General features: G+C 69.2%; 189 protein-coding genes and 7 pseudogenes (1 of these 196 only partly in view). 100 read left to right on the forward strand and 96 right to left on the reverse strand.

Annotated features, from left to right (window positions below; translation table 11 throughout):
- A protein-coding gene (locus ACIHIX_RS34225) for a SpoIIE family protein phosphatase (protein ID WP_399963444.1) crosses the window boundary here: on the reverse strand, positions 1-1,752 show its 5' portion. The gene continues 702 nt to the left of window position 1, outside the view; the window shows 1,752 of its 2,454 coding nt (coding positions 1-1,752); the start codon lies at positions 1,750-1,752; its stop codon lies beyond the left edge, outside the window.
- A 263-nt stretch (positions 1,753-2,015) separates the two neighbouring features.
- The gene (locus ACIHIX_RS34230; RefSeq protein WP_399963094.1) at positions 2,016-4,247 is read right to left on the reverse strand and encodes an alpha-L-fucosidase; all 2,232 of its coding nucleotides are present in this window, start codon (positions 4,245-4,247) and stop codon (positions 2,016-2,018) included.
- A 356-nt stretch (positions 4,248-4,603) separates the two neighbouring features.
- Between ACIHIX_RS34230 and ACIHIX_RS34235 the strand changes: the two genes are divergently transcribed.
- Both ACIHIX_RS34235 and ACIHIX_RS34240 read left to right on the forward strand, forming a co-directional pair.
- Complete coding sequence (locus ACIHIX_RS34235; RefSeq protein ID WP_399963096.1) at positions 4,604-5,326, forward strand: FadR/GntR family transcriptional regulator; 723 nt, start codon at positions 4,604-4,606, stop codon at positions 5,324-5,326.
- Between the two features lie 339 nt (positions 5,327-5,665).
- Entirely contained in the window at positions 5,666-6,877 is a 1,212-nt protein-coding gene (locus tag ACIHIX_RS34240) for an RNA-guided endonuclease InsQ/TnpB family protein (RefSeq protein WP_399963098.1), read from the forward strand.
- Between the two features lie 13 nt (positions 6,878-6,890).
- Here the strand turns inward: ACIHIX_RS34240 and ACIHIX_RS34245 are convergent, their stop codons facing one another.
- Both ACIHIX_RS34245 and ACIHIX_RS34250 read right to left on the reverse strand, forming a co-directional pair.
- On the reverse strand, positions 6,891-7,997 hold the full coding sequence (locus ACIHIX_RS34245) for a ricin-type beta-trefoil lectin domain protein (RefSeq protein WP_399963100.1): 1,107 nt from the start codon (positions 7,995-7,997) through the stop codon (positions 6,891-6,893).
- A 36-nt stretch (positions 7,998-8,033) separates the two neighbouring features.
- A complete protein-coding gene (locus ACIHIX_RS34250; RefSeq protein ID WP_399963102.1) occupies positions 8,034-9,446 on the reverse strand; it encodes a non-reducing end alpha-L-arabinofuranosidase family hydrolase in 1,413 nt (470 codons plus the stop codon).
- Positions 9,447-9,900: 454 nt separating this feature from the next.
- Here ACIHIX_RS34250 and ACIHIX_RS34255 point away from each other — a divergent pair, with 454 nt between their 5' ends.
- The 5 genes from ACIHIX_RS34255 to ACIHIX_RS34275 all read left to right on the forward strand — a co-directional run bounded on the left by ACIHIX_RS34255 (position 9,901) and on the right by ACIHIX_RS34275 (position 14,594).
- Complete coding sequence (locus ACIHIX_RS34255) at positions 9,901-10,422, forward strand: transposase (RefSeq protein WP_399963104.1); 522 nt, start codon at positions 9,901-9,903, stop codon at positions 10,420-10,422.
- A 327-nt stretch (positions 10,423-10,749) separates the two neighbouring features.
- The gene (locus tag ACIHIX_RS34260) at positions 10,750-11,679 is read left to right on the forward strand and encodes an ABC transporter ATP-binding protein (RefSeq protein WP_399963106.1); all 930 of its coding nucleotides are present in this window, start codon (positions 10,750-10,752) and stop codon (positions 11,677-11,679) included.
- Positions 11,679-12,560, forward strand: a complete 882-nt coding sequence (locus tag ACIHIX_RS34265; protein WP_399963108.1) for an ABC transporter permease — start codon at positions 11,679-11,681, stop codon at positions 12,558-12,560. The genes ACIHIX_RS34260 and ACIHIX_RS34265 overlap by 1 nt, the downstream gene beginning before the upstream one ends.
- Positions 12,561-12,585: 25 nt before the next feature.
- Complete coding sequence (locus ACIHIX_RS34270; protein WP_399963110.1) at positions 12,586-13,926, forward strand: sensor histidine kinase; 1,341 nt, start codon at positions 12,586-12,588, stop codon at positions 13,924-13,926.
- Positions 13,923-14,594: a response regulator gene (locus ACIHIX_RS34275; protein WP_399963112.1), complete on the forward strand. Its 672-nt coding sequence runs from the start codon at positions 13,923-13,925 to the stop codon at positions 14,592-14,594. Before ACIHIX_RS34270 ends, ACIHIX_RS34275 begins: the two co-directional genes overlap by 4 nt.
- Before the next feature lie 296 nt (positions 14,595-14,890).
- Here ACIHIX_RS34275 and ACIHIX_RS34280 read toward each other — a convergent pair whose 3' ends face one another.
- Positions 14,891-15,556, reverse strand: a complete 666-nt coding sequence (locus ACIHIX_RS34280) for a TetR/AcrR family transcriptional regulator (protein WP_399963114.1) — start codon at positions 15,554-15,556, stop codon at positions 14,891-14,893.
- A 174-nt stretch (positions 15,557-15,730) separates the two neighbouring features.
- On the opposite strand from ACIHIX_RS34280, the gene ACIHIX_RS34285 reads away from it, so the two are divergent.
- Positions 15,731-17,239, forward strand: a complete 1,509-nt coding sequence (locus ACIHIX_RS34285) for an MFS transporter (RefSeq protein WP_399963116.1) — start codon at positions 15,731-15,733, stop codon at positions 17,237-17,239.
- On the opposite strand, the gene ACIHIX_RS34290 is transcribed toward ACIHIX_RS34285, so the two are convergent.
- The 5 genes from ACIHIX_RS34290 to ACIHIX_RS34310 are packed head-to-tail and all read right to left on the reverse strand — an operon-like array spanning position 17,128 to position 21,210.
- The gene (locus ACIHIX_RS34290) at positions 17,128-17,862 is read right to left on the reverse strand and encodes a hypothetical protein (RefSeq protein WP_399963118.1); all 735 of its coding nucleotides are present in this window, start codon (positions 17,860-17,862) and stop codon (positions 17,128-17,130) included. The genes ACIHIX_RS34285 and ACIHIX_RS34290 overlap by 112 nt on opposite strands.
- A gap of 59 nt (positions 17,863-17,921) precedes the next feature.
- On the reverse strand, positions 17,922-19,454 hold the full coding sequence (locus tag ACIHIX_RS34295) for an FAD-dependent oxidoreductase (protein ID WP_399963120.1): 1,533 nt from the start codon (positions 19,452-19,454) through the stop codon (positions 17,922-17,924).
- Positions 19,451-19,765 carry an alpha/beta fold hydrolase gene (locus ACIHIX_RS34300; RefSeq protein WP_399963122.1) on the reverse strand — a complete coding sequence of 105 codons (315 nt, stop codon included), beginning with the start codon at positions 19,763-19,765 and terminating at the stop codon, positions 19,451-19,453. The genes ACIHIX_RS34295 and ACIHIX_RS34300 overlap by 4 nt, the downstream gene beginning before the upstream one ends.
- Before the next feature lie 22 nt (positions 19,766-19,787).
- Entirely contained in the window at positions 19,788-20,357 is a 570-nt protein-coding gene (locus ACIHIX_RS34305) for an alpha/beta fold hydrolase (RefSeq protein WP_399963124.1), read from the reverse strand.
- A gap of 19 nt (positions 20,358-20,376) precedes the next feature.
- Complete coding sequence (locus ACIHIX_RS34310) at positions 20,377-21,210, reverse strand: alpha/beta fold hydrolase (protein WP_399963127.1); 834 nt, start codon at positions 21,208-21,210, stop codon at positions 20,377-20,379.
- Positions 21,211-21,592: 382 nt separating this feature from the next.
- On the opposite strand from ACIHIX_RS34310, the gene ACIHIX_RS34315 reads away from it, so the two are divergent.
- Together ACIHIX_RS34315 and ACIHIX_RS34320 are read left to right on the forward strand one after the other, a co-directional pair.
- Positions 21,593-23,752 carry a SpoIIE family protein phosphatase gene (locus ACIHIX_RS34315; protein WP_399963128.1) on the forward strand — a complete coding sequence of 720 codons (2,160 nt, stop codon included), beginning with the start codon at positions 21,593-21,595 and terminating at the stop codon, positions 23,750-23,752.
- A gap of 172 nt (positions 23,753-23,924) precedes the next feature.
- A pseudogene (locus ACIHIX_RS34320) lies at positions 23,925-24,095 on the forward strand (glycosyltransferase family 1 protein); the annotation flags it as partial.
- Positions 24,096-24,124: 29 nt separating this feature from the next.
- Here ACIHIX_RS34320 and ACIHIX_RS34325 read toward each other — a convergent pair.
- Positions 24,125-24,931 (reverse strand): IclR family transcriptional regulator, encoded by an 807-nt coding sequence (locus ACIHIX_RS34325; protein WP_399963129.1) that lies wholly within the window; start codon positions 24,929-24,931, stop codon positions 24,125-24,127.
- 170 nt (positions 24,932-25,101) lie between these two features.
- Here ACIHIX_RS34325 and ACIHIX_RS34330 point away from each other — a divergent pair, with 170 nt between their 5' ends.
- The 13 genes and pseudogenes from ACIHIX_RS34330 (at position 25,102) to ACIHIX_RS34390 (ending at position 42,537) form a co-directional block, all read left to right on the forward strand.
- Positions 25,102-25,647: a quercetin 2,3-dioxygenase gene (locus tag ACIHIX_RS34330; protein WP_399963130.1), complete on the forward strand. Its 546-nt coding sequence runs from the start codon at positions 25,102-25,104 to the stop codon at positions 25,645-25,647.
- A pseudogene (locus ACIHIX_RS34335) lies at positions 25,631-26,596 on the forward strand (alpha/beta hydrolase fold domain-containing protein); the annotation flags it as partial. The gene ACIHIX_RS34330 and the pseudogene ACIHIX_RS34335, both read left to right, overlap by 17 nt.
- A 133-nt stretch (positions 26,597-26,729) precedes the next feature.
- On the forward strand, positions 26,730-28,247 hold the full coding sequence (locus tag ACIHIX_RS34340; protein ID WP_399963132.1) for an ABC transporter substrate-binding protein: 1,518 nt from the start codon (positions 26,730-26,732) through the stop codon (positions 28,245-28,247).
- Positions 28,248-28,299: 52 nt separating this feature from the next.
- On the forward strand, positions 28,300-29,241 hold the full coding sequence (locus ACIHIX_RS34345) for an ABC transporter permease (protein WP_232032781.1): 942 nt from the start codon (positions 28,300-28,302) through the stop codon (positions 29,239-29,241).
- Entirely contained in the window at positions 29,238-31,205 is a 1,968-nt protein-coding gene (locus ACIHIX_RS34350; RefSeq protein ID WP_399963134.1) for a dipeptide/oligopeptide/nickel ABC transporter permease/ATP-binding protein, read from the forward strand. The genes ACIHIX_RS34345 and ACIHIX_RS34350 overlap by 4 nt, the downstream gene beginning before the upstream one ends.
- Positions 31,202-32,200, forward strand: coding sequence for an oligopeptide/dipeptide ABC transporter ATP-binding protein (locus ACIHIX_RS34355; protein ID WP_399963136.1), 999 nt, complete (start codon positions 31,202-31,204; stop codon positions 32,198-32,200). Before ACIHIX_RS34350 ends, ACIHIX_RS34355 begins: the two co-directional genes overlap by 4 nt.
- Positions 32,201-32,250: 50 nt before the next feature.
- A complete protein-coding gene (locus ACIHIX_RS34360) occupies positions 32,251-34,677 on the forward strand; it encodes a beta-glucosidase (protein WP_399963138.1) in 2,427 nt (808 codons plus the stop codon).
- Complete coding sequence (locus ACIHIX_RS34365; protein WP_399963140.1) at positions 34,674-37,349, forward strand: family 78 glycoside hydrolase catalytic domain; 2,676 nt, start codon at positions 34,674-34,676, stop codon at positions 37,347-37,349. Before ACIHIX_RS34360 ends, ACIHIX_RS34365 begins: the two co-directional genes overlap by 4 nt.
- Positions 37,346-38,269: an alpha/beta hydrolase fold domain-containing protein gene (locus ACIHIX_RS34370; RefSeq protein ID WP_399963142.1), complete on the forward strand. Its 924-nt coding sequence runs from the start codon at positions 37,346-37,348 to the stop codon at positions 38,267-38,269. The genes ACIHIX_RS34365 and ACIHIX_RS34370 overlap by 4 nt, the downstream gene beginning before the upstream one ends.
- Positions 38,270-38,274: 5 nt before the next feature.
- Complete coding sequence (locus ACIHIX_RS34375; RefSeq protein WP_399963144.1) at positions 38,275-39,204, forward strand: alpha/beta hydrolase fold domain-containing protein; 930 nt, start codon at positions 38,275-38,277, stop codon at positions 39,202-39,204.
- Positions 39,201-40,094 (forward strand): dioxygenase, encoded by an 894-nt coding sequence (locus tag ACIHIX_RS34380; RefSeq protein WP_399963146.1) that lies wholly within the window; start codon positions 39,201-39,203, stop codon positions 40,092-40,094. Before ACIHIX_RS34375 ends, ACIHIX_RS34380 begins: the two co-directional genes overlap by 4 nt.
- Positions 40,091-40,948 carry a fumarylacetoacetate hydrolase family protein gene (locus ACIHIX_RS34385; RefSeq protein ID WP_399963148.1) on the forward strand — a complete coding sequence of 286 codons (858 nt, stop codon included), beginning with the start codon at positions 40,091-40,093 and terminating at the stop codon, positions 40,946-40,948. The genes ACIHIX_RS34380 and ACIHIX_RS34385 overlap by 4 nt, the downstream gene beginning before the upstream one ends.
- On the forward strand, positions 40,945-42,537 hold the full coding sequence (locus ACIHIX_RS34390) for an FAD-dependent monooxygenase (protein ID WP_399963150.1): 1,593 nt from the start codon (positions 40,945-40,947) through the stop codon (positions 42,535-42,537). Before ACIHIX_RS34385 ends, ACIHIX_RS34390 begins: the two co-directional genes overlap by 4 nt.
- A 270-nt stretch (positions 42,538-42,807) precedes the next feature.
- On the opposite strand, the gene ACIHIX_RS34395 is transcribed toward ACIHIX_RS34390, so the two are convergent.
- Together ACIHIX_RS34395 and ACIHIX_RS34400 are read right to left on the reverse strand one after the other, a co-directional pair.
- Positions 42,808-43,407 carry a response regulator gene (locus tag ACIHIX_RS34395; protein ID WP_399963152.1) on the reverse strand — a complete coding sequence of 200 codons (600 nt, stop codon included), beginning with the start codon at positions 43,405-43,407 and terminating at the stop codon, positions 42,808-42,810.
- On the reverse strand, positions 43,404-44,765 hold the full coding sequence (locus tag ACIHIX_RS34400) for a sensor histidine kinase (protein ID WP_399963154.1): 1,362 nt from the start codon (positions 44,763-44,765) through the stop codon (positions 43,404-43,406). Before ACIHIX_RS34400 ends, ACIHIX_RS34395 begins: the two co-directional genes overlap by 4 nt.
- A gap of 175 nt (positions 44,766-44,940) precedes the next feature.
- On the opposite strand from ACIHIX_RS34400, the gene ACIHIX_RS34405 reads away from it, so the two are divergent.
- The gene (locus tag ACIHIX_RS34405) at positions 44,941-45,924 is read left to right on the forward strand and encodes a hypothetical protein (protein ID WP_399963156.1); all 984 of its coding nucleotides are present in this window, start codon (positions 44,941-44,943) and stop codon (positions 45,922-45,924) included.
- Positions 45,925-46,365: 441 nt separating this feature from the next.
- Here ACIHIX_RS34405 and ACIHIX_RS34410 read toward each other — a convergent pair whose 3' ends face one another.
- From ACIHIX_RS34410 to ACIHIX_RS34435, 6 genes are all read right to left on the reverse strand, one after another.
- Entirely contained in the window at positions 46,366-47,925 is a 1,560-nt protein-coding gene (locus tag ACIHIX_RS34410; protein ID WP_399963158.1) for a carotenoid oxygenase family protein, read from the reverse strand.
- A 92-nt stretch (positions 47,926-48,017) separates the two neighbouring features.
- Complete coding sequence (locus tag ACIHIX_RS34415) at positions 48,018-49,481, reverse strand: aldehyde dehydrogenase family protein (RefSeq protein WP_399963160.1); 1,464 nt, start codon at positions 49,479-49,481, stop codon at positions 48,018-48,020.
- Positions 49,482-50,087: 606 nt separating this feature from the next.
- On the reverse strand, positions 50,088-50,876 hold the full coding sequence (locus tag ACIHIX_RS34420; RefSeq protein WP_399963162.1) for an IclR family transcriptional regulator: 789 nt from the start codon (positions 50,874-50,876) through the stop codon (positions 50,088-50,090).
- Between the two features lie 44 nt (positions 50,877-50,920).
- Complete coding sequence (locus ACIHIX_RS34425; RefSeq protein ID WP_399963163.1) at positions 50,921-51,763, reverse strand: fumarylacetoacetate hydrolase family protein; 843 nt, start codon at positions 51,761-51,763, stop codon at positions 50,921-50,923.
- The gene (locus tag ACIHIX_RS34430; protein WP_399963165.1) at positions 51,760-53,532 is read right to left on the reverse strand and encodes an FAD-dependent monooxygenase; all 1,773 of its coding nucleotides are present in this window, start codon (positions 53,530-53,532) and stop codon (positions 51,760-51,762) included. The genes ACIHIX_RS34425 and ACIHIX_RS34430 overlap by 4 nt, the downstream gene beginning before the upstream one ends.
- A 43-nt stretch (positions 53,533-53,575) precedes the next feature.
- On the reverse strand, positions 53,576-54,070 hold the full coding sequence (locus ACIHIX_RS34435; RefSeq protein WP_399963167.1) for a VOC family protein: 495 nt from the start codon (positions 54,068-54,070) through the stop codon (positions 53,576-53,578).
- Between the two features lie 770 nt (positions 54,071-54,840).
- On the opposite strand from ACIHIX_RS34435, the gene ACIHIX_RS34440 reads away from it, so the two are divergent.
- Complete coding sequence (locus ACIHIX_RS34440) at positions 54,841-57,468, forward strand: MMPL family transporter (RefSeq protein ID WP_399963169.1); 2,628 nt, start codon at positions 54,841-54,843, stop codon at positions 57,466-57,468.
- A 346-nt stretch (positions 57,469-57,814) separates the two neighbouring features.
- On the forward strand, positions 57,815-58,273 hold the full coding sequence (locus ACIHIX_RS34445; protein WP_399963172.1) for a hypothetical protein: 459 nt from the start codon (positions 57,815-57,817) through the stop codon (positions 58,271-58,273).
- 254 nt (positions 58,274-58,527) lie between these two features.
- Here the strand turns inward: ACIHIX_RS34445 and ACIHIX_RS34450 are convergent, their stop codons facing one another.
- The 9 genes from ACIHIX_RS34450 to ACIHIX_RS34490 all read right to left on the reverse strand — a co-directional run bounded on the left by ACIHIX_RS34450 (position 58,528) and on the right by ACIHIX_RS34490 (position 67,919).
- Positions 58,528-58,728, reverse strand: a complete 201-nt coding sequence (locus tag ACIHIX_RS34450) for a hypothetical protein (protein ID WP_399963174.1) — start codon at positions 58,726-58,728, stop codon at positions 58,528-58,530.
- Positions 58,729-58,850: 122 nt separating this feature from the next.
- Positions 58,851-59,678 (reverse strand): IclR family transcriptional regulator, encoded by an 828-nt coding sequence (locus ACIHIX_RS34455; protein ID WP_399963176.1) that lies wholly within the window; start codon positions 59,676-59,678, stop codon positions 58,851-58,853.
- A 365-nt stretch (positions 59,679-60,043) separates the two neighbouring features.
- On the reverse strand, positions 60,044-60,916 hold the full coding sequence (locus ACIHIX_RS34460) for a hypothetical protein (RefSeq protein ID WP_399963178.1): 873 nt from the start codon (positions 60,914-60,916) through the stop codon (positions 60,044-60,046).
- Positions 60,917-61,471: 555 nt separating this feature from the next.
- Positions 61,472-61,939, reverse strand: a complete 468-nt coding sequence (locus ACIHIX_RS34465) for a DUF6069 family protein (RefSeq protein WP_399963180.1) — start codon at positions 61,937-61,939, stop codon at positions 61,472-61,474.
- 259 nt (positions 61,940-62,198) lie between these two features.
- Positions 62,199-63,590 (reverse strand): aldehyde dehydrogenase family protein, encoded by a 1,392-nt coding sequence (locus ACIHIX_RS34470; RefSeq protein ID WP_399963446.1) that lies wholly within the window; start codon positions 63,588-63,590, stop codon positions 62,199-62,201.
- A gap of 120 nt (positions 63,591-63,710) precedes the next feature.
- On the reverse strand, positions 63,711-64,946 hold the full coding sequence (locus tag ACIHIX_RS34475) for a M24 family metallopeptidase (RefSeq protein WP_399963182.1): 1,236 nt from the start codon (positions 64,944-64,946) through the stop codon (positions 63,711-63,713).
- Positions 64,943-66,292, reverse strand: coding sequence for a Rieske 2Fe-2S domain-containing protein (locus ACIHIX_RS34480; protein WP_399963184.1), 1,350 nt, complete (start codon positions 66,290-66,292; stop codon positions 64,943-64,945). Before ACIHIX_RS34480 ends, ACIHIX_RS34475 begins: the two co-directional genes overlap by 4 nt.
- 41 nt (positions 66,293-66,333) lie before the next feature.
- A complete protein-coding gene (locus ACIHIX_RS34485) occupies positions 66,334-66,687 on the reverse strand; it encodes a hypothetical protein (RefSeq protein ID WP_329343595.1) in 354 nt (117 codons plus the stop codon).
- Positions 66,687-67,919 carry an aromatic ring-hydroxylating dioxygenase subunit alpha gene (locus ACIHIX_RS34490; RefSeq protein ID WP_399963186.1) on the reverse strand — a complete coding sequence of 411 codons (1,233 nt, stop codon included), beginning with the start codon at positions 67,917-67,919 and terminating at the stop codon, positions 66,687-66,689. The genes ACIHIX_RS34485 and ACIHIX_RS34490 overlap by 1 nt, the downstream gene beginning before the upstream one ends.
- A gap of 254 nt (positions 67,920-68,173) precedes the next feature.
- Between ACIHIX_RS34490 and ACIHIX_RS34495 the strand changes: the two genes are divergently transcribed.
- The 6 genes from ACIHIX_RS34495 to ACIHIX_RS34520 all read left to right on the forward strand — a co-directional run bounded on the left by ACIHIX_RS34495 (position 68,174) and on the right by ACIHIX_RS34520 (position 76,526).
- Positions 68,174-69,613, forward strand: coding sequence for a carotenoid oxygenase family protein (locus tag ACIHIX_RS34495; protein WP_399963188.1), 1,440 nt, complete (start codon positions 68,174-68,176; stop codon positions 69,611-69,613).
- A 261-nt stretch (positions 69,614-69,874) separates the two neighbouring features.
- Entirely contained in the window at positions 69,875-70,147 is a 273-nt protein-coding gene (locus ACIHIX_RS34500; protein WP_399963190.1) for a hypothetical protein, read from the forward strand.
- A gap of 477 nt (positions 70,148-70,624) precedes the next feature.
- A complete protein-coding gene (locus tag ACIHIX_RS34505; RefSeq protein WP_399963192.1) occupies positions 70,625-71,908 on the forward strand; it encodes a glycosyltransferase in 1,284 nt (427 codons plus the stop codon).
- 82 nt (positions 71,909-71,990) lie between these two features.
- Complete coding sequence (locus ACIHIX_RS34510; protein WP_399963194.1) at positions 71,991-74,222, forward strand: ArnT family glycosyltransferase; 2,232 nt, start codon at positions 71,991-71,993, stop codon at positions 74,220-74,222.
- A gap of 28 nt (positions 74,223-74,250) precedes the next feature.
- Positions 74,251-74,994 carry a response regulator transcription factor gene (locus tag ACIHIX_RS34515; protein ID WP_399963196.1) on the forward strand — a complete coding sequence of 248 codons (744 nt, stop codon included), beginning with the start codon at positions 74,251-74,253 and terminating at the stop codon, positions 74,992-74,994.
- Positions 74,991-76,526, forward strand: coding sequence for a sensor histidine kinase (locus ACIHIX_RS34520; RefSeq protein ID WP_399963199.1), 1,536 nt, complete (start codon positions 74,991-74,993; stop codon positions 76,524-76,526). The genes ACIHIX_RS34515 and ACIHIX_RS34520 overlap by 4 nt, the downstream gene beginning before the upstream one ends.
- Before the next feature lie 78 nt (positions 76,527-76,604).
- Here ACIHIX_RS34520 and ACIHIX_RS34525 read toward each other — a convergent pair whose 3' ends face one another.
- Positions 76,605-78,284, reverse strand: coding sequence for a hypothetical protein (locus ACIHIX_RS34525; RefSeq protein ID WP_399963201.1), 1,680 nt, complete (start codon positions 78,282-78,284; stop codon positions 76,605-76,607).
- Positions 78,281-78,544: a hypothetical protein gene (locus tag ACIHIX_RS34530; RefSeq protein WP_399963203.1), complete on the reverse strand. Its 264-nt coding sequence runs from the start codon at positions 78,542-78,544 to the stop codon at positions 78,281-78,283. Before ACIHIX_RS34530 ends, ACIHIX_RS34525 begins: the two co-directional genes overlap by 4 nt.
- An 855-nt stretch (positions 78,545-79,399) precedes the next feature.
- Here ACIHIX_RS34530 and ACIHIX_RS34535 point away from each other — a divergent pair.
- The 7 genes from ACIHIX_RS34535 to ACIHIX_RS34565 all read left to right on the forward strand — a co-directional run bounded on the left by ACIHIX_RS34535 (position 79,400) and on the right by ACIHIX_RS34565 (position 87,048).
- Positions 79,400-80,464 (forward strand): alpha/beta hydrolase, encoded by a 1,065-nt coding sequence (locus ACIHIX_RS34535; RefSeq protein ID WP_399963205.1) that lies wholly within the window; start codon positions 79,400-79,402, stop codon positions 80,462-80,464.
- A 169-nt stretch (positions 80,465-80,633) separates the two neighbouring features.
- Positions 80,634-81,305 carry an alpha/beta hydrolase gene (locus ACIHIX_RS34540; protein WP_399963207.1) on the forward strand — a complete coding sequence of 224 codons (672 nt, stop codon included), beginning with the start codon at positions 80,634-80,636 and terminating at the stop codon, positions 81,303-81,305.
- 983 nt (positions 81,306-82,288) lie between these two features.
- Entirely contained in the window at positions 82,289-83,191 is a 903-nt protein-coding gene (locus ACIHIX_RS34545) for an SDR family oxidoreductase (RefSeq protein WP_399963209.1), read from the forward strand.
- Between the two features lies 1 nt (position 83,192).
- Positions 83,193-84,089 carry an SDR family NAD(P)-dependent oxidoreductase gene (locus ACIHIX_RS34550; RefSeq protein WP_399963211.1) on the forward strand — a complete coding sequence of 299 codons (897 nt, stop codon included), beginning with the start codon at positions 83,193-83,195 and terminating at the stop codon, positions 84,087-84,089.
- A gap of 94 nt (positions 84,090-84,183) precedes the next feature.
- The gene (locus ACIHIX_RS34555) at positions 84,184-85,314 is read left to right on the forward strand and encodes an LLM class flavin-dependent oxidoreductase (RefSeq protein WP_399963213.1); all 1,131 of its coding nucleotides are present in this window, start codon (positions 84,184-84,186) and stop codon (positions 85,312-85,314) included.
- Positions 85,311-86,294 (forward strand): alpha/beta hydrolase, encoded by a 984-nt coding sequence (locus ACIHIX_RS34560; protein WP_399963215.1) that lies wholly within the window; start codon positions 85,311-85,313, stop codon positions 86,292-86,294. The genes ACIHIX_RS34555 and ACIHIX_RS34560 overlap by 4 nt, the downstream gene beginning before the upstream one ends.
- Before the next feature lie 220 nt (positions 86,295-86,514).
- Positions 86,515-87,048 carry a flavin reductase family protein gene (locus ACIHIX_RS34565; protein ID WP_232033582.1) on the forward strand — a complete coding sequence of 178 codons (534 nt, stop codon included), beginning with the start codon at positions 86,515-86,517 and terminating at the stop codon, positions 87,046-87,048.
- A gap of 671 nt (positions 87,049-87,719) precedes the next feature.
- Here the strand turns inward: ACIHIX_RS34565 and ACIHIX_RS34570 are convergent.
- The 3 genes and pseudogenes from ACIHIX_RS34570 to ACIHIX_RS34580 form a co-directional block, all read right to left on the reverse strand.
- Positions 87,720-88,961 (reverse strand): DUF3500 domain-containing protein, encoded by a 1,242-nt coding sequence (locus ACIHIX_RS34570; protein ID WP_399963217.1) that lies wholly within the window; start codon positions 88,959-88,961, stop codon positions 87,720-87,722.
- A gap of 251 nt (positions 88,962-89,212) precedes the next feature.
- A pseudogene (locus ACIHIX_RS34575) lies at positions 89,213-90,612 on the reverse strand (sensor histidine kinase).
- Positions 90,613-90,723: 111 nt separating this feature from the next.
- Positions 90,724-91,461 carry a response regulator transcription factor gene (locus tag ACIHIX_RS34580; protein WP_399963219.1) on the reverse strand — a complete coding sequence of 246 codons (738 nt, stop codon included), beginning with the start codon at positions 91,459-91,461 and terminating at the stop codon, positions 90,724-90,726.
- 110 nt (positions 91,462-91,571) lie between these two features.
- Here ACIHIX_RS34580 and ACIHIX_RS34585 point away from each other — a divergent pair, with 110 nt between their 5' ends.
- Both ACIHIX_RS34585 and ACIHIX_RS34590 read left to right on the forward strand, forming a co-directional pair.
- The gene (locus ACIHIX_RS34585; protein WP_399963448.1) at positions 91,572-91,667 is read left to right on the forward strand and encodes an RHS repeat-associated core domain-containing protein; all 96 of its coding nucleotides are present in this window, start codon (positions 91,572-91,574) and stop codon (positions 91,665-91,667) included.
- Between the two features lie 96 nt (positions 91,668-91,763).
- A complete protein-coding gene (locus tag ACIHIX_RS34590) occupies positions 91,764-91,997 on the forward strand; it encodes a hypothetical protein (RefSeq protein WP_399963470.1) in 234 nt (77 codons plus the stop codon).
- A 128-nt stretch (positions 91,998-92,125) separates the two neighbouring features.
- Here the strand turns inward: ACIHIX_RS34590 and ACIHIX_RS34595 are convergent, their stop codons facing one another.
- The 5 genes from ACIHIX_RS34595 to ACIHIX_RS34615 all read right to left on the reverse strand — a co-directional run bounded on the left by ACIHIX_RS34595 (position 92,126) and on the right by ACIHIX_RS34615 (position 97,382).
- Positions 92,126-92,986 carry a fumarylacetoacetate hydrolase family protein gene (locus ACIHIX_RS34595; RefSeq protein ID WP_399963221.1) on the reverse strand — a complete coding sequence of 287 codons (861 nt, stop codon included), beginning with the start codon at positions 92,984-92,986 and terminating at the stop codon, positions 92,126-92,128.
- Positions 92,987-93,113: 127 nt separating this feature from the next.
- Positions 93,114-94,751 (reverse strand): bifunctional 3-(3-hydroxy-phenyl)propionate/3-hydroxycinnamic acid hydroxylase, encoded by a 1,638-nt coding sequence (locus tag ACIHIX_RS34600; RefSeq protein ID WP_399963223.1) that lies wholly within the window; start codon positions 94,749-94,751, stop codon positions 93,114-93,116.
- Positions 94,752-94,835: 84 nt separating this feature from the next.
- Positions 94,836-95,123 carry a hypothetical protein gene (locus ACIHIX_RS34605; protein WP_399963225.1) on the reverse strand — a complete coding sequence of 96 codons (288 nt, stop codon included), beginning with the start codon at positions 95,121-95,123 and terminating at the stop codon, positions 94,836-94,838.
- Positions 95,123-96,334 carry an aromatic ring-hydroxylating dioxygenase subunit alpha gene (locus tag ACIHIX_RS34610; protein ID WP_399963228.1) on the reverse strand — a complete coding sequence of 404 codons (1,212 nt, stop codon included), beginning with the start codon at positions 96,332-96,334 and terminating at the stop codon, positions 95,123-95,125. The genes ACIHIX_RS34605 and ACIHIX_RS34610 overlap by 1 nt, the downstream gene beginning before the upstream one ends.
- A gap of 124 nt (positions 96,335-96,458) precedes the next feature.
- A complete protein-coding gene (locus ACIHIX_RS34615) occupies positions 96,459-97,382 on the reverse strand; it encodes a VOC family protein (RefSeq protein WP_399963231.1) in 924 nt (307 codons plus the stop codon).
- A 459-nt stretch (positions 97,383-97,841) separates the two neighbouring features.
- Between ACIHIX_RS34615 and ACIHIX_RS34620 the strand changes: the two genes are divergently transcribed.
- The 6 genes and pseudogenes from ACIHIX_RS34620 (at position 97,842) to ACIHIX_RS34645 (ending at position 102,350) form a co-directional block, all read left to right on the forward strand.
- A complete protein-coding gene (locus ACIHIX_RS34620; RefSeq protein WP_399963233.1) occupies positions 97,842-98,630 on the forward strand; it encodes a GntR family transcriptional regulator in 789 nt (262 codons plus the stop codon).
- A gap of 210 nt (positions 98,631-98,840) precedes the next feature.
- Positions 98,841-99,296, forward strand: a pseudogene (locus ACIHIX_RS34625) (fumarylacetoacetate hydrolase family protein); the annotation flags it as partial.
- Positions 99,297-99,324: 28 nt separating this feature from the next.
- The gene (locus ACIHIX_RS34630) at positions 99,325-99,867 is read left to right on the forward strand and encodes a fumarylacetoacetate hydrolase family protein (protein WP_399963450.1); all 543 of its coding nucleotides are present in this window, start codon (positions 99,325-99,327) and stop codon (positions 99,865-99,867) included.
- Between the two features lie 2 nt (positions 99,868-99,869).
- Entirely contained in the window at positions 99,870-101,423 is a 1,554-nt protein-coding gene (locus ACIHIX_RS34635) for a bifunctional 3-(3-hydroxy-phenyl)propionate/3-hydroxycinnamic acid hydroxylase (RefSeq protein ID WP_399963452.1), read from the forward strand.
- Positions 101,408-101,815 (forward strand): lipocalin-like domain-containing protein, encoded by a 408-nt coding sequence (locus ACIHIX_RS34640; protein WP_399963236.1) that lies wholly within the window; start codon positions 101,408-101,410, stop codon positions 101,813-101,815. The genes ACIHIX_RS34635 and ACIHIX_RS34640 overlap by 16 nt, the downstream gene beginning before the upstream one ends.
- Before the next feature lie 232 nt (positions 101,816-102,047).
- Entirely contained in the window at positions 102,048-102,350 is a 303-nt protein-coding gene (locus ACIHIX_RS34645) for a hypothetical protein (RefSeq protein WP_399963238.1), read from the forward strand.
- Positions 102,351-103,441: 1,091 nt separating this feature from the next.
- On the opposite strand, the gene ACIHIX_RS34650 is transcribed toward ACIHIX_RS34645, so the two are convergent.
- The 4 genes and pseudogenes from ACIHIX_RS34650 to istA all read right to left on the reverse strand — a co-directional run.
- Positions 103,442-104,659, reverse strand: a complete 1,218-nt coding sequence (locus ACIHIX_RS34650) for a cytochrome P450 (RefSeq protein WP_399963240.1) — start codon at positions 104,657-104,659, stop codon at positions 103,442-103,444.
- Between the two features lie 97 nt (positions 104,660-104,756).
- Positions 104,757-105,713: a PDR/VanB family oxidoreductase gene (locus ACIHIX_RS34655; protein WP_399963454.1), complete on the reverse strand. Its 957-nt coding sequence runs from the start codon at positions 105,711-105,713 to the stop codon at positions 104,757-104,759.
- A gap of 138 nt (positions 105,714-105,851) precedes the next feature.
- A complete protein-coding gene (locus ACIHIX_RS34660) occupies positions 105,852-106,622 on the reverse strand; it encodes an IclR family transcriptional regulator (protein WP_399963242.1) in 771 nt (256 codons plus the stop codon).
- 352 nt (positions 106,623-106,974) lie between these two features.
- Positions 106,975-108,364 (reverse strand): annotated as a pseudogene (gene istA, locus ACIHIX_RS34665) (IS21 family transposase); the annotation flags it as partial.
- Positions 108,365-108,498: 134 nt separating this feature from the next.
- Between istA and ACIHIX_RS34670 the strand changes: the two are divergent.
- From ACIHIX_RS34670 to ACIHIX_RS34685, 4 genes are all read left to right on the forward strand, one after another.
- Positions 108,499-109,086 (forward strand): NADPH-dependent F420 reductase, encoded by a 588-nt coding sequence (locus ACIHIX_RS34670; RefSeq protein ID WP_399963244.1) that lies wholly within the window; start codon positions 108,499-108,501, stop codon positions 109,084-109,086.
- Between the two features lie 122 nt (positions 109,087-109,208).
- On the forward strand, positions 109,209-109,451 hold the full coding sequence (locus ACIHIX_RS34675) for a hypothetical protein (RefSeq protein ID WP_399963246.1): 243 nt from the start codon (positions 109,209-109,211) through the stop codon (positions 109,449-109,451).
- Positions 109,452-109,489: 38 nt separating this feature from the next.
- A complete protein-coding gene (locus ACIHIX_RS34680) occupies positions 109,490-109,987 on the forward strand; it encodes an inositol monophosphatase family protein (protein WP_399963456.1) in 498 nt (165 codons plus the stop codon).
- Between the two features lie 277 nt (positions 109,988-110,264).
- Entirely contained in the window at positions 110,265-110,699 is a 435-nt protein-coding gene (locus ACIHIX_RS34685) for a hypothetical protein (RefSeq protein ID WP_399963248.1), read from the forward strand.
- 26 nt (positions 110,700-110,725) lie between these two features.
- On the opposite strand, the gene ACIHIX_RS34690 is transcribed toward ACIHIX_RS34685, so the two are convergent.
- Complete coding sequence (locus ACIHIX_RS34690; protein ID WP_399963250.1) at positions 110,726-110,962, reverse strand: hypothetical protein; 237 nt, start codon at positions 110,960-110,962, stop codon at positions 110,726-110,728.
- Positions 110,963-111,163: 201 nt separating this feature from the next.
- Positions 111,164-111,469 (reverse strand): hypothetical protein, encoded by a 306-nt coding sequence (locus ACIHIX_RS34695; RefSeq protein ID WP_399963252.1) that lies wholly within the window; start codon positions 111,467-111,469, stop codon positions 111,164-111,166.
- Positions 111,470-111,980: 511 nt separating this feature from the next.
- Between ACIHIX_RS34695 and ACIHIX_RS34700 the strand changes: the two genes are divergently transcribed.
- Entirely contained in the window at positions 111,981-112,688 is a 708-nt protein-coding gene (locus ACIHIX_RS34700) for an SDR family NAD(P)-dependent oxidoreductase (RefSeq protein WP_399963254.1), read from the forward strand.
- 124 nt (positions 112,689-112,812) lie between these two features.
- Here the strand turns inward: ACIHIX_RS34700 and ACIHIX_RS34705 are convergent.
- Positions 112,813-112,974, reverse strand: a pseudogene (locus tag ACIHIX_RS34705) (IS5/IS1182 family transposase); the annotation flags it as partial.
- 261 nt (positions 112,975-113,235) lie between these two features.
- Positions 113,236-114,117 (reverse strand): aldo/keto reductase, encoded by an 882-nt coding sequence (locus ACIHIX_RS34710; protein WP_399963256.1) that lies wholly within the window; start codon positions 114,115-114,117, stop codon positions 113,236-113,238.
- Between the two features lie 147 nt (positions 114,118-114,264).
- Between ACIHIX_RS34710 and ACIHIX_RS34715 the strand changes: the two genes are divergently transcribed.
- Positions 114,265-115,173: a helix-turn-helix transcriptional regulator gene (locus ACIHIX_RS34715; protein ID WP_399963258.1), complete on the forward strand. Its 909-nt coding sequence runs from the start codon at positions 114,265-114,267 to the stop codon at positions 115,171-115,173.
- Between the two features lie 829 nt (positions 115,174-116,002).
- On the opposite strand, the gene ACIHIX_RS34720 is transcribed toward ACIHIX_RS34715, so the two are convergent.
- The 8 genes from ACIHIX_RS34720 to ACIHIX_RS34755 form a co-directional block, all read right to left on the reverse strand.
- Entirely contained in the window at positions 116,003-117,127 is a 1,125-nt protein-coding gene (locus ACIHIX_RS34720) for an XdhC family protein (RefSeq protein ID WP_399963260.1), read from the reverse strand.
- Positions 117,128-119,353, reverse strand: a complete 2,226-nt coding sequence (locus tag ACIHIX_RS34725; protein ID WP_399963458.1) for a xanthine dehydrogenase family protein molybdopterin-binding subunit — start codon at positions 119,351-119,353, stop codon at positions 117,128-117,130. It lies immediately after the preceding gene.
- A complete protein-coding gene (locus ACIHIX_RS34730) occupies positions 119,350-120,330 on the reverse strand; it encodes an FAD binding domain-containing protein (RefSeq protein ID WP_399963262.1) in 981 nt (326 codons plus the stop codon). Before ACIHIX_RS34730 ends, ACIHIX_RS34725 begins: the two co-directional genes overlap by 4 nt.
- Before the next feature lie 6 nt (positions 120,331-120,336).
- A complete protein-coding gene (locus tag ACIHIX_RS34735; RefSeq protein WP_399963264.1) occupies positions 120,337-120,978 on the reverse strand; it encodes a 2Fe-2S iron-sulfur cluster-binding protein in 642 nt (213 codons plus the stop codon).
- Between the two features lie 236 nt (positions 120,979-121,214).
- Positions 121,215-121,835 (reverse strand): flavodoxin, encoded by a 621-nt coding sequence (locus ACIHIX_RS34740; RefSeq protein ID WP_399963266.1) that lies wholly within the window; start codon positions 121,833-121,835, stop codon positions 121,215-121,217.
- 99 nt (positions 121,836-121,934) lie between these two features.
- Entirely contained in the window at positions 121,935-122,921 is a 987-nt protein-coding gene (locus ACIHIX_RS34745; RefSeq protein WP_399963268.1) for an aldo/keto reductase, read from the reverse strand.
- A gap of 38 nt (positions 122,922-122,959) precedes the next feature.
- The gene (locus tag ACIHIX_RS34750; RefSeq protein ID WP_399963270.1) at positions 122,960-123,811 is read right to left on the reverse strand and encodes an aldo/keto reductase; all 852 of its coding nucleotides are present in this window, start codon (positions 123,809-123,811) and stop codon (positions 122,960-122,962) included.
- A gap of 44 nt (positions 123,812-123,855) precedes the next feature.
- Positions 123,856-125,304 (reverse strand): MFS transporter, encoded by a 1,449-nt coding sequence (locus ACIHIX_RS34755; RefSeq protein ID WP_399963272.1) that lies wholly within the window; start codon positions 125,302-125,304, stop codon positions 123,856-123,858.
- A 168-nt stretch (positions 125,305-125,472) separates the two neighbouring features.
- Between ACIHIX_RS34755 and ACIHIX_RS34760 the strand changes: the two genes are divergently transcribed.
- Positions 125,473-126,381: a helix-turn-helix transcriptional regulator gene (locus tag ACIHIX_RS34760; RefSeq protein WP_399963274.1), complete on the forward strand. Its 909-nt coding sequence runs from the start codon at positions 125,473-125,475 to the stop codon at positions 126,379-126,381.
- A 7-nt stretch (positions 126,382-126,388) separates the two neighbouring features.
- On the opposite strand, the gene ACIHIX_RS34765 is transcribed toward ACIHIX_RS34760, so the two are convergent.
- Together ACIHIX_RS34765 and ACIHIX_RS34770 are read right to left on the reverse strand one after the other, a co-directional pair.
- Positions 126,389-127,303 carry a helix-turn-helix transcriptional regulator gene (locus ACIHIX_RS34765; RefSeq protein ID WP_399963276.1) on the reverse strand — a complete coding sequence of 305 codons (915 nt, stop codon included), beginning with the start codon at positions 127,301-127,303 and terminating at the stop codon, positions 126,389-126,391.
- Positions 127,304-128,010: 707 nt separating this feature from the next.
- Positions 128,011-128,652, reverse strand: coding sequence for a TetR/AcrR family transcriptional regulator (locus ACIHIX_RS34770; protein WP_399963278.1), 642 nt, complete (start codon positions 128,650-128,652; stop codon positions 128,011-128,013).
- Between the two features lie 84 nt (positions 128,653-128,736).
- On the opposite strand from ACIHIX_RS34770, the gene ACIHIX_RS34775 reads away from it, so the two are divergent.
- Complete coding sequence (locus tag ACIHIX_RS34775; RefSeq protein WP_399963280.1) at positions 128,737-129,474, forward strand: SDR family NAD(P)-dependent oxidoreductase; 738 nt, start codon at positions 128,737-128,739, stop codon at positions 129,472-129,474.
- Positions 129,475-129,699: 225 nt separating this feature from the next.
- Here the strand turns inward: ACIHIX_RS34775 and ACIHIX_RS34780 are convergent, their stop codons facing one another.
- The 4 genes from ACIHIX_RS34780 to ACIHIX_RS34795 all read right to left on the reverse strand — a co-directional run bounded on the left by ACIHIX_RS34780 (position 129,700) and on the right by ACIHIX_RS34795 (position 131,763).
- Positions 129,700-129,822 (reverse strand): hypothetical protein, encoded by a 123-nt coding sequence (locus ACIHIX_RS34780; protein ID WP_399963281.1) that lies wholly within the window; start codon positions 129,820-129,822, stop codon positions 129,700-129,702.
- Positions 129,823-129,983: 161 nt separating this feature from the next.
- Positions 129,984-130,562: a dihydrofolate reductase family protein gene (locus ACIHIX_RS34785; protein ID WP_399963283.1), complete on the reverse strand. Its 579-nt coding sequence runs from the start codon at positions 130,560-130,562 to the stop codon at positions 129,984-129,986.
- Positions 130,563-130,886: 324 nt separating this feature from the next.
- Positions 130,887-131,015 (reverse strand): hypothetical protein, encoded by a 129-nt coding sequence (locus tag ACIHIX_RS34790; RefSeq protein WP_399963286.1) that lies wholly within the window; start codon positions 131,013-131,015, stop codon positions 130,887-130,889.
- Positions 131,016-131,244: 229 nt separating this feature from the next.
- Positions 131,245-131,763: a cupin domain-containing protein gene (locus ACIHIX_RS34795; RefSeq protein ID WP_399963288.1), complete on the reverse strand. Its 519-nt coding sequence runs from the start codon at positions 131,761-131,763 to the stop codon at positions 131,245-131,247.
- Between the two features lie 84 nt (positions 131,764-131,847).
- On the opposite strand from ACIHIX_RS34795, the gene ACIHIX_RS34800 reads away from it, so the two are divergent.
- Positions 131,848-132,456: a TetR/AcrR family transcriptional regulator gene (locus tag ACIHIX_RS34800; RefSeq protein ID WP_399963291.1), complete on the forward strand. Its 609-nt coding sequence runs from the start codon at positions 131,848-131,850 to the stop codon at positions 132,454-132,456.
- 727 nt (positions 132,457-133,183) lie between these two features.
- On the opposite strand, the gene ACIHIX_RS34805 is transcribed toward ACIHIX_RS34800, so the two are convergent.
- The gene (locus ACIHIX_RS34805; protein WP_399963293.1) at positions 133,184-133,762 is read right to left on the reverse strand and encodes a TetR/AcrR family transcriptional regulator; all 579 of its coding nucleotides are present in this window, start codon (positions 133,760-133,762) and stop codon (positions 133,184-133,186) included.
- 240 nt (positions 133,763-134,002) lie between these two features.
- Between ACIHIX_RS34805 and ACIHIX_RS34810 the strand changes: the two genes are divergently transcribed.
- The 10 genes from ACIHIX_RS34810 to ACIHIX_RS34855 all read left to right on the forward strand — a co-directional run bounded on the left by ACIHIX_RS34810 (position 134,003) and on the right by ACIHIX_RS34855 (position 147,090).
- On the forward strand, positions 134,003-134,569 hold the full coding sequence (locus tag ACIHIX_RS34810) for a (2Fe-2S)-binding protein (RefSeq protein WP_399963296.1): 567 nt from the start codon (positions 134,003-134,005) through the stop codon (positions 134,567-134,569).
- Positions 134,566-135,558 carry an FAD binding domain-containing protein gene (locus ACIHIX_RS34815; protein WP_399963298.1) on the forward strand — a complete coding sequence of 331 codons (993 nt, stop codon included), beginning with the start codon at positions 134,566-134,568 and terminating at the stop codon, positions 135,556-135,558. The genes ACIHIX_RS34810 and ACIHIX_RS34815 overlap by 4 nt, the downstream gene beginning before the upstream one ends.
- Positions 135,555-137,681 (forward strand): xanthine dehydrogenase family protein molybdopterin-binding subunit, encoded by a 2,127-nt coding sequence (locus ACIHIX_RS34820; RefSeq protein WP_399963300.1) that lies wholly within the window; start codon positions 135,555-135,557, stop codon positions 137,679-137,681. Before ACIHIX_RS34815 ends, ACIHIX_RS34820 begins: the two co-directional genes overlap by 4 nt.
- On the forward strand, positions 137,674-138,795 hold the full coding sequence (locus ACIHIX_RS34825; RefSeq protein WP_399963301.1) for an XdhC family protein: 1,122 nt from the start codon (positions 137,674-137,676) through the stop codon (positions 138,793-138,795). Before ACIHIX_RS34820 ends, ACIHIX_RS34825 begins: the two co-directional genes overlap by 8 nt.
- Positions 138,796-138,918: 123 nt before the next feature.
- Positions 138,919-139,107 carry a transposase gene (locus ACIHIX_RS34830; protein WP_399963303.1) on the forward strand — a complete coding sequence of 63 codons (189 nt, stop codon included), beginning with the start codon at positions 138,919-138,921 and terminating at the stop codon, positions 139,105-139,107.
- Between the two features lie 1,224 nt (positions 139,108-140,331).
- Positions 140,332-141,309 carry a sporulation protein gene (locus ACIHIX_RS34835; RefSeq protein ID WP_399963305.1) on the forward strand — a complete coding sequence of 326 codons (978 nt, stop codon included), beginning with the start codon at positions 140,332-140,334 and terminating at the stop codon, positions 141,307-141,309.
- A gap of 51 nt (positions 141,310-141,360) precedes the next feature.
- Positions 141,361-142,392: a sporulation protein gene (locus ACIHIX_RS34840; RefSeq protein ID WP_399963307.1), complete on the forward strand. Its 1,032-nt coding sequence runs from the start codon at positions 141,361-141,363 to the stop codon at positions 142,390-142,392.
- A 46-nt stretch (positions 142,393-142,438) separates the two neighbouring features.
- A complete protein-coding gene (locus tag ACIHIX_RS34845) occupies positions 142,439-143,344 on the forward strand; it encodes an alpha/beta fold hydrolase (RefSeq protein WP_399963309.1) in 906 nt (301 codons plus the stop codon).
- A gap of 257 nt (positions 143,345-143,601) precedes the next feature.
- Positions 143,602-146,010, forward strand: a complete 2,409-nt coding sequence (gene fxsT, locus ACIHIX_RS34850) for an FxSxx-COOH system tetratricopeptide repeat protein (protein ID WP_399963311.1) — start codon at positions 143,602-143,604, stop codon at positions 146,008-146,010.
- Positions 146,011-146,694: 684 nt separating this feature from the next.
- On the forward strand, positions 146,695-147,090 hold the full coding sequence (locus ACIHIX_RS34855) for a nuclear transport factor 2 family protein (RefSeq protein WP_399963313.1): 396 nt from the start codon (positions 146,695-146,697) through the stop codon (positions 147,088-147,090).
- A gap of 180 nt (positions 147,091-147,270) precedes the next feature.
- On the opposite strand, the gene ACIHIX_RS34860 is transcribed toward ACIHIX_RS34855, so the two are convergent.
- Entirely contained in the window at positions 147,271-147,582 is a 312-nt protein-coding gene (locus ACIHIX_RS34860; protein ID WP_399963315.1) for a hypothetical protein, read from the reverse strand.
- Between the two features lie 1,102 nt (positions 147,583-148,684).
- Here ACIHIX_RS34860 and ACIHIX_RS34865 point away from each other — a divergent pair.
- The 4 genes from ACIHIX_RS34865 (at position 148,685) to ACIHIX_RS34880 (ending at position 153,412) form a co-directional block, all read left to right on the forward strand.
- Complete coding sequence (locus ACIHIX_RS34865) at positions 148,685-149,275, forward strand: TetR/AcrR family transcriptional regulator (RefSeq protein ID WP_399963317.1); 591 nt, start codon at positions 148,685-148,687, stop codon at positions 149,273-149,275.
- A 285-nt stretch (positions 149,276-149,560) separates the two neighbouring features.
- Positions 149,561-151,810: an MMPL family transporter gene (locus ACIHIX_RS34870; protein ID WP_399963319.1), complete on the forward strand. Its 2,250-nt coding sequence runs from the start codon at positions 149,561-149,563 to the stop codon at positions 151,808-151,810.
- 116 nt (positions 151,811-151,926) lie between these two features.
- Positions 151,927-152,640, forward strand: a complete 714-nt coding sequence (locus ACIHIX_RS34875; protein ID WP_399963321.1) for a LuxR C-terminal-related transcriptional regulator — start codon at positions 151,927-151,929, stop codon at positions 152,638-152,640.
- A gap of 19 nt (positions 152,641-152,659) precedes the next feature.
- The gene (locus ACIHIX_RS34880) at positions 152,660-153,412 is read left to right on the forward strand and encodes a response regulator transcription factor (RefSeq protein ID WP_399963323.1); all 753 of its coding nucleotides are present in this window, start codon (positions 152,660-152,662) and stop codon (positions 153,410-153,412) included.
- Between the two features lie 77 nt (positions 153,413-153,489).
- Here the strand turns inward: ACIHIX_RS34880 and ACIHIX_RS34885 are convergent, their stop codons facing one another.
- The gene (locus ACIHIX_RS34885; RefSeq protein WP_399963325.1) at positions 153,490-154,362 is read right to left on the reverse strand and encodes a helix-turn-helix transcriptional regulator; all 873 of its coding nucleotides are present in this window, start codon (positions 154,360-154,362) and stop codon (positions 153,490-153,492) included.
- 349 nt (positions 154,363-154,711) lie between these two features.
- On the opposite strand from ACIHIX_RS34885, the gene ACIHIX_RS34890 reads away from it, so the two are divergent.
- Positions 154,712-156,184, forward strand: coding sequence for an aldehyde dehydrogenase family protein (locus tag ACIHIX_RS34890; protein ID WP_399963327.1), 1,473 nt, complete (start codon positions 154,712-154,714; stop codon positions 156,182-156,184).
- A gap of 303 nt (positions 156,185-156,487) precedes the next feature.
- Here ACIHIX_RS34890 and ACIHIX_RS34895 read toward each other — a convergent pair whose 3' ends face one another.
- Positions 156,488-157,078 carry a TetR/AcrR family transcriptional regulator gene (locus tag ACIHIX_RS34895; protein WP_399963328.1) on the reverse strand — a complete coding sequence of 197 codons (591 nt, stop codon included), beginning with the start codon at positions 157,076-157,078 and terminating at the stop codon, positions 156,488-156,490.
- A gap of 118 nt (positions 157,079-157,196) precedes the next feature.
- Between ACIHIX_RS34895 and ACIHIX_RS34900 the strand changes: the two genes are divergently transcribed.
- Positions 157,197-157,934 (forward strand): SDR family NAD(P)-dependent oxidoreductase, encoded by a 738-nt coding sequence (locus ACIHIX_RS34900; RefSeq protein WP_399963330.1) that lies wholly within the window; start codon positions 157,197-157,199, stop codon positions 157,932-157,934.
- Positions 157,935-157,981: 47 nt separating this feature from the next.
- The gene (locus ACIHIX_RS34905; RefSeq protein WP_399963332.1) at positions 157,982-158,920 is read left to right on the forward strand and encodes a cyclase family protein; all 939 of its coding nucleotides are present in this window, start codon (positions 157,982-157,984) and stop codon (positions 158,918-158,920) included.
- On the opposite strand, the gene ACIHIX_RS34910 is transcribed toward ACIHIX_RS34905, so the two are convergent.
- Complete coding sequence (locus tag ACIHIX_RS34910) at positions 158,913-159,092, reverse strand: hypothetical protein (RefSeq protein WP_399963334.1); 180 nt, start codon at positions 159,090-159,092, stop codon at positions 158,913-158,915. The two genes, ACIHIX_RS34905 and ACIHIX_RS34910, sit on opposite strands and share 8 nt — an antisense overlap.
- 29 nt (positions 159,093-159,121) lie before the next feature.
- Between ACIHIX_RS34910 and ACIHIX_RS34915 the strand changes: the two genes are divergently transcribed.
- Together ACIHIX_RS34915 and ACIHIX_RS34920 are read left to right on the forward strand one after the other, a co-directional pair.
- A complete protein-coding gene (locus ACIHIX_RS34915; RefSeq protein ID WP_399963336.1) occupies positions 159,122-159,331 on the forward strand; it encodes a nuclear transport factor 2 family protein in 210 nt (69 codons plus the stop codon).
- A 92-nt stretch (positions 159,332-159,423) separates the two neighbouring features.
- Positions 159,424-160,074, forward strand: a complete 651-nt coding sequence (locus ACIHIX_RS34920; RefSeq protein WP_399963338.1) for a DsbA family protein — start codon at positions 159,424-159,426, stop codon at positions 160,072-160,074.
- 276 nt (positions 160,075-160,350) lie between these two features.
- On the opposite strand, the gene ACIHIX_RS34925 is transcribed toward ACIHIX_RS34920, so the two are convergent.
- Both ACIHIX_RS34925 and ACIHIX_RS34930 read right to left on the reverse strand, forming a co-directional pair.
- Complete coding sequence (locus tag ACIHIX_RS34925) at positions 160,351-162,150, reverse strand: DUF2637 domain-containing protein (RefSeq protein ID WP_399963340.1); 1,800 nt, start codon at positions 162,148-162,150, stop codon at positions 160,351-160,353.
- Positions 162,151-162,317: 167 nt separating this feature from the next.
- On the reverse strand, positions 162,318-164,411 hold the full coding sequence (locus ACIHIX_RS34930) for a hypothetical protein (RefSeq protein WP_399963342.1): 2,094 nt from the start codon (positions 164,409-164,411) through the stop codon (positions 162,318-162,320).
- 34 nt (positions 164,412-164,445) lie between these two features.
- Here ACIHIX_RS34930 and ACIHIX_RS34935 point away from each other — a divergent pair, with 34 nt between their 5' ends.
- Positions 164,446-164,670, forward strand: coding sequence for a hypothetical protein (locus tag ACIHIX_RS34935; protein ID WP_399963344.1), 225 nt, complete (start codon positions 164,446-164,448; stop codon positions 164,668-164,670).
- Positions 164,671-164,920: 250 nt separating this feature from the next.
- Here ACIHIX_RS34935 and ACIHIX_RS34940 read toward each other — a convergent pair whose 3' ends face one another.
- From ACIHIX_RS34940 to ACIHIX_RS34955, 4 genes are all read right to left on the reverse strand, one after another.
- On the reverse strand, positions 164,921-165,523 hold the full coding sequence (locus ACIHIX_RS34940) for a hypothetical protein (RefSeq protein ID WP_399963346.1): 603 nt from the start codon (positions 165,521-165,523) through the stop codon (positions 164,921-164,923).
- 97 nt (positions 165,524-165,620) lie between these two features.
- The gene (locus ACIHIX_RS34945; RefSeq protein ID WP_399963348.1) at positions 165,621-165,884 is read right to left on the reverse strand and encodes a hypothetical protein; all 264 of its coding nucleotides are present in this window, start codon (positions 165,882-165,884) and stop codon (positions 165,621-165,623) included.
- 360 nt (positions 165,885-166,244) lie between these two features.
- Positions 166,245-168,881, reverse strand: a complete 2,637-nt coding sequence (locus tag ACIHIX_RS34950) for an ATP/GTP-binding protein (protein ID WP_399963350.1) — start codon at positions 168,879-168,881, stop codon at positions 166,245-166,247.
- Positions 168,854-169,345 (reverse strand): hypothetical protein, encoded by a 492-nt coding sequence (locus ACIHIX_RS34955; protein ID WP_399963352.1) that lies wholly within the window; start codon positions 169,343-169,345, stop codon positions 168,854-168,856. Before ACIHIX_RS34955 ends, ACIHIX_RS34950 begins: the two co-directional genes overlap by 28 nt.
- 388 nt (positions 169,346-169,733) lie before the next feature.
- On the opposite strand from ACIHIX_RS34955, the gene ACIHIX_RS34960 reads away from it, so the two are divergent.
- Positions 169,734-170,240, forward strand: coding sequence for an NUDIX hydrolase (locus ACIHIX_RS34960; protein WP_399963354.1), 507 nt, complete (start codon positions 169,734-169,736; stop codon positions 170,238-170,240).
- A 51-nt stretch (positions 170,241-170,291) separates the two neighbouring features.
- Here the strand turns inward: ACIHIX_RS34960 and ACIHIX_RS34965 are convergent, their stop codons facing one another.
- The 7 genes from ACIHIX_RS34965 to ACIHIX_RS34995 form a co-directional block, all read right to left on the reverse strand.
- Positions 170,292-171,401 carry a C40 family peptidase gene (locus tag ACIHIX_RS34965; protein ID WP_399963357.1) on the reverse strand — a complete coding sequence of 370 codons (1,110 nt, stop codon included), beginning with the start codon at positions 171,399-171,401 and terminating at the stop codon, positions 170,292-170,294.
- A gap of 38 nt (positions 171,402-171,439) precedes the next feature.
- Positions 171,440-174,271, reverse strand: a complete 2,832-nt coding sequence (locus ACIHIX_RS34970; RefSeq protein WP_399963359.1) for a hypothetical protein — start codon at positions 174,269-174,271, stop codon at positions 171,440-171,442.
- A 78-nt stretch (positions 174,272-174,349) separates the two neighbouring features.
- Complete coding sequence (locus tag ACIHIX_RS34975; protein WP_399963361.1) at positions 174,350-174,748, reverse strand: hypothetical protein; 399 nt, start codon at positions 174,746-174,748, stop codon at positions 174,350-174,352.
- Positions 174,745-177,453, reverse strand: a complete 2,709-nt coding sequence (locus tag ACIHIX_RS34980) for an ATP-binding protein (RefSeq protein ID WP_399963363.1) — start codon at positions 177,451-177,453, stop codon at positions 174,745-174,747. The genes ACIHIX_RS34975 and ACIHIX_RS34980 overlap by 4 nt, the downstream gene beginning before the upstream one ends.
- Complete coding sequence (locus ACIHIX_RS34985; RefSeq protein ID WP_399963460.1) at positions 177,450-177,956, reverse strand: hypothetical protein; 507 nt, start codon at positions 177,954-177,956, stop codon at positions 177,450-177,452. Before ACIHIX_RS34985 ends, ACIHIX_RS34980 begins: the two co-directional genes overlap by 4 nt.
- Positions 177,957-177,958: 2 nt before the next feature.
- On the reverse strand, positions 177,959-178,300 hold the full coding sequence (locus ACIHIX_RS34990) for a hypothetical protein (protein ID WP_399963365.1): 342 nt from the start codon (positions 178,298-178,300) through the stop codon (positions 177,959-177,961).
- On the reverse strand, positions 178,297-179,190 hold the full coding sequence (locus tag ACIHIX_RS34995) for a conjugal transfer protein (RefSeq protein ID WP_399963367.1): 894 nt from the start codon (positions 179,188-179,190) through the stop codon (positions 178,297-178,299). Before ACIHIX_RS34995 ends, ACIHIX_RS34990 begins: the two co-directional genes overlap by 4 nt.
- 1,114 nt (positions 179,191-180,304) lie before the next feature.
- On the opposite strand from ACIHIX_RS34995, the gene ACIHIX_RS35000 reads away from it, so the two are divergent.
- From ACIHIX_RS35000 to uvrA, 3 genes are all read left to right on the forward strand, one after another.
- The gene (locus ACIHIX_RS35000) at positions 180,305-181,711 is read left to right on the forward strand and encodes a hypothetical protein (RefSeq protein ID WP_399963462.1); all 1,407 of its coding nucleotides are present in this window, start codon (positions 180,305-180,307) and stop codon (positions 181,709-181,711) included.
- Between the two features lie 119 nt (positions 181,712-181,830).
- On the forward strand, positions 181,831-182,379 hold the full coding sequence (locus ACIHIX_RS35005) for a hypothetical protein (protein WP_399963369.1): 549 nt from the start codon (positions 181,831-181,833) through the stop codon (positions 182,377-182,379).
- A 474-nt stretch (positions 182,380-182,853) separates the two neighbouring features.
- Positions 182,854-185,316 carry an excinuclease ABC subunit UvrA gene (gene uvrA, locus ACIHIX_RS35010; protein ID WP_399963371.1) on the forward strand — a complete coding sequence of 821 codons (2,463 nt, stop codon included), beginning with the start codon at positions 182,854-182,856 and terminating at the stop codon, positions 185,314-185,316.
- A gap of 240 nt (positions 185,317-185,556) precedes the next feature.
- Here uvrA and ACIHIX_RS35015 read toward each other — a convergent pair whose 3' ends face one another.
- On the reverse strand, positions 185,557-185,874 hold the full coding sequence (locus tag ACIHIX_RS35015) for a DUF6415 family natural product biosynthesis protein (RefSeq protein ID WP_399963372.1): 318 nt from the start codon (positions 185,872-185,874) through the stop codon (positions 185,557-185,559).
- Between the two features lie 300 nt (positions 185,875-186,174).
- Between ACIHIX_RS35015 and ACIHIX_RS35020 the strand changes: the two genes are divergently transcribed.
- The 3 genes from ACIHIX_RS35020 to ACIHIX_RS35030 are packed head-to-tail and all read left to right on the forward strand — an operon-like array spanning position 186,175 to position 187,809.
- On the forward strand, positions 186,175-186,435 hold the full coding sequence (locus ACIHIX_RS35020) for a hypothetical protein (protein WP_399963375.1): 261 nt from the start codon (positions 186,175-186,177) through the stop codon (positions 186,433-186,435).
- Complete coding sequence (locus ACIHIX_RS35025) at positions 186,407-186,934, forward strand: DUF6879 family protein (RefSeq protein ID WP_399963377.1); 528 nt, start codon at positions 186,407-186,409, stop codon at positions 186,932-186,934. The genes ACIHIX_RS35020 and ACIHIX_RS35025 overlap by 29 nt, the downstream gene beginning before the upstream one ends.
- 23 nt (positions 186,935-186,957) lie before the next feature.
- Positions 186,958-187,809 (forward strand): helix-turn-helix domain-containing protein, encoded by an 852-nt coding sequence (locus ACIHIX_RS35030; RefSeq protein ID WP_399963379.1) that lies wholly within the window; start codon positions 186,958-186,960, stop codon positions 187,807-187,809.
- 355 nt (positions 187,810-188,164) lie between these two features.
- Here ACIHIX_RS35030 and ACIHIX_RS35035 read toward each other — a convergent pair whose 3' ends face one another.
- Positions 188,165-188,380 (reverse strand): DUF397 domain-containing protein, encoded by a 216-nt coding sequence (locus tag ACIHIX_RS35035; RefSeq protein ID WP_399963380.1) that lies wholly within the window; start codon positions 188,378-188,380, stop codon positions 188,165-188,167.
- Between the two features lie 5 nt (positions 188,381-188,385).
- Positions 188,386-189,252, reverse strand: a complete 867-nt coding sequence (locus ACIHIX_RS35040) for a helix-turn-helix domain-containing protein (protein WP_399963382.1) — start codon at positions 189,250-189,252, stop codon at positions 188,386-188,388.
- Positions 189,253-189,457: 205 nt separating this feature from the next.
- Here ACIHIX_RS35040 and ACIHIX_RS35045 point away from each other — a divergent pair, with 205 nt between their 5' ends.
- The 6 genes from ACIHIX_RS35045 to ACIHIX_RS35070 all read left to right on the forward strand — a co-directional run bounded on the left by ACIHIX_RS35045 (position 189,458) and on the right by ACIHIX_RS35070 (position 194,501).
- Positions 189,458-189,964, forward strand: coding sequence for an ATP-binding protein (locus ACIHIX_RS35045; protein WP_399963384.1), 507 nt, complete (start codon positions 189,458-189,460; stop codon positions 189,962-189,964).
- A gap of 277 nt (positions 189,965-190,241) precedes the next feature.
- The gene (locus ACIHIX_RS35050; protein ID WP_399963386.1) at positions 190,242-190,394 is read left to right on the forward strand and encodes a hypothetical protein; all 153 of its coding nucleotides are present in this window, start codon (positions 190,242-190,244) and stop codon (positions 190,392-190,394) included.
- A gap of 104 nt (positions 190,395-190,498) precedes the next feature.
- Positions 190,499-191,140, forward strand: a complete 642-nt coding sequence (locus ACIHIX_RS35055; RefSeq protein ID WP_399963388.1) for a hypothetical protein — start codon at positions 190,499-190,501, stop codon at positions 191,138-191,140.
- Positions 191,141-191,828: 688 nt separating this feature from the next.
- Entirely contained in the window at positions 191,829-193,106 is a 1,278-nt protein-coding gene (locus tag ACIHIX_RS35060) for a TfuA-like protein (RefSeq protein ID WP_399963390.1), read from the forward strand.
- Positions 193,093-194,256 (forward strand): YcaO-like family protein, encoded by a 1,164-nt coding sequence (locus ACIHIX_RS35065; RefSeq protein WP_399963392.1) that lies wholly within the window; start codon positions 193,093-193,095, stop codon positions 194,254-194,256. Before ACIHIX_RS35060 ends, ACIHIX_RS35065 begins: the two co-directional genes overlap by 14 nt.
- Positions 194,253-194,501 carry a hypothetical protein gene (locus ACIHIX_RS35070; protein ID WP_399963394.1) on the forward strand — a complete coding sequence of 83 codons (249 nt, stop codon included), beginning with the start codon at positions 194,253-194,255 and terminating at the stop codon, positions 194,499-194,501. The genes ACIHIX_RS35065 and ACIHIX_RS35070 overlap by 4 nt, the downstream gene beginning before the upstream one ends.
- Before the next feature lie 105 nt (positions 194,502-194,606).
- Here ACIHIX_RS35070 and ACIHIX_RS35075 read toward each other — a convergent pair whose 3' ends face one another.
- From ACIHIX_RS35075 to ACIHIX_RS35095, 5 genes are all read right to left on the reverse strand, one after another.
- On the reverse strand, positions 194,607-195,335 hold the full coding sequence (locus ACIHIX_RS35075) for a hypothetical protein (RefSeq protein ID WP_399963396.1): 729 nt from the start codon (positions 195,333-195,335) through the stop codon (positions 194,607-194,609).
- A 214-nt stretch (positions 195,336-195,549) separates the two neighbouring features.
- The gene (locus ACIHIX_RS35080) at positions 195,550-197,166 is read right to left on the reverse strand and encodes a sulfatase-like hydrolase/transferase (protein WP_399963398.1); all 1,617 of its coding nucleotides are present in this window, start codon (positions 197,164-197,166) and stop codon (positions 195,550-195,552) included.
- Between the two features lie 343 nt (positions 197,167-197,509).
- Positions 197,510-197,965: a hypothetical protein gene (locus tag ACIHIX_RS35085; RefSeq protein ID WP_399963464.1), complete on the reverse strand. Its 456-nt coding sequence runs from the start codon at positions 197,963-197,965 to the stop codon at positions 197,510-197,512.
- Between the two features lie 179 nt (positions 197,966-198,144).
- On the reverse strand, positions 198,145-198,627 hold the full coding sequence (locus ACIHIX_RS35090) for a hypothetical protein (RefSeq protein ID WP_399963400.1): 483 nt from the start codon (positions 198,625-198,627) through the stop codon (positions 198,145-198,147).
- A gap of 71 nt (positions 198,628-198,698) precedes the next feature.
- Entirely contained in the window at positions 198,699-199,625 is a 927-nt protein-coding gene (locus ACIHIX_RS35095) for a hypothetical protein (protein ID WP_399963402.1), read from the reverse strand.
- 185 nt (positions 199,626-199,810) lie between these two features.
- Between ACIHIX_RS35095 and ACIHIX_RS35100 the strand changes: the two genes are divergently transcribed.
- The gene (locus ACIHIX_RS35100; RefSeq protein ID WP_399963404.1) at positions 199,811-202,654 is read left to right on the forward strand and encodes an AfsR/SARP family transcriptional regulator; all 2,844 of its coding nucleotides are present in this window, start codon (positions 199,811-199,813) and stop codon (positions 202,652-202,654) included.
- 214 nt (positions 202,655-202,868) lie between these two features.
- On the opposite strand, the gene ACIHIX_RS35105 is transcribed toward ACIHIX_RS35100, so the two are convergent.
- The 3 genes and pseudogenes from ACIHIX_RS35105 to ACIHIX_RS35115 all read right to left on the reverse strand — a co-directional run.
- Positions 202,869-203,006 carry a hypothetical protein gene (locus tag ACIHIX_RS35105; RefSeq protein WP_399963406.1) on the reverse strand — a complete coding sequence of 46 codons (138 nt, stop codon included), beginning with the start codon at positions 203,004-203,006 and terminating at the stop codon, positions 202,869-202,871.
- Positions 203,007-203,509: 503 nt separating this feature from the next.
- A complete protein-coding gene (locus tag ACIHIX_RS35110) occupies positions 203,510-204,808 on the reverse strand; it encodes a beta-galactosidase (RefSeq protein WP_399963466.1) in 1,299 nt (432 codons plus the stop codon).
- A 171-nt stretch (positions 204,809-204,979) separates the two neighbouring features.
- Positions 204,980-205,576, reverse strand: a pseudogene (locus ACIHIX_RS35115) (helix-turn-helix domain-containing protein); the annotation flags it as partial.
- 53 nt (positions 205,577-205,629) lie between these two features.
- Here ACIHIX_RS35115 and ACIHIX_RS35120 point away from each other — a divergent pair.
- Both ACIHIX_RS35120 and ACIHIX_RS35125 read left to right on the forward strand, forming a co-directional pair.
- On the forward strand, positions 205,630-206,157 hold the full coding sequence (locus ACIHIX_RS35120) for a hypothetical protein (RefSeq protein ID WP_399963408.1): 528 nt from the start codon (positions 205,630-205,632) through the stop codon (positions 206,155-206,157).
- Between the two features lie 84 nt (positions 206,158-206,241).
- Entirely contained in the window at positions 206,242-206,805 is a 564-nt protein-coding gene (locus tag ACIHIX_RS35125; protein WP_399963410.1) for a peptidoglycan-binding protein, read from the forward strand.
- 339 nt (positions 206,806-207,144) lie between these two features.
- On the opposite strand, the gene trxB is transcribed toward ACIHIX_RS35125, so the two are convergent.
- The 3 genes from trxB to ACIHIX_RS35140 are packed head-to-tail and all read right to left on the reverse strand — an operon-like array spanning position 207,145 to position 209,234.
- Positions 207,145-208,125 (reverse strand): thioredoxin-disulfide reductase, encoded by a 981-nt coding sequence (gene trxB / locus ACIHIX_RS35130; protein ID WP_399963412.1) that lies wholly within the window; start codon positions 208,123-208,125, stop codon positions 207,145-207,147.
- A 5-nt stretch (positions 208,126-208,130) separates the two neighbouring features.
- Positions 208,131-208,550, reverse strand: coding sequence for an arsenate reductase ArsC (locus tag ACIHIX_RS35135; protein ID WP_399963414.1), 420 nt, complete (start codon positions 208,548-208,550; stop codon positions 208,131-208,133).
- 48 nt (positions 208,551-208,598) lie between these two features.
- Positions 208,599-209,234, reverse strand: a complete 636-nt coding sequence (locus tag ACIHIX_RS35140; protein ID WP_399963416.1) for a low molecular weight phosphatase family protein — start codon at positions 209,232-209,234, stop codon at positions 208,599-208,601.
- A gap of 104 nt (positions 209,235-209,338) precedes the next feature.
- On the opposite strand from ACIHIX_RS35140, the gene ACIHIX_RS35145 reads away from it, so the two are divergent.
- From ACIHIX_RS35145 to ACIHIX_RS35155, 3 genes are read left to right on the forward strand one after another with little or no spacing between them, the layout of a single operon-like run.
- Entirely contained in the window at positions 209,339-209,653 is a 315-nt protein-coding gene (locus tag ACIHIX_RS35145) for an ArsR/SmtB family transcription factor (protein WP_399963418.1), read from the forward strand.
- 37 nt (positions 209,654-209,690) lie between these two features.
- A complete protein-coding gene (locus ACIHIX_RS35150) occupies positions 209,691-210,485 on the forward strand; it encodes an aquaporin (protein WP_399963420.1) in 795 nt (264 codons plus the stop codon).
- Complete coding sequence (locus ACIHIX_RS35155; RefSeq protein WP_399963422.1) at positions 210,482-211,546, forward strand: ArsO family NAD(P)H-dependent flavin-containing monooxygenase; 1,065 nt, start codon at positions 210,482-210,484, stop codon at positions 211,544-211,546. Before ACIHIX_RS35150 ends, ACIHIX_RS35155 begins: the two co-directional genes overlap by 4 nt.
- An 81-nt stretch (positions 211,547-211,627) precedes the next feature.
- Here ACIHIX_RS35155 and ACIHIX_RS35160 read toward each other — a convergent pair whose 3' ends face one another.
- From ACIHIX_RS35160 to ACIHIX_RS35175, 4 genes are all read right to left on the reverse strand, one after another.
- On the reverse strand, positions 211,628-212,443 hold the full coding sequence (locus ACIHIX_RS35160; RefSeq protein WP_399963424.1) for a sulfite exporter TauE/SafE family protein: 816 nt from the start codon (positions 212,441-212,443) through the stop codon (positions 211,628-211,630).
- Positions 212,444-212,594: 151 nt separating this feature from the next.
- On the reverse strand, positions 212,595-213,077 hold the full coding sequence (locus ACIHIX_RS35165) for a GNAT family N-acetyltransferase (protein ID WP_399963468.1): 483 nt from the start codon (positions 213,075-213,077) through the stop codon (positions 212,595-212,597).
- A gap of 49 nt (positions 213,078-213,126) precedes the next feature.
- On the reverse strand, positions 213,127-213,501 hold the full coding sequence (locus ACIHIX_RS35170; protein ID WP_399963426.1) for an ArsR/SmtB family transcription factor: 375 nt from the start codon (positions 213,499-213,501) through the stop codon (positions 213,127-213,129).
- A gap of 581 nt (positions 213,502-214,082) precedes the next feature.
- The gene (locus ACIHIX_RS35175) at positions 214,083-214,595 is read right to left on the reverse strand and encodes a hypothetical protein (protein WP_399963428.1); all 513 of its coding nucleotides are present in this window, start codon (positions 214,593-214,595) and stop codon (positions 214,083-214,085) included.
- 109 nt (positions 214,596-214,704) lie between these two features.
- Here ACIHIX_RS35175 and ACIHIX_RS35180 point away from each other — a divergent pair, with 109 nt between their 5' ends.
- The 5 genes from ACIHIX_RS35180 to ACIHIX_RS35200 all read left to right on the forward strand — a co-directional run bounded on the left by ACIHIX_RS35180 (position 214,705) and on the right by ACIHIX_RS35200 (position 224,977).
- On the forward strand, positions 214,705-216,111 hold the full coding sequence (locus ACIHIX_RS35180; protein ID WP_399963430.1) for an NAD(P)-binding domain-containing protein: 1,407 nt from the start codon (positions 214,705-214,707) through the stop codon (positions 216,109-216,111).
- Complete coding sequence (locus ACIHIX_RS35185) at positions 216,108-217,406, forward strand: MFS transporter (RefSeq protein WP_399963432.1); 1,299 nt, start codon at positions 216,108-216,110, stop codon at positions 217,404-217,406. Before ACIHIX_RS35180 ends, ACIHIX_RS35185 begins: the two co-directional genes overlap by 4 nt.
- Positions 217,407-217,499: 93 nt before the next feature.
- On the forward strand, positions 217,500-217,973 hold the full coding sequence (locus ACIHIX_RS35190) for a transposase (protein ID WP_399963434.1): 474 nt from the start codon (positions 217,500-217,502) through the stop codon (positions 217,971-217,973).
- Between the two features lie 180 nt (positions 217,974-218,153).
- Complete coding sequence (locus tag ACIHIX_RS35195) at positions 218,154-219,017, forward strand: tetratricopeptide repeat protein (protein ID WP_399963436.1); 864 nt, start codon at positions 218,154-218,156, stop codon at positions 219,015-219,017.
- A gap of 1,493 nt (positions 219,018-220,510) precedes the next feature.
- Positions 220,511-224,977 carry a hypothetical protein gene (locus tag ACIHIX_RS35200; protein ID WP_399963438.1) on the forward strand — a complete coding sequence of 1,489 codons (4,467 nt, stop codon included), beginning with the start codon at positions 220,511-220,513 and terminating at the stop codon, positions 224,975-224,977.
- The last annotated feature ends 150 nt before the right edge of the window (positions 224,978-225,127 follow it).

The following is a 225,127-nucleotide window of genomic DNA, read 5'->3' on the forward strand; positions in this document are numbered from 1 at the left end:
AAGCGGATGCCCCGCGCTCGCCAGCGTGAGTCGGCGCGTGACGGGGTCGTAGACGGTGTAGAGGCAGGTGGCGCCCGTCTCTCCGGTCGTCTGGAAGCGGCCCGTCGACTGGAGGTCGCTGGCGAGATGGAGGACAAGGTCGTCCAGGTGGGTCAAGAGCTCGTCCGGCGGCAGGTCGACGTCAGCGAGGGTGCGGACCGCGGTGCGCAGCCGGCCCATGCTGGCCGAGGCGTGCAGGCCGTGTCCGACGACGTCGCCGACGACCAGCGCGACCCTGGCGCCGGACAGCGGAATGACGTCGAACCAGTCGCCGCCGACCTCCGCCCCGGTGCCCGCCGGCAGGTAGCGCGATGCCACCTCGACCGCTTCCTGGTTCGGCATTCCCTGCGGCAGCAGACTGCGTTGCAGGGTCAGCGCGGTCGTGCGCTCGCGCGAGTACCGGCGGGCGTTGTCGATGGCGACGGCCGCCTTGGCGGTCAGCTCTTCGGCGAGGATCAGGTCGTCGGCGGTGAAGGCCTCCGGCCGGTCCAGGCGGGAGAAGGCGACGACGCCGAGCAGCGCGCCGCGCGCCCGCAGCGGCACGGTGATCCGGCCCGTCAGCCCGTCCGCGGCGAGGGACGCGTCGATCACCGGGTTGCCCGCCGGCCAGTGGGCGGGGTCGGCGGCGAGCCCGGGCCCGAAGGCCCACTCGCCGCCCTGGCCGGGGTCAACGGCGAGTTCGACCGTGGACCTGCCGGTCGCCATGCAGCGGGCGGCGACGGAGCCGGGGCTGTGTGTGACCGGTTTCGTGGGCCCGGCGGCCTGGTCGGGGCCGTCGTGCGCGCTGTGCCGGGCGGTACGGATGAGTCCGATCGCGTCGTCCGGGTTGCCTGCGGACTCGGAAGGTGGTTCCTCTCCGCGCAGCACCTCGTCGAACAGATCCACGCTGACCAGGTCGACGAATCGCGGTACCGGAGTCATGGCGAGTTCTTGGGCGGTGCCGATCACGTCGAGTGTCCGGCCGATGCCGCCGCTGGCGTTGTTGAGGATGAGCAGGCGTTGCCGAGCCCAGTACTCGGCGCTCATGTCGAATCCCCAGTTGGCGACCGCGCGGACCGTGCCTTCGGCATCGCGGACGGGCCAGATGCTCGTGGCCCAGGCATGGGCGTAGTCGCTGCCGCGAGGACGGAAGACAGTGATGAGACGTGCGGGCTCGCCCGTCCTCGCCACCTCCGCGAGCTTGTCGGTGTAGGGCTTGTCGTCCCTCTCGGGAAACAGCGTGCGGTCGAACTCGGGAAGCACCTCGCGGTAGTGCTTGCCGAGCACCTGCTCCTCGGAGTGCGCGATCACCCGACCCGAGGAGGCGTTGATCCACAGAAACCGCAGCCCAGGGTCGTAGACACCCAGCGCGAAGGGACACTGCTCGAAGGCTCGGTCGGCAATCACCGGGCGACTTTCCCAGCGCTGCACTGTCACCACGTGCCCCAGCGCCCGCCCGCCGGTGCCGGACAGTGGCTGCGCCGTCACCACGGCGTCCACCGTGGAACCGTTGCGATGGCGCAGGGGGACGGGCCCCGTATGGCCTCGGGCGCTTTGGTGGCCCTCGGGGAACCCGGAGGGTGCGGGACCGACCAGCAGATCGGTCACCGGGCACCCGACCATGTCCTCCGCTGTCCAGCCCAGCAGGAGCCGTCCGCCCTCGCTCCAGCCGCTCACTGTGCCGTTCGGGTCGACCACGACAGCGGCGGTGGGGGCATCGTGCTCGTCGGCCATGTCCACGCGCGACACCTCCGTCCGGAGGGCTGTGCCTGCCGGGGCACACTTCCAGCGGTTGCTTCCAGGCTAGATCCGCTGGGACCGCGCGGCGCCCCGGCCGGTCCGTTCCGGATCATCGAGGCAGGAGCGGAGAGGGGCCTGTGGGCGCCCTGGCCTGCGACAGGCGCAGGGCGCCCGGACCGGCACCATGGTCGCGGGCCATGGGGGGATACCTGCGCACGGAGCCCGCCGCCGTATCGGCGACACCGTGGTGCTGCCGGTCACTGCGCGGTGAAGGTCCACAGCAGGTTGGTGCTGCTGCCGTACGTCCACTGCTTGGTGAGGGAGCCCGAGCTGACGTTGCCGCCGCCGTCGAGGACCAGGCCGGTGGTGCGGTTGGCGATCGAGTAGCGGTCGCCGCCGCGGTGGGTGATCTTCCACTGCTGGTTGGTGCCGCCGTTCCAGGGCGCCTGCCGGGCCGCGGAGCCGTCGGCGGTGGCACCCCAGCCGTCGGCGACCATGCCGTTGGTGCGGTTGACCAGCTTGTAGTAGCCGCCTTCGACCGCTTCCGCGTCCCACTGCAGGTTGGGGCTGCCGTCCCAGGTCCACTGCTTGAGGTCGGATCCGGAGGCGACGTCCCCTCCGCTGTCCAGGGCGAGGCCGTTGGTGACATTGGTGATCCGGAAGTGCGTCGCCGGGTTGAACTGGACCCTCAGCGAGGTGATCCGGTCGTTGTTGCCGGTGACCCGGAGGTCGGGGTTGTCGGCGGTGAAGGTCCAGGCGGTGCCGGTGAAGGTGTCCCCGGAGTAGCCGATCACCTGGTATCCGGGGGCGGGCCGGAGGGAGGAGAGGATGCCCGGGCCGAGCCCGGCCGTGGTCAGATCGGCCGCGGTGTGGTCGCCGACCGTGAGCACGGCGGACTTGCCGGTGTAGTTGACGTCCGCGAAGGCGACAGCGCCGGTCAGCGGCCGCAGGCCCGGGATCGTGGCGGAGAAGGCGAGCTTCAGCACATAGGCGCCCGCGCTGTACGGCGCCGAGGACGGCAGGGTGATGGCGAGGCCGGAGGAGTTCTGGGCCGGTGCGGGCAGGTCGATGTAGGTGCCGACGGTGGAGCCGAGGAGCTTCACCGAGGTCAGCGAAGAGAGGTTGATCCGCTCCGAGCCGAGCGTCTTGATCGTGAGTGAACTGCCGGGCCACCCAAGGACGGTGGCGTACAGGACGTTGTCGGCCTTGTTGCGGGTGAAGCGGATGTCCTGCGCCGTCCCGGCGTGCGGGGTGGTGAAGGAGCCGCCGCCCATCTTCGTCGGGCCCTCGCCGTACGCGGTCCAGGCGCGGGTCGCGTAGATCGACTCGCCGAAACGCCTCAGGTGGTCACCGATGCCCAGCAGGATGTCCTTCTGCGCCTGCGGGATGGTGCCGTCGGCCATGGGCGCGATGTTCAGCAGCATGTTGCCGTTCTTGCTGACCCGGTCGATGAACGAGTGCAGCATCTGCTCGATGCTGTAGTAGCCGATGCCCTGGGTGTAGCACCAGCTGCTGCTGGAGATGCTGTCGTCGGTCAGCCAGTACGGGGTGGTGAGGTCGGCCGGGCCGCCGCGCTCGTAGTCGAAGACCTCGCCCTTGCCGTTCATCCCGTCCTTGTAGGTGGCGACGACCTCACGGCCCCAGCCGATGGCCTGGTTGTAGTAGTAGGCCAGGAAGTTGAGGCGCTGTTGCTCGTCGACGGCCTGAAGGTTGAAGTCCTGCCACAGGATGTCGGGCTGGGCGCGGTCGATGACCTCCTTGAGCTTGTCGAACCAGAGCTGGTTCTCCGCGGCCGAACCCAGCTGCCCGTAAAGCTTCTTGAGGCTCGGGTCGGTCTGGGCGGGGACGTGCTCGTAGAAGCCGGTGAAGTTGTACGCGTGGTGCATGGCCACCAGCAGCTTGAGGCCCTTGGCGCGGATGGCCGTAGAGAAGAGCCCCAGCAGGTCGAGGCCGGGGCCCTTGTCCACCGAGTTCCACTCGTTGACCTGGCTGTCCCACATGGAGAAGCCGTCGTGGTGCTCGGCGACCGGTCCGGCGAAGCGGGCGCCGGCGTCGACGAACAGCTGCGCCCATTCGGTGGGGTCGAACTTCCCGCCGGCCGACTTCAGCTTCGGCGCGAACTTCACGGTGTTGCCCGCGAGGTCCTCGGCGCCGTTGATGAAGTTGTGGTACGGCCAGGCGGACGGCTGGCCGTAGGTCGCGATGTGGTGCCGGTTCGCGTTGCTTCCGGCGTCGTACATGTTGCGCGGGTACCACTCGTTGTCGTAGGCGGGGACGCTGAAGACGCCCCAGTGGAAGTAGATCCCGAACTTCGCGTCCTGGAACCACTCCGGGGACGGCGGGTGCTGGTCCACCGAGTTCCAGTCGGGCGTGTACGTGCTGGGCGCCGCCTCGGCGACACCGGCACTGAGCACACCTCCGGCAACGGCCGTCGCGGCCACGCAGGTTGCGGAGGCCAGGAACTGGCGTCTGTTGATCGAGCTCGACATGGATACATCCCTGATGCGGAAGGGGGGCAGGGGGAGCGCAGTGTCACGCATGAAGGTCGTTCATGTAACCGGGGCATGTCAACCAGCGTGCAGGGATGAATGCGGTTGCTGGCGAGTGGGATTTGTCTAACTCATCCCGATTGTTTGCGTATTGAGGTCGCCTAGACATGGCATGTCTGGAGGCTCTGCCGTGCACGACGAGCTCGGATTGCGGTCGGGGCTGCGAGGCCCACGGCCAGCCGGCCGCGGTGATCGATTTCCCGCACCCGCACCCCACTATCATCAACGTCACCCTCGGCACGAGGACTCCGAACAGGTCGGACGTGCTCGCGGGGCGTTGAGGGGAGGGACGCGCGGTGTCGCTGACGGACAAGGCGATCGAGCAGATCCGTGAACTGATCCGCACGGGAGCACTGCCGCCGGGCTCGAAGCTCCCGCCGGAGCCGGACCTGGCCGCCCAACTGGGCCTGTCCCGCAACCTCGCCCGCGAAGCGGTCAAAGCACTGGCCGTGGCACGTGTGCTGGAGGTCAGACGCGGCGACGGCACGTATGTCACCAGCCTCCAGCCGAGTGTGCTTCTGGAAGGGCTCGGCGGCGCGGTCGAGCTTCTGCAGGGCGACGCCGTCGCCCTCCAGGACCTCATGGAGGTACGGCGACTCCTCGAACCGATGGCCACGGCCCTGGCCGCCACCCGGATCTCCGACGACCAACTGGCCGAGGTGAAGCGGCATCTGGACGCCATGCGTGAGGCGCGCGACGACGTCGAACAGCTCAACGCCCACGACGCCGCCTTCCACCGAGCCGTCGTCCTGGCCACCGGCAACGAAACCCTCCTGACCCTCCTGGAAGGCATCTCGGGCCGAACCCTGCGTGCCCGAATCTGGCGCGGCCTGGTCGACGACAAGGCCGGAGACCGCACCCTCGCCGAGCACGAAGCGATCTACAACGCCCTGTCCACCCGCGACGCCACCCTCAGCCAGGCGGCCGCACTGCTGCACGTGAGCAACACCGAGCAGTGGCTGAAGGGACACCTGCGAGCCGGAGAACCTCCAGCCTCCGGGACGACCGCGGGGCAGTGAGGACGCTGCGCCCCACGCCACGCCCTGACACGTCCGCGGGGTCGACGGCCGCGGGAACCCGCGGGCCAGTCGATGGGTGCGGTGGACGCCGTTGATGTTCCCCCCCGGAACTGGGGCTCGGGCGAGCCCGAGCCCCGGGAGGGAAGGTCATCGGGGCCTTCCTTCGTGGATATCCCGGCCTTCAGGCCGGGGTGGGGGTACCTCCCGCTTGCGGGGGAGAAACGAAGCTCCTGCGGAGCGGGGCAGGGGGCGTCGGTGCGCCGCCGGTGCGGACTGGCGCCGCCCACCGCTCACCGGCCGACTCCTGCTGTTTATATGGGAGTTGATAGGGTGTGAGGTATGGCGCGGCAGGTCAAGCGGGCGTTCAGGTACCGCTTTTACCCCACGGATGAGCAGGCGGCTGAGCTGTCGCGCACGTTCGGCTGCGTCCGCCTGGTGTACAACAAGGCGCTGGAGGAGCGCACCCGGGCCTGGTACGGCGAGCAGCGCCGTATCTCCTACGTGCAGTCCTCGGCCGCGCTCACGCAGTGGAAGAAGACGGAGGAACTGGCCTTCCTGAGCGAGGTGTCCTCGGTTCCGCTCCAGCAGGCGCTGCGTCATCTGCAGACGGCGTTCGCCCACTTCTTCGCCAAGCGTGCGCAGTACCCGCGCTACAAGTGCCGGAAGAAGTCCCGGGCGTCGGCTGAGTACACCCGCAGCGCCTTCACCTGGCGCGAGGGGAAGCTGACGCTGGCCAAGATGGCTGAAGCCCTGGACATCCGCTGGTCGCGCTCCCTGCCTGAAGGTGCGGAGCCGACCACGGTGACCGTTTCCCGGGATGCAGCGGGCCGTTGGTTTGTGTCCCTGCTGTGCGAGGACACTGTCGCAGCGGCTCCCGCCGCGCATGCGGCGGTCGGCCTGGACGCCGGGATCACCTCGCTGGTGACTTTGTCCACCGGGGAAAAGGTGGCCAATCCCCGGCACGAGCGGCGCGACCGCGCCCGCCTTGCCCGTGCACAGCGGGAGCTGTCGCGCAAGGCGAAGGGCTCCGCGAACCGGGAGAAGGCCCGGCGCAAGGTCGCCAAGATCCACGCGCGGATCGCTGACCGGCGCCGGGACTTCCTGCACAAAGTGACCTCGCGTATCGTCCACGAGAACCAAGTGGTCGTGATCGAGGACCTGACCGTCCGCAACCTGCTGAAGAACGGCAAGCTCGCGCGCGCCATCTCGGATGCGGCCTGGACGGACCTGCGGTCCATGCTGGAGTACAAGTGTGCCTGGTATGGGCGTGAACTCGTGGTGATCGACCGCTGGTTTCCCTCCAGCAAGCTCTGCGGGGCCTGCGGCACGGTCACCGGGAAGCTGCCGCTCAACGTCCGCGAGTGGACATGCGGGCACTGCGGCGCCGTGCATGACCGCGACGTGAACGCGGCACGTAACATTCTGGCCGCCGGGCTGGCGGCGTCTGCCTGTGGAGACGGTGTAAGACCTCAACGGGAGTCCTCCCGGACGGGGCGGTCGTCGATGAAGCAGGAACCCCAGCGGGCGACCGCTGGAATCCCCCGCCTTTAGGCGGGGGAGGAAGTCAACCGGCGGTCAGAGTGGTCCACTTCTGATTGGTGCCTCCGTGGCAGTCCCACAGCTGCAGCTGCGCGCCGTCGGCTGTGGATGAGGCCGGGACATCGAGGCAGCGTCCGGAGGCAGGGTTGCGGTAGCCGCCGTTGTACGGCTGCCAGACCTGGTTGGCGCCTCCGTGACAGCTCCACAGCTGCGTCTTGGTGCCGTTGGCGACGGCCCCGCCGGCGGCGTCAAGGCACTTGCCCATGGAACGCAGGGTCCCGTCGGTGTAGGCGGACCAGTACTGGTTGGCTCCGTTGCCGCAGCTCCACGTCTGGACGGCGGTCCCGTTGGCGGTACTGGCGCCGTTGACGTCCATGCACTTGCCGGCGATGCCGGACTGAATGTGTGCGGGGGCGGGCGCGGGGTTCCTCAGCCACCCCGCGCCGTCCGCGGCCTGGATGCCGCGGTGGAAGGCGTCGGCCATCTTCTGGTAACCGGCGTCGTTGGGATGCAGGGAGTCGGCCAGGTCGGCCGTGGTCAGGCCGCTCATGTCGACGAATGCGACATGTCTGCCGGTGGCCTGTGCGTCGCCGACGATCCGGCGGACGGCCTGGTTGTACGTGCCCCGCCACCGCTCCTCCGAACTGCTGGTGGACACGACCAGGGAGGCGACGAGGACGGTTGCGTCGGGGACGTCGGCGGTGACCTGGTTGACCAGCGACCTCAGCCGGGTGATGGCACTGTCGACCTCGGATGCCCCCTGGAGGTCGTTGGTACCGATGTGCAGCGTCACCACGTTGGGCCGGTAGCGGGTCAGCGATGCGTCGGCGAGGGCGGCGATCTGGTCGATGCGGTATCCGGAGTGGCCCTCGTTGTCGGGGTCGGACATCGAACCGCCCCGCACCGTGCCGACGAAGTCCAGCGGGTGGCCGTCCGCTGCAAGCTGGTTGAACAGCGGTCCTCGGTAGCCGTTACCCGTGCTGCTCCCCACACCCCAGGTGATCGAATCGCCCAACGGCATCACGCGTAAAGGGGTGTTGGGGGCGGCGGAGGCCGCGGTTGCACCCGCCGCCGTCACCCCGAGCGTGGCAGCGACGAGGGTGAGCAGGGACAGGATCCAGGGCTTTCTCATGCGGTGTCCTCTTCTGCGAGTGGTTGCCGCTTCGGGTCAGCGCTGCAGGGTGAGCAGGCCCGGCCGGTACGGCAGTTGGATGTAGGGGGTGCCGGGCGCGACGTTGGGGGACAGGCCCTGGTAGAGGAACTGCAGGTTGCAGGGGTCGATGGTCATGGTCTGGTCGGGATTGTTGCGGACCAGGTCACCGTGGCTGATGTCGTTGGTCCAGGTGGCTCCGCTGTTGGCCTTGCCGGCGAAGGGGATGCTCTCGGTGGCGGCCTGCGGGGTCCACGGACCGTTCAGGCTGGAGGCCGTGAACGAGCGGAAGAAGCGCTGCTCCGTCGTCCCCCGAGCCTCGACGATCATGAGGTACTGGTTCTGGCCCTGGACCTTGTAGACCTCCGGCGCCTCGAACAGGTTCTTCACCGTGTCGCTCATGACCGTCGTGTACGAAGAGCCGAAGCTGGCCGGGAAGTTCCCGATCGGCATGCTCGACTTGTAGATCTTGCCGTTGTCACCGGCGAAGAACAGGTGCATGCCCTGGCCGTCGGCGATCATGGTCGGGTCGATCGCGCTGCCGTCGGGGAGGCTGCCGGTGAACAGCGGTTGCGCCGCGGACCAGCCGTTGGGATTGGTGGGGTCGCTCGACGTGCGGTAGACGAAGGGCCATTGCGTGCCCCACCCGTTCGAGGTGAGCACCCAGATGTTCTTGGGCGCGAAGTAGAACAGCTTGGGCGCCACCGCGCCCTGGCTCATCTGGGTCTGGCCTGCCGACGCCATGTCCGACCAGTTCGTGAAGGGACTGAACCCCATCGATTTCCACGACGAGCCGTCAGAGGCGGTCGCGTAGACGAGGTGCCTGCCGTTGTACGTCACGGTGGTGAAGTCCTTGAGCGCGGCCCACCCGTTGGCCGGCTGCGCCAGCGGGCCGGTCGAGCTCCACCGGTACGTCGACGGAAGAGAGCACGAGTTGGGTGCGCCGGACAGACCGGTCCACTTCTGGTTGCTGCCGCCGGCGCAGTTCCACAGCTGCACCGCCGTGCCGTTGGCCGTGGCGCCGCCGCTGACGTCGAGGCACAGCCCGGACTCCACGGCGACGATCGTGCCGTCGGAGTTGACCCGCCACTGCTGGTTGGTGCCGCCGTTGCAGGACCAGATGACCGGCCGGGTTCCGGCGGTGGTGGCGTGGCCGGGTGCATCGAGACACTTGTTGCCGTACACGGTCAGCTGGTTGTCGTCCGTCAGTGTCCACTGCTGATTGGTCCCGCTGCTGCAGTCCCAGACCTGCAGGTTCGTGCCGTCCGTCTGGCTGGCGCCCGGCACATCGAGACATCGGCCGGAACCGGCGCCGCGCAGGGCGCCGCTGGTGGCGGCCTGCGCCGGGTTGGTGACGAGCGTCGCCGCGGAGGCGACCAGGGCCGCGAGCGCCATGGGCAGATGCCTGCGGCTGAACGTACGTCTGTGCATGGGGACCTCATCCCTTGAGTGAGCGGCTCCGGTCGGCCCCGTCAGGGGCTGCTGGACAGGCGTACTGCGACGTTGATTCGTTGTTTGATCCACCGAACGACGGTCGAAGGGTCGGGCAGTTGGAAGAGCGGAGAGCGACCAGGACCCGATATCGCCGTGGCCCCGGTCCCTCGCGGTTCACCACCGACGGCCACGTAGGCGAGAACTGACGCGCCGAAAGCTCGGGCGGCAGCCCGCCTAGGCCAGGAGGCTTGGCATTCATAGGGGTCTCGGTACCGGTGGCCCATTCCCTCGATACATGGGATGGATTAACGAGCATGGGCGTTGCCTGTGTCTAGAGTTGCGACACAAAATGGCGCCTGCTTCCGGATTTGTGTCCGGTTGATGCCCTGGGGTCGAGTCAGACATTGGATGTCCCGAGGAGATCGCCCGCCCGGCCGGTGCCGTCCCGTCTGTGCCGCCCTACCTGGGCGCGGGCCCGTCCACGTTGCCCCGATACCGCGAGCCGGCCCGCCCCCTGCACCAGCTGGCCGGGGCGGACGCCTGCTTCGAGACGGTCACCTGGCGCCAGGGCAGCAAAGGGCCGATGACCTCATGCTTTGCGGTGCTCCGAGTGCGACCGTCGGGCAAGGAAGCCACCCGCACCGCCCAGGAACAGGCCGGTGGACGCAGCCGATGGGACGGGGTGCTGCCCCTGCGGACGCTGCTGGTCGAACAGCCCGCGACGGCAGCCGAGCCCACCGGCTACTGGATGTCCACGCTGCCCGCCACCACCCCCATCGCCGATCTGGTGCGCTTTGCGAAAATGCGCTGGCGCATCGAGCACGACTACCGCGAACTCAAACACGGCCTGGGCCTGGACCACTTCGAAGGCCGCACCTGGCGCGGCTGGCACCACCACGTCACCCTCGTCACTGCCGCACAGGCCTTCCTCACTCTGCGGCGCTACGACCCAAAAGCCCTCACGACAGCCTGAGTCTCTACCAAGTCCTCGACGCGTTACAGGACCTGCTGCAGTACTGGGACGGCACCTGCACCACCTGCGGCCGCCCCCTCACCGCCAGCAGAACCAGAACCTAACGAAGCACTACTAGGCGCGTGGCCATCACGATCCCTCGCGAAGGCATCACCGGCTCCGCTGAGACACCTCGGCGCGGTCCGCCGAGTGGTACCGCAGTACCACTCGGGCACCGAAGATTCCCCTCCGGTCCCAGGGTTTTGACCTGGTGCGCTCCTAGCTTCGAAGAAGGACGCCGCGGGCATCCGCGCCCAGTCCACGTCCGAGGCAGGAAGGCCCATTCCCATGATCGAAGCGCGTGAGTTGACGAAGCGGTACGGCGATAAGACGGTCGTCGACAACCTGAGCTTCACCGTCAAGCCCGGTGAGGTGACCGGCTTCCTGGGTCCCAACGGAGCGGGCAAGTCGACGACCATGCGCATGATCGTCGGCCTGGACTCACCCACCAAGGGTTCGGTCACCGTCAGCGGACGCTCCTACGCGCAGCACGCCGCGCCGTTGCACGAGATCGGCACGCTGTTGGAGGCCAAGTCCGTCCACCCCGGGCGCAGCGCTTTCAACCACCTGATGGCGCTCGCGTACACCCACGGCATCTCACGCAAGCGTGTCGAGGAGGTCATCGAGCTGGCGGGGTTGACCAGCGTGGCCGGCAAGCGCGTGGGCGCCTTCTCGCTCGGCATGGGCCAGCGGCTCGGCATCGCCTCGGCGCTCCTCGGTGACCCTGCGATCGTCATGCTCGACGAACCGGTCAACGGCCTTGACCCCGAGGGCGTGCTGTGGGTGCGCAATCTCCTGCGTGGGCTGGCCGACGAGGGGCGGGCCGTGATGCTCTCCTCGCACCTGATGAGCGAGACCGCGCTGATCGCCGACCATCTCGTGATCATCGGGCGCGGCCGGCTGCTCGCGGACACCACGGTCGACGAGTTCACCCGGGAAGCCAGCGGTGGCGGCGTGAAGGTCGTGACCGGGGAGGCCGTCCGGCTGCGTTCGCTGCTGGCCGGCCCACACGTCACGATCAGTTCCTCCTCCTCCGAGGAACTGCTGGTCACTGGGCGCGACGCTCGAGAGATAGGCGCCATCTCCGCGCAGCACGGAATACCGCTCTACGAACTGACCCCGCAGGCCGTCTCTCTGGAGGCGGCGTTCATGGATCTCACCCGCGACGTCGTCGAGTACCAGAGTGCTCCGGCCGGCACGGAACGAAAGGCCGCCTGATGCCTACGACCGCACTCCGCCGTCCAGGAAGGCGCCAACCGGTGTCCGCGGCGCCCGATCCCCACACTCCCTCCGCGCGCAGGACGTCCTACCAGGTGACCGGCATCCGGGTTCTGCGCTCGGAGTGGGCCAAGTTCTGGTCGCTGCGCTCCAGCTGGATCACCCTGGGCGTCGCCGCCTTCCTGCTCGTCCTCTTCGGGGCGATCGCCAGCTATACGTACAGTCCTGACGCGGTCGCGACCTCCGGACCACCAGGACCGGGCTCAGGCAGTGACAGCGACGCGGTCAGCCTGGCTCTGAGCGGAGTCTCCTTGGCACAGCTCGCCATCGGCGTCCTCGGGGTACTGCTGGCCGCGGGCGAGTACAGCACCGGCATGATCCGCTCCACCCTCACCGCGGTGCCTCGCCGGCTGCCGGTGCTGTGGTCCAAGGCGGCCGTGATCGGGCCCATCGCCCTGATCCTCACCACCGTCGGTGCGCTGGCCGCGTTCCAGCTGGGCACCCCGGGCCTGGACGGCGAGAAGATCGCGCTCTCCCTGGGCGACGACGGTGTACTGCGCAGCTTGGCCGGCGCCGGTGTCTACCTCGGCCTGGTCGCCGTGTTCGGTGTGGCTCTGGGCATGCTGATCCGCTCCTCCGCCGGTGCCATCGCGGCCCTCGTCGGGATCCTGCTCGTACTGCCCGGTCTGGCATCGCTGTTGCCCGACTCCTGGTACGACACGCTCAGCCCCTACTTCCCCAGCAACGCCGGGTCGGCCGTCTACGCCCTGCACGAGTCCTCCGACTCCCTCTCACCGGGCGCGGGGCTCGCGGTCTTCGCCGGCTGGGTGGCGATCGCCCTCGTGGGTGCGGCGTTCCGGCTCCGCAAGACCGACGCCTGACCAGGGCATGAGGACAATGGTGTCCATGAGCGCGGAACGCGCGGCAGTCGCCGCGGACAACACCCGGGGGGCGGCGCTCCCGCCACCCGGGTTCGACGCCGACTGGGCGCACCCCGTCCTGGGGCACATGTGGCGCGGTCAGCAGGACCGGCAGCGGCTGGACCGCCGCCATCCGTGGCTGCTCGACACGGCGGTGGTACTGGCCGTTGTCCTGATCGGCCTGCCCGACCTGCTCTCCGGGACCAGCCACGGCCCTTTCGGGGAGGCGGTGCACCGGAATGAGGGGCCGGACGGCCTCCTGTACCTCTTCACCGCGGGGCTCATCGTGCCGCTGTGGTGGCGGCGCAGGGCCCCGGCCGTGACCTTCTTCGTGATCGCGTCCGTGTCGCTCGTCCAGTGGTCCTTCGGGGTGTGGCAGCAAGCCGGTATCAGTACGCTCGTCGCGCTGTATTCCCTGGCCCTGCACGGCTCGTTGCGGACGCTGGGCTGGGCAGCGGCGGTCACGGTCGCCGAGACGACGGTGGCGGTCTGCTTCCTGGTGGACATCGGGAACCCGGTGCGCGGCCTGTTCTTCCTGCTGGGAACAGCGACGGCGGCCGTGGCCGTCGGGCTGACCCTGCGGATCCGCCGGATGTATCTGGCGGCGTTGGAGGATCGCGCCCAGCGTCTGGAGGTCGAACGCGACCAGCGCGTCAAGCTCACCGCCGCCGCCGAGCGCGCCCGGGTCGCCCGCGAGATGCACGACATCGTCGGCCACAACCTCTCGGTCATGGTCACGGTCGCCGACGGTGCCGCGACCCTCGCCGCGCACCGGAACGAGCAGTCCACCGAGGCCCTGCGCGTCCTCGGTGACACCGGCCGACAGGCCATGAGCGAACTGCGCCGCATGCTGGGCGTGCTCCGCGAGGAACAGGACGACGAACGGCTGCTCGGCCCGCAGCCCGGCATCCGAGATCTGGACGCCCTGCTGGCGCGGGTCCGGGCGGCGGGGGTGACGGTCACCTACCGGACCGTGGGCGACCTCGACGGCCTGGGCGACGGGGTGCAGCTCACCGTGTACCGCGTGGTTCAGGAATCGCTGACCAACACCCTCAAACACGCCGGGACCGGCACGTCCGCCGACGTCACCCTCGCCGCGGAGGGGAGCGAGGTACGGATCCGGGTCACCGACACGGGCATCCCGCCCGGGGCCCTCCCGCGGGCCGAGCCGGCGACGGAAGAAGACGGCCCCGGCCACGGGCTGGTCGGCATCCGCCAGCGAGCCGCCATGTACGGCGGGACCGTCACCATGGGACCGCGCGACACCGGCCACGGCTGGCTCGTGGACGTCGTGCTCGACGTACCGCCGGGAGAGCGCCTGTCATGACCACCGTCCTCATCGCCGACGACCAGCCCCTCCAGCGCCTGGGCGTCCGCATGCTCCTGCAAGGCACTCCGGGTCTGGAATCGGTCGGCGAGGCCGAACACGGCGCCGAGGCCGTCCGCATGGCCGCCGAACTCCGCCCCGACGTCGTCCTCATGGACGTCCGGATGCCCGGCATGGACGGCATCGAGGCCACCCGCCGCATCGTCGCGTCCGGCGGCCGCACCCGCGTCCTCATCGTCACCACCTTCGACCTGGACGAGTACGCCTACGAGGGACTGCGGGCCGGCGCCAGCGGCTTCCTGCTCAAGGACGCCCGCCCCGAGGAACTCGTCGCCGGGATTCACGCGGTCGCGACCGGCGACGCCGTCGTGGCCCCCCGACTGACCCGGCGCCTGCTCGACGCCTACGCCCACCAGGTCCTCGCCCCGGCCCACGCCTCCGGGCCTCAGGATCCTCGTCTGAGAGCCCTCAGCGACCGCGAACAAGAGGTACTGGTCGCCATCGGCAACGGCTGGACCAACACGGAGATCGCCGAGCGCCTCGTGCTCAGCGAATCCACGGTGAAGAAGCACGTCGGACGGGTCCTCGCCAAGATCGGAGCCCGTGACCGGATCCAGGCCGTGATCATGGCCTACGACGTCGGGCTGGTCCGGGCGAAGCCGCAGTAGCCGCTGTCCGCCGAGTACGAATTGACGGTCGTGGGCGAGGCGGCGAGCGGGGCCGACGCGGGTTCCTCCTCGACGACGCCGCTCCGGACGAACTGACCGTGGCCATCCGAGTCGTTGCCGCCACCGGCGCGGTGATCACCCTGGCTTTGACCCGCGCTCTCGTCGATGTCGTCCGTTCAGCCACAGGCCGCGTCTCGGCATCCTCACCGAACGCGAACGTGATGTGCTCACGGCGGTGGCGTACGAGTCCGGGCTGGTCCGGCCGGCCGCCTGACGGGCGCGGTGCCGTGTCACCCTCAGGAGGGGTCCGCCGTCCCCGTCGCGAGCAGGCCGTTGACCACCAGGGCCGCCAACGACTCCGCCGTGGCCGTGAGTTGCTCCGGCGAGGCGGATTCCGGTCTGCCGAGGCGTCTCGCCAGCGGGGTGTCGATCATGCCCGAGACGGGCGGGACGACGGCGAAGAACAGCACGTCCATCGGGACGGGTGCCATACGCCCGGCGGCCACGAGCCGCACGATGCTGGGGGTCATGAGCCGCAGGGTCGGAGTGAAGTAGTGCTCGTACAGGTAGTCAAGCCGCTCGGTGTCCTGGGCGAACTCGGCGACGACGACCCGTCCGATCAGGGGGGTGTCCACGGCGGACCGGTAGAAGCCTGTGATGACTCGCCGCAGGTACTCGGCGTCGTCGACCGATGTGTCCACCTGAGGCATGCTCGCCAGCTGCGCCCCCAGGGCGGCGTCCATCACCGCCCGCCAGAACGCGGCCTTGGACCCGTACCGGTCGTTGATGAAGTTGTGGCTCACGCCCAGGCGGCGGGCCAACTCGCGCGCGGAGGCGCGGTCGTACCCGAGCTCCGCGAAGGCCTCCAAGCCGCGCAGCAGGATGCTCTCCTCGTCGGGTATTGCGGGAGTGTCCGCGCCGGGGCGGCCCGGGCGTCGAGTGGATTCGGCTCTCACGCCCACCCCTGCCTCCGATTCCTTCTGTGACCCGGACTGTGAAAGGCCATCTTAGGGGTCTCGGATCAGTACTTGACACCTGTCAGAATATCTGTAATCTGACAGGTGTCAAGATGTGTGTCGGTCCAGTGCGCCGAGCACGTAAGGCACTCCCCTCGCCCACGCTTCGGAGTTCTCGCCATGCCCAGGAAGCCCACCGACACGGCCGCCGGTCCGGCCGTCACCGCCTTGTCGTCAGGTCATCCGTCCTACCGCCACCGCTGGTGGATCCTTGCCGTCATCGGCGTCGCCCAGCTGATGGTCGTGCTGGACGCGACGATCGTGAACATCGCTCTGCCGTCCGCTCAGAAGGACCTGGGATTCTCCGACGGGGACCGGCAGTGGGTCGTCACCGCCTACGCGCTCGCCTTCGGCAGCCTTCTGCTGCTCGGCGGTCGGATTGCCGACCTCTTCGGCCGCAAGGTGACCTTCCTGGTCGGTCTTGTGGGCTTTGCCGGTGCCTCCGCGCTCGGCGGGGCCGCGAGCAGCTTCGAGATGCTCATCGTCGCCCGGGCCGCGCAGGGTCTGTTCGGCGCGCTGCTCGCCCCGGCCGCCCTGTCCCTGTTGACCACGACCTTCACCGACACCAAGGAACGCGCCAAGGCCTTCGGCGTCTACGGTGCCATCGCCGGTGCGGGCGGTGCCATCGGGCTGCTCCTCGGCGGCGTGCTGACCGAGTACCTCGACTGGCGCTGGACCCTCTACGTCAACCTCGCCTTCGCAGGCGTCGCCTTCGTCGGCGGTGCGCTGCTGCTCCAGCGTGCCCGGCGCGACAAGAGCGTGACGATTGACGTCCCTGGTGCCGTTCTGGTCTCCGGCGGTCTGTTCTGCCTGGTCTACGGCTTCTCCAACGCAGAGAGCCACGACTGGGACTCCTCGGCCACCTGGGGTTTCCTGCTCGCCGGAGCCGCGCTGCTCTCCGCCTTCACCTGGTGGCAGACGCGCTCGGCCCACCCGCTGCTGCCGTTGCGGATCCTGCTCGACCGCAACCGGGGCGCCTCGTTCATCTCCGTGCTCATCACCGGCGCCGGCATGTTCGGTGTCTTCCTCTTCCTCACCTACTACCTCCAGCAGAGCCTGGCCTACACCCCCGTCAAGACCGGGCTGGCCTTCCTGCCGATGGTCGCCGGGCTCATGCTCGCTTCCACCCTGGCCTCCACCGCGCTGATCCCCCGGTTCGGGCCCAAGCCGGTGGTGCCGCTGGGGATGGGTATGGCCGCGGCCGCCATGGTCTGGCTCACCGCGCTGGATCTGGGCAGCGGCTACGCCACGGACGTCCTGCCCCCGCTGGTCGTGGCGGGCCTCGGACTCGGTCTGGTGATGGCCCCGTCCATGAGCCTGGCCACGGCAGGCGTGGGCGCGGAGGACGCCGGTGTAGCCTCGGCGGCCGTCAACACCATGCAGCAAGTGGGCGGCTCCCTCGGTACCGCCCTGCTGAACACCCTCTCCACCAGCGCCGCCACGGACTATCTGGCCGACAGGAACCCCAAGGACCCCGCTGTCGTCGCCCAGGCCAGTCTGGAGGCCTACTCCACCGCCTACTGGTGGTCGGCCGCGTTCTTCGTGGCGGGGCTGGTCGTCAGCGTGCTGCTGTACCGGCGTGGGGCGCCCGCCGTGGACGCGGATGCCGCACCCGTGGTGCACATGTGAGGTCCCCATACCCTTGCGGAGCGGCTCGCCGGACGTCCGGCGAGCCGCTTTCCGGCACCGGCGCGGTGGACTCGTCGCTGAGCCGGGGGGAGCAGGATCCGGAAGGTGGCGCCCTGGCGAGGGGGCGAGTCGACCTCGACGTGGCCATCGTGGGCGGCGACCAGGGAACCTGACGCAGCCGGGACGGCACGGATCCCTGCCTGGGCCAGTCCCTCCACGGCGGCGTCGGCGTGCTCGGGCGAGAGGGCGTTGTGGCACCAGTCGCCCACGGTGGTCGTGCCGCAGTTGATCTGGTTCAGTGCGCCGGCCAGGTTGCTGATGTGCATGTCGGCCGGGGTGTAGTGGCCGACGCATTCGCCGTGGAGGTGGGTGAGGTACTCCATGAGCGTCCAGTCGGCGCCTGCGGAGCGCAGCGCTGTCTGCCAGGTGTGCAGGTGGGCGTTGACCAGGCCGGGGATGAGGATACGGCCGGAGAAGTCGACGTCCTCGGCGTCGGGTGCCTCGATGTTCTCGCCGATGGCGGCGATGCGGGCACCGTCGACGAGGACATCGGCGTGCTCGGCGTCCGGGCGGCCCGGCACCATCGTGATGACCTGCGCCCCGCGCAGCAGTACGCGGCTCATGCGGTGGACCGTCGTCCGGAGGAGGTGCGGCTCTGCTGGGACATGGTGCGGCTCCTTGCCTATGGCGTCATTGCCCGCGCGGCGGATTGTGTGGTGGTGAGGAAGTCCCGGGTGGCGATGTGCCCGATGTAGCCGTCGGGACGGATCAGCAGCAGAGTGTCGGCGTCCAGGCCGTATGCGTCCTTCAGCGCGTTCTCAGGGTCGGTAAGGGTGAGGCTGTCGGCGGCACGCGCCCCGACCGTCAGCCGATTCAGCTGAGCGCCGGCTGTCGGCCAGGGGAGCTCTGCGAGGTCGCGGGCGGCACCCGCGCCGTAGGCGATGGCGGTGAAGTGCGGCCCGCGGCAGATGTCGAACAGCCGGGTCCCGGTCCCGTCGGCGCGGAGCAGCTCGGCGTCGGGGGCGCGGTCGCCCACGCGCAGGGTCTCGGTGCGCATGCCGTCGGCGGGGGCGAGCGGGCCGCCGTAGTAGGTCAGGGCGAGTTGCTGCTCGTCCTTGCCTCGCTTCATGCTCGACGGGTCGAGCTTGGCGATGCCGCCCCACTTCGCCGTGGACAGGCCCAGGACCCCGGCGGCGATCGGCTGCCGCTCGGCCTCGTAGGTGTGCAGCAGTGCCGCGCTCGCCCCGGCGAGGGTCTGACCGATTTTCCAGCCGAGGTTGTAGCCGTCCTGGATGCCGGTGTTCAGGCCCTGGGCACCGGCCGGGGTGTGGACGTGCGCGGCGTCACCGGCAAGGAAGACACGTCCCCGGCCATAGTGTTCCGCCAGGCGGATGTTCGGTCGGAACACCGACGTCCAGTGGATGTCGTGCAGCTGAATGCGCCGGTCGCGGGTGTGGGAGTGGATCCGCCGGAGGATGTCGTCCTTGTCCGAGGGCGGTTCCTCGTCGGGCCCGAGGCTGATCATCCACTGGAACATGTCGCTGCCGGGGAGCGGACAGGCGCCGATGCGCTTGCCGCCGAGGCCGGGCCACATGTGCCACCGGTTGCGGGCCAGACCGGTCACGGTGGCATCGACGATGAGCATCCGGTCGCTCTCGTGCGTCGTCCCGACGAACCCGATGCCGAGTTGCTTGCGCACCGCGCTGGAACCGCCGTCCGCGCCTACGACGTACCGGGCGACGATCTCCTCGGTGCCGTCCGCGTCCGTCACCTTGGCGACCACGCTGTCCTCGTCCTGTGCCAGCTCGGTCAGTTCCCTGCCGAACTCGATCTCACGGCCGAGTCTGCTGAGCCGGGTGTGCAGTGCGCGGTCCGTGCGGAACTGAGGGATCAGCCAGGTGTTCGGGTAGGGGACGTCAGGGGTCGCGTCCCGGTGGGTGAACATCTTCCAGGGCACGGCGAGGGGGCCCGCATGGATCCCGAGCTTGGGATAGGTGCTGCCGCCGGCCAGCACCTCGTCGAGGGCACCGAGGTCTTCGAGGACTTCGAGGCTGCGGGGCTGGACGCCCTTGGCGCGGGACCCCTCGAAGGCGCGGGGAGACCTGTCGATGATCCGTACGTCGAGTCCCCGCCGTACGAGGTCGATGGCCACGGCGGAGCCCGAAGGGCCCGCACCGATGACCAGTACGTCGATGACCTGCTGCGGGTGGTTCATGAGTCGAGCCTTTCGGTGCGCGCGGCCACGAACGGGACGATCTGATCGGCGACGTGGCGCGGGCGTTCAAATGGGGCCATGTGCCCACACTCGGGAATCACATGACGATGCTGGGGCCTCAGCAGGGCGCGCGCCGTGTCGAGGTGGGCCAGGGGCGTGACGTCGTCCTCGTCGCCCCACAGGAGCAGCGTGGGAATACCCAGCGCGCCCGTCTGAGGGAAGAGGTCGTCACGACCGGAGACCGGCAGGTGTTGCAGCGTGTCGAAGACCGCGTACAGCGAACCCTCGAAGCGAAAGGCGTCGAGGACCATGTCCGTCAGTTTCGAGCCGAGCTCAGGGTCGCGGACGTTGTGCCCGAGGTGCCCCTGGAGTATCCGGCGGCCGCGCCGCCGGGCGACGATACCGGCCAGCAGATCGTTGCCCAGTATCCGGTGAGGGGAGGTCGGCCGCGGTTTCGCGAGACCGGCGGGGCCGACGATGGTCAGGGTGGACACCGACGAGGGGTGCCGGGCGGGCGTAGGTCATGGCGACAAGTGCGCCCATGGAGGTTCCCACGAGATGCAACGGGCGCGTGGTCAGGCCGAGCCGTTCGGTCAACTCGGTCAGCTGTCGCGCGAAGAGGGTTTCGTCGTATCGCGCCCGCACCCGGTCCGAGTAGCCGCGGCCGTACGCGCTGCAGGTCAGAGTCCGCAGCCCGCGGGCGTTCAGCTCGGTGACGAGGCCGTCCCAGTAGAAGAGCGGGATGGTCAGGCCGCCCGCCATCACGACCATCTCGCCGTCCTCGGGGCCCTTCAGTTCGTAGTGCGTGACGCCGTCGGAGAGTTCGACGAAACTGCCGCGCAGAGCTTGCCGCGATTCGACGGTGAGCCGTCGGTCCTCGCCCTGCGCGACGAAGTACTTCATGGAACGGGCCTCCTTGGCCTCAGTGCGTGGGGGTGTCGGTGCAGGAGCGCAGGAACTTCGCGATCGCGTCCGAGACCCAGTGGGGATCCTCTTCGGGCAGCAGGTGACCGCCGTGGGGGTGCACCAGCTCTGCGGCGCCGGGGATGTCACGGGTGAAGTGCTGGCCGTCGATGCCCGCGCTGCGCAGTACGAGCGTGGGTGTCGTGATGCGGGGGATGTGCGCGCTGCGGTCGGGCTGGTCCGTGTTGCAGAGGTCGACGAAGGCGGAGCGGTTCCCGGGCCGGTTCATGAGCTGGTGGGCACGGTCCACCAGGGCGTCGTCCACGATCGTCGAGTGCGAGCCGACGTTCGAGCGCAGGTTGCGCTCGATGGCGCCGCGCGGCATCACCCGCCGCAACAGGGGGCGCAGTAGGGGGTTGCGTGTCAGGCGCATGCCTGCCGGTACCTCTTTCTCCGGGTAACCGGTGGCATTGACCAGCACCAGGCCGGACAGCCGCTCCGGATGGTCCAGCGCGAGGTTCCAGGCGATGTTGCCGCCCAGTGAATTGCCCGCCACCGCGTAGCGCGGCACGCCCAACGTCTCCAGGAAGTCCGCCACCGTCGCGGCATAGGCCGGGATGCGGTAGTCGCGGTCCATGCGAGGGCCTGTCAGGCCGAACCCCGGCAGGTCGGGGCGGATGACGTCGAACGACTCCGACAGCAGGTCTGCCGCGCGGTCGAAGTGCTGAAGCGACGACGCGCTGCCGTGCAGCAGGACGAGTGCCGGGCCGCCGCCGGCGCGTTTGTAGTGGATCCGCAATCCACCCACCACGACGAACCGGGAATCGGGCTGCGGCTCAGACCAGGTGCTCATAATGGTTACACTGTTACCGATAAGGTAGTCGTGTCAAGCGCAGGCTCCCGGCAGTCACGGCCTTGCGGCCTGCGACGTCGAGCGCGCTGCGGTAGTGGCTCACCTGGGTGGCGCCCGGAGTGACGTGGGACGGTCATCCCGGCATGGCCTCGGGCGGCGCCCGCCTGCGGTCTGCTCATGGCGGCTGGCGCGGTGGTGCACCTGCGCCATGGCGACCCGCTCGCGCAGGACCTGCCCGCCGTCGTACTGGCCCTGGCGGCGGTGGCGTACACCGGGGTGGCGATCGCCGAAGGCGGACGGACCGGGACGGGCGCCGCCTGGAGAGCGAAGCTGTCGATGCCCGACAGCTCACGGGCTTCTTGTGGGGCGTACCGTCGACAGTGTGCAGTACACGGCCGCACACCTCGTGTCTCGTGTCGCCGGCGACCTCAGGCCGAAGGCGGACGAGGTGATCGCCGACGTGTTGCGGTGCCTGCGGAGTGAGGTTCCTGAACTGTGGAGTAATCCGGATCTCGTCCGCATGACGTCTGAGAACGTCGCCGAGCATGTCGCCGGCGTGCTGGCGGGCCTGGAAAACGGCATCGACCCGCGCGAGATAGATCGGCCGGCCGCCGAGCTGGAACGCGCACGTCGACTGGCCCATTACGGCACGCCCGTCACAGCGCTGCTGCGGGCCTTCCGGCTCGGTCAGGGCATAGTCCTGGACAAAATGCTTGCCGAAATCGCGCGGGTGACGAAGGATGCGGAGTTGGTCAGCGAGGCATCGCGTCTCCTGCTCGTGATCGCGAACGGATACGTGGACGACGCGTCCGAGCAGGGTGTCACGGCGTTCCAGGAGGAGCGGGACCGGCGACTGCAGCGGCGTCTGTCCTTGGTGAACGAGGCCGGTCTGCGCATCGGGACCACCCTGGACATCGCTCGCACCACCCAGGAACTGGCAGACCTCGCCCTCGAGCACTTCGCCGAGCTGGTCACCGTCGACCTGCTCGACTCCGTGGTCTACGAGCACGGCACTCCGGCACCGGATCCCCTCGTACTGCACCGGGCCGCGCAGGTGTCGAGGGTGCAAGGAGGCCAGGAGCCGACGATTCGGGTGGGGGAGTGCCACACCTACCCGGACGGATCGGTCATGGCCCGCGCCCTGACCACCGGCCGGCCCTCCCGTCACACGGCGACACCGACGGATCCGGCCGACGACTTCGGCACTCGCCCTGCATGCTTGACGCTGGTGGTGCCGCTGAGCGCACGCGGCGTCACTCTTGGCGTCGCGAGGTTCTGCCGTCAGAGCAACCCGGTCGCCTTCGACGATGAGGATCTGTTCCTCGCCCAGGAGATCGCGGCCAGGGCGGCCGTGGCCATCGACAACGCCCGCCGCTACACACACGCCCGTGCCACGGCCCTCACTCTCCAGCGCAGTCTGCTGCCACGGCGTACGGCGGAGCAGGCTGCCGTCGAAGTCGCCTGCCGCTACCTGCCGGCCGGTGCCCAGGCCGGTGTGGGCGGCGACTGGTACGACGTGATCCCGCTGTCCGGTGCTCGGGTTGCCCTGGTGGTGGGCGACGTGGTCGGTCACGGCATCCACGCCGCCGCCACGATGGGGCGCCTGCGGACCGCAGTCCGCACCCTCGCCGACATCGACCTGCCTCCCGAGGAACTGCTGACACACCTGGACGACGTCGTCATCCGCCTGTCCGCCGAAGCCTCGGCCGACCCGGACGCCGAAACGACCGGGGACATCGGCGCCACATGCCTGTACGCCGTCTACGACCCTGTCGACGGCCATTGCTCCCTGGCCCGCGCGGGGCACGTGCCGCCCGCCGTAGTGCACGGAGACGGAACCGTCGATCTCCTGACCATGCCGCACGGCCCGCCGCTGGGCCTGGGTGGCCTGCCGTTCGAGGCGGCGGAGGTCGACCTTCCCGAAGGCAGCATCCTCGCTCTGTACACCGACGGCCTGGTCGAAGCCCGCGACCGCGATATCGAGGCGGGCCTCACCCTCCTTTGCCACGCCCTCGCACAACCCTCCGCATCACTGGAGGCCGCCTGCGACAGCGTGCTCCAGGCATTGCTGCCCGCAGCAGGTCTGCCTCGCGACGACATCGCCCTGCTGCTGACCCGCACCCGCGCCCTCGGGGACGGCCAGGTCGCAGCCTGGGACGTGGACGCCGACCCGGCAGCCGTCGCCCAGGTCCGTAGGAGCGCAGCCCGGCAGCTGGCCGCCTGGGGACTGGAGGACCTCGATTTCGTCACCGAACTGGTGGTCAGCGAACTGGTCACCAACGCCATCCGCTACGGCCGGCCCCCCATCCGCCTGCGTCTCATCCGGGACTGCTCCCTACTGGTCGAGGTGTCCGACGCCGGCAGTACCACCCCCCACCTGCGCCGTGCCCGCGCCTTCGATGAAGGCGGACGCGGCCTGCTGCTCGTCGCCCAGCTCACCGAACGTTGGGGAACGCGTCATGCCCGGCAGGGCAAGACGGTCTGGGCCGAGCTGGGAGAGGAGAATCACGCCGAGCCCTCGGAGCCGGCCTTGCGCCTGTAGCCGGCGCCGAGTGGGGCGAGCTGCGAGACCAGCAACTGGCCACGGCATGCATTATGGCGTTGCTGCGCTGACGGCGCCCGTTTGCGCGACGGGATGAGGAGCGGGTTCTCATCGAGGCTGTGCTCTCGTCAGCAGTCCACGGACACGCCCTGCTGGGAGTTGGCGTCTTCCTCGGGTCGATCTTCTGCTGCGGCTGTGGGAACGAGTCCGCCCGGTCACCGGCGGCCGGCTGGTCATCGTGGGTCACGGTCCCGAACGGCAGAGACTCCAGGCGCAGGCCGGGCCCGGCGTGGTCATCACCGGACGGGTGTCGGAAGAGCAGAAGCACCAACTGATTTCCAGCCGAGGTGTAGCCGTCCTGCATGCCGGTGTTCAGGCCCTGGGCGACGGCGCGGCGGGGACGGGGGCACCGAGGCCCCGTGACAGGGCGCGAGCTGTGGCCCGCAGAGCGGGAGAGATGAACCGTGGCTCTGTGTGGCCCGCCGGTACGACAACCGAGAGTGCCGCGACGACGTCTCCGGTCGCGCCGCGCACCGGCACTGCGGCAGCGAGCAGCGGGCGAGGTTCCTGTCGGCTGACGACGGCGATCCCGTTGCGGCGTACCTCGGCGAGGGCGCGGCGCAACGCGGCCGAGGAGAGGGGCACGCCTTCCGGTTCGTGGACCAGTGGTTGGGCGAGGTAGGTCTCCTGGAAGTCCGGGTCGGCATGGGCAAGGAGAACGAGACCGACCCCGGTGGAATGCAGCGGCAGACGGCCGCCCACGCGGTACAGCACATCGATGGCCTCACGCGCCGACAAACGTTCGACCAGGAGAGCTTCCATGCCGTCCAGGACGGCGAACAGGACGTGCTGGTGCGTCGCCTCGTACAGGTCCTCCATGAACGGGAGCGCCACCGTGCGCAGGCCGTGGGCGCGCGGCGCGAGCGAGGCTACTTCCCACAGACGCAGGCCGACCACGAAACGGCCGTCGGGGTCCCGTTCCAGAGCCCCCCAGTGAAGCAGGCGCCGGGCGAGCCGGAGTGTCGTACTGGGCGGGGTGTCCGTGACCCGGCTCAGTTCGGCGAGAGTCATGGCGCGGCGGGTCTCGTTGAAGGCCGCGAGCAGAGCGAACGCCCGGTCGATCACCGGATCGCCCTGGGCCGGCCGGCGGCCCCGAGAGACGCTGGGGGGGTTCGTCATGCCTGCAGTCTCACGCTTCGGGCCGCTCCCCGTATATTGCGGCAAGGTTTCGATCGCATGCCATTCAATGGAATTGCCGCTGGTGCCGATCTGGTCGATCTCCCACTGTTACCCCACACGTCGACCAGATGCCTCTCAGGTTCCGAGCCGAGCCCATTCCGAGGAGACCCATGACTGCGGAGTTCACACAGAGCGGTGCGGAGCAGTTCTCCCTTCCGGGCAAGCCCGTGCCCTTCTTCCTGGAGGCAGGTGAGGGGGAGCGGGCGCACCTGTACGACTCACTGATCACCGTGCTGCTCAGCAAAGACGAGACCGAGGGACAGTTCGGAGTGTTCACCTACTCCGCTCCCAAGGGCGACGCGATCCCCACACATGCGCACGCCGATGTCCACGAGACGTTCTTCATGCTCTCCGGGCGGGCTCGCGTGTGGATCCAGGACGCGCAAGGCGAGCGACACGAGAAGTTGCTGGGAACCGGCGACTTCGGCTACGTCCCGGCGGGCTGCCTGCACACCTTCCGTGTGGAGGCCGACGACACCCGGATCATGGGCGTGTCCAGCGGCGGTTTCGAGCGCTTCTTCGCCGCGTCCGGCACCCGTACAGACTCCCTGGAACTGCCGCAGCCGCCGTACGTCCCCTCCCCGGAGCAGATCGGCCGCGCGGCGCGCGAGTACGGCAACGACTTCCGGTTCGACCTGCGTCCCTTGGACGGCTGACATGGCCAGGCACGCCACACCGCTGCCCACCGAGGAAGTCACACCGGCGGGCACCCGGCTGCTGCGAGGGGTCGAGTACGCGACACCGGACGGATTCCGCCCGCTCCTGCTCGATCTCCACCTCCCCGCCGCGCACCCTGCCGGGGGCCCCGTGCCGGTCGTTGTCTTCCTGCACGGTGGGGGCTGGCGGACCGGAGGTCGCGCTCGGTTCGGGTCGGCCTTCGAGGTGTGGGAGGTCAGTCCGTTCGACCTGCTCGCGGCGGCCGGCTTCGCGGTCGTCTCGATCGACTACCGGCTCAGCGCGGAGGCCGTCTTCCCCGCTCAACTGCACGACGGCAAAGCCGCCTTGCGCTGGGTGCGCGAGCACGCCGAGGAGCTGGGGCTCGACGCCGAACGGGTCGTGCTGTGGGGCGAGTCGGCCGGCGGCCATCTCGCCGCGCTGCTCGGACTGACGGTCTGCCGACCGGAGCCGGAAACCGACCACGTGGTGGCTGGTCCGTACGCCGGCGTCGTCGGTGTCGTGGACTGGTACGGGCCCGCCGACCTACGGACCATGCAAAGCCAGTCCCGCCCCGACGCCGTGACCGTGCCCGACGCGGCGGATTCCCGGGAGGCCCAGTTGATCGGGGCGCCCGTACCCGAGGCGCCCCGGCTTGCTGCGGAGGCGAGCCCGGTCACCTACGTCTGCTCCGCCGCTCCGCCGTTCCTGCTCGCCCACGGCACGGCCGACCGGTTCGCCCCGAGCGCCCAGAGCGAACAGCTCGCCCAGGCGCTGCGGGCCAGCGGCAGCGAGGTGACCTTGCGGCTCATCGACTCCGCGGACCACCTGTGGGCCGGTCTGCCCGATCCGCGGACCGTCTTCGACGACGCCCTGGACTTCGCCCTGCGCGTCTGCGCCCCGATCGCGGCACGCACCCCCCGCCGGCCCGCCGCCGTGCGCGCCTTCTGACTCCACCCCCCGTCCCCACCCCCCGTCCCCACCCCCCGTCCCCGCCCGCCGGCATCGACCCGCCCAGGTCGTAGGCAAAGGAGCCTCGGTAATGAATCGTTTCAAACTCTCCTCGGCAAGAAACAAAGTGCTCTTGGCAACCGCCGTCGCCCTCGCCTCCACCGGTGTCACGGCCTGCAGCTCGTCCTCCGCGAGCGGGTCCTCGGCGTCCGCGTCGGACACCCTCACGGTCGGCATGGACGGCGACTCGGCCGCGAATGGCTACGACCCCGCGAAGTACACGGAGATGCGGCAGTTCTTCGAGAGCGTGTACGACTCGCTCTTCGTCAAGACCGCCGACGGCGGCGTCAAGCCGAGCCTGGCCACCAAGTTCGCGTACAACAAGGACAAGACGCAGCTGACCCTCACACTGCGCAAGGGAGTGACGTTCGCGGACGGCAGCACGCTCACCGCCGCCGTGGTCAAGAAGAACCTCGACCGACGCAATGACGCCGCCCTGGTCGCGTACGGGAACATGGCCAAGGGCGGACAGGCCGAGATCAAGCAGGTCACCGCACCCGACGATCAGACCGTCGTCCTCACCTTCGCCAAGGCCCAACCGACCTTCCAGGAACAGCTCGCCTCCGACGCCGGAATGATCGTCAGCGCCAAGGGACTCGCCGACAGCAAGGCCCTCGGCGTCGCACCCTACGGCTCGGGCCCCTACACCCTCGACAAGTCGGGATCGGTCAAGGGCAGCAAGTACACGATGGTGCGCCGGAAGGGTTACTGGAACTCCGCGGCCTTCGCCTACGACACCGTCGTCTACCGTGCTCTGCCGGACCCGCAGGCCAGAGCCAACGCCCTGGTGTCCGGTCAGGTGGACGTCGCCGCGGTCGCCGGCTCGACCTCCTCGTTCGTCAAGTCGCGCGGCACGGGGCTGTCCTCCCTGGGCGGCACGGTGGTGACCCTGCCGGTCTTCGACAAGAAGGGCACGGTCTCCAAACCGTTCGGCGACGAAAGGGTTCGCCAGGCCATCCAGGTCGCGGTCAACCGCCAGGACCTGGTGAGCGGGCTCCACAAGGGCGACAAGCCGACCTCCAACGCCTTCCCGTCCTCCTTCGACGGCTACGACGCCTCGCTCAACACCACCTGGGGCTACAACCCGGTCAAGGCCAAGAAGCTGCTCGCCGAGGCCGGATACGCCAAGGGCTTCTCCTTCACGGTGATCACCAGCCAGGCCAATCAGACCGACCTGGAAGCGATCCAGAAGCAGCTCAAGGCAGTCGGGATCGACATGAAGCTCAAGGCCGCCGCCTCCACCGAAGAGGCCTTCGCGGCCGTGAACACCACCCCGCTCGGCTACCTCGCGTTCAACTGGCCGGAACCGGTGGTAGCCATGCAGGCCGTCGTCCTCGGGGGGTTCCTGAACACCCAGAAGGCGACCGACAAGCAGCTCACGGAGTACACGGACGCCGCCGCGGGCGCCACCGGCGCGAAGCGGACAGAGGCTCTCACCAAGCTCAACACCCGTCTGGTGGAAGCGGGCTGGCTGATCCCGCTGTACGAGAGCTACTCCTACGCCGGTTACAACACCAAGAAGGTCAAGCCCCTCACCTTCGCGGGCAACGACGCATACCCGCTGCTGTCCTCGATCAAGCCGGCCTCCTGACGACCGGCCCGGTCGGGGACCACTCGAAGAAGAAGAGGAAGGAGGAGGCTCCGTGACCAGATTCCTCGCCCGGCGGGCCGCGATGGCGGTCCTGACGCTGCTGGCGGTGATCGTCCTGACCTTCGCACTCGTTCACTCCATTCCGGGCAGCCCGGGCGCGGTGATGCTCGGCCCGGGAGCCTCCGCGCAAGAGATCCACGCCCAGAACGAACTGCTCGGCTGGAACCAGCCGCTGGCCGTCCAGTTCTGGGACTGGATCACCCACGCGGTCCGCGGAGACCTCGGCACCTCCCTCACCGGAGGCAACGAGGTCGGCCCGGACCTGGCGTCCCGGCTCCCGGTGACCGCGGCCATCGCATTCGGCGCCACTGCCCTGAGCGGTGTGCTCGGCATTGTCTCGGGAGTGGTGGCGGCGGTCCGCGGCGGTCTCGTTGATCGGTTCATCACCGCTTTCTCCGGGATCGTGGTGTCCCTGCCGACCTTCTGGCTGGGCATCCTGCTGGTCTACATCGCCTCCATCCGGCTCGGCTGGCTCCCGGCGACCGGCTACACCCCCTTCACGGACTCGCCCGTCGACTGGGCCAAGAGCCTGGCCCTTCCGGTGCTCAGCCTGGCGATCGGCGGGGCTGCGCTCGTGGCGCGGCAGGCACGCGCCTCCATGGTCGAGGCTCTGGGGCAGGAACACATCAGGACCCTGCGCGCGACGGGGATTCCGCCCTGGCGGCTGCTGTACGTGCACGCGTTGCGCAACGCGAGTGTGCCCGTGGTGGCGGGGCTGGGCATGCAGTTCGTCGGGCTGTTCGGCAGCACCGTCATCGTCGAGCAGATCTTCGCTCTGCCGGGTCTGGGACAGGTCGCCCAGGCCGCAGTCACCTCCCACGACTTCCCGTCCGTGCAGGGAGTCGTGATCATCGCGACGGTCGTCGTCGTGGTCACCAACGTCGCGCTCGACGTACTGATCAGCGCCCTGAACCCGAAGTTGCGTGCGGCATGAGCGAATACCTTCAGGCGAAGCCGGCACAACAACTGCTCGAACAACCCGAGCACACCGCCACCGAGGCGTCGCAGCCCGCCCGGCACCAGCTGCCCCGGCTGCTGCGCAGGCCGGGCGGCATCTTCGGACTCGGCTGGCTGGCACTGCTGGTCGTGCTCTCGCTCACGGCGTCCTGGTGGATCCCGTACGGGACCAACGACCAGCAACTGTCGGCCGCGTTGCAGGGCCCCAGTGCCCAACACTGGCTCGGTACCGACGAGTTGGGGCGCGATCTGCTCAGCCGGATCTTCGCAGCCGGGGCGAGCACGTTGGGAGCCTCCCTGCTGACCGTGGCGGTGGCCTACGCCATCGCCGTCCCCCTGGCGCTCGTCGCCGCCGAGCGCGGCGGGCACACGGAGACGGTCATCAGCCGCACCACCGAGATCATGATGGCCCTGCCGGGCACGGTGATCATCCTCGCGTTCATCGGGGTGTTCGGTGTGGACACCGTGCTCATCATGACCGTGCTGGGCGTGTTGATCTCCTCCGGGATGTACCGGGTGCTGCTGGGGGTGGCGCGCTCCCTGCGGGAGCAGTTGTACGTGGACGCGGCACGGGTCAACGGCCTCGGCTCCTGGCGGGTCAACCTCCGCCACGTGCTGCCGGGCATGCGGACGGTCCTGGCCGTGCAGGCGGCCCTGCTGTTCGGCATCGGCCTGTTGATCCAGTCCGGCCTCGCCTTCATGGGCTTCGGCCCGAAGCCGCCCGCGCCCAGCTGGGGCGCCATGATCGGTACGGCCTCACAGCACATCTACGACGCACCCTGGCTGATGGTGCCCTCCGGACTGGTGCTGTCCCTGACCGTGATCGCCGCCAACCTGGTGGCCGACGCCCTGACCGACCCGGAGGAAGCACCCCGGACCGCCCGGCGGGCCGGGAAGCGGGCCGACGGGGCCGCCACAGGGCCGGCCGAGCCCGATGGATCGGGAGTACTGGACGTACGCGACCTGACGGTGGCCGTCGACGACGGACCGGTGCTGGTCAGCGGTGTCTCCTTCCGGGTCGAGCCCGGCCGGGTGCTCGGCCTGGTCGGCGAGTCCGGCTGTGGCAAGACCATGACCGCGCTGGCCGCACTCGGACTGCTGCCCGCCGGAGTCGCGGTCACCGGCGGCGCGCTGCACTGGCAGGGCCGCGACCTGGCATACCTCGACGAGCGACACCTACGCCCGGTCCGCGGACGCGAGATCGCCTACGTCTCGCAGGAGCCGATGGTCGCCCTCGACCCCATGTTCTCCGTCGCCTACCAGCTCACCGGACCACTGCGGCGACTTCGCGGGCTGTCCCGCGCGGAGGCGAGGGACGGCGCGGTGAGCCTGCTGAAACGGGTGGGAATCGTCGACCCCCAGGCCGTCATGCGCAGTTACCCCCACCAGTTGTCCGGCGGCATGGCCCAGCGAGTGGCGATCGCCCTCGCCTTGACCGGCGGCCCGAAACTGCTGGTGGCCGACGAGCCGACCACGGCCCTCGACGTGACCGTGCAGGCGGAGATCCTCAGCCTGCTGCGCTCACTCGTCAGCCAGTCGGGCACCTCGGTCGTGATCGTCACCCACGACCTCGGTGTCGTCGCCGACCTCTGCGACGACGTTGCGGTGATGTACGCCGGCGAGATCGTCGAATCCGGAACGGTGACCGAGGTACTGGACGCCCCCCGTCATCCGTACACCAAGGCGCTCCTCGGGGCGAACCCGCACGCGGGTGAGACTGTGACGCCCTCGCACCGGCTGACGGCCATCCCCGGCCAGGTGCCGGCGCCCGGTAGCTGGCCGCAGGGATGCCGCTTCCGTGACCGCTGCCTCTACGCGGCAGACGCCTGTGGGCAGCCCGTGGCACTGGAAGCGGCCGACCGGGGCGGCACCGTTCGCTGTGTCAGGGCCACCGAACTCGCGGTGGCCGCCGCCCACCCGGACGAGAGGACCCCGGCATGAGCACCACCACGGCCCCGGCCGACACCCAGCAGGCCCTCGCCCTGGACGTGCGGGACCTGACCGTCCACTACGCCCGCCGCTCCCGGCGCAAGCCGGTGCCTCCGGCCGTCGACGGCGTGTCGTTCTCCATCGCCCCCGGCGAGACCATCGGCCTGGTCGGCGAGTCGGGCTCGGGCAAGTCGACCATCGGCAAGGCGGTCCTGGGCCTCCAGTCCGCGACCGGTGGATCGATCTCCTTCTTCGGAGACGACATCACCCATGCCGCCCCGGCCCGGCGGCGGGCCCTCGCGGCCCAGCTGCGGGTGGTGTTCCAGGACCCGTACTCCTCCCTCAACCCCGCCATGACCATCGGCGAGACCCTCGCCGAACCGCTGCGCCTGATGGGCGTCGGCAAGGCGGAGGCGGCCCGGCGGGCGCGCACCGCCCTGGAGCACGTGGGGCTGCCCGCTTCCGCCGCCGAGCGTCGGCCCCGCCAGTTCTCCGGCGGCCAACGGCAGCGCATCGCGGTGGCCCGTGCCCTGGTGTGCGACCCGAAGGTCGTGGTATGCGACGAGCCGGTGAGCGCACTGGACCTGTCCACCCAGGCGCAGGTGCTCAACCTGCTCGCCGACCTGCGTGACGAGCGGGGTCTGTCGTACCTGTTCGTCGCCCACGACCTCGCGGTGGTCCGTTTCCTCGCTCAGCGGGTGGTTGTCCTTTACCGCGGCCAGGTGATGGAGACCGGTGCCGCGGCGGCCGTGGTCGAACAACCCCGCCACCCCTACACACGGGCCCTCACCGCCGCCGCCCCGGTGCCCCGCCCCGCTGAACAGGCGGCCCGGCGCGCCGCGCGTGAGGCGATGGGCATCGGAGCGGCCGGACTCGGAACTCCCTCCGCCGCCGGCTGCCCGTTCGCGTCGCGTTGTCCCCTCGCCACCGATGTGTGCCGCGCCGAGCGGCCCTCACTGCGCAGGGTCGGTGACAGCGATGTCGCCTGCCATCACGCCACCGACTGACCTCCCCCCTCGACGACTGCCCCACGCTCACGACCCCAGGAGCTCTTCCCATGGACCCCACACTCGACGATCTCGTACGCAAGCTCGACCTGGAGACCAAGCTCCGGCTGATCTCCGGCGCGGGCGCTTGGGCCACTCAGGCCTGCGAGGAGATCGGTCTGCGGCCGATCAGCGTCTCCGACGGGCCGGTCGGCGTCCGCGGCCCGGTCGAGGACGAGCGGGATTGGTCGGCCAACCTGCCCTCTTCCAGTGCGCTGGCCGCCACCTGGGACGAGGAACTGCTCCACCGGGTGGGCGCCTTGCTCGCCGCGGAAGCGGTACGCAAGGACGTCGACGTGGCGCTCGGCCCCACGGTCAACCTGCACCGTTCCCCGCTGGGCGGCCGGCACTTCGAGTGCTTCTCGGAGGACCCGCTCCTGACCGGCCGGATGGCGGCCGCATATGTCCGCGGCCTCCAGGACAACGGGGTCGGCGCCTGCCCGAAGCACTTCGTCGCCAACGACTCCGAGACCGACCGCACCACGGTCGACATCCGGGTGGACGAACGCACCCTGCGCGAGCTCTACCTCGCCCCCTTCGACCACCTCGTCACCGAGGCGGACCCCTGGACCGTGATGGCCGCCTACAACGGCGTCGACGGCGCGCCCATGACGGAGAGCCCACTGCTGCGTGACGTCCTGAAGGACGAGTGGGGCTGGGACGGTCTGGTCGTCTCCGACTGGGGCGCCGTCTACGGCACCGAGGAGTCCGCCTCCGCCGCGCTCGACCTGGCCATGCCGGGACCGTCGGAGCACTGGGGCGAGCCGCTGCTCGCCGCGGTACGCGAGGGCCGTGTCCCAGAGGCCGCCATCGACGACAAGGTGCGCAGGCTGCTACGGCTGGCGGCCCGCGTCGGCGCTCTCGACGGACACCCCGCCGCCGGACGCCCCGGTCCCGGCACGGTCGCGCAGGGCGGGGCACTGGCGCGTGAGGCCGCGACCGCCGCCATGGTGCTCGTCCGCAATCACGGGGACCTGCTGCCTCTCGCGACCGACAGGCTGTCCCGCGTCGCCCTGCTGGGCCCCGGAGCGCTGGACGCCCGGCCGCTCGGCGGGGGCAGCGCGACCGTCTTCCCGCCGTATGTCGTCAGCCCGCTGGAAGGACTGCGCTCGGCACTTGGCGACCGCGTCGAACTGGTCACCGCGCCGGGGGCTTCCCTCAGCGACGACCTGCGCACCCCCCGCCCCGGAGAACTCTCCCAACCCGGCACCCTCCGGTGGCTCGACGCGACCGGAGCGTGCCTCAAAGAGGAGCCGACGGCGGGCACGTGCTTCGTGCGCGACCTGAAATCTGTCGAGGAGGGCAGCGTCTCGTTCGAACTGCGCACCGTCTTCACCGCCGACACCGCCGGCGACTGGCAGCTCGGCATCAGGGGCGTCGGCGCGTTCGTCCTCGACCTCGACGGTGAGACGGTCATCGACACACACATCGTCCGCGACCCGCTCGACATCGGCTCGGTGGTCGGCGCCGCGCCGCAGGAGTACATCACCCGGCGGCTGAGGGAAGGCCAGAAGGTCGACGTGCGGCTGTGGTTCACCTGGGGCCAGGACATCATGCTGTTCTGGGTCGGCCTGGTGGTCGGCGAACCCAGGTTGCCCGCCGACCAGCAGCTCGCCCGCGCCGTCGAACTCGCCGCCGCCTCCGACGTCGCCGTCGTCGTCGTGGGCACCACTGAGGCCGTCGAGAGCGAGGGCTTCGACCGTACGACCCTGCGGCTGCCCGGTGACCAGGACGCCCTGGTACACGCCGTGGCCGCCGCCAACCCGCGCACCGTCGTCGTGGTCAACTCCGGTGCTCCCGTGGAGGTGCCCTGGCGGGATGAGGTCGCCGCCGTGCTGCTGGCCTGGTTCCCAGGCATGGAACTGGGCAACGCGCTGGCGGACGTACTGCTCGGCGTCGCGGAGCCCGGCGGCCGCCTGCCCACCACCTGGCCGACCCGCGACGAGGACGTCCCGGTGTGGAACACCACCCCCCGGGACGGAGTGCTGGAGTACACCGAGGGCCTGCACATCGGCCACCGCGCCTACCTGCGCGCGGGCACCGAACCCGCGTACTGGTTCGGCCACGGCCTGGGCTACACCACCTGGGATTACGAGGCCTTCGACGTACCCGCCCACGTGCACCCCGGCGAGGACCTGACCGTCACCGTGCGCCTGCGCAACAGCGGGGAGCGGCGCGGCAAGGAGGTCGTACAGGTCTACGCCGCCCGACCAGACTCGGCCGTCGAACGCCCCGAACTGTGGCTGGCCGGCTTCGCCGTCGCCGAGGCCGGACCGGGCGAGGCCATGGACGTCCCCGTACGCATCGCCGCGCGAGCCCTCCAGCACTGGTCGGTGACCGGTCGTCAGTGGGAGACCGAGAGCGGCGCGTTCCTTCTCTCCGCCAGTCGATCGGCCGGCCGGCCGATCCTCACGGAGGAAACGGTGGTCTCAGGATGAACTCGCCCACCTGTCTGCGTGCCGAACAGCTGGAACACGCCCTGGGCATCGGCACGCGTCGGCCCCGGCTCTCCTGGTGGCTTCCGGCCGACTCCCGCGTGCAGCTGGCCCATCGGATCAGAACAGGCGAGGGCTGGGACTCCGGCCGCGTCGAGGGGGCCGACAGCGTCCATGTGCCGTACGGCGGCCCTCCGCCGGGCTCCGGTGAACGGATCACCTGGCAGGTCAAGGTCTGGACCGACGTCGGCGAGAGCGACTGGTCCGAGTGGGCCTGGTTCGAGACCGGGCTGCTGGACCCCTCCGACTGGCAGGCCCTGTGGATCGAGCCCGTCGAGACCGAGGTGCCGCCCGCCGGACACCGCCCGGCCCATGTGTTGCGTACCCCCTTCTCGACGACGTCCCCGGTCCGCCGGGCCCGCCTCTACGCCACCGCGCAGGGGCTGTACGAGGCGTTCCTCAACGGCGAGAGGATCGGGGACGCCGAACTGACGCCCGGCTTCACGCAGTACGACGTACGGCTTCAGGTCCAGACGTACGACGTCACCGCACTGGTGCGTGAGGGCGACAACGTCCTCGGGGCACTCCTGTCCGATGGCTGGTTCCGCGGCCAGATCGGCATCACCCGCGCCCACGACCAGTGGGGGAAGCGGGTCTCATTCCTGGCGCAGCTGCATCTGGAACATGAAGACGGCACCACGACCGTCGTGTGCACCGGGAAGCACTGGCGCTCGGCCACCGCGCACATCGTCGAAACCGACCTCATCACCGGCCAGTTCAGCGACCTGCGCCGGACACGCACGGGATGGGACGTACCCGGGTACGACGGCCAAGAGTGGGGAACGGTCGACGTCGCCGACCACGGCTACGCCGGACTGGTCACCTCACCGGCCCCGCCCGTGCGACGCGTCGAGGAACTCGCCCCCGTCTCGGTGACCCGGCCGCGTCCCGACCGCCAGGTCTTCGATCTCGGCCAGAACATCAACGGCTGGGTAAGGCTGCGCGACCTCGGCCCCAAAGACACCCGCCTCACCCTCACGCACGGCGAATCACTCGACCACGACGGTGACGTGACGACGGACCACCTCCGCGTCGACCTGTCCTTCCTGCCCGAGCCCCTCCCGGCCGGCCAGGTCGACCACGTCGTCTCGGCGGGCCGCCCGGGCGAGACTTTCGAGCCCCGGCACACCACACACGGCTTCCGCTATGTCCGCATCGAAGGCCACCCCGGCGAGCTGACCACTGACGACCTGCGGGGCGTAGTGGTCCACACCGACCTGCGGCGCACCGGCTGGTTCGACTGCGGAGACGAGCGGATCAACCGGCTGCACGTAGCCGCCGTGTGGAGCATGCGCGGCAACGTCTGCGACATCCCCACGGACTGCCCCACCCGCGAACGCGCCGGCTGGACCGGGGACTGGCAGGTGTTCGCCCCCACCGCAGCCTTCCTCTACGACGTCGCCGGGTTCTCGGCCAAGTGGCTGCGCGACGTCGCAGCCGACCAGTGGCCGGACGGCACGGTCTCCAACATCTCGCCCGCCTGCCGCACCGAAGGCCCGAACGGCCCCGTGGCCCACCTCAACGGCTCGGCCGGCTGGGGCGACGCCGCGATCATCGTGCCCTGGCAGATGTACCGCGCCTACGGAGACCGGGCCGTGCTGGAGGAGCTGTGGCCGACCATGACGAGATGGCTCGGGCGGACCGAACGCGTGGCACGCGAAGCACGCCACCCGGACCGGGTCCTGCGCTCCGCCGAACCCGCCCCGCACGAGCGGTATCTGTGGGACACCGGGTTCCACTGGGGCGAATGGCTCGTGCCCGGCGAGCACATCGGCGATGACCTGTCCCAGTACGCGCAGCGCGACAAGGCCGACATCGCCACCGCGTACTACGCCCACTCCACCCGGCTGGCGGCGCGCATCGCCCGGGTGATCGGCCGAGACGAAGAGGCGGCGGCCTACGAAGAGTTGAGCGAGCGGATACGCGAGGCCTGGCGAACCGAGTTCATCACGCCCGACGGCTCACTGCGCCCGGACACCCAGGCCAACCACGTGCGCGCCCTCGCCTTCGACCTGGTGCCGAAAGAACTGCGAGCCCGGACCGCGGAGCGGCTCGCCGAGCTCGTACGGGACGCCGGCACGCATCTGGGCACCGGCTTCCTCGCGACCCCGGACCTGCTCCCTGTGCTTGCCGACACCGGGCACCTCGACGTGGCGTACGAGCTGCTGCTCCAGGACAGCGCACCGTCCTGGCTGCACATGATCGACCGAGGCGCGACCACGATCTGGGAGAGCTGGGAGGGTGTGGCCGACGACGGCACACCACGCGACTCCCTCAACCACTACTCCAAGGGCGCTGTCGTCTCCTTCCTGCATCGCTACACCGCCGGAATCGAGCCGGACGCGGACTTCCCGGGCTATCAGCGATTCACCGTGGCACCGCGCCCGGGCGGCGGCCTTGCTTGGGCACGAGCTGAACACCACTGCCCGTACGGACAGATTGAATCCGCCTGGGAAGTCGACGGCGACCGTTTCCGGCTCGACGTCACCGTGCCACCGGGCACCACCGCCGAGGTCGTCCTGCCTGACGGCACGCGGCGCACCGCCATTCCGGGCACGCATACCTACCATTGTGCTGCGCCCGCCGCCCTGACGACGACGGGAGCCTCCCGATGACCCACAGCACCGAGCGGGAACGAACCGATTCCGAGCCTCCTGAGTGGACTCCACCCGGCTTCCTGCCACCTGCCGGCCCCGTTGCGCGCGAGGACGGCTCGCTGCACTATTCCGGGATCAGCTATGCCCTCCCGCCCGGCTTCCGCCCCCTCCAGTTGGACCTGTGGGTACCGGCGGGAGGGGGCAGGCATCCGGTGGTGGTGTGGATCCACGGCGGAGCGTGGCAGTTCGGTGATCGCCGCTATCTGCCACCGACCCTTGAGACCGACGCCGTCTACCACGCGCTGCTGGAGGCCGGGATCGCGGTCGCCTCGATCGACTACCGCCTCGCGGGCGAGGCCGTCTTCCCTGCACAACTGCAGGATGCCAAGTCAGCCGTCCGCTATCTGCGCCGGCACGCCGCTCAACTCGGTCTGGACGCCGAGCGGTTCGGTGTGTGGGGCGAATCGGCCGGTGGACACCTCGCGGCACTTCTCGCCCTCACCGCGGGTCGCACCGCACAGGAGGGAGACCCCGTCGTCGCCGAGCCTCTCGACTCGGTGCGGGCCGTCGTGGACTGGTACGGAGTCAGCGACCTGGCCACCATGCCCAAGCTGGAGGTCCCCCCGGACCTGCCGCCGGGTACAGCCGATCCGATCGAGCAACTGCTGGGCGGCACCACCCCGGAGCGGGCCAGATCAGCGAGCCCCATCACCCACGTGAGCGCCGACGCACCGCCCTTCCTGCTCATCCACGGCACCGACGACATTCCCGTACCACTGGAACAAAGCAGCCTTCTGCACGCGGCGCTGCTCGCGGCGGGGGCGCAATCCGAACTGGTGACGGTCGAGGGCGCCGGTCACATCTTCGTCGGCGCAACCGACATCCCCGCTCTGATAGCCCGCTCGGTCGCCTTCCTGACCAAGCACCTGCGGGAGTGACCGCGATGACAGAACAGCACCAGGACCAGCCACAAGCGTGGACCCCACCTCGCTTCCTGCCTCCGGCCGAACCCCTCCGCCGCGCGGACGGCTCGCGGCACTATCCGGGGATCAGTTACGCCACCCTGCCCGGCTACCGCCCCCTCAAGCTCGACCTGTGGGTGCCCGAGGGCGAGGGACCTCACCCGGTTGTCGTCTTCGTCCACGGTGGTGCCTGGGCGCTCGGCGACCGCGGCGACCTGCTGCCCGCACAGGACACCTCCGCCGTGATCGACCTGCTGCTGGCAGCCGATTTGGCTGTCGCGTCCATCGACTACCGGCTCTCGCGCGAGGCGACCTTCCCCGCGCAGCTCCACGACACCAAGTCCGCAGTGCGCTACCTGCGCCGCCACGCGGATCAACTCGGCCTGGACAGCAGCCGGACAGCCGTGTGGGGAGAGTCGGCCGGCGCGCACCTCGCCGCGCTTCTCGCCCTCACCGCAGACCGTGTGGAACTGGCGGGCAACATCGGTGTCACCGGGCCCGACAGCACGGTCGTGGCCGCCGTCGGCTGGTACGGCATCTACGATCTCGCCGCCCTGCCCACGTTTGTGCTCCCCCCGGACATCACCCTGCCCGCGGACACGGCACAGGACTTGATCGAGCAACTGCTCGGCGGAGTCGCCGATCAGGAACTGGCCATGCCGGCGAGCCCTGTCACCTATGTCACCGCCGCCGCGCCGCCCTTCCTGCTGATCCACGGCACAGCCGACAGGCTGGTGCCGTTCGAGCAGAGTCTTCTCCTGGAAAAGTCCCTGCTGGCCCACAGTGCCGAAGTCCAGTTGGTACCTGTCGACGACGCCGACCACGGACTGTTCGGGGCACCGGAACTCGCCACGCTGCTCCAGCAGACCGTCGCCTTCCTCAGCACGCACCTACGGGAGGAAAACCGATGACGACCGCTTCCCCCGACCGGCAGCTCGACGAGCTGCTGGGCCAGGTACTCGGATCCCTCCAGGGCAAGGACCCACGGCTGCGCGGGCTGGCCGGTGGCCTGGTCACTCACCTGCACGCCTTCGTACGGGAAGCCCGGCCCACCGAAGTCGAGTGGCAGCGGGCCATGGACTTCCTGGTCCGCACCGGAGCAGCCTGCACCGACCGCCGCAACGAGTTCATCCTGCTCTCCGACATGCTGGGCCTCACCTCCGCGGTGGACGAGGTCAACCATGCCGGGCCGCCCACGATGACACCCAGCTCCGTCGAGGGACCCTTCCATTCACCCGCACCGCCGCGCCCCATGGGCGCCTGGATCGCGGAAGGTCCTGAGCGGGAACGCGGCGAGGCCGCGGTCGTGCACGGCAGGGTCACCGACTGCGACGGAGTGCCCCTCACCGACGCTGTGCTGGACATCTGGCAGGCCAACGACACCGGCCTGTACGACAGCCAGGACGACGAGCAACCCGACGGCAATCTGCGGGCCTTGCTCACCACCGGCCCTGACGGCGCCTACTGGTTCCGTACGGTCAGACCCAGCAGCTACCCGGTGCCGACCGACGGCCCGGTCGGCGAGCTGCTCCGTGCCCTCGGCCGGCACCCGATGCGCCCCGCCCACGTCCATCTCAGGGTCGAGGCGCCCGGCCACCGGCCGCTCACCACCCACGTCTTCGTCGACGCGGACCCCTATCTCGGCTCCGACGCGGCCTTCGCCGTCAAGGACGCCCTCGTTGTGCCCTTCGTACCGTGCACCGACCCGGAGACGGCCCACCGGTTCGGCATGAGCGACCAAGGTGCGTTCCTGCAGGCCCGGTTCGATATCCGGCTCGCGGCGGAAGGACCCGTCCAGTGAAGCTCATCGGATTGCGTCCGCCGTCGACACGGCGCGGCAGACAGCAGGTCATGGTCGGTGTCGTCGTGGACGACCGGGTGACTCCCCTCGTGGATGCCGTCGACTTCTACGAGGACCTGCCGCGATGGCTGGAGCGGGCGCGCAAGGTCCGTCGTGGCTCGGTCCGGCTCGCGGACGTGATGCCGGAGCCGCCGGTACCGCCGTCGGCACGGGTCCTGTGCATCGGGCTCAACTACCGTGCGCACGCTGCCGAGGGCGCCTTCCAGGTGCCCGAGCATCCGACCGTCTTCGGACGTTGGACGGCCTCGCTCTCGGTGAGCGGACGTCCGGTGCCGGTACCCGCCAACGAACCGGGGCTGGACTGGGAGGGCGAAGTCGCGGCCGTCGTCGGCGCCCGGCTCAGCGATGCGGACGAGAGCGAAGCGGAGGCAGGAGTGCTGGGGTACGCAGCCTTCAACGACCTCACCGCCCGTACGGCGCAGAAGCTCACCGCCCAGTGGACTCTCGGCAAGAACGCCGACCTCAGCGGCCCGCTCGGCCCCATCGTCACGATCGACGAGACGGGCAGTCTCACCGACGGTCTGCGCCTGGTCACCCGGGTCAACGGCGAGGTCATGCAAGACGGGAACACCCGCGACATGATCTTCGCCGTGCCGGAGCTGCTTTCCCGGATCAGCCGCACCATGACACTCCATCCCGGCGACATCATCGCCACGGGCACACCGGAAGGAGTCGGCTACGTCCGCAGGCCACCGCGTCTACTGACCCCTGGCGACGTCGTCGAGGTCGAGGTCGACCGGCTCGGCCTGCTGCGAACCCCGATCACCGACGCCTCGGCGAGGTCCAGCGCGTGACGGACACGAGAGCACAGGTGCTGATAGCGGGTGGCGGGCCGGCCGGACTCGCGGCCGCCATCGAACTCGGCCGGCGCGGGGTGCGCACCTGCCTGGTGGAACCCCGCCTCACCGTCGACGACGGCAGGCCCCGTGCCAAGACGACCAGCATCCGGACCATGGAGCATCTGCGCCGGTGGGGCCTGGCCGACCGGCTGCGTGCAGCAGCGCCGATGCCCGTCGCATGGTCCCAGGACGTCATCTTCTGCACAGCCCTGCTCGGCACCGAACTCACCCGCTTCCGCAACGCCTTCGGGCTCCATGAGGGCTGCAGCGAACACTGGGCAGAAGCCGGTCAGCAGGTGCCCCAGCCGATCGTCGAGCGAGTGTTGCGCAAGGCGGTCTCCGAACTCGCCGCAGTGGACGTGCTCATCGGTCACACCGTCACCTCCGTCGATCACGACGCGGCCGGGGTGCGCGCCACTGTTACCTCGGGTGACGGATCGTCCAGCGTCGTCGAAGCCGACTACCTGCTGGGGTGCGACGGCTCGGGCGGGATCAGCCGTGCGGCGATCGGCGCCACGTACACCGGGACGTCCGGTGAACGCCCGAACCTCAACATCGTCTTCCGCGCACCCGGACTGGCACGGCGGATCACTCTGGATCGGGCCGTGCAGTATTGGATCGTCAGCCCCGAGGCCTCCGGGCTGATGGGCCGGCTCGATCTGGAGGACCAATGGTGGGCGATTGTCCAACACGCCGACACGCGGGCGTCCGGACCTGCCCCCGAGGCGCTGGTGCGTTCGCTCATCGGGGGCCCCGCTGACGATCTGGATGTACAGGTCGTCGCCACTGACCGCTGGGTCGCCCGGATGATGCTCGTCGACCGTTACCAGTGCGGGCGGGTCTTCCTTGTCGGCGACGCGGCCCATCTCAACCCGCCATGGGGCGGTCACGGCTACAACACCTGCGTGGGCGACGCGGTGAACATCGCCTGGAAACTCGCCGCCGTCATCCATGGCTGGGGCGGCCCGGGGCTCCTGCAGAGTTACGAACCCGAGCGTCGGCCGGTCGCCGCGCAGACCATCGCCGACAGTGCGGCCCAGGAGCGGCTGCTCGCCCCGTCCTTCACAGACGCCGACGACGCCCGGCTGGCCACCGCACTTCAGGCCAAGCGCAGTGAATTCCACAGCGAAGGCCTGGTACTCGGTTACCACTACGCCGGTTCACCTGTCATCGTCGACGACGGCTCACCGACACCGGCCCACCAGCTCACCACTTACCACCCCTCATCACGCCCCGGCACCCGCCTGCCCCACACCTGGCTCCCCGACGGACGCTCCCTCTACGACCTGCTCGGCGAGGGCTTCACCCTGCTGCGTCTGTCCGAGACCACCGATCCTGCTCCGCTGCAACAGGCGGCCCGTACCCGGGGGGTACCGCTCACCACCGTCGACCTCTCGGCACTCGAGCTGGCCGACCGGTACGGCGCACCACTGCTCCTGATCCGGCCCGACCAGCACATCGCCTGGCGCGGCGCTACTGCGGCGCACGCCGGACGACTGATCGACACCGCACGTGGAGCACTTGTCGACGTCCTGACAGAGTGAAAGTTCTTCAGCCGCCAGCCGGCAAATGATGCCGCACGCCAAGCTGAGGCTGGCGTCGCAGCCGACCTCGGGAGAAGGCTCCCAGCCGCCCTTCCGCAGGGCCCAGTCCGCAACGGGGCGCGATGTCGAAACACCGGCTGCCCGACTACCGCGCTGCGAACACGACCGTCGCGTCGAAGACCGGCGTGACCCGGCAGAGGTTACGGATGACCGACGTGCCCAAGCCCAAGTCGGTGATGGGAAGACGGCGGCCGTCATCGCCGGGTCTCCTCAGCGGGAGAGTCCGGTGCCCGTGTCGGTCAGGAGCAAGTACCGACAGCAGGATTGTCGTTGGGCGATCTCGGTGTTCGTCCAGCCCCGGCCGATGGCGACGAAGACCTCACGTTCGCGGTCGCTGAGGGTCTGCAACCGGGGGTCCTCGGCGGTGGGGGCTTCGGCCGGGGCGAGGACGTGGTGGGCGTAGGCGTCCAGTAGACGGCGGGTCAGGCGGGGGGCCACCACGGCGTCGCCCGTCGCGACCGCACGGATACCCGCGACGAGTTCCTCGGGGCGGGCGTCTTTGAGCAGGAATCCGCTGGCGCCGGCCCGCAGGCCCTCGTAGGCGTACTCGTCGAGGTCGAAGGTGGTGACGATGAGGACGCGGGTGCGACCGCCGGTGGCGATGATGCGGCGAGTGGCCTCGATGCCGTCCGTTCCGGGCATACGGATGTCCATGAGAAGGACGTCGGGGCGCAACTCCGCGGCCAGGCGGACGGCCTCCGCACCGTGCTCGGCCTCGCCGACCACATGCAGGCCCGGGGTGCCCTCAAGGAGCATGCGCACGCCCATGCGCTGCAGGGGCTGGTCGTCGGCGATCAGCACGGTGGTCATCGCCGGAGTTCTCCCGATGCTTCCGGCGCGGGCGTCGCCTCAAGTACGACGTCAACGACCCAGCCGTGGCCGGTGTCGCGCGGTCCGATGATCACCGTGCCGCGGTACATGGCGGCTCGCTGGCGGATCCCGACCAGGCTGTGGCCGCGTGCGTGTTCATGTGCGGCCGGCTTCGGTGGCGGGGGAGACCCGGGGGGTCTGCCGGTGTCGGCGACTCGGATCCGTACCTCTCCCGCCTCTGCGGTGATGTCGACCTCGGCGGTCGTGGCGGTCCCCGCGTGCCTGAGCGTGTTGGTCAGCGACTCCTGCACGCTGCGGTACACGGTGAGCTGTACGCCGCTGCCCAGCGAGTCGAGATCGCCCACCGTCCGGTAGGACGCGCGCAGGCCTGCTGCGCGCACCCGTGCCAGTAGGGGGTCCAGATCCCGGATGCCGGGCTGAGGGCTGAGCGTCCTTTCACCGTCCCGTTCCTCACGCAGGACCCCCAGGACCCGGCGCAGTTCGCTCATGGCCTGGCGGCCGGTGTCGGCGAGGATGCGCAGGGCGTCGGTGGAGTGCTCGTTCCGGTTGGCGGCGAGGGTCGCGGCGCCGTCTGCGAGGCTGACCATGACGGAGAGGTTGTGGCCGACGATGTCGTGCATCTCGCGGGCGACTCGGGAGCGTTCGGCGGCCGCGGTGAGTTGCATGCGTTGGTGCTGCTCGATCTCCAGCCGTCGGGCGCGGTCCTCCAGCGCAGCCAGGTACATCCGTCGGATGCGGAGTGTCAGGCCGACGGCGATGGCCGCCGTGACCGTGGCCAGCAGGAAGAAGCTGCCGACGATTGGATGTTCGGTCGACGCCAGAAAGGAGACAACCAGGATCCCCTCGACGACGGTCAGAGCGGCTGCCCAGCCCAGCGCCCGCAACGAACCGTTCCGGGCCAGGCTGTACAGAGCGATGAGTGCGCTGGCGCTCGTCGGCAGCCAGAGACCCATCGTCCATTGGGCGAGGGAGACCGCCGCGATCACGAAGTACGTGAGCGCCGGGGCCTTGCGGCGCCACCACAGCGGAACGATGAGAGCGACGTGGCAGCCGAACAGGGCGCCGGAGGTCAGTTGGTCACGGGTGGTGGTGTCCCCGAAAGGGGCGTTGCCGTCGCCCCGGAGCAGGACCGGCAGGCTGAACAGGACGACGGCCAGCACCACTGTGGTGTCGAGCAGCCACGGATGCCGACGGTCCAGCCGCTGTCGGCGACCCTGGTCGCGCAGCAGCCTGCCGAGCAGCGGATGCGCCCAGGCGGCACCGAACCCGAGGGACGGCGTGACCGCTGCCGTCCCCCGGGTGCCGGCCCCGGCGGCTGCCGAACGATGCGAACTCATGGACACCAGTGCCTCCGCCGCCGGATCAGGCGTCGGACTTGACGAGGCGGTAACCTGCCCCGGCGAGTGTCAGGGCCACCCAGCCGGCGAAGACCGCGAGGCCCGTTGCTGGTGAGAGGGAGCCCGAGGCCTCGTGCAAGGCGTAGACGGCCGAGACACCGAAGCGGGAAGGACGGTGAGGGAGTCCCCACCGGCGGTCGGCCTCGGGCGCGCGCTGGGCCTCGCCACCGCTCTCGGCCTGCTCGTGCTCGTCGTCGTGTCCCTCGCCCGCGTCGGCCGTATTCTGCGTCTGCCCCACGAGCGCTGGCTTGTCGTCCATCGCCTCATCGGACTCCTGGTCGTCTCCTCGCTGGTGCACGGCTGGGTGCTGGACCACATCATCGGCCGGTCCAGCGTCCTCAAGATCGTGTACGTCGTCATGGGCGTCGTCGGAACGGCCGCCTACGCCTACGACGAACTCGTCATGCGACGCAGGGCCCCGCGTGCCGACTACACCGTCCACGCCGTCAAACGTCCGGCGCCCGACATCGTCGACCTCACCCTCGCACCGGCCGGACACGCGCCGCTGCAAGTGAAGGGCGGTCAGTTCGTCTACCTGCGCGTCGGCGGTCACCGCGCCTGGCGCGAACATCCCCTGAGCGCAGCCGGAGTCCAGCACGACGGTTGCGTTCGTCTCACCGTCCGCGCCGTCGGCCGAGGCACCCGCAGGCTCTACGCCGACCTGCGCGAAGGCGCCCCGGCCACACTGAGCGGTCCGTACGGCATGTTCGACCACACGGTCGGCGGGCAGCGCCAGATATGGATCGCGGGCGGGATCGGCATCGCCCCCTTCCTGGGCTGGATCACCCACGAAGACGCAGAGGCCCTGCCCAGCGCGGACTTCTTCTACTGCACCAGTACCGCCACTGACGCGCCATTCCTACCAGAGCTCACCGAGGCAGCCCGACGCCACCCGGCTCTCAGACTCCACTCCGTGTACAGCCGCCGCCAAGGCCGGCTCACCGTCGACAAGATCCTGGCCGCCACCGGGCCCCTCACCCCGGACACCCATGTCTTCCTCTGCGGACCCGCCTCGATGGTCGAAAACCTCACCATCGCCCTCCGCGGCCGGGGAATGGCCCGGCACCACCTGCACGCCGAGCACTTCGCCTTCCGCTGACCTTCGGCTTGTCGTCGACCAGGCCGTGCAAAGCCCGGCTTTCACCATGGGTGTACGTGACAAAGGACGCTCAAGGACTACCCCCCACAGAGGACTCCCCGCACAGCCTCGTCACACGCACGCTCCGCTTCCATCCTCGGCTCAGCCCGCCGCACCCACTCGTCGGTGGCCCGCGGGATCGCGCCCGAGCACGCTCTCGACGCGTACTCTCCGCCCGGCCGTACAACGCCGCCCGAACGGCAGCTCCCAGAGATCGGCATCGTCCCCAAAACCTCAGCTCGGCATGTCAGCGGCCGAACCCGTCGACGCCGAGGGGTTCGGCCGGGACCGACATCACCGTGATGGCTGCCGGAGGCCGGGGTGACGGAACTGCTTCCGGTGATGGAAGTGCTCACCTGCTGGTGGCTACGGCACCGAGGCCGTCCGATCCGGCAGCTTCCATCAGGCGGCGCCGCCGCGCGAGGCCGAGACGGCACGGTCCAGGGTTGCGTGATCGGCCCAGTTGCCATGGAAGCCGAACGGGACGCGGCTCGGGAGTTTGACCCGGGCGAGCGGGGTGCGGCGCAGGTCGGCGGCGTCATGGATGAGCAGCTCGGACAACCCGGTGAGGCGGTTCCACCACAGGGTCAGTAGGTAACCATCGTCCTCCGAGGTAGCGTTCTGGCGGGCCACAAAGACGGGTTCACCAGGGCTGGTCAGCGCATCGGGCCCCTCGACCACGGTCGTGGCGTCGCTCAGGAAGTCGTGCTTGGCCAGGCCGTCGCTCATGGTGTCCTCGGCCAGCGCGCGCGTGGTGACGAAGTAGCCGTAGCGGTGCTCCCGGCCGGTGTACGCGTCGTTGATCCGCGGGAACTCACCGGCGACACCGCTGGTCATCTCCTCCGTCGCCGAGCCGGTGGCCAGGTCGACGCGCCAGCGGTGGGGCAGGGCCGGCGGGAACCAGGAGTGGGAGGTGACGGGAGTGTCGAGCCGGTCGGCAGGAGTGCCCAGGCGGGTGATGCGGTGCCCGTCGACGATGACCTGCCCATCGCGCTCGTAGGCGTTGTAGAAGTGGGTGTTGGCCCAGTGGCCGCCCACCTCGTGCCAGGTGACGGTGTGGGTGCGGCGGTCCATGAGCACGATCTGTACGCCGTGCGGGAGCGATGCCTCGTCCCAGACGACTCCCGGCTTGCCCCGCATGATGTGGTCCAGCCGGAACTGGGCCGGGGTGACGAAGAAGATCGCGTATTGGTCGGTGACGGCGAAGTCGTGCATCAGCACGGGCACTTTGATGTCGAGGCTGTGGCTTTCCACGACGTGCCCGGTCTTCACGTCCGCCCGGTACCAGGTGATGACCGGCCCGGTCGCGGCGAAGAAGAGCATGTCGCCGCTGTCTGGGTCGATCTTGTAGTGGGCGGTGCACAGTACGTCGATGCCACCGTGGAAATCGTGGGTGCCGTACGTCTCCAGGGTCTCGGGGTGCATCGCGTACGGCAGCCCGCCCTCGTAATAGACGAGCAGGTGGTCACCGAAGACACCGACGTTGGTGTTTGCCACGTTCTTCGCGCGTGGAGCGCCCTGGGGGAGCGGACCGAGGGTGCCGCCGTTGGCGAATCCGCTGTAGACGGCCTCGCCCTGCTCGACCTCGAACTTCATGGAATCGGTCATTACCCAGCGGGTGCGGAACGCGGCCCGCCCCTCGCGCAGATAGATTCCGCACACCATGCCGTCGCCCTCCCACCAGTGATAGCGGCCGGGATCGCGTGGCTGGAAACGGGGGTTGGACGAGACCCGGAACAGAGCCCCTGCGAGGTCGGCCGGAATCTCCCCGTCCACCTCCAGGTCGTAGGCCTCGGTCTCCTCCGTCCAGGGGGTGAAGGGGCCGTCGAGGAACTTGTTGTGGTGCGCCCAGCCGGCGGCGTCCTGTGCCAGCCGGGGGACCGACGGCCCGAGCGCGGCACGCGGCGCGATCGTCATCGGGTCGGGCGGGACCAGGCCCGGGCCGGAGGTGACTGAGCTCATCGGAGTGCTCCAGGTGCGGGTGGGAGAGTTGATCTGAGAGAGCGGGAGCGGCCCTTGCCGGGCCTCCTTGTCCGGGAGGCCGTGGGTCATGCTCAGAACGGGTAGCCGGGGATCTCCTGGCGGACGGTGACCCACTGCTGTTCGGTGAAGGCCTCGAGGTTGGCGGCGGCGCCTCCGTGGCGGGAGCCGTTGCCCGAGTCGCCGACGCCGCCGAACGGGATGGTCGACTCGTCGTTCACGGTCTGGTCGTTGATGTGCACAAGGCCGGTCGGGATGCGGTCGGCCAGCGCCAGGCCCTTGGCCACATCGCGGGTCAGGATGCCGAGCGAGAGCCCGTACTCGCTGTCGGAGGCCAGCCGGGCGGCGTCGTCGAGATCCTGGAAGGTCACTACGGGCGCGACGGGGCCGAAGATCTCCTCCGCGTAGGCGCGGGCGGTGAGCGGGACGTCGGCGAGGACGGTGGGCCGGTAGAACAGGCCTTCATGGGTACCACCGGCAGCGAGCCGTGCTCCCGCGGTGACACTGTCGCAGACCACGGCGTGGGCGGCCCGCAGCTGACCCTCGTCGATCATGGGGCCCATGAGGACCGTGCCGGTCATCGGATCACCCACTGGTGTGGCGTCGGCGTGCTCGGCCAGGCGGGCTGTGTACTCCTCGGCGATCGAGGAGTGCACGAGATGACGGCTGGCGGCCATGCAGACCTGCCCGGCGTTGAAGAAGGAGCCGAAAGCGCCCGCGGACACGGCCTTGTCGAGGTCGGCGTCGTCCAGGACGATCAGCGCCGAGTTGCCACCCAGCTCCAGGTGGACCCGCTTGAGCCGCTGCGCGGCTGCCGCCGCGATGGCCTTCCCGGCCCGGGTGGACCCGGTGAAGGCGATGACGGGCACGCGCGGGTGCTCCACGAGCGCCGCGCCGACGGCGGCGCCACCGGGCAGGACGTGCAGGACGCCCTCGGGAAGCCCTGCCTCCTCGAAGACCCGCGCGATGGTGACACCGCCGCAGATCGCAGTGCGCGGATCGGGCTTGAGGACGACCGCGTTGCCCAGGGCCAGCGCCGGGGCCACCGCACGCATGGCCAGCAGCATCGGCGCGTTGAACGGGGAGATGACACCGACTACGCCCACCGGGCGCCGGCGCGAGAACGACAGACGGTCCTGGGCTGACCGGAGCACTTCACCAAAGGGAGCCGCAGCGAGTGCGGCGGCCTCGTGGCATTCCTCGGCCCCACCATCGGTCGCCTGGGTGTCCGCGAACAGCCGTGGGGCGCCCGACTCGCGCACGATCCACTCCGCTATCTCCGCCTGGTGCCGCTCGAAGAGGGCCGCGGCGCGCCGCAGCACCCGTGCACGCTCCACGTATGGCACCGCCGCCCATGCGCGTTGGGCCTGCTGCGCGTGCGTCACGGCCCGGTCCAGATCGGCGGGAGAGGCCGCGCCGACGCGGCCCAGCGTCTTTCCGGTCGCCGGCTCGGTCGAGTCGTACGGCTCACCCGAGCCCTTGACCCACCCGCCCGAGAAGATCCGCTCCTGCCAGTCGGCTGCATCGAGAAGGATCATGGTGTTCCGTTCTGCGTAGGTGACATGGGAAGGCGCACCGTCTGCGCCGTCCCTCGGTCCCGGAGGCATCGCGCCAGGTGGCGCTGGTCACTCGGTCGGAAACCGGGCCGCGGCCCGCTCGGGAAGACTAGGGTGTCCCGTTAAGCAGGACTCACATCTTGATTAACAGGACATTGCTGTTGAATGTCAAGCGGTATGCCGAAGGCTGCGGCGACGGGTCGTCGTGCCGGTATGCCCAGGGTGCCGTGGTGTCGGTTCTGGAGGAGTGCCGAGACGCGCAAGCTTGCGGCAAGCACAGTATTCGCACGAATGCGGCCCATTGCACGATGGTGAAGGTGGGTCGGGGGCCCACGCTCGGATCGAGGCGTCCGACAGCTTCGCCCCGACGTACTTCTTCAACGCCTGCCAGGGGCGACAGGGTACCCGGCGCCACGGGATGGCGGCCTGCGACCGCGGCCTGGGCGGGGACTCTCCGACGTCGTGGCCACGGTCGACGTCTCGGCCCGGAGACAACCGCCGGATACCGGGACCGCTGTCGGCGGCCCCGGTATCCGGCGTGGGTGGGACTCTTCCTTCAGGTACGCCTCGTTCGGCGCTGCCCGGGTGTCAGCCACCGACGGCTGTCAGTCGCTCGCTGATCTCCCGTGCCGTCTCCTGAACCTTCCCGGCCAGCTCGGCCTCCGCCTCGGGGAACACACGCGAGGCCAAGGCCGCGATGCTCACCGCTGCCACCACCTGCTGGTGCTCGTCGCGGACGGGAGCGGCGACACCCATCACGTCGGCGTCGAGTTCGCCACGAGTGACCGAGTAGCCGGCGCGCCGGATATGCGCCAGTCGCTGCATGAGAGTGTCGACGTCCGTGAGGGTAGCGGGAGTGAAACGGCGCAGGTCTGCTGATTCAAGTAGCCGTCGGGCTTCCTCGTCGGGGATCCAGGCAAGCAGGACGAGTGCCGCCGCACCCGCGTTGAGGGGGAGAGTGCTGCCCCTCTCGTAGGAGATGCGCACGGCGCCCGTCCCTGCTTCGGCTCGATCGACGCACACGACCAGCTCTCCGGTCCGCCTGGTGAGCAGGACTGTCTCCCGCACGTCCTCGGCGAGTGTCGTCATCGCAGGGAGGGCGACTTCGGACAGGCCGTAGCTGCGGCGTGCCAGCCGGGCGATTTCCATGACGCGCAGCCCCAGCCGGAAGCCTCCACCCGGCGCCTCTTCGAGGAAGCGGCTGCTCACGAGGCTCTGGAGGTATCGGTACGCGGTCGAGCGAGCCACGCCGAGTCGCTCGGCCACAGCAGTGCCGGAGACCACGAGGTGGGTGTCGGTGAACATGAGCAGGATGTCCAGGGCCCGGTCGGCCGTGGAATTACGCTCGCGATAGCTGGTGGACGCTGTTCCTGACATGCGAGACATGGTAACGGGTGCCGGGATGTCATGGGCACCAGGCGTCACCATCGGTCCTTGACGACTGTATTGCGTAGTTCGCCGATGCCCTCGACGACCGTGACGAGTTCCTGCCCCGGCCGGAGAAAGACCTTGGGATCGCGGCCGGCACCCACGCCTCCCGGCGTGCCCGTGGCGATCAGGTCGCCCGGCAGGAGCGTGATGATGGTGCTGACGTACGCGATGATCGCGGCGACGTCGAAGAGCAGGTCCGCCGTGTTGGACTTCTGCATCGTGGTGCCGTCCACAAGGCAGCTGATCGTCAGCCCGGCCGCACCGCGCGGCAGTTCGTCCGGTGTGACGAGCGAGGGTCCCACCGGGGTGGTGGCCTCGAAGGTCTTGCCGGACAGGAACTCACGGGTGCGATGCTGCCAGTCCCGGACGGTGACGTCGTTGAGGACGGTGTAGCCCGCGACATGGGACAGCGCCCGGTCCGGCGACACGTGACGCGCGCGGTGTCCGATCACCACACCGAGCTCGGCCTCCCAGTCCAGGTCGTCGCTCACCGGCGGGATGTGCACGTCGTCGTAGGCTCCGACGAGAGAGCCGTCGTACTTGGCGAACAGGGTCGGATGGGCTGGGGTCGCGCGGCCCATCTCCTTGATGTGTGTGGCGTAGTTGAGGCCCAGGCACACGATCTTGTTCGGGTGGGGGACGACGGGAGCGAGGGACGCGGTCGACAGGGAGATGCGGTCGCCGTCCTCGGCGGCCGCGCGTTCAGGCCAGTCGTCGCCGCTCGACAGCAGTTCGCCGATGTCGGAGTAGGGCAGCACAACGAACTCGTCCCCTTCCTGGCGGGCAGCGGCTGTGCCGCGCTCGTCGTGCAGCCGGACGGTGCTGAGCCTCATCGGGGCCCTCCTTGAGTCTTGGAAACGCTCTTGGTGAGGGGGTGCGTGGTCGGTGCGGGCCACGGTCGGACGGCCTCGGGACTGGTCTCCGCCGGACCGTCTGACGCGGCAAGGGAGACGTCGCGCCCTGGAGCGGGCGCGAAACGACGCAGACTGCGCGAGACACGCTCTGCCCGGTCGGCCGGAAAAACGGCTGCGATCAGCCGGTCAGGGCGCACCAGCAGGAAGTGTCCCGTGAGCCCGCCGAACAGCGCCTGGAGTCGGCCGTCGGCGTCGGCTACGGCGGTGCGCCCCGGGCCGTCACGCGGGTAGCGGTCACCGAGGACGACGGATACCCGCTCGCCTGCGGGCAGGCCGGCGTGGACGGCGGTGTTCCAGTCGGCGTCGGTGACGCCCACGCCCAGCAGGCTCCAGCCACGGCCGAGCACATCGTCGAGCCGGGTGATCTGAAGGCGCGGACCGTGCAGGACGCGTGGCTGCGGAAGAGCTGTGCCCACCGGCGACCTGTTGTCGCAGCCGAAGGGGACGACGGCGCCCGAACGAACGCGGGTGTTCGGCCGGTAGCGCATCTCGGTGAGGTACCGGCGCCCCTGCGGGGTGTGCATGGCGGTACGCACCAGCAGATCGCGCAGCCGCGCCCGGCTGCGGCTCGTCGTCATGACGATGCGGCCGAGCCGGACCGAGAGGTCGATGACGGCCTGGGCCTGTGGGCGGCGTTCGGTGTCATACGTGTCGAGCAGGGTGTCTCCCGCCCGTCCGGCCAGGACGTCGGCGAGCTTCCAGCAGAGGTTGGCCGCGTCTCGTACACCGGAGTTGAGTCCCTGGCCCGCGAAAGGCGGCATCATGTGGGCGGCGTCGCCCAGAAGGAAGCAGCGTCCGTCGCGCAGGCGGTCGGCCAGCAGGGCGTGGAACGTGTACGACACGGCGCGCTCTACCTGGTCCGGGGTGATCTCGCGGTACGGCCGCAACAGGTCGCGTACCAGTTCGAACGGTGGGGGCTCGCCGGGTAGACCCTCCCCGGGGTGCAGCAGGAACTCGTAGCGGCACCGGCCGTCGCGGCCCGGCACGACGACCGTGGGGCGGCCGGGGTCGCCCAGGTGCATGCCGTAGCGCTGGTCGTGGGGATCTCCCACCGTGTCGGCGACCAGCCACACGTCGGGAAAGCTGCGCCCCCGCATGCGGATGGACAGCAGTTCACGGACGGTGCTGCGTCCGCCGTCGCATCCGAGGACGTACGAGACGTCGAAGTGTTCGACCGGTCCCGTGCCATCGCTCGGTCCGACTCCGACCCGTACCCGGTCGGAGTGCTGTTCCAGCGAGAACAGCCGTGTGCGGAAACGGGTTTCGACGTCGGGGCGGCCGCGCAGTTCCTCGACCAGCACCCGTTCCAGGTCGGGTTGGGCGAAGGGGTTCTTGAACGGGTGCCCGAACCGCTGGTCGCCGAGGCCGCGGGCGTGCACGAGGGGTCGGTTACCGACGCCGAAGTACTTCGTTCCCGTGCCGGGCACGATGATCGGGTACACCGCCCCGTCGATGCCGGCTGCTTGGAGCGTGCGCAGCGACTCGTCGTCCAGACTGATCGCCTTGGCGTCGTTGCTCGTTGTCGGATTGCGCTCGACGAGCAGGACGCGTATGCCGAGCGAGCCGAGCAGATGGGCGGCCGTGAGCCCCGTCGGACCGGCGCCGACCACGAGTACGTCGGGTTGCACCGAGGTGGCCGAAGTGAATCTTCGTTCCGGTTCCGGTTGCGGTGTCTGGGGATTGCTCATGGGCGGGACTCCATCGATCGGCTGTGTGTGAGGGTGCGGTGGGCTACTGGACCGGCTGGTACGCCGGGCCGCCCTCGGTCAGCAGCCGCTCCACGTCGGCCATCACGTCGGCGGGCTCCTGGTCGAGGTCGAGGGTCTTGCGGAACGGCTGCCGCACGTCGCGCTCCACCCGCAGATACACCTCGTTGCGGTTGCCCTCGGGGTCGAAGAAGTAGATGCCGATCGCGTTGCCGTGGGTGACTTCCTGCTGCACCTCGATGCCCTCGGCGCGGAACCGGTGGTGGAACTCGATGACCGACTCCAGGGAGTCCACCCGCCACGACACCTGGTGCGTGAGCTTGGCGCCGTCGTGGGCGGTCCGCCCGCTCTGCAGGACGAACTCGTGGTGCTCCTGCTCAGGGCGGGAGGAGAGGAAGACGATGCCCAGTTCCTCGTCCTCGTCGGTCACGGTCAGGCCCAGGACCCGCGTGTAGAAGTCGCGCATGGCGTCGAGGTCGTGAACCCAGAAACCGGTATGGCCGAGACCAGTAATCGCCATGGTGTGTCTCCTTTTTCAGGATTGGAGTTTTGTTTTACAGGACAATAGGTGGGTGCTCGGCTGGACGTCAACCGTTGACTGTGGGGCGCGCTCGGTGTGTGTCGCTGATGCCGTGGAGGGGGCGGACCGGGAGAGCGCATGTTCCGGACCTTGCGTCTCCCGCACCCCTGCTTTCGGAGCGGGCTCGGGTGGCGGAGGCACACGTCGCCGAGACCCCTCGGTGCGGTCGGCCGAGTGGTACCGCAGTACCACTTGGGCACTGAAGATTCCCCTCCGGTCCCAGGGTTCTGGCCTGGTGCGCTCCTAGCTTCGAAGAACGCCGCCGCGGGGCATCCGCGACGAGTCCACGTCCGAGGCAGGAAAGGCCCACTCCATTGTTCGAAGCGCGTGAGCCGACGAAGCGGTACGGCGACAAGACGGTCGTCGACAACCTGAGCCACCGGGTGGTGCAGCGTGCCGTCGACCGAGGCGAGACCGTGCGGACAGGCCTGCGTTGGATCGTGTGGCGCAGATGCTCAACGGCGGCTACTTCGCCCGCACTCTGACCGACGATCGCCCGCCGGCGCGGGCGTTCCCGGCTGAGTATGCCCACGCCGTGCTGTTCCCCGCCCTCGGCGTTCGGCTCTCCCCTCCTTCCGTCCCCAGCAGTAAGCCGCTCTCCAGCCGTACTTGGCGCAACCTCCCCTGCCTCCAGGGCATGTGAGGGCCCCCGTCGTCGTCGGGCCCGCCCGTTGCCCTGAACCGTCCACGACCGACCCGGAGCACGTCCTGTGGCTACCTTCCTGTACAAACTCGGCCGATTCGCCTTCAGGCGACGGCACTACATCGCCCTGTTCTGGGCCGCCCTGCTGGCCGCCGCCTGCGTCGCGGCCTTCAACGCGCCCGCCGCAGGCTCATCGTCCTTCTCGATCCCCGGCATCGAGTCCCAGAAGGCCTACGACCTGCTGGCGCAGCGTTCGCCCGGCTCGAGCGCCGACGGAGGGAACGCGAACGTCGTCTTCAAGGCTCCCGCGGGCGAGAAGATGACAGACGCCGACAACAAGGCCCTCGTCGAGCAGACCGTCAAGGACCTCGGCAAGGGGCCCGAGGTCGATTCCGTCACCGACCCGTTCACCCAGCACAACGCGGTGAGCAAGGACGGGACGATCGCCTACGCACAGGTGAAGTACACCGCCCCGGCCAAGGAACTGAAGGATTCCACCAAGGACTTCCTGGAGAAGACGGTGGAGGAGTCCCGGCATTCCGGGGTGACCGTCGAGATCGGCGGTGACGTGCTCGACGAGTCGCCGGCGACCGGTATCGGAGAGGTCATCGGTGTCGCCGTCGCCGCGGTCGTCCTCGTCGTCACCCTGGGCTCGCTCGTCGCGGCCGGGCTGCCGCTGCTGACCGCCCTCATCGGGGTGGGTATCGGAGTCGCGGGCATCACGGCCCTCGCCAACGCGCTCGACCTCGGCGACACCACCTCCATCCTGGCCATGATGATCGGCCTCGCCGTCGGTATCGACTACGCCCTGTTCATCCTCTCCCGCTACCGGGGTGAACTGGCCGAGGGCCGCGAACGCGAGGACGCGGTCGGACGGGCCACGGGTACGGCGGGCTCGGCGGTGGTCTTCGCCGGACTCACCGTCGTGATCGCACTCGTCGGCCTCTCGGTCGTCGACGTCCCGGTACTGACCAAAATGGGCCTCGCCGCGGCGTGCACGGTCGTGCTCGCGGTGCTGATCGCCCTCACGATGGTCCCCGCGATGATCGGCTACGTGGGCCGGAAGATCCAGCCGACAGGCAAGAAGAGCAAGCGGTCCGTTGGCAGGAAGGCGCGGCAGAACACCGAGGGCAAGCCCAACATGGGCACCCGTTGGGGAAGCTTCGTCGTCCGCCGTCCCGTCGCCGTCCTGGTGCTGGGCGTGGTCGCTCTGGGGGTCATGGCCGTCCCGGTGACCCAGCTGCAACTCGGGCTGGGCGACGACAGCACGAAGCCGGAGTCCACGACGCAGCGACAGGCCTACGACCTTCTCTCGGAAGGCTTCGGCCCCGGCTTCAACGGCCCGCTGATGATCGTCGTCGACACGAAGGAAAGCAGTGACCCAAAGGCGGCCGCCGGGACGGTGACCGACGAGATCGAGGGTCTGAAGGACGTCGCGACGGTCACCCCCGCGCAGTTCAACAAGGCCGGCGACACGGCGACGATCACCGTGATCCCGGACTCGAAACCGTCCTCGACGCAGACCGAGGATCTGGTGCACGCCATCCGTGACAAGGCCGACGGCATCAAGGCCGACACGGACGCCCGGGTGCTGGTCACCGGCACGACCGCGATGAACATCGACTTCTCGCAGAAACTGACCAACGCGCTGATCCCCTACCTGGCGCTGGTGGTCGGCCTCGCCTTCCTGCTCCTGATGGTCGTCTTCCGCTCGATCCTCGTCCCGCTGAAGGCGGCCCTCGGTTTCCTGCTGTCGGTGCTGGCGGCGCTGGGCGCCGTGGTCGCGGTCTTCCAGTGGGGCTGGCTGGCCGGTCTGCTCGGTGTCGAGGAATCCGGCCCGATCATGTCGCTGGTGCCGATCTTCATGATCGGCGTGATCTTCGGCCTGGCGATGGACTATGAGGTGTTTCTCGTGACCCGGATGCGTGAGGCATACGTCCACGGCGAGGAGCCCAAGCAGGCGGTGGTGACCGGCTTCAAGCACAGCGCACGCGTGGTCACGGCCGCCGCGATCATCATGATGGCCGTCTTCGCCGGCTTCATCAGCTCCAGCGAGTCCATGATCAAAATGATGGGCCTCGGACTGGCGTCCGCGGTCTTCTTCGACGCGTTCATCGTCCGCATGGCCATTGTCCCCGCCGTTCTCGCGCTGCTCGGGAAGAGTGCCTGGTGGCTCCCCAAGTGGCTGGACCGTGCCCTGCCCAATGTGGACGTCGAGGGCGAGCGGCTCCGCGCACAGGACCAGCACCGGAGCGGGAACACGCAGGCCCCGTCCACGGACCCGCAGTCGGAGCGGCAGCCGGTGCTGGTGGGCTCCGGTGCCCTGCGGAAGTCGACGGAGGCCGAGCCGCAGGCGGCGTACGCCTCCACCGACGGCGCGCCCGCCCCGGTTCCCGCGATGAGCGGGCCGTCCATCGACGGTCAGGTGCGCGACGCGGAGGGCACGGTCGTCGACGGTGCCACGCTGACACTGATCTCCCAGACCGGGCGTCAGCTCGGCCGAACCGTCACCCGGTCCGACGGCTGGTACTCGATGCCGACGCCGGGCTCCGGCTCGTACGTCCTGACCGCGGCGGCCCACGGCCATCAACCGCAGGCCGCCACCTTGGAGGTGGGCGAGGAGCCGCTGGCGTACGACGTGCTGCTCGCCGGGACCAGCGGGCCGGACGACGCGGGCCTGCCGAGGGCGCGTTGATTGTTGTCACCGATGTGCACGGAGATGTGCCGGCGACGGTCAGGTCCGTTCCTCAGCTTGTCTGCTCCGTCGGCGAACCGCCGGCAGTGACCCCACCGCGCGCCACTTGCTGATCGTCAAACAGCCACTTCACCCGGGGACCGGCCCCCGGGTGAAGTGGCTTACCCGGTGCACCTGGCTGCATCACTGGGATTGCGAGCATGATGAGGAAGAACCTGCTCGTCGTCATCGTGCTCTTCAGCTCGGTGGCGCTTTAGTGGGGCGGCGAAGCCAGCTGAGCTCGCCGACCAAACTGTCGACAGGGCCGAATCAGAGCCGATCAGTTCTGTGTCTCAACGCGTGATCGATGCTCTATCTGGCCAGGCAGGCGAAGGTGGCCATCGGCCAGGCCAAGGTGAGCAATGCCGTGGCGGCTGCGTCGGCGAACGACACGGTACTTGGGTCCCTGCGCGAGGTGCACATCCTCATGCTGGAGCGGGAGGGTATGCGGGAGCACTTCTACGGCGGTGAGCCGCTCCCCGAGGCCGGCCCCCAACGTGAGGCCGTCATCACCCTTGCGGAACTGCTCGCTGACGTGATGACCAGCGGAGTGCATGTGCACCAGTTGATCCCCGAAAGCGGCAGCGCCGGCCCGTGGGCGGACTACTGCCGCCATACCGTTGAGAACAGCCCCGCTCTCCGCCATCTGCTCCGAGCGCATCCCACGTGGTGGCCGCCCCTGCTGTCGGTACTGCCCGACTCTCTCCTGCGCGCCGACGACCATGTCCGCGTGCCCGCACATGGCAGCGGTCGGGCAGACGCTTGAGCTCTCGCTGACGTCACTGTCATATCAGTCGTTGCGTTCGTGGAACGGTCACCGCGACCGTTCCACGAACCCTTCCATGAAGCTCTCGTTTCGGGCCTGCGGTCTCTGGTCTGCTGATACGAGGTTCAGAAATAGGTTCTCATGGGACTGGCGGCCAGCGGCACGGCGCCAAAAAAACCGGCGACCCCAACGCGACCTGGCAGGACGTCACTTCGACTCTGCGGGCGGGCCTCTCGCTCTCCTTCCTTCTGGAGTCACGACATCGGCGGTTTCCACGGCATGACGTCCCGGCTGCCCTGGGACTTCGGCGAGGAGGAGTACGCGGCCGTCCTGCGCCCCGGCTGCGCACCGCCCTGTTGCCGTACGTCCACCGGGCCGCCGCCGACGCGGTCCGCACCGGCGAGCCGCTCGCCCGACCCGTGGCCCTGGGCCAACCGGGCTGCCCGGACGCCCACGCACCCGCGTCGTCGAATGTGCGGTCGCTCGACCTCGGCGAGCTGCGGAAGCCTGCGAGTTCACCCAGGCGCGGATCGCTGTGTCGGCTGGTGACTGCTGGGCCGGTAGGCGCTGTTCGCAGTCATGAGGGAGGCGATGCGTCGTATGTGTCGGATTTGGGCAGCGTGTCGGACTGCACCGACGAGACCTGCTCCCGTGCCGTGTTGAGTGCAGCGACGATGTCTTGCTCGCGGCCATGAAAGCGAATGGCGGGGATCGGCACGGAGAGCGCCGCCAGTCTGCCGTAGGTGTCCTGGGCGGCGATGGCGACGGCACACACGCCGGGAGTGCTCTCCTCCAGATCGAAGGCCATGCCTGTTCGCCGAACCTGCGTGAGTTCCTCCACGAGGGCGGCCCGTCGCGTGATCGTGGAGGGGGTGAGCCGAGTCAGTCGTGCCGGGAGCAGGCGCGCGATCTCGGCGTCGCTCAACTTCGCGAGGACGGCTTTGCCGTTGGCGGTGCAGTGCAGCGGCAAGCTGCTTCCCACCACCGATACGGCACGCAATGTGTGCTGCCCCTGTATCGAATCGGTGATTCTCAGTCGGCCCGATTCCAGGACCGCGAGGTCGACGGTTTCCTCCAGGGTCTGGGCAAGGTGCTCCATCGTCGGCCGGAGCAGGGCGCGAATCTCCGGTCGGCCGGCCTCGGCCAATCGCACCAATTCGGGACCGATGCGGACGCGGCCCGTAGCAGAGGCTGCGACCAGCACGCCCTCGACCTCTAGGGCAGAGACCAGCCGGTGAATCGTCGAGCGCGGGAGCCCGGTGCGTTCAGCGAGCTGGGAGAGGCTGAGTCCCTCCCGCTCGCCGGCGAGGGCGCGGAGCACCGCGACAGCCCGCCCGATGATCTTAATTCCGGCTTCGCCGCCGTCCTGCGCGGCGGCTTCCTTGTGCGTAGCGTCAGGTGTCACTCGCCCAGTATGCGACTGCCGGGCGGGACAACGGCGTCTCGGGTAGCGGGCATTGCTGGTTGACGGGCTAGGCCTTCTTCGTTCACCTGTAGTGTTCGGGCATGCCCACGTCCTGGCGAACAACGCGGGATCAGGACCGTACGACTATCAGCACGTTCTCGTCTCTGACCGGATGAGCGACCTATTGAGCGACTGGGGCCGACCGGCTACGGTGCTGCCTCGCGCAAGAGGGCCAGGAGGGTGTGCGGCTGCGGGGCGCCCGCGTCCAAGAACTGCGTGGCCAGTGCGGGTGGCATGGCGGTTCCATGCATGCGGACTTCGTGGCAGCTGAAGCAGAACGCAGCCTCGAACAGCGCCAGGTCGAACTACGGCAGGTTCGGGCGGGGTGGTGTCGTGAACTCGCCGTCACATTTCGGGCCCGGGTGAAACGGTGATGGCAGCGGGGTGATGTGCCCGGCGTCCGCGATGGTGCCGACGTGCTCCTGAAGGGCGGGGTGGGGACGGCTGTCGAGCACGCGCGGTGCCGCGCAGAGTGTCAGCGACCGAAGGTAGCCGTCGGCGATCCACACACCGATCAGCGGCATGACGAAGGAGAGGGGCTGGCCTGCGAGGAGGCTCAGCACCACAGCCGCGGTCAGTACCGTGACCGGCGGATAGAGCAGGATGAAAGCCATGGTGGCCCGGGCGGTCCCCGAGCGGGAGGTGGACCTCTCGTTCCGATGGATCGCCGTACACGCCACGACGAAGATCGCCACAATCGCGCCCGCGCTCAGCGCGGCGTTGAAGCGCAGGTCGACGGAGGCGAGTCCCGTGAGGCCTGACCAGGCGATCAGGTTGGCTCCGATCACGAGGGCGCCCGTCCACACGATGACCCGCCGGCCCGGCTCGCGGTGCCCGTCCTGGCCAGGGTCCAGGACGGACACGTCGATGCCGCGTGGCAGTAGCCACAGGCACAGGGCAACGGAGATGACTCCCAGGCCCGCTCCCATGGCCGTGATCAGGCGCCACGCGTTCTCGACCGGCAGCGCGGCCGCCGTGTTCTGGGCGACGAATCCCGCGATGGGTATTCCCAGCGGAACTATGGCGAGTGAACGCCTGGCTCGGGTGGCCGCGTCCGCGCGGGCGCGCCTGCCTTGGGGGGCGGCGTTCTGGCGCGCGGCCCCGATCCTGGTGGCGGACTCCTTGACGAGACTCAGGGTCAGTGGAAACGCGACGCCAGTGCCGATTCCGGCGAGCATGCTGAGAAGTCCCAGTTGCCAAGGGGCGGTTGCGAGCGCGCAAGCCCCGGACCAGAGCGTGAGCCACAGGAGTGCGGCGAGCGTCGCCTGCCGGAGTCCGAGGCGCCGGGCCAGCGCCACTGCGGTGTGGACTCCTGCCAGAACGCCCAGAAAGGCTGTGCTCCCGATCAGTCCCGCAGTGCTCGGTGACAGGTGCCAGCCGGGCTCGGTCCGCAGGGAATCGAGGAAGTTGGGGAACGCGACAAGCTGGTAACTCTGTGCGGCCAGGAGAAACAGTCCGAGTGGAACCAGACTGCGGCCAACAGGGGGTGTGACGGTGTCGGACGGCATGCCGGCCTCCAGATGGGGAACGGAAGGAAGGGACCAGCGCCCGGGAGGGAACCGGGGCCGCGGTTGCGGGGATCTCGCGGGCGGATGTTTTCTGCCGAATGCCGGGAGCGCGCCGGCCATGATGCGGCGGCGTCGAATCCTGCGGGTTATGGCAAGAGCGGAGCGCGCCGTCGGAGACCATCGCGCCCCACCAGTGAACGTCCTGGCAGGCAGGACATCATGCCGTCAGCTTCGGGGCGTGTCGTTCAGGGGCAGGGCGCGGCGGTAGGCGGCGACGGCCACCGCGGCGACCGCGACGTGCATGAGCACCAGTCCGATGATCCCGGCGGCATCGGCGTGCGGAATGTAGTCGCTGACGAGCATCAGCAGGTCGGGGATGAAGGAGATGACCACGATGGCGGGGACCAGCCAGGACAGCAGGGTGCGGGGCCGGGCCGTCCACCGGCGGATCACCTCCCATCCCACTGCGCCGACGATGACACCCAGGACAGTGAAGGTGACGTATGGCCCGGGCTGAAGGGGCTCGAAGTCGTCGGAGGCTCCGGCCGCCCGGGAGACCAGGGCGATCAGCGCGGCGGCGACGATCGCGGCCACGGTTCCCGCGATCAGCCATCCCACGGCGGCGGCCCGGCTGGGCGCGGAGCGTATGGACGGCGCCGGTGCAGGGGTGGCGGAGGAAGGCGTGGTGGACATGGGAAGACTCCTTCGCTGACGGGCGGTCGGCCGCTTGAGGCCCTGTGTTCCGCCCTGGCGTCAGGCGGTTTTCGGAAGCGGCTGTCTACACCACCTGCCACCTACAGAGCATGTGCGGGTTCAAGAGCCGGATCGACTACTGGAACGAGTACTGGGCCGGGCCCACCGTGGGACTGGCCGCATAGGAAGGGCTCCGCACTTCGAGGGGATTGACCGACGCTGGCTGCTCATCGAGCACGCACGCGGACGCCGGTGCTTATCAACCGCGCACGACGTGCAGCACCTTGGTCTCGGTGTAGGACAGCAGGCCGGCCAGTCCGCCGGCCACGCCGAGGCCACTCCACTTGTGCCCGCTGATCGGCACGCCCGGTGCCGGTATGCCGTGCGTGTTGACCCAGGAAGTCCCGCATTCCAGCCGGGCCGCCACCGTCGCGGCCCGCTCCGGGTCCGCGCTCCACACCGAGCCGTCGAGCCCGAAGTGCGTACCGTTGGCCCGGGCCACCGCTTCTTTGACGTCGTCGTACGGGATCACCGGCAGAACGGGCCCGAACTGTTCCTCGTCGACGACGCGCACCCCGTCCTCGAGATCCCTCAGGATGGTCGGCGCGAAGAAGTAGCCGTCACCGTCCAGGCGTCGGCCTCCGGCGGCCGCGGTGGCACCGCCGGCCAGCGCGTCCGACACCAGCTCCTGGACCCTGGCGAACTGCGGCGCGGTGGCGAGCGGGCCCATCTGGACGCCGGGGAGCATGCCGTCACCCACTTCGACCGACCGTGCCCGGTCCGCCAGGGCGTCGACCACCTCGGTGTACCGGGCGCGTGGTACGTAGAGACGTTTCAGCGCCATGCAGATCTGCCCGCAGTTGACGAACGCGCCCCAGAACAACTTGTCGGCCATGGCGTCGAGGTCGACGTCGTCGAGGAGGATGCCCGCGTCGTTGCCGCCCAGCTCCAGGGTGATGCGCTTGAGGTCGGGCGCAGCCGACGCCGCCACGTGCTTTCCGGTGGCGACCGAACCCGTGAACGTCACCTTGCGGACCAGAGGGTGTTCGGCGAGCTGTGCACCCAGCGGGTCCGGGCCGCTGATGACGTTCAGCACGCCAGGCGGCAGCACGTCACGCAGCACGACTCCGAGTGCGAGCGAGGACAGCGGCGTGAAAGGAGACGGTTTCAGTACCACCGTGTTGCCCGCCAGCAGAGCCGGCGCGCATTTCATCGCGGCCTGGATCAGCGGGACATTCCACGGGGTGATCGCCGCGACCACGCCCATGGGCTGGTGCAGCACCTCGATCCGCTCCTCGTCGTCGTCCCGGATCACCTCCTTGGGCACGTCGAGGGCGGCCGTGCCCCGCAGGGTCATCGCGGTCACCATGACCTCGAAACGGGCATCGGCCACAGGCTTGCCCTGCTCCAGTGTGAGCAAGGTGGCGAGTTCCTCGGCGCTCTCCTCAATGCGTGCGGCCGCGGCCAGCAGCGCGCTACGGCGAGCGTCGATGTCGTCGCGCCAGAGCGGGAAAGCGTCGGCGGCGGCTTGCACCGCGTCGTCCAGCTGGGCCGGTGAGCAGTCGGGCGCCTGGGCGAACACCCGGCCGGTGGCGGGGTTGTGCACCCCGAAGGTGTCGACAGAGTGGACGTCCTTGCCGCCCACTGTCATCGGCTGGTTTTGCTCGGACACGGTGTCTCCTGGAGTGTGGGGCGGCTGTTGCCGTCGGGAGGTGAGGAGCGTGGCGGTGAGATCAGCGAGTACTGCGGTCGGAACGGGGTCGGAGTTCCGTCAGGACACGACGTGCATGCGGCAGGGAACGGTGTTGAGCTCGTCCGGTCCGTTCTCGCCCAGGACGACGGTGCCGCCGATGTTGACGCGGTGCTGTCCCGTACAGGCGTTGGGTTCGAAGGCGAACGCCATGCCGGGAACGAGCTCCAGGTCGGAGATCGGCTCGACCGTACGGAAGACACGGCGGCCGTCCTGGCCGGGGATCTGTTCGGCGTTCAGCGCGATGTGCCCCGCGAAGGCCGCGGGAGTGAGACTGTGCACCAGGGGGGTCATGTTGTAATGGCCGGCCTTCAGGAGGGGCTCACTCATGGCCCGCGCGAGGTCGAGGAAGGCCGCTCCCGGACGCAGGGCCCGAAGGCCGGCGTCGTAGCAGTCACGGGCGACGTCGTGGAGCGTGTGAAGCACCTTCGGTACCGGCTCGACCGCGACGGACATCTGGACCTGTGTCTCGAACCCGCCGTAGCACGACATGATCTCGGCCTGGACCAGGTCGCCGGGCTGGACCGTCCGGGAGGGGCCGCCGGCGTAGGTCCAGTAGGGCGGCGCCCAACCCGGGTCGTCCGCGCCGACACTCATGATGACGTGGGGGTAGGTGGTGGTGCACGAGTTGCGGTGGAGGACCTCCACGGCTGCCGCGTAGATCTCGGCCTCGCGCACGCCGGGCCGGATCATCTCCAGCATGGTCTGGCAGGCTTCCTCGGCCGCCTGGGCGGCGAAGCGGACCAGTTCCAGTTCCTGCGGCGTCTTGGGCAGCATCGTCTGGGCGAAGTCGAGGGACATGTCCTCGAATTCGGCCTCGGGCAGGTTGTTGAGGACGTAGTCCCACATCATGTGGGTGATGAGGCCCTCCATTTCCCCCGCCGAGCTCCCGGTCATGCCGACCACACCGATACGACTGGACGTCAGTCCCTCTTCGGTGAGTGCCTGGACCACCCCGCGGCCGAATGGACCGACGCGTACATCGTCGATCCAGAAGCGCACGTCCCGCATGTTCGCGGCCAGGCGGCGGGTGTAGCGGTGGTGGGTCCAGGTGAGGTGAACGGGGTCGCGTTCGGCGAAGAAGACGACGACGCCGTCGAGGACCTCGTTGGCGAGGTAACCCTCGTACCGTTCGCGGCCCTTGAGCCCGAAGACGAGCAGACAGTCGAGGTCCTTGTCCCGCATGAAGTCACGCGTGCGCTGCCAGCGCAGTTCGCGGGCGGCAAAGGGAAGGACGGGATACTGTTTCGCGGTCATGCCCCTGCCCCCTCGGTCGCCTCGACGAGATCGCTCTCCAGGATCCTCGGATCGGCGCCCGCCGCCTCTGCCACGTCCCGGTAGTACTGCAACCAGTCGGTGCCCTCGGGGACATGACCGCCGCCGGCCATGAGGCCGCGGGTGAGCTCGGTGTCGTCCAGGGTGGCCGGGAGGTCCCCGGTTGTTGCGTACCTGTCGACGGCTTTCAGGAGGCGCCGCCGTGTCCGGCTGACCATCAGGTCCGAGGCGGACAGGTGCTCGTGGGTTCGGTCCACGACTGGTCCCATGCTTTCAGTGATCATTTTGTCCTGGATCTGGATGCCTTGCACTCCGGTGTAGTTGCCCTTCGCCTGGGCGTCCCGGTCGAGGAAGTAGTTGTTCTCCTCGGAGGGAGTGAGCCGCCACCTGCCGTACCAGTCCTGGTCGTTGTTGGGCTGGAGCAGGTCTGCCATGCGGACCTTGACACCCGGCAGCTCCGCGACGTCGGCGTGGAACGCCGACCTGCCGTCCACCAGCGCTCGAGGCCGGCTGAGCTGGAAGATCATGGAGTGGGTGTCGTCCATCGGCAGCCAGAAGCGCACGACGGGCTCTTCGACCTCGAAGGGGTTCTGGCCGGGGATGGTCCAGGACGGCAGCAGCTGCTGGGTGTAGTGCCAGTAGTCGGGGGCGAAGCTCTCCGGCCTGCGGTGGCCCTCCATGGTGCCGCCGGCCGTGTTGACGACCTTGGTCTCCACAGCTCTGCCACTGGTGACCCACTTGAGGACGAAGTGCTCGCCGACGTCCTCGGGGTCATGGCCGCCGTGGTGGAGGAACGCGAGATGGGCCGCGTCGATGTCTCCCTCCATGCCCTGGAGCCAGTTGCACTCGCGCAGCCACATCTGGATCTCCAGCTCCTCGTCGTCGGCGACCACGCCGATCACGGGCAGCGGCGGCGGCGTCTCGCGCGACCCCATGTAGATCCAGACGAGGCCGTTGCGTTCCCGCACCGAGTAGGCCTTGGCGCGCACACGTGTGGGCACGCGTCCTCCCGCACTGCTCGGAATGTCGGTGACGCGGCCCTCCACGTCGAACATCCAGCCGTGGTAGGAACAGCGCAGCCCGCCGTTCTCGTTGCGGCCGAAGAACAGGGACGCGCAGCGGTGCGGACAACGGTGGTCGAAGATGCCCATTCGGCCGCCGCTGTCGCGGAAGCCGACGAGGCGCTCGCCCAGCGCCATCAGGCGGATCGGGGCACCATCGGCCTCGAACTCGGAGGACCGGGCTATCGGCAGCCAGAACTGGCGGAAGAACTCTCCGGTCGGACTGCCGGGGCCGACGTGTGTCAGCTTGGCGAAGGGGTCGGTCATGGAACGATCCATCTCTGTACGAGGTCGATGGTTCATGTGGATCACCAGGCGCGTGCGGGCCCGACCAGGTTCATCCCGTCCAGCGGATACAGGTCGCTGACCTCTGGTGTGGCCCATCCGAGGTCGACCGGGTGAGTGACCTCGGCGAAGGTCAGGGCGAGCTCGAAGAGGGCCTGCTCCCGCGGAGGCATGTCGTCGAGGGGGAAGGCGTTGAGATGGTTCACCACTGCTTCGATACGGGGGAGCATCGCGGTGCTCAGCTCGCGCAGGTCCTCGATGTCGGCAGCGGCCATCGCCTCCATCCGCTCCTGTGCGTCGCGCAGGCGCCACCGCTCCAGGAAGCGCTCCAGGTCGGCAAATCCTTCGGGAAGTCCGGCTTCCGTGGAGAGCTCCATCACTTGTCTCCGATCAGTTCGTCGATGAGTCCGTAGCGGTGCTGGAGCGCGAACTCCTGCAGGGAGAGGTAGATGTCGCTGATGGCACCCGACTCGAGGCCGCTCTGCACGTCTTCCATGGCGGCCAGGTCCTCCCGGGACACCGTGTACTGCAGGGCACGCGAGTACGCCTGGGCCAGGCGGTCGCCGGCGTGCCGGGCCTTGCGGCCGTAGACGTCGAAGACGACGCGCGTGTGGTTGCGGTCGATCGGCCAGACCGTGACGGTGCTGTACCAGTGCGAGCCGTTGAGGATGGCCACGTTGGGGAACTGCCACACGATGTCGAAGAACCAGGGGTGGTGGCGGGTGCGGTTCACCGCCGGCGGCAGCATGGAGAAGTCGGTCTCGACCGCCGGCGTTTGCTTGTACCCGAGGTCGTACAGGGCGCCTTCGACGGGCGGGCTGACGTAGTCGGGATTGGACGGGTTGCTGGAGCGGATGTGGCGGTCGTACATGTCGACCACGGGCTTGTGCCGCATCGGGTTGCTCTTGCCGGCCAGCTTCGGCTGGGTGCGCCGATGCAGGAAGACGGTGTGGTACCCCTCCGAGAAGGCGTCCATGGCGACGTTCCAGTTGGCCCGGACGTCGATGGACCAGCAGCTGACCTTCTCCATCTCGCTGTAGTAGCCGTCGAAGCCCTCGGCGAGCTCCCCCAGCCAGTCGTCGAGCGGCTCGGGGTTGTCGCTGAAGTTGGCGTAGATGAGGCCGTACCGGACCTCGGCGCGGATCGGCATCAGCCCTAGGCGGGACTTGTCGACGGAGCGGAACTGCTTCTCGTCCGGCACCGAGCGCAGCTTCCCGTCGCCGGTGTACGACCAGCCGTGGAGCCAGCAGGTGTGCGCGGACGACGTCCCTTCGGCGAAACCGCAGTCCGTGGGGATCACCTTCTTGCCGCGGTGGCGGCACACGTTGTGGAACGCGCGTACCTGCCCGTCCCGGCCCCGCTGGACCAGCACCGAGATGTTGAAGGTGGGGACGTCCAGGACGAAGTAACTCCCTGGCTTGGGAAGGTCGTTGACGTTTCCGACCAGGAACCAGGACGGACGGAAGACCTTCTCGACGACTGCGTCGTGGTACTCCTGCGTCAATTTGTCCTTGACGGACACGACGTCACGCAGGCCGGCGAACGGACTGGGCGGGGACGGGGTCCCGTCGGCGCGTGGGGGAGCAGGGCTGACAGCGGCTTCAGACATATGAACTCCATAAGTTAGGACGCTAGTCCTGTCACATGGGACCGTATGGGAAAGGGTGCCCGCCTGGCAAGCGAAGTGGCCTGGGACGCCCTTTCCTGCAGGCGGGTGGGCTGTACCTGGCCTTCCGGGGTGTACTCCCGGCCCGACTTGACCTCTTCGTGGTGCGGTTATACGGTCCCTTTAGTGTCCTAAGTTTACGGATTTAAGTCCCGACTATCAGGACATGCTCAGGTGCATGACAAGGAGGAGCCTCCATGTGGGACCCCAGCAACACCTTTCTCAACGGGCCGTACGCACCCTGGCGCGAGGAGGGCGAGGCCTTCGACCTGGAGATCGAGGGCCGGCTCCCCGAAGGGCTGAGCGGCGCCCTGTTCCGGGTCGGCCCCAGCCCGCTCTACCGCCCGCAGAATCCGAGCAAGTACCACTGGTTCGACGGTGACGGCATGGTCCACGCCGTCTTCCTGCGTGACGGCCGGGCGACCTACCGCAACCGCTACGTGCAGACCGCGGGCCTGAAGGAAGAGATGGAGCTGGGCCGGGCGATCTACGGCGGTTTCATGAACGGCAGGGACACCCCCCTGCCGCCCGGCAAGTTCCCGAACAACCCCGCCAACACGCATGTGCAGCTGTACGGCAGCCGTCTGCTGGCCTTCTGCGAGGGCTACCCGCCGCGCGAGTTGCGACCGGACACCCTGGAGACGGTCAGCGAGCAGTACAACTTCCGCGGCGGACTCGTCGGTCCCCTGACCGCGCACCACAAGGTCGATCCGACGAACGGCGACTTCCTCACCTTCGGCAACATGGACGGCGCGGTCACGTGGTACCGAGCCGACCGCGACGGGAACATCCTCGACCGTCACTCGGTCGACCTGGGGTTCCCCGCCCTCACTCACGACTACGCGGTCACCACCGATTACGCGGTCTGGCTGGTCAGCCCGGCGACGGCACGCTTCGAGCGCATCTTCAACGGTCAGCCCTCGACGGTCTGGGAGCCGGAGAAGCTGGACACATGTCGCTGGGTCGTCCTGCACCGCAGGACAGGCGAGGTGGTGACGGTTGAAGCCTCCGACGCCTTCTCCACGTCACACTTCCTCAACGCCTACCAGGACGGCACGAAGATCATCGTCGACGGGCATCGCGTCGGCCAGTTCGGTCCCACTCTGAAGGACCTGGAGTCACCGCCGCCCGGCGGGGACTGGAACTGGTGGTTCAAGGAGATCATCACCACCCCCTGGCGCTGGGAACTCGACCTCGCCACGGGGAAGAGCAGGGACATCGAGGTCACCGATATCCAGGGCGAGTTCCCCCGGATCAACGACCAGCGGGCCGGGCTGTCCCACCAGTACGGCTACTACACAACGACACGCGGAGCCGGCGACTGGTTCACCGACGGCCTGGCCAAGCACGATTACCGCACGGGCGAGACGTCGATCCAGACACTCGACGGCGTCCTGACCTCCCCGGGCGAGCCCGTCTTCGTGCCCCGCCCCGGCGCCCAGGCCGAGGACGACGGCTGGCTGCTGTCGGTCTGGTGGGACCCGACCACTGACCGCAGCGAGGTCATCGTCCAGGAAGCCCAGGACTTCACCGGCACGCCCATCGCCCGGATCAAGCTCAACCACCGGGTCCCCCTGGGCTTCCACGGCAGCTGGTCCGACGCGGCCGAGCTCGACGCCGCGGTGCGCGGCGCCTGAGGCATCGGTGATCCCTGGTCGGCGGGGAGCCACGGCTCCCCGCCGACCAGCGCGTCCCCGATTCGGCCCAGCGACTCGCCCACAGGACTGTCTGAAGGTTCGGCGGGGTGAAGTGGCGGGCTGGTTGTCGTTCACCAACAAACACCAGCCACGGCAAGCCGTGAATCTGAGTGCTCATATGCGAACCATCGTTCGCGTCATCCAGTGAAGATAGAGAAAGGCTGCCGGACATTGAGCGTCAACGGAAACTGGGACATAACCATGAAGACCCCGATGGGAACCCAGGTGCTGGAGCTGGAACTGCGGTCTGACGGTCAAACGTTGACCGGCACACAGTCGTCCATGGGCGAGACCGCTGAGATCCAGGACGGCACTGTCAACGGCGACGTGGCGACGTGGAAGGTCGACGCGACCAAGCCGGTGGCCGTGAAAGTCACGTTCACCGCCAAGGTCGACGGAGACGAGATCTCCGGCCACGCCAAGGCCGGACTCTTCCCCAAAACGCCATTCAGCGGCCGCCGGGCGGCCGCGTAGCGGCATACAGCAGTCCGATTGGCGGCCACCGCACGGTCCTTAGCGGTGGCCGTCAGTCGATTCCACGCGCGAGCACTGAGATCCGTGGGAGTTGGCCGAGAGGCGGACGGCGGCAGTGTCGGATTCGTGACAAGACGGGGACTGGGGTGGTCCGGGGTCCGCAGCGCCTCCAGTTGCCCCTCCGGCCTGGCGCGACATCTCCAGATCGATGATCAGCAGCACAATTCAGCCACTGGCGGTCGGGCACCGTGCCGTGGGCCGCTGCGGATCCAGTGGGGCGGCAAGGGGGTAGAGGCAGCGCCGGACGGAGCTGCGCATGCCTGCCGTAGCGCTGTGTTCTGGCCACCGCTACCTGACTCTCTGTCAGTTCTCGCCTTCCTCTCCCGGGTCTCCCAGTGGAGTGGGTGAGAGTCGGGCTCTGCTCGCGATCAGCCCCATGCAGCCGCCCCCCCATGTCCCGTCTCGCCTGAGGAAGCCATGTCACCCACCCCCCACAGCACGGCTTTCACACACAGCCCCTGCCGGACCGTCGCCTTCCAACCCCCTGGCGGGCCCGCCCATGCCGGCTCCGGGACGGCGAGCGTGGAGATCGTCGTACCCGTCCACAACGAGGAACGCGCCCTGCCCGGCTGCCTGCGTACCCTGCACGCACGGCTGACCGAGGGCTTTCCGTTCCCCTGGCGCATCACCGTCGCCGACAACGCCAGCACGGACGGCACGCTCACCGTCGCCCGCCGCCTCGCGGAGGAACTGCCCGGCGTCGACGCCGTGCACCTGGAACGCAAAGGCCGGGGCCTCGCCCTGCGCAGCGTGTGGGGGCGCAGCGACGCGGACATCGTGGCCTACATGGACGTGGACCTGTCCACCGGTCTCGACGGACTGCTGCCGCTCGTCGCCCCACTCGCCACGGGGCACTCCGACATCGCGATCGGCAGTCGGCTGGCGCCGGGTGCGCGTACCGTGCGCGGGCCGCGCCGCGAGTTCGTCTCCCGCTGCTACAACGGAATCATCCGGCTCACCCACGGTGTCCGCTTCACCGACGCCCAGTGCGGATTCAAGGCCGCCCGTACGGAGGTGCTGAGCCCTCTGCTGAAGGTGACCCGGGACGACGCCTGGTTCTTCGACACCGAACTGCTGCTGCTCGCCGAGCACAACGGGTTGCGTGTCCACGAGGTGCCGGTCGACTGGGTGGAGGACGTCGACACCAGGGTCGACGTGGTGAGCACGGCTACCGATGACCTCAAGGGGCTGTGGCGGATGGCGCGGCTGAAGGCGTCCGGCGCCGCCCGCGTCGAACTGCCCCGCCGCCCCGCACCGGCCGCCGAGCATCCGGACGCCGTCCTCGCACCGCCCACGGGGCGGGGCGTGCTGTCGTGGGAGATCGGCTGCTTCATCGCGATCGGCATCACCTCCACCATCGGGCAGGCGCTGCTGTACTGGTTGCTGCGCGGCTGGTGGCAGCCCGCTGCCGCCAACCTGGTGTCGCTGCTGATCCTGACGGTGCTGAACACCGAGGCGAACCGCCGTCTCACCTTCCGGCAGGCCGCAACCCGGCCCGCGCGGGCCCATCTGGGCGCGGGCACCCTGTTCGTGCTCGGCTACCTGGTCACCTCCGGAGCGGTGCTGTGGTTCAAGCACACCGACCCCGGGGCCTCGGCGGCCGCCGAGACCGCCGTCCTGGCCGCCGCGTCCGTCGCGGTCACCGCCGTCCGCTTCGCCGTCCTGCGGCTCGCTGTCTTCCGCCGCAAGACCACCGCCTGACCCAAGCTGCGCCATCGAGACTTCTGACGAGAGCTGATTCCTTTCCATGAACGAGTCCCACCGGACCCTGTCCGTCACGCCAGTGTCTGACGGTCCCTCGGAAACTCCTCCTCGCTCCCTGCCCGCCTGGGCGGCGCCGGCCGCTCTCGGCGCGATCCTGCTCGTCGCAGCCGTGCTGTACGGCTGGGCTCTCGGTTCGTTGGGCTGGGGCAACAGCTACTACTCCGCGGCCGTGAAGTCGATGGGGAAGAGCTGGGCCTACTTCCTCTTCGGCTCCTACGACCCGGCCGGGGTCGTCACTGTCGACAAGCCACCAGCCGCGCTGTGGCCCCAGGTCATCAGCAGCAAGATCTTCGGGCTGCACGGGTGGGCGCTGATCCTTCCGCAGGTGATCGAGGGCGTGGCCGGCGTGTTCGTGCTGCACCGCACCGTGCGCCGCTGGGCAGGGGAGCAGGCCGCACTGCTCGCCGCCCTGGTGATGACCCTCACCCCCATCACCGTGGCCATCAACCGGGACAACAACCCCGACACGCTGCTCGTCCTGCTGCTGGTGTCGGCGGCGTACGCGCTCACCCGCGCCCTGCAGGCAGAGGGCCGGGCGGCGACCTGGTGGCTGTGCGCGAGCGGGTTCCTGATCGGGTGCGGCTTCCTCACCAAGATGCTCGCGGCCTGGATGGTCGTGCCTGCGTTCACCCTCGCCTGGCTCGTGGGCGGAGGCGGAGCATGGGTCGCACGGGTGTGGAGGTTGCTGACTGCGGGTGCCGTACTGGCGGTGTCCTCACTGTGGTGGGTCGCGATGGTGGCGCTCTGGCCGGGGGACCGGCCCTACATCGGCGGCAGCAAAGACGGCTCGGCCTGGGACCTGGTGGTCGGCTACAACGGACTCGGCCGGGTCTTCGGCTCCAGCGACGGCTCGTCGCAGGCCATGGCTGGCATGGGTGGGGGATTCGGCGGCGAGGCGGGTCTCGGCCGCATGTTCAACACCCAGGTCGGCGGGCAGATTAGCTGGCTGCTGCCGACCTGCGCCGTAGCCTTGGCGCTCGCAGTGGTGTGCACAGTCCTGTACCGCCGCGGGCGACTGGACCAGTCCGGCGTGCTGCCCGCCTCGGGTTGGCTGCTGTGGGGGAGCTGGCTGATCGTGTGCGTGGCCGTGTTCTCCACGCAGAAGGGCATCTTCCACCCGTACTACACCACCCAGTTGGCCCCGGCGATCGCCGCCCTGAGCGGTGGGATGCTGGCCACCCTGATCCGTGTTCACCGGGCCGGTATGGCGTGGGCTGTCTGGGCCGGCGCGGCGGCCGTGGTGGTGACGGTCGGCTGGGCGATGGTTCTCGTCCGCCGTACGCCGGACTGGAACGGGTGGCTGATCTGGCCCGTGCTGCTGATCGGCTGCGGGGCGATCGCACTCCTTCTGTCCCGGCGCGGTGGCAACCTGCTTCTGGCCGGGGTGGCTGCCGCGTTGGTGTCCATGCTCGTGGCACCTGGGGCGTGGGCGGCGAGCGTGCCGGCTTCGTCGGGTTCGTCGAATCTCATGGGCGGCGCCAACCCGACAGCGGGACCGAGGAGTTCGCTGTCGGCCTTCGGATTGTCCGGCATACCTGGGCAGGGCTCGTCTGGGAATCAGGGGTCGTCGGGAATGCCTTCCGGGATGCCCTCGGGTATGGAGGGTTTCCCGGGCGGGGGTTCCGACTCGGGGCAGCAGAACGGGCAGCCGTCCGGGGGGATGCCGTCGGGGATGCCCGGTGGTGACCAGGGTGGTATGCCGAGCGGCCTCCCCAGCGGCATGCCCGGTGTGTCCGATGGCTCAGGCTCGGCTTCTGGCGGTCTTCCCGCTTTCCCCGGCGGATCCGGCGCGATGTCCGGCGGATTCGGTGGTTCCAGCGGCTCGGCACTCACCTCCGACCAGCGCAAGATGCTCAACTACGCCGTGAAGCACTCACCGGAGGCCCGGATCAAGCTCGCTGTGTCAGGCGGCGCCAACGCCACCAGCGCGTTCATCCTGAACAGTGACGAGACGGTGATCGGCATGGGCGGCTTCATGGGCTCCGACGACGCGCCCTCGGTCGCCCAGCTGAAGAAATGGACCGGGAACGGTGAGCTGCGCTACATCGTTGGATCGGACAACGCCGGCGGTGGAGCGATGACGAGGCCCGGCATGTCGCAGGGGAACGCCACTGGCCGCTCGGAGTGGATCTCCAAGAACTGCACCCAGGTCTCGGCGTCGGCGTACGGAGGCAGCAAGACGTCTCACCAGGAGACGGGCAGTGCGGTGCTCTTCGGTGCCTCGGTGCTCTACGACTGCGCCGCTCGGTGAACGGCAACAGAACGGACCGCACAGCACGATGACAGAGCAGCCCGCCGACAGGGCGCGATACAGGCTCCTCGTGGTCGAGGACGAACCCAGCATCCGCACCCTGTTGGAGTCCACCCTCCGGCTCACCGGATACGAGGTGAGCGCCGCGGAGAACGGCCAGTCCGCCCTCGTCGAGATCCAGCGACGGGAGCCGCACCTTGTGCTGCTCGACGTGATGCTCCCCGACCTGGACGGCTTCGAGGTCACCCAACGATTGCGGGCGGCCGGGAACGACGTACCCGTGCTGTTCCTCACCGCCCGCATCGACGTCGACGATCGCATCACGGGACTGAGCTCCGGCGGCGACGACTATGTGACGAAGCCGTTCCACATCGACGAAGTGCTGCTCCGCATCGAGGCCATCCTGCGCCGCACGGTCGTCCAGGGTTCGGAACCGCTCATTGCGGAGACCGTGCTGCGTTACGCCGACCTTGAGCTCGACGAGGGCGCTCACGAGGTGCACCGCGCCGGGCACTACGTTCCGTTGTCGCCGACCGAGTTCAAGCTGCTCGCCTATCTGCTGGCCAACCCGGGCCGGGTCCTGACCAAGGCTCAGATCCTCGATCAGGTGTGGAGCTACGACTTCGCCGGAGATGCCCGGATCGTCGAGACGTACGTGAGGTACGTGCGCAAGAAGGTCGACCGCCTCGGGCCGCCACTCATCCACACGGTGCGCGGCATCGGCTACTGCCTGCGGCTGCCGCGCGAGCCGGATGGGACGGCGGAGCCGTGAGCCGGCTGCTGCCCCGAATCCCCGGGTCCCTGCGGCGGCGCCTGATCCTGGCGGCGGCGCTGCTGGCGACGGTCGCCGTCGCCGTCTCCCAGCTCATCGGGTTCGTGGTGCTGCGTTCATGGCTGTTGGACCGGGTCGACCAGCAACTGGCCGACTTCCACCCACCCGGACCGGCTTACTTCGAGGCTCTCAAGGACAACAACCCCGGGGACCGTCGCGACGTCCTGCCCTCGGACTTCCGTGTCTACTTCTACGACGGCTCCGGTCGGCGGATGGCCGTGTCGCTCGGTGCCGACGGCAAGCCAGGTCCACGGATCGGGGATTCGGTGGCGCAGCTCGGTCTGCACGTCGGCCGTCCAGGGACGGTGGCATCCGTCAGCGGCGACAGCCGGTGGAGAGTTCTGCTGAGTTCCGGTCCGCAGGACATGCACGCCGTGGTGGCTCTGCCGCTGGACACCGTCGACGCCACCACGTCCAAGATTCTCTGGCTGAACGCGGTGTTGCTGGTGCTCACCGTCGCCGCCCTGCTCGCGCTGGGCCGCTGGGTGGTACGGCTGGGCCTGCTCCCGCTGACTCGTATGGAGCACACCGCCGAGCGCATCGGAGCGGGGCAACTGGATCTGCGACTCCCCGACATCGATGGGCGCACCGAGATCGGCCGGCTCGGCCGGGTGCTGAACTCCATGCTGGAGAGGCTGCAGTTGGCGCTTCGTGAACGGGAGACATCCGAGGCGCGCATGCGACGTTTCGTCGCCGACGCCGGCCACGAACTGCGCACTCCACTCACCGCCATCCAGGGCTACGCACAGCTCGCACTCCTCCGGGAGCGCCTGTCGGCCCATGAGCAGACCGAGACCCACCAGTTGATCGCCCAGAACGCGGAGCGGATGGGCCTCCTCGTCGACGACCTCCAACTTCTCGCCCAGTTGGACAGGGAACCGTCGTACGACAAAAACCCGGTGGACCTGCTCTCCCTGGCGGCGGACGCCGTGCGGACCGCCGCCCTGCACGGGGCGAGCCATCCGGTCGATCTGGGCCCCCTGTCGGACCCGGCGGGCAACGGCGAACTGGATGTGGTCGAGGCCGTCGGCGACCCCCATCGGCTGAGACAGATCGTCGACAATCTGCTGTCCAACGCCCGTGTCCACACCCCGGCCGGCACTGCGGTCCACGTCAGGGTGGGTGAGACCCGGGTGGGCGTGGACACCTGCGGATCCGACCGCCCGGGGGTCGTTGGCGCGTCACCGCCCCTGCCGGACGGTACGCCTGCCGGCGTGGTGGAAGTGGCGGACGAAGGGCCCGGGCTCACGGCCCAGGACGCCAAGCACGTCTTCGAGCGCTTCTACCGTGCTGACCCTTCCCGCTCCCGCACCCACGGTGGTAGTGGCCTGGGCCTCTCCATTGCCGCCGCGGTCGCGGAAGGCCACGGTGGCCGCCTCGAACTCGACACCGCGCCGGGCAGGGGATGTATCTTCCGCCTTGTCCTCCCCGTGGGGCGTACGGACGGGCGATCAAGCGGTGTCTCCGGCTGATCGCCGCCGGTCCTGCCACTGTGCGCCGGCCCGCCGGTGGGTGGCGAAGAGGGGGACCCTGATGTACACAGGCCCTGCTCAGTCACTTCGCTCGGGTCGCCGCCCAGCCGTGCGTCCAGTTGCTACCGCTGTGGCGGCCGTCCGCCCGACGAGCAGGACAGCGCTGGTGACAGATGCGTCCTCTGCCTGGTGTCTGTGGGCTCGACGGTGCCCCACGAGGCTGCCCGCCCATCCCAGCAGGAAGGCGGCCGGGACGGAGACCAGAACCGGGGTGCTGTGGTCGAACCAGGCGAAGTCGGCGTTCGGCAAGAAGGCCTGAGAGCTGCCTGAGGCGGAGGGCGAGAACACGGCAAGGCCGCCACTCAGGATGATTCCGCCGTACACGGCCCACAGCAGGCCCGTTCGGTTGAAGCGGTCCCAGTAGAACGTGTAGAGCAGAACGGGGGCCACGGTCGATGCGGCCACTGCCATGGCGAGCTGAGCCAGGAAAGCGGTTGAGCGTCCCTGCGCCAGTACGGCGAGCAGGATGCCGAGGACGCCGAAGAGCAGGACGGCTATGCGCGCCACCATCAGTTCACGCGTGGGGTCGGACTGCCTGCGCTGAACGAGATGGTGGTACGTGTCCCGGGCCAGGGCGGCGGCCGCTGCCAGCGTGGTGGCGCCCACGACGGCGAGCACGCTGAGAAAGATCGCGCAGGCGAGCGCCGTGAAAAGCAGACGGCTCATGCTACTTCCCAGCCGGTCGTCCAGACTGCTGGCCACGAGCATCAGGGAGTCGTCCGCATTGGACTGCCCGGAGAGAATGGTGTCAGCACCGACTCGGGCCGATGCCCCCATGCCCAGAATGACCACGGTGACGCACACGAGCGCGACGACACCGGTCGCGTACCGGACGGAGCGGCGTGCTGTGGCGGTGTCCCTTGCCGCAGAGACGCGGCTGAGGACGTGAGGCATGCAGACGCCGCCCAGGACGGTCATGACCTGGCCCGCGGCAATGTCCAGACGTGGTGTCGGTCCGACGTTGATGAGGCCACCGGTACTCAGATACCGGCCGGGACGGATGCTGTGCGCGTCCGCGGCGGTGAGCAGGGAGCCGACATCTCCGTGGAAAAGGCGGAGCACGGCCAAGGACGCGAAGATCATGGCCGCGAGCGTGACGGCAGCGGCGATCACCTGTATGACGGTGAGCCCCTTGGCGCCGCTGAGCATGCCGCAGGTGACCACCAGGCCTCCGATGAGCACGGTGCACATCTGCTGCACCCCGATGCCGGAAAACCCGAGGAATGCCGCGGTGACGTTTCCGGCGGCCATGAGCTGAGCCACGAGGTACGGAGCGGTGACCGCGAGGGTGACCACCGCGGCGGCCACCCGAGGCGCGGTGCCCGGCGCCCGGAGCGAGAAGAGGTCGCCGAGGGTGAGGGAGCCGCTGAGCTGCAGAGGGCGTGCCAGCAGAAGGAGGACACCCATCGACAGAAGCACGCTGGTCGCGGCGGTGATGCCGTCGAAGCCGACGGTTGCCACCACACCGGTCACGCTGAGCAGCAAAGATGTCGAGACATAGCATCCCGCCAAGGCCAGGCCGTTCTTCAATGCCGAACCCTGCCGGTCACCGATGTAGAACTCCGACGGAGAGTCTCCGCGCAGGCCCGCGAAGACCGAGCCGAAGAGGGCGAGGACCATGAAGAGCATGAAGGAGCTGAGGACCAAGGCATAGGGATCATCGGCCGCCGCCGCGAGGAAGGTGCTGCTGTGATTCATCTGAACCCTCCGATCTGCTGGACGGGCACGGCGGTTGCGTTCGCCTCGGCCGGTGCGTGCTGCAGCGGGTCCAGCAGGCGTGCACTGCGATGGTCGAAGCGGCGGGCCGTTGCCAGCAGGGCCACTGTCTGGAGCAGATACAGCGACAGGCCCGCAGACATGTCGGTGCTGAACAGTCGCGTGGCGAGCAGATCGCCAGGGAGCGCGATCAGGGTGATCGCGGTGCCGAAGCACAGGGCGTTGGGTACGAGGTAGGCCAAGTCCAGGTGCACTGCCCTTCGACGCGCTTGGGACAGCGGCGACTGGGCGGCGTGATCGGGGAACCTGTGGTGCTTTGGTGGCTGAGGTGAGAGTCGCATCGCTACCTTCACGTGCTGGTCGGGTGTGGGTCGGTCGGCGGCCGCTCTGGGAGCCGACCCCGAGCCGCAGGGCAGCGCTTGGATAACGGGCGGCAGCGCCTGGCGGCCCGGACGTGGGGGAGGGCTGTCGTCGTCGAGCGGCCGGGGCAGCGGCAAACCGCGGCGGAGAGCCGCCGGCGAGGTGTCGACGCAGGCGCAGACGATACCGGAAGCGTTCGTCAATGTCCTCTGATGTGAAACTTGAGTTCTGTCAAGCGGGACAATAGTGTCGGTGGCGTGGAGTGGTTGTATCGCCAGCGCTGAGAGCTGAGCACTCCTGTCGAGGACCGGTGAGCCGGTCGGATGTGTGGAACCAGCCTTTGGTCGGGGTGAGGAGGACCTGTGTGACAGAGCGGCAGCTTTCGTCCGAGCTGCAACCTCGGGTTCCTGCTTGCCTCACCGTGCTGACCCCTTCCGCTCCCGTGTCCGCGGTGACGATGACCTCTTCGGCATGGGCCGAGCGGAGGCACTTCCTGCTGACGCCGGGTGTCGCGGAGGCGGTCCGCTTTCGCCGAGGCGGGGGAAGCAGGCCGCGCCCGGTCAGGCGCATACGTGCTTCTCCGTCAGGAGCTCACCCCTCACCCGTGTGTCTCGGTCGCCGACGGCCGACGGTTCAGCAGGCTTGATGTCGTTGTCCCAACAGGGCCAGGGGCGTGCTCCCTGCAATATCCAAAGCAAAAGTCCTGTATCAGCGCTGTTTGGGAAGTAGGTTTCCGCATGCCTTACCGGTGGAAGGTCGCCCCCGAGGACCTGTTCGTCGAGCGGTACTGGCAGATGGTGAACAACGGTTTGCCTTCCGCGGACGTCGACATCGTCCGATCGACGGTCACTGACATGTGGCTCGACGAGCCGGGCGGCTGGGTGTACGAGTGGTCGCGACTGGCCGCCGGATATGCGGAGCTTGGTGAGCATCAGCTTGCGGCACTGGCCTACGGATGGGCGAAGTTTCCCACGCTGGCCGACGACGCCAAGCGCACGGCGCTGGAGCGGCAGCTCAAGCAATACCTGCTTGCCGCTCCCGGTTTCAAGGTCGGGTTTCAGCGCCGGGCCGTCCAAGTGCCCTGCGGCGAGGGGGTCACCGCTGTACCCGCGCACTTTCTCACTCCGCCGGGCTGGTCAGGCAACGCCCCCGTCCTGCTCGCCAGCGGCGGAGTGGACACCTGGAAAATGGATCTGCACGGGCTCTTCGAGGCGGTCGCCCTGCGAACCGGTATGGGCGTGCTGGCCTTCGACATACCGGGCACGGGTGAATGCGCTGGCCCCATGGACTCGGAGGACGGCGCTGACCTGGTGCGCGCCCTGGCCATCGAGGCACGGGCGCTGGGCAATGGGCGCGTCCTGCATCTGGGCATATCGATGGGCGGTCACTTCTCGGCCTGCTCGGGCCTGGCGGGGGATGTCGACGCGGCGATCGTCATCGGCGGTCCCATCGAAGCGGCATTCGCCCGGGATCGGACCTTCGCGTATGGCATGGAAGGCAGCGTCGGCAATGCGTTGGGGTTCGACCATGAACCGAATGATGCGCAACTGGCCCGGATCTGGCCGCCGTTCGACCTGCGCCCGCTGCTCAACCTGAACACGAACGTGCCGATGCTGGTCATCAATGGTGCCGGTGATGTCCATGTTCCACAGCAGGACACCCTTGTCTTCGTCGGCCGCCGGGACACGGAAGTCCACTTGCTTCCAGACACCGGACACTGCGCCGCTTCCAAGATGCCCCAGGTGCTTGAGTTGATGTTCGAATGGATCGACCGCCACCAGCTGTCGTCTGCGGGCAGGTGACGTGCTGGACATCGGCCTGGCCGTACGTCCATAACCCCTGTTAGCGGTTGCCCGCAGTGTTGCGAGTAATTGCCCTTCTTCATGAGGGCGCGGAGCGGGGCTCCAAGTCAGCTTGTCGGCTGAGTTGTGACAGATGGCCTCGCCGGCCCTAGATGGAACGAGTTGCACAGTGACAAAGGTCGTACTGATCCATGGAGCTTGGCACGGAGCTTGGTGCTGGGACGGCGTCGTCGCCGAGTTGCAGCATCGCGGTGTCGAGGCGACAGCCGTCGAACTGCCACTGACCGGCTTTGCCGAGGATGTTGCCGCAGCTCGCTCAGCGATCCAGGCTGCGGGAGGCGACGCGATCGTCGTCGGGCACTCCTACGGCGGGCGGGTGATCACCCAGGCTGCGACCGGCCTTCCTGTGACCCGGCTCGTCTATGTCGCGGCGTTTCTCGGCGATCCGCGCGATGAGGACGTGCCGGCGACAAGCAGCCTCCTCAGCGCGTCACTCCTCATCGACGGACTGGAGCTGAGGGTGGATCCCCAGGCGGCCGCCGCCGTGTTTTACGGCGACGCCGACGCGCAGGCGGCCACCGCCTGGGTCGCGCGCCTGCGCCCCATGCCGCTGGAGGGCCCCAGCGTGTCGGACGCCGAAGCTGCGTGGCGCTCGATTCCGAGCACCTACCTCGTGTGCACGAACGACCAGGCTCTGCCGCCGGTGTCGCAGCGCAAGATGGCAGCGAACGCATCCGAGGTCATCGAGTGGCCCACGGACCACGCGCCGTTCCTGACGCGTCCGGCAGAACTCGCGGAACTGATCGTAGGAGGTGCGCCTGACGGTCGCGGCCGCCGCTGAAAGCAGCGTGGTGGCATAACGAACGCAGTGGTGGGGGCGATTGCCGACGTAGGGACTTCCCCGCAGTTGTGGCCACACGAACGTCCCCGGCTGTCCGGCGGCTCGGCCTCCCACTAGAGGCCAACTCCGTTCCCGGCACGCGTCGTGGTGTGCTTCGTGCTCGCCCTGGCCTTCTTAGCTGGCACTCTCGCAAACACAACGGCAGCGTCTGCACGTTCGACCGCCCCTTGGTTCGCACGGCGGCCCTCGTGGAGTGCGGGCACACGGGCTCTGGTGGGCTCGGTCTTCGGAGCCGATGACGTCGATGAACTCACTTACGCTAGGCCTGTTGGTACATCTGCATGCATCGATGACGCTCCTGCCGACCGACGCCGACTACTACGCGCCCACCTTCTTTCGGGCAGTGCAGGACACTGGGGCCCGTTCCGTGCCGCGCTCCAGCCGCAAGTGGCGCCCGACTGTACGCCGCCGCTGCCCGACAGCTCCTACTTCACCGCGATCCTGCCGCGCCGCCACCGAGCCAGGGACGACGGGTACGGTCGGCGCCCACGCGGACAACGCGGCCTGTGAAAGATCCACGCGTCCCTGTAACGCGAGACGCTCCCGGGCACCCGCGCCTACGGCGAAGCCGACACAAGAAGCGAACGCCGACGCCCGCCTCCCCAGCCCCACGCGGTGACGCACTGTGCACTTCCAGCGGTGCTGCTCTTGTGTGTGGGCGGCTGCGGCGAGGGACCGGAGCGTCGAGGTGGCCCACTCGGTGATCTGTTCGGCGTCGCAGCCGGCTTGTGAGGTGGGTTCCGTGTGCGCGGCGCTGGGGGCCCTCTTCAACAGAATGACCGCAGTGCGGGACACACCTGTCCCGTTTAGCGGTCATCCACCCTTGACTTGCTGGACCCCCTCGGCTTCACTTGTCCTATCAAGCAACATCGCCGTCCTATTATTCAGGACATAACGGGGGCTTGGTGAGGAGGTCATGCACGATGAGGGACGTTGCAGGCAAGGTCGCGTTCGTTACCGGAGCGGCCAGTGGCATCGGTCTGGGAATAGCCCGAGCCTTCGAGGAAAGCGGTATGAAGGTCATCGTCACTGACGTCAGCGAGGACTACCTGGCCAAGGCCCGCGACCTGTTGGCGCAGGCTGGCGGCTCCTTCCACTTCATCCCTCTGGACGTAACCGATCGCATCGATTGGCAGCGGGCGGCGGATGAGGCTGAGCATGTGTTCGGGCACGTCCATGTCCTGGTGAACAACGCGGGGATCAGTTCGCTCGGACGGATCGCGGAAGCGGGCTACGACGACTGGGACCGGATTCTCGGGGTCGACCTCGGTGGGGTCGTGAACGGCGTGCAGGCTTTCCTGGGCAGGATGCTCGCGCACGGCCAGGGCGGCCACATCATCTCCACGGCGTCCATGGCGGCGCTGACGCCCTTGAACATCTCCGGGATCTACTCGGTGGCCAAGCGTGGAGTGCTGGGCATGATGGAGGCTCTGCGCGCCGAACTGCTCGATTCAGACATAGGCGTATCGGTTCTCTGTCCGGGCCTGACACGCAACAACACCTGGGGGGACCGCTCCCCCCTACCGTCAAGCAGCCCAGGTGGCCTGCCGCTGCCGCCGCGGGGCTCGCCGATGGATGCGGGGATGGAGGCCGTCGAGGTCGGGCGCCGAGTGCTCGAGGGAATGCGTCGGAACGACATGTATGTACTCACCCACGCCGAGTTCCGCGAGGATATCGCGCGGTATTTCGATCCTCTGCTGACGGCCTGTGAGGCAGCGCCCGGCCGCGCGCTGCCGGGCGGCGGTCCGCCGCCTGACCTGTGGGGCGCTGTCTACACGGCGCAGGGACGGACCGACAACCGCGGTCCGGTCGGGGAGGGAGGATGAGATGCGGGACCTTTCGGGAAAGGTCGTGTTCATTACCGGGGGCGCCTCCGGTATCGGGCTCGGCATGGCGAAGGCGTTATCCCGAGCCGGCATGAAAGTGGTCGTCGTCGATATCAGGGACGACCATCTGGCGGCGGCCGAAGAGACTCTGGCGCGAGGTGGAGCGGAGTTCCACCTCATCAAGTTGGACGTGGCCGACCGCGAGGCCTGGTCCAGGGCGGCCGATGAGGCTGAGCGGGTCTTCTCCCGTATCCACGTGTTGTGCAACAACGCGGGAATCGGCGTCCTCACCCCCATCGCACAGGCCACCTGGGAGGACTGGGACTGGTTGCTGGGGGTCAATCTCGGCGGCGTCATCAATGGTGTCACCACTGTTCTGCCGCGAATTCGTGCGCACGGGGAAGGCGGCCATGTGATGGCAACGGCCTCGCTCGGCGGTATCACGGTCGCCGGTGACGGCGGAGTCTATTCCACTGCCAAATTCGGTGTCGTCGCGATGATGGAGTGCCTGCGCGAGGACTTGGCGGCCGAGGACATCGGGGTCACGGTCCTCTGCCCTTCGGCGGTCAACACGAACATCCACGATCACGGCGACATGCGCCCGGAGCGATACCGGGTCGACAGTTCCGACCTCGGGCCGCACGACGCCGGCCCGGACCCTGAGATGTTGAAGGGCATGCTCGCGTCGTTCGGCAGCGATCCGTTGGAGGTTGGCCGTCAGGTACTACACGCCATCCGCCACGACGAGCCCTACGTGTTCACCGAACGCATGGCCAAGGGCCTGATCGAACTCCGGCGGGAGGCGCTCCTCGCCCTGATACCGGATGAAGAACCCGATCTCGAACGCCTCGCGGCCGACAGGGCGATGCGCCGCGCCCTCACCGAATTGTTTGGCTGAAGCACCGGTCCGTTCTTGCGGACCCCGCTCTCAGTCTTCTCGTGTCGGGCTTACACGCACGACAACCAATAATCGATTTCTCCGAGGCAGCAGCATGCACATAGGAATAGCCACAGGTCTTCAGCACTATGGTCCGGACGGCGAGGAGGCCGACTACCCGGACGGCCAGTTCATACGCGAGGAGGTGGAACGGTGGGTGCTCGCGGAGGAGTTGGGTCTGGACTCGGTCTGGCTCACTGAGCACCACTTCACCCGCCACTCCCTCGCTCCGGACCCTTTGATGTTCCTCTCCTATCTCGCCGGCCGCACGCGGCGGATCCGGTTGGGTACGCAGGTACTCGTCCTGCCCTGGCACGACCCGGTCCGTCTGGCCGAACAGATCATCACCCTCGACGAGGTGTCCAACGGCCGGGCGATCATCGGACTCGGGCGTGGCATGGCGCCGCGCGAGTACAAGGGCCTGCGCATCGACCCGGAGGCGGCGCGACAGCGCTACGACGAGATGCTGCAGCTCCTCGTGGACGGACTGGAAACGGGCGTGATGGAGGGCGGCGAGTTCTTCCAGCAGCCGCGGGTGGAGCTGCGCCCGCGACCGGGCCGTTCCTTCAAGGGGCGGCTGTTCGCGGCCCTCGGCTCCCCCGACAGCCAGCGCCAGGCCGGCCGGCTGGGACTGGGGCAGCTGACGACCACCACACTTCCGTTCAAGGTGCCCGAAGGCGGGCTGCCGATCGACAGCTACCTGAACGCATGGCGGGAAGCGCACGCCCCCGACAACAAGCCTCCGGCGCCTTTCGCCTCAAGCATCATCGTGGTGGACGAGAGCGCGGACCGTGCGCAGGAGATCGCCCGCCTGTACGGGGGCAACGCGCAGCGCGTCGGCATCTGGCACTACCAGATGCGTGGCCGTCCGGCCTACGGGCCCATCCCGGCGATCGAGACCGACGAGGACGTGGAGCGCATGGTGGACGGCTTCGTCTCGCAGATCATCGCGGGTACCCCGGACCAGGTGCTGAAACGACTGGAGGAGACGCGCGACCAGATCCATCCGCAGGGAATGTTCCCGCAGCTGTTCTTCGGCGGGATGCCTCACGATGAGGCGGTGCGTAACATGCGGTGCTTCGCCGAGCACTGCGTGCCGGAGATCAAGAGCTGGCCGGCGTCCAGCAGCATCGACGGGGATGCCACGGAATCCGCGGCGGTCGCCAGTGAGGCCGGTGTGCGATGACTACATCCGAACCGGTCCAGGTGAGCGGGCTTGACGGGACGTTGTTCCGAGCGGAAGCCATCGCGCCCGAAACAGCCGAGTTCAACCTACGACTTCGCGAGCTGGTGAAGGGCGGGCCCGGTCCCGAGGCGGGGGGCGGCATTCCGATGCCTCCCACACAGCCTTCGGAGCGGGCACGCACCATCCGGATAGCGGGGCGGGGCGGTCACGAACTGGCTTTGCGGGTCATCGCTCCGGACCGCCCCAAGGGCGTCTACCTGAACTTCCACGGCGGCGGGTTCGTCAGTGGCAGCGCGGCGCAGTCGGATCAGGAGCTGGAGCGGATCGCGCGGAACACCGACCTCGCCTGCATCGACGTGGACTACCGGCTGGCGCCCGCGCACCCTCACCCCGCGGCATGGGATGACGCCGAGTCCGCGGCGCTGTGGCTGATCGAGAATGCGAAGTCGGAGTTCGGCACCGATGCGCTCGCGATCGGTGGCCTGTCGGCGGGCGCGACACTCGCGGCCTCCGTCCTGGTCCGGCTGCGCGAGCGCCTTGGGTCCACCGGGTTCCAGGCGGCGAACCTGGTCTTCGGGAATTTCGACCTCTCGATGACCCCGAGCCAGACCCTGCTCGGCGCCAACGCGCTGCCGGTTTCGGTGGACATGATCCGAGCATGCACGAACGCGGTCGCGCCCCTGAGCGAACAACGCCAGGATCCGGATCTGTCGCCTCTGTTCGCGGACCTGCGGGATCTTCCGACGGCGTTGTTCACGGTAGGCACTCTGGATCCGTTCCTGGACGACTCGTTGTTCATGCACGCCCGCTGGATCGCGGCCGGCAACGAGGCCGAAATAGCTGTCTATCCCGGCGGCGGGCATGTCTTCACCGCAGCCCCCATCCCTCTCGCGGACCAGGCGAACGACCGCATCGATGCCTTTCTCCGCCAGGTCGGGCGCGGGCCGGAGACGCCTGCCCCCGAAGTCCGTCGGCAGTGACCACATCGCTGTTGACGAGCCCAGGGCAGCCAACGACGAGCGCCCTGGGCAGGCTGTCCGGGCGAAGTCACCCTTCTGCTCATCGAAGTGAGCGTGGAGAGCGGCAGTGGCTGCCTGGCCCGGCTGCTGACGCGGGGACCGGTCCCGCGCTCAGTAGCAGGGCCAGGCCCTCATGGGCGCCCGCGACAGGGCGGGGAAACGAGCACTCGGAGGTGTAGTGATGACGGCGATTTCCACGACGAGCAGCTCTGAGAGCAGCTTTGATTCGGGCTACCTGTCACGGATGTTCCGCGACGCGATGGCCCAAGTCGTCACGCCGGTAACGGTCGTGACGGGAATCCAGGAGGGAGTTCCGCACGGTACAACGGTCAGCGCGTTCGCGTCCCTGTCGCTTTCCCCTCCGATGGTTCTCGTCTCCCTGGACCGGACGAGTGAGCTGTTGAGCATCGTGGGTCGGTCCGGCCGGTTCGGCGTCAACGTGCTGGGCTCGGCGCACTCGGATGTCGCCCTGCGCTTCGCCCGCAAGGGCGGGGCCGCCAAGTTCGCGGACACCCGATGGCTGCTCGACCATGGACTGCCGCGACTACCGAACGCGCTCGGCTGGCTGGCGTGTGAGACCGAGTCGATGGCCGACGGCGGGGACCATATGGTGCTGCTGGGGAAGGTCCTGCACGCCGACCATCGCGACGGCGCGCCCTTGACTTACTACGCGCGAAGGTTCGGCACCCACACGGTGCTGGACGGCGACCCGTGATCGTGGAGAACCGGAGTGAACTCCGCCCAGATGGCGCCGAAGGTGGCTCGGCTCGTCTCGGAACGTAGTGGTGTCGCGCTGACCCGACGGGCGAGTGAGCTTCAGGCGGCTCGGCCGATCGCACATCGCGTCCTGGCCAACTGCGTAGCCATCCGCTATGCACGCCACGGGATCGTCGGTAGCCGCTGTGCCGCGGGCCCGGCGCTGTACGAGGTGCCGCTGTGGATGGCCTCGGCGTGGCCGTCCACCGATACCGCCCTGCACGGCAGATGGCCACAGCGCATGACCTGGGCCCGACTCCACGCACGGGGCCTTCTGCGCACCGTTGAACGCGTCTCCTGCAGGGCACGCGGCGTTCTGCCTGTGGGTCAATGAAGTGATCGGCAGGCCTGCCCCTCGGGACTGGTACGCCCGCACGTTCAGCCAGCCCTGGTGCTCACCCGTGGCCGTCGGGACATGGGTCGACAGGCCGGTCAAAAGTTGAGGCTGAGGCGGGGTCAGGTCAATGCTTCTGTCGTTTCCCCTTGGATTCTGTGTGACTGGAGGAGCCGTGATGTGGGCAGGCCGGGCATGGGTCTGCGCCGGGTCGCATCCCGGGGTGGATGCGACCCGGCGCGGTGACGGGAGCCGAGCTGTATGACGGGAGGTCGGCTCCGGTCACGTCAGGGGTGTCACCGGTGGTGAGGTGACGTCAGGTAGTGCTGCCTGAGGAGTTCCCTGCCGTAGTCGTTGCCGTTGGGGGTGCGGATGATGGAGTGGACGTGCTTCTGCGTCGCGCCGCTGCCCTGCGTGGCGCCGTAGGCGCCGGCCAGCGGGCCCGGAGCCTGGCAGTCGACCTCGACCCAGACGACGGGGCTGTGGATGCGGACGTAGAAGGCGGAGTCGTCGGCGATGCCGTCGGCCCAGGTGACGTAGGTGTCGGAGATGTGCTGGGCGACCTCCGACATCCGTACCTTCGCGGTGTCCGCCTTGGCGCGGCCCACGAACGCCTCGACGATGCCGAGGAGCTTCTTGCGCTGGGCGGCGGTCAGCTTGCTGCCCTTCAGGCCCGTGTACTCCTGGACGGTGTTGTCGGAGAAGGCGCCGGCCTTCATCGATTCGTTGGACTTGGTCGTCGACTCGATCGCGACAGCCTGCTGATCCGCGGTGAGGGAGTTGATGAAGGCCAGTGACGCGACGACCTCCTCGTGGCAGACGGTGACCGTCTCGCCGTCGATCTCCATCGAGGTCGGTTCCGAGCCCCAGAAGCAGGGGCTCATGACGACCTGGCTGCCGAGGACGAAGTAGTTGATGACGAGGTGGTGGCCGTCGAACTGGAAGCCCCAGAGCTCGGTCGCCGACGGGGTGCCCATCACGGTCCAGTAGTAGGCGTCCTCGTTGAAGGAGTTCGTGTTGCCGATCGCCTCCCCGGCCGCCTGGTTGATCTTCCGGATCTTCTCGGTGGTCTCCAGGCCGTCGGCGCTGAGCGCGGCCTTCAGCAGGGCGGTGCCGAGGGCCTTCTGGTCGTCGCTGAGGTCGGCGAGGGACACGCCCTGGCGCTCGTGGGAGTCGATGTTGCTCCACAGCCGCCACTCGGTGGAGTGGATGGTGAACTGCGTGGACGTCTTCTGGTCGTCGGTGAGGCCGGCCAGGAACGCGTTCGCGGCCGCGATGACGGGAGCGGTGGCGACCTTCGTGGAGTGGATCGTGAACAGGTCGTCGATCCGCTTGCCGTCGGTGGTGAGGCCGAAGAAGTCCTCGGTGATCGTCTGGTTGCCGGGGCCTCCGGCACCGCCGCCCGGCCCGCCGCTGGGGGCACCGCTCGGGGCCGCGGAGGCGTCGGTGGTGACGTCGTCGGCCATCGCGGCCCAGGCGCCGGCACCACCCATGGTCACGACGGCTGTGGCACCGCTGGCGAAGAAGACCTTCCGCATGAAGTTACGGCGGCTCGCGTGAGCGCGGCGCCGGACTCGGACTGCGGCTCCTCGGCGGTCGGCTCCCCGGTGTCGAGCTCGGTCATCGTCGCTCGTTCCCTTCGCCATGGGCGCGTCCACGCTGGACCGCCGTCGGCGATCACTGTGGAGGATCGAACTGAGGCTCACCTGAAGCGGTGGGCGACATCGCCGGCGGAGCACCTCAGGGGACGGCCGGAGAGTGGCTCTGAACTGGGTTTCTGTGGAACCGCTTAGAGTCCTTGACCGGGACGGGAACCGCCCTCGGGAGCGGCGCCGGCGCGAGGCAGAGTCACCGTGAACTCCGTGTCCCCCGGTTCGCTCTCGACGTGGATGCGGCCTCCGTGCGCCTCCGAGACAGCCGTTGCGATGGCCAGGCCCAACCCCGAACCGCTCTCCGAGCCGAGCGCGCGGGAACGGGAGGCGTCACCCCGGGAGAAGCGATCGAAAACCGAGGGGAGGAGGTCCGGTGGGATGCCGGGACCGTTGTCCTGGACGCGGATGACGCATTCTTCCTCGGTCGTTTCCACGCTGACGGTGATCTTCGTGCCTGCGGGCGTGTGCAGGCGGGCGTTGGCCAGGAGGTTGGCCACCACTTGGTGGAGCCGGGACTGATCGCCGATGACCGAGGCGTGGCCGTCCGGAAGGCGCAGCGCGAGGCGCCAGTCGTGGTCGGCTCCGGCCGCCCGCGCGTCCCACACCGCCTCGGCGACCAGGGTTGCCAGGTTCACCTCGGTCGACAGCAGTGGCCGCCCCTCGTCGAGGCGGGCGAGCAGCAGAAGGTCCTCGACCAGTCCCGTCATGCGCGCCGACTGGGCGGTGACACGCTGCCAGGCGAGTTCAGGGGGGATCTGCTGGTCTCCGTGGTTCATGAGCTCGGCGTATCCGGCGATCGAGGCGAGCGGGGTGCGCAGTTCGTGACTGGCGTCGGCGAGGAGACGCCGCATGCGTTCCTCGGTGCGCTGACGCTCGCCGAGGGACGACTCGACATGGTCGATGAGACGGTTCAGCACCACGCCGACCTGGCCGGCCTCGGTACCGGGGTCGGTGTCCGACGTCGGGACACGGATGAGCCCGGCGACTTCGCCGCGTCCAGCGGCACCCGGGCGACTTCGGCGGCGGTGGCGGCGACCCGGCCGAGAGGGCGCAGCTGGCGTCGGATGACCGTCGTGGTGGTGGCGGCCGCGGCCGCCAGGCCGACGGAGGCGATGACGGTTTCGACGATGACCAGACGGTCCAGGACGCGCTGTATGCCGGCGGTCGGGAGCCCGGCCAGAACGGGTTCGCCGTCCCCGCCGATGGCGGTCACTCGGTAGGTGCCGAGGCCGGGGATGGTGCGGGTGTGCAGTGATCCGTCCGGGAGGATCCCGTCCAGGGCCGCACGCTGGGCCGCGGTGAGCATCCGCTGGTGCCCGTCCTCGGTCACCCACTCGGCGGCGACGATCCGATAGTCGACGAACCGGGCCGCGACGGTACCCGTGGGCTGTCCCCGCTCGTTGAGGAAACCCAGGTCCGTGGCGTCGCCCGGCCGGTGCTGCAACCCGCCCTGGCTTCGCTCGGCGGCGTCCGTGACGCGCTGGTCCAGATCTTCGTACAGATAGACCCGCTGGACGGCCACCGTGGTGAGCGCCATGGTCCCGCAGACGACGGCGATGGTCACGGACACGAAGAGCACCAGGCGGAACCGCAACGAGTGCCTTCCCAGGCCGGGGGGACCGGCCACCCGTGCGGCGCAGGAGGCTTCTCATGCTCTGTTGTCCGCGTTGTCCGCGGCTCTGATCGAGTAACCGACGCCGCGCACGGTGCGGATCATCGGGGCCCGCCCTTTGTCGATCTTCGAGCGGAGCCCGTAGATGTACACCTCGACCAGGTTTCCCTCGCCGTCGAAGGAGGCGTTCCAGACGTGTTCGAGGAGCTGTGTCTTGCTGAGCACCTGGTGGGGGTGGTCCATGAGGAAGCGGAGCAGGTCGAACTCCTTGGCGGTGAGCGGGATCGGTGTGCCGCCCCGCTGTACCTCGTGGGTCTTCTCGGCCAGTACGAGGTCGCCCAGCACCCGTACGGACTCGTCATGCTCGGACGTTTCGGGGTGTCCCGCGCGACGGAGCAGCCCGCGCAGGCGGAGCATGACCTCCTCCAGTGAGAACGGTTTGGTCACATAGTCGTCCGCGCCCGTGGACAGTCCGTCGAGCCGGTGTTCGAGCGCGTCCCGGGCGGTGAGCATCAGCACGGGCAGTCGGTGGTGCTCGCTCCGGAGATGGCGCAGGACCTGAAGGCCGTCCATGTCGGGCAGCATTCCGTCGAGGATGACGATGTCAGGGGCGCAGTCCCGTGCGATGCGCAGCGCGCTGTGCCCGTCCCGCGCAGGGAAGGGTCGCCATCCGGCCGCGGTCACGGCCGCGGACAGCAACTCGGTCAGTTCGGGCTCGTCGTCGACGATCAGCACGCGAACCGTGCCCTCGCGGGTTCCTGAGGTGCCAGACATGGTTCGGCATTGTGGCAGGACTCGGTCGATCGGCCGGCGGCCGGTGAGCCGGACCACGCCTGCTCGCGCCGCTGCGCTACCCCGGCCAGTACGTCGATGCGGAAACGGGGCTGCACTACAACAACCGCTACTACGACCCCGACCTCGGCCGCTACACCACACCCGATCCTCCGGGACTGGCCCCAGCCGTCAACCACTACACCTAACGTCCCCAACCCCTTCACCCTCGCCGGCTGCACGGCCGATCCGACCTGGGCGGGCGGGTCACCTTAACCCGCGACGAGCACGGGCGCCCCTACGAGATGAACGCCGTCATCACCAGGGACATGCTCGACGAGGGCACCCACGCCAGGGAATCGCTGGAGCCGCCCGGCTTCCTCGGCGGCGACTGCAACCAGGCCCGCGGCCACCTGCTGGCCCGGATGCTCGGCGGATCCGGCGACACCCTTGTCAATACCCGAACCAAGAAGATCATGCGGCAGATGCACGGCCGAGCAGGATTCGACCTCCTCCGTCACCGCATCCTCCTGCAATAAGGAGAACGCACCGTCACCACAGACTACGGAACAGAGCCGAACGTTTTACAGCCCCCTCTGGCTGCGTCCAGCCCTGGTGAGGCACGTATCGGCTGAGCCGAACCCGCCCTGCGCCGCTTGAGGAAGTGTCAGGGCGCGGCGCAGGTGTTGGTCATGGTGCCGAGTCCCTCGATGGTGGAGCACAGCACCCCGCCGGGGGCCATGAACCGGGGAGGCTTACAGGCGAGGCCGACACCTGAGGGGGTGCCGGTGAAGATCAGGTCCGCCGGCAGTAGTTCGCACACGCCGGACAGGTAGCTGATCAGGGTAGGGATGTCGAAGATCAGATCGCGAGTGCGGCCTTTCTGGACGGTGTCACCGTCATAGGTGGAGGACAGCGCGAGATCGGATGGGTCATCGAGTTCGTCGAGAGTGGTCAGCCAGGGGCCGATCGGGCTGAACGCCTTGTGGCTCTTGCCGAGACCGAACTGCGGAGGGGTTCCGCTCAGCTGCTTGGTGCGCTCGGAGATGTCCTGCCCGACACAGAACCCGGCGACATGGTCGAAGGCCTTGTCAGCGGGGATGTCGCGGCCGCCTTCGCCGATGACGACGACGAGTTCGAGCTCCCAGTCACAGGTATCGGTAGGCAGCGGTATCTTCGCGGCGGGCCCGGCCAGGCTGGAGGGGAACTTGGTGAAGACCAGCGGTGCCTCGGGGACGGGCGTGTCGGTCTCGGCGGTGTGGTCGACATAGTTCAGGCCGATTGCGAAGATCTGCCGCGGGTCGGTGACGGGAGGGCCGAGCCTGCTGGCGTCGGCTTTCAGCGTGGCCAGTGTCGTCCTGGTGTCCGGCTCAGGGCGGGTGGCGGCGAGCCAGCGGCGGATCTCCCTGATCCGGGAGACGACCGCGTCCGGCGAGGCAGAGAAGTGGCCGCCGGAGGCGGTGTGGAGGTCGATGACGCCTTCGGGCGTGACAACCACGGCGCGCCCGTCCAGGTTGGCGAGTTTCATGGGGGCCTTTCGGAAGAGGAGGGCCGGCGGCGTGGACCTGCCGCGGCCCTGGAGTGGGCAACGAGATCTACGACTTGGCTCGCGGCAGGAGCTCCTGCCGCGAGCCAAGTTCCGGATCACGCCGAGGTCAGAGGGACCGGACCGTGCTGGGTGCGGAGTCGGCGAGGCTCATCCGTAGACCGGCGACGAGTTCGCGGACCAGGGACTCGACACCGTCGGAGGAAGCGGTGCCGAACACGTGGAAGTCGGGGCGGACCAGGATCACGTCACGGTCCCACTCGTCGAACCACTCGCCGTACACGTCCTCCACGTCGGTCACCGGTGCGTCCGGCCCGATGTGAACGGCGACGCCCCCGAGCCGCTCCCAGGCCTCGCGGGTCATGGGCGACAGCGATTCCATGGGGTCCCCGGCACGGCTGAGCAGCACATGCGCGCCCGCGCCGAACACGTCGTCGAAGCGGCCTTCGCGACCCTTGGTCCGCACGAGTCCCTGACGGCCCAGCCATCCAGCGTGCGGGTCGTCCGCGGCCAGCGACTCCGTGCCCATTCGCCACCCCGTCATCTCCGGCGCGTCGACGCGCTTCTCCCTGAGCAGCGCGTCCCGCTCGGCGCACGCCTCGGGGTCGATCAGGCAGAGGAAGCCGCCGACCATGACGGCGTCCGAGATGAGCCGGCTCACATGGGGAATGCGCTCGCGGGCGTAGTCGTCGAGGGTGTCCGCGGGCGCCAGCCCGCGCAGGACCAGGTCCAGACGCCAGGAGAGGGTCGCGACGTCGCGGATCCCGGAGTTCATGCCCTGCCCCAGGAACGGTGGCGTCAGATGGGCGGCGTCGCCGGCCAGCAGGACCCGTCCCTGCCGCCATTGCTGCGCCCAGCAGGCACGGAAGGTGTACGCCGCGTAACGCACCAGGTCCGCGTTCGTCTGATCCACGCCGCGCTCGGCGAGGAGTCGCCACACCGTCTCATCGGTGGCCATCTCCTCCTTCCGCTCCCCGGGCAGCAGCATGAACTCGAGACGGCGTCGTCCCGGCCCGGACGGCACCGAGGTCGTGGGACGCGGCGGGCCGAGTACCTGCCCCATGTACGGGATCCAGTCCCGTTCCACCGTGGGCTTGAGGTCGACCACCAGCCAGTCGGAGGAGAACTGGAGGTCGCCGTCCAGTGGGATGTCCATCAAATTCCGGACGGTACTCTGCGCTCCGTCGCAGCCGACGACGAACCGGGCGGTGTGCGTGACGTGGTCCGCCCCGCTGCGGGGGCCGCCGAGCTCGTCGGACGGGGCGAAGCGAACCCCTACGGCGTCCTCGATCTCCTCCAGCCCGGTCACCACCTGGCCCCTGACCAGCTGGATCCGCGGATGCGCTCTGACCTGTTCCTCCAGGACCGCCTCGAGATCCGGCTGGTTGAACGTTGCGTCGGGCCCCTCCGAGCGTCGGGGAAGCGGGACGGTCTGTGAGAGGAGGACCTCTCCCTCGGCGGTGACGTAGTCCAAGCTGTGGTTCTGCCCGTTCCATTCGAGGTGGGGCTTCAGCGGCTCGGAGGCTCCGGCCATGTGCAGCACGCGCAGCGACTCACGGCTGATGCCCACGGCCCGGGGGAGCGGGTAGGCGGAGGGCCGTCGCTCCACCACGAGAACCCGATGCCCATTGCGGGCCAGTAGCAGGCTGAGGGTGAGCCCCGTGGGCCCCGCGCCCACCACGATCACGTCGGGAGACTCCGCTACCGAGTCGGCGAGCGACCCCAGTTGTCCGTTGTTCTTTTCCATGGCGACTCCAATGGGTCGGTTGGTCACCAGGCTTGAGACGGCCCGACCAGGTCGATCCGCTCGGCCGGGAACAGGTCGCTCACGTCAGACGACCGCCAGTCCAGGTCCACCGGGTGGGCGACCTCGGCGAAGGTCAGGGCGAGGTCGAACAGCGCCCGCTCCTGGGGGGGGCAGGTCGTCCACCGGAAACTGGTTCAGATGGGCGACGATCGCGTCGATGCGCGGCAGCAAGGCGTCGTAGAAGGTCCGCAGCTCCGGCATGTCGGCGGCGGCCATCGCACGCATCCTGGACTGCTGGCCGGTCAGCCGCCACCGGTCCAGGAACGGCGCGAGGTCGGAGAATCCGTCGGGAAGCTCGCTGTGGAGTTCCATCACCGCGCTCCGATCAGCTCGTCGATGATGGCGTAGCGGTGCTGCAAGGCGAACTCCTGCAGGGAGAGGTTGATGCTGTCGATGGCGCCCGACTCCAGGCCGCGCTGTACGTCCTCCATGGCCGACAGGTCCTCACGGGCGACGGTGTACTGCAACCCGCGCGTGTAGGCCTGGGCCAGCCGGTCTCCCGCATGCCGGGCCGTGCGGGCATAGAGATCGAAGTGCAACCGCGTGTTCTCCCGGTCGATGGGCCAGACGGTGACCACGCTGTACCAGTGCGGGCCGTTGAGGATGGCGACGTTGGGGAAGTACTGGACAATGTCGAAGAACCACGGCTGACTGCGCGTCCGGTTCACCCCGGGCGGCAGCAGGCTGAAGTCGGTCTCCACCGCGGGCGTGAGCTTGCGGCCCTGCGCGAACAGGGCTCGTTCGGCAGGCGGCCCCAGGTACTCGGGATTGGCCGGGGTGACGACGCGGATGTGCCGGTCGTAGACGTCGATAAGGGGCGTATGGCGCATCGGGTTGTCCTTGCCGGCCAGCGTGGGCTGGGTGCGCCGGTGCAGGAAGACTGTGTGATAGCCCTCCGAGAAGGAGTCCATCGCGATGTTCCAGTTGGCCCGGACGTCGGCGGAGAAGGTGCCGATCTTCTCCATCTCGGTGTAGTAGCCCTCGAATCCTTCGGCGAGTTCGCCCAGCCACTCGGTGAGCCCGACCCCGTCCTCGCCGCCGAAGTACACGAAGATCAGTCCCGCCCACACCTCGGTCCGTACCGGGACCAGCCCCGCCTTCGCCTTGTCCAGGCTGAGGAACTGACCCTCGTCAGGAACCGACCGCAACGAGCCGTCGGCGCTGTAGGACCAGCCGTGCAACCAGCAGGTGTGCGAGCTTGACGTGCCGGCGGCCCACCCGCACTCGGTGGGCACGACCTTCTTGCCGCGATGACGGCACACGTTGTGGAAGCCCCGGATCACCCCGTCCTTGCCGCGCTTGACCAGCACGGAGGTTCGGAAGGTGGGGATGTCCCGGACGAGGAAGCTTCCCGGCCTCGGCAGCTCGTTGGCGTTGCCGATCAGGAACCAGGACGGCCGGAAGACCTTCTCCAGTACCGCGTCGTAATAGCCCTGCGTCAGCTTGTCCCGGACCGTCACCACGTCACGGAGCCGCGGGGGCGGCGCAGCCCCGGGGCCGGAGCTGACGACAACATCGGACATGTTCACTCCCGTAAAATAGGATTCAGATCTCGTTTGTCAGGACACTACTGATGAGGGCATCGGCCCTGGCACCCTGGGCTTGCGGTCCCCGCCCTCGCACGGCAACCACGGCCGACAGGTCGGATCACGCCGCCGCGGTCTCAGGCTGCGGCGGGTCGCCGGCCGGGCCGTGGTGCCCCCAGGCGCTGATGCGGTCGTAGGTCAGGACCTTCCAGGTGTCGTCCACCTCGACCCCGCCGAACCCGAACTCCATGTGGAAGCCGGCCGGAGTGACGCTGTAGAAGCCGAAGGTCCGGTCGTTGGCGTGCTTGCCCAGCTCCATGGCGATCGGTACCCCGGCAGCCCTCGCGCGGTCGTAGGCGAGACCGACGTTGTCCTGGGAGACGGTCTCGACCATGATGTGGTTGAGGGTCTGCGGAAGCGTGAACGGCAATTCGATCAGGGCCAGCGAGTGGTGGCGGCGGTTGCAGTGGTAGAAGCTGCCCCGGACGACTATGCCGTCCTGCTCGACCACAAGGGTGTCGCTGAGGGTCAGGCCGAGGGCTTCGGTCGCGAACTTGTCGGCGGCATCGAGGCCTCCGTTCGCGGCGGACACGAAGTACACGACGTGCCCGAGTCCCTTGTTCTCGGTGACGAACCCGCCGGGCACCAGCTCCGACTCGAACGGGGTCTTCGCGTCGGCGAGGCCCCAGGCGAACTCCAGCACCGCTCCCCACGGCGCGCGGGTGCGGACGAGACCTCGCACCCGGCGGGACTCCCTCTCTTCGTCCGTGCCCTGGATCACCTCCGCGCCGGAGGCCGTGAGTGTCTCCACCGCCTCGTCGAAGTCGGCCTCGCTGTGGGCCACGAATCCGGCGTATGCGGCGTCGTCGGCAGGGCCTTCGTGCACGATCAGCCGATGCGCCTTTCCGTCTAGGCGCCAGGTGGGGGCTCCCTCGGTGGTCGGCTCGCCCGACTTCAGGCCGAGGATCGAGCTGAGGTAACGGCCGAGCCCGGCCGGGTCCTTGACCTCCACCCCGACGTATCCCAGTTCCAGCGACTTCTCCATCGGTCCTCCTTGAAACCTCTCGGAGCCTCTCAAGTGATGTGGCGCCGCGCGTGAGCTTGCGAAGGAGCAAGCCCTGTATGCAGATATCTCTCCTCAGGATGCACCAGTGGGTCAATCGGGCAGCTGAAGACTGCAATGTTCCGGTAGCGCGGCACACGGCCCGCTGGCACCATCAGGTATATCTGCATACAGTTATGCCGTCAACACTTCACCAAATGCTTATGCGCGAAGAATGTGGAGATGGCATGCCTAAGCACACAAAACGCGCAGGCGGGATATCTAGCACCCAGTAGGCCGCCTGGGGGTTCCACGCGACCGCCCGAAAGACTGCGAGCGCATCGCCGCGTGACCTGCATACAGATTCTGGCTTCATCCCAGCAAGCGCACGAGAACTGCCCGTCTTCCGGGCTAAGCTACATACACAAGTGTGGAGACAGAGGTTGAGAAGAAGGTGGGATCATGAGTCCGTCCGACGGTGGGTCGACGGCGGCGCCGGGCGTGGACGATGAACCCACTCAAGGCCACATCAACAACACGGCACAGGCCTACGCGCAGGTGCGGCGGGCCATCATGACGTCCGAGCTGCGTCCGGGCCAGATCATTTCGCAGGTCCGGCTGGCCGCACAGCTCAACATCAGCCGTACCCCACTGCGTGAGGCCCTCCGGCAGCTCCAGACCGAAGGGCTCCTCGAAGGGGACTTCAACCGGCGGGTCCGGGTCGCGCCCATGAGTATCGACGACCTGGAGCAGATCGCGGCAATGCGGATCACCTTGGAGTCTCTCGGCGTACGGTCCAGTGTTCCCCGCCTCACCCACGCGGACCTCGCGCGCGCGGAGGCGGCCTGCCAGGCCATGGACGAGTGCTACGCTGCCCGTTTCAGCGAGGTCCGGAACTTCCGCGACCCCCACCGCGTCTTCCACACCACGCTCTTCGGCCAGGTCGGATCCCGGATGCGCGCGCAGTTGGAGGATCTGTGGGACCACGCCGAGCGCTACCGGACCTTCTACTTCGAAACCGCCCCGAGCGTGGACACGATCGCCCACATCGGCCATGACGAGCATGCCGCCATCCTCGCCGCCGCTCAGCGCCGAGATGGGCAGGAGTGCGGCATCCTCATCGCCCGGCACCTCGCGCGGACGGCGCTGACCAGCCTCGCCAGAATCGACGCCGCTCATGATCCGTGGCTCGTCCGTGATGCCGTCCGCCTCGCCACCAGCGGCACGGCCACGAGTACGAAGGCGAACTGAGCGCCCTTAAGGTCAGCCGCAGTTCGGCGCGGCGCCGGTCTCCGTGTCCCCTCGCCCGTGATCTGCGTCTTCAAGGCGCCGACCACGCCGCGGGGCGGCCTCGATCCCAGGCATCTCCGCCTGCTGCACCGAACCTGAGCCTGATCTTCCGCGTGTACGGCGCGCACCACTCAGTGTGCGCCACCCCGATACGAGCCAGGAGGCCCGGCCATGCGCCTGGCGAACTACGACAATAGCTCTGTCCCGCGTGCCGCACTGCAAGTCGGCATAGGCACCGACCTGATCGACCTCGAGCGGGCAGCACTGTTGTACGGACGTGACGCGGCCTTCGCAGCGACACTGCGCGACGTGCACACGGCCCTGCGCGAGGGACTTGCCCTCAAGCCGGTCGCCGAGAACGCCGTGGACCGGATCGAGCAGTTGAGGGAGTTCGGCGCCTTGCACGCGCCGAACTCCGTAAGGCTGCCGGCGCCGGTTCCGGTCCCGCAGAAGTTCATCTGCCTGGGCCCCAACTACCACGACCATGCGGCCGAGGTGGGCGCTCCGATCCTCAAGGAGCCAATATTCTTCGCGAAGTTCGCCAACTCCCTGATCGGGCACCGCGAGACTGTGGTGCCGCCAAGGATCGCGACCTCGCTGGACTACGAGGCCGAGCCGGCCGTCGTCATCGGCCGGCCCCAGGCCTGGCGTCCCCGTGGAGCAGGCCCTGGACCACGTGGTCGGCGTCGTGGTGCTGAACTACGTCACCGCCCGCGACCTCCGGTTCGCCAACCCCTTCGGCACCCAGCAGCTCGCCATCCGGACCCGCGTCAACGGCGAGACGGTCCAGGGCTCCAGCACCAGTTCCATGATCTTCTCGGTGGCCGGGACCGTGTCGTTCCTCTCGCGGACCATGACCCTGGAGACCGGCGACATCATCGCCACCGGCACCCCCGCCCGTGTCGGCGTCGCCCGCAAACCACAGCGGTTCCTCCAGACCGGGGACGTCATGGAAATCCACATCGAAGGTGTCGGAGTGCTGGCGAACCCCATCGGCGAGCCCGTCCAGCCCGTCGCGAACATCAGCCCGCGGTTTCAGGAGAGGCCAGCGCCCCCGGTCGCCGCGCCGATACCGAGGTCGACAACGTCCGGGGGTGGGCACCGGTTCGGCGTCTGGAAACACCACAACGACGTGGAGTCACGACGACACCTTCAACGGGCATCGCTTACAACGGAAGTGAGATCGAGTACGACGTAGCCATCGTGGGCTTCGGCCCCGTCGGCCAGCTGCTGAGTGCTCTCCTGGGACGTGCGGGCCATCATGCGGTGGTCTTTGAACAGCATCAGGGAATCTACAGTCCGCCCAGGGTGGTGCGCTTCGACGGCGAGGCCATGCGGACCTTCCAGTGGCTCGGCATCGTCGGGGAGGTCGAGCACGAGATTCTCCGAGTCGCACACGCGCAAATGTGGGGTACGGACGGCAAGCCCGTGATCGATCTCGCGGGCGTTCCCGGCGACGGTGGTGGGCACCAGTCCGGCTGGGCCAGGTCCTACGCCTTCTACCAGCCCGTCCTGGACGGCGCCCTCGACCGTGCGGCCCGGGCCGCGGCCTCCGCGACCGTGGAACGCGGATGGGCCGCCGAGGCACTGGTGCTGCACGACGGGTGGGCCGAGCTCGTGGTGGGCCGCCGGCCGGGCGAGGGCAAGGCCCCCGACCCCGCTGATCAGCCCAGGTCGGTCTCCGCGCGCTATGTCGTGGGAACCGACGGCGCCAACTTCTTCGTCCGGCGGACCTGTGGGATCGAACGCGTCGACCTCGGCTTCTCCGAGCGGTGGATCGTCGCCGACGTGCGTCCGCACGACATGCCGGAGTTCGAGCAGCTGCAGATGGTCCAGTACTGCGACTGCACCCGTCCCACGACCATCGCACCCAACGGGTGCACCCACCGGCGCTGGGAGTTCGTGCTCCTGGAAGACGAGCGTGCCGAGGACTTCGTCGGCAACGAGGACCGGATCCGGGAGCTTCTCGCTCCGCACTGTCGCCGGGACCAGGGCATTCTGATCTGGCACACCGCCTACGCGTTCCGCTTGCTGCTCGCCGCTACCATGCGCGAGGGACGAGTACTGCTGGCCGGTGACGCGGCACACCAGATGCCCCCGTTCATCGGCGAAGGCATGTGCAGCGGTCTGCGGGACGCGGCGAACCTCTCCTGGAAGCTCGAGGTCGTCCTGCGTGGCCGTGCGTCCGACGCGCTGCTGGACACCTACCACTCCGAGTGTTTCACCCAGAACATGGCCGTCGTCCAGTCGGCCATGGCGATGGGCAGGGTGTGCTGTCTGCTCGACCCGGGGGCGGCCGCGGCACGCGACGCCGCGATGCGTTCGGGCCGGGCGCCGTCGTTGCCGCGGATGCCGGGTATCGGAGCAGGCCTCTGCCACAGCTCCGACGACGCCCGACTCGCGGGCTCTCCGGCGGTGCAGGCCCGTCTCGACGGGCCGTGGGGAACGGCTTTGGCGGACGAGGCCCTGGGGACGGGCTTCGGTGTGCTGACAACAGTGGGCGACCCGGAGGCGATCCTGCCGACAGATCAGCTGGCCTTTCCGAAGTGGATCGGCGGATACGCGGTGCCTCTCGACGGGGCTGCGCCGGGAGCGCCCCGGGACTCGGACGGACGGCTTGCCAACTGGCTCCCCGGCGCCGAGGCCGTGTCCACCCGACCGCACGGCTACACCTTCGGCAGCGTCCCGACGGTCGATCAACTGCCGTCACTGGTCGCAGAACTCCAGGGAGCAGAGGATTGGACGAGACAGTGAATGACGAATTGGATCATCTGGTCGGTACCTGGACCCTCGCGGGAGTCACCGAGTACAGCAGCGAGGGAACATCCAGAGAGCCGTACGGACAGCAGCCCAACGGGCAGTTGATCTACACCGCGGAAGGCTTCATGGCGGTCGTCATTCTGGCCTGCGGCGATGCCCCCGCGGTGAACTACGCTGGCGAGGTGAGCACCGACGGCATCGTCGTGTGTCATCACGTAAGAGTCGGCGCCCCGCCCTTCACCGGGGATCAGGTTCGCTTCGTGCGCTTTGACGGAAGTGATCGACTCGTGCTGGCCAGCGATCAGCCAGGCCGACCCCGTATCGAGCTCAGGTGGGTGCGGTCGCGAGCAGGGCGGCTGACAAGGGCTGTGGCGCAATCGAGATGACCTCTCGCCTCACCGAACCTGTGCTCCTGGGCCTGGCAGTCCTCGCCGTCGCAGCCGCGTCAAACCCTGACAGCCCTGCCCTGGCCAAGCATGGCCCTGTGAACGAGACGACCGACCCAGTTCGTGGACATGCCGACCAGCGCCTGACGCGAGTCCGTCCAGGCAGTGTTTCGATCGGCAGCAGGGACCGCCTCACCAGCCGGGTCCGTTCCGCCGACCGCGGGGGTTCCTCATGCGGATCGTCAACCCGCAGGGATCACTGATGGCGGCGGAAGCGATGGGCGCGGGGCGCGCGGCGGTTGAGTGTCCTGCAGAGCTCGGTGTCGGCAAGATCGGGGAAGGGCATGCCGGCGGCGCGGTAATGGGTTCGGGACTCCTGGAGGGTGTGGAGGACGTCCTGCTGCCGGCCGGCGGCGCCGTAGAGGCGGGCAAGGAGGAAGCTGGTCTGAGCGGCGCCGACGTGGTCGCGAGGGCCGGTGAGGGCTTGCTCTGCCAGCGTGATGGCGTCGCTGAGGCGATGTGCCTCGGCGTGTAGCAGGGCTTGCAGGGTCAGTGCCCTCGCCTCGGTGGTCGCCGCAGGCGTCGGTCTCCTGGAGCGCGCGGCTGATCATTTCGGCGGCGGTGGGGTCGCCCTCGTAGAGCGCCATATCGGCCAGCCCCAGGGTGGTCCAGGTGTGCCCGCGGTGGTCCTGGACGGCGTGCAGGAGTTGGCCAGCGTGCTCGTAGTGGGTGTGGGCCGCGGCCCACCGGGGATCCTGTGCGGGACGGCTTATGACGGGGCGCCCGGGCCAGGGGCCTGTGTACCAGCGGCGGGGGAGCGGGCAACCGCCCACCGTGCTCTCTTTCTCGGTGTCGGCGCGGGTGCGCAGGATCCAGCCGACACCGCGGGTTTCCTCGTTGGCTGCGAACAGGGCCTGTGATTGGTCGAGTTGGGCGAGGGCTTCACTGTAGTGAGGGTGATGCCGGCTGATCACCGCCTTTTCCCGCAGGGTCCAGGCCAGTCCGCGTTCCAGCGGCAGGGCCCTGAAGAGACTCTCGGCCGCGGTGAGCGTTCGCGCCGCTTTCTGCAGCTCGCCCTGCTGGCGTTGCAGGATTCCCAGGTTGCCCAGGGCGTCGCTTTCGCCGTGTGCGTCGCCCGAGCTGTGGAAGAGAGCGATCGATTCGCTGAAGCACTCTGCAGCCCTGCCCACGTCACTGCCGCCGTCACGTAAGGCTTCGCCGAGGTTGCGCAGCAGCGCGGCACGGGCCCCGCCATCCCCCAGGCGGTCGGCCGCATCCAGAGCCAGCTCATGGAGCTGGCAGCTGATGTCCCAGCGCCACTGATGCTCCAGAGCGATACTCATCGCGTCGGTGAGCTCCCAGCACAGCTCCCACCACCTGCGGGCGTGACCTGCTCCGAGAGGTAGTCCGGAAAGGCGGTCCCCTGGCCGGACGGGCTGACCGGATGGTCCGCGAGATCTCCGCTCGTGTCCCCTCGCAGGATTAGCCCCATCGTCCTTGGGGCGACTGGCAACCAGATCAGATGCGTGGCCCATAGGTGAGATGGACGGCAGGGCAACCTTCCCGCGCTCGGCGAGACTGATCCGGTTATCCGCCTACGCCCCGGGGCGGGGGCCGGAGTCGGGGTCAACTGGCTGGCAGGACGCGCACTGGCAGCGAAGACCACGAGCGCAGGGTGTTGTTGAGGTGCCGCCTCGGCTCGCCGGCCAGCTCCAGCTGTCCGACGCGGCGGGCGAGGGCGGTCAGCAGGGCCTCCGCTTCAAGGCGGGCGACGTGCTGGCCGACGCACTGGTGGATACCCATGCCGAAACCGACGTGGCCGGAGGGATCGCGGGTGAGGTCAAAGCGGTCGGGGTCGGCCCAGCGGTCTGGGTCGCGGTTGGCTGAGCCGAGGAACATGAGGATCTTGCCGCCTGCGGAGATGCGGGTACCCGCGATGTCGACATCGGTCGTGGCGGTACGGAAGAACGTCTGCACCGGCGACTGCCATCGCACCGCCTCGTCGAACGCCACCCGCGCCAGCTCGGGGCGCTCACGCAGCCGCTGCCACTCCTGCGGGTGCGTGGCGAAGGCGTACAGCGCGGCAGCCAGTCCGTGCACGGTGGTGTCGACACCGGCGGTGAGCAGCGACCGCACGACCAGGGGCGCCTGCGCATGGGTGAGGTCACCGCGCTCGGCAGCGGCCCATATCCGGGCGCCGAAGCCGTCCTCGCTCAGCGCCTCACGGGCGCACTGGGCGTTCACCCAGTCCGACAGCGCGCCGACGCGGTGCGCGTCGGCCTCGACAAGGGCGTTGCGCGGCCCGAAGGCGTTGAAGGCCATGTTGCCGTAGGGCAGCAGGTTCTCCCGCCCGTGCGGGCCGAGGCCGACGGCGTCGGGGAAGACACGCAAGGGGAACGCCGCCGCCAGCGCCTCGAAGGCGTCGAACTCCCTCCCGTGCTCGGCCAGTACGGTCGCGACGAGTTCCTCGGCCACCGCCTGCCACGTCTCCTGCAGCCGGCGCAGGGTGAGCGGGGCGAGGATGTCGCGCAGCACGCGGCGCGGCGCGTCGTGGTGGGGCGGGTCGGCCTCCAGCAGCAAACTCGGCGGGCGCCACGGCCTTTCATGACGGAAGTTGGCCAGTCCCACTCCGGCGCCGGACTGAAAGGTCTGCCAGTCGACGAGGGCGGCGTACACCTCTTGGTAGCGGGCCAGGGCGTGGACGCCGTAACGCGACAGGCGGACGACGGGGCCGGCTTGGCGCAGCTGTCGGTGCAGGGGCTCGGGGTGTTCCAGGTGCTCGGCGGCGAACGGGTCTGCGTCGCTGATCGGCGGCGACGTGGGAACGGCGGCTGTCTCGGTCATGGCGGCTCCATGAGATGTGGCTGAGGCGAGGGGGTTCAAGGCGACGTGGCTCGGAAGTCCGACGGCGCGGCGCGGTTCGATACCGGTCACCGGACGGTCAGAGGTCCAGGACCAGACGGTCGGAGTGCGAGCGGGACACGCAGGGCAGCATGCAGTCGCCCGCCGCACGTTCGTGGTCGGCCAGCACCGCGTCCCGGTGGTCGGGCGTGCCCTCCAGCACCGGGACGAGACAGGTGCCGCACGTGCCCTGCTCGCAGGAGGACAGCACCTCGGCACCGGCCCGGCGCACGGCGTGCAGCACGGACACGTCCGGGGCGACGGTCACCGTACGGCCGGTGCGCCGCAGTTCCACCTCGAAGGGCGTGCTGCGCGTGGGCTCGGACTGGTCGGCGGCGGTGAAGCGCTCGGTACGCAGGCTGTGGTCGGGCCAGTGGGCGCACACCTGCTGGACGGCCGCCAGGAGAGGAGCCGGCCCGCAGCAGTACACCTTGATACCGGGCAGCGGCTCGCCCGGCCACGCGGCCAGATCGAGCAGGCCGCACTCGTCCTGGGGCCTGATGTGCACCCGCTCGCCGTAGGCGTGCGTGAGGTCCGCGCGGAACGCCATCGAGGCGCGAGTACGGCCCCCATAGAGCAACTCCCACTCCGCGCCGACCAGTTCTGCCTGCTGGATCATCGGCAGCAGCGGGGTGATCCCGATGCCGCCCGCGATGAACAGGTAGCGGTCGGCCGGCACCAGGGGGAAATGGTTGTGCACCCCGCCGACGCTCACCCCGTCACCGGGCACGAGCCGGTCGTGCACATACGCCGACCCACCGCGCCCGGCGGACTCACGCAGGACGGCAATGCGGAAACAGTGCGGGTCCCACCGGTCACCGCACAGGGAGTACTGCCGGGTCGTCCCGTCCGGCAGCACGAGATCGATGTGCGCCCCCGGCGTCCAGTCCGGCAGGCGGACACCGTCGGGATGGTCGAGCGCGAGGGACACGACGCCGTCCGCGACGACGTCCTTGGCACGGACCCGCAAGGAGAGGGTGGGGCCGGATCGGGGCATTGCGGGCAGCAGGTTGTGTACGACCACGTTGTCGCCTCCCGTCTGGGGAATGCAGGAAGGATGCGCGTGGCCGCCGGTACGGCGCGACGGCATTCTCACTGAGTGAGAGACGCTTTTCGCACCGATGTCACATTGCCGTCACACAGCGGGCCCCTCTCGTCCGGTGGGCGCGCCGAGCGCACGGGCCACGCCTCGCGCGGCCGTCCGCACGACGGGAACGACCGCCTGGGCGCCCGCGTCATTGGGGACGATGACCGACAGCGCCGCCAGCACCCTGCCGTCCGCACCACGCACCGGGGCGGCCACACCGAGGGCGTCCTCGTGGACATAGCCGGGGCAGTAGGCGTACCCCTGCTTCCGGACGTCGGCCAGGACCGCCCGCAGCCGGCTCGGCGTGGCCGGGGTCGTCGGCGTGTAGGCGGTGAGCGGGCCTGCCAGCAGCCGTTCCCTCAGGTCTGCCGGGCCGTGGGCCAGAAGGACGAGGCCGCTGGAGGAGGCGTACAGCGGTAGACGCCCGGCGATCCGTGTGTAGTTGACCACCGCGTTCGGCGCCGAGAGGCGTTCGAGGAACAGCACCTCGTCACCGTCGAGGACACTCAGCTGCACATGGTGGCCCACCACGTCGTGCACGCCCTCCATGAACGGCATCGCAACCTCCCGCAGGGACAGCACGGGCGAGGCCCGGACGGCGAGTTCCCAGAGCCGGACACCGATCCGCACCCGGCGATCGTCGTCGCGGCCCAGGAAGCCGTGGGCGACCAGCTCGCCCACGAGCCGGGAGGCCGTGGCCACGTGCAGCCCCGTACGGCGCGCGATCTCGGAGACGGTCAGCGCCGGCTCCTCCTGGCTGAACGCCTCCAGGATCCGCGCGGCACGGGACAGGACCGACTCCTGGTGAGGTGCCTTCATCCTGTAACTCCTCGCTTGTACGGGGCGGCCGTGCCCCGACCCGCGTGGCCTCACTCAGCCGCATGTGCGCCGTGTCATGGGCATGGACCGGATGCCATGACAGCGCCCTCCCCTCGCGGCACCGCATCGTACGGTGGCTCCACCACCCGCACCGCAGCGATGGTTGTCAGCATCCGCGCAGGACGCGCCTCGATCAAGGCGATGCGGCGGTGCCGCGGATTCGAACCGGCTGTAACACAGATGAACCATCGGCGGGAGCACGGGAGCACGGGAGCACGGGAGCACGGGAGCACGGGAGCACGGGAGCACGGGAGCACGGGAGCACGGGAGCACGGGAGCACGGGAGCACGGGAGTGAAGGGCCGGGTGCCGGTCAGTTCGTCATAGACCGACAGCGGCCGCCTCCCGACCTCGATCTGGGTTGCAGCGGCCCGGTTCAACAGGGCCTGCAACGGCCCGATGCGACCGGACGCGGAGGACTCGCTCCGCGGTGGTGGCGGCCCGTCGCCCGTCGTGGTGCGGCGGTTCCTTGCCGGTCGGCAGGCCGTCCCAGTGCTCGTCCTGCTTGACAACCACGCCGCGGCCGACCGCGCGCGGATGGCTGGACAGCAGGGTCTCGCCGCTGGCATCGGGGACGGTTGTGTGCAGCATGACCTGGGATTTCGTCGCCCGGATCTCGACCAGCTGACGCGGGCGGACCTTGCGGGCGGGCACCGAGTAGAGGTTTCCGCCGAACGCGACCAGGCAGTCCTTGCCGACCGGCCGCAGATGCCGCTCGGCCACCAGATAGGGCTAGGGTGGCAACGGCTTGAGGGCGGCGTGATCCCGGGCGGCGCGGTGTCCGATGACCTCGTGGTGGGTGGCGTGGGTGCGGGCGCGTCGCTGCGGCACCCACGCCATGAAGGCGGCATCCAGTTCCTCGAGCGAGGAGAACGCCCGCCCGGCCAGCACGTGATCACGCACGATCAACACCTGGCGTTCGACCCGGCCCTTCCCGGTGGGCCGGTAGGAGGCCAGCACGTCGATGTCGAAGTCGTAGTGGCCGGCGAAGCCGACCGCTTCCGGATGCAGCGGCACCGCCTCGCCCGGGGCGACGTGCCGGCGCACGACGGTCTTGGTCCGGTCGTAGACGATCGACATCGGCACCCCGCCGAAGTGCGCAAATGCCCGCCGGTGGCAGTCGAAGAAGGTCTGCAGGTCCTGGCTCGTGGTGAAGCAGCAGAACGGGTCGCGCGAATACGACAGCACCATATGGAACGAGTAGACCTTCGAGATTCCCAGGTGGGCGAGGATCTTGCCTTCATCGCCCCAGTCGACCTGAGCCTGGGCCCCGGGAACCACCTCGAAGCGGCGGTGCATACCCGCCAACTCCCGCGGCTCGATGCCCAGTTCACCCGCGATCCGCGGCCGGGCCTCCTGCAGATAGAGCTTGACCCGCTGATAGTTGATCGTCGAGCCGTACTCCTTCACCAGACGCTCGTGCACCACGGCGCCCTTGATGAGGATCTCTGCCCGCAGCATCGCGTCGATCAACGGGGCGACCTCGTCGACCACCTTCTTCCGGGGCCGGCCATTCGACGTCCGTCTCGGCGGCACCGACGCCGCCGTGCTCGACAGATACTTGCGGACCGTCTTACGGTCCAGCCCAGTCTCCTTGGCCACCTCGGTCAGACTGACCGCTCCTGACTCGACCAGAGCACGGAACCGCCGCAGTTCCAGCCAGCGCTGCGGGTCCAAAACCACCGCGTCACCGCCCTCCGCCACCCTTCACCGGACGAGCAGCAGAGTGCCGTGCACCACGATTCACCGCACCATCAAGCGTCCCTTTTCACTCGTACGCGACCGAGGACGATCGTGTGTACGCCGACAACATCATCATGAGCACGATCGCAGTTCTCGGAAACGGCCGCGTCGGCAGCAACCTCGCCCAAGCCCTCACCCGGGCAGGGCATGAGGTGACCGTGGCGGACCGCGCGCCGGGCGCCGCCGCCCGCACAGCCCAGATCGTCATCAACGCCACCCCGGGCGCCGGCTCGCTGGAGCGTCTCACCGCGCTGCGCGAGGAACTGCGCGACACGATCCTCGTCGACGTCTCCAACGCCACCACCGACGGACCGGACGGACTGCCCGCCAACCTCATCTACTCCGGCTCAAGCCTCGCCGAGCGGCTCCAGCACGCCCTGCCTGACACGCACGTCGTCAAGACCCTCAACACGATGCTGTTCATGGTCATGACTGCCCCGGGAAAGCTGTCCACCGCGCCCACGGCCTACCTTTCCGGCAACGACGAGCAGGCCAAGAAGACCGTCACCGGTCTCCTCGACGACCTGGGATGGGATCCCGCCTGGATCGAGGACCTCGGCGACATCACCACCGCCCGCGCCACCGAAGCCATGATCCTCGTCGTGCCGCACATCATCGGCCGCAACGGCTTCACCCCGTTCGCCGTCTCCCTCGCACGCTGACTTCGCCGCCCGGGGACCCATGTCCCCGTGCCAACACCGAAGGACAGCAACCACGCAGGACGACCACCGCGCCGACGAAGTCGCCGACCGCTACCTTTTGGCAATCCATTGCGGAGATACGCATGTCTCAGGATTTGTTGCGCGCCACGGCCGCCGCCGTCCGCCAGGCGGGCGCCCGGCTGCTCAAGCGCTATTCCACCGCCGCTCGCCAGCCGGGGCTGCCCGACATGCTCACCGATCTTCACGCCAACGACCTGACCGTCGTCGACGTGCTGGAATCCGCGCTGGCCGACATCCTCCCCGAGGCGCGTTGGCTCAACGACGAGCACGGCTCCGGCCCGCTGCCCGAGGGCGCTGGTGGCTGATCGATCCAGTGGGAGGAAACCTCAACGCCGTGCACGGAATGACCGACTGGAACATCGGGGTCAGTCTGATCCGGGACGGCCGCCCGGTGCTCGGGGTGCTGTATTTCCCGCTGCTGGACGAGATGTTCACCGCCACCGAGGGCGGTGGTGCCTTTCTCAACGGAGTGCCCCTGCGGGTTTCGGACAAGCAGTCACTCGAGGGCGCGCTCACCGGAACCGGCCAGGCGCAGCCCGGCACGACCGTCGCCCTGGCCGACCGCGTGGGCGCCTCGTTCGCCATGATGTCCAAGGCCGCGCTCTACGTCCGGGTCTCGGTGCCGGTCAGCCACCAGCTCGCCCAGGTCGCGGCGGGGAGGATGGATCTGCACTGGCAGTTCGACAACGTCCGCGCCCACGCCGGCGGTGTGCTGCTGGTGCTGGAGGCCGGCGGGGTGGTCACCGACCTCGACGGCAAGCCGTGGACGATCGCCTCGGAGAGTTATCTGGCCGCCGCACCTGGAGTGCACGCCGCCGCGCTCGAGGTCCTCACCGCCTGAACCCCTCGCCGCCAGGAGGGAACGCTGAATCATCGCCCGGCGATGGGCGAGCGTGCCGCACATCTCTGCGGCATCCCTCGAGTACAGATCGGTGCAAAGCGAAAGCCTTCTGGGGTTTCAAGCGAATTGGCGTTGCTGTTCCCGGTGTACCGGACGGCCGCTGATCGTGGCGGCCCATGACATTGCACCTCGTATGCGGAAGAAGTCAAACGAGGCAAGCCTCATTGATTCACGACGCGAATCGCGTCGATGATCAACGAAACGGAAAGGTGTAGGCGTGAAGAGTGTTGTATTGCGGCACCAATTCACCGTTCCTGCAACGCCCGAAGCGGCGGTTTCATATCTGATGAAACCATCCAGCTACGTCGAGCTCAACGGATTTGTGATTGCCGTCCGAGACATTCGCGAGGAGGAAGGCGCCACCGCATACACCGCGGTCGAGCGACTGCCTGCCCTCGGATGGCACTTCCACAGTGCCCTCAAGGTCCGTGTCCGAAGCGAGGAGAAGGGAAGGCGATTCATCATGGAGGTGGACGGTCGTGGAGGAGTACGTGTACGGGGAGAGACCGAGTTCACCTCCGCCCCTGAAGGCTCGGTGGCCGACGACACCATCGCTCTGACCGCTCCTGCGCTCCTGCGGCCGTATGCCAGTAAGCAGGCGCGGGTCGGTCAGCTGCACCGAGGAAAGGCCCTGGCCGTCAGCCTCAGCTGAATTCCCGGATACCTGGTGTCACCCCGTCAGGAAATGCGGCAGGGCGACGTTGGCTGCCCCACATGGTTCGGCCCGTTACTGGCCGGGATGCCACGGGTAGAGGAGCCCGAAACGAACTCGAGCGGGCGCGGGCGGTAAGGGACGACGGCGAACTGCCCGTCATGCGCAACGGCGGTGACCGTGGACACCCCATTGCCGATGATGATGTCGAAAGGCGCGAACCGGCACGACGTGATGGCGGCCCACGGTTTGCTCCCGGTCACGGCCTCCAGTGTGATTGCCGACTGGGGCGGCTCGCAGACACCTGAGACAGCCGGCATCTGTCATCGGCACTCGCCCCGATCCGTGACTTGCCGACACGTCATTGGCTGTGGCGGCTTCAGTTCTGGGAGCGATTGCTCGCGTCTGGCTCCGGCTCGGCGAGCTCCTTCGGAGCGGCGCGGCGGATGGCCAGGTGGAGCGCGTCATGTCCTGGTGAAGCGGGCAGGGGCCCTGGTTGGAGCTTCGAGGGATTGCATGAGTAGGGCGATGACGCGACGCCAGGCATCGAGGGGGGCGTCGCCAGTGGCACTGACGACGCCGGCGCTGGCCATGTGGATCAGCACCAGGTCCGATGGGTCGAAGTCCTCGCGGAGGCGGCCGGTGGCCTTGGCGCGGCTGATGAGCTCGACTATTCCTGCATAGGCCTCATCGCGACGCTGTTCCATGGCCTTGGCCGTAGGGAAGGACGTGGTCAGGACGTCGGCGAAGCCACTGACGGCCGCCTGCATCGCATAGGCGACCTCGACGTAGTCGGCAAATCCGTGACAGGGATCGGGGTCGTCGAGAGCGGCGGCGACGGTGTCGAAGAGGCGTTGTCGGCGTCCATGCGTTCGGCGAAGACCGCGGCGAGGCGACCGGCCCCTGCTTGGTGGGGAAGCGGCGGAACATGATGGCGATGCCGACGCCTGCCTCGTGACTAGGGAGGCCATGGAGGCGCCGAGGCCGTCACGCGCGAAACGCTGTGCGCGCGGCGGCGATGACCCGCTCCCGGTTGCGCTCGGCGTCGCTGGGCGGCGGTGTCGGGGGCTGGGAGGCAGGCGGCATGCCGACCAGTCGAGCAATCGGATCGCCCTATCCATTTTTGGTGGTACTGTCGTTGCAGTGACCCGGAAAGCCCTATCCGGATCTTGAAATGGATAGGGCTATCCGGATGTGGAGTGCGGTGTCGGCCCCGCCGACCCGATCACTGCATCGCTGGACAACACCGTTTCCCATGATGTTCTTGCGAAAGGACTTGCTGTGCCCACTCTTGCCATCGTCGGCGCCGGCCCTCAGATGGGTCTGGCCATTGCCCGCATCTTCGGTTCCCAGGGCTTCGACGTCGCCCTGATCTCCCGTAACCGGGAGAAGCTGGATGATCTCGTCGGCAAGCTCGGTGCCGAGGGCATCACTGCCGCCGCGTTCCCCGCGAACGTGCTGGACCGCGCCGGGCTCACCCACGCCTTGGCGGAGGCGGCTGCCAGGTTCGGCCGGATCGACGTCCTGGAGTACTCCCCGGTGGGGACGTTCGGCATCACCACGCTGACTGCTCCGGCCACCACCGAGCCGTCGGACGTCGAGTACGAGATGAACGTCCAGCTGTACGGGGCCATTGCCGCTACGAAGGCGGTGCTGCCCGCGATGCGGGAAGCCGGGGCCGGCACCCTGCTGTACACCACGGGTGCCGGATCGATCTGGCCCGACCCGAGGGTCGCCAATGTCAACGCCGCCGCTGCGGCGCTGCGGAACTGGGTGATGAACCTCCACAAGGAGCTCGCCGACGCAGGTACGGGCATTCAGGCCGCCCACATCGGTATCGACACGGCGATCGGCGTGTCGGTCATCCCCGGTATCGAGCCTGCTCAGCCCGAGCAGATCACCCCCCTGTACTGGGATTTGCACACCACCAAGCGCGACGAAGCCGAACTCGTCTTCAAGCTCGACGAGAACGGCTTCCCCCGCGGCTGATGCCGTGCTGACTGCTTCGTTCAAGCCGGGTCGCGTCGCGGTGAGCCACTGCCGCGGCGCGACCAGCGGCAAGTGGGCCGTTGTGGAGCATCATTTCCTGCGGGGCGTGGGGTCCTGCTTGCCGGTTGGAGATCATGGCGAGGCGGATCAAGCTCCCGGAGTGCGCCGGTTTGGCCTCGTAGTAGCGGGCGAGGCGACGGTGCATCATGCACTCGAGATTCCGTTTCACGACCCAGCGCCGTGGGATCACGGAAAAGCCTTTGACCTGCTCGTTCCGTGGAACGACGGTTGAGCGAGGTCTTCTGTCGCTCGGCCGGCCAGGCCGTCAACGTTGGCTCGAACAATGCCCAGCGAGCATCGGGCAGAGGCAAAAGCCGTCCCGTGGAAGGTATGAGAACCAGACAGGAGCTATCGGCCTGAAACATGGCGAAATGTGAGATCAGCCCCGGCGTGACCGAGGCCGCAAACCACTTGTTTCGCCTGTACGACCTAAATTCCGGCAGGAGTGATCCTGCATGAATGGAACAAAAGTGACGTGAACGTCCTCTCAGGCCTCTGGGATCTCGACGCCGTAGCCCTCCAGGGTGATGGCGGCCGGCTCGGGCCCACCGCGCACCCCGGTGTCGAGCGCGTTGATCGCGGCGAGCTGCTCGGCGGTGAGCTCGAAGTCGAAGACGTCGAAGTTCTCGGCGATGCGGGCGGGCTTGGTCGACTTCGGGATTGCCGAGCGCCCTTCCTGAAGGTGCCAGCGCAGCATCACCTGGGCGGCCGACTTTCCGTGCTGCCCGGCGATCTCCTGCAGCGTGGGGTCGTCGAAGGTGCTCTTGTCGCCGCCGCGGTAGGAGGTGATGCCGCCGATGGGCGACCACGCCTGCGTCAGGATGCCGTGCTCGGCGTGCACATCCTGCAGTGACGTCTGCTGGAAGTAGGGATGGACCTCGATCTGGTTCACCGCCGGTACGACGGACGTCTCCTTCAGGAGGCGGTCGAGGTGCTCGGGCATGAAGTTGCTGACGCCGATGGCGCGGACCTTGCCGTCCGCCAGGAGCTTCTCCAGCGCCCGGTAGGCGTCGAGGGTGCGGTCGAAGGCCGTGGGCAGCGGCTGGTGGAGGAGGAGCAGGTCGAGCCGGTCGACGCCGAGCTTGCCGGCGCTCTTGTCGAAGGAGTGCAGCGTGGCGTCGTAGCCGTAGTCGGTGATCCAGATCTTCGTCTCGATGAACACCTCGTCGCGGGCGAGGCCGGAGCGGCGGATGCCCTCGCCGACCTCACGCTCGTTGCCGTATGCGGCGGCCGTGTCCACGTGCCGGTAACCGACCCGCAGGGCTTCGGCGACGGCGGCGGACGTGACGTCGGGCGGGGTCTGGAAGACGCCGAGCCCGAGCGCGGGCATCTCAACACCGTTGTTCACAGTGATCGTGTTCTTGGACATGCTTCGACCGTAGGCGCGCGGACGGCGGGAGTGAGAGTCACTGCCGTTATCCCCCGCCGAGCATCCCTCGGATGTAGGCACCACGCTGCCCTGGGGGTCACTGACAGCCACCCCCACGCCCGGGACCTCGCGCGTTACGTTGGCAGCATGAGCCTTGCCCGCGACGTGCAGCAGTTCCTGACCGAGATGCGCGCCCGCCTCACCCCTGAGGAAGCCGGCGTGACCGTCTTCGGCGGCGAGCGCCGTGTCCCGGGCCTGCGCCGCGAGGAGGTCGCTCAGCTTGCCGGAGTCAGTACGGCGTACTACACCCGCATGGAACGCGGGAATCTGCGCGGCGTTTCCGAGGGCGTACTGCGCTCGCTGGCCCGCACCCTGCGCATGGACGACGCGGAGACTCAGCACCTGTTCGACCTCGCCCGTGCGGCCTCCGACGGCACCCGGACACGCCGTACCAAGCCCCGGCCGGTTCGGCTGCCGCAGCGGGTGGCGCAACTGATCAACACCATGTCCGACGTGCCGACGATCGTCCTCGGCCCCCTCGGCGACGTGCTCGCGGCCAACGCCCTGGGACGAGCGCTCTTCCCGCACCTGTTCCCGGACAACGATCAGCCGCTCAACCACACGCGCTACCTCTTCCGAGATGAGCGCGCACGCGACTTCTACGTCGACTGGGAGAGCGACGCCCACCATGTCGTGTCGGCGCTGCGCCTGCTCGCCGGCCGCGACCCCTCCGATCCCGCCCTGATGGCCCTGGTCGGTGAACTCGCCACCCACAGCACCGAGTTCCGTGCCTGGTGGGCAGGCCACACGGTGACCGTCCATGCGGCAGGAACGAAAGCGATTCGCCACCCCGTGGTCGGCGAGCTCACCGTCGCCTACGAGACCCTCGCCCTGGGCTCGGCCCCCGACGTGCGGATCGTCACCTACCTCGCCGACCCGGGCACTCCATCGGCCGACGCCCTCGCCCTGCTGCGCAGCTGGATCGCCACCCCAGGGTCGTCCGTCGAACCCGATATCTCCCCCCAGCCGTCGCCCCCTGCGCCGTCCGGACCCTGACAGCGAAGTGGCATTGCGTGGTGTGACACGGCGCCCCGCCAGCCGTGTTTCCGGGGTGCGGCGCTGCGGGACTGACATGTACGAGGAGCGAGGAACAGTGCATGGACAGGTGCAGTGAACTGGGGCGATCCCTCCGGGCCCGGCGCGCCCAGGTGACCACCGAGGATGCGGGGCTGTCGCCCAGCAGCGGGCTGTGCCGCACGGCCGGACTGCGCCGCGAGGAAGTGGCCTCCCTGGCCGGAGTCGGCATCGACTGCTATGCCCTTTGGAGCGTCACATCGAGACTCGCCCCAGCCCGAGGTGCAGGCCTCTGGCCCGGCCGCCCAACTCCTCGCCGAGCAGGGCTGGATCACCCTCTGCTTCGACGCCCCGCGCTTCGGCGACAGCACCGGTGAACCGCGCTTCATGGAGAGCCCCGCCATCCGCGTGGAGGACTTCCACGCAGGCGTCGACTTCCTGAGCACCCACCCGCTGGTGGATCGGGACCGGGGGACGCGTGCGCCGGGAGGTCTCGACAACGAGACCGACGAGATCGGCGGAGGCCGCCAGCTGGGCGGAAGACGGCCGCACTGGGCGCCGACCTCTTTGCCTCCTCCATCACCGAGCGAGGAGTGCACCCGAACTGCCCGGGCGTCCTCACATTCGCGAGCCTGCCGGGAATGTCCGACTCCACTCCTTCCCCTTCGTTCAGATCGAGGAGATCTCGCCCCGCCCCTTGCTGATGATCCTCGTCCCCGGCGCCGGCCAAGCCCACCTCTGCGACCAGGCGCCCTACAGCACCCAGCGCTGGACCGGGGCCCGCACCCGCCGGCCGGACTGGCGGCGATGATCACCTAGCCGCTGACTGCCGGCGATGGATGGGCCCTGTGCTCCACGACAAGGGCGCCCCCGAGCCCCCGTGGGTGTGGGCGGTGATCTCCGCCGCGATGGAGAGAGCTGTCTCTTCGGGAGTGTGCGCGCCGAGGTCCAGGCCGATCGGGGAGTGCAGCCGGGCGAGGTGCTCCTCCGGGACCGCGGCCGTCCGCAGGAGTTCCAGACGCTGCGTGTGGGTGCGGCGTGAGCCCATCGCGCCCACGTAGCCCACGGGCAGGCCGAGTGCCAGGCGCAGCAGGGGGACGTCGAACTTGGCGTCGTGGGTCAGGACGCAGACGGCGGTGCGGGCGTCCACTTCCGTGGCGGCGAGGTAGCGGTGCGGCCAGTCGGCCACGACCTCGTCGGCGTGGGGGAAGCGCGCGGCGGTCGCGAAGACGGGGCGGGCGTCGCACACCGTGACCCGGTAGCCGAGGAACCGGCCGATCTCGCTGAGCGCGCCGGCGAAGTCGACGGCGCCGAAGATCAGCATCCGGGGCCGGGACGCGTGGGTGTGGACGAGGACGGACAGCCTCTCCGGGCACGTGGCCGCGTCGCCGCCGACCTCGACCCGACCCGTACGGCCCGCGCGCAGCAGGGCGCCCGCCTGCGCCGCCGCCACAGCCTCCCACTCCTCTCCACCGCCTGCTCCGGCCTCGGTGCTGCCGTCGCCGGAGACGCTCAGGGTGCGACCCAGGAGTCCTTCGGGTCCGTCGACGATCTGGGCCACGGCGACGGGCCGGCCGGACGTCACCTCGCCGAGGGCGGCCGTGAGGTGGGGCTGGTCGGCCGGGTCGATCCGCTGCACCAGGACGTCCAGTTCGCCACCGCAGGTCAGGCCTACGGCGAAGGCGTCGTCGTCGGAGTAGCCGAAGCGGGCCCGGGTCGGCGGCGCGTCGCCCTTGAGTACTTCTTGGCACAGCTCGTAGACGGCCGCCTCCACACATCCGCCGGACACGCTGCCGACCACGTTGCCGTCGCCGTCCACCGCCAGTGCGGTGCCGACGGGCAGCGGCGCGCTGCCGCTGACCTGGACGACGGTGGCGAGGGCGAAGGGACGGGCCGCGCGGCACCAGTCGTGCAGCGTGTCCGCGATGTTCAGCATTTACGGGCTCTCCGGGACGGTTGAGAGCAGGGACTCGGCGGTGATGGGCAGCTCGCGCACCCGTCGGCCCGTGGCGTGGAAGACGGCGTTGGCGATCGCGGGTGCCACCCCCACCAGGACGACCTCCCCGAGGCCCTTGACGCCGAGCGGGTCCGCCTCGTCGTCACGGCCGTCGACGTAGATCGCTTTGAGGTCGGGGACGTCGGCGTTGACCGGGACGAGGTAGTCGGCGAGGTTGGCGTTGACGATCCGGCCGTCGCGGTGATCGGTGATCGTGTGTTCCAGCAGGGCCGCGCCGATCCCGCCGGTCATGGCGCCGAGGGCCTGGCTGTCGGCCAGCTTCGGGCTGATGATCCGGCCCGCGTCGAAGACACCGAGCATCCGCCGCACCCGGACCAGTCCGAGGCGGGCGTCGACGGCGACCTCGGCGAACACCGCGCCGTACGCGTACATGGACGACCGTGACTGGCTTGGGCTCCAGGTGCCCATCGCCTCCAGGTACGCGCGGTTGTTGCGGGTGAGGAGCTGCCGGTACGTCTCCCCGCGCGCGGGGTTGTCCGTGAGGTGCAGTCGGCCTGCGCGCACCACCACGTCGTCGGCGGCGGCGCCGTACAAGGGTGATCGTGAGTCGCCGAGGGCGAGTTCGATCGCCTGCCGGCGCAGCTTGTCGCAGCCGTCCTGGACGGCGGAGCCGACGCTGGCCATGGTCAGCGAGCCGCCGTGGAGCGGCGCGGTGGGCATGTTCGTGTCGCCGAGCCGGAAGGTGACGTTGTGGACGGCGAGGCCGAGGGCGTCGGCGGCGACCTGTGTCATGGACGTGTAGGTGCCGGGGCCCATGTCGCTGGTGGATGACTCGACCAGGGCGGTGCCGTCGGCGTCCAGCCGTACCGAGGCCTGGCCGGGTAAGCGCAGGGTGTCGTAGAGGGCGGTGGCCATGCCGGTGCCGATCAGCCAGTCGCCGTCCCGGGTCGAGCGGGGCTTCGGGTTGCGGCGGCTCCAGCCGAACTCGCGGGCGCCGACGGTGTAGCACTCACGCAGCCGCCGGGTGGAGAAGGGCCGCCCGCTGGACTGGTCGTTGTCGGGTTCGTTGCGCAGGCGAAGCTCGATGGGGTCGATGCCGAGCTTTGCCGCGAGTTCGTCCATTGCGCTTTCGAGGGGGAAGGCGGCGGTGGAGTAGCCCGGGCCGCGCATCGGGGTCGGGGTGTTGACGTCCAGCGGCACGGTCCGGTGCGTCTGGGCCACGTTGGGGGTGGTGTAGAGCATCTGCCCGGGCATGATGACGCCGCGCTCGGTGAACGTCTCGTAGCTGGACGTCTCGGCGCGCACGTCGTGGGTCATCGCGGTCAGCCGCCCGCGCAGGTCGCTGCCCAGGCGCACTTTGTACTCGTACGACGGCCGGTAGCCGACCCCGAAGTACAGCTGCCTGCGGGTCAGGACGAGCTTGACCGGGCGGCCCGTCTCGCGGGCGGCGAGGGCCGCGATGGTGATGTGCGGCCAGGCCCGGGCGGCGTTGCCGAACGCGCCGCCGACGAAGGGCGAGATGACGCGGATGTTCTCCGCCGGGATGCCGAAGTTGGCGGCGAGTTCGTCGCGCGGGCTCTGCACCCACTGGGTCTTGTCCCACAGGGCGAGCTTGTCGCCGTCCCATTGGGCGACAGTGGCGTGGGGTTCCATCGCGTTGTGGTGGTTGCGGGCGGGGCGGTACGTCATCTCCAGGCGTACGGGCGCGTCGCGCAGGGCCGCTTCGGCGTCGCCGCGTGTGTAGGTGCGGGGTTCGCCCGCCGCCGCGGCCTCGGCCAGGTCGGTGTGGGGCTGTTCGGCGTCGTAGTCGATCTTCACCAGGCTTGCCGCGTGCTGGGCGGTCTCCAGGGTGGTGGCCACGACGACGGCGACCGGCTGGCCGTGGAAGCGGACTTGGCCGTCCTGGAAGACGCGCAGTCGCTCGCCCGGCAGGTTGAGCGAGCCGGGGTTGGGCCCGTAGGGCAGCTTGGGGGCGTTGCGGTGGTGGAGCACCTTCAGGACGCCGGGCTGGGCTTCGGCGGCGCGGGTGTCGATGCCGGTGACAAGGCCCCGGCCGATACTGCTGTCGACCACGACCGCGTGCGCGACGCCCTGGGACCCTGACGGCTCGTGGTCGGCGGCGTACTTGGCCTGGCCGGTGACCTTCAGGCGCCCGTCCACGCGGGAGAGCGGGGCGCCGACGGCTGCCTGCGGTTGGGGGCTCAGCGGCTGTCTCCTACGATGCGCAGCTGGCGTTCGACGGTCCGTTTGAGCAACTCGACCTTGAACCGGTTGTGTTCGAGCGGCTGGGCCCCGTCCGCGGCCGACGCCGAGGCTCGGGCCCACAGGCGCTCCGAAGGGCGTTCGCCGATCAGGGCTCGTTCGACCGTGGGCAGTTTCCACGGCACGGTGCCCACACCGCCGGCCGCCACCAGCGCCTCGCGGATCATGCCGCCACGGATGTGCAGGGCGACAGCGGCGGAGGTGAGGGCGAACTCGTAGGACTGCCGGTCGCGCACCTTCAGGTAGCCGGACTTGAGCGGGCGTGGATGGGCGGGGATCTCCACTGCGGTAATCAACTCGCCTCGTTTGAGGGCTTGTTCGCGCTGTGGCGTGGTGCCGGGCCGCAGCAGGAAGTCGGCGATGGGGACGGCACGTTCCCCGTCCGGGCCGAGCAGCTGCACTTGTGCCTCCAATGCGGCGAAGGCGACGGCCACGTCGGAGGGATGGGTGGCCACGCAGTCGTCGGAGGTGCCCAGGATCGCGTGGCTGCGGTTGACGCCCTCCCGCGCGGCACAGCCCGAGCCCGGCTCGCGCTTGTTGCAGGTGGCGGTCACATCGCGGAAGTACGTGCAGCGGGTGCGCTGCATGATGTTGCCGCCGATGGTGGCCATGTTCCGCAGCTGCGCGGACGCACTCAGCTCCAGGGCCTGCGAGACGACCGGATACAGGGTGCGCACCTTGCGGTGGGCGGCGGCCTCGCTCATGGTCACCAGTGCGCCGATCCGCAGCCCGCCCCGCTCGGTGACGGTGACCTCGTCCAGCGGCAGTGCGCTGATGTCGACGAGGGTGTCCGGGCGTTCGACGGTCTCGCGCATCAGGTCGACCAGGGTGGTCCCGCCCGCGATGTAACGGCCGCCGCGCCGGCCGGCCTCAACTGCCGCACGCGTGCTGGGTGCCTTGGTGAAAGAGAAGGGATACATGGCCACTCACTTCCGGCCCGTGGCTTGTTCGACCGCGCGCACGATCTTGACATAGCAGCCGCAGCGGCAGATGTTGCCGCTCATCCACTCCCGGATCTCCTCCGGGGAACCGGTGTGGCCTTCCTTGATGCAGCCCACGCCGGAGACGATCTGGCCGGGGGTGCAGTAGCCGCACTGGAAAGCGTCCTGATCGATGAACGCCTGTTGCAGGGGGTGCAGTTGATCTCCTCTGGTCAAGCCATCGACGGTGGTGACCTCGGCACCTTCCAGCCGGATTGCCAGCGTCAGACAGGAGTTGACGCGCCGGCCGTCGACCAGAACCGTGCACGCCCCGCAGGCTCCCGCGTTGCAGCCCTTCTTGGAGCCGGTCAGACCGAGGTGCTCGCGCAGCAGGTCGAGCAGCGAGGTGCGGTTGTCGACAGTGATGGTGTGGCGCTCGCCGTTGACGGTCAGGGAGACCCGGCTGGAGGGCGAGGTCTCGGCGGCGGTGGCCTCCTCGGGGCCGATCAGCGAGGCGCCCGCGATCAGGCCGCCTGTCGCGATGACACCGCCGGCCGCGGAGGTGGTGGCGATGAAGGTACGGCGCGACGGCTCGGACGGGGGCTGGGTGGGGGGAGACGCGGCTGGCTGGGAAGTCTCGGTGGACATGCTCACTCTCTCGACTCAGGGACGGCGGGGGGACTCGCTGATCGGTGTGAGCCCACGACGGAGTTCCACCGTCGTCCCTCATGGCCTTGCGGTGACGACCCCAGCCTGGTGGGCCAACGGGCCCTGTGGCAGGGCGGGTTGTGCCAGGTAATGAGCAGCCAGGGTGTGACAGGGCCCCTCTCCCGCCTGTCGCACCGGGCACGGGACTGTCAAACTGTCGCGTTCGAGAGACGGCGTCAGTTCTGGAGCAGGCCGATACGCCGCAGCCATGACCGGACTTCGGCATCGGCATCCCGGACTTCCTCGCCGCGCACCGCGACTCCTTCACCGAGGGTCGCGCCTGGGCAGGAGGCCGCGTAGTCGCGTTCGGTGGTGCCCAGTCCGCTCATCGCATGCGTGGTGACCGGGTGAACCGTCTTCGCGCTGAAGTCGTACCGTTCGGCGAAGGCCGACATGATCATGGGTGCCCGGACGTTCCAGATGGGGCTGGCCAGCATCACCACGTCGTAACCGTCGATCGAGGCCGGGGGGTTGGCGATGGCCGGCCGGGCATCGGTGTCCTGTTCGCGGACGTTGCGGGCGACCGTGGCGTCATAGTCGTCGGAGTAGGGGTCGGCGGCTTCGATGCGGTGCATGTCGCACTCGATGTGCCCGCCGATCATCCGGGCGAGGACTTCGGTGTTCCCGGTCTTGAGGTTCGTACGCCCGCCGTAGGAGTAGTTCTCGCCCGGCCGGGAGAAGTAGGCCAGCAGGACCCGGCTCCCGGGCGAGGCCGTGGCGGCGGGGCGCTCCGCGGCTCCCGGGGCCGTGTCGCGCGGCCTCGACGGGGAACAGCCGGTGATCTGGATGCCGGTCATGACGGTTGCTCCTCCCACAAGGACGCCACGAAGGAGCGTGCGGCGCCCCCGGCGTGGCGGGTTGGCCGTGCCGGGGGCCGCGGTGCCCCGCGGGTGGGTTCAGCGGTTGATCCATCGCTGCATGTGCTCCGGGTAGCGGTCGCCGCTGACGTCGATGCGGGCGGCCGCCTCGGTGATCTCCGCCAGGTCCTTTGGGGCGAGCTCGATGTCCAGCGCGCCCGTGTTCTCCCGCAGACGGTGGATCTTCGTGGTGCCGGGGATCGGCACGATCCAGGGGTGCTGGGCCAGCAGCCAGGCCAGCGCGATCTGGGCGTTGGTGGTGCCGTTGCGGGCGGCTACGGCCGACAGCAGGTCGACGAGGGCCTGGTTGGCCTCGCGGGCCTCCTCGGTGAACCGCGGAAGGCTGCCTCGCAGGTCGGAGTCGCCGAAGGACGTGGTGCTGGCGATCGCACCGGTGAGGAACCCCTTGCCCAGCGGGCTGAAGGGGACGAAGCCGATGCCGAGTTCGATCAGCGTGGGCAGGATCCGCTCCTCGGGCTCGCGCCACCACAGGGAGTACTCGCTCTGCAGGGCCGTGACCGGCTGTACGGCGTGGGCGCGGCGGATGACGTCCACCCCGGCCTCGGACAGGCCGAAGTGCTTGACCTTGCCCGCCTCGATGAGGTCCTTCACCGCGCCCGCGGCGTCCTCGATCGGTACGTCGGGGTCGACACGGTGCTGGTAGAGCAGGTCGATGCTGTCCACGCCCAGCCGGCGCAGCGAGTCCTCCACCGTGGCCCGGATGTGCTCGGGGCGGCTGTCCAGACCGGTGGACCGGGAGCCGTCGTAGGAGAAGCCGAACTTGGTGGCGATGACGACGTCGTCGCGTACCGGTGCCAGGGCCTGCCCGACGAGCTCTTCGTTGGTGAACGGGCCGTAGACCTGAGCGGTGTCGAAGAAGGTGACGCCCTGGTCGACGGCGGCGCGGATGAGGGCGATCCCGTCCTTGTCGTCGACCGCCGGGCCGTAGCCGTGGCTGAGTCCCATGCAGCCCAGGCCGATCGCGGAGACCTTCGGGCCGTCCTTGCCGAGAGTGCGGGTGATCAAGGTTCTTCTCCTCGTGAGGTGCGGACGTCTTGCGGGGCTCAGGCCTCCAGGCGCCGGGCGCTGAGCCAATTGACCATGGCCGGGTCGTGGTGGTCGAAGAACAGCGTCTGGCCGGTTTCCAGGGTGGCGATGGCCGCCATCTGGTCGTCGGTGAGCTCGAAGTCGAAGACGTCGAGGTTCTCCGCCATGCGCTCGGGGCGCACCGACTTGGGGATCGCGATCACGCCGCGCTGGGTCAGCCAGCGCAGTACGACCTGGGCCACGGACTTGTCGTGCTGCTTGCCGATCTCGCTGAGGACCGGGTTGGTGAAGAGGTCGTTCTTGCCCTCGGCGAAGCCGCCCCAGGACTGGATCTGCACCCCGTGCTCGCGCATCAGCTCCTGGTATTCGGTGCGCTGGAAGAACGGGTGGGTCTCGATCTGGTTGATAGCGGGGGTGACCTCGTTGTTGATGATGAGGTCGAGGAGACGGTCGGGGTAGAAGTTGGCGACGCCGATCGCCTTGGCCCGGCCTTCCTGGTTCAGCGCCTCCATGGCACGCCACTGGCCGTACACGTCACCGTAGGGCTGGTGCATCAGATACAGGTCGACGTGGTCCAGGCTCAGCTTGTTCAGCGAGGTCTCGAAGGCGCGCTTGGTGTTCTCCTCGGCGGGCGCGTCCTGGACGTACAGCTTGGTGGTGACGAACAGTTCGTCGCGCGGGATGCCACTGGCCTTGATGGCGCGGCCGATGGCTTCCTCGTTGCCGTACGAGGCGGCGGTGTCGAGCAGCCGGTAGCCGGCGGCGAGGGCGTCGGTGACGGCCTGCTCGGTCTCCTCCAGCGGGATCTGGAACACGCCGAAGCCGAGGATCGGCATCTCGACGCCGTTGTTGAGGGTGACGTTCTGCATGGGGAGGTTCTTTCTGTGCGGGACGGGGTGGGACGGGGGACCGGTCAGCGTCCGAGTGGACGGGAGTCCGTTTCGACGGCGAGGGCCGGAGACTGAGAAGGGACTGGGGTGCGCAGCAGCACGGTGGCCACGACGCTCGCCGCCACGGTTGCCGCGGCGATGAGGAGGCTGGTGTGCAGACCGGAGACGAACCCGGTCCGGTCGGCGACCAGCGCGCCGAAGACCGCGACGGCCAGGGCTCCGCCGAGCTGACGTGCTGCGTTCAGCACACCACTGGCGACACCGGCCCGCTCGGCGGGCACTCGCTCCAGCAGCAGCGACACCAGCGCGGTCACCGCCATGGCACCGCCGGCGCCGACCGGCACCATCAGCACGATCGTCAGCCAGACCGGTGCGCCGGTGGGCAGGGCCACCATGGCCAGCAGGCCCGCGGCGATCAGGCACTGGCCGGTGATGACCGGCATCCGCGCACCGAACCGGGTGGCCAGGCGGGCGGCGACGGGGCCCATGAAGGAGGTGAGCACGGTCATCGGCAGGAAGGCCACGCCGGTGGCGAGGGCACTCAGCCCGTGCACCTGCTGGAGGTAGAGCCCCAGCAGGAAGATCATTCCGTAGAAGGCGACGTTCAGGGCGAACCCGATGGCGACCGAGAGCGACAGCGTGCGCGAGCGCAGCAGGGACAGCGGCGTCATCGGATGCCGTCCGCGGGCCTGGGCGGTCAGATAGATGACGGCCGCCACGATCGCCACGGTGAAGGCGACCAGGACCCCTACGGCACCGAACCCGTCGGCACCGGTCTCGATGACCGCGTAGGTCAGCGCGCCCATGGCGGCGACGGCGGCCACCTGGCCGGTCCAGTCGAAGGGCACCTCCTGGCGCGGGGAGCGCGGGACGCGCTTGAGGAGCGCCAGGGCCACCGCGCCGACGGGCAGGTTGACGAAGAAGATCATCCGCCAGTCGAGGAGGGTGAGCAGTCCGCCCGCCACGGGCCCGGCCGCGGCGCCGACGGAGCCGCCGACACCCCACAGGGCGATCGCCTTGGCCCGGGCCGCCGGGTCGGGGAAGGTCTCGCGCAGCAGCGAGAGGGAGGACGGGACGACGAGCGCGGCCCCGGCTCCCTGTACCAGCCGTGCCGCCACCAGGACGCCCAGGTTCGGTGCCAGCGCGCAGCCCGCGGACGCCGCCACGAACAGGCCCAGGCCGCAGGCGAACGCCTGACGCGACCCGATGCGGTCACTGACCGCGCCGGCGGACAGCAGGAATGCGGCGAAGGCCAGGGTGTAGCCGTCGACCACCCACTGCAGCCCGGTCATCCCGCTGTCGAAACCGCGTCCGATCGAGGGCAGGGCCACGTTCACGATCATCGCGTCGACCATGATCGTGAAGAAGCCGAGCAGTACGGCGGCCAGCGCCGCGCGAGCGCTGGACGTGCTCCGCGGTGGCGGACCGGCCCCGTCGACTCGGAGCGATGCGGGGGAGGCGGACGTGGACAAGGGAGGATCTCCTGCACTGGAATGGCGGGGGTGTGCTGTCTGCGATCGACCCTCGCGCTTTTCCGGCGCCGGTGGCAGACCGAGATCTGCCAGGCACTGACGTTCAGGGGTGTGACAGGGCCCCCCACGCATCTGCCACGCAGGTCAGCGCGGTGTGACACTGGCGCTATGGCATCCGAGCAGAGCAGCGCCGACATCGAACTGGGCCGGTTCCTGCGCGCGCGTCGCACCCAGACGAGCCCCGAGCTGGTAGGCCTGACCGTAGGGCCCGGTCTGCGCCGGACCCCCGGACTGCGCCGCGAGGAGCTGGCCACCCTCGCCGGTATCAGCATCGACTACTACGTCCGTCTGGAACGCGGCAAGGAAACCCGCCCCAGCCCCTCCGTGCTCGACGCCCTCGCCCGCGCCCTGCACCTCGACGACGCCGAGCACCAGCACCTGCGCGAACTCGCCGCACGGGCCGCCAGGTATGTCGCCGAACCCGCGCCTCCGCCCAGCCGTGCCGTGCGCCCGCACCTGAAGCTGATCCTGGAGAGCCTTCGCCCCAGCCCGGCCTACATCGTCAGCCGCAGCATGGACCTGCTCGCCTGGAACCCCGGCGGCCTCGCCCTGTACGCGGGTCTGGCCGACTGGCCCGCCCCCCAGCGCAACCTGGCCCGCTACCTGTTCCTGCACCCCGAGGCCCGCGGTCTCTTCCCCGACTGGGACAACCTGGTCCGCGGCTGTGTCGCCCGGCTCCGCGCCGTGGCCGGGACTGCTCCGGACGCCCCCGATCTCACCGACCTGGTGGGTGAACTCCTGCTCAAGAGCCCCGACTTCGCCAAGCTGTGGGAGCGCTACGACGTCGTCGGGCGCAAGAGCGTCCAGAAGACCTTCCACCACCCCGAGGCTGGCGTCCTCACCCTCAGCGGTCAGAGCATGCACCTCGAAGGCACCCCCGGCCAACGCCTGAGCGTCTACACCGCCGAACCCGGCAGCCCCGACCACGACGCCGTGCTCCTGCTCGACAGGACCGCACCGGAACCCGCCGGACAGCTCGACACGAACGCGGAGCAGCAACACCGCAACCGGTCCTGACGAACGATCAGGTCGACGGCGAGCCGGCTTCGTCCGAGGACGAAGCCCGCTCGTGCGGCCTCGGCTGCGCACCGAGCATGTCGAGCAGCACGAGGGAGTCGTCGCCAGGAGTGCCCGGCTCGGCGTAGTACATGAGAAGCCGGTGGCCCGGCGTGCCCTCCACGTGCATGGACTGGTGGCCGAGGGTGAGATCTCCGACCTCGGGGTGGTGGAACGTGTTGCGGCCGTAGGCGTGGCCCTTGATGTCGTAGCGCTCCCACAGGCGGGCGAACTCCGCGCTCTTGAGAAGGAGTTCACCGGCCAGCCTGGTGAGGTCGGGTGCGTCGGGGTCGGTGCCGGCGAGCGCGCGCAGGCGAGCGACGCAGCCCGCTGCCTGGGCGGCCCAGTCGGGGAAGAGGTCGCGGGCGGCAGGGTGAAGGAACAGGTAGCGGGCGATGTTGCGCTGCTTGAACGGCCACTCCTCGATCCCGGGCAGCAGTCGCAGCCCACCGGGGTTGGCCGCGAGCAGATCGTCGGTACGGCTGACGATGTAGGCCGGGCTGGGGCGAAGGCTCTCCAGGATCAGCTTCAGGTGCGGGCGCACGGCACGGCTGGGCGGCGGCGCGGGTTCGGCGACATACCTGGCGGCCCGTGCGGCGAGTTCGCGCAGGTGCTGGTGCTCGGCGTCGTCGAGGTGCAGGGCGCGGGCGAGGGCGTCGAGCACGGAGGGGCTGGGGCGGGTTTCCTTGCCGCGTTCCAGACGGACGTAGTAGTCGATGCTGATACCGGCGAGGGTGGCCAGCTCCTCGCGGCGCAGTCCGGGGGTCCGGCGCAGTCCCGGGCCGACCGTGAGACCGGCCCCGGCGGAGGCGGTCCTGAGCCGGCGGGCGCGCAGGAAGCTGCCCAGCTCGGTGCCCCCGTCGGCGGATTGCTCAGGTGTCATGTCTTCGAGTGTGCGCACGCAGGTGACCGGCCGGTAGGTGTGTGGGGGGTCGTGTCATGCCCCTGAACGCGGATACCTGGCACGGCGGTCTTCGAGGACGAGACCTTTGCCTCCGGGGTTTGTCATGCTGCCGTGCGCCGCGGTGCAGGGGGAAGTGTCCTCGTCGTCACCAAAGCCACAGCCCGGCGCCACGGGATGAGCAGCCCCGCCGACCGCGGCAGGGTCGGCGGCCGTCTGGCCCTGGGCGGTGCGGCATCCTGCGGGCGGGCGTGGTTGTGAAGGGGACAGTGTCCCCGGGCGTCACCTATTGGCCTGCAGGGACGATCGTTCGGCTGAAGCCCTGCAGAGCCTATCGCCGCGTAGGCGACCGCCCTTCACTTCCACAACCCGCGTACACGGTCCCGAGCGCTACCCCGCCCGGGGCCGCGGCGTTTCCGGGTACGCACATGGCGGTTGTGCATCCGGGGGGTGGTCAGGTGCCGAGCCGCTGACGTCTTGTCGGCGGCCGCGCTCCCCACCACGGTCAGGCCCGGCTCCGCCGCGTGCGCGTCACAGGTCGGCTCACGTACCGCAGGACGTGTCGGCTCGCGCTGGAGCTCACCGCTGCCGGCGGAGCGCCCGACCCGGTCATGCCGAGTTCAGACGCGCCGAGGCGTCCGGTGAGTTGGGCCGTGTCCGGCGGGTCATGTGGCCGCGATGGCATCAAGTCAGTTCTCGCGGGCCGGACTGCGCCCGTTTGTGAGGCGTTGCTGTCGTTCGGTCACGGGGAGGACCGCCAGTGCGGTGTCTGCGATGTTCCGCACCGTCTCCGGGTCCAGGCCGGCCTTGCCTACCGCCTCGATACCGCGGACCACCGTAAGCAGCAGTGCCGCCAGCCGCTCCGGGTCCGCGGCACTGTCGATGTCGCCATGGCGCTGGGCTGCGCTGATCTCCGTCCGCAGCAGGGTCAGCAGCGCCGTCATGGTCTCGGCCGACCGCCCGGCGACCGTCGGATCGAGCTGGGCCAGTTCCGCCGCGCCCTTGGCCAACAGGCACCCGCGGCGCTCGGTGTCGGAGGCGGTGTTCTCCGCCATCAGGTGCACATATCCCGACAGCCGGGCCAGGGCCTCTGCGTCCGGGCCGCCTGCCAGCTGCCCTTCTGCCACCTCGACGACCGCGGTGCACCAGTCGCCGAAGACACGGTGGAACAGCTTGGCCTTGTCGCCGAACGCGCCGTACAAGCTGCCCTTGCCCAGGCCGGTCGCGTGGGCGATGTCGTCCATCCGGGTCCCCGCATAGCCGGTCACCCAGAACTGCTCCCGGGCCCGTTCCAGGACTTGGCTTTCGTCGAAGGCGCGTGGTCTCGGCATGGCCTCAGCCTATGCGTTCTTGACTCGATCGTCCATTACTGCCTACGTTATGGACGATCCATTCCATAACCGAGAGGGTTCGACATGCCAGGCGTGCTGCACGAGAAGGTCGCCGTGATCACCGGAGGGACCAGCGGAATCGGGCTGGCCATCGCCCACCGCTTCGTCCGAGAGAGCGCAAGGGTCTTCGTGACCGGCCGGGACATCGACCGCCTCGAAGCCGCAGTCAAGGAGTTGGGCCCTGCGGCCACCGGCGTACGATCCGACGTCTCGGTCCTGGCCGACCTGGACGCGCTCTACGCGCGAGTCCGCGAGGAGGCCGGACGCATCGACGTGCTGGTGGCCAACGCGGGAATCGTCGCGGACGCCGCGCTCGGCGCCCATACCGAGGCGAACGTCGACCTGACGCTCGCCGTCAACGTCAAGGGGCCACTGTTCACCGTCCAGAAAGCGCTTCCGCTGCTGGCGGAGCACGCCTCCGTCCTGGTGATCGGCTCAAGCAACAGCGTGCGGCCCAACGAACACCTCGAGGTCTACAGCGCATCGAAGGCGGCGGTGAGCAACCTCGTGCACAACTGGGCCCGGCAGTCGCGGGAGCGCCGATTCCGGGTCAACGTGCTCAGCCCGGGACCCACGCGGACCCCTGGCCTGCTGGGCGCCGCGGGACCGGAGGTCGACCGGTTCGCCGAGGCCGTCGTGCCTCTGGGGCGGCTGGCAGACGCCGAGGAAATCGCCGACGCCGCCCTCTTCCTGGCGTCGGACGCCTCGTCGTTCGTCACCGGCGCCGAACTCTTCGCGGACGGCGGCTACACCCGGGCCTGAACGACGGTCGGTGGTGCGCATCCGGTTCCTGCTCGACGGGGCGGAGGGGTACCGCTGGGTCTCTCCGGTGGGCTGCGACCGGAGAGACCTCGTCGGACTGAGGTAACGCTGACGGTGCTTCGGGAGACGTGGCCCGGCACCTGGCTCAGGTGGCGGGGAGGGTACGGCGCGTTTCGTGGGCCCACATCGTGATCTCGACCGGGTTGCGGGCGTTGAGTTCGGCCATCAGGCGGGCCAGATGCGTAGTGACCCCGTGCTGAGGCTGATGTGCAGCGCATCGGCGATCCCGGTGTTGGTCACCTGGCGAGCGACGGCGAGGAGCATGTTCCAGGACTGGAACCTCGCCACTAGGCACCTGTTTGGCAGCTTCCGCCAAGCCGATGACCCGCGCTTCGTGGAGGTGATCAGCAAGCTGCGTGACAGGGCGGCCATGCGACCGGTCGGTACGCGGATCCTTCAGACCATCCGCGTCGGGTTCGGCTGCTTGGAGGGGTGGAGCATGGGTGGACTCAGACATGCAAGGTAGGCCGGTAGATGAGCTCTCGGGTGTGACCGTCGAGCGTCCGGCTCTCGATCAGCTCAAGATCGAAGTCGGTCGCACCCTGGAAGACACGGTCTACCCCCGTCTCGCCGTTGATCACGGGGAAGAGCGTCACCTGGACGCGGTCGACCAGACCGGCGGCCAGCAGCGCCCGGTTCAGCGACAGACTGCCGTGCGAGCGCAACGGCACCGCGGATTCCTTCTTGAGCCGCGCGACGACCTCGACAGGGTCACCGCTCACGACGGTCGCGTCCGGCCAGTCGAGGGGCTCCTTCAGCGTGGTTGACACCACCGTTGCCGGCAGGTTTCTCATCCGGGTGACCCACGGGTCACTCAGCTCGGCCTCTTCAATGCCCGAGGCCAGCATCTGTGTGTGCGCACGATACGTGTTGGCCCCGAAGACCATCCGCTGCTCCTGGTCGTACAAGGCGAGGCGCCGGTTGAGAAACTCGGGACCTTGCTTGCCCCAGTAGCCGCCCCAGTTGCCGGTGTGGGCGCCGTAGCCGTCGAGGGTGGAAAAGACGTCGAAGGTGTAGGTAGCGGTCACGATGCTCTCCTCGAACGCGGCTGATCAGGATGACGAGACAGACCGGGAACGACGACGAAACTCATCGCCGCTGGACTTTGGAACCAGGCCCTCGGGCGCGGCCCCAGGGCTTGACCACGGTCAGGGCGATGGCGTGGCCAGAGTGGTCGTCGAGACGCCGAGACGCCGAGACGCCGAGACGCCGAGACGCCGAGACGCCGAGACGCCGAGACGCCGAGACGCCGAGACGCCGAGACGCCGAGACGCCGAGGCGACGGGCGACGGGCGACGGGCGACGAAGAGCGTGGCACACCGATCCACAAGTCTTGACTAGCCCTCAGTGCGTCACCCGAGACCCCAGTGGCCTGACCCCTGTTCGCGGACGGCCTGGAGGCCTGCGGTGCCGGTGGCCCAGCTGGCGGCCAGTGTCGTTACGGTGGCGCCGTAGATGGTCAGGAAGATGCGGCGTTCCATGGCGGTTCGCAGGGCCTCTCGCAAAGCGGGCACAGAACTTGGGGTCCGAGCGCCATTACACCGTCGCAGGTCAGCGGCAGCCAAGGCCAGGCCCCGGAACCCCCTCTAACTCCGCGACGTGGTCGAACGATTGGGCCCCCTTTCCGCATACCGCAGCACGAGGCCCTGCCCTACGGCACAGCGAGGGGGGAGAGGGCTCTTGGCTCAGGTCGGATGGGCCGGATCCCGGTCAGACGCCGGGCGGTGGCGTCAGGTTGAACCGTGCGATGACGTCGGGCAGCCAGGCAGGCCGCCCGAACTCGACTCCGTACTTGGCTGCGAGCACCTCGACCGCGTCGTCGGTCGGCGGCGGCCCGTCGGCGAGGAGGTCGGCTATCTCGCGGAAGCAGTGCTCGAATCCGGCTGGACTGATGATTTCGATCATGCGGGCCGGAACGGGGCCCGCGTTCCACATCGTGTGCAGTTCTCCACGCGGCTTGGTGATGTAGCCGCCGGGCCCCAGGACGGTTTCACGGTCGCCGGAGCGGAAACCGATCTCGCCCTCGGTGACGATGGAGTACTCGTCCTCCCGGGTGTGCAGGTGCGGGGGCACCAACGCCCCGACTGGGAACGGGTGCTCGACGACCGAGAGGGCACCACCGGTGTCGGCACCCCACAGCTTGAAGGCGACCCCGATGGAACCGAGGAAGCCCTGGGCGCCCTCGCCTGGAGGGACGATGGTGAGTGGAGGGGCCGGCGTCTCTGTCATGGCGATCACTCCTCGGCGTATTTTGGGGATACGCTGGTGTTCTCTTAAAAAGAGTCTCCGTCGCGGCTCCCGGGGCGTCAAGAATTGAGTGAACAGAAGCGTTCGCCGAAATCGCGCGGCTACGAGATGCAGAAACGTGCCGAGGATGTGCAGCGGACACGGCAGCGCATCGTCGAGGCCGCCGTGCATCTTCACGAGACCGCGGGCCCGGCATGGACGAGCATCTCGGCGATCGCCGCACGCGCCGGGGTCACTCGGCTGACCGTCTACCGGCATTTCCCCGATGAGACGGCGTTGTTCGAGGCGTGCTCCGGACACTGGCTGTCCCGGCAGAGGCCGCCTCGGCCCGAGGAGTGGGGAGCGATCGAGGACCCCCTGGAGAGGCTGACGGCCGGGCTCGCTGACATGTACCGCTTCTATCGCGAGGGCGAGCAGATGCTGACGCTGGTCATCCGCGACCAGCACGCCGTTCCCGAGTCGGTCCGCGAGGCCTGGGAGGAGAGGACCAGGCAGTACGCCGAGGTACTGGCCAATGCCTGGCCGGAGGCCGATGCCCCGGTCCTACGGGCGGTGATCGGCCATGCCGTGGCGTTCTCGACGTGGCGTTCCCTGTGTCGGGAGCAAGGGCTCAGGGACCGCGAGGCAGTCGAGTTCATGGTCACCTTGGCGGTAGCGGTCGGCAGCAAGTCCTGAGATCAGAGGGCGCTCTGAGTACGTTGCCCGCTTTTTGAGCAACCTCGGCCTGCGGAAACGTTTGGTGTAGGACGGGTGTCCAGTGCATTCCTCGCAGAGGCAGTTCTGTGATCGATTCGACGGCCGAGGCGGCGATGCCGATGGATGGCGTCGTTCGCCCCCGATCCGCGAGTCTGCCGTGAGCAATGGGAAAACAGCTGGCGGTGCTGGAGACAGTGGTAGAGCGGGCTTGACGAGATGGAGGAGGCCCTGGAGAAGGCCCGGGCCGGGCCGTCGGTGCTTTGGGGCACCGAATGTGGGCAGCCTGCGGCACGTAGCGGCGGTGGTTGCGTTGATGGGCCGCCTGTCCGTTTCTCACGGTCCTGACGTCACCCGCCAGGAGCCGCTCCGAAGGCCATCGGTCAACTCCACCAGTGTGACCACCCGTTGAGTTGGACGCCATTTCAGCTTTGGCATGCGAAGGGCACCCGGCGCGCATCCCCGGGTGAGGAGCGCAGCATCTTGCGGCACACCGGCATCCGCGTCGAGGAACTCCTCGAGCTGAGCCGGCCGGGGCAGCCGGGCGCGGATCCTCGTAGGGCCGTCGGCGTGGTGAGCCGGTCGCCGCCGCTGTGGTGGGGGACGAGCCAGCCGTCTCCGTCGCGGCGCTCACGTGACCGGGCTCGGTTTCCTGACGCAGAGTGACTCCTGTCTGCCCCGGCGCGATGGCGTCGGCCGCGGCTTGCCGTCAGCCGCGCGGTGCGCCCACCCGGAGGCCGTCCATGACGATGTCGAGGAGGCGGGTGGCTCGGGGGCGCCAGTCCTCGGCGGGGGCCATCTGCCACAGGCCGGCGATGGCGAGCATGAAGTCGTCGGAGCTGACGCCGGGGCGGATGGTGCCTGCTTCTTCGTTCATGCGGAGAAGGAGGTCGGCCGCGTCGGTGACGGGAGTGGGGGAGGGCTTGGCGGCGCCGCCGGGAGCGCTGGTGGCCAGGCGGATCGCGTCCGCCAGGCCCGCTTTGGTCATGGCGAACTCGGCCAGCCGGTCCATCCAGGTCCGCAGTGCCTCCGGCGGTGACAGTCGCTCAAGGAGCTGGGTCGCGTTTTCGGCTACCTGCCGCATCTCGTGGCGGTAGATCTCCAGGATGAGGGCCTCGCGGTTGGGGAAGTTCCGGTAGAACGTGCCCTGGCCGACGCCCGCCTTCTTGGCGATGGCGCTCAGGGGCGCGTCCGGGCGGCGCGTCAGCTCCGCTACGGCCACATCGAGAATGCGCTCGCGGTTGCGCTGCGCGTCCGAGCGCAGGGGCGCGTTGTCGTTGTGCTGCACGCGGGCACTCCTCACGGGCCCTGGGCCGAAACCCGCCCTTGCTAAGCGGACAGCTGTCCGTTACGTTTACCGAAGACCGGACAGCTGTCCGTTTCTGCCATCTTAGCCCTGCCCCCACTCCTGCGGCAGCCTGCGCGAGCCGTCACCGGACACGTCCCGCGCAACGGCATGCGGGCCTTGCCGCGATTCCCCCGGAACGACCCTTTCGACTTCCGTCGACACCTTTGAAAGAAGTGGCTCATGGCTTTACCGACGTCCAGCGTCATCACCTTGCACATCAACGGCGAGAAGTTCACGCTGCCCGTCGATCACCGCACCACGCTCCTGGACGTGCTGCGCGAGCGACTCGACCTGACCGGCACCAAGAAGGGCTGTGACCAGGGACAGTGCGGTGCCTGCACGGTGCTGGTCGACGGCCGCCGCACGGTGGCCTGTCTGCAGTTCGCCGTGGCGGCCGAGGGGCGTGAGGTCACCACCGTCGAGGGCGTGGCGGACGGCGAGCGGCTCCACCCCGTCCAGCAGGCATTCCTCGACCTCGACGGCTATCAGTGCGGGTACTGCACACCGGGACAGATCTGTTCGGCGATCGGTGTGCTGCGGGAGCACGCCGCTGGGTGGCCGAGCGCTGCCACGGATGACCTGCGGCCCGAGTCGGGACCGCCGCCACTGACCCCCGCGGAGATACGTGAACGTATGAGCGGCAACCTGTGCCGGTGCGCCGCCTACCCCTCGATCGTCGACGCCATTGCACAGGCGGCCGGGACGGCGGCCACAACCGGAGCGGACCCGGAGGGACAGGCGGCATGAAAGAGTTCACCTACCAGAAGGCCGCCGATGTGTCGGGCGCGGTCGCGCTGCTCGGCGACGACCCCGAAGCGCGCTTCCTCGCGGGCGGTACCAACCTGGTCGACCTGATGAAGAGCGGTGTCGAACGGCCCGCCCGGCTGGTGGACGTGCGCGAACTGCCACTGGACCGTATCGAGACCACCGCCGACGGAGCACTGCGTATCGGTGCCACCACCACCAACAGCGACCTCGCGGCACACCCCGAAGTGCGGCGCCGCTACCCGATGCTGACGCAGGCCGTCCTCGCCGGCGCCTCGGGCCAGCTGCGCAACATGGCCACCGTCGGCGGCAACCTCCTGCAACGCACGCGGTGTGCCTACTTCACCGACCTCAGCAAGGCGTGCAACAAGCGTGACCCCGGCAGCGGTTGCCCCGCCATCCGCGGTGAGCACCACAACCACGCCGTGCTCGGCGCCTCTTCGCACTGTGTGGCCGTGCACCCCTCGGACATGGCGGTCGCCCTGTCGGCCCTCGACGCCGTGGTGCACTACGAGACCGCCGACGGCCCCGGCGAAGTGCCCCTCGGCTGGCTGTACCTGCCCGTGGCCGAGACCCCGCACCGCGAAACCGCTCTGCCGCCCGGTACGTTGATCACCCACGTCACCCTGCCTCCGTCACCCGTTGCCGCCCGCTCCCGCTACCGCAAGGTGCGCGAACGCGCGTCCTACGCCTTCGCCATCGGCTCGATCGCGGCAGCCCTCGACGTCCGTGACGGCGTCGTGCACGACGCCCGGGTGGCCTTCGGAGCCGTCGCCAGCCGTCCCTGGAGGGCCCGCGCGGCCGAACGCGTGCTCATCGGGGCGCAGGCCGTCACCGAGACCTTCACCGCCGCCGCGGACGCCGAACTGGCCGCGGCCAGACCGCTGGCGCACAACGACTACAAGGTGACTTTGATGCGCAACCTGACCGTGGCCGTGCTCGGTGAACTCGCCGAGGAGGCCGGCCGATGACCTCGACGACCGTGAAGGGCGCGCCGGTACGCGCCATCGGCACCGAGCACGTCCGCGTCGAAGGCCGGGAGAAGGTCACCGGCACGGCCCGCTACGCGGGGGAGATACCCTTCGCCGACCTCGCGCACGGATGGCTGGTGCTCTCCAGCGCCGCCCGCGGCCGTATCAAGGTCATCGACACGGAGCCCGTCCTCGCCATGCCCGGTGTCCTCGCGGTCCTCCACCACGGCAACGCCCTGCCCCTGCACGCCGACTTCGTCGGCCTGCTGGGGACCAGGCCCGACCCCACCTGCGCCGTGTTCCAGAACGACGAGGTGCCGCACGCGGGCTGGCCGGTGGCCCTGGTCGTCGCCGAGACCCCCGAACAGGCACGCGAGGCGGCGGAAGCACTTCTCGTCCACTACGAACAGCAGCCCCACGACGTCGAGTTCACCGGTGCGGACCCCAACGCCTACCCCGTGGACGGACACATGCCGGCCGTCACGGACAAGGGCGACCTGGAGAGGGAACTCGCCGCGTCCGCGGTCGTGATCGACGCCGAGTACACCACGCCCGAGGAACACCACCACCCGATGGAGCCCCACGCGGCCACCGCCCGCTGGGACGACGGCCGCCTGGAGCTGACCGACTCCAACCAGGGCGCCACCTGGGTCGTCGCGGAACTGGCCAACCTCTTCTCCCTCGACCCGGAGTCCGTGCGCGTGCGCTCGGAACACGTGGGCGGCGGCTTCGGCAGCAAGGGAGTACGCGCCCACCAGGTCGCCGCCGTCATGGCCGCCACCGTCCTGCAACGGCCCGTACGCGTCGTACTGACCCGACGTCAGATGTTCACGCTGGCCGGACACCGCAGCCCCACCATCCAGCGGATCCGGCTCGGTGCGGACCCCGACGGACGCCTGCGCGCCCTGGACCACCGCGCCCTCAGCCGCACCTCCACCGTCTACGAGTTCGTCGAACCGAGCGCAGGCGTGGCCCGGGTGATGTACGACGCGGACGCGCACCACACCGAGAACCAGGTCGTCCGGCTCGACGTCCCCAGCCCCACCTGGATGCGCGCACCGGGCGAGGCGCCGGGCTCCTTCGCCCTGGAGTCCGCCCTCGACGAACTCGCCGAGAAGTGCGGCGTGGACCCCATCGCACTGCGCCTGCGCAACGAACCGGACAAGGGCCCGGTCTCCGGCTTGCCCTTCGCCGGCCGCAACCTGCACGCCTGCTTCGAAGAAGGGGCCCGCCGCTTCGGCTGGGCCCAGCGCGATCCGCGGCCCGGGATGCGCCGCGACGGGCGCTGGCTGCTGGGCACCGGCACCGCCGGCGCATCCTTCGGCGCCGGTGCCGCACCGTCGACCGCGACCATCACCGCGCAGGCCGACGGCGACTTCACCGTCAGCATCGCCGCCGCGGACATCGGCACCGGAGCCCGCACCGCCCTCACACTCGTCGCCGCCGACGCCCTCGACGTGCCCACCGCACGCATCCGGGTGCGGCTGGGGGACAGCGCCTACGGACCCGCGATGATCGCCGGCGGATCCATGGGCACCCGCTCCTGGTCCTGGGCCGTCATGGCGGCCGCCCGCGACCTGCGTGAACGGATGGTGCCGGGCATGGAGATCCCACCGCAGGGCATCACCGTGCGCTCCGACACCACCGAGGCCGTCGCCGCGCTCGCCCGCAAGGAACGCCACTCCTTCGGCGCCCAGTTCGCCGAGGTCGCCGTCGACACGAACACGGGCGAGGTGCGGGTGCGCCGCATGCTCGGCATCTTCGCCGCGGGCCGCATCGTCAACCCCCTCACGGCCAAGGGGCAGTTCACCGGCGGCATGATCTGGGGCATCTCGATGGCGCTGCACGAGGAGGCCAGGCGCGACACCTTCTACGGCGGACCCCTCGGCGCCGACCTTGCGGGCTACCACGTCGCCACCCACGCCGACATACCCCACATCGACGCCGACTGGGTGGACGACCCCGACCCCGAGGACCCCGTCGGTATCAAGGGCATCGGCGAGATCGGCATCGTCGGCGCGGCCGCAGCCGTGGCCAACGCCGTCTGGCACGCGACCGGCGTCCGCCACCGCAGCCTGCCCATCCGCCCCGACCGCGTCCTGACGGCGGGTCGCCTTGCTTGATCTCGCAGCCGACCTGCGACGCTGGCTCGCCCAGGACCGCGATGTCGCCGTCGCCACCGTGGTGTCCGTCGGCGGCAGCGCACCACGCGGCCCCGGCGCCGCCCTCGCCGTCGACTCCGAGGGCGCCGTCATGGGCTCGGTGTCCGGCGGCTGCGTCGAGGGCGCGGTGTACGACCTGTGCGAACAGGCCCTGCACAACGGTCTCAGCGTGCTGGAGCGCTTCGGCTACAGCGACGAGGACGCCTTCGCCGTAGGGCTGACCTGCGGCGGCGTCCTCGACGTGCTGGTCACCGCGCTGCCCGTCGACGCGCCGCTGCGGGCCCTGGTGCGTGGCGCGCTGGACCTCGCCGCCGCGGGGGAGGCGGTCGCCCTCGTCCGCGTCGTCCGCGGCCCCGCGGCGCAGCTCGGCGCGGGACTGCTCGTACGGCCCGACGGCTCGCACCAGGGCACCCTCGGCGCTCACGCGGACCTGGACCGCACCGCCACGGCCGAGGCGCGAGCCGCGCTCGACGCGGGCCGCACCGGCACGGTCGAGGTGTCCGAGGACGGCTCGCACTGCCCCGGCGGACTGACCCTGCTGATCGAATCGAGCGTGCCGGCCCCCCGGATGATCGTCTTCGGGGCGATCGACTTCGCCGCCGCACTGGTGCGCGCGGGCAAGTTCCTCGGCTATCACGTCACGGTGTGCGACGCGCGTCCGGTCTTCACCACCCGCGCACGCTTTCCCGAGGCCGACGAGGTCGTCGTGGAGTGGCCGCACCGCTACCTCCTCCACACGACGACAGACGCCCGCACCGTCCTGTGCGTCCTCACCCATGACGTCAAGTTCGACATCCCTTTGCTGGAGGTCGCTCTGCGCTTGCCCGTCGCTTTCGTGGGTGCCATGGGCTCGCTGCGTACCCACCTCGACCGTGACCGGCGGCTGCGTGAAGCAGGCCTGACAGAAGAGGAGTTGAAGCGTCTGCACTCTCCCATCGGGCTCGACCTCGGAGGCCGCACCCCGGAAGAGACGGCCCTGTCGATCGCCGCCGAGATCGTCGCGACCCGCCACGGCGGAACCGGCCGGCCCCTGACCGGAGCGGGCACCCCCATCCACCACAGCGGCGTCCACTGAGGCGCGCCACCCGCCGCGGCCGTCACCGCACGACCCGAACTCGCGGCCGGAGGGGAGAGGAGCAGGCAGCGAACGCAGGAAGCGCTGGCAGGCCGACTCGTTCATACGGCTGGCGTTGCAGCCGTGACCAAGCTGGTCAACTCCCTCAAGGGCGTCTCCTCCCGCCGTCTGCGCCAGGGATTTCCCGACCTGGTGCGCCACTACGGGTGGGCTGACAAGCTCTGGTACGGCTCCTACTTCGCCGCCACCGTCGCCGGCGCCCCGCTTTCCGTGGTCAAGGAGTACATCGAGCAGCAGAACCGGCCAGGGTGAGCATCGCGCCGGCTCCGCCGGGACGGTCCCGCGACGCTCCGCGCAGGGGGTGAGGAACATACCGTCCGGCTTCGCCGGACAAGAACGCGCGACGCTCCGCGTCGCAGCCATCAGATTCGCTTCACCGCCGGGCTGAAGCCCGATGCACTGCGAATGAATCCCGGTGGCACGAGCCTTGCGCTGGCCGGTGCCGGTTCGTACGCGGACGAGGCGGCTCGGGGCAGGACGACGGCTGCACGAGGAGTCGGTCCGTGCGGCCGGGGCGACGCACATGCGCCATGGTGAATGCAGGGTGCCTCGGGCTGCCGGGCCGCTTGCGGGCGCGGTGGCGGGCGACCGTCCACGGGGTGCAAGCGGTGGGCGCCTGGCGTGCGGTGCCGGGGCGGTGCGGTGTCTGCCGCGGGCGAAGGGGGCCCGGGTTGCCGTGGGGCGGCAGGAGCGCGTGCACCCCGGCGAGCAGGGCCAGGACGTTGAGCATCGGGGCCGGCATCGGAGACGGCAGTTCGCTCGCCAAGGGCGCATAAGCACACAGCAGCGCGGCGGACCAGCGAGCCGTGAGTACCAGCCCACGTCCGGCGCGCCGGCCATGGCCGGCGCGTACGGAATTCCTCTTTCCGTTCTTTCGCACGATGCTCTCCATTCCGGGAACCGGATCGTCGTTCATCAGGAGATCAGAGCACCGTGAACCCCCGGCAGGGCTCATGAGGGGGCTCATGAGTCGCCGCCGACGCTCACGCCAACTGGCCGCCCCTATGCTGGTGTTCACGCGTACTCGGCCCTCTGAGGAGGTGGGCGCACGTGACTGGCGTGTCCGCGGAGAGGCGAACCCGACCGCAGCGAAACGTCCGGCTGGAAGGCCTGATCGAGGAATCCGGTATCAGTCACAAGAGACTCGCCCACCGTCTCAATCAGATCTGCCTGTCGCACGGAATCACCAGTGAATACACGCACACCTCAGTGGCCAACTGGTGCCGCCGCGGCGTACGCCCGCGCTGGCCCGTGCCGCAGTACATCTGTGCCGCTCTGTCCGAAGGGCTGGGCAGGCCGGTCGGCCTTGGAGAGATCGGCATGGAACGGCCGGGGCAACTGGACCGCGACGCCGGTCTGGGGTTCCCGAGGGGCCAACGCGACGCGATCAGCGAAGCATCGTCGTATTGGAGCACAGTGAACCGGCGGACCTTCCTCGCCAGCTCGCCCTTTGCGGTCTCGGCCTTCACGGAACCGGTGACAAGGTGGCTGGTCAACCCGACCGAGCCCCTGTCACCCCTCTCCGGGAGGGTGACGGTCGACCAGGGGCACATTCAGGAACTGCGTCAGGCGGCCGACTCCGCCCGGCTGTGGGACTCCCGGTTCGGTGGTGCGACCTGGAAGTCCCAGTCACTCACCGCTTATCTGTACGACCGGGTCGCACCGCTGCTCGACGGCCGGTACTCCGAGAAGGACGGCCGCGACCTTTTCTCGGTGACCGCCGAGATGGCCAGGCTCGCCGGCTGGACCGCCTTCGACGCCGGCCAGCACCAGGTAGCCCAGCGCCACTTCATCCAGGCACTGAGGCTGGCCAAAGCCGGCAGCGACGTGCACCTCGGTTCGTACGTGCTCAGCACCATGGCCATGCAGGCGCTGATGCGCGGCTTCACCTCGCAGGCCATCGACATGGCTCAGGGCGCGCACGAGCGGGTGCCCACCGCCGACCCGCGCGTGCTGGGGTTCGCCAAGCTCATCGAGGCGCGGGCCCACGCCCGGCAGCGGGACGCCCGGTCGGCCGCCTCGTGCCTAGCGACGGCGGAGCGCCTCCAGGAACGGGGTGCCGCGGAGGGCACCGGGGAGCGCCCCTGGATCGAGTTCTTCTCCCGGCAGCGGATCGTCACTGACGCTACGGAGATCTTCCGCGACCTCGGCCATGCCCGGGCCACCTTCTCCTGGCACGCCCTGGGTTCGATGCCCGGCGACGCCTACGCCCGCTCGCGCGGCATCCGCCTTTCCGTCCTGGCGACCGCCCATGCCCAGTCGGGCGAGCTGGAGCACTCGCTGCGGCTGGGACGTGAATCGCTGCGGCTGTTCGGTCGGCTCCAGAGCATCCGCGGGCTCGACTATTTGAAGATCTACACCGAGTCGCTTGCACCCTGGCGGCGCGAGCCGGTCGTGGTCGCCTACCTGAAGGATGTACGGGATCTCGCCGGACAGCTCACGTCGGCTGCCTGAGCCGACAGCCGAATCTCGGCGATCGACAACCTACCGACGGAGGCCGTTCCCATGAACCGTCTGAATCGTCGAATAGTTCTCTCCGCCGCGGGCGGCAGCGCCCTGTCTGCCGCCCTGCCCGCCGACGACGCAATAGCGAGTCGGCCCTCCCCGTCGGGTGCGCGCCACCAAGTCCGCCAGGAGGAGGTGGAGGCCCTGCGCCGCGCCGTCGCGGCCGTCCGGCACGGCGATTCCCGGCACGGCGGCGGCAGCGTCCAGGCCCAAGCCGCGGCCCACCTGCTCGACCAGTGGGCCCTGCCCCTGTTCGGTCGGCCGCTGCCGGCCGGACGCGAGCACGAGCTGTGCGTGATCTGTGCCGAACTGGCCCGCCTGGCCGGCTGGGCGGCGCTCGACACCGGACGACATGCCGCCGCCCTCCGGTACTTCGACCGTGCCCTGTACTGGGCGCGCGCAGCGGACGACGCGGACGCGATCACCTATGTGCTGGCGACCATGGCCCTGCACGCCGCCCTCTACCGGCGTCCCGCCGCAGCCCTCGATCTGATCCAGTCCGCGCTTGGATCAGGCGCGCACCACGCGAGTACCCGTGTCCTGGCGTTTGCCCGGCTCATCGAGGCCCGCGCCCATGCCCGTGCGAGCGACGGCCGGGCGGCGGGCACCGCCCTCGGGGCCGCCGAGCGTCTCCTCAACGCAGCCCGCCCCGATGCCGCTCCGGAGTGGCTGGACTTCTTCACCCACCCCCGTCTCGCCGCCGATGCCGCGGAGATCCACCGCGACCTGGGCAACATCCGGGCCTGCTTCGCCTGGCACGAGCAGGCGGAGGCGATGGCACCGAACGCCTTCACCCGATCGGTGGGCATGCGGCTCGTGGTCGTCGCCACCGCCCACCTCAAGGCAGGCGACCTGGAGCAGAGCCTGGCCCTCGGGCACCGTTCGGTGGACGTCCTCCAGCGGGTCGACTCGCGCCGCGCCCGCGAATACGTCCTGCGGCTCGTCTCCGGCCTCACCCCGCATCGTGACCTGCGTCCGGTCGAGGCTTTCCTCACCCGAGTCCGACATGAACTGAGCGCCCCGGCAGGGTAGTCGAACACCAAACGGTGCGCGGACACCGCTCGCTTACCCTGCACCCATGAGCCGACCTCGTAGCCTCGCCCTCCCTCCACGGACACGCGCCAGAATCTTGGAGACCGAGCGAGGCCGCTTCGCTGCCCTCGACAGCACCCCGCCCGCCGGGGTTCCGTACGCCGGGACGGTGCTGCTCGTGCCCGGCTTCATCGGCAGCAAAGAGGACTTCCTGCCGCTGCTGGGGCCGCTGGGCGAGGCGGGTTACCGTGCGGTGGCGGTCGACGGCCGCGGTCAGCACGAAACGTCGGGCCCGGCGGATGAGGAAGCCTACGCACAGCGTGAATTGGCCGCCGACGTACGGGCACAGACGGTGGCGCTCGGCGAGCAGGGCGAGGAACCGGACGCCCCGTTGCACCTCCTTGGGCACTCGCTGGGCGCCCTGACCGCACGCAGGGCCGTCCTGACGGCTGCCGCTTCCTGCCCGTGGGCCTCCCTCACGCTGATGGGGGCGGGCCCGGCCGCGGTCCGGCCCGAGCAGCAGAAGCGCGTGCGGCTGCTCGTCGAGTGGCTGCCGGTGCTGGGAAAGGATGCCTTGTGGCAGGAGATGCAAAAGTCGCCGCGATCGGAGCAGGCAGTCGGTGAGCTGCCCGCCGACGTTGCGGAGTTCCTGCACCGCCGCTGGCTGAACACCGTTTCCGAGCAGCTCGTCGCGACGGGCCGCCAGCTCCTCACGGAAACGGACCTGGTCAACGAATTGGCCACCGTACCGATTCCCAAACTGGTTCTGTCCGGCAGCGCCGACTACGCGTGGCCGGTGTCCTGGCAGGACGACATGGCCGTCCGTCTCGCTGCCGACCGGGCGGTCATCGAAGGGGCCGACCACTCGCCCAATGTAGAACGGCCCCTTGAGACGGCCCGCGCGTTGACCGCCTTCTGGCGGCGCGTCGCCGCGCTGCCACGCATGAGGTGACTCGGTCGCCCTCGTGGAAGTAGTGGCCGATGCGACCGGCCGCCCGCCCGCCGGGCATCACCTGCACCTGTCGGCACCACGCTCGCCGACCCGCCGACGCCGGGGTCCTTGACCCCGCTTGCGTGCTGGATGTCGTTCGTTCGTGCTGTGGGCGGGGCAACAGCGGTCATACGCTGGTCTATTCAGTACCAGCAGCGCGGTGTCGGGGGACTGGGATGGGCACGGGGTCGGAGGCGTCTGACGGAACGTCGGACACGGTGTGGTTCATCAGTCATGCGGGGGCGGATCGGCCGTGGGCGGAGTGGGTCGCCTGGCAACTCGTCGATGCCGGGCTGCGGGTTGAGTTGGACTGCTGGGACTGGGGCGCGGGCGACAACTTCGTGCTGAAGATGAACGCCGCCCTCGAGCGCGGCCGGTTCATCGCCCTGTTCTCGCCGGCGTATTTCGAGCCGGACCGGTTTACCACGCCGGAGTGGACGGCGGTCATGGCCATGCGCGAGAAGATCACCCCCGTGCGGGTGTCCGACGTCGAAGCTCCGCCGATCCTGCGCACGTTGATCGCACGGGATCTGTTCGGCCTCGAGCAGGCTGAGGCGCGCCGGGTCTTGCTGGACGCGGTCGCGGGTCCGTCCAGGCCGGAAGCCGAGCCACCCTTCCCCGGCTCGGGCGGGGCACTGCGGCAGCCGGGCGGCAGTGGTCCGCGGCTGCCCGGCAGCCTGCCGCGGGTGTGGCATCTGCCGGCGCGCAACGCCTCTTTCACCGGCCGCGACATCCTCCTCGTGCAGTTGCGCCAGGCTCTGATGGCGGACAGCCGGGTGGCTGTGCAGGCGTTGCACGGCCGCGGCGGGGTGGGCAAGACCCAGGTGGCGATCGAGTACGCGTACCGGTTCGCTGGCGAGTACGAACTGGCGTGGTGGATCGCTGCGGAGGATGCGGCCCTGATCCCCGACCAGCTCGCCGTGGTTGCCGCCCGCACTGGTGTCGCACCGGCGGGAACGCCTGTTGCGGAGGCTGTGCGGTTACTGCTGGAGGACTTGCGGACACGCTCTAGATCGCTGGTGATTTTCGACAACGCCGAAGCCCCCGAAGCGATATCCGGCTTCCTGCCTGGCGGTGCCGCACATGTTGTCATCACCTCTCGGAACCCGCACTGGCGCGTATGTGCCACCCCGTTGGGCGTGAATGTCTTCTCCCGTGCTGAATCCCGTGCCCTGCTGGGCACGCACCATCACGTCCTCAATGAGGCGGATGCCGACGACCTCGCCCAGACACTGGACGATCTCCCTCTCGCGCTCGCGCAGGCCAGCTCCCTGCTCAGTGACGGCCTGTCGGTTGCGGACTTGAGCAGTGAGCTTGCTGCGAACACTTCGGTGGTGCTGGCGGAAGGCTGCCCAGCCGGGTACCCGGTGTCGCTGGCCGCACAGGTTCGTATGACCGCGCGGCGCCTGGCGGCTGAGCAAGCAGCCGCACGAGCGCTGTTGTCGGCGTTGGCGCTGCTTGCCCCTGAGCCCTTTCCCGTCACGGCCTGCGCGGGCCGCCTGTCTGGCCGGGCCTCCGCAGGACTGGTCAAGGCCCTGGAGTCCCCTCTAGCGGCTGGCCCAATGCTCCGGGCGATCGGCAAGCACAGTCTGGGCTGGGTGCAGGACGGCAGCGTGCAGGTGCACCGGCTTACCAAGACTGTGCTCGCCGACCAACTCACGGGCTACCAGCGGCGGCAGGCGGCACGAAATGCCGAAGCTCTCCTCGCTGCGGCTTCCCCCGGCAACGTCAGAGAGCCCGCGACATGGCCCGCCTGGCGGCAGTTACTACCCCATCTGCTAGCCGTCGATCCTGCCTCGATCACCACCAGCGCGGGGCGGGTCGCGGTACGCGAAGCCTGCTGGTATCTGATGGACCGTGGACAGGCCCGCCCCGCCCGGGACCGTCTGGAAGAGTTGTACGAGGCATGGTTGCGGCAGGTGGGCCCAGATCACCATGACACTCTGTGGACCGCGAATTCCCTCGCGCGCGCTTACGACGACACCCAGGCCCACGAGCGGGCGCGCGCCTTGGACGCAGATACCCTCAGACGGCGTCAGCGGCTTTTGGGTGAAGAGCATCCCGACACCCTGACCACGGCCTCCAATTTAGCGATTCGGTTGGCAAGACTGGGTCGGGTGGAGGAGGCGCTGGTTCTGGGGGAGGAGACGCTGCTCCGGCGGCGGCGGGCGTTGGGTGAGGAGCATCCCGACACCTTGATCTCGGCGTCCAATCTGGCACTTATTCTTGCGGATGCGGGGCGGGTGGAGGAGGCGCTGGTCCTGGGGGAGGAGACCTTGCTCTGCCAGCGGCGGGTGCTGGGTGAGGAGCACCCCGGCACGTTGAGCACGGCGTCCAACCTAGAGCTCAGTCTGGCAGCGATGGGTCGGGTGGAGGAGGCGCTGGTTTTGGGGGAGGAGACGCTGCTCTGCCAGCGGCGGGTGCTGGGTGAAGAGCATCCCGACACCCTGACCACGGCCTCCAATTTAGCGATTCGGTTGGCAAAACTGGGTCGGCTGGAGGAGGCGCTGGTCCTGGGGGAGGAGACGCTGCTCCGGCGGCGACGGGTGCTGGGTGAGGAGCATCCCGACGTCGTGAGCATGGTGGAGGTACTGGAGTGGGTGAAGGGACTGAACGCTGAGGAGTGAGCCCCTGCGGCACCGACTTGAACGGCCGGAAAGGCATGCACCGTGCCCGATCAATGCCTTCTAACCCGGGGCAAGCCACCAGAGGCGGGTAGTTCGGCGCCGTGACAGCAAGGCGGGCTTGTGCTTCGAATGCCTGAGCGAGGTGCATTCCGGCACTGTGACGTCCCCGGCGGTGGTGGAGTGGGTGCGGCAGCTGAAAGCTGGGAGGCAGACGCCTCAGGCATGGCAGGCCCACGGCTGGCAAGTAAAATGAGCCAGGCCCCGAGCCATGCCTCGTCCTTCGGAGGCCCCTACCGCCCGCGTCCGTGGCCGTGCCGTCAGGCGCACCTGATGCCCGTTCGTCTCATAACGGGCCTATCTCGGCTATCAGTGCAGCAATAGCAACCGGCGACAGCCCGGTGACCCGGCACTCCGCCATGATCAACCCACGTGCCCCCGCACCCATCATGTACAGATCAACGAGCCACCCTGACGCCAGGCCATGACCAACCATGCACGAGGTCGTCAGGGCGCGGTCGAAGTGCACGTCAACCGCAGCAGGATGCTCAATGCCCCAGATGTTCGGCCGCACGGCTTGAACATCCTGCGCTAGAGCTCGCCGCTGTCTGCCAGGCGGCCCAGTGCACCTCGCTCATCTGCCGCGCTGGGAGGCGGTGAGGCCGGAGCGGCGCTTCGATGGCTGCCATGAGTGAGCGCGAGGATTTTCTGGCCTGGGTCGGATCGGACCTGTATGCGGCGGAGCTGGCCCTCCACAACGGTGACGCGGGCCCGCGTAGAGGGCTGTGGTCCCACGGGGAGCCGGTGAGCGTGCTCGGCGCGTGGCGCAACGCCTTCGGGCTGCGCGAGGTCGATGAGCTCTTCACCCACCTCGCGGAGAGCTTTTCCGAGTGCACGTCGTATGCGTTCGATCTGCGGGCGTACGACGTGGTGGGCGACCTGGCCTGGACGGCCGGCTTCGAGCGCACGTCGGTGTCCGTTAACGGCGAGCCCACGAGCTACGCGCTGCGGGTGACACAGATCTACCGCCGCGAGGACGGGGGGTGGCGGGTCGCCCACCGTCATGGGGACGAAGGACCGTGACCGGCACTTCCCGGCTGGTGCCGCTGCGGCGTCTGCCTGCGGAAGTGGTGAACATCTGCTGTCGGTTCTCCGGATCTGGCACAACGTGTGTGATTGCGCTGAGTCACCAGGGCGATGTCTTGCACCGCCGCGACCGCCAACTTTCTCGCCTGTCGCCCGCTCCACGCCCCGCAAACGTCCTCAGATCTCTTCGACGACCAGCGAGGACGTCGTGCCGTCGACATCCGCAGCCAAGGCCATGGTGTCGGCCGTGACGACGGTGCTGCGGCCAGAGAATCCGGCGTCCTCGTACAGGGTCACCCGGAAACCCTGGTCGACGGCCATCGAGCTGATGGTGTCGTTCAGGGCTCCCAGGGCCTCGGTGTCGTAACGGCCGATGGCCAAGCGGCGGTAATCCCCCCGCATGTTGGGCTCCGCGTAGACGACGACGCCTCCGCCCAGAGACTTGGGCGGGACGTTGCCCTCGTAGACCTTCACATACAGCGTGCCCACGTATTCGCCTCCACGTATCTTCCAACTCGCCCCGACCGCTGCATTATGTCCGTGTAACAGCCGGAATGGTGGCCTGGTGGCGCTGTGTCCAGCGCGCCATGTCCGGGGGGCGGGAACCCGCGTGCCGGCCATCCGCCATCCTCACGGCGGGCCGTACATCCGCGCAGGCCATGACTTCGGATTCTCTGGCAGCCGACACCCTGCCTTGCTTGCCCCGACACCGCTGGCTCCGCCCATGCTCCAGGGCGGGGGCGGTGTACCAATCGATCCAAGCCATCTCCGTTGGGCGACCCAGCGTGATCACACAAGCTGCGCCAGAGCCGGTTCGCCCGTGAACAAAGCCATCTACGTCATCGCCACCGACCCAGCCGCACCGCTCGACCGGCCCGCCTGGTGTCACATGACCGGATACCGCTACCTCGGCCCCGTCCCTGAATGGGCCGAGATGTCTCCGCACTTCGTCTCACGTCCAAGCCGATGGCGACCCGGCCCGATGCACCCTGGCGCCGGGCCGAATCGGGCCGCTGATGTCGGGGGGAGTGCTCATCGGTGACCAGGCCCCGCACCGCCAACGCCTTCGGGTAAACGGCAACAGTTCCGCCGGGCGGGGGTGCACGCGGTGACCTGGGCTACCACCTCGTACGGCCCGTCCTGGTGGCGGAGTTCCTTGCCGATACCGCTGTCGGTGGCGGTCGCGTCGCCACCCGGTGTGCTTCCTGCGGCTTCGTGACGACCCCACCGCGCAGCAGGTGCCGCCCTTCGGGGCCTGGCCGCATGATGCTCATCCGCGGCCGGCTGCCCGCGTTCGACGGTGGTCGCATCTCCGACCATGGTTCCGCTTGCGTGAGCACCGTCTTGGAGCCCCAGGTGACTTGCCTGCCTTCCAGGGCACAGGAGAGCAGAGTGCCGCGCCCATCGGAGTGGGCGGACTTCTTCGATGGAGCCCTGCGGCTGCTGGTCCCTCATGCTCTCCAGGGCTCATGACAGGTCCGCAAAATATGATGTGGGTCACATTGGAAACGGTGACGTTTTCTTTGAGGTCTGGCTAAGGTGGTGCCATCCAAAGAGAACGGCACCGTTTTGTGAAGGGGTGAGGCCGGGTATGGCCGAGCAATCGACGGCTCGCCGCAGCCGCTTCACTCCCTTGCGCGCGGCGCAGCTTTATGACGCTGTGCTTGATCTCCTGCGGGAGGTCGGATACGAGGCCCTCTCGATGGAGGCCGTGGCCACCCGGGCGCGGTTCAGCAAGGCCACCCTCTACCGCGACTGGGGAGGGAAGCCGCAGCTGGTCGCCGCCGCGATGAAGCATCACAGGCCGAGGCAGATCAACACGATCGACACCGGCTCGCTGCGCGGCGACCTGTACGCACTGGCCGACCAGTCCCAGAACGGGGAGCATGCGCAGAGTGCCGCCGTGCACCTGGGCGTGGGGCACGCGATCTATGACAACCCCGAACTCCGCCACACCCTGAGAGAGGTGATGCTCGACCCCATCCTCGACGACATCCATGCCATCCTCCGACGTGGTGTCGACCGAGGTGAAGTCGCCCCGGACAACCCCGCGCTGGACCTCGTCCCGCCGATGCTGGCCAGCCTCGCCATCGCTCGTCCGCTGATCAGCGAGACGGTTCTGACCCTCACTGACGTGAGGCGATACATGGAAGCCCTGGTCTTCCCCGCCCTCGGCATCTGACCCACCCCACCGGGTCCTCACGCGCCGACCTTCCCCACCCTCGGCGCGTGCACATCACCAGCAATGCGCACCTTTGCAGCCCTCGGCCTCCCCGCGCCGACGGCGTCCCGTGCCCTGCCCTCCGGCCAATGACGGCCGTATGGCCGAGGCGCGCCCTCCTTCTCGCCGTGTCCCTGCACGGCTGAACACCCCCACCTGACGCGCACCGCTCACGTCGTCGGACCACCCCTGCACGCCCTCATGCGCTGACGGCGTTCCCAACGACCTGACCGAGAGAGCTCCACCATGGCCACATTCCTGTACAGACTGGGGCGTTCAAGCTTCCGACGGCGCCCCGTCGTCCTCCTCGTCTGGCTCGCCCTGCTGGGCGCGGCCGTCATCGCCGCCCTCAGCGCGCCGGCCACGAAGGCGCTGCCCTTCACGCTGCCGGGAGCGGAGTCGCAGAATGCGTTCGACCTGCTGGACGAGCGGTTCCCCGGCTCCAGTTCGGACGGCGCCACCGCGCGGATCGTCTTCAAGGCCCCCGAGGGGCAGACCATGACCACCCCGGCTCACAAGGCCGAGGTGCAGAAGGTGACCAAGGAGATCAAGAGCGGCTCCGACCAGGTCGCCTCCGCGGTAGACCCCTACACCGCCGGCGCTGTGAGCAAGGACGGCTCGACGGCGTACATCTCCGTCACCTACAAGGTGACCGCCGCCGAGGTGGACTCCGACTCCCACGACGCGCTCGACCACACCGTCGAGCAGGCCCGCACGTCGGGGCTGACCGTGGAGGCCGGCGGAAACGCCGTCAAGGTGGAGTCCCACGGTGCGGCCGCCGAGGTCATCGGCGTGATCGTCGCGGCGGTCGTCCTGGTCATCACCTTCGGCTCCCTGGTCGCCGCCGGACTGTCGCTGCTGACCGCGCTGATCGGCGTCGGCATCGGTTTCCTCGCGCTCACCGCGCTGAACTCGCCCCTCGAACTGGGCGACAACGCAGGGGTGTTGGCGCTGATGCTGGGGCTGGCGGTCGGCATCGACTACGCGTTGTTCATCGTCTCCCGCTACCGCTCCGAACTCGCCGAGGGGCATACGAAGCAGGAGGCCGCCGGCCGCGCCACGGGCACCGCGGGCTCCGCGGTGGTCTTCGCGGGCCTGACCGTGGTCATCGCGCTGGCCGGACTCGCCGTGGTCAACATCCCGATGCTGACCAAGATGGGTATGGCTGCCGCCGGTTCCGTCACCATCGCGGTGATCATCGCCATCACTCTCGTACCTGCGATGCTGGGCTTCGCCGGTGACCGGGTGCTGTCCCAGCGGAGGGTGGAGAAGAAGGTACCGAGGATCAGGACTGTTGTGAGCGATCCGGGGGCCGTCGGCGCGGGGAGGTCCCCGATGGGCGTGCGCTGGGCGCAGTTCGTGCTGCGGCGTCCCGTCGCCGTCCTGCTGGCCGGTGTCATCGGCCTCGGTGTGATCGCGATCCCGTCGGCCTCCATGACCCTGGGCCTGCCCGACGACGGCGCCCAGCCCACCGACACCACCCAGCGCCGCGCCTACGACCTGCTCTCCGAGGGCTTCGGCGTCGGCTTCAACGGCCCCCTCGTCGTCGTGGTCGACGCCGAACACAGCGACGACCCGAAGGGCGTCGCCGGCGAGGTGGTCTCCAGGATCGGCAAGCTCGACGACGTGGCCGCCGTCACCCCGGCCCGCTTCAACCAGGCCGGTGACACCGCGATCATCACCACGGTCCCGTCCTCCAAGCCCGCCTCCGAAGCCACCGAGAAGCTGGTCGAGCACATCCGCGACACCGGCACGGCCATCGAGCAGGACACCGGGGCGAAACTGCTGGTCACCGGCCAGACCGCGGTGAACGTCGACTTCTCCCAGAAGGTCAACGACTCTCTGATCCCCTATCTGGCCCTGGTCGTCGGACTGGCCTTCTTGCTCCTGATGGCCGTCTTCCGGTCCGTTCTGGTCCCGCTCAAGGCCGCCCTGGGCTTCCTGCTCTCGGTGCTTGCCGCCCTCGGGGCGGTGGTCGCGGTATTCCAGTGGGGCTGGCTCGCGAGCGCGATCGGTGTGGATGAGACCGGGCCCGTCATGAGCCTGATGCCGATCTTCATGGTCGGCATCGTCTTCGGCCTCGCCATGGACTACGAGGTATTCCTGGTCACCCGGATGCGGGAGGCGTACGTCCACGGCGAAGGCCCCGGGCAGGCCGTCCTGACCGGCTTCCGCGACGGTGGACGCGTGGTCACCGCCGCCGCTGTCATCATGATCGCCGTCTTCTCCGGCTTCATCGGCGCCAGCGGAGCCATGATCAAGACCATCGGCTTCGGCCTCGCCGTCGCCGTGCTGTTCGACGCCTTCGTCGTCCGCATGGCCATCGTGCCCGCCGTCCTGGCCCTGCTCGGCAAGTCCGCCTGGTGGCTGCCCGGCTGGCTCGACAAGCTCCTGCCGAACGTGGACGTCGAGGGTACGCAGCTCGCCACGTCCCCCGCATCCGACCCGGGCTCGGGACCGGAGAGCGACGACCGCCAGCAACCCGTCCGCGTCTGATCCTCGTACCGAGGCCCCGGGCACGTGGTGGCGCCCCGCCCGTGCCCGGGGCCCGACCGGACTCATATCCCTCCCATCACCCGTGGACGCCCACACCCCCACTGGAGACGTCCGGCATGATCACCGTCCTCATCGCCGACCCCCACGCCCTTCACCGCCTCAGCCTGCGCACCCTCCTCACCCCGCATCCCGGTATGACCGTTGTCGGCGAGGCGGACAGCGGCGCCGAGACGGCCCGTCTGCACGACGTACTGCGCCCGCAGGTCGTCGTGCTGTGCAGCGGAATGCCCGCCCCCGACGTCATCGCGACCGTCCGCCGTCTCAGACTGACCCGCCTCGTCGACTCAGGGCCGCCGCGCGTCCTCGTCCTGAGCTCTGCGCACCGCGAAGAACACGCTTACGACGTCCTGCGCGCCGGAGCCGACGGATACCTGCCCGCCACGGCCGCCCCGGACGAAGTGATCTCGGCCCTTTCCACCGTGGCCGCCGGGGACGCGGTCGTCCCCCCGGTCCTGGCCCGCGCTCTCATTCACGCCGTCCGCCACGGCCCGCGCCCCGAGGCCCTGGAGCCGAAAGGACGACTGGAAGACCTCACCGAACGCGAACGCGACGTCCTGGCCGCCGTCGCCGCCGGGTACTCGAACGGCGAGATCGCCGCACGGCTGTGCATAGCGCCGACCACGGTCAAGTCCCATGTGACAACATCCTCACCAAGATCGGAGCCCGCGCCCGCGTCCAGGCGGTGGTCTTCGCCTACGAATCCGGACTCGTACGGCCTTCCCGAGCCACCCCTGCCGACCGGCTCTCCCGCTCAACCCCCCACCGAATGACGCATCGTGAGGAACCGACATGCGCGTACTTCTCGTCGAGGACGACCCCGCCATCGCCGACCCGCTGGAACGCGGCCTGAAGCGCTACGGCCACACCGTGCACCGGGCTGCCACCGGACGGGACGCCCTGCGCGCCGGAACCGCCTGGGACATGGTCCTGCTCGACCTGGGCCTGCCCGACATCGACGGCCTCGACGTCTGCAGACAACTGCGCGCCGCCGGCGACGACGTCTCCCTCATCATGATCAGCGCACGCGACAGCGAGGCCGACAAAGTCGTCGGCCTCGAACTCGGCGCCGACGACTACCTCGTCAAGCCCTTCCTGGTAAGGGAGTTGATCGCCCGGATGCGTGCGGTGCAGCGCCGCCGCGCGAGCGCCCTACCGCCTACTCCGGAGCCCTTTGAACCCGGCCGCCCCGGCGTGGTGATCAACCTCCCTGCACCTGGACGGACAGCAGACCGGCACGGCCGGGTGGTCATCGACCGTCAGGCCCACCGCGCTTTCCTGGACGGCGCCGAAGTCGCCCTGACACCAAGGGAGTTCGCCCTGCTCGCCTTCCTCGCGCAGCGGCCGGAAGCGCTCGTGACGCGCGAGACCATCATGGCCGCCGTCTGGGACGCCAACTGGTTCGGCCCGACCAAGACCCTCGACACCCACATCTCCGCCCTGCGGCACAAGTTCGGCGACGCCCTGACCATTCAGGCCGTACGGGGTGTGGGCTTCCGCCTCATGACCGCACCCAGTACGGGCATACGCCCGTCCGTGTCCTGACTGGAGCCAGGATGAAATCGTTCAGTCGGGCGTGGCCCATCGCTGGCGACCGCTCACACTCAGCGTCCCGGCGCTGGTCATGGACGCCTGACGTCCCGGGCGCCACGTTCGGCGGGAGAGGGCTGCGGCGTGGAGGCGAGGGATGCCAGGAGGGTGAGGCGTTCGGCGGTGGGGGTGCCGGGTTCGGCGTGATAGACGACGAGGGTCTGGCGGTCGGTGTCGGTGATCAGCAGTTTCTCGTGGCGCAGTTCGAGGGGGCCGACCTGGGGGTGTTCGAAGGTGAAGGTGCCGCTGCGTTTGGGGCGGACCTCGTGCCGGGACCAGAGTGTGCGGAAGTGCTCGCTGCGCACGGATAGTTCGCCGACGAGTTCGTTGAGCGCGGGGTCGTCGACGTCGGGGCCGACGAGGGCGCGCAGGGCGGCGACCGTGCCTTCTGCGTTGATGTTCCAGTCACCGTGGGCGGCGGTGGAGGCCGGGGTGAGGAAGATCGAGCGGACCAGGTTGGTACCCGGCGTCAGGACCGGAGTGAGGGCCTGGGCGAGCGGGTTGGCGGCCAGGATGTCCATGAGGCGGCCGTGGATGTAGGCGGGGGTCTGGGCCCAGGTGTTGATGAGCTGCCGGATGCCGTCGGCGGCGCGTTCGGCCCGCCGGGGCACCGGGTGCCGGCGGGAGCGTTCCGGGCGGGTGAGGCGGTGCAGGTGGGCGGTGGCGTCCTCGTCCAGGCGCAGAGCGCGGGCGAGGGCGTCGAGAACCTGCGTGGAGGGGTTGCGGTCGCGGCCCTGTTCCAGACGTAGGTAGTAGTCGGCGCTGATCCCGGCGAGCAGGGCAATTTCCTCACGGCGCAGCCCGGGCACCCGGCGGCGCCCGGACAGGGGCAGGCCGACCTCCTCGGGGCCGATCTGCTCGCGACGGGCCCGTAGGTACTCGCCGAGGGCGGTCTCGTTCACCATGTCTTCCACGGTACGGTCGCCGGCCGCGGCGATCCTGGTCCTGTCACCCCCAGGACCGGTGGGGCTCTGGGTAAACCGTCGGCTGTGGGCGACCGTCAGTCGTGACCCTGACCACGACACCTTTCGAGGGCCCCTTGGCCGTCGCGGCCACCGCGATCGATCGGTCGGTGAAGCGGGCGTGCCTCACCACGGTGTCCTGCCGGACCGGCGTTGAGGCCGTCCGGGCGGCGATCGGCGCGACGGTCACACGCGCCGCCTTTTGTGCGCCCTCTCGGGGCGCTGGCGAACGGCGGCTGACCTGGCAGGTCCGACTGAGGTGTCGAAGATTTCGATCAAGGAGCTGATTCGCATGTCTGCCGTTGTTCCCACAGCCGCACCCATCCCCGCGCATGTCAGTCGCGCGGAGCTGGACCGGATCGTCGCCCTTCAGCGGGCGGCCTTTCGTCGTGAGGGCCCGCCCGGCGCGCAGGTGCGGCGCGGCCGGATCGACCGGCTGGTCCTCGCCGTACTAGACGCCGCTGACGAGCTCACCGCCGCACTGACCGAGGACTTCGGCCGACGGCCGGTGGCCCTGACCAAGGCGGGGGAGGTCCTCGGCTTGCTCGGAGCGTCCGAGGTACTGCGCGAGAGACTGGAGGAATGGATGAAGCCGGTCCCGGTCGAGGGCCCGGTCCCGGCCTTCGTCCAGCAGCAGCCGCTCGGCGTCGTCGGGATCGTCACCGCGTGGAACCTGCCCGTCGGGCTGGCGGTCCGCCCGGCACTGGACGCACTGGCCGCCGGCAACCGCGTGATCATCAAGTTCACCGACGTCCACGTCCGCACCGGCGAGGCGTTCGCCCGGGCCGTGTCCAAGTACCTCGGCGAGGACGAGGTCACTGTGGTGTGCGGGGATCTGAAGACCGCCCAGGAGTTCTCGGACCTGCCTCTGGACCACCTCCTGTTCACCGGCTCTCCCCAGGTGGGCACACTCGTGGGCCAGGCCGCCGCGGCGAACCTCGTTCCCGTCACCCTGGAGCTGGGAGGCAAGAACCCCGCCGTCGTCGCCCGGGACGCCGACCTGGAACTGGCCGCCGAGCGCATCGCCGGCAGCAGGATGAGCAACGGGGGTCAGGTCTGTCTCTGCCCCGACTACGTCTTCGTTCCCCGGGAACATCTGGACGACTTCACCGACTGCCTGGGTGCCGCCCTGGTCCGCCTCTTTCCCACCTACACCGACCACCCGGCCGCGGTCTCCCTCGTCAACGACCGCAACTTCGACCGGGTCCTGGGCCTCGTCCGCGACGCCGAGGCGCACGGCGCCCGGAAGATCACCCCGGTCGACGAGGAGCCGTCCCGCGAGCTGCGCCTGATCCCGCCGACGCTGCTGCTCGACGTCCCGGAGGAGGCGGAGATCTCACGGGAGGAGATCTTCGGGCCGGTGCTGGTGATCCACGCCTACGACGACCCTGCCGAGCCCGTCGCGTACATCAACGCCCGCTCGGCACCGCTGGCCGCGTACTGGTACGGCGAGGATGGCGAGGACTTCCGGCGGTTCCTGGACGCCACGACCTCCGGCGGCGTCACCCGCAACGACGGTTTCCTGCACGCCGCCGTCAGCAATGCCCCCTTCGGCGGGGTCGGCGGTTCCGGCTCCGGGGCGTACGGCGGAAGGACTGGCTTCGATACGTTCACGCACCGGCGCACCGTGGCGACCCAGCCCGGGCCGCAGGGCGTCACCGCGACGCTGGTCGGTGACCCCGCGCTCGCCGCGGAGGTGGAGGCGGGCCTTGACCAGGCCATCACCGCATCGGCGGCGGAGATCCGGTCCCGCCTCGGCCTGTGACGAGCGGTAGTTGCGGCGGCCCTGCACACGTTCTTGCCGGAGCCTGTGCAGGGCCGTTGACCGCCGCCCGTCCATACCTCCGCCGGTGTCAACCGCGACTGCGTTCGTCGTCGCCCCGTCCGCGTACACGGCCGCCGGCCCGGATGCGTCATCCTCGGTGGGGACCGTCCCCTGCGCCTGCCCAGGCGCGCTACTTCCGCACGTGAGGGTGGTCATGTGCCCACCGGGACACCGACGCCGACGAACCCGCCGGCGCACGCTCGTCGCTGTCGGGACGGGCGCGAACTCAGGCCCGCGTGCCTGTCAGTTCGCGGGTACCACCTGGGCGGCGAGGACGGCGGCGGCCATCAGTTCCTCGCGGGGTGCGTCGGAGGCAGCGTTGACGGCGAGCCCCTCGGCAGTGGCCATGAGGAAGCGTGCCAGGGCCCTGCAATCGGTACCAGCCGGTAGATCGCCGTCCGCCACGGCCTTTTCGAATCGGCCCTGGACGGCCCGCCGGTAGTCGTCGCGCGCGGTCTTGAGCACCTCCACGATCGCGCGGCCGTCCTCGCCGGAGGCCAGTCCTGCCTGCACGGTCAGACAGCCGCGGGGCTTGCCGGGCGTGGTGTAGGCCTCGACCAGGCCCGTCAGCAGTCGTAGCGCCACGTCACGTGCCGTGGGCTGTGCCAGAGCGTCGCGGGACAGCGGTGAGCGGGCCTGGGCATAGCGGTCCAGGACCTTCTCGAAGAGCTGTTGCTTGTTGCCGAAGGCCGCGTAGAGGCTGGGCGGCCGGATGTCCATCGCCTCGGTCAGGTCGGCGATGGAGGTGGCCTCGTAGCCCTGCCGCCAGAACAGTTCCAGCGCCACGTCCAGCGCCGCCTCCTCGTCGAAGGCGCGCTTACCGCCTCTGGGCATGAGGTTCTCCTCCCTTTCCGGGCCTTGGGGCACACGGTTGCACGATCGCTTTAGCGGTCGTTACAGTGTAGCCGTTCACTGCTTTAGTGATCGCTACACGGAAAGGTGGGTGGCTCTCATGGGCAAACTGGACGGCAAGACCGCGGTCATCACCGGCGGAAGCAGCGGTATCGGCCTGGCGACCGCCAAGACCTTCGTCGCCGAGGGCGCCCACGTGTACATCACCGGCCTCGACCCGGAGGAACTGGCCGCGGCACAGGCTCGGATCGGCGGCGATGTCACAGCCGTACAGGTCGACATCTCCCGTCTGGAAGATCTCGACCGTCTGTGGCGGCAGGTCAAGGAGGAGCGGGAAGGCGTCGACGTTCTCGTCGCCAACGCCGGCCGCGGCGAGCAGGCCACCCTGGCCGAGGCCACGCCTGAGCACTTCGACCGGATCTTCTCCGTCAACGCCCGGGGCACGTTCTTCACCGTGAAGAAGGCGCTGCCGCTGCTCAACGACAACGGCTCCGTCGTCCTGATGGCATCCGCCGGACGCCTGAACGGCGCGGCGGAGCGCACCGTCTACAGCGCCACCAAGGCGGCCATCCGCTCCTTCGCCCGCACCTGGGCGAATGAGCTGAAGGGGCGCGGGATCCGGGTGAACACGGTCAGCCCCGGACCCATCGACACCCCGATCATCGACACGCAGGGCGACCCGGACGCCCTGCGTGCCGCCCTCGCAGCCATGGTCCCCCTGCAACGCCTCGGGAGGCCCGAGGAGATCGCGGCGGCCGTGCTGTTTCTCGCTGCCGACGACAACCGCTACACCACCGGATCCGACCTCGTCGTCGACGGCGGCCACACCCAGATCTGACCACCACCACAACACCACCGCTGCAAAGCCTTCTTGAGGAGAATCCTATGAACGACACCACGACCTGGCCGCATCACGCGCTCGGCAAGGAACTGAGCAACTGGGGACGGTGGGGCGACGACGACGAGATCGGCACCCTCAACTTCATCACGCCCGCCAAGCGCGTCGCATCGGCCCAGCTGGTCAGGACAGGAAAGACGTTCGACCTGGGCATGTCGTTCGGCAAGGAGGGCCCGGCCGGCCCGAACACCTTCCGCAACAACCCTCAGCACCTGATGACTCTGCTGCCCTCGGACAGCGCCGGGACGCCCGACGGCATGTTCGGTACCGACGACCTGGTGGTGATGAGCCTTCAGGCGGCCACCCAGTGGGACGGCCTCGCCCACATGGGATACGGCGGCCACTTCTACAACAACGTGCCGGCCGCAGCGGTCAACAACTTCACGGGCGCCTCGAAGGACTCCTTCGACAAGGTGGCCGGACGTCCCATCTCGCGCGGGGTGCTCCTGGACATCGCCGCGCTCAAGGGCGCCGACCGCCTGGCCGACTCCTATGAGATCACCGCCGCCGACCTCTCGGCGGCCGAGAAACGCCAGGGCGTGCACGTGGAATCCGGTGACATCCTCTGCGTCCGCACCGGGTGGCACCGCTGGTTCGCCGAAGGAGACCGCGACCACTACATGGGCGAGAACGAGGCCGGCCTCGGCCTCGACACCCTGCGCTGGCTGTACGACCGCGAGGTCGCCGCCGTAGCCGTGGACAACTGGGCGGTCGAGGTCTACCCCTCCCCGATCGAAGGCACCTACGCCCCCTTCCACCAGGTCGCGATCCGGGACATGGGCCTCACCCTCGGCGAGATGTGGGACTTCGAGGCCCTGGCCGCCGACTGCGCCCAGGACGGCGTCTGGGAGTTCCTCCTGTGCGCCCCCGGCCTGAAGATCACCGGCTCGGTCGGATCCCCCATCACCCCCATCGCGCTCAAGTAGAAGCCTCGATGACGTCGGCCTTGCCGTGGTTGCCGGCGGAGGGGTACAGGTCGGGTCGGCCCGACACCGACCACACCACCTGCTCGTCCAGCCGAGCGAATGCCGCCTGCGCGTGGCCCGCGGCGAAGCGTTCGAAGGAACCGCGGCACCAGAACGGTGTTGTCGGCCTCACTCATGATGCTGGGCCGGGTCGGAGAGATCATGCCGAACGGACTGGACATCAAGGTCACGTCCACCACGGCACAGGATGACCGGGTCGTGGCGGAGGTCGAGAGCCGCGGGTGTTTCCGCCGCTGGAAGGTCTACAACCAGCGGCTGGTCCTCGTCATCCGGGTGCGGGACAACAAGATCCTGCGCATCAGGAAGTATCTCGACACCCAGCATGCCGTCGCCCTCCTGGTGACGCTCTAACCCCTCGGCCCCGGGAATGCTCCTGATCGCAGGACATCTCCGGGGCCGTCCATAGCAGTTGACATGCGGTTCACGAAAGGCGGCGCACCGCTATGACATTCCCCCGGCTGACGATCGACGTGTGGGCAGACGTGCTCTGCCCCTGGTGCTACGTCGGCGAGCACCGTCTGAGCACCGCGGTCGCACAGTCCCCGCACGCGGCCGACATCGACCTGAAGATCCACACCTGGCAGCTCGACCCGAACGTCCCCACCGAGGTCAGCTGGATCCCGGAGTACCGGGTCAGGAGGTATGGGGTGACGCCTGAGCAGGCGCGAGCGATGGAGAGAGACGTGGCGGGGCAGGCCGCAGCCGACGGCCTGCCCTACGTCCTCGACCGGCCGGTGCGCAACACACTCGACATGCTGCGCCTGGTCCACCTCGGCAACGAACACGGCGTCGGGCGGCCGTACATGGCAGCGATGCAGGACGAGCTGTTCGGCGGAAACCCCGACGCCTTCAGGCACGACACCCTGATCCGCCTCGGCATCAACCTGGGAGTTCCCGCCGACGAGATCCGCGACGCGCTCGCCACGGACCGCTACGCCGACGCAGTACGGGCCGACCACGCCGCCGCCGTCGGCCTCGGCGCCCGCGGAGTGCCCTTCACCGTCCTCGGCAACAGCTTCGCAGTGTCCGGTACGACGAGCCTCGCCCAGTACACCGACGCCATCGATCGCGCATGGGACCACATCCATGGCTGACACCCCCTCTGCCCCATCGCCTCTCGCCTTCATCGAGACCGGCCCGGACGGCGGCTGGTGCGATGTCGAAACCGGCACCTGCACGATCAGCGCGGCAGACCAGGAAGGCCCGCACTCCGAGAGTCAAACCACCGCCGGAGACAGCTGATTCACCTGCTGGGCGCAGCGTTCATGGTGGCCGGCGAGGGCGGGGCACGCGCCCGCACCTGCGGCCCCTCGAAGATCAAATCAGCATCTTGATTCTCTGCGTGCCCTTAGGGCGGAAGGTGGATGCCCTTACGTCGTTGTTGGGCCGGTGTCTGGCTGGTGGTGTTCGTGGTGGGTGAGGGCTTGTCTGCGGCGTTGGAATTCAGGGGTTTGTTGGGTGATGTAGGTGGGGGTGACGGGGCGGTTGTATTGGCCGGTGATGTGGTGGGTAGCGCATTGGCGTGCGATGTCGTCGGCGGACGGGGCGGTGTCGGGGGTGTGGTGTGTGGTCCAGAGGTTGTAGATGCGCCAGTTGAGGAGGTGGCGGCGCAGGTTTGAGGGGCTGAGAGGTGTGCCTCCTCGTCCGAGGAGTCCTTGGGCGGCGAGGCGGGTGGAGAGTTGCTCAGGTGTGGGCTCGGTGCCGTGTTGGGTCTGGTAGTTCATCCATGCGAGGTAGTAGCGGTCGGTTAAGGTCAGCCGGTAGCTGCTGGATGGCTGCTGTGAGGCGGTGTTGCCCTCGCCGTCATGATGCGGTTGGTGTTGATCCCGCGGGACGGGCGGGCTTTCAGCTGGCTGGTGTGATGAGGGCCTTGGGGATCTGGGGTCATCGCGGGTGTCCGTCCGCTGTGTTTGGGACGCTGCTTGGGGGTCTGGCTCGAGGGGCAGGGCAATAGGGCTGCGGGCGGAGCCGGTGGCCGGGTGTTTTCTCGGTGTAATTGCCTTGGACTGATGGCCGTTGGGCGCGGGCCCGGCGCCATTTTCGAGTTGCAGGTGTGTGGGGGCGAGGGTGTCCGGTGGGATCGGCTCCCGGTGCTGACGGTGTACGGGTGGGGTGCCGCCTGTGCTGGATTCGGTCTCTGGGTGGGCTTCCGGGCCGGTCACGTTTCTCGTGTGCGGGCTCTCTGGTGGTGGAGTGTGAGGTGCGGGGCTGTTCTTGGTGCCTGCACCTGCCCCTTCTGGGTGGCTGTCGGTCTCGGGTGGGCGGCTGCCGTGGCGGTGCCACCGCGCCCAGTGTGTGGGGGTGGGTGCAGAGCGGCTGACACCGTACAACGCCTGTCGCACGGCCTGGAGTTGTTGCGCATGGCTTTCGGGGATGGGCGGCTTCGGGTTGCTGGTGGGGTGGGTCGCGTTCGCTGTGTGGCTGAGCGCTGGTGACGGGTGAGGGGTGAGTTCTGCGTTGGTGGGCTGGGGTGTGGTGGATTCGATGTGGGCAGGTTGCGGGTGGCGGTCCGGCGTGGCCGGACAGTCGGTTGTCTGGTGGGTGCCGGCGGGTGGGATGCCGTAGCGGGCGAGGCGGAGAGGTATGAGGGTTTGGGCGGGGGCTTTGCGTCGCCAGGTGCGTCCGTAGCGGTTCCTCAACTGGGCCTGGTAGAGCAGACGCTGTTGTTCAAGGTCGAGGGCCTGCCGATAGGAGCGTTGTTCCCAGAGTTTCATGCGGCGCCACAGCAAGAAGGTGGGAACAGGCGCGAGGAACCAGCGGGCGGGGCGGACGCCGTCCATGTGTGTGTCGGCGGTGATCGCGGCGAGGCGGCCGGTGGCGTGGCGGGCGGCTTCGGCGGTGGTGATGAACAGAAGGGGTGTGACCGCGTGCATGCCGACCCCGAGAGGGTCGGGCCAGGCGGTGGCGGCGTTGAACGCGATGGTCGCCGTGGTGAGGAGCCAGGCGGTATGGCGAAGGAGAGGCAGGGGGCAGCGGTGGTGGGTGAGGAGGAGGTCGAGGGCGAGCAGGACGCAGATGCCGGCGTCGATACCGATGGGGAACAGGTAGGCGAAGGCGCCGAAGCCTTTGGTCGTGGCGAGGTCGCGGACGGCGGTGTAGGAGCCGGTGAAGCCGATCCCGGCGATGAGCCCGGCCCCGGTGGCGATGGCGGCGATGAGGAGTCGGTGCACGCGGTGTATCACCGGCGTGGCTGCGCCGGCGGGCCTGGGTACGGCGGGGGCTTGGATGCCGTTGTCCCGTGAGCCAGGGGCCGGGCACGGGGGCAGCGGTCGTGCGGCGTCGTGGGCGGGCTGGCGGAGATGGGCGGCTTGGGGCGTGGCGGTCATCGGTGGGTGGCCTAGGTGTGGCGGGCGGGGCCCAGGAGTGTGTTGATGAGCTGTGCGGTCTCCTCCTCCAGAGGGCAGTTGAGGGTGCGGCGGATGTGCTGTATGCGGCTGATGGCGGTGCGGACACCGTGCCGGTTGCCGGCTGCTTCCTCGATCAAGATCCAGTCCCGGTAGAGGACTTCAGCTGTCTCGTCGATGTCGATGCCCCGGGCGACGGCCTGACGCGCCGTGTCGAGGTCCTGGTGTGGGCCGGGGCTCATGCGGTGGGTGGCGACGGCGTGGGCGACGTCGATGACGGCGGTGGACATTTCCTGCTGCAGGGGCTCGGCCCAGGGCATGGCTTTGCCGTCGAAGGGCGTGCCACGGACCAGAGCGAGGGCCGCCTCGAGCCGTTCGATGTGAACAACTGTGGTCCTCTCGTCCGAGGGCGGGGGCTGGGTGAGGTGCTGGAAGCGGGTCCAGTCGCAGGTGATGGCGGGGTGGAGGTGGTAGGGGTCGTCGCCGGCTTTTCGACGGGGAACGTAGGGCTTGCCGGTGGGGTCTTTGCCGAGGGCGGAGCGCAGGCCGTGGAGGCGGGAGTTGAGCGTGGTGCTGGACCAGGGGCGGGCTGGGTCCATGTCGTGGCAGAGGGTGTCGGCGCTGCGGCCGGGTTTGAAATACAGCAGTGCGGCGAGCTGGGCGATGCGGGGGCCGTGTCCGCCGGCATCGACGCCGTCGACCTCGACGGGGCCTAGTACCCGAATCTGAGGCGTATCGCGGTCGATGCCTGGACGCGTATGCGCCTTCTTTGACGCGTCCCTTCGGGCGGGCTGCCCAGGATCGGTGCCGAGCGCGGGGGTTTGTCCTGCGGATGCTCTGGCATCTGTTCGGGAATTCCGTGGGTGGGAGAGGGCTGGGTCGGTGCTGGTCGAGCGGAGTGCGGTGAGCAGGGCGGGGAACACGCCGCCGCCATCGCTCCTGCGGCCGTCATCGTGGGCCGTCGACGCGGCGGCCGAAGGCACGGCGGGTGCTGGCAAGTCGGCCGTCGGCGCTTGCTCGCTTTGGGCAGGGGCGTTGGCGCCGTGGTCCGCGCCGTTTTGCCCGGTGTTGTGTTCGATGCTGTGAGTGCGAGGCTGGGCCGTGTCTGCGTTCTGGAGTGCCGTGGTGATCTCATGGTAGGCGGCCGGAGTGAGGCGTTGGAGCGTGATGTGTGCGTCCAGGTGCTCGAAGTACTGCGTGTGGTGGACCGAGGCATCGAGGACGGGTGCGTGGGGGAAGTGGGCCGTTGTGGTGTGGGCGGGGGCTATCAGGGTGAGGGGGCGAGGGCTGTTCGTGGTGGTGAGGTCGGCGAAGCGTGAGGCGGAGTCGGTGTCGAGCGGGGCGGCGCACAGCACCACGAGCGGCGCTCGGTGGACGGCGGGTAACTGCTGCGCTTCCAGGAGCCGTTCATTCGCCTCGCGCAGGGCGTGAGGGGCGTCGGGCACGTGTGTCGCCTGTGAGGCGGGGAGCAGGCGGTCGAGGCCGGTGCCGCAACCGACGGCGATGAGATCGAGGCCGTCAGTCCAGGGGTTGGTGGCGATTTCGACGGCCAGGGCGGTGCACACTTCGCCGATGCGCTCAGGTGCGCCGTCGAGGAGTAGAGCGGGCAGCGAGGCGAGGTTCAGGAGCAGCAGTTCGTTGTTGTCGGTGGTGCCGAGGGTGACCAGGGCGAGGTAGGGGGCGGGTGCCTGGGCGGCCGTGTCCGCGTCGAGGAGGTCGGCGTCTTCCGGCAGCTCCCAGTGACCGTCGTCGCTGGCGGTGAAGGGTATGGGCGGCTCGGTGGTGGGGTCCTCGGTCAGGACCCGCACGCTGGTGGCGGCGATGAGTGCGCCGCGTATCGTCGGCAGGTTTGCGGGTTGCGGGAGTTGCGTGTCGTGGTGGGCCATGGTGCGCAGGGCCGCGTCCAGGAGCAGGACGCCCTCTGGGGCGTCCGCCGTGGGCGAGGAGTCCGTGGTCGGTGCTGTGTTCGTGTCCCTGCTGGTGCGGTGGCCGGCTTTCGATCGCTGGTGGGTTCTGCGCAGGGCGAGGGCGGCGGTGATGGCCGCGGTCAGGAGTGCGAGGGCGCCGATCAGGCTGTACATGCTCACCGCGTGATCGTTATCGGACGGAGCCGATTGGTGCGTGCTGGCGGGAGCGGGGGAAGAGGCGCTGGACGGTGTTGCCGATGCCGATGCCGATGCCGATGCCGATGCCGAGCTGGCGGTGTTGCTGGGCGAGACGGGTGCGGATGTCCTGGGGGAGCCATTGCCGGGCTCCTCGGCACCGCCGTCCTCCGGTGTGCGGGAGGCGTGCGGAGTGGCGGTGCTGTGGTCGGGGGGTGCGGCGTCTTGGTCGGTGATGACGTAGTTCAGGGCCAGTGGTGTGGAGTAGAAGTCGAGGATGCGCTCGGGAGCGAGGCGGGCGCCGGGGCGCAGCGCCAGGGAGGGTGTCGGGGACGGGGCGCCAGACTCGCTGCCGCTGCTGGCGGCGGCTGTGGGTGTGAGTTCTTTGCTTTCGCCGACAGCGCCGGCGAGTGCCAGCGAGAGGATCAGCATGCAAGCCGGGGCCAGGTACCGGGGCGTGAGATGCGCGTGGAGGGAGTCCATGCTGGCGCGCCTCATCGGGTGAGGGGGATGGTGGTGGTGTCGAACAGGGGCATTTGGAAGCCGACGCGGTCGGTGGTGGCGGGTGGTGCGGGGAACTGCATGAACACCTCCACCTTCTGGCGGGCTTTGAGGCGGGTCAGTCCGATGGTGGTCAGGGGGTTGCCGTCGGTGTCACGCAGCACGTAGTAGCGCTTGTGGTGGGTGAAGTCGATGAGGGTGGCGCCGGCCAGGGAGGGGCTGGTCTGGACGATCTTGTCCTCGGTGCCGCGTAGTTGGGCGGGCACGGTGACGGGGACGTCTGCCTCGTTGCGCAGGATGCCGCGCAAGGTGAGGTAGCCGCTCTGGTCGCGTTCGGCCGCGGTGAGTGCGAGGGTCAGGCTGGCGGGTCCGTCGAGTTCGGCTAACAGAGTTTTAGCCTGGCCGGTCTGTGCGCGGGGTGTACTGCTGCCGGAGGGGGTGTCGTCCGCTGTGGTGTGGGTGGGGGTGGGCTGGGTGTGGCCGGTTTGAGGGGTGGGTGGGGAGCCGGCGCAGTTGGCGGTGGTGAGGGTGAGTCCTGCCGTGATTGTCACGGCTAACAGGCGCCGGGTGAACCTGGTGGTGCCCAGGCTGGTCATGGGAGAGCTCGTCCTTTCGGCAGCAAGAGGGCGCGCGGTGAGGGTTTTGGGTCGCAGGCTGATCTGCGGGCCGGGAGTCGGCTGTGCGGCCCTGTGGTTAGGAGTGGGGGAGGGGTGTGGGCCAGACGGTGATGACGTCGCCGTCGAGGGTGACGTGGCGGCGGGGGAAGCGGTCGCGGACCAGGCGGAGGTCGTCGAGGCTGAAGTCGGCGAGGCCTTCGATGACGCAGGCACGGCCGATGTGGGTGACGGTCCGGGTGGACGGCGGCCACCCGTTTGAGCCCGCGGCATCGCCGGAGACCTCGCGAGCGCCGGCATTGAATGCTTCGTGACTGCGAACATTGTGTGTCGGACGGTGCATGTCTGTCTCCCTCAAGTGCAGTGTGGGGCAAGCGGGATGCGCGGCCGTGCATTGAGTGGCAGAAGTGAATCTATGGTTCGCGCACGCAAAGTGCAAGTGGTTTGGGTCGAGTTACGAACCTGCGACATTCGACAGGCCGACCTGACCACCCATCACAGTGGCGCCGACCCTGCGCGGTCACCACGCCTCGGCGGCAGAGAGTGGACTGCGCGTCCTGCAGCACTGCTGCGCCGAGAGGGACTTCACCCGTCAGGTGGTGAGAGGGCCGGTCTCGCGTGGGGCATCGGCCCGACAAAGTGCGGGGCGGGGGTGTGGTGCCCGAGGCGTGTGGTTCTGCGAGAGGTGTCGGGCGGGTGCCGGTCACTGGTATCCCTGGTCCTCCGTGCTGGGGCGTGCGGGGGGTGTGGTGGTCGCGTGCTGGGTGAGGAAGGCGACGACGCGGGCTTGTTGGGCTGCGGCGGTGGCGGTGAGTTCGGTCAGGGGGCGGGCGCGGGCGGTGGTGTGGGCCGCGGCTTCGAAGGCGTGGGTGTGGTGGGGGCGGGCCTGGTCGGCGAAGACGTCGTCGAGGTGGGGTCCGGTGAGGCGTAGGGGGCCGATGCGTCGTCCGTGGATGGTCAGGGTGGTGTAGTGCTCGAACCGGTCGAGTGCGGCGACTTCGTGGGGGGTGGGGGTGTCGCCCCATTCGGCGGTGATGGGGGCGATGGCGGCGGTGGAGCCGGCGGTGGAGGCGAGGGTGGAGGCGTTCTGGGTCAGCGACATCCGTACCGGTGCGGGCAGGCGGCCCAGGAGTTGGGTCATGCCGTGGACGCTGACGCGGTATTTGCGGAAGTCCTCGAACATGGCGGCGATGGTTTCCGGTGCGGCTCCGGTCAGGGTGATCAGTTCGTCGAAGTACAGCCGGAAGGGTCGTCGCTGGTGTTCGGGGGTGTCGCGGCGGGAGCGGACGGCGCGCAGCAGGTCGCGGGCGATGAGTGCGGTCAGGAGGCGGTCGGTGGGTCCGGTGCCGGCCGGGCAGATCCAGACGATGAGCTGGTTGTCCATGGCGGCGCGGCTGTTGTAGACGCCGGTGGGCTGGCCGAGGAAGGCGCGCGTTGTGGGGTGTGCGGTGAGCCGGGCGAGCGGGTTGAGAATGACGGCGAAGGCGTCGGTGGGCAGCGTGGGGAAGACGGTGTGCCACCACGCTCGGGTGTCCGGGTCGATCCGGTCGGCCGTGGCGGCCAGTGCGGCGGTGCGGAAGGCGGGGTCGGTGATCAGGGGGCGGATCTGGAAGAGGGTGGCCTGGTCCTCGGGCCGGCCGGCGTGGCAGGCCGTCTGGTTGAGGGTGGTCAGGACGGTGAGGGCGGCGGTGAGGATGGTCAGGGCGCGGGGTGCGGTGGCGTCGTCCCAGCCCAGGACGGAGGCGAAGGCGTCGGTGACCGCTTCGACGACCTCGTGCGGGGCCTGGCCGTGCTGCAGGGCCAGGGGATTCCAGGAACTGAGCTGAGGATCCGGTCCGACCGCGTTGAGGTCGATGAGGGCGATGCGTTGCATGACGTGGGGGTGGGCGAGGAAGGGGGCGGCGCGGGGCCAGGAGTCGCGGTGCGGGTCGAGGAACATCAGGGCGCCCCCGGCGTGGGCGTAGGCGATGGCCTGGGCGAGGGCGCGTTCGGTCTTGCCGCCGCCAGCTTTGCCGACCGCGCATTCGAAGAGGGTTTCCGCGGTGTGGGTGGCGACCAGGCGGCGGCGTCCGTCGGGATGCTGGTAGATGCCCTGGAGCAGCAGGTCGGGATCGCCGAAGCGGAAGGTGGGCAGGTCCGTCGGGAGCAGGGGCAGGCGGCAGCGTGTGGTGGGGGGTTTGAGCAGTCCGGTGATCTCTTCCAGGCGAACCCAGTTCGCCCGGGGCGGCCGGCACAGACCGAGACTCCAGCGCTGTTCGAAGCCGCGGCGGGTGGGCCAGTGGTCGGCGCCCAGGCGCCAGGGGCCGAGCCGCAGCCCGCGCATCGCCCAGCGGGAGCGGCCGCCGAACACGTCAAGGGCGGCCTGGAGTTGAGCGAGGCGGGCCTGCGCACGACCGGGGGTGTTGGAGGCGCACATCACCAGCAGCTGCACGCGCACCAGGTGGTCGTCGGCGGCGAGTTTTCCCAGCGCCTCCTCCCGCTCCACCCGCCGCGGCACCGGCGGCATCACCAGCCGCCTGCCCGCTGTCGTGTCGCGGCCGGTGACGAGGTGGCGGAGCTGGCTGGTGAGGGAGTCCTCGAGGCCGGCGGTGTCGTGGCGCAGCCAGCGTGCGGCCCGCTGTGCCTCGCGGCGTTCGGTGCGGCGGGCGGCACTCATCAGCTGGGCCCGTCGGGCGCGCAGCGCCCACTTGGGGGCGCGCTGGAGGTCGAGGCGGATCTCGGCCAGGTCGCCGAGTTCGGCGCGCAGGTCCGAGACCGCGTCGATGAGCGGCTGCAGCGGGTCCGGGTCCAGCGGGACTTCCCGCAGTGGTGCGGTGGGGGTGCCGCGCAGCACGAACTCGGCGCGCACCGTGTGCGTGCGCGGGCCGTCGTGGATGGGTCGGGCCCGCTGGACGGTGACGGCCGGTCCGAACGGGGTGATGGACAGCAGCCGTTGTCCGCCGGCCGGTCCCTCAACGCGGTAGCGCAGCGGCGTACTGCCATCAGCGCGCAGCCTGATCTGTACCGCCTTGGCCCGTCGCGGCACCCACCACGGCATGGCCGTGGACGCACGGGCGAGCTGGACACCGCGTCGGAAGATCTCCTCCAGACCGGGGTCGAAATGCCGGGTGGGTGCGAGTTCCAGGGCCATGCGCTCCGCGGATGCGCGTGCGGCGAGCCGGCGGATGAGCCACTCGGCCGCGCCCCAGATGCCGGCCACGGCCAGTACCGGCACCCACCAGTGCCCGAACAGCCAGCCCACGGCATCGACGGTTCCTGTCAGCAGGCCGTGTTGTGTGCTGACTGCCACGGTCGAGGGACCGGTCGGGTGGGTCAGGTGCGGGGCGGCTGCGGGGCCCATCCGGGTGCTCCCTTCGTGTGGGTGCGGGTGAAGTACCAGTCGCTGATGCGCAGGTCGGTGTAGGTGCCACCGCCGTCGGTGCCCGCCCACAGCAGATGCACCACCGCCCGGCCCGGGTGGTCGGCGCGGCGGGCGATCGCGGCCTGGATGCGGAAGCGTGGGGCAGCGAACGCCGGCGCGAGTCCTTGGTGGGTGTCGGGGAAGACTGTGGGCCACCGGGTGCGGCCGATGCCGGTGGTGTCCGCCCGCAGCAACGCGCGCCCTTCGGCGAGGAGTTCTCGTTCCTGGCCGGCGGGGAGATCGGCGGGCCAGGCCTTTTCGAGCGCGGCTTGGATGGCGCGGTCGCCGGCCAGACCTTCGCCGTGCGGTACCAGCCCCGCCGCGGAGCGGGCCGGTGGCGACGCTGTGGGCGTGGTGGCGGTGCTCGCGGCGGCAGACGGGCCGCCGGCAGGAGAAGCCGTCACCCCCGCGCGGCCCTCGGCCGCAACCGGCGGGCCGGTGGCCGTAGCGGACGGGACCGTCCTGGACCCGGATGGGTCCCTGGCCGCGGGGTGCGTGGATGTTGCAGTGGACGGTTGCTGGGCATGAGCCACGGCCAGCAGGGTGATACCGGCGATCACGAGAAGGAGGGCACTGAGCACCAGTAGTCGAGGTGAGCGCGGGGGCGGAGGCTGCGATCCGGCGTATCGTCCAATGCCCTGACAACCCGGAGTGTCCCGCGGCGCTCTGGCCGGGCTGCCGGTCGGATCGAGACGCGCACCTGCCGTCCTCATCCGGACAGGGCGCGAGCCGGTGCCGGGCGAAAGGCTCGCCGTGAACGGTGGGTCGGTTGTCTCTGCCATCGTGTGCCCCATGGGTGAGCTGGTTGAGCGGGTGGACGAGCAGGATGAGGTGCTGGGCGTGGTCGAGAGGGCGGAGGCGATTCGTCGCGGGTGGCTGCATCGGGTAGCGACGATCGTGTGCCGCGATGGGGAGGGCCGGTTCCTGGTGCACCGGCGTCCCGACGCTGTGGCGCTGTTTGCGGGACAGTTCAACTGGATGCTCGGGGGTGCGGTGAACGTGGCCGAGTCGTATGAGGAGGCTGCTGCGCGCGAGTTGGTGGAAGAAGTGGGTGTGCATACCCGTCCTCGTTTCCTGTTCAAGTTTTTGTGCCGGGGTGTGATCAGCCCGTACTGGCTCGCGGTGCATGAGGCCGTCCTCACCGGTCCCGTGCGGCCGGACCCGGCGGAAGTGGCCTGGCACGATTGGCTGACCGAGCCGGAACTTGCCGGGCTGGCCCGGCAGCGGGAGTTCGTGGCGGATGCGCGGGCGGCCTTCGACCGCTACCAGGTGCTGCCCGGGCGGGCGCCCGCGTGGTGAACTGCGGTGCCCGGTGGCGCATCGGTACGGGATCGCGTGCGGAGATGGTGGTCACAGCAGGCGGGCTCCTCCCGCGTAGCCGGACATGGCATCGACGGCGTCGAGGCGGACGACGGTGCCGGGACGGGCGGCGTTGATCATCTGCCCGCGGCCGAGGTAGAGGCCGACGTGATAGATCGTCGAATCCCGGCCGGGGGCGTAGGCGTAGAAGACAAGATCACCCGGCTTGAGCGCGCCTGTACCGAGACCGGCGGGGATGCGCTCGCCCACTGCTGCCTGTGCGGCCGCGGTGCGCGGCAGGCGGACGCCGGCCCGGGCGAAGGCGTACAGGGGCAGGCCCGAGCAGTCGAAGCCCTTGATGTGCGTACCGCTTTTGCCGCTGGGTGAGCAGCAGATCCCGTAGGAGGGACCCGTGGTGCTGCCGCCGCCCCACGAGTAGGGCACGCCCCGCTGGGAGAGCGCCGCCTCGATGACGGTGCGGACCGTGCCCGAAACACCGTTCAGACCCGGGCCGTTGGCGGCCTGCGCATACTGGTCGATCCATCCGAGGACGTTTGCCACGTACGCGGTGGAGTGGTTGTACTGGTAGATCGCCGCCTTGAGCTGGGCGCGCCTGGTCAGGTCGCGTCCGTCGCCGCACAGGTAGAGGGCGGCACCGAGCGCGGCGTCGTCGGCGTTGTGCGGATCAGCCACCTGGTCGCCGCTCGCGTCCCGGCCGATGCTCTGCCAGGTGGAGGGCAGGAACTGGAAGGGGCCAACAGCACGCTCCCCGCTCGCGGTGCCGTCCCAGCGGCCGCCATCAGTGTCGGGGAAAGAGGTGGTGTTGCCGCCGGCCCCGGATCCGTTGAGGAGCACGCCGTAGATGCGGGGGCGGATGTCGCCGCCCGCGGTGATGGTGTGGCCGGCGGCATGGTTGGACTCGACCTTCGCGATCCCGGCGAGGATCGGCCACCGCATGCCCCGGCATGTCGGTGCATGCCGGCCGGTCAGCTGCACGGCCTTTTTGTAGGCGGTGAGCATCCGGGCCGGGATGTCCGCCGCGCTGCCGCCCTCGGCGATCCCGTCCTCGGTTCCGGCGCCGGCCTGCAGTGCGAGGTAGGTGCTGGTCGCGCCCGAGAGGGGCGCGGTGCAGCAGACGGCTACGGACAGCAACAGCACCACCAGGCAGGCCCACCGTCCCAGGCGGCGTCGGCGGGGCCTCACTCGGGCTCACCGCCTTCATTCTCGCGGCGGGCGCGTTCTTCGTTACGCCGCATGATCCGCTGGATCATCTGCCGTGCCTGCTCCCGCGAAGCGGGCCCGGTGGCATCCGGCTGCATGGAGGGCCCGGAGGCACGTCCAGGACGCGCCCGGTGCGGTGCAGACGGCTCTGCGGGCGGGCCGGACTGTGGCGCGGGAGCGTTCGACGCACCGCCGGCAGACGGCCAGCCCGAGTGCCCGCGCCCGGCACCAGACCGAGTGGAGGGCTGGGCTGGCCCTGGTGCTCGCCCGCCTGCAGGAGGCCGACTTGCTGCCCGTGGCGCCCGGAGACCTTCCGCGCGGCGTCGGGCCTGTTCCCGGGTGAGCGGGACAGACGGATCCGCCACGTTGGCACCCGCAGGGTCTGCCGCAGATGGTGACGAGGGCGCTGCCGCGGCAGCGGGGCGAGTGGCGGTAGCGGTGCTGGGGGTGGTGGGTAGGCGGCGGGTGCGGGTGAAGGGGCCGGTGCCGCCGCGGTCGTCGAGGTGTTCGCGCGTGACCTGGGCGGTGTGCCGGCTCATGTCGCCCCAGGCGCGGCCGTCTTCGCGGCCGGTGTTGCCCCACACCCGCACCTGCTGGCGGGCGTCTTGGGAGTAGCGTGAACCGCCCTGCCTGGCCCGGCGGGTATTGGCCGGCAGGCCGACGGTGGCCCCGTACAGGATGCGGCCGCCGCGGTGCAGGATGCGGTATCCGCGGTAGCGGACGAGCCGGTTGTGGGCGCGGGTGGACAGCAGGGTGCGGTCACGGTTCTGGTCGTGCAGGACCTCGCCGGTGCGCTGGTCGATGATCTGTCCGTCGTTGTCTCGGTAGCGGTCCGGTGGCCCGCCCGGCCGCCGCGGCCCCCCATTCCCGCCCGTTCCCCCGCCTGCGTTTCCGCCGGGGTGTGTGTCGCCGTCGGCGGTGGGCTTTTGCCACTTGGCCAGCTTGTCCCGGTCCGGTCGGCGCCCGATCAGCAGCCAGTGCGCGCCCTTCGCCCCGAGCCTCGCCCCGGTCAGGCCGAGGCGGGCGCCGAGTCCGCCCGCTGCGGCGGCCGCGGTGATGGGGGCCAGCCCGCGTCCGGCTTCGGCGGTGGCGTCGGTGAGGATGCGGCCGGTGTCGATGGGCATGCCCGCCCCGTCGAACAACGAGGCGAGCGCGCCCATCAGGCGCTGGCGGGTGCCGAGCATCGCGAACCGGCCTCCGCCGCCGGTGAAGGCGCGCAGGCCGCCGCCGTAACCGCCCAGCGCCGCAGGGGAGTTCATGGCGAGGGCGGCGCCGAGTTCGGAGGTGTCGCCAGGCATGTGTGTCCCGCCGACCTTGGCGTGACGCATCCGCATGGCCATGCGCCGCCCGAAGGAGCTGATGCCGGTGAGCAGGCGGCGGTGCCCGGCCGCGCCGGCGATCGCCAGGACGTCGATGAGCAGGATCCGCTCGACCATCAGATCGGGGCCGTCGGTGACGGTGGCGTCCACGGCGATACCGAAGAACGGCACGAACGCGCAAATGCCGACCATGGCCAAGATGGCGATGCCCCAGATCGACAGCCACTTCCACACCGACTGCCGGGGCGGGCCGGGCAGCATGGCCGCGATGAACGTCATCGCCCCGCCGGCCGCTGCCGCGGCCCCGATGCCCTGGGTGCCCAGCAGCACGATCGCGCTGGACAGCAGCATGCCGCAGATGAAGAACGCCGCGATGAGCAGCAGGAACGCGCCGCCCACCCGCCACCAGGTCGGCTTCTCGGCGTAGGCGGCGCAGGCTTTGCCCACGTCCCCGGCGTTCTTGAGGTCTTCGATGAAGGCGGCGAACTGGCGTGCCTCGTCACTGAAGGCGGCACTGTCGATGTCCGCCAGCGACTGGCCCGGCGCGAGCCCGACATCGTCAGCGCCCTCGGGAAGGTCTTGATCAGCGCCGGTGGCATCGCGCTCGCAGTACTGCTTCGCAGGACCCTTGATCTTGGCGCAATAGTCCTTGCGTTCGGCGCTGACCGGCCCGCTGCCCGCCTTGTAGCCGCCGGTGATCCATTTCAGGTGGACGGCATAGGCCTTGCGGTCGGACGGTTGGGCGGGGTCGAGGATGCGCCCGTACTCCAGCAGCATGTACGGCTTGACGATCAGCGCGTTGGTGATCGAGTCCTGCAGCGGGCGGGCCACCTCCGTGGCCGCGATCGGAGCCTCGGCCTCCTCTTGAAGGCACTTGGCTTCCTGCGCGCCGGCCATACGGTCACAGGGGCTCAGGCTGGCGAGTTTGCCGCCCCAGTCGTAGGAGTTGACGCTCTCCTTGGCGACCTCGGCGGCCACTTGCTGCGACTGTCCGAGCGGTCCGTCAGGGGTGAGCAGGTAGTCGGGGCGGACGAACGCGGACGCGGCGAACGCAGCGATCGTCAGGGTGAGGAAGATTTCGCCCAAGCCGCGCCCGATGCGCCCCCGCACGATCATGAAGGCGGCGAAGATGAACGCCCACGCCAGCAGCAGCCCCTTCAATCCAAGTGTGTCGACGACCACGGTGTTGTAGGCGTCGGCGACCCGCTGCGCAGGCTTGATGAGGATGGCCAGCAGGGGGAAGCGGAAGGCGAGTTCTATCGCCCACCCGGCCAGCCCGACGAGCAACCGGATCACGGTGAACAGCCCGGACAGGGCGAACGCCAGGGACTGCGACTGGAAACTGAAGATCGAGCCGCCCTGGGCGCCCAGTTCGTAGCCGTCGATCGGTATGCCCTCGCTGGAGGTGATGTTCAGCGGCGACAGCAGATCTCCCGTGTCGCCGTCGCTGCTGGCCGCATACACGACCTGGGTGTTGACGACGACGAACACGACAGCCAGAACCACGACCGTGACGGCCGGCCGCAGCCGGGGGTGGCAGAGGCGCCGGGGCTGGGGGAGGCGGGCCATTCAGCACCTACCGCGCGTACGAGCCCTGCTGCGGCGCCAGACGATCAGCGCGGCCAAACCTGCGCCGATGGGGACCAGCCGCCACACCGTCCGCGCCACGTCCTGCCCTCTGGGTGCGAGCAGTCCGGGCGAGAGCCGGTCGTGCTCGCAGTAGGTGCGGGCCGGGCCTGCGATCAGGTCACACCCCTCACGGTGCGAGACAGGGGATGCGGTGGCATGGGCCAGGGATGTGGGGCCGGGCCGCGGCGACCAGGGCTCGGGCAGGCCAGCCGTGATGAGGCGGGCCAGGAGGACGGCCAGGACGGCCATCATGGCGATGAGGCTGGCCGCGGCGGCCAGGCGCCGGGCCCGGGAGACGAACGGCGACCGTGCCCCTGGCAGTAAAGGACGGATGCTCATCCCGATGTCTCCTTCGACAGGGCCACCCCGGCCTCGGCGCCGGTCTTGGGCTCCGCGTCGTCCGGTGGGGGAGCCGGGGCGGGCGTGCCAGCGCGCTGGCCGGGGGTGGTGGTGATGGAGGAGGCGATCCGCGCGATGCGGGGGATGATCGTCTTGATGCGGCCAGTGTTCTGCCGCGGGCAGGCCAGCAGGAACTCGCCCTCGCGGCCTTTGTGGCCGACCGGGGACAGGCCGGTGGTCACCATCCGCAGCAGCTCTGGATCGCCTGGGTCGAGGCCGACGAACTCCAGTCCGCGGCGGGCCCGTTCCCGGTCCGTGGTCCGCGCGAGCGCCCGGTAGGCCATCAGGCCGCGGTCGGGGCCGAGTTCGTCGGCGTCGTGGGAACCGGCGATCAGGCCGGCGCCGTGTTTGCGTCCGTCGTGGAGGATCTCGTGGACCAGGGCGGTGCCCTCGGCCGACGAGGTCAGCCAGTACAGCTCGTCCAGCACGACGGCGGTGAAGCGTGCGGGGTCCTCGAAGGCGCTCTGCCGGGAGAGGGCGGCAATGAGATAGAGCACCGCACGGCCGATGAGGGCTTCCAGCGGCTGCTGGTGGAGGATCTCGGGGTTGGCGAAAGCTGCCTTGGGGGGCAGTTTCAGACCGGCCGTCGTGATGACGATCATGTCGCAGGCGCTGGACGCGTCGAGTCTGACCGGAGGCAGGGCGGGGTCGAAGACCATCGCCGCCAGGGGGCTGCCGGCGACCACGTGCAGGAGGCCGGCGAGGGTTGCGGCCGCATCCTGGCGCCGGCCCGGCGGATGGCCGGCCATCTCCTCAAGGACTGCCACCACGCACTGCATTGATGGCGTGTCACTGGTGGCGGCCTGTTCGACGGCGTGGTGCAGGACTTCGCCGTGGGTGCTCATCGGTCCGATGCCCAGCTGCAGGGTCAGGTAGGACAGGGCGTAATGGCGTCCTTCCGGCCCGGCAAACATCCGTAACGGGTCGATGGATACCTCGGCGCGGGCGGCGTCGATGATCTGCACCCGGGCACCGGCTGCGGTGCGGGCGAAGGTGGCCCACTCGCGTACAGGGGTGCGGTCGATACAGATCGCGCAGCCGCCGCGTGCCCACACCGCCTCGGCGATGAGCTTTTGCAGGACGCTCTTGCCGGCACCGAGATCACCGACGATGCCCATCGAGGCGGACGCGTCCTGCTTCGGCGCATCCGCCACGTTGATCATGACGGGGCGGGTGGTGCCGCAGTCCAGATCGATCCCGAGGAACATGCCGTTCGGATCACCCACCTCCGTGGAGGTGAAGGCCCCGCCCAGAGCCCAGTCCTCGGACACCTGGTGCTGGGTGAACTCCCGTGCCACGCCCGGCCGCACGGTGCCGGGCAGGCCCAGCGTGAACAGGGCCTCCTGCAGGCCAGCCGGGCGCACCGCCCGGTAGTCGGCGCCGGCCAGCAGTGCGGCGAGCGCCCGGGCACGGGCATCGCAGACGGCTGGGGTCGGCCCCCACACAGTGAACACGGTCACCGACTGCACCTCCACCTCTACCCCGGTGCGCGACAGCCGGGCATCCAGCTCGCCCAGGTCACGGGCGGCCTCCGCCAGGGAGGCGGGCATGCCGGTGGGGCGGGCGTCGTACTGGTCGGCCTGGTCGATGAGTTCGTTCTTCTTGCGCTGCACCTGCGTGCGCGCCTTCTCCGCGCCCACCAAAGTGAGGTCGATGGTGTAGTCGACGGGGAAATCCAGGCTCTCCAGCTGCGCGAACAGATCCGCCGCGCCCTGGCTGACCGCGGGCGGGCACTCCGCCAGCACCAGTTGGGCCTGGTAGCCGGTACCGGTGTCGGATTCCACCTGCAGCCAGCGCCGCGCAAGCGGTGAGCCTGCCTTGCGTCGCCACCACGCCGCACGCCCTGACCGGGTGATCCGCGCCGGTCGGTTGGCCTCGTCGACGTCGTCGGGAGCGGGGTCGATGCCGCCTTCCTGGAGGCGGACTTGGCCGAGGTCGGCGTAGCTTGGGGAGCGCAGCATCCCGTGGCGGAGGTGCCCGCCGAACAGGCTGCTGGTTTCGGATTCTGCGAGCAGCGGTTCGGGCAGGCCGCGGTGCAGGGCGTGCTGGAGCATCCACACGATCTCCGCCGGGCAGGCAGGGCGGAAGGCGATGCCGCCGGCGAGCGCCGCCTGGACCTTTACGGCCTGCTCGCGATACGCGTTCACCTCCCGCTGGGGCACAGGCGCCGCGCGGAGGCCGAGCATCGGCGCGAACTCGGCCCACACCGCACCGACGTGAGCTGACAGCTGCAGGCCGGTGGACTCGGTGTGCAGCGGTACGGCCAGCCATAGTGTGCGCCGGTGCATCTCCTGCTCGTCCAGCAGCTCGAGCGTGGCCTCGACGTTCTCCACCCATGGATGCGGGCCCGTGCCGGAGGCCGGTTCGGCGGGCTCGATGCCCTCGATCATCTTCAGCGCGATCTCGCCCGGATCGACCTGCGCGCACAGCCCGAACAGTCGCGGCGCCCCGGACAGTGAGCGCACCAAGTGGGTAATTTTGGCGAGCTGTTCATCGCGGACCGCGGCGGGCACATAGGTGCCCTGCACTCTTTCGTCGGTCTGGCCGTGTGTGTCGGGACCGGGATGCAGGCGGTAGATCGCCCATACGCTGCCCTGCACGGACCACAGCAGGTGCCCGGCGATGTGCCGGATCGGAACTCTCACCGCACACCTCCACCGGGCACGCCAGCAACGAGCAGCCGCTGCACACCTGACAAGGTCGGCGCAGTGTGCCGTCGGGCGGTGCGGGACGGAGCCCGGTGCGAAGTGGGGCGTGATGCGGGCGCGCCTTCGATGGTGAAGCCGCCGCTCAAAAGGCGGGGTTGGCGGTCGCGGGCGGCCCGTCCGCCGATCCGGCCTCCGTGGGGCTGGCAGCCCAGGAGCAGGAGACCGAGGGCGGCCTGCAGCGGGGCCCGGCCGCGGATGGTCTGGCGGCGCACCGCCCAGACGGCCAGCAGCCAGAGCACCACCGGGAGCGGGCCCAGCCATGACCACCAGCGGACCGTCTTGAACAGGAGGAATCCGCCGCCGACGGCGACCGCGAGCTGCGCAGGGGTGTAGGGGCCGAGGGGGATCTTCCAGTCGGCGACCTTGCCCAGTACCCAGGGGTGCCTTCGGGCCGCGGTGTAGTAGCGGCCTATCCGAGGCGCGGCGACCGCGCTGGCCACGCTCACAGCCCGCCTCGCTTGGACGGCGTGTGCTCTGATGTTGCCGCGGGCGGTGGGGAGATGGGGCCGGGGACGGCGGGTGCACCCTGGGCGGGGTTCTTCACCTCGTCCTCGAACATGTTCGCCAGGTCCTCGCGCGAGTTGTACAACCCCAGCGCCACGATCATGAGCAGGAGGGCGCCGATCCCGGCGCGCACGCTGACCTTCTGCACCATGGTGATGAAGACGAGGCAGGTCAGGCCCGCCTGCAGGCCGAGGTCGCCCCAGCGGTGGAACATGTTGATCCAGGCTTCGCCGACATCGTCGAGCTTGCCTGCGAGCGTCACGGTGTCCATCGTGTTCACGACCCCCCACCTCCGCCTCGACGGGTGAGGGAGCCGAGTGCGGCGACTTCCCAGCGGCCGGAGCGGGCAGTGAGGGTGAGCTCGTAGGCCAGCGGCCACCGCCCGGTGCGGTCTTGCGCCTCGGTAGTCGCTTGGACGTGCATCCGGGTGCCGTTGCCCGGAACCTGTTCGCCGCCCGCAGCTTCTTCGGTGGCCAAGATCTGCCGCACCGTGACGGCCGTGAACGGGGCGGGGGAGACGGCGGTGAGATGGATGCCGGGGGCGAGGTAGCGGTCGACTTCGCCGGCGCCCGTGAGATACGCGGCGAGGAACTCGGTCACAGCCCTGTTCAGTTCACCGTCAGGGACAGTGACCGTGTAGGGCGAGTCGGCCGGTGCGGCCCGGTCGGGGCCGGCGACGATGGCGGGGGCGCCGGTCACCGTGCACGAAGTGCCTGTGGTGTTGGTGGTCACCGGGACCGTGAAGTAGCGGAGCGTGCCGTCGGCGAATTGCGCAGCCACCGTCACCTGCCATGTGCCGCCGCTGGTGTGCGCACTGCGCACCGCAGTGACCGAGGCCGGTTCGGGCTGCGCATCGGGTACGGGGCCGGGGAGTTCGACATCGGGCGCCATCGACTGCGCAAGCCGTGCCTGCGCAGTCGTCGTGTCTTCGGCGCTGCTGCGCAGCCACGCGCTGATGAACACCTGCGCATAGCCGGCCGGGTCGGCGGCCACCGCCGTGACGGCCTGCGCAACGCCCGACCGGTCCTGCGGCGCGGCCTGCGTCGCCGTCGGGGTGGAGGTGATCGCGACTGCCAGTGCAACAGGCCCGGCCGCGATGACCGTCCACACTGCCGCCCGCGATATGCGCACCCGGCGTCGCATCACCTCCAGGCGGGCGCCTGCAGCCATGGCGACAGCACCCTTCTTGCGCGAGGCATGCCTTCGATGAGGCATGGTCAACCTCCTAGGCCTGAACGGATGTTGCTGAGAGCACACCGCTCAGCCCTGACCAGACCATCGACCAGGTCAGCCTGACCACGGTCACGATGAGGACACAAATGGCTTGGTCAGGGCATGGTCAGGCTGACCACACCCTGACCATCCCCTGACCACGGCCGTGGTGCCGTGGGTACGCGGACACCGCCGAGTGTGTGCGCAACGGAGCGTGCGCAGGCGTGGGAGGGGGCGGGTGCCAGTGTGCGCAGTCGAGGGTTCGGACGTGCGCAGGGGAGACGTGCGCAACAGGCTGCGCAGGCATGCGCATACGGCGGTGCCGAGGCCAGCCCGGCGCTGCGCAACGAAGCGGTCTAGCTCTTGCGCACCCGTCACGGTTGCGCAGGCCTTGTTGCGCATCGGGTCTGTGCGGTGCTGCGCAGTCTGCTTGCGTAACCGGCCGGGGGCGGGGCGTGGTGAGGGCGTGGTCGGCCTGACCACGCCCTGACCATGCCCTGACCACGGGCAGTTGCGAGGCGGGTGAGCGCAGGCCGCCGCGTGTCTGTGCAGCGGAGCGTGCGCAGGCGCAGGAGGGGGCCGGCATCGGTGTGCGCAGTTGGAGGTTCGCGCGTGCGCGGCAGGGATATGCGCAACAGGCTGCGCGGTCGTGCGCAGCAGCCCTGGAGGGCGGTCCATGGTGGGGCTGCGCAACGAAGCGGTCTGGCTCTTGCGCACCCGTCACGGTTGCGCAGGCCTTGTTGCGCATCGGGTCTGTGCGGTGCTGCGCAGTCTGCTTGCGTAACCGGCCCGCGGCGGGGCGTGGTGAGGGCGTGGTCGGCCTGACCACGCCCTGACCAGGGCCGACCACGGCGGAAATTGCTCGGATTGTGACCGTGGTCGGCCCGACCTGGTCGATGGTCTGGTCAGGGCTGCTGGCTGTGCTGGCGGGCATGGATCTCGCCTGCGCGTGCGCACGGAAAAGCCCTGACCACATCCTCCTCCGCTTCCTGCAGCACGACCTCGCCGCGGCCGGGTTCACCACGCGTGGGGGAGCGCAGTGAGCTACGGGGCGGGGATCCGCCGGGGCGTGATGTCGGCGGATCGGTTCACGCAGATCGCCAACAACCTGCTGCGCGATCCTCAGCTGTCGTTCAGGGCGAAGGGAATCTTCGGCTACCTCAGCACCCACCGCGCAGGCTGGGAGATCACCCTTGCAGACCTGATGCAGGTCGGCCCGAACGGGAGGGATGCCATCAGGGCGGGCCTGAGTGAACTGCAGGACTGCGGCTACCTCGTACGCATCCAGCTGCGGCGTGCCGACGGCACCCTCGGTGAGATCGCCTACAGCCTCAGGGATGTTCCCTCTGCAGGCGACACCAGCCCTTCGCACAGCGGTGCGGTGGCATCTGTCCCCGCCACGGCGGCCGGCCTCGTCGCCGGGGCAGGAATCCGGCGAGGTGCGATGGCGGCCGATCAATTCACCCAGATTGCCAACCGTCTCTTCCGCGACCCCCGGCTGACGTGGAAGGCCAAGGGGTTGTTCGGGCTCATCAGCACGCACCGCGACGGCTGGCATATCACCGTCGCCGACCTGGCACGCCACAGCCGCGACGGCGAGGCGGCCGTCAGGAGCGGCCTCAAAGACCTTGAACGCCACGGCTTTCTGCTGCGGGAACGCACCCGCCACAACGACGGCACCCTCGGCCGGGTCGTGTACGTCATCACCGACCAGCCGGACGAGCAAGTGTGCAGGTCGCAACCAGTGTCGGGTTTTCCACCAGTGGATAAGCCGACGTCGGCTCATCGGCCCACTAAGAACACCATCGTTAAGAAGACCAACAAGCAGAACACCAACCCCCTCCCTCCGTGCCCGCACACCGGCGAACGCGCAACCCGCGGGACACGACACCCGGACGGGAACCCGCTCGCACCGCCTGCCGACGAAATGCATCCCGGCCTCCGCCTGCTGCTCGACATCGCAACCAGCCGCCCCGACTTCCTGCTGACCGGCAAGGCGCTCACCGACCAGGGCCGGGTGGCGACCGCGATGCTGGAGAGCGGCTGGAGCCCCGAACTGCTGCGCCACGTCATCACCAGCAGGCCACTCCCGCACCCCGTGCGCACCACAGTCGGTGCGATCGTCGCGGCGCGCCTTCGGGCCGCCCAGACCTACCCACCGCCCCACACCGTGGCCGCCCAACACACCACCTGGCAACCGGCCCAAGAGCTGGCGCAGCCATCGGCTACGCCGGCCGGCAACCCTTCCGCGGCCCGCACCGTCACCCAGGCCCTGACCTACCGGGCCCTGGTCGAGTGCACCGGCTGCGGACGTCCCGGCACCGCTGACGGCGAAGACCTGTGCCCCGCCTGCCTGGGCTGGCCGCCCTGCGCCACCTGCCCCGGCCCCACCCCACGCCGCGCCCACCCCGACAGCGACGGCCGCTGCACCACCTGCGCCTCCGCCACCACCCAGCTATTCGAAGGAGCCAGCTCGTGACGGGGCCACCCCCACTCGCCTCCGGCCAAAGGCTGTACTGCCCATCCCCGCAACCCGGGCGGTACGCAGCAACGCTCCAGCAGCCGACCTGGCACTACACCGCTGAAGGGACATCACTTATGACGCAGACTCAGTCCGATGATCAGGTACGCACCCGCATGATGTACCTGCTCTTTGCGCACGAGCCCTACTACGTCGGCCCCGGCACCACGGAGATCAACACCACCGTCGTGGCGGCCGCAACGCTGCTGCACCCGCACGTGCTCCAGCCCGACGGGGCCCGCATTCACGACCTCCTGATCCACGGCCGCCGACCCGGCGAGATCATCCCGCTGTCCACCCTCACGCACGAACTGGACGGCGGCACCGGCTGGCCAAGCGTCGGCGACTGGGAGCGCGTCACCACCGACCTGGTCCACCTCGTCCGCCACGGGGGCTGTGACGCTCTCAGTCTCGGCCTGCCCGACCTCGCCCGCGCCCTCGTCTGCGCTGGCCCCCACAGCCAGGTCCGCGCCCTCGACGCCGCAACCGGCAAGACCGTGGTCTACGGGGCCGCAGAACGGGCCGCCGTCCTGACCGAGATTACGAAGTTCCTCGCCGCGCTTGTCACCGAACGAGACCTGTGGCCTGGCGAAGGCCTACTCGGCGATGCCGGACCACCTCGGTAGGGATTTGAGACGGCGGCTGCTCCTGCATCGCTGCGGTCGCGTCCGGCAGACAGACACAGGCGAGAGGCGGGTAGGTCGGCTCCGATGCTGTCACGCCTCGCGCGGGCCCCCTGCGCCAAACGCCGTCCACGTTCACCCTCCAGGAAGCCGCCCGCCTGGCGTGCATTGCGGACCTCGTCGCCCGCCCGGCCCCCTGACCCACGGCCAGGCCCGGCCCGCTGCCCCGCACCCTCCCGGTGCGAGACAAGGTTCGGGCAAGATCACCTCGTGTCCAGACCACGGGCACGATTGTGGCGTCTGAGCCGGAGGCCTGATGCGTGGGTGCGAGAGCCTGCCTGTGGGATGAGGTGCGCTGCAAGGGAAGCCCTGGAGCGTCCCATACCGGGTTTCTGGCGGGCGCTCGTGTAAGCGGGGCCCCGTGACGGCGTCTGTCGCGCGGTGCCTGGCGTGATCAGGTACTCATGAACGGTGGACATGGACGCGACCGACCCCTTCGTGCACGTCCGGGGCGCCGGTGAGAACAACCTGCGGAACATCGACGTCGACGTTCCGCGGGACGCGATGGTCGCCTTCACCGGCGTCTCCGGTTCGGGCAAGTCCTCGCTGGCGTTCGGCACGCTCTACGCGGAGGCCCAGCGCCGCTACTTCGAGTCCGTGGCACCGTACGCCCGAAGGCTGTTGCAACAGGTCGGCGCACCGCACGTACAGGAGATCACCGGACTGCCACCTGCCGTGGCCCTGCAGCAGCGACGCGGGTCGCCCAGCTCGCGCTCGACGGTCGGCACTCTCACCACGCTGTCCAATCTGCTGCGCATGCTGTACTCCCGCGCCGGCACCTACCCGCCGCGGGCCGCACGGCTGGAAGCGGAGTCGTTCTCACCCAACACCGCCGCCGGCGCCTGCCCGGAATGCCACGGACTGGGCGTCGTGCACGACGTCGCCGAGGACCTGCTCGTCCCGGACCCCTCGCTGAGCATCCGAGAGGGCGCGATCGCCGCCTGGCCGGGCGCCTGGCAGGGCGCCAACCTGCGCAGCGTCGTGAACGGCCTGGGGATCGACATCGACCGACCATGGCGCAGACTCAGGAAGAAGGACCGGGACTGGCTGCTCTACACGGACGAGCAGCCCTCCGTGTACATCGAGCCCGAAGAGGACCGCATCGACTACGGCTACCAGGGCAAGTTCTGGAGCGCCCGCAAGCACGTCATGCACGTCCTCGCCGACTCCAAGAGCGAGAAGATGCGCGAACGAGCGCTCCGGTTCGTCAGGAGTGTGCCCTGCCCCGCCTGTCACGGCAGCGGACTACGGCCCGAAGCGCTCGCCGTGACCTTCGCCGGACGCTCGATCGCCGAGATCAACGCGATGCCGCTCACCGAGGTCGTGGCGCTGCTTAGGCCCGTCGCGGCGCGGACCGAGGCCGACGCCACCACGTCGACCGCCCGATCCGGCGAGACCACCGAGGTCGCGGTACGGATCTGCGGCGATCTGCTGGCGCGGATCGACGTACTGCTCGACCTGGGCCTCGGATATCTCAGCCTCGGGCGCCGCTCGACCACCCTGTCGCCCGGCGAGGCACAGCGCCTGCGGATCGCCACCCAACTGCGCTCGGGGCTGTTCGGCGTCGTCTACGTCCTCGACGAACCCTCCGCCGGGCTGCACCCGGCCGACGCGAAACCGCTGCTGGACGTGCTGGACCGGCTCAAGGCGGCGGGCAACTCACTGTTCGTCGTGGAGCACGACATGGACGTCGTACGGCGGGCGGACTGGGTGGTCGACATCGGCCCCGGCGCGGGCGAGGGCGGCGGACGCGTGCTGTACAGCGGTCCCGTCGCCGGTCTTGAGCAGGTCGGGGAGTCGGCCACGAGTCAGTACCTGTTCGGGCGCGCCCAGCCGGTTGATCACCACCCGCGCACACCGCACGGCTGGCTGCACCTGCGTGGCGTCTCCCGCCACAATCTGCGCGACGTGTCCGTCGACGTACCGCTCTGCGTTCTGACGGCGGTGACGGGCGTGTCCGGTTCCGGAAAGTCGACGCTGGTGACGCAGGTGCTCGCCGAGGTCGTCCGCGGCCACCTCGGCCTCGTAGCCGAGGATCCCGATGAGGCGCAGCTGGAAGTCGATGTCCAGGACGCGTCGGGGGTCGAGTCGTTCGACCGGCTGGTCCTGGTCGACCAACGGCCCATCGGCCGCACCCCCCGGTCCAACCTGGCGACCTACACCGGGATGTTCGACGCGGTGCGCAAGCTGTACGCGGCGACGGACGAGGCCAGGGCGCGCGGCTACTCGGCCGGGCGGTTCTCCTTCAACGTGCCCGAAGGGCGGTGCGAAACCTGCCAGGGCGAGGGATTCGTCGCGGTGGAGCTGCTGTTCCTGCCCGGCACCTACGCGCCGTGCCCGACCTGCGACGGCGCCCGGTACAACGCCGAGACACTGGAAATCACCTACCGAGGCAAGAACATCGCGGAAGTACTGGCGATGTCCGTCGATGCCGCCGCCACGTTCCTGTCCGCCGTCCCGGCCGCCTCCCGCAGTCTGGAGACACTGCGCGAGGTGGGACTGGGATACCTACGGCTGGGCCAGCCCGCGACGGAACTCAGCGGCGGTGAGGCGCAACGCATCAAACTCGCCACCGAACTGCAGCGAGCCCGCCGCGGGCACGCGCTCTACCTGCTCGACGAGCCGACGGCCGGGCTGCACCCCTCGGACATCGCACTGCTGCTGCGCCAGCTGCACCGGCTCGTCGACGCCGGCAACACGGTCGTCCTCGTCGAACACGACCTGGACACCATCGCCACCGCCGACTGGGTCATCGACCTCGGCCCGGGCGGCGGAGACGCAGGCGGGCGGGTCGTCGCCGCGGGCCCGCCGACCAAGGTGGCGAAGGCCCGCCGCAGCGCCACGGCACCGTATCTCGCGGCCAGACTCGCGCGTCCCTGATCCGGATCCGCTCCGCGGCACGCCGCAGCAGCGGCCTCATAATCCGTCGGCTGTGGGTTCGCGTCTCACCCGTTCCGCTTCCCAGCCGGGGTGCGGGAACTCTTTCACCTGCGAGGACTTGGAGCGGTCCCGGCGGGGATGCGATGTCCTGACCGGGGTCTGCCTAATCCGCCCGCCCCCTACGGAGTGTGAGAGCTGACGGGAGCATCTTGCAGAGGGGGGGCCGCATAGCATGAGCGGTCACAGGCGCCGGCCCAGCAGCTCGTAGTGCCCGCACAAGGCGACCAGGGACCGGGCCAGCCGCAGGGCGTGGGCAACACGGTGCTCAAGCTCAAGGCGCGGGGTCATGCTCAGCTTCCGGCGCGCCTCGCCAATGCACGCCAGCGCGCAGCACGCCTCCACGTTCTTCGGCCGCGGGCCAACCGCCTGTTCGATCTCGGGAATGAGGAGCGCCAGGTGCCCGCGCAGGGCGACGGTGAGGGTGTCGAGGTCGGCGGTCGGCGGGAGGGCGTTGGGCCCGCCGACCGGGGCGAGCAGCTTCGCGGCAGTTGCCCGCATGGTTGCGATGTCCGGAGGGGTTTGATCCTGAACTTCGGGCGTTAGTGGGTGGGTTGTAGCGTGCCTCACGTCGGCGCTCCTCAGCAGCGTTGGCCGCGCCCTGGGAGGTAGCCGCCTCTCCGGGGTCTGCTTACGGCCATCGACGCTACGAGGGCGAAGCATGGCCCTTCCACTAATGTTCACCAATGTTTGCAGCAGTCTGAATTTGCTGGCCACGGCTGAGTTTGTCCCTTGACCCTGATACTCCAGTCGATGGACGGTGGTGTACATCTGTGAACACCACCAGGGAGGGAGGCGGCGATGGCGCTACGGTTCGTCGGGATCGACCCCAACACGGGGACAGGTGAGAGCCCCACCGTCTGGGTCGACGACAGCAAGAATGAACTGGTCATCCAGGGATGGAAGCCGGACCAGCAGCTCGAAGCGGAATGCGCCGCTTTCGAACTGCCCGGGCATGCAGTCGGCATCCCTCATCACGAAGCAGTTGTTCGCATCCCGGCCCGCATGGTGCCGATCTTGAGGGAGGCGTGCGATGCCGCAGAGCGTGCCGAGCTTCGATGAACTGCTGGACGGTGCCCAGCACTCAGCCGTCCACCTGGAGATGCGCGATGCCTACGGAGTGAGCAGTGAGGCAGACGATTTCGCCCGCTGGAAGAGCAGTGGGCAGAGGGACCTCGACCCCACGTCGGCGTACTGGGCGCCGTGGGTCGCGCTGATCCGCCGCACGGTGGCCCGCGGCGTCGCCGTGCGTCGGGCACGCATCGTGTCTGAACCGGTCAGCGAGTACATCAAGTACGAGCACGCCTCCACCCAGGTCAACATCGATGCGGGCGAGCTCGTGAGGTGGCTGCCGCGGCGGCACGCCTCGACGATCGCTCTACCCGGCAACGACTTCTGGCTGATCGACGACCGGCTCGTCCGGTGGAACCACTTCACTGGTGACGGCGCGTCCGGCGGTGGGGAGATCAGCGAGAATCCGGCGGCGGCCAAGTTGTGTGCCGAGGCCTTTGAAGCAGTGTGGGCGCGCGCCATCCCGCACGCCGACTACAAGATCAGCTAGCGCGGAAGGTGCACGGCCGGCTCATGCCGATCTCCCCCTCCTCCTCGGCCCAGGTCGCCCGCGAACGGGTCGCTCAGCGGCTCCGAGACCTGCGTGCCGATGCAGGCATCACCGGGAGTGAGCTGGCCGAACGCTGTGGCTGGACGCATCCGAAGACGTCCCGCCTGGAGAACGCCCGCACGCCTCCCACACCAGACGACATCGGCCGCTGGTGCGCCGCGTGCGGCGCCGGCGAGCAGGCCGAGGACATCATTGCCCAGTCGCGGGACGCCGCGTCGCTGTACAGCGAGTGGCGGCGGAAGGCACGTTCCGGGCTGAAACGGCTCCAGGAGAGCTACGTGGAGCTGTACCAGTCCACGGAGCTGTTCCGGATGTACTCGCCCACGCTCGTGCCCGGGCTGCTCCAGACCGAGGGCTACGCTCGCGCTTTGCTGTCCGTCAACGCGCGGATGCTCGGCATCCCGGACGACTCCGAGGAGGCCGCAGCTGCACGTGTCGAACGCTCGAAGGTGATCCATGAGCCGGGTCATCGGTTCGTGATGCTGGTCGAAGAGGGCGTGCTGCGCTACCAGTTGGGGGACAGTGACGCGATGGCCGCTCAACTCGGCTATCTGCTGACGGCCGGGGCGCTGCCCTCGGTGTCGCTGGGCATCATCCCGAGCGCGACGCGCGAGCGGGTCCTGTGGCCCCAGGAGCTGTTCCACGTTTACGACGACACGCTCGTATCGGTCGAGTTGCTGTCGGCGCGGGTCCGCGTCACGCAGCCCAGCGAGGTCGCCCTCTACTTGAGCGCCTTCGAGAAGCTGCGCGGCATGGCCGTGTACGGGGCCGAGGCGCGGGCGCTGATAGTGAAGGCGATCGAAGCCCTGCATTGACGCCTTGCAGCGCCGTCACCTGGTGGCCTTCGTATCGGGATGCGCCGAAGCGAGGTAGCCGACGGCACCTTGAAGTTGAACGCCAAGGCCCTCGTCATCGCAGGTGGCGGGGCGTTCTTGCTAGCTCACGGCCGGCCCGAACGCTCCGGAACGGGACCTAACATGGCGACGTAGAGCGTTACGACAAGGGCGTCGGAAATAGCGAACCCCTTGCCGTCACCGGCACTTCTCGGAGCGGAGACGCGGGATGGCACAGCACACCTAGCGGCAGGCGGTCCGTCTAGCCGTAGGACGCGCCTTCGAGGAAGAACAAAGGCGGGTCCCGGCACTGGTTGCCGGAACCCGCGGTGTGACGTCAGACGCTCGGGGCGCCAGCGGTCACGTGTTTGATGAAATGAGACCAGGCCTGCGGCGCGAAGACGAGGGCTGGACCGTGGGCATCCTTGCTGTCGCGTACAGGCACCGCGCCTGGGATGTGCGCCACCTCCACGCAGCTTTGGTCCCCGCTCGAGTAGGACGACTTGACCCAGGCGAAGCCGGTGGCGGTAGCGATGGGGTAGTGCTGTGTCACGTAAGTCAGTCCATTTCCTGTATGGCGGCGCGAATGCGGGCGATGGATTTCTCAACAGGGAGGGCTTCCGAGTTGAGACGGCGGAAGAGCGTGGTGAAGATCTCCACTTGAGCCGGTTCCTCGTAGTAGACGGTGTCGATGAGGCCGTCGGCATAGACAACGTCGGTCTCTGCTGGCTCAGGGAATGACAAAATTCCGTAGGGGCCATACAGAGCTGAGTTGATCGGTGCGGCAGAGGGCAACACCTGGATCTGGATGTTGGTCTCGCTCGCTTGAGTGGCCAGGTAGTCGAGCTGCTCACGCATGACATCTGGGCTGCCCATGCGGTGCTGCAAGCTCGCCTCGGTGAGAATGGCCCATAGACGCAGTGGTGCAGGGCGGGCGAAGACCTGCCTGCGCTGGCCGCGTACTTTCACCTGCTCCTCTACGTACTCGAACGCGTCTGCTTTGTCGGGGCGTTGTTCGCGGATCACGGCCTCGGTGTAATCGCCCGTCTGGAGGAGGCCGGGGATGAGGCCGGTTTCCACGACATAGAGGTCCGAGGCGTCCCATTCGAGGGCGATGTAGTCGGCATACGCTGGCTTCAGGGTGTCCTCGTACTTGGACCACCAACCGCGCTCGCGTCCATGCCGAGCCAGTTCCTGCAGCCGGGCGCGTAGAGCTTGGTCGTCGACGCCGTAGAACGCCAGGAGAACGCGCAGGTCCAGTGGGCGGATGCCGGACTGGGCTCCCTCGATGCGGCTCATCTTGGACTCAGCGCATGCCAGTTCCTCAGCGGCCTGCGCGAGAGTCTTGCCGGCTGCGATGCGGAGATCACGCAGCATGCGGCCGAGTCGCCGCTGGCGCACGGTGGGATTCCTGTTCACGGCCACAGCGAGCGTCCTCCCCTTTTGGCTGCTGTAAGTGTGCCTGCGTACGACAGTTCGCGACAAGCAAGGTGATGCCAAGTCAAAGTAGGGACTTGCACCTTGGGGTAGTGCAGCGGGATAGTGGGGGCACTCGCAACTCTGTGTACAGGGTTGATCACTTCGAGCTGTCTGTCCTTGCGCAGGTCACCGGAGCCATGGAGGCGTCCGCATGCCGTTACCGCCCGAGCCGACCACCGACCGCTCCCGCTACCCCGCGCATCCCCGCCAGGTCGGCATCGCCCGAAAGCGCGCCGAGGGCGTAGCAACCAGATGGGGAGTGGATCAACAAACAGTCGATAGCGTGGCCTCCGTCCTCACCGAACTCGTCGCGAACGCCGTCATTCACGCTTGCACGCCTAAGGGGCGTGAAGTCGGCGTCACGCTCCGGCTGTTGGACAACTTCCTCCGCATTGAGGTCCGTGACGCCGACCCGACCCCGCTTGCACCGTGTGCTGAGCCGAGCGAGCTGGCGGACCTCCAGCACCTGGCCAGCAACGGGCGCGGTTTGCTTCTCGTGCACCAGCTATGCGACGGCCGCTGGGGGAGCGCTGATGAAGTCATTGGCAAGACGGTCTGGGCGGAAGTCCCTCTGAGGAGAGCCGCCGAGAACTCGGCACGGGAGCGGGCGGCCACCGAGCCGGACCCCGACCTGTGTCAGCGGACGGGGGCGCCGTGAATCCGCACCACCTCAACTATGGTGCGATCGCTGAGCGGCTGACTTGTATTCAGCCCGAACGCGCACACCCACGTGCCGAACGCACGGTACGTACTGTCCCAATTATGTTCCCTGGCCGCTTGCACGATGCTGTCGGGCCCCTCAACGGCTGCACTGACATGGCACCTGTCTCTCTCCCCCCGGTCCACCGGCGAGGCCCTGGCGGAGCGCCTCGGCCGCGGTGTCATCCACGGACACAACCAGTACTTCTGCACATCTCGAAGGTGAGCGGACCGACATGGCTTCGGAGAAGCAGGGCGAGATGACCGAAGCGATGGAGAACTTGTGGCGGGACGAAGGCCTGCGTCCTCGCGGACGGAGCAGACTGGCCGAGGGCGAGCACCTCCTGGCCACTCCGCCGACTGTGCCGCGCGCGGCACTGCTGAGGTAGGCCCCCTCGTCTTCTGCTGCCGCGAACTCGCGGCCTCGGCCGCGTCGCACACGCACAACACCCCCTGAATGGCTTCCTCATACTCCGCACGAGACGAGACCCACATGTACGACATCCGCCCAGCCACCGAAGGCGACACCCCGGCCGTCCGGGACCTGCTCAGCGCACACAACAAGTTGGCCAGCAGAAAAGGCCTGTTACCCGCGGACCCCATTGCCGTGTGTCTTCCGATCGGCGATCCCGGAAACGACACGCTGCTGATGCTGCTCACGGAGGACTGCGCCGTCGTCGGTTGTGTTGTCCTGCATGCCTCTCTGCCGTTCGGATGGACGCCGAGCGAGCGCGCCGAGCTGTCCCTGGGCCTGTCCGCGCTGCACACCCATCCCGATCAGCAGGGCAGCGGCCTCACTCGCCTGATGACCCTGTGGGCGCTCGACTTTGCCGCCCGCCATCCGGGCCCTCTGCAGTGGGTGCGTGCCACGGTGCCTGGGGCTCCACTCGCTGCCTACTTCCGTGAGCAACTGGGCTGGGAGGAGGTCCGTGTCACGCACGACCGTGCGGGGCGGCGCTGTAGCCAGATGCAGCAGGCTCCGCTCCGCCAGCACGGACTGTCCGCCCTGATCAGCGGCGAGGACCCGATCCTCGCCAGATGCGCTGCGGAGCCCACCGCGGCCGTGCGGCCGCCGGCTCAGGCCCGCGTGACCGGTGGCCCCCTCGTCGACGAGGACCACGCAAGCCGCGCTTGAGTGGGCCCCGAAACCCCGCCGCGCAGTTGGATCATCGACATCGTGATCCCTGTGGCGCTGGGCGTCCTCACCGTCGGCGCCCTCGGCCCCGCCCTCCTACAGCGCCTGCGAACCAGCTGACATCTCACCAGCCTGCCGTATTACCGGCGCTGACTGGCGCGGCGCCCACTTGATCTCCCGGCGCCGGATCGCGCTCAATCCCCCCGGAGCACGGCCCGGGGTCTCCTCCTTCCCGTTCCGGCGGACGGGAAGCGGGCTTCAGCCAGCACGACCCCGCGAGGTTCGGGCAAGACCACCGCGCCCACAGGGCGCGGTGCGCACCACAGGCACCGGGCAACCGCCCGGGCCGCAACTTCCGAGAACGGAGGGAGGAATCGTCGTTGAGCATCTGTTGAAGTCCGAGGCCGCGGCCACGCGCGAGCTGGTCACGGCCATGCGCCTGGTCGACGTCGCCGCATCGTCCAGCATCGTGCGGATCGAGGCCGTCGAGGATGAGGGCCCCTGACCGGGCCCTGCGTCACCAGATGATCCAGTGCCTTCGCCGGTGAGGTGACCGGCAGGTACCGGACCGCACTCCGTCCTCCCGGACGGTGAGCACGCCAGGAGGCGTGCCCCTCAACGCCTGTGCGTTGAGGGGAATTTCCTCCCGCTGACCTGTCACACCTCCACTTTTGCGCCCTTGAGAGCCATGACCATTCACGTATTCGTCGGACCGACCCTCCCTACGGACGAGGGGCTGCTCGCCCACCAGTCCGTGCGCCGCCGGCCGCCCGTCCGACATGGCGACCTGTTCGATACGGCGATTGCGGATACCGACACCGTCGTCCTCATCGACGGCATCTACCACCAAGCGCCCGCCCTGCGGCACAAGGAGATCCTCGCTGCGATGACCCGCGGGGTGCGCGTCATCGGCGCCGCCAGCCTCGGCGCCTTACGGGCGGCCGAGCTGTGGCCCTACGGCATGGGCGGTGTCGGCAACGTCTACCGCTCCTACCGCAACCTGGAGATCGTCGGTGACGACGAAGTCGCCGTCGGCCAGGACCCGATGACCGGCCGGGCGTTGACCTGGCCGATGGTGAACTGCCGCTATGCCATCAATCTGGCCGTCAACAGCCGGATCCTCACCGGCCCGAAGGCCGCCGGCCTCCTTGACGCCCTACACGCGGTCTACTACCCGCAGCGCACCTACGCCGCGATCCGCGCCGCCTGCCACGCCCAGGACGCCACCGGCTTCGCCGACTGGGTCGGGGAACGGCGTAGCGAGGACCCCTACTTCGGCGACATCAAGCGCTCCGACGCCCTCAGTGCCGTCCGCGCAGCCCTGTACGGGCCGGATCCGTGCGGACCTGTCCCTTCAGCGGTGCATACCGACAGCGTGTACTTCCGCCGCTGGTACAACGCCTTCGCGATGCAGCATGTCGACGGTCTCGTGCTGCCGACCGCGCTGCGCATCGCCTATCAGCAGCTGTTTGACCCGGACTTTCGCGGGCTGTGGACCTGGCACCTCGACCATCTCTCCCGCCGGCCGTCGGATGGAAGTCGGGGCATGCCGCTGGCTGAGCGCATGTTCCGCCTCACCGGTCAGGAAACCGGCCGTCGCGCGCCCCACATGCTGTTCCAGCTGCCGATCGACCTGCGGTGTTCCGGCACCGTCGAGCGGCTCCTAGCCCACGAGACGGAACCGGACCGCCGGGCCGTGGCCCGCTACCTGGCCGCCAACGACGCCGCCCGCCACGAACTGCCCTTCTACACACCCGAAACGGTCAGGGACGAAGCCGCGATCCGAGTACTCCAGCAGGTGTGGACGGGGCCAGACACCCATCTGGACGAAGAAGCCGCGGCCCGGGGATTTCGGGGCCTGGCCGAGGCCGTGACGGCCATGCAGGTCTTCATGGCCGGTTACCTACGCGAAGGCGAGCAGCCGCTGACCAGTGTGACGGAGGCGATCACCGATGCCCGCCACTGACCTGCTGTCCTTCGAGGGCACCGCACGGGCCCGCGACCCCGAAACGACATGGAGCGTGCTGGTGCCGCGGCTGTCCGACTACGGGATCACCCGCGTCGCCGACCTGACCGGGCTGGACCATCTCGGCCTTCCCGTCTGCGCCGCACACCGCCCCACCGCCCATACCCTGACCGTCTCCCAGGGCAAGGGCGCCACCCACCGCCTCGCCGCGATCTCAGCGGTGATGGAGGCCGTTGAGGTCCACCACGCCGAACAGCCCCCGCAGGTCGACTTCGACGGCCCCGCCTTCGCCGCAACCGTCGACTACCCGCTGGAGGCTCTTCCCCTGCGCCTTGCGCCCCAGACACTGCCGCAAGTCGCCGCGCTCAACCGCCTCCCGCAGCAGTGGACACAGGGCGCCGGCCTCCTGACGGGCCACCCGTTACTCGTTCCGGCCGCGCTGGTCTACCGGACCCCGCAACCGATGTGGACACCATCCCTGTGGCGGTGCACCAGCACCGGCCTCGCCTGCGGCAACACCCGCGACGAGGCAGTCACACACGCCCTGTTCGAAGTGATGGAAAGGCACGCCCTCCACGTCGACGAGAACACCGGCGCCACCCTGCGCACCCTCATCGACCCCGCCAGCGTCCACGACCCCTACAACCGCCGTCTCATCGACCGGATCCACGCCAGCGGCGCCGTCCTGGAGCTGTACATCGTCGACAACGCCTTCGCCCTGCCCGTCTGCCTGGCCTACCTGTGGTCTCAGGACTACCCCGTTCACTTCACCGGCACCGGCTGCCACAGCGACCCGTACATCGCACTCAGCCGCGCCATCACCGAGGCTGCCCAGTCCCGCCTCACCTCGATCTCGGGCACCCGCGACGACCTGCCCAGCCACAACGAAGCATTCGCCGCACCCCGGCCCGCCCCCACCAGCCCGAGGCAGACACCGGCCGCCTGGCACAGCACGCTCAGCACCTGCCGCCCGCCGACCGCGACCACCTTCACCGAAGTGGTGCACGCCCTGGCCGAACGCCTGCACAAGACGACCGGCTACGAACCCATCGCCGTTACCCTCAGCGCCCCCGACGCCCCAGTCGCCGCCGTCAAGGTCGTCGCACCCGGCACCCGCTCCCGCACCCGGAGGAACATCCCGGCGCGATGACCCACCTCACCGACCGGGAGCACGACCAGGCCGGCCACTACAACGCCTTCCACGCCGCCCGCGCCCAAAGCCCTCACGTCTCCCAGCTCTACGCATGCGCCATGGGGGACACCTACCTGGCCGAAGTCGCCCCCTACAGCTCCTGCGACCGGCCCCTGCTCGGCACCCTGACCAGCCGCCTCAAACTCCACCCCGGCCAGCTCCTGGCGGACATCGGCTGCGACACCGGCGGCGTCGGCCTGTGACTGGCCCGCGCACTGAACGTACGCCTCGCGGGAACAGACGTTTCCAGCACCGTTCTACTGAGGATCGGACCGCTCCGTTGCCGAGCTACAGCAGTCGCTGCACCCTCAGGGGAGACGAGAATGTTGTAGCCAGAGTGCTAGAGCAGACAGTCCTACAATGATCAGCACAGTAAGAGCCCAGCGGACGCTCCGTATCAGGTAGAAACTTCGATGGTATTGAACGTCACCCTCAGCGATGACGCCTCGACCATCACCAAAGATCATCACAGTTCGAGCCGGAAGAATCACAGGCTCCTCTCTCTCCCCCCATTGCCATGCGCCATCCTCGGCCCTTATACCTCGGCGCAGGCCGCCACCATGATCGCGACTCCAACGGTTGTCCGCAGCGTCCGTGAACTCGACTTGCACCTCGGCGAGGATCTGCCACTTGTCGATGTCGCGAGCAACTGCTGGGAAAGGGAATCGGGCAAGGCTGCCGGGGCTGAGGCCGCCAGAAACCTCAGGAATCTGTTCGCTGGCACGCCAGGCGGTGACGTCCCGAATCGGATGACTGCTGCGGTTCGCGATGACCAGATGAACCGATAACCAGCCTCCGTGGAGCTGGGACTGTTCCGTGGAAAGATCTACATCCACTAAGGATGCCTGGATCAAATCGTCGCGGCGTTCCGCATCCTCGGTCCGGATCTGGGCACGTTCAGCCAGAACCAAAGAGTGCTGCTCACGTACACCGCTTCGGACTGCCTGGTCCACCTGATGGCGATGTGCGGCCAGGGCGGTAGCCGCAGCTCCAAGCGCAATCAGGGTGCCCACCACACCGATGATGACCTCCGTCATAGACATACTTTGACGGCTAGTTCCGTGCCCTGTCAGGTGATCCTCGGGGCTTCTGAATTGCGGCCTCGTACAGGGCGGTCCGGTCGGCATGATCCAAGAGCAAGACGGCATGGCCTCCTCGGATACCGCCAGCGCCAGCGCCGGTGTCGGATCGCCACAGCCGATCTGGGTGACGGCCGGGCTGACCCTCTCAGCTTCTGTGCGTGTTCCCGGATCAGCCCCTGGCTGCTGCGGCTGCGGGCTGGTCGGTGTCGCCGTGCCAGGTGGGCCAGCCGAGCAGGCGGGGGCGTTCGGTGACCCAGGCGCGGGTGTCGGCGCCGATCTCGGCGCTGATGAGGTCTTCGAGCAGGGTGTTGTAGCGGGCGACGAGGTCGCGGTGGGTGGGGTCGGCGGCGAGGTTGCGTGTCTCGTTGGGGTCCTCGGCACGGTCGTAGAGGACGACGTCGTTCTGCGCGTACAACGCCTCGGGGCTGGTGGGCCGGTTGGGGTTGAGCGGGGAGAAGTAGCGGCCGAAGGTGTAGCGGCTGTCGGTGTAGCCGCGCAGGAAACCGCGCTTGGTCCAGTCCGGGCGCAGGTCGCCGGACTGGATCCGCTGGGGTGCTGCGGGGTCGGCGAACTCGAACCAGAACGAGGCGTCTAGGGCGGTGACCGACTCGACGGCGGTGAGGACGCCGTCGCGGACGGTGCCGCCGTTCAGGGCGGGGATCAGGGAGCGGCCCTTGAGTGCGGGGTGTCGGGTGGCGGCCTCGGTCGGATCGACGCCCGCGAAGTCGAGCAGGGTGGGGGCGATGTCGACGGCGGAGGCGAGGGCTTCGGTGCTCGCGCCGTGGGGGAAGTCGGGGTGGGCGAGGATGAAGGGGACGTGGAAGTTCTCGTCGTAGACGAGGGCGCCCTTCTGGCGCAGTCCGTGGGAGCCGGCCATTTCCCCGTGGTCGGAGGTGAAGACCACGACGGTGTGGTCAGCCTGCCCGGAGGCCGCCAGGGCATCGAGGACGAGGTCGATGCTGCGGTCCACGTCGCGGATGGCGTTGAGGTAGAAGTTGAGGCCGTCGTCCCAGTGTTGGTCGTCGGCGACGGCGCCGAACACGGTGTCGAGCATCCGCGCGAACTCGGCCACTGCCGGTGCCGCGCCGGACAGGTCGTCGTGGAGGCTGGCGGGCAGGTCGAGGCCCCATCGCCGCTGGTACATCGGAACGTCGGCGGCCGCTTTGGCCACGACGGCGTGGGCAAGGCCGAACGGGAGTTGCACCTGGGACGAGCCGCCGTAGTCGAAGCTCATGATGTCGTGCGGGTTGACGAAGTTGACGGCCATGAACCAAGGCTGGTCCGCTGCCACGACCGGGGCCCGGTTGCGCAGCCACTTCACGGCCTGGCCAGCGATGACCGGGTCCAGCTTCAGCCCGGCCCAGGCACCGCCGTCGATGTCGCCCCAGTCGTTGAACTCACTGAACCCGTACGGCTCCAGCGCGTTCGTGGTGGGCCCAGGGTTTTCGGGGGTGACGTAGGCGTTGGAGAGATGCCACTTGCCCTGGTACGTGCAGTAGTAGCCGGCCTCGCGGAGCATCGTGCCGAGCGTGCCCAACTCGGGATTGAGCGGGCGGATGTACGGCATGTTGTCGTTGTCGTAGATCTCGGTCAGCGGCAGGTGCTGCCCGGTGTAGATGACCGATCGGGCGGAGCTGCACATCGCCGAGGCGGTGTAGTAACGCTCGAAGGTGGTGCCTTTCTCCGCCATCCGCTCCCTGGCGGGCAGCGAGAAGCCCTGCGGCTGGGGGATCGCCGCGCGTTCCTCGTCGGTGACGATCATCAGGATGTTCGGACGACGTGCCATGCCCACAGCCCTTCGAGGAGATCCAGGCGCCCGCCCGGGTGACACAGGGGTGGGGCACAGGCGCGCGGAAGGTGCGTTTCGCAGTGAATCTAGGTATGCGGCCGTGAGAAGCGTGCGAGGACGCGGCCGGCCGGGGCCGACCGGGTGAGCGGGACCGATCGCGATGTCAGCCGACCGGCGGACCGAGCTGGCGGCGCGGCTGCGGTGAACGTTGCGGCTGACTCTCCCGGAAGCCCGCGGCGGCGGCCCGCTCGTACCAGCGACCGGAGAGCACGACCGCCGTGACGCTCGCCGGGATGGCAGCCCATCGCTGCGTCGTAGTGGTGATAGGCGTGCTGGTGCATTACCGCGCGGTGGGCGGGAGTCCGGTGTCGTTCCCTTCGGGCACACCCTCGCGCAGGTGTGGTCGCGCGGCGGCGGCCTTCCTGTGCCAGGCGCCGTATCCGTTCGCGAGCACGACGGCGGAGGCGCCGTGCAGGAGGATGCTCAGTGCGACGGTGACCGCGACGACCCTGGCGAGGAGCTGCACCCCGGGGACGTGTTCCTCCACCACGAGCAGTCCGAAGACCACTGGGGCAAGGCCGCGAGGCCCGAACCATCCGATGTACCCGATCGTGGGAAGGGCCAGGCCGGTTCCGGCAAGAGAGAGGGCGACGGGCAGCATCCGGGCCACGGTGAGGCTCAGCACGGCGTAGACGATGATCCGCCGGCCGAGGTGCTCCAGCGTCGGACCGAGCAGGACGGCGCCGAGGACCAGGAAGCTCAAGCACGCGAGCAGCTCGGCGAGACACTCGGCCAGGTCGGCGGTGTCCTGACCGGCGGCCGGTGCGTCCGAACCGCCGACTGGCCAGGCTCGTCAGTCTGCGACACGCCACGTATGACGTGCTGGCCTGCTGACCACCCCCGTCGCTGATCAGAGGGCCATCCGTGGGAGTACGGATGGCCCTCTGGCGTGTTCGCGTGAGTTTGATGCTGGAGTCAGGTCAGGGGATTGGTGCAACCCGATGACCAGCGGTGGGCGCTGATCTTGTTGTTGGCGTTGATCACGCTGCTGCCCGACACCAGGGAGTTGTCCCGGAGGTCGTCGACGTACAGTTCGCCCCAGCGCAGGCAGCCTGTGTGTCCTCCGGGACCCGCGTTCTCCCAGAACTGCACGTTGTTGACGCCGCCGGCGTAGGTGCCGGTGTTCAGCAGCGATGTCGCCTTGTCGTTGGAGGGGCTTCGGAACGGTCCGGAGACGTCGTTCCAGTTGGTGTCGTCACCCTGGGCGGCGCCGAGCTGCTCATAACAGTCCACCGCGTCGTAGGCCCGCACGTAGCCGTCACCGCTGTAGGAGCGGTACAGGCTGTCGCAGTGTGTCCCCGTGACGCCGTCCTGGGCTGCCTGGGCAGGGCCCGCGAGCAGAGCGCCTGTTGCTGCGCTCACGGCTGCTGCCGCGAAAAGGAAGCGGATCTTGTACATCGTGTCTCCTTGTTCTCTTTGGTGGCCGGCCAAGTCCCGATCGGCTGGCCGGGGTCTGGGGCGAACATCGCTCAGGTGCCAGGGACGAGATCGTCGGCCCGGCGCAGCGCGGCCAGCTTCAAGCGGTTGCTCCTCGTGATCTCGTCCGCGTACCGCTTGCGCCAAGGGGCTCCGTACTCTCGGTCGAGCCGGGTCAGGGTGGAGCGCAGCGATGTCCTGTGGGCGCACGTGGCCTCCGCGACGGCGACTTCCACCTCGACCTCGTGGGCCTGTGAGACGCTCAGTCCCTTGGCCCGTTTCCTCACGTCGGCGCGGGCCGCGTCCGGGTCGGCGTAGGAACCTCCCGTCTCCTTGCGCATGCATCCGGACCAGGCCTTCAGCGCGGCGGTGTACCGCGGGTCGCGCAGGACCTTCGGTACGTATGCCGCAGCGAGGTCGGTGGCGACCCTGTCGGCCTCGAAGTAGGCCTCGGCGTCGCCGTACAGCTGAGTGCGGGCGGTGCCCGTGCAGCCGCCGTTCGGGCTGCGGACGGTTCCGCCGGACGGTAGTCGTACCGTGAGCATCGGTGTGCCGGGGCTGCCCAGGAGTGCCGTGGTGTAGCGCTCGTGCTGGGCGGGAGTCGGGGCGTCCTGGGCGGCGAGGCGTTCGTGGTGCTTCTTCATCTTGAAGAACGCCCGCCGGAGTTGTTCGCCGTATCCGTGCTCGCGCGCCCATGCGATGTCGTCCTGCACGATGCGATATCTGAAGGCGCGGTCCGTGTCGGCGTCTACCTGGGGCCATACGCGGTACTCGAAGCCCTTTCGTTCCATGCACCGCTGGATCAGGAGGTGTTCGGCCTGCTCCAGGCGACGCTCCTCGGCCCGTGTCAGCTCCCGCCCCGGTACCGGACCCGAGGTGTCCGCGCCGGTGTCCGCGAGGCATCCCGTCAGCAGCGTGACCGCCGCGACGAGCGCCGCAAGTCCCGTGATCTTGGCGGCAGCAACACTTCGGTAACGCACCGTGCATCCCCCTGTTGAACGGCCGACTGGCTCCCGCCGGTCGGCTTCTCAAGTGCCGCCCTCACGGTGTGGCTCGAATGTGGGCGGGAACCTTGCTCGAACCTTGCTTTACTGGTCAGCGACGTCGGCCGGTGTGGACTACCGCCGGCAGACGGGCACGGGGGAGTGGCTTTCGGGGGAAGCACATGACCGGTTTTCTGTTACTGGGCCCGGTTGAGATCCGTGGCGCCGACGGCGCGTGCCCGGATCCCGGGCCCGGCAGGCAACGCGCGGTCCTCGCAGCGCTGGTGGTGGACGCCGGTCGCTGGGTGTCGATGTCCACGCTGATCGACCGGGTCTGGGGAGAGGACGTGCCCGCTCAGGCGCGGCCCTCTCTCTATGCGTACATCTCGCGGATCCGCAGGACGTTGAAAGGTCTGGTCCCTTCCGGCGGTGCCGGCACCGAAACAGTGCCGCAGCTGCGGCGGGGGCCCGGCGGGTACGTGCTCGACGTGCCGCCCGCCGACGTCGATGTGCTGCGCTTCCGTCAACTGCTCGCACAGGCACGGGTCCAGGACCGTACGGACGCCGAACGGGTCGTGATGTTGCGTGCGGCACTGGGGCTTTGGCGCGGTGAGCCGCTGGCGGGGCTGGCCGGAGCCTGGGCGGAGCGCACCCGCGGCAGCTGGGTGCAGGAGCGGATTGAGGCCACCCGGGTCTGGGCCGATGCCGAGTTACGGCTCGGCTGTCCAGCGGAGGTGATCGGGACGCTCACCGGCCACGTCGCCGAGTATCCGCTGGTCGAGCCCCTCACGGTGGCGCTGATGTGGGCGCTGCAGCTCGCCGGGCGCGGGCCTGAAGCCCTGACCCTGTACACCGCGCTCCAGAAACGGCTGGCCGAGGAGCTGGGCACGGATCCGGGGGCCGAAGCACAACAGGCACACCAAGCGATCCTGCGCGACGCTCCCGTCCTGCCCGCCCGATCCGCAACCGCCCTCGTCGAAGGCGTGGCCGAAGCAGCCCTGCAGCACACCCTCCCGGCGCAATTGCCCTTGAGGACCGCGGCGTTCACCGGGCGGAACAGGGAACTGGCGGTTTTGGACGGCCTGTTGGCCGCAACCACGGAGCCGTCGGCGGCAGCGGTCGTCGCCGTCGTCCGGGGGACGGCGGGCGTGGGAAAGACAGCGCTGGCCGTGCACTGGGCCCATGGTGTGGCCGACCGTTTCCCGGACGGCCAGCTGTATGTGAATCTTCGCGGCTTCGATCCCTCGGGGGCCGCCCTCACCCCTGACCGGGCGGTGCGCGGGTTCCTTGAGGCCATGGGCATACCGGCCGAGGGCATCCCGGTCGACTTCGAGGCGCGGGTGGGCCTCTACCGCAGTCTGCTGGCCCGGCGGCGCGTCCTGATCGTGCTGGACAATGCCGCCGACGCCGACCAGGTCAGGGCACTACTGCCCGGCTCGGCGGGCTGCCTTGCCATGGTCACCAGCCGGAACCGGCTCACCGGCCTGGTCGCCACCGAGGGCGCCCACCCCATCGCCCTGGACCTGCTCTCACCGGCCGAGGCGCGCGAGCTGCTGGCCCGCCGCATCGGCGAACACCGGCTGACAGCCGAACCGGACGCCGTGACGGAGATCGTCACCCGCTGTGCCCGCCTCCCGCTGGCCCTGGCCGTCACCGCCGCCCGCGCCACGATCCGGCCGACGCTCTCCCTCACCCAGCTCGCCGTGGACCTGTCCACCACCCGCGGCAGCCTCGCGGCGCTCGCGGGCGACGGCGACGACCCAGCCGCGGACGTACGCCGGGTGTTCTCCTGGTCCTACGACGCACTCGGTCCGGGCGCCGCCCGGCTGTTCGCCCTGCTGGGCCTGCACCCCGGACCCGAAATCTCCACCCCAGCCGCCGCCAGCCTCGGTGGACTCGGCCCCGACGGGGTGCGGGACGCGCTGACGGAACTCAGCCGCGCGCACCTCATCACCGAGTGCTTCCCCGGCCGCTACGCCCTGCACGATCTGTTGCGTGCCTACGCCGCCGAACTGGCACGCACACTCGACCCGGACTGCGAGCAACGGCCTGCCGTACACCGGTTGCTCGACCATTACGTCTGCACCGCCCACACCGCTGATCAGGTGCTCGAACCGTACCGTCCGTGCATCGTCCCGCTCACGACCGGGCCAGGAGTAAGCGGCGTGCAGTTCACCGACTGGGCAGACGCCCTTACCTGGTTCGCCGCGGAACTCCCGGCCCTTCTCACCGTCCTGCGCCAGGCAGCCGACACCGCAATGGACACACATGCCTGGCAGTTGGCGCGGGGCCTCGCCACCTACCTTCAGCGCCGCGGCACGGCACAGGACTTCCTGACGAGTCAGCACATCGGCCTGGCCGCCGCCCGCCGCTCCTGCGACGAGACCGGCCAGGCCCACGCACACGTCGGACTCGCCCACGCCCACATCAGACTGCGGCGCCTGGACGAAGCCCACGCCCACCTCGAGCAGGCCCTGAAGCTGTTCGGCCGTACCCAGGACGTTGTCGGTCAGGGCGACACCCGGGCCGCGATCGCTGCCGCGCGCTCCTTGGAGGGCCACTACGACACCAGGGACCATCTGCTGCAGGCCCTTGAGGACTTCCGGACCGCCGGGCACCGGGCCGGGCAGGCTCGGGTGCTGAACAACTTCGGCTGGTACTACGCCACGCAACGCGACCCCCGGGCGCTCACCCGAAGCGCGGAGGCACTGAGTCTGCTCGAAGGCACCGGGGACGGCATGCTGCAGGCGGCCGCCTGGGACACCTACGGCTACGCCCACCAGCAGCTCGGCCACCACGACCAGGCCCTCGACTGCTTTCGCCGAGCCCTGGAACTGTTCCAAGAGGTGGGCGACCGCTTCGGCGAGGTCGCCACCCTCACCCACCTGGGCGATACCCACCACGCCACCGACGAGCCCGAGGCCGCCGCCCGCGCCTGGCGGGAAGCGCTGGACATCCTCGAAGGGTTCGGCCAGCCCGGCACCGACGACCTGCGCGCCAGACTCGGCCGCATCGTCGACGGTTGAGAACGCATGCGGTCTGAACCGCGGGTTGAGCTCGATGAGGCCACGGTCGCGCTGTGTGTCAGGGGGACCTGTGCGGGAGGCCTCGCGGCTATCGGCTCGGCTGTCGCGGGACTGCGTGCCGATGCGCGCACCGCCCACTCACATCGGCTCGCTGGCCGCCGAGTTCAGAACCGCGCGCAGCATCCCCGGGTCAAGGACGTCAGCACCCGGCCGTCTATTGAGCGCGGGGGCCGGCTGTCGTAGGCAGCCTGCGCCTGCCCTGCACGACGGCGGCGAGCAGTCCGGCCGCGAGGCTGCCGCCCGCCCACGCGATCGGGGCGCGGCTGATCAGGGCCCCGGTCACGGTGTACACGATGACTCCCCCTCGGCTGATCCACGACGTGAAGTATCTGCGGCCATGGGGGAGTCGGCGGCACCGCTCAGGCCGCCGCCCCCAGCGCGTGCTGATGTGCCGCACGGTGGCGCCCCACGTTCCGATGACCGGCTCAGCGCATCACTGGCACAAGGGGGCCGCCAGCCACCGCTGTCCACCAGCCATCGTCACGCTGAACCACCGATGGCACGACCACCAAAGCAACGGCATTGTCATCGGTTCGACAGGGGGAACAGCCATACCGGGCCCGGAGGCCAGCGGCCCTTTTGCAGGACCGCGCAAAACATAACGGCGCGGACAGACCAGGACACTAAGCGGACAGGGTCTGTTGGGCCGGGCGGACAGCCGCCTGCCGGCATTCGGCGATGAACCGTGTGGACGGCGAGCTCACCCACGTTGAGCAGGCTTCGGCGGCCCGGAAGCGGTAGGAGCCGGTGCCGGTCGGGATCAGCATGTCGGCGGGTGAGCCGACGGCTTCGCCGTCAGCTGTACCGGATCAGTATCGGTCGTTCCGTGACGGGCAGGGTGTCATCGGGGTCGAGCTCGCGCGCGGTGCCGTCCAGGTACTCGGCAGTGCGGGCGCCGGCACCGACGCGGGTGTCGGCCGTGCCTGCGTGGGTCCAGCGGATGCGGGCCGTACGCAGAGTGCCTCGTTCATCAGGGACGAGGAATTCGCACTGCCAGACGTTCTCGGGCAGGGCGATCTGGAAGCCGTGGCCGCAGGAGCGGAGGTCTGCGTGGGCCAGCCACTGCTGGAGGCGGGCGACGAACAGGCCTGCCTTGGTGGGTGGTTGGCCCTCCGCCTGGAGGACCAGGGGTATCTTGCTGTTGCCCCATGCGTAGAAGTACATGCGCTCCAGGTTCCAGTTCCGGGCGTACAGGCCCGTCAGGTAGAAGCGGACCGCGTGGTCGGCTGCTGCTTCTTCGTCCAGCGGATCGATCAGTGTCACGTTCTGCGTGGTGCCGGTGCTCCACAGCGGCAGGTGGTACCCCGCCCGGTGGAACGTCCGGTCGACCGTGCGCACTGCCTCCAGCATGGTTTCCGGGGGATCGGTGAGCTGCCGCTGGTACAGCTTGATTCCTGCTGCGTCGCAGTACTGGTAGCCGCCCAGCTCGGCGAACCGCAGCAGGTACTTGTTTGCTTCGGCCGCCCACAGGTTGGTGATCGAGGGGCACACCACGGTCGCGTTCCTGTCGGCTTCCCGGATGATGCGGCTTGCCCGCCGGGTCATCTCGACGAGTGTCGTGACGCTGCCGTTGTAGTGGTGCTCATGGTTGGCCATGACCCACAGCTCGTACGCATCGATCCGGGCCCCCGCGTGCCGGACGAGAGCGTGCACGAAGGCGTCCCAGTCGTCGAGATCGTCCGGCGGTGCGGCTCGGGAACCATCCGGATACGCGGCCTTCCGGGCATCCGGAGCCGCCCAGGCGGGCGTACCGCCGAACACGAACAACGTGGGCAGGCCCTCCCGTTCGGCGCCATCGAGTAACCGGTCGAGCGTGGACCAGTCGTACTCCCCGCGTACGGGTTCCACTTGAGCCCAGCGGGTCTCGCTGTCCCACAGCCTCAGCGCGCCGGTCCGGAAGGAAGGCATAGCTCCGCTGGAACTGTTCATCGTCACGCCGAACAGTTCCGGATCGACGGACCTCGGCTCCTGCGCCCAGCTCGTCGCCCCGACGGGCGTCGGCACGGCCACCGCCGGTGTGCCCTCGTACCGGGTGCTGGCGACGGCAGTGCAGAGAACAACGAGGGCCATGACGGCGCCGAGGACGAATCTCATCCCCAGGGGACGCCGACTGTCTGCCGGACCATCGAAAACGGCGCTACCGGACGCCCCGGCGGCGTCGGTACTGACGCTGGAGGACGGGCCGAGACGCACCGCAACGGACACTGAACCGGGATCTTGCTCCTGCCCCGCCGCAGCCCTCCAGCACCGCAGGAGTGTGTTGAGTTCCTCCGCATCGGCCCCGCACTCCTTGGCGATGCGGACGACGAGGTCGTAGCTCCCCGGCGTCCCCTTGCCGTTGCAGTACCGGTGAAGGGTCGAACTGCTCGTGAAGACCCGCCGCCCCAGCTCCTGATAGCTGAGACCACTGCGCTCCTTCAGCCCTGCCAGAATGCGGGCCAACTCCTGGGACCCCGATGGCCCGTCCAAGCTCTCCACCCCCGTGGCGTCTGCCTGCAGCTCCCGCCGCAGCATTTCACGCGCGTCCCATTCCGTCTGCAACATGCCAGGTGAGCGGGGTGCCGCGCATCCCACGCCGATGTGGAATGCGAGATCACTGGCCCTCGGCCGGGGCGGAACAGCACAGTTGATCTCGCTGTCACGACACATCGGCATCACCCCGGCCTGCACGCTGACGTCCCACCTGCGTGCGGACCGCCGTGTGCCGCTTGGCGCACCGGCACACGAACCTTCGGACACGGGGACGCGGAGCGCACCGGAAACACGTGTCCGGCGAGGACACAGGACAGATCGGAGAGGGGCGGTGCCACGATCACCGGCACCGGCTTCCTCTTCAGACGCGCCGAACTCGCTTGCTGGCATTGACAAATCGGGCGTACCACGGGTGCGCCCACCCGCACACAGGGGGATCAAGAATGAAGCTTGGCCAGAGCATGCTCACCGCAGGCACGCTGGCGTCCGTCACGATGCTGTCCCTCATGGGGACCGGTGGCCTGACGCACGCGGCCGACGCCTCGTCCTGCACGTACAACTCCTACTCGACCTTTGGCGTCGGCGAGATCGTCAGCTACAAGGGCAAGGACACCGACAAGTACAACGACGGCGTGACCAAGAAGCACAGCCGGGTGCTCAAGCTGATGACCGGGAAGTTCTACGACCGCTCGGCCGGGCGGCTGGAGAAGACCAAGAAGGGCGACAAGGTCTGGGTCAACATCAGCCACGACAAGGGCAAGACCTGGAAGTCCTGCGGCTACGCGACCTCGGGCGAGGACGGGCAGACCATCACCAGCAAGCGGTACATCCACAGCAGCGACGATGTGAAGAACCGCTACATGCGGGCCTGCGCCAAGACCTCGGGCTACACCTGGTGCGCCGACATCGGCGACAAGAGCAACTCCTCCGCCTCCGACGGCCAGAAGCGCTACTGGTGGACCGACAGCTGAACCGGGATCGCCGCCGGCCCCACCGCAACACGCGAGGTCGGCGGGGCACAGCCAACAACGCAGCATCAACGGGAGGGAAGACTCATGAGCCTTCGCACAGCAGCCACGCGTGCCGCCACCGCGGCGGTCGGTTCCCTGACGGCAGTCACGCTCGCCATGAGCGCGTCGCCGGCGTCCGCCGCATACTCCGACGGATACGTCCGCGGCTACGGCATCTACGGCGATGACTGGGGCGACGAGGGCGGGGCCAAGATGTCCAACGGCGGCGGTTGGAACGAGTCCAACGCCGTCTGCCTGTGGCAGAAGATCCTCTGGGCAGAGGGAGCCAACGAGACGAACGGCACCAACTTCGACGCGGCCGATGTGACCGGTTACTTCGGTGACAACACCGAACACGGAACGCGCGAGCTCCAGGCCCGCTGGGGTCTGACCGTGGACGGGCTCGTCGGCAACAACACCTTCGGCCGCGCCGACAAGGAGCTCAGGGTGACGGGAGGCAGCGACGACAGCGGCGAGCAGCTCAACATGACCTACGACGGCGACCTCCACAGCTTCTCCGTGGTGCGCAACAGCGAGGGGAAGTACTCCTTCAGGGACGGCGACGACACTTGGCGCATCGCCGGGTACAACTACCGAACCTGCAGCTGAACCGAAAGCCGCCCACTCGTGGTGGACAACGCGCTAGCCAAGCGGTGGGGAACGACCCGCCTCAGTACGGGCAAAGTCGTCTGGTTCGAACTGGACAGCTACCCGCCGTCAGCAGCGTCCTTGGGCGAGGGCGGCGGCGTCAGTTGGGGCCGGGCAGCCGAGGTTCGACGCATTGTTGGCCTCGGTGACGGCTCGGGTGGGGGACAGCGGCTCTCGGCTTGGAGCTGGCTAGGCTGCGCCTGAGCACGAATGTACGGCTGAGCTGCTGCGCGGCAACGGCGACGGCGTGACCTCATCTCCAGGACTTAGTGGAAGTGGGTCACGCCGTCGTTGTGCTGATCAAGCAGGCACTGCGGCTGTTTTCGGCTCGGTCTGCGCGGTGTTGCGGGATGCGAGGTAGCGTTCGGCGTCCAGGGCTGCCGCGCAGCCGCTGGCGGCGGCGGTGATGGCCTGGCGGTAGATGTGGTCGACGACGTCGCCGGCGGCGAAGACGCCCGGGATGTTCGTGCGGGTGGAGGGCGAGGCGACCGTGAGGTAGCCGTTGTCGTCCAGGTCGAGTTGGCCCTTGAACAGTTCGGTGCGCGGGTCGTGGCCGATGGCGATGAACAGGCCGGTGGCGTCCAGGTCGCGGGTGGCACCGGTGAAGACGTCGCGCAGGACGACGCCGCCGAGCATGCCGTCGTTCTCCTTGATCTCGGCGATCTCGCTGTCGAAGGCGAAGGAGATCTTGTCGTTGGAGAAAGCGCGGTTCTGCATGACCTGCGAGGCGCGCAGGGTGGAGCGGCGGTGGACGACGGTGACCGACTTCGCGAAGCGGGTGAGGAAGGTGGCCTCCTCCATGGCGGTGTCGCCGCCGCCGACCACCACGATGTCGCGGTCGCGGAAGAAGAAGCCGTCGCAGGTGGCGCACCAGGACACGCCCCGGCCCGACAGCTCGTCCTCGCCCGGCAGGCCGAGCTTGCGGTAGCCGGAGCCCGTCGCGACGATCACCGCCCTGGCGCGGTGAACGGTGCCGGCGGAGTCCTTGACCTCCTTGATGTCGCCGGTCAGGTCGACGGAGACGACATCGTCCTCGACGATCTCGGCGCCGAACTTCTCCGCCTGGGCCCGCATGTTCAGCATGAGGTCAGGGCCGTCGATGCCCTCGGGGAAGCCCGGGAAGTTCTCGACCTCGGTGGTCGTGGTGAGCGAGCCGCCGACGAAGATCGCGCCGCCGAAGACGAGGGGCTTCAGCTGGGCGCGGGCGGTGTAGAGGGCGGCGGTGTATCCGGCGGGTCCGGAGCCGATGACGATGACCTCGCGTATGACGGAGTCGCTCACGAGGGTCACGCCTCCTGCTTCGCGTCGATCTCGGCGATCAGGTCCTCGATACGGGACTTGATCTCGTCGCGGATCGGGCGGACGGCCTCCACGCCCTTGCCCGCCGGGTCCTCCAGCGCCCAGTCGAGGTACTTCTTGCCGGGGAAGATCGGGCAGGCGTCGCCGCAGCCCATCGTGATGACGTAGTCGGACGCCTGGACGGCCTCGGTGGTGAGGATCTTCGGTTGGGCCGCGGAGATGTCGACGCCGACCTCCTTCATGGCCTCGACCGCGGACGGGTTGACCTGGTCACCGGGGACGGAACCGGCGGAGCGGACCTCGATCCGGTCGCCCGCGAGGTGGGTCAGGAATCCGGCGGCCATCTGGGAGCGCCCGGCGTTGTGGACGCAGACGAACAGCACGGAGGCGAGCGGGCTGGAGGACATCGGTTCTTCCTTCGTGAGTGGATCAAGCGGGTTGTGCGGAAGTCGGGTTCAGGCGCCCGGCAGCGAGGCCAGCAGTTCGGTGATGTGGGTGTCGGTCCCGTCGCGGATGCCGCGGACGACGGTGATCGGGGCGCCCTCGGGATCGGTGACCGGCCAGTCCAGGTAACGGCGGGCGGGCAGGACGGGGCAGGCGTCGCCGCAGCCCATCGTGATGACGATGTCGGCGGCCTGCACGACCTCGTCGGTCAACGGTTTGGGGAACGCGTCCGTCAGGCCGACGCCCGCCTCGGTCAGGACCTGGGCGACGGCCGGCTCGACCTCCGCGGCCGGATGCGTACCCGCCGAGGAGACGACCACATGGCCGGCCGCCCGGTGCGCCAAGAGGGCGGCGGCCATCTGGGAGCGGCCCGCGTTGTGGCTGCACACGAACAGCACCCGGGGCAGGCCGCTGCCCGGCGCGCCCTCGATGTGGGCGAGCGCGTCGAGGCGCTCGCCGGCGAGGTGCTCGGCCAGCACCACCAGGTGGGTACGGACGCGGGCATGCTCGGCCAGGCGCTCGTAGGAGTCGATGGCGAGGCGCTGGATGGTCTCGGCGGCGAAACGCCCGCGGTAGCGGACGGCGAGGTGGGCGATGCCGGACGCGAGGCGTTCGTCGGGCAGGACGGGGAGCGGGGATGCGGTCACGGGATCCCCTTTCAGGGCATGGGCCCCCACGGGTTGCGGGGATACGGCTCCCAAGGATCACTCCCAGCTGGTATCAGCCTGGAGTGATGTGAGAGTATCAGTCCATGCTGACGTCAGTCGACACTGATCTGATGCGGGTTCTCGCCGACCCGCTCCGCCTCCAGATCGTCACCTTGCTGGCCAAGGAGACGCTCTGCTCCACGCACCTGATCGAGGAGACGGGGGCGAAGCAGACCAACCTCTCCAACCATCTGAAGGTGCTGCGCGAGGCCGGTGTGGTGGAGACGGAGCCGTGCGGCCGGTTCACCTACTACCGCCTCAAGCCCGATGTCATCGCCTCCCTCGCGGGCCAGTTCGCCGACCTGGCAGAGACCGCGCGCGCCACCGCCGAGAACAACGTCAAGCGGTCCTGCCCCTGATCCCCGCCCCCGCGGCGACCTGCACCAAGGAGTCCTGTTGACCGCCACCGAGGCCACCGAGCACGACGAAGCCGAGGAATCCGCCATAGCCCCCACAGGCGGTACCGAGCCCCAGCCCGCCCCGGGTGCCATCCCGCCCCAGATGCCTCCGCTGCTCGCCAAGGCCGCCGCCGAACTGGTCGGCACCGCGGCGCTCGTCGCCGTGGTGGTCGGTTCCGGCATCCAGGCCACCGAGCTGACGAAGGACGTGGGCCTGCAGCTCCTGGCCAACTCCACGGCCACCGTCTTCGGCCTCGGCGTCCTGATCCTGCTGCTCGGCCCGGTCTCCGGCGCGCACTTCAACCCGGTCGTCACGCTCGCCGAGTGGTGGACCGCTCGCCGAGGCGGCCCGGGTGTCACCGTGCGGGAAGCGGCCGTCTACGTCCCGGCGCAGGTCGTTGGTGCGATCCTGGGCGCCGTCCTGGCCGACGCGATGTTCGGCGAGCCGCTGGTCAAGTGGTCCACGCACGACCGGTCGGCTGGGCACCTGCTGCTCGGCGAAGTCGTCGCGACGGCCGGGCTGATCCTGCTGATCTTCGGCCTGGCCCGCACGGACCGGCTCCGATTCGCCCCGGTGGCCGTGGCCTCGTACATCGGCGCCGCGTACTGGTTCACCTCGTCGACGTCCTTCGCGAACCCGGCGGTGACCATCAGCCGTGCCTTCACCGATACCTTCGCCGGGATCGCGCCTGGATCGCTCGCGGGGTTCATCGCCATGCAGCTGATCGGCGCGGCGGCCGGTCTGGCACTCGTCGCTCTCATCTTCATGCGCGGGCGGGAAACCGCCCGGTGACACGCACGCCCCAGGTGGTGGTGATCGGCGGCGGCCAGGCAGGGCTTGCCGCCGGATACCATCTGCGCCGGCTGGGCCTCGGCTTCGTGATCCTGGACGCCGGTGCGGCACCGGGCGGTGCCTGGCAGCACATGTGGGACTCCCTGCACCTGTTCTCCCCGGCCGCGTACTCCTCGCTGCCCGGCCGCCTCATGCCCGCCCGGACGGGCGAGAGGTACCCGGGCGCCGGGCATGTGGTGGACTACCTCGCCCACTACGAGAAGCACTACGACCTGCCGGTGCGGCACGGTGTTCGTGTGCACGCCGTACGCCGCGACGCCGACCGGCTCCTGGTCGAGTCAGACTCCGGCACCTGGCGTGCCGGTGCGGTCATCAGCGCCACCGGTACCTGGTCGCGGCCGTTCCTGCCCGCCGTGCCCGGCCGCAGCACCTTCGCCGGCCGGCAGCTGCGCACGGTGAACTACCGCCGTCCGGCCGACTTCGCCGGGCAGCGTGTAGTTGTGGTCGGTGGCGGGAACTCCGGCGCCCAGATCGCCGCCGATCTCGCCCTCGACGGGCGCGTCGAGGTGACGTGGGCGACCCAGCGCCCGCCGCGGTTCCTGGCCGATGACATCGACGGCCGGGCCTTGTTCGATGCCGCCACCGCCCGCCGCCGCGCCCTGGACGCCGGCCGCAGCGATACCGGCGGGGTGGCTTCGCTCGGCGACATCGTGGCCGTGCCGTCGGTCCGCGCCGCCCGCGACGCCCAACTCCTCACCGCGAAACCCATGTTCGCCCAGCTCACCCCCACCGGTGTCCGGTGGGCCGACGGCAGCCAGAGCGACGTGGATGCGGTGATCTGGTGTACCGGCTTCCGCCCGGCACTGGCTCACCTCGCTCCGCTCAACCTGCGCGGCCCGCGCGGGCACATCCCCACCGATGGCACACGCGCCCTGGGCGAGCCGCAGCTGCACCTGCTCGGCTACGGCGACTGGACGGGTGCCGCCTCGGCCACGCTCATCGGTGTCGGCCGCCCGGCCCGCGACGCCGCAGCGCAGATCGCCCACGCGCTGAGCAGCTGAACCCGCGAGGGTGAAGTCCGTCATTGTCCGTGAAGTACCAGCAGGCCCCGCCGGATTGAGGCGTGTGTCGTCTGGACCAATTCACGAGTGGCGGGCGAGCTTGATGGCGGAGACGACCAGGATCACGGCCAGCAGGGGGATGAGCACCAGGCTGGGGAACACGCCCAGGAGCATGCCGCCCAGCACCGCGCCGACGCTGGAGCCTGCGGCCATGACCAGGGTGAAGCGGAGGTTGGCGCCGAGGACGGCGAAGCTGCCGTCGCGGCTGTAGCGGGCGAACGCGACCAGCATGGTCGGCAGGGAGACCAGCAGGGAGAGGCTTCCGGCGGTCTTGATGTCCTGGTCGAACAACAGCACGATCGTCGGGATCAGCAGCTCTCCTCCGGCGACGCCCATGATCGCGGCGACGATTCCGATGCCGAACCCGGCGACAACGCCGGCCGGCACCTGGGCCCGCAGCGGCAGGGAGAGACTGCCCAGGGCAGAGGTGTGCGTGAGCACCAGGGCCGCCGCCATGAGCACCATCAGCGCGGCCAGCACCTTGTAGAGGGTGGAGCTGCGCATGCGTACCGCCCAGCTCGCTCCGGCCCACGCACCGAGCAGACTGCCGGCCAGCAAGTTGACGGCGATCGGCCAGCGAGCAGCGACCTCGGCGACCGGAACTGCGGCCAGGCGGGCGGGTAGCGCGACCAGGACCACGACCAGGCTCATCGCCTTGTTCAGGATGACTGCCGAGAGCGCCGCGAACCCGAACAGGCCGATCAGCAAGGGCAGGCGGAACTCCGCCCCACCCAACCCGATCATCCCGCCCAGCCCCCCGATGGCCCCACCCGCTCCGAACACGACAGGTGCTGAATGCGTCGCGCGCAGCGGAACAAGGCTCTGGTCAGTGGTCATGCCGCGCATCATCGCTGTCGGCCACCCCCACCCGCTAGGGCACCACTTATCCTTCGGGCGAAGACACCGCGTGCCCGCTCAGGATTTGTCCAGACCGCCGAGCGCCGGCGTCCTGGCATGCTGCCGCCGCATGCCAGCAGGCCACGTGCGTTCAGTCGATCACCGGGCTGCGGCGCTCGACGAGGGCGACGTCGCGCCAGACGCCGTGATGGCGCCCGATCCGCTCCCGTGTCCCGATGACCCGGAAGCCGGCCCGCCGGTGAACAGCGAGACTGGCGGTGTTCTCGGGAAAGATCCCCGACTGGATCGTCCAGATCCCAGCCCGTTCGGTGGAATCCACCAGAGCCTTCAGCAGCGCGGAGGCGATGCCACGGCCGCGGGCAGCGGGATGGACGTAGACGGAGTGCTCGACCACGCCCGCGTACGCGCACCGGTCGGACACCCGGCTCGCGGCCACCCAGCCCAGCACCGTCCCGTCCGCGTTCAGGGCAGCGAAGCGGTGCTCGTCCAGCTTCGCCGCATTGAACGCCTCCCAGCTCGGGGCGACCGTTTCGAAGGTGGCATTGCCCTCGTCGATTCCGGCCTGGTAGATGGCCAGCACCTGCCCGGCGTGCTCCGGCGCCAGTGGCACCATCACCGCGCTCGCCGACCCGCTCCCCACGACGTGTCCCTTCCCGTGCCGGTCAGGCCGCGGCCGGCAGGGCCAACAGCTTGCCCATCGCCGCCAGCACGGACGGCTCGACCCGGTAGTAGACCCACGTGCCGCGCCGCTCGGAGGTGAGCAGGCCGGCTTCCTTGAGCTTCTTGAGGTGATGGGAGACGGTCGGCTGGGAGACACCCACATCGGAGATGTCGCACACGCACGCTTCGCCGCCCTCGTGGGAGGCCACGGCCGAGAAGAGGCGGAGGCGGACCGGATCACCCAGCGCCTTGAACATCCGCGCGGCGGTTTCGGCCTCCTCGGCGGTCATCGGCCGCTCGGTCAGCGGCGGGCAGCACGGCGCCACATCCTGACCGGCGGCGGGTTCGAGGAGCGGCAGCACCTTCGCATTCGACATGCGTCTATGTTGACACACGTCGAACCAGTACGGGGAGGTCCATCACCGACGCGCGAGGCGGGCGGCCAGAAGTCGGGCGATCCGCACCGTGTCCCGTCCGACGCCGCGCAGCGAGTGCGATGACAGGCTGTGCTGCCATTCCAGCCCGACGAACGCCAGCCCGGGCACGCCGGGGCGAGACCCTCCCGGTGCCGTGGGTTCCCGTCGCCGTCGAAATTGCCGTCGAGGTCGGCGAGGTAGGCAGGTCGGGGCGGTAGCCGGTGGCGAGCACGATCGCGTCGATCTCCTATCGCTGCCCGTCCGGCCACAGGAGCTTGGGCCCGTCCGCGCCGGTGAACAACGGCCGCCGCTCCGGCCGGTCCCCGGCCGGGGCGGCCCGGTAGCGGCCGTCGTCGAGGACCGGCTGTGCCGGTGGGCGCGCAAGGAACCGGTCGAGGAGCGCGGTGTCCAGGCCGGTGCGGGCCTTTGAGAAGCGCAGGACGCGCTGAGGGGCGAACGTGACCGGGGCGCTGGTGGCGAGGGTGACACGGGCAGTTCGGCGAGCTTGGCAGCGATCTGCTTCGCGGAGTTCCCGGCCCCGATCACAACCACCCGGAGGCCGGTGAACGGGTGAGGCTGCGGTAGTCGGCAGCGTGCAGCACTTGGCCGGCGAACTCCTGAAGGCCCGGCAGCGCGGGCCGGTACGGGGTCCGAACGTCCCGGAGGCTGCCACGACCGCCCGCGCGGACAGCCGACCACCGCCCTCCAGTTCCACCTCGAAACCGCCGGCGGTGCGGAGGACCGCGCTGACGCGGCAGGGTGGTGCGGATCTCGGCGTCCAGATTGTCGGCATAGGCGGTGAGGGGGGCGACGACCTCGTCACGGTGCGGACAGCGGTCGCGATCGGCGCCGGGGAACGGCATCCCCGGCAGGAAGCTGTACCGCGCGGGCGAGAGCGACGTGAGCCTGTTGTAGTAGTGCGGCCGCGCCCCGCCCGCACGGTCAGCCGCTTCCAGTACCACCGGCCGCAGCGCGCCGCAGCTGCGCAGGGTGGCGGCGAGGCCCGACTGGCTGCCGCCGATCACAGCGACGTCGACGTGTTCCATGAACACCATGAACGCACTCCGTGGATTCGATAATTGTCTATGTTGACGCTTGTCGATACAGGTGGCATGCTGGGCCGCGCAAGCCATCGACAGATGTCGAAACAAGCGAGGAGTCGCCGTGAACGCGCCCGCCACCACCGAGCTGCCCGTCATCGTGATCGGAGCCGGCCCGATCGGCCTGGCCGCCGCCGCCCATCTGGTCGGCCGCGGCATCGAGCCCCTGGTCCTGGAAGCCGGTCCCACGGCCGGTGCCGCGGTGCGCGAGTGGTCGCACGTACGCCTGTTCTCCACCTGGGGCGAGGTCGTCGACCCCGCCGCCGAGAAGCTCCTGGCCCCCACAGGCTGGACCCGCCCCGACCCGGCCGGCTACCCCTCCGGCGGAGACTGGGCACACTCCTACCTGCAGCCGCTCGCAGACGTCCTCGGCGACCGTGTCCGCACCGGCGCCACCGTGACCGGCATCTCCCGCACCGGCCGGGACCGGATCGTGGACGCCGACCGTGAGGCCCAGCCCTTCGTCGTGCACGTCACCCACGCAGACGGCCGTGAGGAGCACATCCTCGCCCTCGCCGTCATCGACGCCTCCGGCACCTGGGCCACACCGTCACCGGCCGGAGGCAGCGGCCTTGCCGCCCTGGGCGAGAAGGCGGCCGCAGACCGGATTACCTACCGCGTCCCGGACCTCAACGACCCCGCCGTCCGCGCCCGGTACACGGGCAAGCGCACCGCTGTGATCGGCTCGGGCGCCTCCGCGTTCACCGCTCTCGCCTACCTCGCCGACCTCGCGAAGTCCCACGACGGCGCGGGGACGAAGGGCCTGTGGATCCTGCGCCGGGGCATCTCCGGCTCCACCTTCGGCGGCGGCGAAGCCGACCAGCTCCCCGCGCGTGGAGCTCTGGGGCTGGCGGCGAAGGCCGCGGTCGACGAGGGCCACGCGGACGCGGTCACCGGCTTCCGCACCGAGGCGATCGAACGCGACACCGATGGCCGTCTGGTCCTGGTCGGCGACGACGGCCGACGCCTGGACGCGGTCGACGAGGTGATCGTGCTGACCGGCTTCCGCCCCGACCTGTCCTTCCTCAACGAGCTGCGCCTCGGGCTCGACGAGCGGCTCCAGGCACCGGTCGCGCTGGCGCCGCTGATCGACCCCAACCAGCACTCCTGCGGCACCGTCTACCCGCACGGCCACCGCGAGCTCTCCCACCCCGAACAGGGCGTCTACCTGGTCGGCATGAAGTCCTACGGCCGCGCCCCGACGTTCCTGGCCATGACCGGCTACGAGCAGGTCCGCTCCGTCGCCTCCGCGATCGCCGGCGACCTGGATGCGGCCGACCGAGTGGAACTGACCCTGCCCGAGACCGGAGTCTGCGGCGGCGCCGGCCTGTTCGACGCGCCCGATGCCGCCCAGGGCGGCGACGGCGGTTGCTGCGCGCCCGCGCCGCAGCTCGTCCAGCTCGCCGCCCCGGCAACGGTCGGCGCGGCGGCTGCCCAGGAGGCTCCGGCAGGCGGCTGCTGCGGCTCGTGACCGACCTGGACACTCCCGCGCACGGGACCGCGACTGGAACAAGGGACCGGTCGCGGCCCCGCGCCGCCCTGCCCGCCCTGTGCGCCACGCAGATCGTGAGCTGGGGCATCGTCTACTACGCCTTCCCCGTCCTCAACCCCCAGATCACCGGCGCGACCGGCTGGCCGGCCGGGGCGACCACCGCAGCGTTCTCCCTCGGCCTCATCGTCTCCGCCCTCGCCGGGATCCGCGTCGGGCGCACCCTCGACCGGCGCGGCCCCCGCACCGTCATGACCACAGGCTCGGCGGTCGGCGCGGTCAGCCTGCTGATCGTGGCTGCGGCCCCGAACGTCCCACTCTTCATGGCCGGTTGGGCGCTGGCCGGACTCGCGATGGCATCCACCTTCTACCAGCCCGCGTTCGCTGCTCTGACCCGCTGGTGGGCCCCCGACCACGTGCGCGCGCTCACGATCGTCACCCTCGCCGGCGGCCTGGCCTCCACCGTCTTCGCGCCCCTCACCGCGGCCCTCGCCGACCACCTGTCCTGGCGCCACACCTACTTCGTACTGGCCGCCATCCTCGCCGCCGTCACCATCCCCGCCCACGCCCTGGCCCTGCGCGCACCCTGGCCCAACCCCCCAACCGCCCCTCAACACACGGGCGCAAGCCCAGGCGCTGCCCAGGTCGTGCGCAGCCGACCGTTCCTCCTGCTCGCCACCGCCTTCACCCTGTCAGCCTTCGCGATGTACGCCGTCGTCGTCGCCCTCGTCCCTCTCCTGCTCGAACGCGGGTACACCACCAGCCAAGCGGCCTGGGCGCTCGGCATCGGCGGCGCCGGACAGACCCTCGGCCGCACCCTGTACGCAACCCTCGCCCGCAGCACCACGGTGACGGCCCGAACCACGATCCTGATCGTGCTCGGCGGGCTGACCACTGCCGCCTTCGCCGTCGTCCCTGGGCCGTACGCCCTGCTCATCGCCGTGGCGGTCATGGCGGGCATGGTCCGCGGAAACCTCACTCTGCTGCAAGCGACCGCCATCACCGACCGCTGGGGCCCCACGCACTACGGACACCTCTCCGGGCTCCTCGCCGCACCGGCCACCACCGCCGCAGCCCTCGCGCCCTTCGCCGGAGCCGCCCTCGCCACGCCCCTGGGCGGCTACGGACCTCTCTTCTTCCTCCTCGCCGCCGTCTCCGTGGCCGCCGCCCTCACCGCGCCATGGACAGGCATCCCCGTAACTGGACTGAGGGACTCTCACAACTTGTCGGTGAAGGGGCGCTCAGTACCGGTCCTCCGTGGGCCGAGCCGTTACTGACCTCTTCGGGGTGTTGTCGGAGGTGGTGACGGGTGGTGCTCCTGTGGTAGGCCGGTGGTGTGCGGTACGCGTGGACACACGCCGGTGGTGCGGGTGCGGGGTCGCTCCTGGCGTCGCTGGTCGATCGCGGCCATGTGCTGCTGCAAGCCTGGTGAGACGTCCCGGCTCAGCTACCGGCCGCCTCGCCACCGCAAGCCCAAGGCCAAAGGACGCGACACCTTCGCCTGGAGCGATGACCGCGACCTGGTCGTGCGCGCCCACATCCAGCTCCAGGCGCCCATCGCGCTGATCCGGGATCATCTCAACACCCATCGGGCAGCCGGGATGCGTGAGTACGCCGTCACACACGACTGGCTGACCATCGTTCAACTGCCTTCGTATGCACCGGATGTGACCCCGGTTGAGGGCACCTGCTCGCTGTTACGGCACGGCCCGCCGACCAACACCGCCCTCACCGACGACGAGCACCTCGAACCTGGGCTGAGCCGCCCACCCCAGGAACAGAGCCGGGTCGTTGACCGGCACAGCGCGTATCGGCACGAGCAGCGACCAGCTGGACGGCAATGACGGAGCCATGATCGGCGTCTCGAGGCGGCCCATATGCTGATCGGCCTCGGCGAGTGCGTTCCAGGCGCGGTCCTGTTCGCACGTCATCAGTCCTAGCCACGCCAGTGGGCTGACGTCGTGCGGAAGAGGTGCTTCTGCTTCAATCGGCCAGTCGCCACCCCATTCTTTCCAGGAGCCTGCGTGACGTCCGTCCAGCCCCGACCTGAGTCGGCACAGATACGAGAGCTCCTTGTCGCTGGGCAGGAGGCGGCTGAGGGCGGACGCTGGCTGGATGCCGGGCTTGCCTGGGTCGAGGCTGCCAAACTGGGCAGCCTGGACGGGGCGAACGCCGTCAGCAGATTCGCAGCCCCGCACATCAGACCGCTCGCTGATGCGGGAGATCCTGCCGCGCAGGCTCTGATGGCGGGGATTTTGATGGACTACTTCACCGAAGACGCTCTTCCGATGGCGGTCGGCTATGCCAGGGCTGCGTCCGAGGCTGGTCACGCCGTCGGCCTTCGCACCTTGGGTTTCATGCTCGTGCGCGGCAGGGGAGTGGAGGAGGACCGTGACGCTGCTGTGGAGCTGTTTCGTGCGGCAGCCGCGAAAGGGGACGCCTACGGGGCCTTCAACGCTGCGCTCACCCAGGGGGAAGGCAGCTGTCGCTCTGAGCGCGAGGAGTATCTCCGGCTGCTGGCCCAGGCCGCTAGCGGGGGTATCACGCAGGCGGCTGCGGTGCTGGGAGATGAGTTGGCGGCCGACATGTGCAACGAGGAAGCCTTGAGCTGGTACGTGCGGGCAGCTGAGGACGGTCACGCTGGCGCGGCGGATGTCGCGGCCGACTGGTACCGGGACGGTGTCGGTACGGAAGCCGACCCCGTGCAGGCCATGCGCTGGCTCCTCGTGCTGACCACGCAGTTGAACGTCGACGCCGTTCACCGAGCCCACCAGGTTGGCGAGCGGATGACGGATGAGGCGATCCTCGAAGCAGGACGGCTCGCGGATCAGCCCGTCGAAGCCCAGATCATGGTCTCCACGCTCGCCAGAGCCCGCGAGCGCGAATGACAAGCCGAAGCGCCAGGGCACCGTCCATGAATCCCCAGGTGGATGGGCGAGTGCGGGAACGTTTCTCGTGGGGATTGCTCCGGTATGTGGGTCGTGGCGATCCAGGATGTGCTGTTTCCCGGGATCGATGTGCGGGTCACGGCGGTGCACGCCACCGCCACCGCCACCGCCACCGCCACCGCCGACGCGGTCGAGGCGGCGGCCTGCGGTAGGCCACCGGACTGCCCAAGTTGTGGCCAGCCGGGGCGCCGTGTGCACTGGGCGATGTCCGGGCAGGCCAGGCGTATGGCCAGGAGTTCGTCCTCCTCGTGGCATGTCAGTGCGCCACGGGGCAGCACGATCCATCTGGTGATCTACTGCCCTCCTGACAACGGGCGTTCGGCCAGACGGCACCGGTAGCGGGCCTGCGACCTCGCCCGCACCGTCCACGACCTGCTCCAACACCGCCGTGGCCACCAACTGCCGGCATGGGTCCACGAAGCCGAGCAAGACGGCACTGCCCCCGATCCTCGCCTTCGCCCAGGGCCTCTGCCTCGACGCCGTCACCGCGGGCCTCACCCTCCCCTGGAGCTCGGGCATCGTCGAGGGCCACGTAAACCGCATCAAGACCATGACTCGGCAGATGTACGGCCGAGTTTCGTTCGACCTCACCCGCACCCGGGAACCTCCTCCGAACATGACCTGGGGATTCACGAATCGTGGCCTGAACCCATTGGGTGACTGCCGACATCGAGCTACGGCAACCGCCGTATGGCAGAGCCCTGACCGAGACCTGAGACTGTCAGTGGGGGTGTCGCATGGGGGCCAAAGGCGCGTATCTGGTGGGTGCTGCCATGCTGCTGGCGGCTCTTCCAGCCGCTTGGGGAGCGGCTCCGCAGCGTGTGGATCTCCGTGTAGCACCTCCTGCTTCCTCGTCGGCACTGCCCGCAGTTGCTGTGTCGCGGCATATGTATGAGGGGCGCCCGGGTGTTTCCTCGTCGGCTGTAACACCGGTTGCTCCGGTTGCTGCTCTGCCACTGGTTGCCGCACCGGGACAGAACCGGCTTGCGTCGCCGACGCGGACACAGGCGCTCAGTGTTTCCCGGCGCAATGCCTCGGCTTCGGATGCTGGTCCCGCGGTCTTCCATGTCGACTCGAGCGCGGACGGCGGCGACGAGACCATCGACGGTGTCTGCGCGGTGCCCGCGTCCGGTGGAGCCCGGTGCACACTGCGGGCCGCGTTGCAGGAGGCCAACGCGACTACGGCCACCGACACCGTGATGATCGATGTGGCTCTGGTGCAGCCCGTGCTGGCCCTTCCCCCAATCATCCGACCGGCGGTTGTCGATGGTCGCGGGACCGCACGCTTGGACGGCGGCAGAACCGCTGCGGGTGTGGGTCTCGACGTCAGGACAGGGCGCTCTGCCATCCGGGGGTTGAGCGTGACCGGATGGCGGGACATAGGCCTGTCCTTGAGAGGACCTGAAGGAGACTCGACGATCACCGGCTGTCGCGTGGGTGTAGACCAAGACGGAACCGCAGCTCCGAACGGCCACGGAGCAGACAGTGTCTCCTCGGGCATAGCCGTCTTCGACTCGCCCGGAAACCTTATCGGCGGTCCTGGAAGCGACGGAAACCTCGTATCGGGCAACAACGGGACCGGTATCAGGATCTTCGGCAGCGCCGCGATCGGAAATCGTGTGCAGGGCAACCTTGTGGGGCTCGGCAGCGACGGCCGTACCGCCGTACCCAACACTGGCGACGGCGTCATGGTCGGACAACTGCAAGGCGCTACTGGTGAAGGAGCCACCGCAACGGAGATCGGGGGTGCGCGCGCGGTGGGAAACACCATCGCCGGAAACGGCCGGACCGGCGTGGTGGTCGCGCGAGCCGCAGCCACGTCCGTCACCCATAACCGCATCGGACTGGCGGCAGACGACGCCGCGGAACCTGTCCCGAACGGAGACAGCGGACTCGAGGTGCACATGGCGCCGGCGACAGGGGTGCGCGGCAACACGATCTCTGGCAACACGGGATACGGGGTCCTTGCTGCCGGGGGATCCACCACCGAACTCGTGATCACAGGAAACCGGGTCGGCACCGATCCCGCCGGGACGCTGGCGCGGCCCAACTCGGAGCACGGCGTTGCCATGGGTCCTGCTGCTGATGACCACAAGTCGCCGCCGGGGCCGGAGATCGGCGGCAGGGGAGACGAGGGGAACGTCGTATCAGCCAACGGTGGCTGGGGGATCCTCGCGCATGGATCGGCCAAAGCCAAGGTCCGCGGGAACATGGTGGGCGTCGGGGGCAACGGCACTGGGCAGCTCGGCAACAAGGGCCCGGGCATCGGACTGATCGACACCATGGACGGTCTGATCGGTGGCAGCGATCCCGGTACGGGCAACACCATCGGCAACAACCAGTGGGGAGTCATTCTCCAGGACACGGCGGCGCAGGAGTCCCCGCCTTCGGCAGCCCGATCGCTCGGCAACAGCGTTCAGGGCAACCGCATCGGTGTGGCCGATGACCGTACCTCAGTGCCCAACCAGCTCGACGGCGTCCAGATCGACGGGAGCGGGCGCACAACCGTCGGATACCCGCTGAAGGGAGACCCGAAGGAGTTGTGTGTCGCTCCGTGCAACCTGATCGCCGGCAACGGACGCAGCGGAGTGAACATCCAGCGCTCCACTGCCACGGGTAACACGGTTCGAGGCAACGCCATATGGCTCAACAAGGGGCTGGGCATCGCGTTCACCGAGGTGGCGGATCCCCCCAGCGTGATCCGCGTCCCGCCGAACGACGCAGATGACAGGGACAGCGGGCCCAATGGACGTCTCAACTTCCCCACCGGCGTTCTGAAGGTCACACAGCCGGGGAACCCCGGCTACAAGGTGGCCTGGCGAAGCCGCAGTAGCGAGGTCACGGGCTTCACCTCACCGCCGGTCCAAGGCCAGCTCATCGACGTGTACGCCCTGGTGAGCGACGACGACAAGGACCCGTGGCCGCCTCAGGCTCATTCGAACTTCGGCGAGGGCCGGGCGTGGATCGGCTCCGTGGTAACCAAATCCGACGGTACGTTCTCGCTCCCTCTCACGGCCAGTAAAGCCGCAGCATACGAGCGGTTCACAGCCACGGCCACCGACCAAAGAACGGGAGCGACCTCTACATTCTCCGCAGTCTGCGCGCCGACCACAGCGGACTCGGCGGACCACGACGGCGATGGCCTGTGCGATCAGCGGGAGGCAAACGGCATCGATGACAACGGCGACGGCCACATCGACCTCGACCTGGCCGGACGCCTGGCAGACGCCGGACATCGGGACCTTTTCCTCGAAGTCGACCCGTACCCGGGGATGGCACCTCACCTCTGGGCTCTTCGCAAGGTCCGCGACGCCTTCGGCAAGGCTCCCGTGGACAACCCCGACGGAACCACCGGAATCCGCCTGCACATCTACCCGGGACTACCGCCCGCCCAGGGGACGCTGGAGCCTCAGACGGACACGACGCTCGCGGCAGTCGATGCACCCCGCCTGATCGACCTGAAGGGGTTCGAGCACATCAAGGATGGCAGTGCTGACCGACTGTGTGACGGGGCGTTCGGAACCGCAGCTGACCGGATGGCCATCTGGGACGGCAGATCCAATTGCGCCCACGTCCTGGGCGCCCGACGTCAGGTTTACCGTTACGCACTCTTCGCGGACCGGCAAGCTGATGACCTTGAATCCAGCGGGGTGGCCGAGACGCCTGGGGATGATCTGATCGTTTCGCTCGGTGCATTTCTGAGCGGTGGCTCTGCCAACCGTGCCGGAGTCTCAGATGAGCTCGCCACGAGCGGAGGGTTCGGCAGCGAGTGTCACGACCGCGAGACCTGCCTGACCGAGATCCAAGCAGCCGTCCTCATGCACGAACTGGGGCACACGCTGGGGCTTCTGCACGGCGGAGGCGACGGCATCAACAACAAACCGAACTACTTGTCCGTGATGAACTACATCCTGCAGTGGCGCTATCCGGTGGTGGGCCGTCCGCTCGATTACTCCCACGTTGCCCTCGCCACCATCAACGAACGGGCCTTGGACGAGACCAAGCCGCTTGCTGCCGGTCTCCCGGCCGCCGACATGCGGGGCTGGACTCACAGCGCCTTCTACGCCCCCACGGCAAACCGGTCTGGAACCTGTCGTCCCGTAGCTGTTGGCTTGTGGGGTTCACCGGACTGGATCTACAACGGCAACCCTGGCGAAACTGACCTTGCCGATCGCCAGGTGACCAGCAAGGAGAAGTGCAGTCAGCCCGGGGGAAGCGCTCTCGAAGGCTGGAACGACTGGAATCACCTGATCATGACAAGTCGTCTCCGAGGGTGGGAACTCTTCGCGGGAGCGCCACCGTCAACCGGCGTGCCACAGAACCAGGCCACCGACATCACGGCCACCCAAATCGTCGAGTGGGCGCGCACATCGGACAGGGACGGCGACGGCGTCGCGGACACCACCGACCTGTGCCCCGACATCGCCGACCCGGACCAGACCGACCGTGACCTCGACGGCTACGGCGACGCTTGCCTGCCCTTGCGCACCACCCGGGATCTGGCCATCGCCGCAGAAGCTCAACCAACCGCCGCCACAGTCGGCACCCCGGTCACCCTCACTGTGACGTTGAGCAACCACAGCCCCCTGCCCGCTACTGACATCGTCACATCCATCGGCAGGCAACCCTTCGATGACGATCCCGAGGCCGCGGCCCCGGTGCGCACCAGCCATGGGACCTACGACGCAACCACCGCACAGTGGACCGTTCCGGTACTGCCCCCGAGAGCCGAGGCGGTGCTCTACATCAAGGCCGTAGCTGCCCGGAGTCCTTACATCATGGACGCCCAGATCATCACAAGCGGCGAACCGGACGACGACTCGCTGGCAGGCAACCACCTGCCGGGCGAAGATGACCAGCTTCGCCTCGTGGTGGATCCGCCCTTGCCCGCCGCAGCCTCCCGCTACACCCCTCTCCTCGTCGCCGAAGAGGGCATGTGGCCCGCAGCCATGAGCACGAACGGCGTGATCGTCGGCACCGGCCCCACGCCATCACACCCCCAGCGCGCCCTCCTCTGGCCACCGGGGAGCAGCGAACCGACCGACCTCGGGGCACTGTCCGGTGAACAGAGCAGCGCCACGGCGATCAGCCCGAACGGTCGTATCGCCGCCGGCACCTCAACCGAAGCAGACGGGGCCGTCCACGTCGTCACCTTCACGGAAGGCCAGGTCAACAAACTGCGGCGCCTGTGCACTGGATGTGACGAAATTCAGGTGACCGGTGTCAACGATCAGGGCTACGTCACCACTGTGGAGCACGAGGCGGGCCCTTGGTACAACCCGATCGGGTCGGTCACAGGGCCAGACGGAGCCCACACACTCCTTCAAGGCCAGTACGCGTGGCCCCGCGGGATCGGCGACGACGGGACGGCCTTCGGAAGCAGGTCCGGATGCCTGTACGAACCGACGACCAGATGCGGGACCATCGCCGTCTCCTGGCCCCCTGAGGCCGGTGGACGCTCAGAAACCATCGGCATGCTCGAGGGCGGCAACGACGCAAGCGCCGAGGGCAGGAATGCATCAGGCACGGTTGTGGGGACCGGAATCCTTCCGGCTCCACCGCCCCGCTCACTTCCTTGGCGCGCCTTCACCTGGAACGACGGAACGTTCAGCGTATTGCCGCTGCCCGAAGGCGCGTCGGAATCGTACGCGACAGCCATCAACCGTCAAGGCGTCGTGGTAGGCCGCGTCGAAGGACGGTTGCAGTCGGCCGTCGTATCCGTTGATGGCGCCCTCGTCGACCTCAACACCCTGCTCCTGGGCTTCCATCCCTACGTGCTGACGGACGCACTGGGCATCTCCGACGACGGCAGGGTTCTCGTTCGAGCACGGAGCCGCAACGCGACATCGCCCGACCGCACCTTGGTGCTCATGCCGACAGACAGGGCGCCTGGTCGGTGACCAGACGTACGACCGCAGGCCGCAGACGACCCGCGGGCCGTGAACCAGAGCTCGCTGTGAACCGCTCCGGGTCTGATGGAGGCTCGATTCCCTGAGAGGATCGAGCCATGGCACGTCCGTCCCCTTACCCGCCCGAGCTTCGTGAGCGCG

It is taken from the genome of Streptomyces sp. NPDC051913, assembly GCF_044593635.1.
Classification (GTDB): domain Bacteria; phylum Actinomycetota; class Actinomycetes; order Streptomycetales; family Streptomycetaceae; genus Streptomyces.

Bases quoted from the DNA above. Each gene is read 5' to 3' on its own strand.
- ACIHIX_RS34230 (WP_399963094.1), bottom strand. From the start codon at position 4,247: ATGTCGAGCTCGATCAACAGACGCCAGTTCCTGGCCTCCGCAACCTGC.
- ACIHIX_RS34240 (WP_399963098.1), top strand. From the start codon at position 5,666: ATGGCGCGGCAGGTCAAGCGGGCGTTCAGGTACCGCTTTTACCCCACG.
- ACIHIX_RS34245 (WP_399963100.1), bottom strand. From the start codon at position 7,997: ATGAGAAAGCCCTGGATCCTGTCCCTGCTCACCCTCGTCGCTGCCACG.
- ACIHIX_RS34250 (WP_399963102.1), bottom strand. From the start codon at position 9,446: ATGCACAGACGTACGTTCAGCCGCAGGCATCTGCCCATGGCGCTCGCG.
- ACIHIX_RS34260 (WP_399963106.1), top strand. From the start codon at position 10,750: ATGATCGAAGCGCGTGAGTTGACGAAGCGGTACGGCGATAAGACGGTC.
- ACIHIX_RS34265 (WP_399963108.1), top strand. From the start codon at position 11,679: ATGCCTACGACCGCACTCCGCCGTCCAGGAAGGCGCCAACCGGTGTCC.
- ACIHIX_RS34270 (WP_399963110.1), top strand. From the start codon at position 12,586: ATGAGCGCGGAACGCGCGGCAGTCGCCGCGGACAACACCCGGGGGGCG.
- ACIHIX_RS34275 (WP_399963112.1), top strand. From the start codon at position 13,923: ATGACCACCGTCCTCATCGCCGACGACCAGCCCCTCCAGCGCCTGGGC.
- ACIHIX_RS34285 (WP_399963116.1), top strand. From the start codon at position 15,731: ATGCCCAGGAAGCCCACCGACACGGCCGCCGGTCCGGCCGTCACCGCC.
- ACIHIX_RS34290 (WP_399963118.1), bottom strand. From the start codon at position 17,862: ATGAGCCGCGTACTGCTGCGCGGGGCGCAGGTCATCACGATGGTGCCG.
- ACIHIX_RS34295 (WP_399963120.1), bottom strand. From the start codon at position 19,454: ATGAACCACCCGCAGCAGGTCATCGACGTACTGGTCATCGGTGCGGGC.
- ACIHIX_RS34300 (WP_399963122.1), bottom strand. From the start codon at position 19,765: ATGGTCCTCGACGCCTTTCGCTTCGAGGGTTCGCTGTACGCGGTCTTC.
- ACIHIX_RS34305 (WP_399963124.1), bottom strand. From the start codon at position 20,357: ATGAAGTACTTCGTCGCGCAGGGCGAGGACCGACGGCTCACCGTCGAA.
- ACIHIX_RS34310 (WP_399963127.1), bottom strand. From the start codon at position 21,210: ATGAGCACCTGGTCTGAGCCGCAGCCCGATTCCCGGTTCGTCGTGGTG.
- ACIHIX_RS34325 (WP_399963129.1), bottom strand. From the start codon at position 24,931: ATGACGAACCCCCCCAGCGTCTCTCGGGGCCGCCGGCCGGCCCAGGGC.
- ACIHIX_RS34330 (WP_399963130.1), top strand. From the start codon at position 25,102: ATGACTGCGGAGTTCACACAGAGCGGTGCGGAGCAGTTCTCCCTTCCG.
- ACIHIX_RS34350 (WP_399963134.1), top strand. From the start codon at position 29,238: ATGAGCGAATACCTTCAGGCGAAGCCGGCACAACAACTGCTCGAACAA.
- ACIHIX_RS34355 (WP_399963136.1), top strand. From the start codon at position 31,202: ATGAGCACCACCACGGCCCCGGCCGACACCCAGCAGGCCCTCGCCCTG.
- ACIHIX_RS34360 (WP_399963138.1), top strand. From the start codon at position 32,251: ATGGACCCCACACTCGACGATCTCGTACGCAAGCTCGACCTGGAGACC.
- ACIHIX_RS34365 (WP_399963140.1), top strand. From the start codon at position 34,674: ATGAACTCGCCCACCTGTCTGCGTGCCGAACAGCTGGAACACGCCCTG.
- ACIHIX_RS34370 (WP_399963142.1), top strand. From the start codon at position 37,346: ATGACCCACAGCACCGAGCGGGAACGAACCGATTCCGAGCCTCCTGAG.
- ACIHIX_RS34375 (WP_399963144.1), top strand. From the start codon at position 38,275: ATGACAGAACAGCACCAGGACCAGCCACAAGCGTGGACCCCACCTCGC.
- ACIHIX_RS34380 (WP_399963146.1), top strand. From the start codon at position 39,201: ATGACGACCGCTTCCCCCGACCGGCAGCTCGACGAGCTGCTGGGCCAG.
- ACIHIX_RS34395 (WP_399963152.1), bottom strand. From the start codon at position 43,407: ATGACCACCGTGCTGATCGCCGACGACCAGCCCCTGCAGCGCATGGGC.
- ACIHIX_RS34400 (WP_399963154.1), bottom strand. From the start codon at position 44,765: ATGAGTTCGCATCGTTCGGCAGCCGCCGGGGCCGGCACCCGGGGGACG.
- ACIHIX_RS34410 (WP_399963158.1), bottom strand. From the start codon at position 47,925: ATGAGCTCAGTCACCTCCGGCCCGGGCCTGGTCCCGCCCGACCCGATG.
- ACIHIX_RS34415 (WP_399963160.1), bottom strand. From the start codon at position 49,481: ATGATCCTTCTCGATGCAGCCGACTGGCAGGAGCGGATCTTCTCGGGC.
- ACIHIX_RS34420 (WP_399963162.1), bottom strand. From the start codon at position 50,876: ATGTCAGGAACAGCGTCCACCAGCTATCGCGAGCGTAATTCCACGGCC.
- ACIHIX_RS34425 (WP_399963163.1), bottom strand. From the start codon at position 51,763: ATGAGGCTCAGCACCGTCCGGCTGCACGACGAGCGCGGCACAGCCGCT.
- ACIHIX_RS34430 (WP_399963165.1), bottom strand. From the start codon at position 53,532: ATGAGCAATCCCCAGACACCGCAACCGGAACCGGAACGAAGATTCACT.
- ACIHIX_RS34435 (WP_399963167.1), bottom strand. From the start codon at position 54,070: ATGGCGATTACTGGTCTCGGCCATACCGGTTTCTGGGTTCACGACCTC.
- ACIHIX_RS34445 (WP_399963172.1), top strand. From the start codon at position 57,815: ATGCTCTATCTGGCCAGGCAGGCGAAGGTGGCCATCGGCCAGGCCAAG.
- ACIHIX_RS34460 (WP_399963178.1), bottom strand. From the start codon at position 60,916: ATGCTCGCCGGAATCGGCACTGGCGTCGCGTTTCCACTGACCCTGAGT.
- ACIHIX_RS34465 (WP_399963180.1), bottom strand. From the start codon at position 61,939: ATGTCCACCACGCCTTCCTCCGCCACCCCTGCACCGGCGCCGTCCATA.
- ACIHIX_RS34470 (WP_399963446.1), bottom strand. From the start codon at position 63,590: ATGACAGTGGGCGGCAAGGACGTCCACTCTGTCGACACCTTCGGGGTG.
- ACIHIX_RS34475 (WP_399963182.1), bottom strand. From the start codon at position 64,946: ATGACCGCGAAACAGTATCCCGTCCTTCCCTTTGCCGCCCGCGAACTG.
- ACIHIX_RS34480 (WP_399963184.1), bottom strand. From the start codon at position 66,292: ATGACCGACCCCTTCGCCAAGCTGACACACGTCGGCCCCGGCAGTCCG.
- ACIHIX_RS34485 (WP_329343595.1), bottom strand. From the start codon at position 66,687: ATGGAGCTCTCCACGGAAGCCGGACTTCCCGAAGGATTTGCCGACCTG.
- ACIHIX_RS34490 (WP_399963186.1), bottom strand. From the start codon at position 67,919: ATGTCTGAAGCCGCTGTCAGCCCTGCTCCCCCACGCGCCGACGGGACC.
- ACIHIX_RS34495 (WP_399963188.1), top strand. From the start codon at position 68,174: ATGTGGGACCCCAGCAACACCTTTCTCAACGGGCCGTACGCACCCTGG.
- ACIHIX_RS34500 (WP_399963190.1), top strand. From the start codon at position 69,875: ATGAAGACCCCGATGGGAACCCAGGTGCTGGAGCTGGAACTGCGGTCT.
- ACIHIX_RS34505 (WP_399963192.1), top strand. From the start codon at position 70,625: ATGTCACCCACCCCCCACAGCACGGCTTTCACACACAGCCCCTGCCGG.
- ACIHIX_RS34515 (WP_399963196.1), top strand. From the start codon at position 74,251: ATGACAGAGCAGCCCGCCGACAGGGCGCGATACAGGCTCCTCGTGGTC.
- ACIHIX_RS34525 (WP_399963201.1), bottom strand. From the start codon at position 78,284: ATGAATCACAGCAGCACCTTCCTCGCGGCGGCGGCCGATGATCCCTAT.
- ACIHIX_RS34535 (WP_399963205.1), top strand. From the start codon at position 79,400: ATGCCTTACCGGTGGAAGGTCGCCCCCGAGGACCTGTTCGTCGAGCGG.
- ACIHIX_RS34545 (WP_399963209.1), top strand. From the start codon at position 82,289: ATGAGGGACGTTGCAGGCAAGGTCGCGTTCGTTACCGGAGCGGCCAGT.
- ACIHIX_RS34550 (WP_399963211.1), top strand. From the start codon at position 83,193: ATGCGGGACCTTTCGGGAAAGGTCGTGTTCATTACCGGGGGCGCCTCC.
- ACIHIX_RS34555 (WP_399963213.1), top strand. From the start codon at position 84,184: ATGCACATAGGAATAGCCACAGGTCTTCAGCACTATGGTCCGGACGGC.
- ACIHIX_RS34560 (WP_399963215.1), top strand. From the start codon at position 85,311: ATGACTACATCCGAACCGGTCCAGGTGAGCGGGCTTGACGGGACGTTG.
- ACIHIX_RS34565 (WP_232033582.1), top strand. From the start codon at position 86,515: ATGACGGCGATTTCCACGACGAGCAGCTCTGAGAGCAGCTTTGATTCG.
- ACIHIX_RS34570 (WP_399963217.1), bottom strand. From the start codon at position 88,961: ATGCGGAAGGTCTTCTTCGCCAGCGGTGCCACAGCCGTCGTGACCATG.
- ACIHIX_RS34580 (WP_399963219.1), bottom strand. From the start codon at position 91,461: ATGTCTGGCACCTCAGGAACCCGCGAGGGCACGGTTCGCGTGCTGATC.
- ACIHIX_RS34590 (WP_399963470.1), top strand. From the start codon at position 91,764: ATGAACGCCGTCATCACCAGGGACATGCTCGACGAGGGCACCCACGCC.
- ACIHIX_RS34595 (WP_399963221.1), bottom strand. From the start codon at position 92,986: ATGAAACTCGCCAACCTGGACGGGCGCGCCGTGGTTGTCACGCCCGAA.
- ACIHIX_RS34600 (WP_399963223.1), bottom strand. From the start codon at position 94,751: ATGGAAAAGAACAACGGACAACTGGGGTCGCTCGCCGACTCGGTAGCG.
- ACIHIX_RS34605 (WP_399963225.1), bottom strand. From the start codon at position 95,123: ATGGAACTCCACAGCGAGCTTCCCGACGGATTCTCCGACCTCGCGCCG.
- ACIHIX_RS34610 (WP_399963228.1), bottom strand. From the start codon at position 96,334: ATGTCCGATGTTGTCGTCAGCTCCGGCCCCGGGGCTGCGCCGCCCCCG.
- ACIHIX_RS34615 (WP_399963231.1), bottom strand. From the start codon at position 97,382: ATGGAGAAGTCGCTGGAACTGGGATACGTCGGGGTGGAGGTCAAGGAC.
- ACIHIX_RS34620 (WP_399963233.1), top strand. From the start codon at position 97,842: ATGAGTCCGTCCGACGGTGGGTCGACGGCGGCGCCGGGCGTGGACGAT.
- ACIHIX_RS34645 (WP_399963238.1), top strand. From the start codon at position 102,048: ATGCGGATCGTCAACCCGCAGGGATCACTGATGGCGGCGGAAGCGATG.
- ACIHIX_RS34650 (WP_399963240.1), bottom strand. From the start codon at position 104,659: ATGACCGAGACAGCCGCCGTTCCCACGTCGCCGCCGATCAGCGACGCA.
- ACIHIX_RS34655 (WP_399963454.1), bottom strand. From the start codon at position 105,713: ATGCCCCGATCCGGCCCCACCCTCTCCTTGCGGGTCCGTGCCAAGGAC.
- ACIHIX_RS34660 (WP_399963242.1), bottom strand. From the start codon at position 106,622: ATGAAGGCACCTCACCAGGAGTCGGTCCTGTCCCGTGCCGCGCGGATC.
- ACIHIX_RS34670 (WP_399963244.1), top strand. From the start codon at position 108,499: ATGAGCACGATCGCAGTTCTCGGAAACGGCCGCGTCGGCAGCAACCTC.
- ACIHIX_RS34675 (WP_399963246.1), top strand. From the start codon at position 109,209: ATGTCTCAGGATTTGTTGCGCGCCACGGCCGCCGCCGTCCGCCAGGCG.
- ACIHIX_RS34680 (WP_399963456.1), top strand. From the start codon at position 109,490: ATGACCGACTGGAACATCGGGGTCAGTCTGATCCGGGACGGCCGCCCG.
- ACIHIX_RS34695 (WP_399963252.1), bottom strand. From the start codon at position 111,469: ATGCAGGCGGCCGTCAGTGGCTTCGCCGACGTCCTGACCACGTCCTTC.
- ACIHIX_RS34710 (WP_399963256.1), bottom strand. From the start codon at position 114,117: ATGTCCAAGAACACGATCACTGTGAACAACGGTGTTGAGATGCCCGCG.
- ACIHIX_RS34715 (WP_399963258.1), top strand. From the start codon at position 114,265: ATGAGCCTTGCCCGCGACGTGCAGCAGTTCCTGACCGAGATGCGCGCC.
- ACIHIX_RS34720 (WP_399963260.1), bottom strand. From the start codon at position 117,127: ATGCTGAACATCGCGGACACGCTGCACGACTGGTGCCGCGCGGCCCGT.
- ACIHIX_RS34730 (WP_399963262.1), bottom strand. From the start codon at position 120,330: ATGTATCCCTTCTCTTTCACCAAGGCACCCAGCACGCGTGCGGCAGTT.
- ACIHIX_RS34735 (WP_399963264.1), bottom strand. From the start codon at position 120,978: ATGTCCACCGAGACTTCCCAGCCAGCCGCGTCTCCCCCCACCCAGCCC.
- ACIHIX_RS34740 (WP_399963266.1), bottom strand. From the start codon at position 121,835: ATGACCGGCATCCAGATCACCGGCTGTTCCCCGTCGAGGCCGCGCGAC.
- ACIHIX_RS34750 (WP_399963270.1), bottom strand. From the start codon at position 123,811: ATGCAGAACGTCACCCTCAACAACGGCGTCGAGATGCCGATCCTCGGC.
- ACIHIX_RS34760 (WP_399963274.1), top strand. From the start codon at position 125,473: ATGGCATCCGAGCAGAGCAGCGCCGACATCGAACTGGGCCGGTTCCTG.
- ACIHIX_RS34765 (WP_399963276.1), bottom strand. From the start codon at position 127,303: ATGACACCTGAGCAATCCGCCGACGGGGGCACCGAGCTGGGCAGCTTC.
- ACIHIX_RS34770 (WP_399963278.1), bottom strand. From the start codon at position 128,652: ATGCCGAGACCACGCGCCTTCGACGAAAGCCAAGTCCTGGAACGGGCC.
- ACIHIX_RS34775 (WP_399963280.1), top strand. From the start codon at position 128,737: ATGCCAGGCGTGCTGCACGAGAAGGTCGCCGTGATCACCGGAGGGACC.
- ACIHIX_RS34790 (WP_399963286.1), bottom strand. From the start codon at position 131,015: ATGGAACGCCGCATCTTCCTGACCATCTACGGCGCCACCGTAACGACA.
- ACIHIX_RS34795 (WP_399963288.1), bottom strand. From the start codon at position 131,763: ATGACAGAGACGCCGGCCCCTCCACTCACCATCGTCCCTCCAGGCGAG.
- ACIHIX_RS34810 (WP_399963296.1), top strand. From the start codon at position 134,003: ATGGCTTTACCGACGTCCAGCGTCATCACCTTGCACATCAACGGCGAG.
- ACIHIX_RS34815 (WP_399963298.1), top strand. From the start codon at position 134,566: ATGAAAGAGTTCACCTACCAGAAGGCCGCCGATGTGTCGGGCGCGGTC.
- ACIHIX_RS34820 (WP_399963300.1), top strand. From the start codon at position 135,555: ATGACCTCGACGACCGTGAAGGGCGCGCCGGTACGCGCCATCGGCACC.
- ACIHIX_RS34840 (WP_399963307.1), top strand. From the start codon at position 141,361: ATGAACCGTCTGAATCGTCGAATAGTTCTCTCCGCCGCGGGCGGCAGC.
- ACIHIX_RS34845 (WP_399963309.1), top strand. From the start codon at position 142,439: ATGAGCCGACCTCGTAGCCTCGCCCTCCCTCCACGGACACGCGCCAGA.
- ACIHIX_RS34855 (WP_399963313.1), top strand. From the start codon at position 146,695: ATGAGTGAGCGCGAGGATTTTCTGGCCTGGGTCGGATCGGACCTGTAT.
- ACIHIX_RS34865 (WP_399963317.1), top strand. From the start codon at position 148,685: ATGGCCGAGCAATCGACGGCTCGCCGCAGCCGCTTCACTCCCTTGCGC.
- ACIHIX_RS34870 (WP_399963319.1), top strand. From the start codon at position 149,561: ATGGCCACATTCCTGTACAGACTGGGGCGTTCAAGCTTCCGACGGCGC.
- ACIHIX_RS34875 (WP_399963321.1), top strand. From the start codon at position 151,927: ATGATCACCGTCCTCATCGCCGACCCCCACGCCCTTCACCGCCTCAGC.
- ACIHIX_RS34880 (WP_399963323.1), top strand. From the start codon at position 152,660: ATGCGCGTACTTCTCGTCGAGGACGACCCCGCCATCGCCGACCCGCTG.
- ACIHIX_RS34885 (WP_399963325.1), bottom strand. From the start codon at position 154,362: ATGGTGAACGAGACCGCCCTCGGCGAGTACCTACGGGCCCGTCGCGAG.
- ACIHIX_RS34890 (WP_399963327.1), top strand. From the start codon at position 154,712: ATGTCTGCCGTTGTTCCCACAGCCGCACCCATCCCCGCGCATGTCAGT.
- ACIHIX_RS34895 (WP_399963328.1), bottom strand. From the start codon at position 157,078: ATGCCCAGAGGCGGTAAGCGCGCCTTCGACGAGGAGGCGGCGCTGGAC.
- ACIHIX_RS34900 (WP_399963330.1), top strand. From the start codon at position 157,197: ATGGGCAAACTGGACGGCAAGACCGCGGTCATCACCGGCGGAAGCAGC.
- ACIHIX_RS34905 (WP_399963332.1), top strand. From the start codon at position 157,982: ATGAACGACACCACGACCTGGCCGCATCACGCGCTCGGCAAGGAACTG.
- ACIHIX_RS34915 (WP_399963336.1), top strand. From the start codon at position 159,122: ATGCCGAACGGACTGGACATCAAGGTCACGTCCACCACGGCACAGGAT.
- ACIHIX_RS34920 (WP_399963338.1), top strand. From the start codon at position 159,424: ATGACATTCCCCCGGCTGACGATCGACGTGTGGGCAGACGTGCTCTGC.
- ACIHIX_RS34940 (WP_399963346.1), bottom strand. From the start codon at position 165,523: ATGACCAGCCTGGGCACCACCAGGTTCACCCGGCGCCTGTTAGCCGTG.
- ACIHIX_RS34945 (WP_399963348.1), bottom strand. From the start codon at position 165,884: ATGCACCGTCCGACACACAATGTTCGCAGTCACGAAGCATTCAATGCC.
- ACIHIX_RS34950 (WP_399963350.1), bottom strand. From the start codon at position 168,881: ATGGGCCCCGCAGCCGCCCCGCACCTGACCCACCCGACCGGTCCCTCG.
- ACIHIX_RS34960 (WP_399963354.1), top strand. From the start codon at position 169,734: ATGGGTGAGCTGGTTGAGCGGGTGGACGAGCAGGATGAGGTGCTGGGC.
- ACIHIX_RS34975 (WP_399963361.1), bottom strand. From the start codon at position 174,748: ATGAGCATCCGTCCTTTACTGCCAGGGGCACGGTCGCCGTTCGTCTCC.
- ACIHIX_RS34995 (WP_399963367.1), bottom strand. From the start codon at position 179,190: ATGGCTGCAGGCGCCCGCCTGGAGGTGATGCGACGCCGGGTGCGCATA.
- ACIHIX_RS35000 (WP_399963462.1), top strand. From the start codon at position 180,305: ATGTCGGCGGATCGGTTCACGCAGATCGCCAACAACCTGCTGCGCGAT.
- ACIHIX_RS35005 (WP_399963369.1), top strand. From the start codon at position 181,831: ATGACGCAGACTCAGTCCGATGATCAGGTACGCACCCGCATGATGTAC.
- uvrA (WP_399963371.1), top strand. From the start codon at position 182,854: ATGGACGCGACCGACCCCTTCGTGCACGTCCGGGGCGCCGGTGAGAAC.
- ACIHIX_RS35015 (WP_399963372.1), bottom strand. From the start codon at position 185,874: ATGCGGGCAACTGCCGCGAAGCTGCTCGCCCCGGTCGGCGGGCCCAAC.
- ACIHIX_RS35020 (WP_399963375.1), top strand. From the start codon at position 186,175: ATGGCGCTACGGTTCGTCGGGATCGACCCCAACACGGGGACAGGTGAG.
- ACIHIX_RS35025 (WP_399963377.1), top strand. From the start codon at position 186,407: ATGCCGCAGAGCGTGCCGAGCTTCGATGAACTGCTGGACGGTGCCCAG.
- ACIHIX_RS35030 (WP_399963379.1), top strand. From the start codon at position 186,958: ATGCCGATCTCCCCCTCCTCCTCGGCCCAGGTCGCCCGCGAACGGGTC.
- ACIHIX_RS35045 (WP_399963384.1), top strand. From the start codon at position 189,458: ATGCCGTTACCGCCCGAGCCGACCACCGACCGCTCCCGCTACCCCGCG.
- ACIHIX_RS35050 (WP_399963386.1), top strand. From the start codon at position 190,242: ATGGCTTCGGAGAAGCAGGGCGAGATGACCGAAGCGATGGAGAACTTG.
- ACIHIX_RS35055 (WP_399963388.1), top strand. From the start codon at position 190,499: ATGTACGACATCCGCCCAGCCACCGAAGGCGACACCCCGGCCGTCCGG.
- ACIHIX_RS35060 (WP_399963390.1), top strand. From the start codon at position 191,829: ATGACCATTCACGTATTCGTCGGACCGACCCTCCCTACGGACGAGGGG.
- ACIHIX_RS35065 (WP_399963392.1), top strand. From the start codon at position 193,093: ATGCCCGCCACTGACCTGCTGTCCTTCGAGGGCACCGCACGGGCCCGC.
- ACIHIX_RS35070 (WP_399963394.1), top strand. From the start codon at position 194,253: ATGACCCACCTCACCGACCGGGAGCACGACCAGGCCGGCCACTACAAC.
- ACIHIX_RS35075 (WP_399963396.1), bottom strand. From the start codon at position 195,335: ATGACGGAGGTCATCATCGGTGTGGTGGGCACCCTGATTGCGCTTGGA.
- ACIHIX_RS35080 (WP_399963398.1), bottom strand. From the start codon at position 197,166: ATGGCACGTCGTCCGAACATCCTGATGATCGTCACCGACGAGGAACGC.
- ACIHIX_RS35090 (WP_399963400.1), bottom strand. From the start codon at position 198,627: ATGTACAAGATCCGCTTCCTTTTCGCGGCAGCAGCCGTGAGCGCAGCA.
- ACIHIX_RS35100 (WP_399963404.1), top strand. From the start codon at position 199,811: ATGACCGGTTTTCTGTTACTGGGCCCGGTTGAGATCCGTGGCGCCGAC.
- ACIHIX_RS35110 (WP_399963466.1), bottom strand. From the start codon at position 204,808: ATGAGATTCGTCCTCGGCGCCGTCATGGCCCTCGTTGTTCTCTGCACT.
- ACIHIX_RS35120 (WP_399963408.1), top strand. From the start codon at position 205,630: ATGAAGCTTGGCCAGAGCATGCTCACCGCAGGCACGCTGGCGTCCGTC.
- ACIHIX_RS35125 (WP_399963410.1), top strand. From the start codon at position 206,242: ATGAGCCTTCGCACAGCAGCCACGCGTGCCGCCACCGCGGCGGTCGGT.
- ACIHIX_RS35135 (WP_399963414.1), bottom strand. From the start codon at position 208,550: ATGTCCTCCAGCCCGCTCGCCTCCGTGCTGTTCGTCTGCGTCCACAAC.
- ACIHIX_RS35145 (WP_399963418.1), top strand. From the start codon at position 209,339: ATGCTGACGTCAGTCGACACTGATCTGATGCGGGTTCTCGCCGACCCG.
- ACIHIX_RS35160 (WP_399963424.1), bottom strand. From the start codon at position 212,443: ATGACCACTGACCAGAGCCTTGTTCCGCTGCGCGCGACGCATTCAGCA.
- ACIHIX_RS35165 (WP_399963468.1), bottom strand. From the start codon at position 213,077: ATGGTGCCACTGGCGCCGGAGCACGCCGGGCAGGTGCTGGCCATCTAC.
- ACIHIX_RS35170 (WP_399963426.1), bottom strand. From the start codon at position 213,501: ATGTCGAATGCGAAGGTGCTGCCGCTCCTCGAACCCGCCGCCGGTCAG.
- ACIHIX_RS35175 (WP_399963428.1), bottom strand. From the start codon at position 214,595: ATGGTGTTCATGGAACACGTCGACGTCGCTGTGATCGGCGGCAGCCAG.